Source organism: Pelagivirga sediminicola, from assembly GCF_003072125.1.
GTDB lineage: Bacteria > Pseudomonadota > Alphaproteobacteria > Rhodobacterales > Rhodobacteraceae > Roseovarius > Roseovarius sediminicola.
In genome coordinates this window covers 7,501-234,373 of record NZ_QCYH01000003.1, presented here as the reverse complement: position 1 = coordinate 234,373, position 226,873 = coordinate 7,501, and the positions used below count along the sequence as shown (strand labels likewise).

Sequence of the window (226,873 nt, the reverse complement as noted above, 5' to 3'; positions counted from 1 at the left end):
ACGGCATCGAGCCGGAGGGCGAGCCGTGAGAAAGCTGCGACAATCGGCGATATTTGCCATGCGACAAGCCATCCGGTAACTGATTTTCAAAGCAAAACGGACGAGTACTCGAAATGTCACTGCCCGTCATCACCAAGGATATGTCCGGTTCCGAACTCGAACGGATGATGGAGAACGCGCGCAACGCGTCGCAATTCCTGAAAGCGATCAGCCACGAGGGCCGGTTGATGATCCTGTGTCATCTGGCCACCGGCGAGAAATCCGTGACCGAGCTGGAGCAATTGCTGTCGTCGCGTCAAGCCGCCGTGTCGCAGCAATTGGCGCGGCTGCGCAGCGAAGGTCTGGTGGCGCCGCGCCGCGAGGGCAAGGCGATCTACTATCGTTTGACAGATCCGCGCGCCATTCAGATACTTGATCTCGTCTACGATCTGTTCTGCAAAGACACGTGACGCCCTAGCCACCGCCCGTTGTCCTGCGGGAGACGCCAAATGCTGACCTCACTGCCCGATGCCGTGATACTGGCCCTGATCGGTTTTGCCGGAGGGATCATCCTTGGGCTGGCCGCGCGGCTGGGCCGGTTCTGCACGCTGGGCGCGATCGAGGATTACCTCTATCAGGGCGATGGCGTCCGCCTGCGCATGTGGGGTCTGGCCATCGGCATTGCGGGCATCGGCACGTCCGGGCTGGTCGCGCTGGGCGCGCTGGAGCCTGCGCAGACGATCTATCACCTGGCGCCGTGGTCGCCCGCGCTGGGCATTTTCGGCGGGCTGATGTTTGGCTATGGCATGGCGCTGGCGGGAAATTGCGGCTTTGGCGCGCTGGCCCGGTTCGGCGGCGGCGATCTGCGGTCCTTCGTGATCGTGCTGGTCATGGGGATCGCGACGTTTTTCATGCTGTCCGGCCCGTTTGCCCATCTGCGCCTTGCCGCGCTTGAGCTCAGCGACATGCCCACCCCGCTGCGCAGCTATCCCGACGCGCTCGGCGCCGCGACCGGGATCGCGCCGGTCCTGTGGGGTTTTGCGCTCAGCGCCGCGCTGACGGCGTGGATGCTGTGCTCACGCGATTTCCGGCGCAGCCCCAGGGCGGTGACCTGGGGCGCGGCCGTGGGCGTCGCCATCGTCAGCGGCTGGGCGGGAACGCAGTGGGTCGCCAGCGCGCGCCTCGGGGCCTATCCGGTCAACAGTCACACCTTCACCTCGCCCTTGGGCGAAGCGCTCCTGTTCCTGATGACGTCCAGCGGCGGCGGGCTGACCTTCGGGGTCGGCTCGGTCGGCGGGGTGCTGGCGGGCGCGGCGGCGGGCAGCCTTTTCAAGGGGCATTTCCGATGGGAAGCCTGCGAAGACCCGCGCGAGCTGAAACGGCAGGTGCTGGGTGCGGTCCTCATGGGGTTCGGCGCGGCGCTGGCGATGGGCTGCACCATCGGTCAGGGGATCTCCGCGTTCTCACTGTGGACGCTGAACGCGCCTCTCGTCTTTGCCTCGATCTTCGGCGGCGCGGCGCTGGGCCTGCGCCAGCTGATCACCGGGCTGTCCTTTGGCGGAGCGCGGCCCTAGGCGGTTTTCGGCCCTTGGTGCGCCTTTGTGTCGTCTGTTCACTCAGGCGGAAACGTCCCATACTGCCGCCGACAATGCAGCGTCACACTAAGTGGGAGTATGCACGATGAATGACCGGGCGCAAAACAGTGCGGAGACCGGGGCGGCGGAGTTCGACATGCACCGCGTCGCGGCCAATATCGACCGATTGGTTCATGCGAACGTGGCCAGCCGCACGGGCGGGCTGTCGCCGATCGCGCTGAGCCAGGTCTGGTGGGACTGGGCCTCTCATCTGGCCGCCTCGCCGGGGCGCCAGATGGAACTGGCGGCGAAGGCTGCCATGACGGCCGGGCGGCTCATGGATGATGCGATGCGGCTGGATATTCAGGCCGATGACGTGCGCTATCAGGATCCGGCGTGGCAAGGCTGGCCGTTCAACGTGCTGGCCGCCAGCCACAAGGCGCGGCAGGATTGGTGGGCAGAGGCAACCACCGGCCTGCGCGGCATGTCGGACGCGCATGAAAAGGTGGCCGGTTTCGTCGCCCGCCAGATCACCGACATGACCGCGCCGACCAACAGCATTTTCACCAACCCCGAAGTCCAGCGCGAGACTTGGCGCACGGGCGGGCAGAACCTTGTGCGCGGCATGCAGTATCTGCGCGAGGATCTGATGCTGGCCGCAACCGGCCAGCGTCCTGCGGGGATGGAGGGGTACGAGGTGGGCAAGACGCTGGCCACCACGCCCGGCAAGGTGGTCTTTCGCAATAACCTGATGGAGCTGATTCAGTACAGCCCGACCACCGGGCAGGTGCATCCCGAGCCGATCCTGATCGTGCCCGCCTGGATCATGAAATACTATATCCTCGATCTGTCGCCCGAAAATTCGATGATCGGCTGGCTGGTCGGGCAGGGTTTTACCGTCTTCTGTATCTCGTGGCGCAATCCCGGGCCCGCGGATCGCGATCTGGGGATGGACGATTACCTGAATCAGGGCGTCATGGCCGCGTTGGACGCAGTCGCGAAAGTGGTGCCGGACCAGAAGATTCACGCGACCGGCTATTGCCTTGGCGGCACCCTTCTGACGATCGCGGCAGCCGCGATGGGGCGCGACGGCGATGACCGGCTGGCCAGCGTCAGCCTGCTGGCCGCGCAGGCCGATTTCACCGACGCGGGCGAGCTGACGCTGTTCATCAACGACAGCCAGCTTGCGCTGCTGGAAGACATGATGTGGAAGCAGGGCGTCCTGAAGGCCGAGCAGATGGCAGGCACCTTCCAGATGCTCAAATCCAACGATCTGATCTGGAGCCGCATGATACGCGAATACATGCTGGGCAAGCGGGGTGAGCCGAACGATCTGATGGCATGGAACGCCGATGCAACGCGGATGCCCTACCGGATGCATTCGGATTATCTGCGGCGTCTGTTTCTCAACAACGATCTGGCCGAAGGCCGTTTCGACGTCAACGGCAAGGCAGTGGCCCTGACCGATATCGCCGGTCCCATCTTTGCCGTCGGAACCGAGCGGGACCATGTCGCGCCCTGGAAATCGGCCTATCACATTCAGCGCCTGACAGACACCGACGTGACATTCGCGCTGGTCAGCGGCGGCCATAACGGCGGTATCGTGTCGCAACCGGGCCGCGCGGGCCGTCATTTCCGGCTGCACACCACCCGGCATGGTGATGTCTATCTGGACGCGGATACATGGGCCGAAACTGCAGCGCGGCACGAAGGGTCATGGTGGACTGCCTGGCGCGACTGGCTGGTTGCGCATTCTGGCCCGCTGGGCAAAGCTCCGGCAATGGGCGCGCCGAAGGCGGGGCTGAAACCGCTCTGCGATGCGCCCGGCGACTACGTAATGCAGGAGTAGCAAAGTGACCTTGCCCCCCGATCAGATTGCCTCGCCTCTGGCGTTGGACCAGCCGCCCGCGCACGAGCGGGGCGCGCGCCATCGCCAACTGGTGGGCGCGGCTCGCGACCGGGGCGCGATCAGCGTCGCGGTCATCCACCCGTGCGATGCGCTGTCGCTGGGCGGTGCGCTGGCCGCGCGCGATGCGGGGCTGATCCATCCCGTTCTGGTCGGCCCGCCCGACCGGATCAACGGCGCCGCAGATGCTGCCGGTCTGTCGCTGGAAGGGTTGGAGATTGTTTCCGCGCCGCACAGCCACGCCTCGGCCGAGGCTGCGGTCGCACTGGCCTGCGCGGGCAAGGTCGAGGCATTGATGAAGGGCGCGCTGCACACCGATGAGGTGATGGAGGCGGTGCTGGACAAACAGGTCGGGCTGCGCACCGAGCGGCGCATCACCCACATCTTCGCGCTGGACGTGCCTTATTACTCCAAGCCGCTTTTCATCACCGACGCCGCGATCAATATCGAGCCTGACCTGCAGGTCAAACGCGACATCGTCCAGAACGCCATCGACCTGGCCCATGCGCTTGGCATCGATGAACCGAAGGTGGCGGTGCTGTCGGCGGTCGAAACGGTGACGCCCGCAATCCGCTCGACCGTCGATGCCGCCGCCTTGTGCAAGATGGCGGACCGGGGGCAGATCACCGGCGGGCTGGTGGACGGCCCGCTGGCCTTTGACAACGCGGTATCGACCGAAGCCGCGCGCATGAAGGGCATCACGTCCGATGTCGCGGGCCTCGCCGATATCCTCGTGGCGCCGGATCTGGTTTCGGGCAACATGATCGCCAAGCAGCTGGTGTATCTGGCCGGCGCGCAATCGGCGGGCTTGGCGCTGGGCGCGCGGGTGCCGGTCATCCTGACCAGCCGGTCGGACGATCAGGACGCGCGCATCGCCTCCGCCGCGCTGGCGTGCCTTTTCGTGGCGCATCAGCGGACCCGCGCAAAAAGGCCCCCGATGTGACCGGAACGATCCTTGTCCTGAACGTCGGCTCATCCTCGATCAAGTTTGCCGCCTATCCGGTGCACGCCTTGCAACCCGCGTTGCAGGGCGCCTTGACGGGTATGGGCACCGGCAAGCCCGAGCTGGAGATCGACACCGATCATGGCGGCCTCTTCGATCCGGCGCCCGCCCCCCCGGACCTGCCCGAGGAGGAGCTGCTGGCGTTCCTGCTGGGCCTTCTGGCCGAGCGTCTGAGCGGCATCGTCGCGGTCGGGCACCGCATCGTGCATGGCGGGCGCAGCCATACCGCGCCCGTTCTGCTGACCGACGCGATAATTGCCGACCTGCAGGCCCTCGTGCCGCTGGCCCCGCTGCATGAGCCCCACAACCTGCACGGCGTCGCGGCAGCGCGGCGGATCTGGCCCGAGGCCGCGCAAGTCGGCTGTTTCGACACGGCGTTTCACCGGACCCAGCCGGAAGTCGCGCAGCGTTTCGCCATCCCCGGTGATCTGCACGATGCGGGCATCCAGCGCTACGGATTTCACGGACTGTCCTATCAGTTCATCGCAGGCAGCCTGCCCGATCATATCGGCAGCTTGGCGGCGGGGCGGGTCATCGTGGCGCATCTGGGCAACGGCGCCAGCCTGTGCGCGATGAAGGAGGGAAAGAGCGTTGCCACGACCATGGGCATGACCGCGCTGGACGGGCTGGTAATGGGCACGCGCTCGGGCGCGATCGATCCGGGTGCGGTGCTGCATCTGCTGGACGCACACGCGATGAGCTCGGCCGAGGTCAGCGATCTGCTCTATACCCGGTCGGGCCTGCGCGGCGTGTCGGGGCTGAGCGGCGATCTGCGCGTTCTGGAGGCGTCGACGGATCCGAACGCGGAGCTGGCGCAAGCGCTGTTCGCCTATCGCGCGCAGCAGGAAATCGGGGCGCTGGCCGCTTCCCTCGGCGGGCTGGACGCGCTGGTTTTCACTGCCGGGATCGGTCAGTTTTCCGCCACCATGCGCGCGCGCATCTGCGAGGGAATGGGCTGGATCGGACTGGATCTGGACCCCGGGGCGAACAGCCGCAACGCGATCCATCTGCAACGCGACGACAGCCCCGTTCGTATCCTCGCGCTGCCCACCGATGAGGAAATCGTGATCTTCCGGGCCACCCGCGGGTTCATCTCAGAAGGCTGACGCAGCTATGGGCGCCGCGCCGGGGATCAGCCGCGTGCAGTGTCGGCGGACCCTACGGAAATATGCGCGATGATACTGTCGACAGAGGATGATATATCGACCGAAATATGACGCCGCGCCTCGCCGGGCCGCTGGTCGCGGATGGCGTCCAGCACCAGGTAATGACGGTCGATCATGTCGCGCCCGCCGAGGCTGTAAAAGGACGAGATCGGCGGCCCGATCTGCAACCACAAGCCGCTGAGCAGGCCGCGCAGCACCGGCATATCGGCCATGTCGACCAGGCTGAAATGAAACTGCTTGTTGAGGCGGACGGCGTTTTGCCAGTTGCCGCTTGCGATCGCTTCCTCATTCTCGTCGATGTTGCGGCGCATCGCGACCAGATCATCCTCCGTGCGCCTGCGCGCGGCGCGGTCCGCAGCCAGCCCTTCCAGCTCCAGCCGGATTTCGGCAATCTCGCGATACCTGTCGCTGGTGATCACCGGCACCCGGATATCGCGCGGCCCGCGCTGTTCCAGCGCGTTTTCCAGCAGCAGCCGCTTGACCGCATCCCGCACGGGGGTCGAGCTGATCTCGAGCATGTCCGCAAGGCTGCGAATGGTCAGCTTTTCGCCGGGCCGGAACGCGCCGCTGACGATGGCATTGGCGATCCTCTCATAGGCGACATCCCCCAGATACGCCTGGCTGATCGCCGCAAGACCTTCCTGTGTCAAAAAAACGCCCTCATGCGACTTTGCCCATGCCTCTCTACAATTCGCACCAATCCATTTTGGACAGGTGCGGGTCCGGAATTACTTGGTATTTATGATGCATCATGCTTGACGCGTAAAGTCTGGACATACGGTCCTGAGGCTGGATCCCGGCCGAGGCACTAACCGATGCCCCAACGCCGCCCCATTGAACTTCGCTCTTTTCATCACAGCTTTGAAGGGAGCCGCATGGTCGCGGCGCATGTTCCTGTGCGCGCGGCCATGCCCCGATCCGCTGCCGGGCACCGTCGCGTGGTGGCCCGGTCGGCAGGTTCGGCCAAACATGAAGGATGACAAGATGACGCAATCACCCGATCACAACCGCAAATTCGTATTGGCAGAGCGCCCCAAGGGCGCGCCCGACGACAACACCCTCCGCCTTGAGACCGGAGACATCCCGACACCGGGCAAGGGCCAGATGCTTTTGCGAAACGAATATCTGTCGCTTGACCCCTACATGCGCGGCCGGATGAGCGACGCGCCCTCCTATGCCAACCCGGTGCAGATTGGTGATGTGATGGTCGGCGGGACGGTCGCGACGGTCGTGTCGTCGGATGTCGAGGGCTTTGCCGAGGGCGACTGGGTGTCGGCCTTCGGCACCGGCGTCATCAACATGGGCAAGGCGCCGGATCATCCGTCCTGGGCGCTGGGCGTGCTGGGCATGCCGGGCCTGACCGCGTGAGCGGGCCTGACGCAGATCGGCCAGCCGCAAAAGGGCGAAACGCTGGTCGTCGCCGGTGCCAGCGGACCGGTGGGCGCCACTGTCGGCCAGATCGGCAAGGTGCTGGGCTTGCATGTTGTCGGCATTGCAGGCGGTCCCGAGAAATGCAGCCATGTGGTTGATACGCTCGGGTTCGATGCGTGCATCGACTACAAGGCAGAGGGGTTTCCGGACGCGCTGAAGGCGGCGGTGCCGGAGGGCATCGACATCTATTACGAGAATGTCGGCGGCGCGGTGTTCGACGCGGTGATGCCGCTGCTCAATACCTTGGCGCGTATCCCGGTCTGCGGCTTGATCTCGCAATACAATGCCACGTCGCTGCCCGATGGGCCGGACCGGCTGAGCCTGCTGATGGGCACGATCCTGCGCAAGCGGATGACGCTGCGCGGCTTCATCGTGTTTGACGATTTCGGCCATTTGTATACCGAATTCGCCGAGCAGATGGGCGCATGGGTCAGCGACGGCAAGGTCAAATACCGCGAGGAGATGATCCAAGGGCTGGAGCGCGCGCCGGAGGCGTTCATCGGTCTGCTGGAAGGCGAGGCATTCGGCAAGCGCGTTGTGAAACTGCGCGATTGATCCGGCCGCCGCGTGTCCGCTCAGGCGGGCATGCGGCGCGCTTTCAGCCCGGCTCGTGCCGCGCGCGGAAGCGGTCCATTTCGGACGCGCTGGGCATCCAGCCGGTGAAGACGCGGACATAATCGGCCATGCGCGCAAATCGCGGCTCGCGCTCTTCGCAGACCTGCATCGAGATATATCCGATCTGCGTATAGATCATGGTCAACGTCCGCACCTCGGCGTCCGCGGGCGCATAGCCGAAACGCAGAAACATCGCCTCGATCGCGGTCTTGCGGCGGGCGTCGGCACGCTCCAGCCGCGCCGCCAGCGCGGCATCGTTCCGCGCCCAGTTGCGGATTGCCAGATCCAGCCGCGAATCGAACAGCGAATCGTCCAGCCAGCAATCGAAAAGGTTCAGAACCGCCTCGCAGATCGTCTCGGCATAGGCGTCGCAACGGGCGACCAGATTGCCGGTGTTCTTGTCTTCCCAATAGGCGATCATCGCTTCCAGCAGGGCCTCGCGATCCGAAAAATGCCAGTAAAATCCGCTGCGTGTCACGCCCATCCGCTTGGCAAGCGGCATGATTTTCACCGCCTCGACGCCGTCTTCGGTCAGCACGTCATAGGCCGCCTTGAGCCAGGCTTCCTGCGGGGCGCGGGGCGGATCGGTGACAATGTTCATCCCGGCAGGATCGAATTTATTGACAGGTATGTCAATTCTCTGGACAGTCGTGTCAGCAGAGCTGAGTCGGGGATAGCCACATGAACCTGGTTGACGAAGGACGCAAGCCACGCAGGCGCCCGCGCGGCGGCGAGCCGCGCAGTGGCGCCCCTGGCCAGAACCCTCATCTGGAGGTGCCGTTCATCACGCGCGGCATCCCCCCTTATGACCTGCTGGGCGAGGACGCGCTGCAAAAGATAGAGGTGACGGCGGGCCGCATCTTGGCCGAAATCGGCATGGAATTCCGCGAGGATCCGGAGGCGGTGCGCCTCTTTCGCGAGGCAGGGGCCGAGGTAACCGAACTGGGCCGCGACGCGTGGAGGCTGAAATTCGCGCCCGGCATGATCCGCGAGATCCTGAAAACCGCGCCAGCCCGCTTTACCCAGCACGCCCGCAGTCCGGCCCGCAATGTCGAGATCGGCGGCGATGCGGTGGTCTTTGCACCGGCTTACGGCTCGCCCTTCGTGATGGATCTGGACAAGGGGCGCCGCTACGGCACGATCGAGGATTTCCGCAATTTCGTAAAACTCGCGCAGTCCAGCCCGTGGCTGCACCATTCCGGCGGCACCATTTGCGAGCCGACCGATATCGCCGTCAACAAGCGCCATCTGGACATGGTGTATTCCCATATCCGCTATTCCGACCGGGGCTTTCTTGGCTCGATCACCGCGCCCGAGCGGGCCGAGGACAGTATCGAGATGTGCCGCATTCTGTTTGGCGATGGTTTCGTCGATGCAAACTGCGTCATCATGGGCAATTTCAACACCACGTCGCCGCTGGTTCTGGACGGCGTCACCACGCGGGGCATCCGCGCCTATGCCGCCGCGAACCAGGGCTCGATCCACCTGCCGTTCCTTCTGGGCGGGGCGGTGTCGCCGCTGACAATGGCCGGATCGGTGGCGCAGTGCCTGGCCGAGTCCATGACCTCCTGCGCGCTGACGCAGCTGGTGCGCCCCGGCGCGCCTGTGGTGCTAGGATCGTTCCTGTCGTCAATGTCGCTGCGCTCCGGCTCGCCCACCTTCGGCACGCCGGAGCCTGCGCTGGGATCGCTGGTGATGGGGCAACTGGCACGCCGGGCAAACCTGCCGCTGCGCTGCGCCGGCAATTTCAGCACGTCGAAGCTGCCCGATGCGCAGGCGATGCAGCAAAGCATGATGTCGATGATGTCGGCGGTGCAATGCGGCGCCAATTACATCTTGCACTCCGCCGGATTCCTCGACGGGCTTTTGTCGATGTCCTATGAGAAATTCATGATGGACACCGATCTGTGCGGCATGCTGCACGCCTATCTGAAAGGCATCAGCGTGGACGATGATACGCTGGCCTTCGATGCGCTGGCCGAAAAGGGTCCGGGCGAGCATCTGTTCTCCACCGCCCACGTTCTGCGTCACTATCAGAGCGCCTATTACGACAGCGCGCTGGACGACAACCAGCCGTGGGAGACGTGGGACGAACAGGGCGGGATCGACGCCGCCACCCGCGCCAATACCCGCTGGAAGGCGCAACTGAACACTTACGAGGCGCCGCCGCTGGACCCCGGCATCGACGCGGCGCTTCAGGATTTCATGGCTCGGCGCAAGGCGTCGATGCCGGACGCTTGGTATTAAGGAAAAGGCATGACCAAAGACCCCCTCTTGCAGCCCTATCAGCTGAAGCATCTGACGCTGAAAAACCGCATCATGACCACCAGTCACGAGCCTGCCTATCCCGAGGATGGCATGCCGAAAGAGCGCTATGCCGCCTACCACGCCGAGCGGGCCAAGGCGGGCGTTGCGCTGGCCATGACCGCCGGGTCGGCCGCTGTCAGCAAGGACAGCCCGCCGGTGTTCAACAACGTGCTGGCCTACAAGGACGAGGTGGTGCCGTGGATCCAGAAACTGACAGATGGCTGCCACGAACATGGCTGCGCGGTGATGATCCAGCTGACCCATCTGGGTCGCCGCACGAACTGGAACAAGGGTGACTGGCTGCCGTCAGTATCCTCTACCAAGCACCGCGAACCGGCGCATCGCGCCTTTCCCAAGCTGCTGGAGGATTGGGATATCGAGCGGATCATCAACGATTTCGCCGATGCCGCCGAGCGGATGAAGGCCGGCGGCATGGACGGGATCGAGATCCAGTGCTATGGCCATCTGCTCGATCAGCTGTGGTCGCCGCTGACCAACGACCTGACCGGGCCGTATGGCGCCGATACGCTGGAAAATCGGCTGCGTTTCCCGATGGATGTGCTGGAGGCGATCCGCAAGCGGGTGGGCGACGATTTCATCCTCGGCCTGCGCTATACCGCCGATGAGGTGCAGAAGGGCGGCATTGATGCCGCCGAGGGCATCGAGATTTCCAAGCGCCTCGCCAAGTCCGGCCTGGTCGACTTCCTCAACGTGATCCGGGGCCGCATCCATACCGATCCGGCCATGACCGACGTCATCCCGGTGCAGGGCATGGCCAGCGCGCCACACCTCGATTTCGCGGGCGAGGTGCGCAAGGCCACCGGCATGCCCACCTTCCACGCTGCGCGCATCCCCGATGTGGCGACCGCCCGCCATGCCGTTGCCGATGGCCTGCTGGACATGGTCGGCATGACCCGCGCGCATATGGCCGATCCGCATATCGTCCGCAAGATCATCGAGGGCCGCGAGGAGGATATCCGCCCCTGCGTCGGCGCCACCTTCTGCCTTGACCGGATCTATCAGGCCGGCGATGCGCTGTGCATTCATAACGCCGCGACGGGCCGCGAGCTGACCATGCCGCATGACATCGCTCCTGCGGACACCCGCAAGAAAGTGGTGATCGTCGGTGCCGGCCCCGGCGGCCTTGAAGCCGCGCGCGTCGCTGCCGAGCGCGGCCATGACGTGACCGTGTTCGAGGCCGCCGCCGACCCCGGCGGCCAGATCCGCCTGACGGCGCAAAGCAAGCGCCGCCGGGAGATGATCGGCATCATCGACTGGCGCATGGCACAATGCGCCGCGCGCGACGTGACCTTTCATTTCAACACCTTCGCCGAGGCGGATGACGTCACCGCGCTGAACCCCGATGTTGTCATCATCGCCACCGGCGGGCTGCCCAACACCGAGCTGTTCGAGAAGGGCCGGGAAGCGCCGCATGTCGTCACCGCGTGGGACATCATCTCGGGCGACGTGAAACCCGCCGAGAACATCCTGATCTATGACGAGAGCGGCGACCACCCCGCGCTTCAGGCCGCCGAAATGGCGGTGGAGGCGGGCGCGACGGTCGAGGTGATGACCCCCGATCGCGTCTTTGCCCCGGACATCATGGCAATGAATCTGGTCCCCTATATGCGCAGCCTACAGGGCAAGGGGGTGACATTCACCGTCACCCGCCGCCTTTTGGGCGTCGCGCGGGATGGCAACAAGCTGACCGCGACGATCGGCACCGATTACAGCGATCTGAAAGAGGAAGCCCAGTACGATCAGGTGGTCGTCAACTATGGCACCCTGCCGCTGGACGATCTCTATTTCGAGTTGCGCGACCTGTCCACGAACGGCGGCGCGCTGGATCATGAGGCGTTGATCGAGGGGCGGCCCCAGACGGTTGTGCGCAACCCGGACGGCCGGTTCCAGCTGTTCCGCATCGGCGATGCGGTGTCGGCGCGCAATACCCATGCGGCGATCTACGACGCGCTGCGGCTGCTCAAGGATATCTGACATGCGCATCGGGGTCATCGGCACCGGCACCATCGCCTCGGCGGTGGTGGAGGGGATCGCTGGGGACGGGCACGACATCGCGGTGTCGCGGCGCAGCGCGGTGCAGTCCGCGCGGCTGGCGCAGATGTTTGACAATGTCACCGTGCACGACAATCAGGCGGTGCTGGATCGCAGCGACGTGATCTTCCTTGGACTGATGGCGAATGCGGCGGCGGAAATCCTCGCTCCGCTGACGTTTCGCGCGGATCAGCGCGTGATTTCGCTGATGGCCGATTGCCCGCTGGAGCGCGTCGCGCAGATGGCCCTTCCGGCGCAGGCGGCAGCGGTGATGATCCCGTTTCCAGGCATCGCGCAAGGCGGCTCGCCTGCCTTGGGCTATGGCGATACGGATTTGCTGCAAGAGCTGTTCGGCGCGCGCAACACGATCTTTGCGCTGAGCTCGGAGGCCGAGCTTGCCGCCTATAATTGCGCGCAGGCGGTGCTGTCGCCCGCCGTGCGCCTAGTGGCGGACGCGGCCGACTGGCTGGGCACGCGGGTAGAGGACCGGGCGCAGGGCGAGGCGTTCTTGCGCGCGCTGGTCGGCTCCAGCCTGATGGGATCGGACTGCGCGACCTTGCTTGCCGCGCTGAACACGCCCGGCGGCTATAACCAGCGGTTGCGCGAGCACATGACAGACAGCGGCATGGGCGGCGCGCTGACCGAAGGGCTGGACAATCTGGAGCGCGGCGCATGAGTTTCGATCACGTGGTCAAGCCGGTTCGCCTGCGCCACAAGACGCTGAAGAACCGCGTCGTCTTTGGCGCGCACACCGCCAACATGGCCGACAATGGCCTGCCCGGCGCCCAGCATCTGGCCTATTACGAGGAGCGCGCGATCGGCGGCGCCGCCATGATCGTGGTCGAGCCGATGGCCGTGCACCCTGCCGCCGTGCTGACGCGCGGCAATTTCCGCGTCGGCACCGATGACGTCATCCCGCATTTCCGCAAGATCACCGAGGCCTGCCATGCCCATGGCACAGTGATGATCCAGCAACTCTACCACATCGGCGCCCATGGCGACGGCGACAATTCATGGCACGCGCATTGGTCGCCCTCGGGCGGGCCCAGCTATCACGACAGCGACGGCAGCCACGAAATGAGCGAGGCCGAGATCGAGGAAACCATTGACGGTTTCGTTCAGGCCGCGATCCGCTGCCAGAAGGCGGGCTTTGACGGGGTCGAGGTCTGGGCGGCGTATCATGGCCTGCTCGATCAGTTCTGGACGCCGTTTTCCAACCAGCGGACCGATCGGTGGGGCGGCAGCCTTGAGAACCGCATGCGCGCGTCGCGCGAGGTGCTGACGCGTATCCGCGCGGCCTGTGGCGACGATTTCATCATCGGTTTGGCGGTCAATGACGAGCCCGATGTGAAGGCCGCGCTCGACCGCGAGGAAACCACGGAGATTGTATCGCTGCTCGATGCCGAGGGGCTGATGGATTACGTCACCTGCGGCAGCGGCGGCTATTTCGATTTCTACAAGCTGATGCCCACCTTCCTCTACGGCGAAAAGCTGGGTGTCGATCTGGCTGCGATGCTGAAAGGCGTGGTGAAAAACGCGCTTGTCACCGCCGAAAGCCATATTCGCACGCCGGAGAACGCCAATACCGTGCTGGGCGCGAATGAGGCGGATCTGGTGTCGATCGTGCGCGGCCAGATCGCCGATCCGCATCTGGTGGCCAAGGCCGAGGCGGGGCGCGAGGACGATATTCGCGGCTGCATCTCCTGCAATCAGCAATGCTGGGGTCGGCGCAGCCGCGATTATTACATCTCCTGCCTGATCAATCCGTCGGCCGGGCACGAATATCTCTGGGGCGGCGATCGCTTTACCGCCAGCCCCGCGCCCGCGTCGGTGCTGGTCGTCGGCGGCGGTCCGGCGGGATTGGAGGCCGCGCGCGTGGCCGCCGAGCGGGGGCATCGCGTGACACTGGCCGAGGCGGGGCCGGAAATCGGCGGTCAGTTCCGCCTTGCAGGGCTTCAGCCGCGGCGCGGTCAGATCACCGATCTGATCGGCTGGTATCAGCGCCAGTTGGAGCAGCTCGGCGTCGATCTGCGCTACAACTGCTACATGGACGCGGATGACATCGCGGCCTTCGGCGCGGGTCACGTGATCCTTGCCACCGGATCGCTGCCCGCCGGAACCGGGTTTCAGCGCGCGCTGCCGCATCTGCCCGAATTGCCGGGGCTGGCCAATGGCAACGTGGTCTCCGCCGAGGATGTGATGATGCGCGCCGCGCGCCCCGGCCACCGCGTGATCGTGCTGGACGAGGGCGGCAACTGGCGCGGCTGCGGCACCGCGTTGCGACTGGCCGAGGATGGGCACGAGGTGACGCTGGTCACGCCCGACGCGCTGGTCGGCAAGGAGCTGCAACGCTCGGCGACCGACTGGCCGCTGCGCCGCGCGCTGGCGCAGAAGGGCGCGCGGTTTGTCACCGATGCGGCGATTGCCGAATGGACGGGATCGGCGGCGCGGGTGGTGTCGCTGCTGACCGGCGACGCGCAGATGATCGAGGCCGATACGCTGGTGATGGCCACGACGAACGTCGCCGATGCGTCCCTGCGGCACGATCTGGAGGCGGGCGGGCTGGCCTACCGGCAGATCGGCGATGCAAGCGCCCCGCGCAATGCGGCATTCGCCATTTTCGACGGTCGCAAGGCCGGGCTGGAGATCTGACAGCCGCGCTGGCGGGGCTGGATCCGAACTCGTTCACGCGGGATCGCATATTCCACGCCAGCCATTTCGGCCCGTTCGAGGCCGTGGTGAAGGACGGCAAGTTGATCAACGTCAACTCCGTCCCCGAGCTGGATGCCAAGCCGACCGAGATGCTGATGTACGGCGTCAAGGACCGCACCTATGACAAAAGCCGCATCAACTATCCGATGGTGCGCAAATCCTATCTGGACAACTGGCAGACCGGCGACACCAAGCCAGAGCTGCGCGGCAAGGAGCCGTATGTGCGCGTCGATTGGGACACCGCCTTCAGCCTGACCGCCAAGGCGCTGCTGGACACCGCCACCGATCACGGCAACGAGGCGATCTTCAGCTCGTCCTATGGCGGCTGGGCCAACGCGGGCAACTTCCGCCCGAACGTGATGCAGGGCCGTCTGCTGAACCTTATCGGCGGCTGCACCAACACCCAGGGCGACTGGTCCGCTGGCGCCAGCCAGATCAGCCTGCCGCGCGTGATCGGCGATATGGAGGTTTATTCCGCCCAGACCGCGTGGGAGGTCATCCGCGACAATACCGAGGTTTTCGTTCTGGTCGGCTGTGATCCGGTCAAGAACAACCGCATCGAATATACCGTCGCCGACCACCAGATGTCCGGCCCTTGGGCGCAGATCCGTGATGCGGGAACCAAGTTCATCTCGATCAACCCGCAGCGCACCCCGTCGGACGAGTATCTGGATGCCGATTGGGTCCAGATCATCCCGAACACCGACGTCGCACTGTTCACCGCGATGGCCTATCACGTCCTCGACAAGGGGCTGGAAGACCGCGAGTATCTGGAGAAATACACCGTCGGTTCCGAGCAGTGGATCGAATACGTTCAGGGCAAGCGGGACGACACGCCCAAGACGCCCGATTGGGCCGAGGAGATCACCGGCATTCCGGCGGACAAGATCCGCGAGCTGGCCGAACTGCTGGCCACCAAGCGCACCGAGATCGCCGGCGCATGGTCGCTGCAGCGCGCCCAGCACGGCGAGATGACCCACTGGGCCATCGTCAACTTCTCCGCGCTCTGCGGCCAGATCGGCAAACCCGGCGGCGGCGTCGGATTCTCGTGGCATTATGGCTCGGGCGGCATGCCGCAGTCTGGCAAATCCACGCCCACCGGCCTCAGCCAGGGCCGCAACTGGGTCAAGGGTATCTGCCCGGCCAGCCGCATCACCGAGATGCTGGAAAACCCCGGCGGCGATTTCATCTATAACGGCATGACCGGCACCTATCCGGACGTGAAGATGATCTATAACGCCGGCAACAACTTCATGTCGCACCAGCAGGACACGAACCGTCTGATCCGCGCGCTGGAGAAGGTGGATCACATCGTCAGCGTCGATGTCTGGTGGACCGCCGCGACGCGCTGGGCCGACATCGTGCTGCCGGCCTGCTCGACGCTGGAGCGCGACGACATCAGCATCGGCGGCACCTATTCCAACGACAAGGTCTATGCGATGAAGCAGGTGATCGAGCCCGTCGGCGAAAGCATGTCGGACTATCACATCTGCGAGGGTCTGGCCGACAAGCTGGGCCTGTGGACCCAGTTCACCGATGGCTATGAGCTGATCGACCATATCCAGCAAGCCTACGAGCGCTCGGCCGCGTCCAAGGACGTCCCGTTCGAGGAGTTCTGGGAAAAGGGCTATGCCCGCCAGGAGGTGCCGGAAGAGGCGCGTAAATGGGTGCGTCACGGCGATTTCTACAACGATCCCGAAAACCACCCGCTGCACACCAGCTCGGGCAAGATCGAGATGTTCTGCGAGGAAATCGAGCTCATGGGGATCGAGGATTGCCCCGGCATGCCGGTCTGGATGGAAAAGCACGAATATCTGGGCAACGCCAGGGAGGGACAGCTGCACGTGGTCAGCCCGCACCCGTGGTATCGCCTGCACAGCCAGATGGACCAGTCTGAAACGCTGCGCGATCTCTACAAGATCCAGGGCCGCGAGCCTGCCCGCATCAACCGGCAGGACGCCGAGGCGCGCGGCATCGAGGATGGCGATCTGATCGAGCTCTACAACGACCGCGGCACGATCATCGTCGGTGCGATCCTGTCCGATGACATCATGCCGGGCGTCGTGTCCGTCTACGAGGGCGGCTGGCCGTCGCTGGACAGCAAGGGGCGCTGCAACTCGGGGCTGGTCAACTTCCTGACCTCGACGCAGCGGTCCTCGGGGCTGTCACAGGCGACATCGGCCAACACGGTGCTGTGCGAGATGCGCAAATGCGAGGATCCCGAAGGCCCGAACATGGCTTACGAAAAGCCCGAGATCATCGAGGATTACGAGCTTGCCGAGATCGACGAGGATCTTCTGGACCTCGATCGCGTCTATGACATCACCGAATCGCTGCTGGCCGATGCCACACCGGGCGAGAAGATCTTCTACGAGCGTTGCACCGTCTGCCACGGCCCGCGCGAAGCGTCGCACTTTACCCAGAACCAATGGAAGGGCATCACCCCGTCGATGTTCCCTCGCGCCGGTCTGGACGAGAACGAGGCGACGCTGGTCATGGAATTCCTGATGGAGAACGCGTCCGACGCGATGTAGCATTGAAAAAGGGTGCGGGCCGCGATGCCGGGCCGCACCCGAAGTCGCGGCCTGATCTAAAGCGTTTCGCGAAAAACCTGAATCACCGATTTTCGCGAAACGCGCGCGACATATCAGCGCCGTGTGCATTTCACCTTTATCTGATGTCTCAGGGTAAAGGCGAAACGCTTTAGTCAGGCTGCGCGTTCAGCAATGCGCCCAATGCGCGCCGTGCCTTGGTGGCGTCGGTCAGCGTATAGCGGTCAAGCGTGCTGAAAAACGCCTCCTGCGCCTCGGCCAGCGGCGCTCGCAAGCCGCAGGCAGGCAGGATGAGGCAGGATTTGTCTGGCCCGAAACACTCGACCACCGGCTCGCCGCGTTTCATCGCCCGCACGACGGATCCCAGCGTAATCTCGCCCGGATCGCGCGCCAGCGTCAGACCGCCATTGCGCCCCCGCTCGGAAATCACGAAACCTTCGCGCACCAGATGCGTTGCCACCTTGGACAGGTGGTGGTCGGACAGCCCGAACACCCCCGCGATTTCGGATGTGGGCACCCGTGCGGGCGATCTGATCGCCAGCGTCACAAGGACGCGCAGGGCATAGTCCGTGAATTTGTCCAACTGCATAAGAACATATTTAGCATTTACAGTGCGCAATAAAAAGCGTTATAAATTAGGCACTGAAAATACCTATTAAGGAGCGCGTCGATGAAACTAGCCGATGCAATTTTATGGCCGGGCACCAAGGTGTGCGAGCGCATGGGCGTCGATCCCACCGCCGATGGCGGGCTTTTGCGCTGGATGTTCAACACGCTCTTTTATCTGGTGGTCTGCCTGATCGTGGTCTGGATCATCGTGATATGAGCCTGCCGCCGCGTATTCCCGTGACCGGGGCGCAGATCGACAAGGTCGTCGCCCGGTTTTATACCCGCGTGCGCGCGCATCCGCAGCTTGGCCCGGTATTTGCCGCCCATGTCAACGATTGGCCCGCCCACGAGGAAAAGATCGGCCGGTTCTGGCGCAATGCGCTGCTGTTCGAGCGGAGCTATGACGGCAACCCGATGCAGATCCACAAGGCGGCCGGAAATGTCCGCGCTGCCCATTTTCCGATCTGGCTGGCGCTGTTTGACGAGGTGCTGGAACAGGAGGTTCCCGGACATATCGCGCTTGCATGGTCCACGCTCGCGCACCGCATCGGACGCGGGCTCAGCTATGGCCTGCCGCCCGAGGAGGGGGCGAGCAGCGTCCCGGATCTGCGCGGTCTCGGGGCCGGGATGTCCCCTGCGGCCCAAACCGGCCAGAAATGATGATGCACGAATAATCGGCCGCTGATATCCGGCCAGTAACAGCTTGGCGCCGGGCGCGGATCGACCGCACACCGCGGCGCCGTTTCAATCAAGGAGACGGGCGATGACGACCCGAACAGCCGAACAGATGCGCCGCTGGCAGGGTCCCGCCCTGCTGTCCTTCGGGTTCCGCCCGTTTTTCCTGGGCGGGGCCGTCTGGGCCGCGCTTGCGATGGTCCTGTGGATACTGATGCTGACCGGCGCCGTGGCGTTCGAGCCGCGCTTTGATCCGGTGTCATGGCACGCGCATGAGTTTCTTTTCGGAACGCTGGGCGCGATCATTGCGGGCTTCCTTCTGACTGCGGTGCCGAACTGGACGGGGCGCTTGCCGGTGACGGGCTGGTGGCTGGGCGCGCTGGCGCTGTTGTGGCTGGCGGGCCGCGCGGCGGTCACGCTGCCCGGCGATATGCCCCGGAGCGTCGTCGCGGCGGTCGATGTGGCATTTCCCATCGCGCTGGGCGCCGTCATCCTGCGCGAGATCGTGGCGGGCAAGAACTGGCGCAACCTGCCTGTGCTGATCCTGCTGGCGGTCTTTGCACTGGCCAATGCCCTTTTTCACATCGATGCCGCCGCTGGCCGATTTGCCGCGCAGGGCATCGGGCTGCGTCTGGGTCTTGCCGCGGCAATCTTGATGATCGCGCTGATCGGCGGGCGCGTCGTGCCCAGCTTCACGCGCAACTGGCTGGCCGCGCAGGGCGATCCCGCACGGCCCGCGCCGCCGATGCAGCGCTATGACAAGGCCACACTGGTGGTGACAATCGCGGCGCTGCTTTTGTGGGTCGCGGTCCCGGCGGGCGCGGCGACGGGGGTCGCGTTGCTCGTCGTTGCCGCCGCGCATTTCGGGCGCCTTGCGCGCTGGTATGGCTGGCGCACCGCCGCCGAGCCGCTGGTGACGGTGCTGCATCTTGGCTACGCCTTCGTGCCCCTGGGCGCGGCGGCGCTGGGCATCGGAGTGCTGTGGCCGGATCTGCTGCCGATCGCGGGGGCGCAGCATTTGTGGATGGCGGGGGCCATCGGCCTGATGACGCTGGCGGTGATGACGCGCGCGACGCTGGGCCATACCGGCCGCGCGCTGCATGCCGGGCCGGGCACGGTCGCGATCTACGCGGCGGTGATCCTGTCGGTTCTGGCGCGGCTGGCCGAGGATATGTGGCCCGGTTTGCCGCTGCTTGAGCTGGCGGCGCTGTGCTGGATCGGGGCGTTCGGGGGATACGCGGTGCTTTACGGTCCGATGCTGCTGATCGCCAAGCCGGGCAAGGCGCGGTAATGGGCTGGACGTGGTTTGCGCTGGCCTTCGTTGCCTTCTTTGCCAGCCACAGCATACCGCTGCGCCCGCCCGTGCGGGCGCGGTTGGTGTCCGCGCTGGGCAGGCGCGGCTTCACGCTGGCCTATTCCGCGCTGTCGCTGGCCGCGCTGGCGTGGCTGATCGCGGCGGCGGCAAACGCGCCCTATGTGGGCCTCTGGCCGCGCGCCGCGTGGCAAAACTGGGTGCCGCTGGTGGCGATGGGGGCCGTTTGCGTGATGTCATCCTTCGGCGCGGCGCGGCCCAATCCGCTGTCATTCGGCGGGGCGCGGAACGGCGACTTTGACGCGAACCATCCCGGTATCCTGCGCTGGATGCGGCATCCGCTGCTGATGGCGGCGGCGCTCTGGGCCGGGGCGCATATGGTGCCCAACGGCGATCTGGCGCATATCATCCTCTTCGGCGTGTTCGCTGTCTTTGCCGTGCTGGGAATGCGCATCGTCGATCGCCGCAAGCGCCGCGAGATGGGCGCCGAAGAGTGGCAGGCACTGCGCAGGCGCATTGCAAACGGTCCGCTCGTGCCGCGCCCTGCCTCATGGCGCGGCGTGGCGGTGCGTCTGCTGCTGGCGGTGGGGATTTATGTCGCGCTGCTGGCGCTGCACCCGGTGATCCTGGGCGTGTCGCCCCTGCCGTGAGCGGGTTACGAGCGCGGCGCGTTGTCGGTGACCAGACGCATGCCCAAATGGGCCGGCGGCGTGCCGACGGCGCAGCCGCCGCGCGCCGGATCCCGCTCCAGATAGGACATTGCGGCCATGTGGATGCCTGCGACCCAGAAGGCCGGGCAGCGGTCCGGGCGCGCCGGTGCGCCAGATCCGGCATAGCAATCGTCGGTCCATTCCCAGACCGAGCCGTCCAGATCGGCAATGCCGTCTTCGGTGGTCGAAAAACTGCCCGAGGGGCGCAGCGCGCGGGGCAGTTCGGCCTCGAGCATATAGGCGGACGCCCAGCTGAGCCGCGGATCGGTAAAGATCGGATCGGGTGTGTCGGGGATAACGCTTTCGGCCATCGCGGACCATTCGGCCACGCGCGGCAGGCGGAACGCGTGCCCGGTGGTATCGTTCAGCCAGGCCACATATTCCTGCGTGTCGGGATAGCTGAGGCCGGTGGCCGGCGTCGTATCCGGATCCTGATCGGGGCGCGTGACCAGCCAAAGACCGCAGCCGCCCGCGTCATGGCAGGTGTTCCATTCGCTGACGGTGACTTCGTGGCGCTGCACCCAGAGGGCGGCGTCCTGGCCGATGGGCCCGACCATGTCGGGCATCAGGGCCGAATTGAATTGCGGGGCGGGGCCGCGTGTCATCCACGCGGCCCCGCCGGCAAGGGCACCGGCCGCCACGGTCAGAGCTGCTACAGATATGATGATCTTCGAGCGGCTCTGGCGGGTCATGGCGATCGGTCCTTCTTATCTTCGGTCGGGTGTCATGATTGGATCGGGCGCGGTGCCGCGACCTGTTCCATAAGGTCGTTGTTCCATTCGCCGTCGACCACGAAGTGGGCGGTGGCGCCCAGAAGGGCCGCTTCGATCAGGTTGTGGTTGACGTAGGCATAGACGCCCGGCTGCTCGAACTTGTACATCGCCGCCACCGCGCTGCCGCCGCGGACGAACCATGTTTCCATGTTGGTCAGTGGCGGATCGCTGAACGAGCTTTCCCAGACATAATCGCCATGTCCGCCGATCAGGTGCGGGCGGCTGTCGCGGTTGGACTGGTTATGCACCATCAGGATGTTCTCGCCGACCTTGGCCCGCAAGGCGCGCGCGCCCGTCAGTGCCCCGACCGACCCGTTGAAGACCGAATGTGTCGGCACAAGCGTGCGCATCGCATCCAGAGACTCGGCATAGTCGTCGCCGGCATTGGCGTAGGTCTTGTAGGTGCCATCGGGGTTCTTGGGCAGGTAGTAGTCCTGCTCGCCCAGATAGGCGATGTCGTCATAGGTCAGCGAATTGCCTTCGGCATCCTTCAGTCCGTCGCGCGGCAGCACCATGACGGCGCCGTTCATGCCGTGGCAGACGTGGTAGGGAATCATCGCACCGCCGGGGGCGCAGTGATAGGTAAAGCAGCCCGGCTTGGTCGCCTTCCAGCGAAGGACGCATTCCTCGCCCGGATAGATGTGGGTCAAGCCGCCACCGCCCAGCGCGCCGGTCGAGGCGTGAAAGTCGATGTTGTGCTCAAGCTGGTTCTTGCCAAGGCTTTTCAGCGTCAGCTCGACATAGTCGCCCTCGTGCACGATGATCAGCGGGCCGGGGACCGACCCGTTATAGGTCATCGCCCAGATCGACGCGCCGGTATCTTCATCGACGACCATCAGGCGTTCGTCGACGACCATTTCGACTTCGACGATCTTGGGGCCGCCCGTGGCGACCTGCTCGTGCTGGGGCGCGAAGGGCGGGCGCACCATTTTCTGTTTGACGCGCTCATAGCCGGACATATCGGCCGGCTCGGCTGCCTGCATCTCGCGCAGCTGTACCTTGATGGCGTTGCTGTCGGGCATCTGGGTGCGCGGCGGCGCGAGCGGCTGGCGCATGGTTGCGGCAGTGGCGAAACCGCCGGTCAGGGCCGCGGCGCCTGCAAGGGCGGTGCCGCGCAGGATGTTGCGCCGGCCCGGCGATTGCGGTTTGTCTTGATGCGAATTTGTCATGTCACTCTCCGTAGATGAGTATTTTGGCTGGGGTCCGAACCGGCCCCCGAAAGGGCCGATCCGGAAATCCTGGCGTCACAGGTTGCTGAGCTGCTCTTCAAAGCGTTCCTTGGCTTTCTTGGGCAGGCGGCCTTCCAGGTAATCAGCAGGCATTTCGACGTCTTCGCCGACAGCCACCGTCATCACCATGCCCATTGCGAAGTGGGGCAGGCATTTGACGCCGTAAAGACCTTCGACATCGAAGGTGACGTCGATTTCCTCGTTGATCTTGCCTTTGAAGCCTTCGGCGCCTTCGGGCATCATCTCGTCCATGCTTTCGGCATTGTGGCTTTTGTCGGTGGGAATGAATTTCACTGTGTCGCCGGGAGCGATCTGAACGAACGCGGGCTCGAACACCATTGTGCCGGCTTCGCCTCTGTTCAGCATGTGCACTTCGACTGTTTCGGCCCAAGCAGCGCCTGAAAGCAGCATTGCGGCGGCGGCGATTGTTGCGCTTGTCTTGTTGAACATCTTGTCTTCCTCTTGGTTGCTTGTTGGCTCACCCCGGACCTAATGGCGCTTGCGCACCGTCACATTGTCCTAGCGCAAACTTTCGAACTCTTTTGCGTCGGCTGTTGCCCGATTGAAATCAGCCCTCGGAATCCGGTGGCCGAAGGGCTACGAAGGGGGGATGCCGAGGAAGTGAAGAAACATGCGTAAACTTGATGAAAGCCTGCTGACCCATTTGCCGCCCTTCTCCGAGCTGGGCCGCGAGCAGATCCGCGAGATCCTGGATCGTGCGACACCGCAGCGCTACGATACCGGCGACACCGTCTTTCATGAGGGCGAAGAGGCCGGGCGATTCTTTTTGCTGCTGGACGGATATGTCCGCGTTGTCCGTATGACGGCCGAAGGCGAGCATGTGACCGTGCTGCATATCGCGGCCGGGCAGCTTTTCGGAATCGCCGCGGCCCTTGGCAATGAGCGTTATCCCGCCAGTGCCGTCGCGGCGTCCGATACTATCGCGCTGGGCTGGCCGATGCGGCTGTGGCATGATTTCACGGCGACCTATCCCGGCTTTGCCGCCAGCGGCTACAAGACCGTCGGCAACCGGATGGAGGAAATTCACAAGCGCGTCGTCGAAATGGCGACGCAGCAGGTTGAGCAGCGCGTCGCGAACGCGCTATTGCGGCTGATCACCCAGATGGGCCGCCGCACAGATGCAGGCATCGAGGTGGACTTTCCCATAACCCGGCAGGATCTGTCCGAGATGACCGGCACGACATTGCATACCGTCAGCCGTCTGCTGAGCGCGTGGGAAAAGCGCGGGATCGTCGAAAGCAAGCGCAAGCACATCATGGTGCGCGAGCCGCATCAGTTGGTCATGTTGGCTGAACCGGCCGTTTCGAGCTGATCGCGTTTTGCAGTTCGCGGCGAAACTCACTCTCGTCCAGGTGGTATTCCATGCACGCATCCTCGATCGTGTGAAACGGGCCGACGCGGCACCCGACGCAATGCATTCCGTGGCGCAGAAACACCTGCACGGTTTCCGGCCATGTACTCATAATCTCTGAAAGTGTGCGATCGAGGCCGCCGCCTTGGTCAAAATTCATCTTCCGGCCCTCCCAAAAGCCAAAAGCAGAATGTCACGATCAATCGGGCGGAACTTTGCGGTTGCGCAAACTCTGTTGAAGGGGTCATTGATAGGACGTCACCGACTGCAACCAGAAAGGGAGGCCCGCGCATGGCCGAATTCCTGACCAAGTCGCGGGCGCGCAATATATTCTACGGTGGATCGATCTTTTTCGTCCTCGTGTTTATTGCGCTGGCCGTGCAAAGCCACCACTTCGTCGTCACCAAATCCACGGCCGGCGCCCCGCTGACCGAGGAGGTCGCACATGGCAAGGCCGTGTGGGAGCGCCACAGCTGCATCAACTGTCACACATTGCATGGCGAGGGCGCGTATTTCGCCCCCGAGCTGGGCAACGTGATGACCCGCTGGGGCGTCATGGACGACCCTGAAGGCGCCTTCGAGATTCTCGACGCCTGGATCGAGGCACAGCCCAGCGGCATCGAGGGCCGCCGCCAGATGCCCCATTTCGTGATGACCGAAGAGGACAAGCGCGGACTGGCCGAATTCCTGCGCTGGGCCGATCAGACCGATACCCAGGGCTGGCCGCCCAACGATGCCGGCTAAGGAGGCATATAAAATGAAGTACAAGACACAACAGATTGCCTATGCCTATTTCCTGTGCGCGATGGCACTCTTTGCCGTGCAGGTTCTGGGCGGGCTGACCATCGGCTGGATCTATGTTCAGCCCAACTTCCTGGCGGAGACGTTCCCGTTCCACATCATCCGCATGATCCACACCAACGCGTTGGTCGTCTGGCTGCTGCTGGGCTTCTTCGGGGCCGCCTATTTCATGGTGCCCGAAGAATCCGAGCGCGAGATCTGGTCGCCGACACTGGCCTATGTCCAGCTGGCGCTGATGATGGTCGGCACGCTGGGCGCCGTGGCCGGATACCTTGTGGGCATCCACGAAGGCCGCGAGTTCCTGGAGCAGCCGCTCTGGGTCAAGCTCGGTATTCTGGTGGCTGCCGTCATCTTCCTGATCAACATCTCGATGACGGTGCTGGCGGGGCGCAAGACCGCGATCACGGGCGTTCTGCTGATGGGTCTGTGGCTGCTGTCGCTGCTGTGGATCTTTGCCTTCATCAACCCCGAGAACCTGAGCCTGGACAAGATGTACTGGTGGTTCGTCATTCACCTGTGGGTCGAAGGCACATGGGAACTTGTGATGGCCGCGATCCTTGCGTTCCTGCTGCTCAAGCTGACGGGCGTGGACCGCGAGGTGATCGAGAAATGGCTTTATGTCATCGTCGCCACCGCGCTGTTCACGGGGATTCTCGGCACCGGGCACCACTACTTCTGGATCGGTCTGCCGGGCTATTGGCAGTGGATCGGCAGTATCTTTGGTGCGCTGGAGATCATCCCGTTCTTCCTGATGATGTCCTTTGCCTTCGTCATGGTCTGGAAGGGCCGCCGCAACCACCCCAACAAGGCCGCGCTGTTGTGGTCGCTGGGCTCTGCCACCGTCGCGTTCTTTGGCGCGGGCGTGTGGGGCGTGCTGCACAACATGCATGGCGTGAACTTCTACAGCCACGGCACGCAGATCACCGCGGCGCATGGTCACCTGGCGTTCTACGGCGCCTACGTGGCGATGAACCTTGCGATCATCACCTACGCGATGCCGCTGCTGCGAAACCGCGAGCCGTATAACCAGGTGCTGAACATGGGCTCCTTCTGGCTGATGACGGGGGGCATGGCGTTCATGACCTTCACGCTGACCTTCGCGGGTGTCATCCAGACGCATATGCAGCGGGTGCTGGGCTACTACTTCATGGAAGTCCAGGACGAGCTGGGGCTGTTCTACATCATGCGCTTCATCGCCGGAGCGGCTGTTGTGGCGGGTGCCTTGCTGTTCATCTACGCGATCCTAGTGCATCGCCGCCGCGAGGTGGTGGCGCCCGGCCGGGCCAATCCGGCATCGGCAACCTCTGATCCGATCGTGGGGAAATGACCATGAACGCCCATGCAGGAACACCCAAGAGCGTGCCTTATTACGCCGAGACGGGCAATGAATGCGCCCTGTTCAACGCGGCCCACAAAAACGGTTTGCCCCTTCTTCTGAAGGGGCCGACCGGCTGCGGCAAGACACGGTTCGTCGAGCATATGGCGGCCCAGTCGGGCCGGCGGCTCTATACCGTGGCGTGCCATGACGATCTGACGGCGGCGGACCTGATCGGCCGCTATCTTCTGCGCGGCGGCCAGACCGAATGGGTCGACGGCCCGCTGACCCGCGCGGTGCGCGAGGGCGCCATCTGCTATCTCGACGAGGTGGTGGAGGCGCGCAAGGACGTCGCCGTGGTGCTGCACCCGCTGACCGACAACCGCCGCACCCTGATGATCGACCGCACCGGCGAAGAGCTGCAGGCCCCTCCCGGTTTCATGCTGATCGCCAGCTACAACCCCGGTTATCAGAACGTGCTGAAGCGAATGAAGCCGTCCACGCGCCAGCGCTTTCTTGCCATCACCTTCGGCTTTCCGGACCCGGACACCGAAATAAAGGTTGTGTCCGAGGAAAGCGGGCTGGAGCCGGGCCGCGTCGCGCCTTTGGTGCGGCTGGGCGGGCATATCCGCAACCTTTCGGGCATGGACCTGGAAGAGGGCGTATCGACCCGCCTGCTGATCTATGCAGCCACGCTGATGGCGGGCGGCATGGGTGTGGAAAAGGCGCTGGAGGCTGCGGTGATCGAGCCGCTGACCGACGATGCCGACATCCAGACCGCCCTGCGCGATCTGGTCGCGACAGTCTACGGATAGAACGATATGGCGCTGCATCCCCTTGATCTGATGGACCCCGAAGAGGCGGTCGGCAATCTGTGGCATGACTATGCCGTGGGGATCGGCGCTGCCCGTTCCTATCCGGAGGAGGCCGCGGCGCTCGACGCCGTGCGCCCCAGCCTGACGATGATGTTCCGCGCCCTTGGCGGCCCGGCGGGGGTGGAGTTCTGCGAGGCGGCCTCGACCGTCGCGCGCCACCGCCGTCCTGCCGCGCGCAAGCTGGCGACCGAGCGGGACAAGCTCCACGTCGCTGCCTTTGACGGCGAGCGCCTGCGCCTGCCGCCGGTGATCGACGTCTTTCCCCAGCTGCGGCTGAACCGCAGCGCCTATTTCTGGCTGACCGCCATGGCCGCGCTGGCGGGCGAGGATGTGTTCGCCGATGACACGCTGAAAGGTGCGGCGCGCGATCTGGCGATGATCGCGGCCAATGCGGACGCCGCGCGCCGGGTGCTGGCCGCCTGCCCGGGGTTGAGGGACAGCCACGCCGAGATGACCGCGCATGTGCTGGCGACGCGCCCGCGCGTGCAATTGCCGAGCGGCGAAAAGTCGGTCGAGGACGCCTTGCGCGCGGCGCTTGCCAAAGGGGCCGCGCCCGCGGGTGATGGCGCCGGTGACAGCCGCGGCCACATGACATTCGCGCCCGTGCCCATCTGGCTGGATTTCTCCGCCGCCGGGCAAGGCAGCGCTGCCGAGGACCACGCCGACGATCCGGGCGAGGTGCCCGCGGCGGCCGCGACCACCACGCGCAAGCTGGGATTCCGGCGGGACCGCGAACAGGCCAACCGCAAGGACAGCTTCATCCTGCACCGGTTCGAATCGATCCTGTCCTGGGTCGAATCGATGAACCTGAACCGCTCGATCCACGACGATGATGACGAAAACGCCCAGAAGGCTGCCGAGGATCAGGACAACATCACCCTGTCCAAGAACGACAAGCGCGCGGCGACGCGCCTGCGCCTGCATCTGGACCTGTCCCCGGCGGATGCCGATCACGAGCGATTGTCGGCGCCGGTCACCTATCCCGAATGGAATCACCGCTCGCGCAGCTACATGCCCGACCATTGCCGCGTGCTGGAGGCGGACGCCGTCCCCGATCCTGCCAATGATTTTGTTCCCAATGCCAAGCGCACCGAGGAGGTGCGCCGCCAGTTCGAGGTGCTGCGCCCGCGCCGCATCCTGCAGCCGCGCCAGATTGACGGCTCCGAGCTGGATCTGGACGCCGCTATCTCGGCGCAGATCGACCTGCGCGCGACGGGCCGCTGCGATGACCGCGTGTTCATGGCCTCGCGCCAGACATCGCGCGATCTGACCGTCGCCTTTCTGATCGACACGTCGCGGTCAACCGAATCGGCCGTCGGCGATACCTGCGTGATCGACGTCGCGCGCGACGCGCTGGCCGCGCTGGCGGGCGGTATTGATGCGGCGGGCGACCGGCTGGGCATCTGGGGGTTCTCGTCGCTGCGGCGTGACCGGGTGTTCCTGACGCGCTGCAAACGCTTTGACCAGAAGATGAGCCGCGAGGTCACCGCCAATATCTGCGCGCTGAAGCCGGGCCATTACACCCGCCTTGGTGCCGCGATCCGCCATGTCAGCGCCCAGTTGGCCCAAGAGACGGCAGCGCGCAAGCTGCTGATCGTGCTCACCGACGGCAAGCCCAACGATCTGGACCATTACGAGGGCACGCACGGGATCGAGGACAGCCACATGGCCGTTGCCGAGGCCCGCCGCGCCGGAATGGCAGTTCACGGCATCGTCGTGGACCCCGACGGGCAGGAATGGTTCGCGCGCATTTTCGGGCGCGGCGGATTTCATCTGTTGCCCCGGCCCGAACGCCTGACCCGGGTTCTGCCCGACATCTATCGCACCCTGACGCAGGAGACATGACATGACCCGACTGATCGCCCTGATGGCGCTGTTCCTTCCCACCGCCGCGCTGGCCGAATCGTTCCAGCGGCCCATCCCGCAGGCGCAAACGGCCACTGCCGAAGGCTGGTTCTTTGCCGCCTCGCTGGCGCTCGTGCTGGCGCTGGTCGCGGTGCACATGTTGGTGCGCCGCCGATGACAGGCACGCGCACAGGCTGGGGCGTGGGGGCGCTGTCGCTTGCGCTGTATCCGTTCGGGGCCGGCGCGATGGTGGTCAACCTCTATTTCGCGGGGCTGATCGGCTCTTGGCTGGGCTGGGACGTGATGTCGCCCAACATGGCGCTGATCGGTGGTGCGGTGCTGGGCATCCCGGCAACCTGGGCCTTTGCCCGCCACATTCGCGGCATGATGGACCGGATCGACGCGGAAACCGACGCCGAGAACGGCTGAGACGCCGCCCCTGCCGCTAAAGCAGCCATTCCACCGGCAGCCAGCCGACGATGGTGACCGCCAGATTGCGCATCAGGCTGCCGCCCGGCTCGGTCGTCAGGGGCGCGGCATCGGGCGCGGTCGGGTCGATCCAGACCAGATCGCCGTCCCGGTCCTCCACCTCCCAGGCGAGGCCGCCCAATCCGGTGTCGAACGCATCGTGCAGCCGCGCGGCCATGATCTCGCTGTCGATCAGCAGCCCCATTTCGGTGTTCAGCGAGATCGAGCGCGGATCGAAGTTGAACGAGCCCACGAATATCCGCTCGCCATCCACGGCAAATGTCTTGGCATGCAAGCTGGACCCGGACGAGCCGAACGGCCCGATCTTGTCGGTCGCGGATTCCGGCGCGCCCGTGCGGCGCAGCTCGAACAGGCGCACACCTGCCTCCAGCATGTCCTTGCGTCGCTTGGCGTATCCGGCATGAACCGGCACGACATCCGTCGCCTCCAGCGAGTTGGTCAGCATCCGCACCTGCACGCCGCCCTGCTCCAGCGCGATGAAATTGCGCATGCCGATGCCGCCCGGCACGAAATAGGGTGACACGCCATCGAACCGCTCGTTGATGGTGCCGACGGCGTCCTTGAGCCGGGTCACCAGCAGATCCTTCTTGCGCACCAGCCCTTGCCCCTTGGCGGGTTTGTCACTGACCAGCACCGCTTTCGTCCATTCCAGCGGCAGCGTGCCCTCGGTCAGTTTCGGCACGATGTCCGAAGATTCCAGGATCGACTGATAGGTCTGCATCTGGTCGGTGCCCTCATAGCGGCCGACCAGATCCGCGATCGCGTCATTGCGTCCCGCCTCGCCGACGATGGGGGTCGCCGGATGAACCGGCGGGCTGTTCCAGTAAATATCGAAATCCTGCGACACGCGTGGAACGATGTCGCCGACGACCAGCACATCCAGATCGACATAAAGCGCCACCTCGCCGGTGCCGAAATACTCGTCCCCCACGTTGCGCCCGCCCATGATCGTCACGCGGTTGTCGACGGTAAAGGACTTGTTGTGCATGCGCCGGTTCAGGCGGAAAAAATCGAACGTGTAGGACAGCATCTTGAACCGGCGCAGGTTGAACGGATTGTACAGCCGCACCTCGGCCATCGGATGCGCGTCCAGCTGCGACAGCTGCGGATCAAGGCCGGAAATGCCGTTGTCATCCAGCAGCAATCGCACGCGCACGCCCCTGTCCGCGGCGCGTTTGATCGCGTCGAGCAGCAAGGCGCCGGTCAGGTCGGCCTTCCAGATGTAATATTGCACGTCGATTGAGGACACCGCCGCATCGGCCAGAATTATTCGGGCCGCGAACGCATCCGCCCCGTTCTGAAGCGCGGCAACCCCCGTCTTGCCGGGATGCGCGTCCGAAAGCGGGCCCAGCCCCTTGGCCAGCGGTCCGTTTTCCGACGGGGCCAGCGCATCGCCATGGGCGCCGCGATCCGTCGGCAGTGCAAAGACGATGCGCGCGACGATGATGGCAATGGCAATCAGCGCGGCTGCAAGCAGCAGATATTTCAGCAAGGTCAACATCGCACGTCTCCAGTCCGCCAGTTGCAGGCTCGATTTACCCTAAACACGCTGCCCTCGCATGGCGAGGCGCTAATCGCAATGCCGCGCGCGGACCAAGACATGCGCCCTGCAGAGCAGTACCCGGTCAACGCGTGTGCCGCGCCGCTGGATGCATCTCACCCGGCGTCAGGCGGCACCCTCTCCGCGTGATTGCCGCGGCGGTCGCCATTGTTTCCCGCAATCTTCGCATGTAAGGCACCTTTCGTGACCCGCGGGGCAGAACGGCCTTGACCCTTCCTGCCCAGCCGTTTCATGGATCAGACGGCACGATGCCATCGGCGCGCAGCAGTTCGGCGCGCCCGAAACCGGACAGACCCGAAAGGAGCCACGGGATGAAGCGCGTGATCGCCACGGCATTGTTTGCCGCCCTTGGATGCAGCTCTGCGGCCTTCGCAGAAGGCACGGATGCGCCATCGTCCGAGCAGGCGCCCGGCGATGCCGCGCAGACTGATACCGGCGTGACCGACGGTGAGAGCGACACGGCGGGTCAGGGCTGGATGCAGGGATTCCCGCCGCCTGCGGACAAGGTGATCCGCGCCACCGATCCCGATTTTTTCGCCGATCCCAAGCGGCGCTGGACAATGTGCCATTTCCGCCAGCTGATGCCGAACGTCGCCGTGGATGCGGGCGCCAGTGCCGCCTCGCCCCTGACCAGCGCGCTTGATTCTTCGCTGGACGACGTGACCTTCACGCCGCTGGGCGGCGGCGAGCCGATGACGTGGAACGCGGCATTCGACGCCAACCATACCGACGGCGTGATCGTGCTTCACCACGGGCGCGTGGTTTATGAGCGCTATGATGGCTGTCTGGACGAAAACGGCCTGCATGGTGCCATGTCGGTGACAAAGTCGCTGACCGGCCTTCTGGCGGAAATCCTGATTGCCGAGAGCAGGCTCGACCAGACCGCGCGCGTCGGCGATCTGATCCCGGAACTGAACGATAGCGGCTTTGGCGATGCCACGGTGCGCGAGGTCATGGACATGACCACCGCGCTGAAGTTTTCCGAGGATTATTCGGACCCGAACGCCGAGATCTGGACCTATTCCGAGGCCGGCAGCACCCTGCCCAAGCCCGAGGGATATGACGGACCGCGCAGCTATTTCGACTATCTGCAAACGGTCCGCAAGAACGGCACCCATGGGGAGGTTTTCGGATATCGCACGGTGAATTCCGATGCGCTGGGCTGGATCATTTCGCGCGTCACCGGGCAATCCGTTGCGGATTACCTCGCCGACCGGATCTGGAGCCGTCTGGGCGCGGAGCGCGAGGCATTCTATACCGTCGATTCCATCGGCACCCCTTTCGCCGGGGGCGGCTTCAACGCGACGCTGCGCGATATGGCGCGGCTGGGGCAGGTCATGCTGAACGGCGGGCGCGCGGGCAACGAGCAGATCGTGCCCGAACGCGTCGTGAACAGCATCATGCGCGGGGGCGACAAGGGCGCCTTTGCCGAAGCCGGTTACAAGACGCTGCCGGGCTGGAGCTATCGGTCGATGTGGTGGGTCGCGGGAGACAGCAGCTATGCGGCGCGGGGCGTGCATGGCCAGACGCTGTGGATCGATCCCAAGACCGATGTCGTGATCGCACGCTTCGCCTCGCATCCCGTCGCGCCCAATGCGGCCAATGATCCCACGTCGCTGCCTGCCTATCGGGCGGTTGCGGATCATCTGCAGGAGAATGACGACATGCCGCTGGTCGGGCGCGAATGGCTGATCGAGGATGTCGAGGGCATGGGCGTGATCGACTACAGCCATGCCACGCTGCAATTCATGGCGGACGGCACATTGGCGGGCAGCGCCACCTGCAACCGGCTGATCGGCCGCTACGAGGTGGAGGGCGACGCGCTGACCATCCTGCCCGCGGGCGCCACGATGATGGCCTGCCCCGAGGCGTTGATGGCCCAGGAGCGCCGGATCCTGGATCTGCTGCCCAAGATCGAGCGATATGTCATCGACGAGACCGGCGCGCTGATCCTGATCGCACCCGATGGAAGGGCGATCGCCGCACGCCGCTAAGGCGTTTCGGCGGCGTCCGTCATCGGCGGGTGTGTTTCGCGCAGCGGCGCATTATATAGGGTTGGGCAACCCCGCGACTGCCCCGGAGCCTCCATGTCAGAACAAGATCAGCGCGCTTTGCGAGACGCTTTTGGACGCTTTGCCACCGGCGTCACCGTTGTCACCACGCGCGAGGCAAGCGGCGCGCCGCGCGGATTTACCGCCAACTCCTTCAGCTCGGTATCGCTGAACCCGCCCCTTGTGCTGATATGCATCGGCAACAATGCCCACAGCGCGCCCGCCTTCCGCGCCGCGCCGCATTTTGCGATCAACATCCTCACCGCCGCGCAGCAGCAGACCGCGCGTCTTTTCGCGTCTCACAGCGATGAAAAATTCGCCCTCACGGACTGGACCAGCGGCGCGCATGACGTGCCGCTTCTGCCCGGCGCGCTGGCCACGCTGGTCTGCGCGCAGCACAAGCTGGTCGAGGCGGGCGATCATGTCATCCTGATCGGCGAGGTGCTCCAGACCGACATCAGCGACGGTCCGGCGCTGGGCTATCACCGCGGCAAGTTCATCGAGATCCCGCGCTGAGCGGCGAGGTGCCTCAGTAGGAGTATTCGGCGTAGATCCGGCTCAGATCGCCGTTCCAGTCGCCGTTGTAGCGTGCCAGCAGCTCATCCGCCGGGGTCTGGCCCGACTCGATGCTCTCGCGCAGGGCGTTGAGGAAATGCGTCTCGTCCGGGATCAGCCCCTCGGCGCCGGGGCGCGCGCGCGCCTTCAGACCGGCCTCGGAGATATCCAGCACCTTGCGCGCCAGATTGTGCATGTCGATGCCGTCCACCTTGGCCTGCAATGCATCCACGCTGGCGGCAACGCGCAGCGCCTCGCGCTGCTCGGCGGTCCAGTCGCGGACCAGATCCCACGCGGCATCCAGGCTGCCGGTGTCGTACAGGATGCCGGTCCAGAACGCCGGCAGCGCGCAGAGGCGCCGCCACGGGCCGCCATCGGCGCCGCGCATTTCCATGAATTTCTTGATCCGCGCCTCGGGGAAGATGGTTGTCAGGTGATCGGCCCAATCGCTGAGCGTGGCCACCTCACCCGGCAGCGCAGGCAACTCGCCCTTGAGGAAGTCGCGGAACGACATGCCCAGCGCGTCGATATACTTGCCATCGCGATAGACGAAATACATCGGCACATCGAGCGCATAGTCGACATACCGCTCGAACCCCATCCCGTCCTCGAAGACGAAGGGCAGCATGCCGGTGCGGTCCGGGTCCAGATCGCGCCAGACGCGGCTGCGCCAGGATTTGTGGCCGTTCGGCTTGCCCTCGAAAAACGGCGAATTGGCGAAAAGCGCGGTCGCGACGGGCTGCAATGCAAGCGCCACGCGGAACTTCTGGACCATGTCGGCCTCTGACGCAAAGTCCAGATTGACCTGCACGGTGCAGGTGCGCCGCATCATCACCCGGCCCATCGTGCCGACCTTCTGCATGTAGCTGTCCATCAGCTTGTACCGGCCCTTGGGCATCAGGGGCATGTCCTCATGTGTCCATTCGGGCGCCGCGCCAAGGCCGATAAACCCGACGCCGACACGGTCGGCCACATCCTTGACCTCGCGCAGATGCACGTTGACCTCGTCGCAGGTGCCGTGGATCGTCTCCAGCGGGGCGCCCGACAGCTCCAGTTGGCCGCCGGGCTCCAGCGAGACGTTGGCGCCGCCCTTTTCCAGCCCGATCAGGTTGCCGTCCTCGGTAACGGGGGCCCAGCCATGCGCGTCGCGCAGACCCTCCAGCACGGCCAGCACGCTGCGCTCGCCGTGATAGGGAATCGGCTGATGCGTGTCCTTGCAATAGCCGAATTTCTCGTGCTCGGTGCCGATGCGCCAGTCTTCTTTCGGCTTGTTGCCGTCTTCGAGATATTCGGCCAGTTGGCTGTGATGCTCGATCGGCCCGCCGCCGGATTGGGGAATGGACATGGGGCTTGGCCTCCGCTGATTTGAAGTTCAGTAGGTGGCGCGGGGGCAGGGGGGTGTCAACCCGCGAATGGCGTCAGGTCAGGCGCAGATGCGCCGGTTTGGTTTCGGGTTTTTGCCAAAGCGGAACGCGCTCCGGCGTTTTGCGGCGCATTTCGGCCAGCATCCGTTCGGTCCGCATACCCGGCAGCGCGGCGAACACGTCAAAGAGCGCATCGGCGCCGCTGGCGGTCAGCGGGATCATCACATCGGGCTGGCCCGGCTGGCTGAGCGCCCAATGCGCGGGCCGCCCGGTGCGGTCCAGCGCCACCGCCGTCATTTCCGAGCGCGCGATGACGCCCCCGCCCAAGGGGCCGAAATAGCCGATGGCGCCCTCGTCGATCTCGACCACGCCCGGCCCGCCGCTGCCTGCGGCAAAGCGCATCCGCTGAAGCGCGGCGATCAGCGACACGGCCGCGAGGAAGGCCACGGACGCGCCCACCCAGAAAGTGAGGCCGAAACCGCGCCACGCGATCAGCAGGCCAAGCGCCAGCGCCCCAAGGCTGATGAGCACGTCGCGCCAGCGCAGCAAGGTCGCCGCCGCCTCGGGCCTGAGAAAACTCAACGCCAATCCCCCAGTCTTGCCTGCCACAGCGTCAGCGCCGCGACGGCGGCGGTGTCCGCGCGCAGGATGCGCGGGCCAAGGCGGGTGGCGTGGGCGTGAGGCAGCGCAGCGAGGCGCGCGCGCTCGGCGTCCGAAAAGCCGCCTTCGGGGCCGATCAGGATCGCCCATGGGCCGGGCGTATCGGGGAGGGCTCCGGCAGGGCCATCCGCTAACGCCTCGTCGCAGAACAGGATGCGCCGGGCGGGATCCCAGCCGTCCAGCAGCGCGCTCAGCTTCTGCAGATCGTCCACGGGGGGCACATAGGTGCCGCCGCATTGCTCGGCGGCCTCGATCGCATGCGCTTGCAGACGGTCCTGCCGGATGCGCTCGGAATTGGTAAAATCGGTCTGCACGGGACAGATGCGCGCGGCCCCCAGCTCGACGGCCTTTTCGACGATGAAATCGGTGCGCGCCTTCTTGACCGGCGCAAACAGCAGCCACAGGTCCGGCGGCATTTGCTGAGGCCGGGTTTGCGACAGGCACGCCAGCGTGCCGCCTTTCTTCCGCGCCTCGCGCACCTCGGCCAGCCATTCGCCGCCGGTTCCGTTGAACAGCAGCACCTGCGCGCCTTGCCCCTGCCGCATCACCCCGAAGAGGTAATGCGCCTGCGGCGGCGCCAGAGGAACCGTTTGCCCCGGCCCCAACGGGTGATCTACATACAATCTGATCTTGGCGGTATTCGGGACGGTTTTCATGGCGGGCATCATATGAGCGGCGGCGGGCAGAGGCCAGAGGCCGGCAGCGTTGCGGACGCGGCAAAGGGCAATTGGGTGGACCATTATGCGCCCGCCCGCTGGCGGCCCTATCTGCGGCTGTCGCGCGCGGACCGGCCCATCGGGACATGGCTGCTGTTGCTGCCTTGCTGGTGGGGTCTGCTGCTGGCGATGCTGCATGACGGACAGGCGCGCGTCTTCGATCTGTGGATCTTTGTCGCCTGCGGAATCGGAGCGTTCCTGATGCGCGGCGCCGGCTGCACGTGGAACGACATCACCGACCGTCATATCGACGGCAGCGTGGCGCGCACGGCGTCGCGGCCCATCCCCTCGGGGCAGGTCAGCGTCAAGGGCGCGCTGGCATGGCTGGTGGTGCAGGCGCTGGTGGCGTTTGCGATCCTGCTGACCTTTCCCGCCATGGCCATCGCGCTGGGCATCCTCGCGCTGGTGCCGGTGGCGATCTATCCCTTTGCCAAGCGATTCACGTGGTGGCCGCAAATCTTCTTGGGGATCGCGTTCAACTGGGGCGCGCTTCTGGTCTGGTCGGCGCATACCGGGCGGCTGGAATGGCCGGCGGTGGTGCTGTATCTGGCGGGCATGGCGTGGACGCTGTTTTATGACACGATCTATGCCCATCAGGATGCCGAGGATGACGCGCTGATCGGGGTGAAATCCACCGCGCGGCTCTTTGGCGCGCAATCGCCGAAATGGCTGCGCCGGTTCCTGGTGGCGGCGGTCGTGCTGATGACCGCAGCGGTGATTCTGGCGATGCGCGGGGACGATCCGATCGCGCTGCTGGTCGCGCTACTGGGGCCCTGGGCGCTGGGCCTGCATATGATGTGGCAGCTTGCCCGGCTGGATCTGGACGACACGCCCGGCCTGCTGGCGCTTTTCAGGTCCAACCGGGACGCGGGGCTGCTGCCCCTGCCGTTTTTCGCCATCGCGCTCTTCGTGTGATTGAACTTGCGGGGCAGGGCGCATAAACACAGGACAGCTTAAACAACGCTCAGGCCTCTAATGCGCCTCTCCTCCATCTTCGCGATTGCCGGAACGTTCCTGATGGCAGCGGTCCTGTGCCTTGTCGCTGCCGGTTTCGCCGTGACGGTGATCGAGGACAACGCCCGCAACTCGGTGCGCACGGAGTTGGACCGCGAAGGCATGACCTGGACCGAGGTGGACGCCGACGGGCTGCAGGTGTTTCTGGCCGGGGTCGCCCCCAGCGAGGCGCGCAGGTTTGCTGCGCTGTCCGTCGCGGGCCGGATCGTGGACGCGGCCCGCGTGATCGACCAGATGCTGGTCGAGGATACCGCCGAGATCGCGCCGCCGCGCTTTTCGGTCGAGATCCTGCGCAATGACAGTGGCATTTCGCTGATCGGCCTTGTTCCGGCGTCCATGGACCGCGACGCGCTGCTGGAGCAGATGGAGTCGGCGGCGGGCGGCGGGGATGTGATCGACCTTCTGGAATCGGCCGATTATCCCGTGGGCGATGCGTGGGATATTGCGGTGGATTATGCGGTGCGCGCGCTGAACCAGCTGCCGCGCGCCAAGATCTCGGTCGAGGCGGGGCGCGTTGCGATCATCACAATGGCCGACAGCCCCGAGGAGAAACGCAAGCTGGAGGAAACGCTGAAGCGGCGCGTTCCGGCAAACCTGCGCATCTCGCTGGATGTCTCGGCGCCGCGCCCGGTCATCACGCCCTTCACCTTGCGCTTTCTGATCGAGGACGGCACCGCGCGGTTCGATGCCTGCTCGGCCGACACCCCCGAGGCGCAGAGCGTGATCCTACAGGCCGCATATGACGCGGGGCTGAAGGGCGCGACGGAATGCACCATCGGCCTCGGCGTGCCCACGCCGGCCTGGGGCCGCGCCGCCGCGCTCGCCATCAAGGCGGTGGCCGATCTGGGCGGCGGCAGCGTGACCTTCGCGGATGCCGATATCTCGCTGATTGCCGCGCAGGGCACGCCGGAGGGCAAGTTCGACGATGTTGTCGGCGGGCTGGAGAATGATCTGCCCGATGTCTTTGCCCTCCATTCGGTCCTGCCGCCCCCCGATGTCGAAGGCGCGCCCACCATTCCCGAATTCGTCGCCACCCTGTCGCCCGAAGGTCTGGTCCAGTTGCGCGGCCGCGTCGGCAGCCAGCGCCTGCGCGAGACGGTCGACAGCTTTGCCAAGGCGCGGTTCCGCTCGGGCAGCGTCCATACCAAGGCGCGCGTCGTCGAGGGGCTGCCGCAGGATTGGCCAATGCGCGTTCTGACGGGGCTCGAAGCGCTGGGATTTCTGGCCAACGGCGCCGTCATCGTGACGCCCGACAACCTGACCGTCAGCGGCCAGACCGGACGCAAGGACGCCAGCGCGCAGATTGCCGGACTTCTGGCCGACAAGCTGGGCGAGGGCGAGCAATTCGATATCGACGTCACCTACAAGATCGAGCTGGACCCGGTCGCGGGCCTGCCCACGCCCGAAGAATGTGTCGCCAGGATCGACACCATCCTTGAGACGCGCAAGATCAACTTCGAGCCGGGATCGCCCAATTTCGACGCCAACGGCGAGTCGATCATGAACGACATCGCCGATATCCTCGGCAAGTGCGGCGAGATTCAGATCGAGATCGGCGGCCACACCGACAGCCAGGGCCGCGAGGAGATGAACGAGGAACTCAGCCAGCAGCGGGCCAATGCCGTTCTGGACGCCCTGCGCAGCCGCCGCGTGCTGACATCGAGCTTTACCGCCAAGGGCTATGGCGAGGCGCAGCCCATCGCCGGCAACGATACCGAGGAGGGCCGCGAGGCCAACCGCCGCATCGAATTCAAGCTGATCCCCAAGGCCGAACCGGCGCCCGACGGGGACGCATCAGGGCTTGAAAGCTCCGAAGAAGAGGGGCAGGAAGACACGGCAGAGGGCGAAGGGGCGGAAGGCGCAGAAGATGAACAGGACTGAATTCATCATCGCCACGGCGATCATCCTCTTCGTCGCCTTCGCGCTGGGCTGGTTTGCCAACTGGCTGATTCACCGTTTCATCCGCGTGTCATCCTCGGATGTGGGCGAGCTGGACCGCATGGCACAAGAGCTGCACGAGGCCGAGGAAACGCGCGATCAGGCCATCACCTATCTTCAACAGCGCGAGGCCGAGCTGACCAATCAGCTCACCCAGACCGAGGCCGAGCTGCGCGCCACCATGGACGGCCTGCGCGAGGCCCGCCAGGACGCCGAGCAGATGCGCGCACATATCGAGCGCACCGGCCAAAGCTAGGGCATTTTCGGCGTGCAGCTGCGCGACCGGTTGTCGGCCGCGGGAAACCTGCGCCGCACACCTCGGCCAAGCGGTACAAAACCCCTACAAGTTGAAGTGTTAACATCGCCGTAACGCCTGCCTGCTACCCCTGTTCATGGGTGAGTTTAAGAGGTGGTGAAGATGAGCGCGCAATCCAACGCGGCGCCGGTCATCATCAAAAGAAAGAAGATAATCGCCGCTGGCGGACATCACGGAGGCGCCTGGAAGGTCGCCTACGCCGATTTCGTCACTGCGATGATGGCCTTTTTCCTTTTGATGTGGCTGCTGAATGCGACAACTGAAAAGCAACGCAAGGGGCTGGCCGATTATTTCAGCCCGACGGTCCCGATCAGCCGTGTCTCCGGCGGCGACGATGGGCATTTCGGCGGCGAAAGTGTCTTCGCCGAAGATGCATTGTCCAAGGATGGGCTGGGTGCGACCGATCGCAATCCGGCCGAATCGGTCCAGGCGCTTGGCGATACAGGCGTCACGATTCAGGAAGACCGGGAGCTGGAAGCGCTGAAGGAAAAGCTCGACAATGCGCTGCGCGGGACGAACGGTGAAAGCATGATTTCGCCCGAACTGCAGCGCCATATCATCACCCGCGTCACTGACGAGGGCCTGTTGATCGAGCTGTTCGATACCGCCGAAGGGACGCTGTTCGAGGACGGCAGCGATGCACCGACTGCGCTGTTGAACGCGCTGGTTGCGGTGCTGGTCGAAATGTCGGCCTTGGTGACGAACAGCGCCGCCGTTGAAGGCCATGTTCGCGCTGCACCTGTTGTTTTGAAAAGCTATCCGGCCTGGGATCTGTCCACCGCGCGCGCCCAGCAGATGCGCCTGCTGTTGACGTCTGCCGGCTTGGCTGGAAGCCGCGTTGCCCGTGTCACCGGCCACGCCGACCGCGATCCGGCCGTGCGCAACCCGATGGCTGTGCGCAACAACCGTCTTGAGCTTATCTTTTTGCGAAAGGGTGCCTGATGGGGGCATATGCGTCTGGCAGCCAAGAGCGGCAGTTGCATCAGATTTTATCTGTTAGCACGATGTTAAAGGAGCGGGCGTATGTCTGGTGGTCGATGACAGTCGATGCAGCAGAAAGGCGTATCCATGACAATCTCTTCTTCGCTCAATGCCGGGGTGGCGGCGCTTAGCGCCAACGCGACACGACTCGCCGCCATTTCGGATAATATCGCGAACTCCGCAACCTATGGATACAAGCGGGTTGAAACGGATTTTCAGTCCATGGTGCTGAGCGGCAATGGCGGCAGCTATTCCGCCGGGGGCGTGCGATCGGTCACCCAGCGGCTGATCGATCAGGGCGGCTCGCTCACGACGACGTCCAACCCGACTGACCTGGCCGTTCGCGGCCGCGGTTTTCTCCCCGTGGCGCGGTCCAGTCAGGTCACGGCGGGTAACGATACCCCCCAGATGATGCTGACAACCACCGGGTCCTTTCGGACGGACGCCGATGGCGTGCTGAAAACCGAGAGCGGCCTTGTCCTGTTGGGATGGCCTGCCAATCCCGATGGCACGATGCCCGACTTTCCCCGCGATACCGCGGACGGGCTGGAGCCTGTGCGCATCAACGTCAACCAGCTGACCGGCGAGCCGACGACCTCCATCCGGCTTGGGGTAAACCTGCCGGCATCGGAAACCAACGCCGGTGCGTCCGGCGATCCGATGGATCTGTCCGTCGAGTATTTCGACAACATGGGCAAGTCGCAGACCGTGCGGATTGAATTCACGCCCACCGTTCCCGGCTCGGGCGATTCGAACGAATGGCAGATGACCCTGCGGGATTCGGCGCAATCGGACGCGATTATTGGTGAATATACGCTGACCTTCGATGATTCGCGCGCGTCGGGCGGGACGTTGACCGATGTCGTGCCAGGCGGAACCGGCGGCGCGTTCGATAATGCGACAGGCTCGCTTATCGTCAATGTCGAGGGCGGCCCGATCGAGGTCACGATAGGCAAGCTCGGTGCGCCGGACGGCCTGACCCAACTGGGCAGCAAATTCGCCCCTTTGTCCATCTCCAAGGACGGCTCGCCGGTGGGCAACATGACCTCGGCCGAGGTTGACGAGAACGGGTTCGTGCATGCCTCCTTCGATACCGGGATCACGCGCGTGATATATCAGGTGCCGCTTGTCGACCTGCCCAACCCCAATGGCATGGTCTCACTGGACCGGCAGACCTATCTGCCATCGCCCGGCAGCGGCTCGTTCTACCTGTGGGATGCCGGCGACGGGCCGACCGGTGACGTCGTGGCCTTCGCGCGTCAGGAAAGCGCAACCGATGTGGCCGGTGAATTGACGGATATGATCCAGACGCAACGCGCCTATTCCTCGAACGCGAAAGTCATCCAGACGGTCGACGAGATGCTTCAGGAAACCACGAATATCAAGCGCTGATAAAGCGGCGGCCACGCCCGGCGCGCGCGCTCGGCGCGCATCTTCACTCGATTGAAAGGCACTGCGATGACCCTCACCTCTGCCCTGTCCAACGCGCTGAGCGGCCTGACCGCAAATGCCCGCGCAGCAAGCGTGGTGTCCTCGAACCTGGCCAACATTCATACCGATGGCTATGGCCGCCGCGACCTTGCGCTTACCCAGGATGGATACGGCACCGGCGGCGGCGTGCGTGTCGACGGTGTGACCCGTCATGTGGATGCGGGCGTGCTGTCCGATCGCCGCGAGGCGGATTCCGCTTTGTCCCACAGCGAGACGCGGGCCAGGTTTCTCGGCGCCGTCCGGGATAGTGTCGGCACGCCGGATCAGCCGGGATCGCTGTCCGCGCGCATCGCCGCGCTTGACGCGGCGCTGACCTCTGCCGCCAGCCGCCCCGACGAGGCGGGCCGGCTTCAGGCCGTGTCGCTGCGCGCCGGGGAACTGGCGGCCGGATTCAACGCCGCCGCAGCGACGATCCAGGATCAAAGGATGGCCGCCGAGGCGGAAATCGCAAGCGCCGTGCGCAGCCTGAACGTGGACCTCGCGCAAGTGCAGGATCTGAACGTCCAGATCCAGGCGGCGCGCCGGTCAGGCGGGGACAGCTCGGGATTGCTGGACCACCGGCAGGTCGTGATCGACCGCATCGCCGAGTTGGTGCCCGTTCGCGAGGTCCCGCGTGACGGCGGAGCCGTTGCCCTGATGACGCCGCGCGGCGCGCTGCTGCTGGATGGGCCCGCGGTCACGTTGGACTTCACGCAAAGCAACGTGATCGAGCCCCACATGACGATGGAGGGCGGAATGCTGTCCGGTATCCGCATAAATGACCGCGACGTTGCGCCCGGCGGGCCCCGCAGCCCGCTGGAGGGTGGCCGATTGTCGGCCCTGTTCGACATCCGCGATACATTGGCCACGGATGCGCAATCTCAGCTGGATGCCGTGGCGCGCGACGTGATCGAGCGGTTGCAGGACCCGTCGGTCGACCCCAGCCGCACGGGCGGCGAGGCCGGTCTGTTCACCGACGGCGGCGGCGTTTTCGCAGCGGCAGACGAGATCGGCATCGCCGGGCGCATGGCCCTGAACGAGAAGGTCGACACACAGGCAGGCAACGAGCTGTGGCGCGTTCGCGACGGATTGGGCGCGTCTGCACCGGGCGCGACCGGCAACGCCGCGCTTCTGGGCGCGATGAGCGATGCGCTGTCGGCGCGCCGGGTGCCGGTGTCCGGCGATATCAGCATCGGGTCCAGCACCGCGGCCCAGCGCATTGGCGGGTTGGTTTCGCATCTTGCGCAATCGGCGATGGCCGAGGATCGCACGTCCAGCTATGCGGCCGTCCGGCAGACCGAACTGCAGACACGTCTTCATAGCGACGGGGTCAGTTCGGACGCCGAAACGCAGCGACTTTTGATCATCGAGCAGGCCTACGGCGCCAATGCGCGCATGATCCGGACGCTTGATGAAATGATGCAAACCTTGTTGAGGATTTGAGCCATGAGTTTTCCCGCGATAGGCGATCTTGCACAATTCATGACGACCCGGAGGCAAAGCGCGACATTGCAATCGCGCCTCGGCCAACTCACGCAGGAACTGTCATCGGGCCAGACGGCCGATGTCACGCGCCGGGTGGGGGCCAGTTTCGGCACGCTGTCTGATATCGAGCATCGGCTAACGCTCAACGCCGCGCAGAAGACGGCCAGCGCGGAGGCAGCCGTGCAGGCGACGACAATGCAGACGGCACTCGGTATGGTGCACGCCCAGCTGACCGAAATCTCAGGCGCCACGATATTCAGCACGGGCATTCAGGAGGGTGGAGCGTTTGACGCGGCGGCGACCGCCGCGCGCGGCGGGCTCGACGCGATGATCTCGGCGCTCAATACCCATGTGGCAGGACGGCCCGTCTTTTCGGGTACGGATCTGGCTTCGGCGCCGCTGATCAGCGGTGATGAAATGATGAATGCGGCTCGCAGCGCCGTGTCGGGGGCAAGCGATGCGGCGGGGGTTATTGCCGCGCTAGATACGTTCTTCGACACGCCCGGCGGCGGGTTCAGGTCGATCGCTTACAAGGGCGGCGATCAGGATATGTCGCCATTCCGGCTGGGCGCCGGGGAATCTGTCCAACTGTCGGTCCGCGCGGACGACCCTGCCTTGCGCTCGGCCATGAAGAGCGCGGTCATGGCCGCTCTTGCGGGCGACGACGGGCTGACCCTGGCGCAGGGCCAACGCGGCGCTCTCATGCAGGCCGCGGGCGCGGCAATCCTGTCTGATACGGATGCGCTGACGCATATCAGATCCGATCTCGGTCATGCCGAGGCGCGCATCGACCGGGCGATGGCCCGCAACTCTGCCGAAGAGACCAGCCTGTCCATGATGCGCAACAAGATCATGTCCGTGGACATGTTCGAGACCGCCAGCGCGCTGGAGCAGGTCCAGCTGCAGCTTGAGACGATCTACACGCTTACCGCGCGGACTTCGCGCCTCAATTTGGTGAATTTCCTTTGATAAACGCCATTCGTATCACCCTTTGCGCGATCGTATTCAGTTTTTGCGGCACGGCGATTGCCCTGGCAAGCCAGATCAGGATCAAGGATCTGGTCGAATTCGACGGCGTGCGCGGCAACGATCTGATCGGCTACGGGCTGGTCGTCGGCCTGAACGGCACCGGGGACGGGTTGCGAAACGCGCCGTTCACCGAAGAGATCATGTCGAACATTCTCGAACGGCTTGGGGTCAACGTCGCTGGCGAGCAGTTTCGCCCCAAGAACGTCGCCGCGGTTCTGGTGACGGCCAGCCTGCCACCCTTCGCACGGGCGGGAGGCCAGATTGACGTAACGGTTTCCGCAATCGGTGATGCGGACAGCCTGCTTGGCGGTACCCTTGTGATGACGCCGCTGAATGCGGCCGACGGACAGATCTACGCCGTGGCGCAGGGAACGATCATCGCCGGCGGTGCCGCGGCCAAGGGAGACGCCGCGACCGTGACGCAAGGCGTGCCGACATCGGGCACCATCCCGTCCGGCGCGCGGGTCGAGCGGGAGATCGCGTTCGAACTGGACTCGCTCGACTCGCTTCGGCTCGCATTGCGGGAGCCGGACTTTACGACGGCGGGACGTATCGAGGCGGTGATAAACGGCAGTTTCGGCCGTGCGGTGGCGATCATGCTGGATAGCGGAACGGTCCGGCTGGACATCGGCCGCACCCGCATGACGTCTCCGGCGCATGCGCTTGCCCGCATCGAAAACCTGCTTGTGGAACCCGAACGCAAGGCGCGTGTCGTGGTGGACCAGCGGTCCGGCACAATCGTGATGGGCCAGGACGTGAGCATCAGTCGGATCGCGGTGTCGCAGGGCAACCTTACGCTGAGGGTTCAGGAAGCGCCGATAGCTGTGCAGCCCAACCCCTTTGCCGAGGGGGAAACCATGATCGTTCCGCGCACGAATGTGGATATCGAAGAGGAGCCGGGCATTGGACTGGCCGAAGTGCCGCCGGGCACGACCTTGGCCGAAGTGGTGGCCGGGCTCAACGCGCTGGGGGTCGCGCCGCGCGACATGATCGATATTCTCAAAAGCATAAAGGCGGCCGGCGCCCTGCACGCCGAATTCGTGGTACGTTGATGGCCAAACATGGCCATGACGTGCCATGCTTGTGCCGCGCGTATCGATAATGATCGTTTTGCCACTTTGAAAGCGCTTTTATGTTCGGGCCGTCGAGCGGGTCAAAAACTCTGAGCGCTCAACGCATGCTGACGCGATCCGATATCGCTTCGGCGCGGTCTCAATCCATGTAGGATCCGCTGGCGCGCCGGATCTCGTCGATCTGTTTCAGCCTCTGGCGTGTGGAATCGCCGCTGGCGGCGACGCATGCGGCCAGCAGCGTCTCGACCACCAGTTGCACCGCGATGGTGGAGGGGTAGTAATGCGGGCTGTCGGTGGGCGTCACGAACACCGCCTTGGCAAAAAGCGCCAGGGGAGAGCTGGGCCTGTCGGTGATCGCGAACACATCGGCGCCCGCGCGCCGGGCGTAATGCATGGCATCGACCGTCTGCACCGCATAGGGCGCCACGCCAAGCGCCAGAAGCGTATCACGCGGGCGAATCGTCAAAATCCGTTCGGTCGCCGACACGTTGCCACCCGCCAGTGACACCAGATCAGACAGCGCGATCCGCCCCGTCGCTTCCATAAGGCCGGCGAGCCAATACATTGACCCGGCGCCAATCACGAAAGTCCGCCCGCCGCGCGCGGTAGAGGACACGAATGCCGTGATCGCGGCCGGATCGAGCTGCGCCGCGGTCTCGGCGATGTTGCGGCTAGCGGCTTCGGCCAGATCGCGTGCCAGATTGCCCTGCGGCGCGTTGCGAAAGCCGCTTCGCAACGCCTGAACGCGCGGTGCAAAGCTTTGCTCGATGACGATATGCTGGAAATCCTTGCGAAATTCATCGTATCCGGCAAATCCCATATGCCGCGCCAGGCGCAGGAGCGTGGGCCCGGACACACCGCAAGCCTGAGCGCTGGCGCGCATCGATTCCAGCGCGATACGCTCCGGGTTGTCCAGCGCATATCGCGCGGCGACCGCCAGTTTGCGCGGCAGCGTCGGCAGGGCGTGCGTCAGCTTTTCGGTGATCGTCGTGAGGCTCGCGCCCATGGCATTGTCCATTTTTCCGGGAGGGAACAGTCAATGTCATCCATGATTGTTACAAACTGTACTTTCTTGCCAGAAGTTTTTCATCTGTTACTTCTTTCTGTCTGGACTCAGTGGATGCGAAGCCGCATCAAAATGACAACCGGCGCAATCCGTGCCGGAGAGAACCGACACAGGAGATGTAAATGAACACCTTCATCAAGGCCGTACTGACGGGCGCGATCACCGCGGTCATCGGCAGCGGCGCGCTGGCCGACAAATTGCAGGACATCAAGGATGCCGACAAAATCGTCGTCGGCGTCAAGCAGGACTATAAACCCTGGGGCTATCTGACCTCGGACGGCGAGTTGAAGGGGCTGGAGATCGACCTGGCCAAGGATGTCGCCGAGCGTCTGGGCGTCGAGGCCGAACTGGTTCCGGTCGTGGCCTCCAACCGCATGGAATTCCTGCAGCAAGGCCGGATCGACCTTATCATCGCCACCATGGGCGATAACCCGCAGCGCCGCGAAGTAGTGGGCATGATCGAGCCGAATTACTATGCGGGCGGCACCAATGTTCTGGCGCCCAAGGCTGCCGGGCTGAAGGAATGGGAAGACCTGAAAGGCAAGGATCTGTGCGCGCTGCAAGGGTCGTACTACAACAAGCGGGTGACGCAGCTGTACGGCCCGAACCTTGTGGCGTTCGCGGGCATTCCCGAAGTCACGTCGGCGCTGAAGAACGGCAGCTGCATCGGTTTTCTCTATGACAACACATGGATCGAATCGCAGTTGGCGTCGGATGATCAATGGGCCGATTACGAAATGCCCTTCGAGACGGAAGATCCGCAGGCATGGTCAATTGCCGTCCCGCTGGATGCGCTGGACGAGGCATATGGCCAGAAGATGAGCGAAATCGTCACCGATTGGCACAAGACCGGCTATCTTCTGGAGCGGAACGAGGCGAACGGCATCGCGGCCAGCCCGTTCCTGCAGGAACAGCACGACAAGCTGAAGTAAGTGCTCGGCCCGTCCCGGCGCCCGATGCGCCGGGACGGCCTTGATCAACCCCAGGAAGGCCCGACACCCGCATGGACCTGCTGACAACCCTGATGGACTGGCTGCGGCCCGACTGGTTTCTGGATCTGGTGGTGGTCAGCGACGACTACAACCGGGGCCGCTATCTGGCAGGGCTGTGGATGACGGTGAAGCTGTCGGTCCTGTCCATCTTCTTTTCGCTGGTGGTTGGCGTTCTGGGGGCGGCTGTTCAGGGTGCGCCGTCGCGCACGCTGCGCGTTCTTGTCGGCGCTTTTGTCGCGTTTTTCCGCAACACGCCGCCGCTGGTGCAGCTTTATTTCTTCTATTTCGCCATCGGCACCGTGCTGCGCATCACCGGCGAAAATGGCCTGCCCCAGCCGTTGGTCAGCAATTTCGGCTGGGCGATCATTTCCCTGTCGCTGTTCGCCGGCGCGCTGAATGTCGAGATATTCCGCGCCGGGGTCGAGGCTGTGCCGCGCTCCACCGTCGAGGCGGCGGAGGCGCTGGGATATACGCGCCTGCAGATCTACCGCGACATCGTGCTGCCGCTGGCGGTGCGCATCTCCTTGCCCGCGCTGGGGACGAACCTGGTCAACCTCGTCAAGACAACCACTCTGGCCTATGCGATCGCCGTGCCGGAGCTGCTCTATGTCTCGGCGCAGATCTGGTCCGAAGACCTCAATGTGCGCGAGATGATGAACGTGCTGCTGGTGTCTTACGTCGGCCTTGTCGCCGTCCTCGTCTGGGTGCTGCACCGCTGGGAAAAGACGCTGCGCATCCCCGGATACGGAGAGTGACCATGGCGCGCAAAACCCCCGTTCGCGGACAGATGGCCGTCCTTCACCCCATGCGGATCCGCGCGGATGCGCTGCCGCTGGCGGACCGGATGTTCAACCTCTGGACGCTGACCGCATTGATGCTGGCTTTTGCCGCCGTGCTGATCGCGCCCGCCTTTGCGCAGGACGCGGCGCCGGAAAAGCCCGGCGTCATCTCGATATTGCTGGAATGGACGCCGACGCTGGCCAAGGGGTTTGGCTTCAACGTGCTGATTTCCATTCTGTCCATGGCGATCGGCACCGCGATGGGCGTGGTCCTCGGCGTGTTGCAGGTGTCGCCCCTGCGCCCCGTCCGCAGCATTGCGTGGCTGGTCACGCAGTTCTTCCGCAACTCGCCATGGCTGGTGTTGCTGTTTTACTGCATCCTTCTGATCCCCTTCCAGATCGAGGTTTTCGGCACCACCATTCCCTTTCCCGGCTGGATCAAGGCGGTGCTGGGCCTGTCGCTGCCGGTCATGGCCTATATGTCCGAATATATGCGCGGCGCGATCCTTTCGATCCCGACGGGGCAGTGGGAGTCGGCGGAATCGCTGGGGTTCTCACGCAGGCAGATCATGACGGACGTGATCCTGCCGCAGACGGTCAAGCGCGTGCTGCCCTCGTGGATGAACCTTTACGCGGTGCTGACCATGGCGACGCCGCTGGTGTCGATCATCGGGGTCAACGACGTGATGGCCCTGACCCGCGCCGCGCTCAGCGCCGAGGGCCGGGTCGACCTGCTGATCCCGATGTATCTTTATATCCTCAGCTGGTTCTTCATCTACTGCTATCCGATCAGCGCCGTGACCCGGCTGCTGGAACGCAAATATTCGGTGAAACTATGAACGAGGCCACGATGACCTGGACCCCCGATCAGCCGATCGTCTCGCTGCGGGACGTGCACAAATCCTTTGGCACGGTCGAGGTGCTGCGCGGCATCACGCTCGACGTGATGAAGGGCGAGGTGATCTGCATCATCGGCCCCTCGGGCTCGGGAAAATCGACCCTGATCCGCTGCATCAACGCGCTCAACGACATTCAGTCCGGCTCGATCACCGTCGAGGGGCTGGAGGTGAACGATCCCAAGCTGGACAAGCTGTCGCTGCGCAAGAAGGTCGGCATGGTGTTCCAGCAATACAACCTGTTTCCGCACAAGACCGTTCTGCAAAACGTGATGATGGCGCCCATCAAGGTGCTGCGCCAGAACCGCGCCGAGGTGGAGGCGCGCGCGCGCAAGCTGATCGCCAAGGTCCGGCTGGAGGGCAAGGAAGACGCCTATCCCGGCGAGCTGTCGGGCGGCCAGCAACAGCGCGTCGCGATCGCGCGCAGCCTTGCGATGAACCCTGATGTGATGCTGTTCGACGAGGTGACGGCGGCGCTGGATCCCGAAACGGTCAAGGAAGTGCTGACCACGATCAAGGATCTGGCCGCCGATGGCATGACCTGCATCCTAGTTACGCATGAGATGGGTTTCGCGCGCGAGATTGCCGATTGCGTCTATTTCACCGATCGCGGCGTGATCGTGGAATCCGGCCCGCCTGCGACGTTCTTTGACAATGCGCAGGACCCGCGCACGCAGCAATTCCTCAGCCAGATCCTCTAGTCCAGAGACCCGACATGGTTGCCCGTAGGGCGTTCCTGAGCGAGCTGGGCGCAAACGCGTTGCCTCGCCGCCGCGCCGCGACTGGTATTTTCGGCGGTGCCCCGTTTATGGTGGCGTGCATGGCGGTGGTGCCGGCCACTTGGCCGCAGCCGCCCGGTGCCTGCGAAACCTGAACGGATAGCCTGATGACAAAGACCAGCTTTCCCGGTGCGATCTTTGCCGCACTGGTCGACAATACCGAAGGCACGGGCGGGCTGTCGGAGAAACAGGCGCGGCATGAGCCGGCAAATTTCCTGCGCCACGCCTCGTCGCTGTCGATGAGCAAGATCGCGGACGGGTTGATCGATCCGAAACTGGTGCTTTCGTGGCTGCTGACGCATCTTGGGGCGTCCGCGTTTTTCGTCGGGCTGCTGGTTCCGATCCGCGAGGCCGGCGCGCTGCTGCCGCAACTGTTTACTGCGCCGCATGTGCAGGGCATGACGCGCCGCAAATGGGCATGGGTTGCTGGCTGCATCGGGCAGGGGGTGGCGGCGGCGGGGATCGCGTTGGCGGCGCTGACGCTGAAGGGCGCTGCCGCCGGGGCCGTCATCTGCGCATTTCTGGCTGTGCTGGCCATTTCGCGGTCGATCTGTTCGGTCAGCTACAGCGATATCCTAGGCAAGACTGTGGGCCAATCACGGCGCGGCGCGGCAACGGGCGTGGCCACCTCTCTGGGCGCGGCGGCTGTCGTGATCTTTGCGCTTGTCCTCATCAGCGGGCTGGTGGACCGCGCGGCGCTGGTGGTGGTGGCCATCGCGCTCGCCGCGCTGCTCTGGCTCGGCGCGGGGCTGCTTTTCTCGACCTTGTGGGAAGAGCCTTTGCCCGGCCAGTCGGGCAAACCGGTGCTGAGCCAGCTGAGCGTTTTGCGCCATGACGCGCAGCTGCGCCGCTTCATCTGGGCGCGCGGATTGCTGACGGCGACGGCGCTGGCGCCGCCCTATATCGTGCTGCTGGGTGCGCAGGCGGGCCAGGGCAGCTTTGACCGGCTGGGCGCGCTGGTTCTGGCGTCCTCCATCGCGTCGACGCTCAGCTCGTGGATCTGGGGCCGGATGGCCGACAGGTCCAGCCGCAAGGTGCTGATGCTGTCGGGCGTGGCCGGGGCGGGCGCCCTGCTGGCGGCTGTCGCGCTGGATCTGGCGGGCGCATCGGGCACGATCTGGGCGCTGCCGCTGGTGCTGTTCGTGCTGATGATCGCCTATCACGGGGTCCGGCAGGGGCGCGTCATCTATCTGGTGGACATGGCCCCCGCCGACAACCGCGCGACATATACGGCCGTGTCGAACACGGTGATCGGGATCGCCTTGCTGGGATCGGGCCTGTTCGGCGCGCTGGCCTCGATGGCGGGTCCGCACGTGACACTGGTGATCTTCGCCGCGATGGCGCTTGGCTCGGTCGTGGTGACGCGGGGGCTTGACGAACTCGGCGGATGACAGACCCGCCAAGCCCTCAGCGCGCGCGTCAGTATCCTGCCGCGCTGCCATCGCCGCGCGGATCGGCGCCGCCCGCGTAGAATCCGGTGTCCTCGTTCCAGCGGATCGCCTGCGCGTGGCCGACGATGCTGTCCCAGCGACCGACCAGCTTGACCGGCTGGCCGCGGCGCTTCAGCTCGCGAAGGACGTTGTCCGGCACGTCGGATTCGATCCACAGATCGCTGGATTCCATGCCCCAGGTCCGGCCAAACAGCCAGCGCGGCGCCTCGATGGATTGCTGTACGTCATAGCCGAAATCAACCATCCGCGTCAGCATCGCCGCCTGCGTCTGCGACTGGCCCTCGCCGCCCATCGTGCCATAGGCGATCGCCGGTTTGCCGTCCTTCATCGCCAGCGCCGGGATGATCGTGTGGAAGGTGTGCTTCTTCGGCACAAGGCAGTTGGGATGATTCTCGTCCAGCGAGAAAAAGCTGCCGCGGTTCTGCATGATGATGCCGGTGTCGCCGCCCATGACGCATGCGCCGAAATCGTAATAGGGCGACTGGATCTTCGACACCATCAGCCCGTCGCTGTCGGTGACGCAGAAATAGACCGTGCCGCCCTTGGGCGCAGGCTTGTCGAACTCGGTGCCGTAACGCAGGCCCGCCGTGATGTCGCCGGGCTGAATGGCGCGGTCCGCGCGGATCAATTGGCGCCGCTCGTCGGCGTAGTCCTTGCTCAGCAGCTTATCCAGCGGGATATCGACGAAAGCCGGGTCGGTCAGCCATTCGTCACGGTCTGCGGCCGAGACCTTCAGCGCCTCGGCCATGTGGTGGTAATAGTCGGCCGTGTTGTCGCCCCAGCCGGCCACGTCATAGCCGTCCAGCAGGTTCAGCACCTGAATCGCCGTCATGCCCTGGGTGCTGGGCGGCAGCTGATAGATGTCGTAGCCGCGATATGTGGTGGTGATCGGCGTGACCCATTCGGCGTGATACTCGGCAAAATCATCCGCGCGCAGGGGCGATCCGTCCGGCTCCAGCCCGGCGCAGATCCGCTCGGCCAGCTCGCCCTCGTAGAACGCCTCGCGCACGCCCTTTTTCGCCAGCAGCTCCAGCGTATCGGCCAGCTTCGGCTGCGCCAGGAAGCTGCCCTCGCGCTGCGGCTTGCCGGTGGGCAGGAATGTCTCGGCCATGCCGGGATACTGGTTCAGCAGGTGTTCGTCCGCGACCAGCCAGTCGGCCAGCGACCGCGTGACGGCAAAGCCATTGCGGGCATAGTGGATCGCATCCTCGAACAGGTCCGCCCAGTCCAGCTTGCCGTAGCGCTCATGCGCGATGCGGAACCCGTCCAGCGCGCCGGGAACGGTCAGCGCCGCCAGCGGACCGCGGTCGGGGATCCTGCCGGTGTGGCCCTGCTGATGGTAATGCTCGATCGTGGCCTTGGCCGCCGAAGGGCCGCTGGCGCGGATCGCCTCGACATCCTTGGCCTTGCCGCCGGCCAGCAGCCAGAAACCGTCGCCGCCGATGCCCGACATCTGCGAATAGACGACCGCCATCGTCAGGTTCAGCGCAATCGACGCATCCACCGCGCTGCCGCCCTGGCGCAGGGCCTTCAGCCCGGATTCGGACGCCAGATAATGCGGCGAGGAAACCATGCCGCGTGCGGCATAGACGGGCGGGCGGCCGGTGCGGGGTCCGTTGGGGTTGGTCATGGCGTCACTCCTTTTTTCCGGACGGGGCTGCGGAATATCCGGCAGGGCCAGCTTGCCCCGGTGTCGGCAGTGACGCGATGATCTGGATCAGATGGGCGGGCGACAGGCGGCTATCGCAGCAGGACGCCGTGGTCGAGATATCCCATGTCGAAATCGGCCAGCTTGATCAGACCCTCAAGATCGTCAAAAACCACCCTGCCATCGCGAAACGTCACCAGCCCATCCTGCCGAAGTTGCCGCAGGACGCGGTTGGTATGCTCGGCGGTCAGGCCCAGCGCATCGGCAAGCAGGTATTGCGACAAGGGGCAGTCATAGCCCTGCCGCGTGCCGCGTCCGACCAGTATCAGGCGCGCGCCCAGCTCCAGCAGGAAATGCGCCGTTCGCCGCTGCGCGTCCCGGCGACCGACGTTTATCAGATGCTCGACCACCATCGCCTGATCGCGCGCCGCCGCCCACAGCAGCGCCGTGGCGAGCGTTGGCGAGCTGGCGTAAAAGCCGGCCACGTCGCCGATGATGATCTCGGATGCCACGATGTCGGTTATGGGCTCGATATTGTGGTCGGCGGTTTGGAAAAGCATGCTGTTCAGCCCCAGCGAGTCGCCCGGTATCTGAAAGTCCAGGATCTGCCGCGTGCCGTCCGCCAGCAGCTTGTAGGAGCTGGCCCAGCCCTCATAGAGGATATAGAGCGGATGCGCCGCCTGCCCCTCGAATATCATGTCGGCGCCCGCCGGATAGGTGCGGCGCCGCGCATGGAGATCGGCCAGAATCGCCAGATCGGCGCGCGCCAGCGGCATATGCGTGCGCAGCTTACGTGACAGCGGGCAATCGTGGTCGGATGGGGCCATATATCTGCTTTCTGCAACGGTTTCGGGCGGCCCGATATACGGATACACGCCGATTGGTTGCAGCAGTAGCAGCAAATTGTTTTGCCTTTAACCCGCGACATCGGGGCACCTGCCCCGCCTGCGGCTCAGGACACGCGGTCATCCTCGGGCAGGCCGACTTTTGTCGGCTCCGGCATCGGCTGGCTGGGGATGAAGACCCGGCGCAGCGGCGGCAGGATGCCGCCGATCACCAGCGACGCAAGGCCCAGCCACCACAGCAGGGCAGGCCCATTCGTGGTGCCGATGCTGATCAACGGAAAGGCGATCAGCAGCAGAAGCAGAGAGATGCTCAGGGTAAAAAGACGGCTTTTCATCGGTCAGACCTCACGTTTCATGGAAACACCCAGACCAGCAGCACGGTCGCGGCGCCGGTCAGCAGCACGGCCGCGATCGTCCAGGGCAGCGTCTTGCGGATGATCGCGCCTTCCTGCCCGCTGATTCCGGCGGTGCTGGCCCCCAGCACGACGTTGGCCGGCGCGATGGCATTGCCCAGCGCCCCGCCCGCCGACTGGGCCGCGATGATGCCCGCCTCCGGCAGCGATTTCAGCTCGGACACCGATTGCTGCAGGTTCGAGAACAGCACGTTAGACGATGTGCTGGAGGACGTCATGAACGCCCCCAGCGCGCCGATGCTGCTGGACAGGAAGGCAAAGGCCATAGCGGGCGCGACCGCTGCGATGCCCAGCGCCAGCACATCGTTCTGGCCCGAATGGTTCATGATCTGCGCCATGGCCAGAAACGCGATCACCGGGACCGAGGCGGGAACCGCATCGGCAAAGAGCGCGGCCAGAACGGACTGGTCGTCCTTGTGGCCGGTCGCGCGTGACTGCGCCTGAAAATAGCCCCGCAGGTGATAGACGGCCCATGTGATCAGCGCCGTGATCAGCAGGAACGTGCCCGGGTGGGTCAGCGGCGAGAAGGGCGAATAGGGCGCGACCGCATCCCGCACGATGCCGTACCCGGTGGTGACGGCCGGGAATGGCAGGCCGACGCTGAACGCGCCAAGGGCCTGCTTGAGCGGCGCGATGACCAGCGCGGCGATGGTAAGCGCCGTCAGCAGGACATAGGGCAGGAACGACATCGCAAAGCTCATCGGCGCGGTGGCCTCAAGCTGCGTGTCGTCCCGCTCGCCCCGCATGGCCGGACGGTCGGTGATGGTGTCCGGCATCACCGCATAGCGCTTCCAGCGCGACAGCGGGTAAAGCGCCAGAAGCGCCAGCGTTGCGGGAATGAACGTGGACAGCACAGGATCGACCAGCGTCATCACCGCCTGTCCGCCGCCGTGAATGGCCGATATGACCAGCACCAGCGGCCACGCATGGCGCAGCGCCGGACCGCGGCCATACATCCACACGACGGTAAAGCCGCCCAGCACCACCGGGATGATCAGCAGCAGACCGGTCTGGAACGCCACCTGCGCCGGGTCCGCCAGATCGACGACCTGAAGCGTGGCCAGCCAGCCAACGGCGAGCGTGCCAAAGAACTTGGCCCACACATGGGCGATGATCGGGATGGCAACCGCATAGACCGGGCGCACGCCGAACGCGACCAAGAGGGGCGCGACCACGGCAATCGGCGTGCCGAAGCCCGCGATTCCCTGCAGGAACGACGAAAACACCCAGCCAAGCGCAAGCACGACGAACAATTCATTCTTGCTGAACCGGGTGATGCCAAGGCGCAGCGCCTCATACCCGCCGGCCTTGTCGGTCACCTGGTAGAGCAGCAAGGCAGGCCATACGACATAGAGGATGAACACCGCGTCCCATACGCCCTTGGCGCCGCCGACGGCCAGCGTCTCCAGCGGGGTCTGGAAGACGAAAAGTGCCACCGCCGCCGCCGCGAACATGCCCAGCATTCCCGCCTGCGGCGCGGTCCAGCGCAGCACGACCATCAGCACCATCAGCACGAGGATCGGCAAGAGCGCGAGGCCCCACCGGAATAGGTCGATCGGGATTTGTAGATCGGTCATGTCTGCCCGCAGCCTCCGCTTGCACTCGTGACGTTCCTGTCCGCACCCGCCGCGAAAGGCGGTGTCGCGGACGGCGAGGCGCCTCGCCTTGATGCGCAGTCAGCCTTGATCCTTACCGACATGCGGGGGAAACAAACATGACCTCGATCAGTCCCGCGAATTTATCTTTGTTGATATCTTTGCGGGCCACGCAACCCCGAGGGCCCGTTACCTACCATAGCGCAGCAATACCGCGCCGGTCAGGGTGGCCGCCGTGGACAGCACCTTGGCCAGGTCCAGCCGCTCCTTCAGGACCACGACGCCGATCAGCAGGGCAAAGACGATGCTGGTCTCCCGCAGGGCCGTGACCAGCGCGATGGGCGCCTGCGTGAAGGCCCAAGTCACCACGGCGTAGGCGACAAAGGACGCCGATCCGCCCACCAGAAACGGGACGTGTCCGTGCTGCGCGATCCGGACCAGCGTGGCGGGGCTGCGCGCGGCAAAGTAGAGCGCCATCAGCGCCGCGTTGGCCAGCGCCATCCACGAGAAATACGCCAGCGCCGATCCCGACAGCCGCGCGCCCATGCCATCGACCAGCGAATAGGATGCGATGAACAGCCCCGTTGTCAGCGCCAGCGCCGCCGCGTTCGGATTGCGCCGCCCGTCCGCACGCCGGACGGCGGCGAGGCTGAGAATGCCGATACCGATGATCGCCACGGCCAGCATCTCTCCCCGCTCCAGATGAACGCCCAGCACCAGAACGGAAAACAGCGCGACCATCAGCGGTGCCGACCCGCGCGCGATGGGATAGACCTGCGTCAGATCGCCGGTCTCGTAGGACCGCAACAGGAAAATCTGATACCCCACATGCAGGGCGACACCGCCGATCATGAACGGCAAGCTGTCGGCATGGGGAAGCGGCACGAACAGCAGCGCCAGCAGGGCAAGCGGCGTGTGGCCGATCACGACCGCGCCCATGGCGGCCCGCTTGTCGATCCCGCCCTTGACCAGCGCGTTCCAGCCGGCATGAAGGATGGCGGCGCCGATGACGGCGAAAAAAACTGTCGTGCTCATCGCCCGCCCCTGCTGCTGCGCGGCAGACCCTAACCCGGACGCGGATCAGGTTGGAAGGTGAATCTTGAACGCCTGCCGGATCGCCTGATCCACATCGGACGCAAACCGCGCGGCCGAGCGCTCGGACAGGATCGCCTCCTTGCGCGCCGTCGTGTCGCGGTTGAGGTCCGGCTTGCCCGCCTCGTCCCATAATTTGGGGCTCATCCGGTTGCCGAGCTTGGGATACTGGTAATCCGATTGCATCCGGGCGAGCGTCTGCGCCGTGCCAAGGTAATGACCCGGCCCGCCGATGCAGACGTCGCGGATCTGCTCCAGCGCAAGTGTTTCGTCGTCCACCTCGATGCCGCGCACGCAGCGCTGGGCGTGGCCGATCAGATCGTCGCCGAGGATCAGCGATTCAAGGCAGAAGCCCAGCAGGGACGCGTGCATCCCCGCCGCCTCATACACCATGTTCAGCCCCGAAAGGCCCGCCATGACGTTGGAGCACATCGCCTCCCACCCCGCCTGCATGTCGGGCAGTTTGGCATCCGTAATTCCTGCCGCCGCGCCGCCGGGCAGATCGTAGAACCGGTGCATCTGCGCGCAGCCCGCGCTCAGCAGCGCCTGCTCGCCCGACCCGCCGGTCATCGCGCCGGTCCGCAGGTCCAGCCCGAATGGCCATGTGCCGAAGATCGCCGGATGCCCCGGCTTCACCGCGTTCACGTAAACCAGCCCGGCAAGGCATTCGGCGGTCGCCTGCACGATGGCGCCCGCGATGGTCGAGGGCGCGGTGGCGCCCGCCATGCCGGCGCTCAGCAGCAGCACGGGCATCCCGCCCAGGATGACTTCCTCCATCACCTCGCAGGATTCGGTGGCGAATTTCATCGGCGGCACGACGAAACAGTTGGAGTTCGACACGAAAGGCCGTTCGCGCCATGCCTCCTCGCTGCCCGCGATCATGTGCAGCATTTTCAGGCCCTCGCGGGCAAAGGCGCGCTCGGTGAACGAGACGCCGACATGCTTGGTCGTGCCGGCGCAGCAGGCGTAGATGGTGTTCAGGTCCATCTCCATGTTGTCGGGAATGTCGCGGCAGACCATGGGGCGCTGGACGAAATGGATGTTGTCCAGCACATCGGCGATCCGCGCGGCATCATGCAGATCCTGCACCGTGCATTCGCGGTAATTGCGCCCGTCCACGTCGACCATGTGCACGGCGGCCCCGGCGGTGCCGTAATGCACGCGCGTGCCGGAAAGCTGCATGTCATGCTGCGGATCGCGGCCCATCAGGGTGATGCTGCGGTTGGCGCGCGCGATCGTGTCCTCGATCAGCGCACGCGGAAAGCGGATGCGCCCGTCATCGCCCAGAACGGCGCCGGCGCCCGTCAGATATTCAACACCGCTCGGCGGCCCATCGGCCAGCCCGATCTGTTCCAGCGCATCCAGCGCAGTGTGGTGGATGCGCAGCACATCGGCATCGGTCAGCGAGCTATAGCGCCCGCCTTCCATTCCGGGACGGATGGAGCGCATGGCGCCAGTGATCGGGGCAGAGCGTTCGGCGCGCCGCGCGGCGCGTCCACCTGTGCGGCGGGGGGGAATTGCGTTCATGTCGGTCTCATATACAAGAAGCGGTGGAAAGGGCGGCGGCGTCAGGTCCGGCTTGTCGGCCCGCCCCGTGCCGCACGGCCCCGCGCGGCGCCGATCGTGCGAATCACAAGAGCAATCTTGCTGTATGGCGTCATGGCCATCACTCCCTGTTACAGGGCAATGACGACATGGAACGCGAGCTCTGTCTGTCCTGATTGCGACGCGTGTCGCTTTCGGCGCTTCAGCCGGGGTTTGGGACGGTCTCGTGTGCCGCCAGGTCCAGCAGTTGCGCGATTGCGGTCTCCAGCCGCGCATCGTCGACCGTCAGCGCCACGCGCACGTGGCCCGCCGCCGCGGCGCCAAAGCTTTCGCCGGGCATCACCGCGACGTGGTGGGTGTCCAGCAGCAGGTTGGCAAACGCGTCACCGCTCAGGCCCGTAGCGCGCAGATCCAGCATCACGTACATTGCGCCCTCGGCCGGGATCGCGCGGACGACATTCTGCGCGGCGATCTGTGCCATCACCATGTCGCGCCGCCGCCGGAAGGGCGCGGCGATCTGCGCCTCGAACGGCTCGCCGCGGTCCAGTGCGTGGCACGCGGCCATCTGGGTAAAGCCCGAGACGCCATAAGTGGTGTGCGTCGTCAGGTTGGCGATCTGCGCGATCGCCTCCTGCGGGCCGATGATCCAGCCGATGCGGCTGCCCGTCATGGCGTGGCTTTTGGACATGGATCCGACGACCAGCGTGCGCTCTGCCATTCCGGGCAGGGCGCGGGAGCTGACATGCGTGCCGCTCCACACCTGGGTGTCATAGACCTCGTCCGAGATCAGCCACATCTCGCGCCGGGCGCAGACCTCCGCGATATCGGCCAGCGTTCTGCCGGAATAGACCGCGCCCGTGGGGTTGTTGGGCGAGTTGATCAGCAGCGCCGCCGCGCTATCAGCGGCCGCGTCGATATCTTCGCCGGCCGGCTGAAACCCGTGGCGAGAGCGGGCCTTGACGGGTTTCGGCACGGCGCCAGCCGCGCGGATGGTGCCGGGATAGGTGGCATAATAGGGATCGATATAAAGCGCGGTGTCCCCCGGCTCGCATGTGGCCATCAGTGCGGCGAACAGCCCTGCTTGACCGCCCGGCACGATCAGGACGTTCTCCGGGCCGGTCGCCACGCCTGTCCGCGCCTCCACCCGCTGCGCGACGCGCTCGCGCAGAGGGGCCAGCCCGCCGATGGTGGTATAGCCGGTATGCCCGGCCAGCGCGGCGGCGTGCATCGCGTTCAGGATCGACGGATCGGTGGGCGTGTCATGCTCGCCTATGGTCAGTTCGGTCACGGGGATGCCCGATTGCTTCATCGCGCGGGCGCGGTTGAACAGATCCCAGCCGCCAGATCCGCCGCCGGTGATGTTTGTCAGCCTGCTTGATACCTTCATGGATGCCTCCCGCCCGCGATCCGCGCCGCTGCAAGACCAAAGCCAGCCGCGCGGTGCCTTGTCAACGGTGCAGGCGCGCGGCGATCTGGGCTATTCCAAAAAGGGGCCGGAATTGCTAAGCCCGCCGCAAACCGCCGCTTCCAGCCCTGCGAGGCCCGCCATGACCACCATCAAGCTGCACAACACCAAGACACGCCGCAAGGAGGTGTTCACGCCGCTCGATCCGGCAAATGTGCGCATGTATGTCTGCGGACCCACGGTGTATGACCGCGCGCATCTGGGCAACGCGCGCCCTGTGGTGGTGTTCGACGTGCTTTATCGCCTGCTGCGCCATGTCTATGGCGCGGATGCGGTCACTTACGTGCGTAACTTCACCGATGTCGATGACAAGATCAACGCGCGCGCCGCGCAGTCGGGCCGCGCCATCGGCGACATCACCGACGAGACGATCCAGTGGTTTCTGGACGACATGGGCAGCCTCGGCGCGCTGGAGCCTGACGCCATGCCCCGCGCCACGCAATACATCCCCCAGATGATCGCGATGATCGAGGATCTGATCGCCAAGGGCCACGCCTATGCCGCCGAGGGGCACGTCCTGTTCGCTGTCGACAGCTACAAGGCATATGGCGCGCTGTCGGGCCGCACCGTCGAGGACATGATCGCCGGCGCGCGGGTCGAGGTCGCGCCCTACAAGCGCAACCCGATGGATTTCGTCCTGTGGAAGCCTTCAAGCGGCGATCAGCCGGGCTGGGACTCGCCCTGGGGGTATGGGCGCCCCGGCTGGCATATCGAATGCTCGGCGATGTCGCATGAACTGCTGGGCGCGAGTTTCGACATTCACGGCGGCGGCAATGACCTGATGTTCCCGCACCACGAGAACGAGATCGCCCAAAGCTGCTGCGCCCATCCCGAAAGCGGGTTCGCGCAGGTCTGGATGCATAACGAGATGCTGCAGGTCGAGGGCAAGAAGATGTCCAAGTCGCTGGGCAATTTCTTTACGGTGCGCGATCTGCTGGATCAGGGCGTGCCGGGCGAGGTGATCCGGTTCGTGTTTTTGAGCACGCACTACCGGAAGCCGATGGATTGGACAGCGGAGAAGGCGAAGGAGGCTGAAAACCTCATGTCAAAATGGTACACGCTGGAACGCAGGACCCTCTCGCGAAAGCTAGGTGATGACGACGTTCGAAAGTATGTTAGCTCAGATGTTGTCGAGGCGCTGAAAAGCGATTTGAATACGCCGTTGGCGATGACTCACGTGAAAAAACTGGCAGCGGCGGCCAATTCCGCACGGCAGGTTGACGCAGAGGATACAAAGAAATTCTTCGCGACACTCCGATTCCTAGGTTTTGAAAATCTCGATATGCATCGACTGCGTCCACCTTACTATATCAGTAGTGCGATCAAAGAAGTGTTGGGCGACGATGAAGCAGCCCGAACTGCCGAAATGATTGATGCATTGGTGCGGGAAAAAATCGCGAGATGGCGAATGGCGCGCAGTCAGGAAAATTGGCTGGTTGCGGACCGGTTGCGAGCTGGTCTGGCTGACTTAGGCATAAAAGTGGATTTTGTTTCTGATGGGAAACATTGGGAGTTTACCAAAGAAGTAGACTTGGCAAAACTGGAAGCCCTTGAATGACCCCGATCCAAACACAGGCCAGCCCCCGACCGAGGGTGGGGGCGAAGCCCCCGCCCTGGGGGGCGGTCGGGGGCTGGCCGGGCCGCTGCGCGTCACGGCCCGATCGTGGCGAGTGGCGCGCGGCAGACGGTAAGGCGCGTCCGGTTGTCCGCAAAGCTCTGGAGGAAGTTCGAGACGATCTGACGCTACGCGCCTCCATTTCACGCCGACAAGCGGCAGGCGTTGCACCATGACCCGCACCCGCCTCACCCTCTACGACACCACGCTGCGCGACGGGCAGCAAACCCAAGGCGTGCAATTCTCGACCGCCGAGAAACAGCGCATCGCGGAGATGCTCGACACCCTCGGTGTCGATTACATCGAGGGTGGCTGGCCCGGCGCGAACCCGACCGACAGCGCCTTTTTCGACGCGGCGCCCCGGACCCGCGCGACCATCACTGCCTTCGGCATGACCAAACGCGCAGGCCGCAGCGCGGCCAATGATGACGTCCTCGCCGCCGTGATGAACGCGGGCACAAGCGCCGTCTGCCTCGTCGGCAAGGCGCATGATTTCCATGTCGAGCGTGCCTTGGGCATCACCTTGGCGGAAAATACTCAAAATATCGCCAGCTCCATCCAGCACCTCGTCTCAGAAGGGCGCGAGGCGCTGCTGGACGCCGAGCACTTCTTTGACGGCTACAAGGCGAACCCCGGTTACGCGCTGGAGGTCTGCCGCGCCGCGCTGGACGCAGGCGCGCGCTGGATCGTGCTGTGCGACACCAACGGCGGCACCTTGCCCGCCGAAATCGGGCGCATCACGGCAGAGGTGATCGCGGCGGGCATCCCCGGCGACCGGCTTGGCATCCATACGCATAACGACACCGAAAACGCCGTGGCGGGCGCGCTGGCCGCGGTCGATGCGGGCGCGCGGCAAATTCAGGGCACGCTGAACGGGCTGGGCGAGCGCTGTGGCAATGCCAGCCTTACGACCCTGATCCCGACGCTGCTGCTGAAGGAGCCCTACGCCAACCGTTACGAGACCGGCGTCACGCTTGAAGCACTGCAAAACCTCAGCCGCGTCAGCCGCAAGCTGGACGATATCCTGAACCGCGTCCCGCAGCGTCAGGCCGCCTACGTCGGCGCGTCCGCCTTTGCACACAAGGCCGGGCTGCATGCCAGCGCGATCCTGAAAGACCCCAGCACGTATGAGCATATCGATCCGGCGCTGGTCGGCAATGCGCGCATCATTCCGATGTCCAATCAGGCGGGCCAGTCGAACCTGCGCCGCCGCCTTGCCGAGGCCGGGATAGAGGTGGCGCCGAATGATCCGGCGCTGGCGCTCATCCTCGACCAGATCAAGGAGCGCGAGGCCGAGGGCTATACCTATGACAGCGCGCAGGCCAGTTTCGAGCTGCTGGCGCGGCGCGCGCTGGGCACGCTGCCCGACTTTTTCGAGGTCAAGCGCTACAAGGTCACGGTCGAGCGGCGCAAGAACAAGCATGACCGCATGGTCAGCCTGTCCGAGGCCGTCGTCGTGGTCAAAGTCGATGGCGAGAAAAAGCTGTCGGTCAGCGAGTCGATGGACGACACCGGCAGCGACCGCGGCCCGGTCAACGCGCTGTCCAAGGCGCTGGCCAAGGATCTGGGCCGCTACCAGAGCGCGATCGACGACATGCGCCTTGTCGACTTCAAGGTGCGCATCACCCAAGGCGGGACCGAGGCGGTGACGCGCGTCATCATCGACAGCGAGGACGGGCAGGGCAACCGCTGGTCCACGGTGGGGGTCAGCGCGAACATCGTCGATGCGTCGTTCGATGCGCTGCTGGACGCGATCAACTGGAAGCTGCTGCAGGATGCCTGATCTGGGCCAGGATCTGACCGGCTGCGCGGGGCTTGTCGAGCGCGGCGATCCGGCCCGTTTCCGCGCCGCGATGGCGGCGCCGGTCGCGGCGCGGCGGGTCCTGTTTCCGGTCTATGCCTTCAATGTCGAGGTGTCGCGCGCGCCTTGGATGACGCAGGAGCCCATCATCGCCGAGATGCGCCTGCAATGGTGGCGCGATGCGCTGGACGAGATCGGCGCAGGCGGCCCCGTGCGGCGGCACGAGGTGGTCACGCCGCTGGCGGATGTGCTGGACGCCAAGGGCGCTGGGCTGCTTGATGCGCTGATCGCGGCGCGGCAGTGGGACATCTATCGCGACCCGTTCGAGGATGACGCGCATCTGACCAGCTATCTGGAAAAGACCAGCGGCAACCTGATGCTGGCCGCCGCCCGCGCGCTGGGACAGGCGGACGAGGCGGTGGTTATGGATGCGGGCTATGCCGCCGGCGTGGCGAACTGGCTTTGCGCCATTCCCGCGCTGGAGGAGGCCGGGCGCGTGCCGCTTCTGGACGGGCGGCCAGACGCCATTCGCGCGCTGGCAAAAGGCGGTCTGGCGCGGCTTGCCGCGGCGCGCAAGGCGCGCTCCGGCGTCAGCGCCGCGGCACGTCCCGCGCTGCTCGCCGCGTGGCAGGCAGAGGGCGTTCTGCGCCGCGCCGCCGCGCATCCGGGCCTTGTGGCGCAGGGTGTGCTGGCGCCGTCTCCGATTCGCTCGGCATTGGGTCTTGCGGCGCGGTCCATCACTGGCCGATGGTGAGAATATCCTTCCGAATGCTGCGCAGCATTTTGCAGCAAATTAAAATTCTGTCCTGACAAAACGCCCTTTCCCAAACGATATCATAATTTTTGCACCTCCAAGCGGACGATACCACCCCGGCGGCGAGCTTTGCCTGAACAGCGTTTTCGGGCCGGAACGAGCCAGAAGCGCCGGGCCTCTTCCCGCAGTGCAAATCCTGCGGCATATGCTGGTTCATGTTCGATTCGCTCCCCCTCCCGCCGCATCAGTGGCCTTCCATGCAGCCCGGCTGGGTCTGGCTTTGCGGTGCCGGTCCGGGCGATCCGGGCCTGTTGACCATCCACGCGCTGAACGCGCTGCGGCAGGCGGATGTCATCGTCTATGACGCGCTGGTGCAGGAGTGCATCCTTGACTGGGCGCCGCAGGCCGAGAAGGTCTATGCCGGCAAGCGCGGCGGCAAACCCTCGGCTCTGCAGCGCGATATCTCGCTCTCGCTGGTCGAACTTGCCCGCGCGGGCAAGCGGGTGCTGCGGCTGAAGGGCGGCGATCCGTTTGTCTTTGGTCGCGGCGGCGAGGAGGCGCAGACACTGGTTCAGCACCGCGTGCCGGTGCGCATCATTCCGGGCATCACCGCAGGTATCGGCGGGCTGGCCTATGCGGGCATCCCGGCCACCCATCGCGGCGTGAACCAATCCGTCACCTTCGTGACCGGGCATGACCAGTCCGGCAACGTATCCTCTCCGAACTGGAAGGCGCTGGCCGAGGGCAGCCAGCTGCTGGTCATCTACATGGGCATGAAGCACGCGGCCCAGATCAGCGCCGCGCTGATCGAGAATGGCCGCAGCGCGGACGAGCCCTGCGCGGTGGTCTGCAACGCCACCATGCCCCGGCAGCAGGTGATCGAGACGACGCTGGGCACCATGGCCGCCGATATCGAGGCCAGCGGGCTGGAGCCGCCGGCGCTGCTGTGCATCGGCAGGAACGTGTTGATGCGGCAGGTGCTGGACTGGCAGGGGCAGATGGGCGGCGAGGCGGTGCGCGACATGGACCCCCTGAACATGGACGCAGTCGCCGCGGTCGCCTGACCGGCCATGCCGCTTGCCAAGCTGAGGCAACCGCTCTAGCACTTCGCGGCATGACCTATGCCGCCTCCATTCCCGATGATGCCCGCGCCCGGCGCAACGTGACCGTGCTGGTGCTGGCGCAGGCCATTCTGGGCGCGCAGATGCCGATGATCTTTGTCGTCGGCGGTCTGGCGGGCACCGGGCTGGCCAGCAATCCGTGCTTTGCCACCTTGCCGATCTCGATGATCGTCATCGGCTCGATGCTGTCGGCCACGCCGATTTCGGCGATCATGCAGCGCCATGGGCGGCGGGCCGGGTTTTTCGTCGGCACCACGGGCGGCGCGATTGGCGGTGCGGTGGGCGCCTATGGCCTTTTTGTCGCATCCTTTCCGCTGTTCCTGCTGGGCAGCCTTCTGACCGGCATGTACATGAGCGCGCAGGGTTTTTACCGCTTCGCCGCCGCCGATACCGCCAGCGATGCCTTCCGGCCCAAGGCGATTTCCTATGTCATGGCGGGCGGGCTGGTCAGCGCCATCATCGGGCCGCAACTGGTCAAGGTCACGGCCGAGGCGATGGTGGTGCCGTTCCTGGGCACCTATATCGCCGTGATCGCGCTGAATATTCTTGGCTCGGCGCTGTTCCTGTTCCTGAGCATCCCCAAGCCGCCGATTCCCAGCGAGGACGCGCCGCGCGGACGCTCGCGGCTGGAGCTGCTGAAGACGCCGCGCATCGCTGTCGCGGTGATCTGCGCCATGGTGTCCTATGCGCTGATGAACCTCGTGATGACCTCGACGCCGCTGGCGGTGGTGGGCTGCGGGTTCGACAAGGGGCGCGCGGCGGATGTGGTGACCGCGCATGTGCTGGCGATGTATATCCCGTCCTTCTTTACCGGCCATCTGATCGCGCGGTTCGGCGTGGAAAAGGTGCTGGGCGCCGGGATCGCGATCCTCGCCGCCGCCGGCGTCGTGGCGATTCAGGGCGTGAACCTTGAAAACTTCTTTGTTGCGCTGGTGCTGCTGGGCGTCGGTTGGAACTTCGGCTTTATCGGCGCGACGTCCATGCTGGCGGGCGCGCACAAGCCACACGAGCGGGGGCGCATGCAGGGCCTGAACGATCTGCTGGTCTTTGGCGGTGTCACCGTGGCATCGCTGGCGTCAGGCGGGCTGATGAACTGTTCGGGCGGCAATGCGCAATCGGGCTGGATGGCCGTCAATCTGGCGATGGTGCCGTTCCTGGTGCTGGCGGGCGGCGCGTTGATCTGGCTGGTGCTGCGGCCCAAGGACGATATGGCCTGAGCCTATCCCAGCCCCAGCTTGTCCGCCATGAAGGCGAGCGCCACCTCCAGCCCGTCGGGCGCGATGCCGTGGCCGGTGCCTTTCATGACGTGCGCATAGACATCCTTCCACCCGGCCGCCTGCAGCGCCTCGGCGGCTTCGGGCAGGGATTGCGCCGGGACCACCTCGTCCGCGTCGCCATGCACCAGCAGGACGGGTGGGCGGCTGACCACCTCGTCGGCCAGCAATTCGGGCCGCAACAGTCGGCCCGAAAACGCGACGATGCCGGCGATCTCGTCCTCGCGCCGGGGGGCGACATGCAGGGCCATCATCGTGCCCTGGGAAAAGCCGAACAGCACCACCTGTTCGGGCAGCACATCCTCGTCCACCATCAGCGCATCGAGGAACGCGTTCAGATCATCGGCGGCGGCCAGCAGCCCGCGCTCGGCCTCTTCCTCGCTGCTGCCGTCGATCCAGGGAATGGGGAACCACTGAAACCCGTTCGGCATGCCCGGCACGTTCTCCGGCGCGTCGGGCGCGACAAACAGCGTGTCCGGCAGATGCTCGCCCAAGGGATCGGCAAGGCCCAGAAGGTCAGGCCCGTTGGCGCCGTAGCCATGCAGGAACACCACGACAGAGCGTGTCTGGCCCGAAATAGGCTCTTTGCGGCCGGCGTTGAGTACGCGTGTCATCTGATGCCTTCCCTTTGCTTTGCCACCCGGTAGTAGGCCCAAAGAAGGCGGGCGGCAACCGATCTCCACGGGCTCCATTTCTCGGCCATCTCGCGCATTGCGCGCTCCTTGGGGCGTTCGGGCAGATCGTAGAGGATGCGCGCCGCCTCCTGCAGGGCCAGATCGCCGTGGGCGAAGACATCGGCGTGGCCAAGGCTGAACATTGCATAGATCTCGGCCGTCCAGGTGCCGATGCCGGGCACCTGCGTCAGCGTCTTGATGACGTCCTGCGTCGGCGCGGCGCGCAGCGCGCCAAAGTCGATCCCGGCGCGGGCCAGTTCCTGCGCATAGCGGATCTTCTGGCGGCTGAGACCGGCGGCGCGCAGCCCCTTCTCTCCGGCGGCCAGAACGGGCGCGGGGGCGGTCAGGCCGGCCTCCTCCATCCGGGCCCAGATCGCGTTGGCCGAGGCGACGCTGACCTGCTGGCTGATGATGGCGCTCAGCAGCTCGGCAAAGCCATCGGGCCTGCGCCGCAGCGGCAGGGGGCCGGTCAGGGCGTAGGCCTGCGCAAGGTGCGGGCACTGTGCCGACAAGGCGGCGACGCCTTCTGCGACATCGTCCGGCGTTTCGATGATGCGGATCACAGCGCGGCCGCCCATTCCAGCGCCTCCTTGGTCGTTGCCGCACACCGAATGCCGGGGGGCGCCGCCGGGCGGTCGATCATCGCCACGTTCAGGCCCAGATGGCGCGCCGCCAGCAGCTTGGTCACAGCGCGGGTGCTGCCGGTGTTGCGCAGCACCAGCCAGTCAATTTCCAGCCTCTCGAACAACGCGATTTCCTCCTCCACCGCAAAGGGCGGCTGTTGGATCAGGTACGCGCCATTGGCAAGCGGGAAGGGCCCGTCCGGCGCGCCGATCTGGCGGCAATAGATATAGGCGTCCTTTCGATCGGCGAAATGCGCCAGACCCTCGCGCCCGGTCGCAAGGAAGATGGTCGCGCCTGCGGGGATATGGGCGGGGGCGTCCGCCTCGGACGCGATTGGAGTCCAGCGGTCGCCGGGAAGCCGGGGCCATTCCGGCCGCCGCAGCAGGCAATAGGGAACCCCGCGCGCAGCGCAGGCGCGTGCCGCTTGGCCGGAAATGTCGGTGGCAAAGGGATGCGATGCGTCCAGCACCGCGGTGAGGGCCGGATCGGACAGGCACCGGCCCAGATCGCCGGTTGCCACCGGCACCGGCCAGTCCGCCGCAAGGCGCGCGCCCGGCGCACGCCAGACCGCGCAGGCAATACCCCGGCGCGACAGACCTTCGGCGATGGCCGGCGCCTCTCCGCTGCCGGCCAGCAGCAGCAGGGTCAAGCGCGGCGCCCTTCGCGGCGAAATATCGGCAGATCCAGTCGCATGGCCGGAACAATAGCGCCCCGGCGGCCCGGCGCAATCAGGATCTTGAGCGCAGGATCGCGCAGGATATTGCGACGGCGCGTCATCGTTCCCATTTGGTAGGAAACGCAAAGGAGGAGCTAAATCGCATGAAATGTCCCGTAGACGGCACCGAACTGATGATGACGGATCGAACAGGGGTGGAAATCGACTATTGCCCGCAATGCAGGGGCGTCTGGCTGGATCGCGGAGAGCTGGACAAGATCATCGACCGCTCGGCCCCCGAGGCGCCGCCGGCGGCGCCTGCGTATGACCCGGCCTATGACTATGACGATCGGGATCGCGGGTATGACGACAAGCCCCGCAAGCGCAAGAAGCGCGGTGGTTTCCTGGAAGACCTCTTCGATTTCTGAGGTGTCTGGACGCGAAAAGAGCGGGCAAAATGCGCCCGCTCTTCTAGTGTTGTTCTACGATGTCTCCCGCGTCAGACGCGCGCGGCGGCACCGCGCGGACCTGCGATCAGCCAGGCGATGAAGCCCAGAACCGGCAGGAAGAAGATCACAAGCGTCCAGATGACCTTGGCGAGGGTCGATGCGGACGAGGTGAGCGTCTGGTAGATCGCGTAAATGTCGAGAACCAGAACGATCAGTCCAAAAATTCCATATTCCATGATGCCTCTCCTTGATGGCGTGATTGCAGAAGCAACGACACAGCTGCCATCAAGGTTCCGTGATTACCTTTTGCGCCGCTTGACGTTCCCGCCGCGCTGGCCCGGTTTTCCGGCCGTGGATCTGCCACGCGTCTTGGATCCGGCCTCGACGGCCGCCTCCACCGCTGACTGGCGCGCCAGAGGATCGTCCGAGATGGCCAGATCGACCGCCTCCAGCCGCTTGACCTCGTCGCGCAGCCTTGCGGCCTCCTCGAATTCCAGATTCTCGGCGGCCTTGCGCATCTCCAGCCGCAGACCGTCCAGATGCGCGGCAAGGTTGGCGCCATGCATCGGCTTGTCGATCTTGGCGGTGACGCGGCTCATGTCCACGTCGCCCTTGTAAAGGCCGGCCAGAATATCCTCGACGTTCTTCTTGACGGTGGCGGGGGTGATGCCGTGCTCTTCGTTATAGGCGATCTGTTTTTCGCGGCGACGGTCCGTTTCGCCCATCGCGCGCTCCATTGAGCCGGTAATGCGGTCCGCATACATGATGACGCGCCCATCGGCATTTCGCGCGGCGCGGCCGATGGTCTGGATCAACGACGTCTCCGAGCGCAGGAAACCTTCCTTGTCGGCGTCCAGAATGGCGACCAGACCGCATTCGGGAATATCCAGACCCTCGCGCAGCAGGTTGATGCCGATCAGCACGTCAAAGGCGCCAAGGCGCAGGTCGCGCAGGATCTCGATCCGCTCGATCGTGTCGATTTCCGAGTGCATGTAGCGCACCTTGATGCCCTGCTCGTGCATGTATTCGGTCAGATCCTCGGCCATGCGTTTCGTCAGGGTGGTGACCAGCGTGCGGAAGCCCGCGGCAGTGACGCGGCGCACCTCGTCGATCAGATCGTCCACCTGCGTTTCCACCGGGCGGATTTCGATCATCGGGTCCAGCAGACCGGTGGGGCGGATCACCTGCTCGGTGAAGACGCCGCCGGTCTGCTCGATCTCCCATTTCGCGGGGGTCGCACTGACGAAAACCGACTGCGGGCGCATCGCGTCCCATTCCTCGAATTTCAGCGGACGGTTGTCCATGCAGGACGGCAGGCGGAATCCATGCTCGGCCAGCGTGAATTTGCGGCGGTAGTCGCCCTTGTACATCGCGCCGATCTGCGGGACGGACACGTGGGATTCATCCGCGAAAACGATGGCATTGTCGGGGATGAATTCGAACAGGGTCGGGGGCGGCTCGCCCGGTGCGCGGCCTGTCAGGTAGCGCGAATAGTTCTCAATCCCGTTGCAGACGCCGGTGGCCTCCAGCATTTCCAGATCGAAATTCGTGCGCTGCTCCAGCCGCTGCGCCTCCAGCAGTTTGCCCTCTCCGACCAGCTGATCCAGACGCACGCGCAGCTCTTTCTTGATGCCCAGAATGGCCTGCTGCATGGTGGGTTTCGGCGTCACGTAGTGGCTGTTCGCGTAAACGCGGATCTTGTCGAAACTGCCGGTTTTCTCGCCGGTCAGCGGGTCAAACTCGGTGATCGCCTCAAGCTCATTGCCAAAGAAGCTCAGCCGCCATGCGCGGTCCTCAAGGTGCGCCGGGAACACCTCCAGCGAGTCGCCGCGCACGCGGAAAGAACCGCGCTGGAACGCCGCATCGTTGCGCTTGTATTGCTGCGCGACCAGATCGGCCATCACCTGCCGCTGGTCGTAATCGGTGCCGACGGTCAGATCCTGCGTCATGGCGCCGTAGGTCTCCACGCTGCCGATACCGTAGATGCACGACACCGACGCGACGATGATCACATCGTCCCGCTCCAGCAGCGCGCGCGTGGCCGAGTGGCGCATGCGGTCGATCTGCTCGTTGATCTGGCTCTCCTTCTCGATGAAGGTATCGCTGCGCGCGACATATGCCTCGGGCTGGTAATAGTCGTAATAGCTGACGAAATACTCGACCGCGTTGTGGGGAAAGAACCCCTTGAATTCGCCGTAAAGCTGCGCCGCCAGCGTCTTGTTCGGGGCAAGGATGATGGCGGGGCGCTGCGTTTCCTCGATCACCTTGGCCATGGTATAGGTCTTGCCGGTGCCGGTCGCGCCCAAAAGCACCTGATCGCGGTCGCCGTCCTTGACCCCCTGGCTCAGCTCGACGATCGCGGTGGGCTGATCGCCGGCGGGCTGAAACTCGGTCACCATCTCGAAGCGCTTGCCGCCCTCCAGCTTGGGGCGCTCGCGCACGGCGGGGGCGGGATTGGCCAGAACGGGGGGCTGGCTGTCGGAATGAACGTAGGACATCGGCGGACTCCTTGGGGCCTGCCACATTTGATGTTTTTTCCGCAGGGTTCAACCCGCCGGCCCCGGCGCAGTCCTGCCGATTGCGGTTTATCTGCGGGCCAAAGGCACCTATACAGGGGCCTGATATCAGATCCGGATGCGAACATCATGCAGCTCGTTCTTCACGCAGGCGCCCACATCACCGATGAGGACAGGCTGCTGAAATGCCTGACCGCCAATCAGGATGAGCTGGCCGAACGTGGCACGCAGGTCCCCTTTCCCAAGGAGTATCGCAAGCTGATGCGCGACGTGCTGCATGCCGCCGCGCAAGGCGCCATTGCACCCGACACGCGCGAGGTGCTGCTGGACGCGCTGGGCATGCAGCCCGAGCCAGATCGCCTGATCCTGTCCAATCCCGGCTTTTTCGGCACGCCCAAGATGGCCGCGTCGGGCGGCGCGTTCTACACCTCCGCCGCACGGCGCACGCAGATCTTTCGCGAGATCTTTGCCAATGACGAGATCGAGATGTTCTTTGCCATCTGCAACCCGGCGACGTTCCTGCCCACGATACTGGCCCAGACAAAGTTCGACAGCATCGGCGCCTATCTGGGCGGCACCGACCCGCGCGAGATGCGCTGGTCCGACATGATCGGCCAGGTGCGCGAGGCCATCCCCAACGTGCCGATCACCGTTTGGTGTAACGAGGACACGCCGCTGATCTGGGGCCAGATCCTGCGCGAGATGGCGGGCGTGGACCACGGCGTGCCGCTGAAAGGGGAGCACGCGCTGTTGCGCGAGATCATGACCAAGGCCGGCATGGCCCGCTTCGACGCCTACCTGGCAGACCATCCCGGCATGACCGAGATGCAAAAGCGCCGCGTCATTTCCGCCTTTCTAGACAAATTCGCCGATCAGGACGCCATAGAGGAAGAGCTGGATCTGCCCGGCTGGACCGAAGAGCTGGTGGACGAGCTCAGCGATCTGTACGACGAGGACGCGTATCGCATCGGGCGCATCCCCGGAATTAGCCTGATCACCCCCTGAGCGCGCTTGCCAAGGCGCCGCCGCCCTGCTAAATGCGCGGGCGTTGCCCCTATAGCTCAGCTGGTAGAGCAACTGATTTGTAATCAGTAGGTCCGCGGTTCGAGTCCGTGTGGGGGCACCAGTTTTCCAAGCAGCCAAAGCTCATGACCGCCCGCATCGCGGTGGGAACATTTGCGCGGAGGGCGCGGTTGACCTAGCTGCAGAGGCGACGAACGCTACAACGCGGGAGCGGGTATGTTTGACTGGATAACCGGACTTCTTGAGCAGCTGGGCGTTGTGGCTGTCGGATTCCTGATGCTGGCCGAGAACATATTTCCGCCGATCCCGTCCGAGCTGATCATGCCACTGGCCGGTTTTCTGGTGTATCAGGGCAAGATGAGGCTGATCGCCGCCGTGATTTCGGGCAGTATCGGATCGCTCCTGGGCACCTACCTGTGGTATCTGGTAGCGCGCAGGATCGGGCGCGAGCGGGTGCGCAGGCTCGTCGCGCGGCACGGAAAATGGCTGACCGTATCGCTGGATGATCTGGACCGCGCCAGCGACTGGTTCGAGCGGCACGGCCGCGCTGCCGTCGTCGTCGGGCGGATGATTCCGGGAATTCGCACCGTCATTTCCGTGCCTGCCGGGCTGACCGGCATGAAACATGCGCCGTTCCTGATGTATTCCCTTCTGGGCACCACGATCTGGACCGCGTTGCTGACCTGTCTCGGCTATGCGCTGGGCAGTCAGTACGACAAGGTGGCGGAGTGGTTGAACTTGGTGACGACCGTGCTTCTGTTGGGGGCGCTCGCGCTCTATGTTTACCGGCTTGTCACGCACAAGGGCGCCGAGGACGCGAAGGAGCGCTCGTAACCCGTCGAGGAGCAGGCATGCTACGGGCGGGAATGCGGCCCGCAGCATGTGATGCGCAATCCGCTAAAGCGTTTCGCCTTTAACCTGAGACATCAGATAAAGGCGAAACGCGCGAGAGCGCTGATATGTCGCGTGCGTTTCGCGAAAATCAGTGATTCAGGTTTTTCGCGAAACGCTTTAGCGGGCGTAGCGCGCGGCGGTGAGGCCGTCGAACGAGATTTCCGGCGTCTTGCCCAGCACCACGTCAGCCACCGCGCGGCCCGAGCCGCAGGCCATCGTCCAGCCCAGCGTGCCGTGGCCGGTGTTCAGGAACAGGTTGTCATACTGCGTCGGCCCCAGAACGGGCGTGCCATCGGGCGTCATCGGGCGCAGCCCGGTCCAGCCTTCGGCCTTGGAGATGTCGCCGCCCTTGGGGAAAAGATCGCCGATGACATGCTTGACGGTGTCGGTCGCATGGGGGCCCAGACGCTCGGAATAGCCTGCGATTTCGGCCTGGCCTGCCACGCGGATCCGGTCGCCCAGCCGCGTGATGGCGACCTTGTGGGTTTCATCCATGATGGTGGATTGCGGCGCGTGCGCGTCATCCGTCACGGGCAGGGTGACGGAGTAGCCCTTGACCGGATAAACCGGCAGCTTGATCCCGATCGGGTTGAGCACGTTCACCGCATAGCTGCCCATCGCGCAGACATAGGCATCGCCCGTGATGCGCCCGGCGATTTCGGTATCGACGCCCGCGATCTTGCCGTTCTCGATGGCGATGGATTTGATCGACTGGCCATACTGGAATTCGACGCCCATCTCGACGCATTTCTCGGTCAGCGCCATGGTGAAAAGGCGGCAATCGCCCGTGCGGTCGGCGGTCAGGCGCAGCCCGCCGACGAATTTCTCGCGCACCTCGGCCAGCGCCGGCTCGACGGCGATGCAGCCATCGCGGTCCAGCACCTCGTAGGGAGAATCGTATTCGGCGAGGATATCCTGATCGGCCTTGGACGCCTTGACCTGCTTTTCGGTGCGGAACAACTGCAGCGTGCCCATGGCGCGGCTGTCATATTCGATGCCCGTCTCTTCGATCAGTTCGGGCATGACATCGCGCGAATAGCTGGACACGCGGACCATGCGGCCCTTGTTGATGCGATAGCTTTCCTCGTTGCAGTTGGCGACCATCCTCACGCACCATTTCCACATGGTCGGGCTGATGAGCGGCCAGATGAACAGCGGCCGACGCTTCATGAACATCCATTTGACGGCCTTGATGGGGATGCCCGGCGCGGCCCAGGGCGAGCTCATGCCATAGCTGAGCTGACCGGCATTGGCATAGCTGGTCTCAAGCCCCGGCCCGGTCTGGCGGTCGATGACCGTGACCTCTGCGCCCTGCTTGGCGAGGTAGTAAGCGGTGGTGACGCCGATGACGCCCGCGCCCATGATGACAACTTTCATGCAGATGCCCTTTTCATGCAGATGCCCTTCCAGTGAACTTTCGCGCAACATGCGCCGGGCCGCGACGCGGATCAAGCGGTATTGAGCGGAGAATCCGGGGGTCTGATGCGGTGCGGCGCAAGAATGTCCCGCTAAAATCTATTAGTGCGCAAGAATCTCCGATGGCGCCTACGCCGCTATCTTTGCGCTCAGCCCGGTCAGGCGCCTTGAGTCTGCGCCTCTTCGAGTTCCTGCATCAAGCGCGCCTCCTCCCGCGCTTTGGGGGCCGAGAACCGGGCCAGCAGCAGATAGGCGACCGGCGTCAGGTAAAGGGTCGACAGCGTGGCCAGCCCCAGCCCCCCCACGATCACCCAGCCCAGCGCCTCTCGCGCCTCGGCGCCGGCTCCCGAGGACAGCACCAACGGCACGCCGCCCAGCACGGTGGAGGTCATCGTCATCATCACCGGGCGCAGCCGGATCGTGGAGGCGTCCAGAATCGCGTCATGCACATCCTGCCCCGTGTCTCGCAGCTGATTGGCGAACTCGACGATCAGGATGCCGTTCTTGGCCATGATGCCGATCAGCATGACCAGCCCGATCTGGCTGTAGACATTCAGGCTTTGGCCCGTCAGCAACAGTGCGAAGATCGCGCAGGCCAGCCCCAGTGGCACGGTGGCCATGACCACCACGGCCGAGATGAAGCTTTCGAACTGGGCGGACAGAACCAGAAACACCACCAGAATGGCAAAGCCGAAGGTGACGAAAAGGCCCGCGTTGGTCTGATCCAGCGTCGCGGCCTCGGCCAGTGGCACGATGCGGTTCTGCTCGGCCAGGACGTCATCGCCGATCTGCCGCACCCGTTCCAGCGCGTCGCCCAGCGACAATTCGGGCGTCAGGCCAGCCGTCAGCTCGACCGATCTGTTCTGCCCCTCGCGGTCCAGCTCGGGCGCGACGGCGCGCTCTTCCAGCGTCACGAAACTGGACATCGGCACCATCTGCCCGCTGCCCGAGCGCACAAACACGTTTTCCAGATCGCTGGGATCGTCGATCGGATCGGAGGTCGATAGCATCTGCACGTCGAAGCTCTTGTCCTCGACAAAGACGGACGCCACCTTGCGCCCGTCCAGCACCGCCTGAAGCGCGCGGCCCAGCCCGGTGATGTCGACGCCCAGATCGGCGGCCAGCGCGCGGTCAATCTGCACGAAAAGCTGCGGCTGCGTGCGCTCGTATTCCAGCTGCACCTTGCCCATCGCCGGGATCTCGGTCAGCCTGTCGACCATGGTTTCGGCCACTTCCGACAACTGGTCGTAACTGTCGCCGGTGATGGCAAAGGCCAGGCCCCGCCCGGCGCCGCGGATGCCCAGCGAATTGGGCTGAATGGCAAAGGCGCGCACGCCGATGACACTGGCCATCCGGTCATTCATGTCGGCCACGATGTCCTGTTGCCCGCGCGCACGGTCGTCCCACTTGGCCAGCGTGAACACCATGAAGCCGCGATTGTCCGCGCTGAAGCCGCTGAAGGCAAAGATATAGCGGATTTCGCCCTGCTCCAGCAGCGGCGCGACCACCTCTTCGATCTCCTGCATCTTGGACTGGGTATAATCCAGCGAAACGCCCTGCGGCGCGGTGATGCTCAGCAGGACCACCGCGCGGTCCTCGGCCGGGGTCAGCTCCTGCCGGATGCCGCCAGCCATGAGGGCCGCCGTGATGGCAACCACCGCCGCGATCAGCACGATGACATAGGGCATGGCCAGCGCGCCGCGCAACGTGGCCTCGTAAAGGCGCATCAGGCGCGCGCCCAGCCAGATCATCGGTCCCCGCGCCTGCGTGTCCGGCGCCTTGGTCAAGAGGCGACTGGCCAGCATGGGACACAGGCTGAGCGCGACGACCGAGGACAGCAGCACAGCCATTGCAAGCGTGAAGCCGAATTCGCGGAACAGCCCGCCGGCTTGCCCCGGCAGGAAGGACAGCGGCACGAACACCGCCGCCAGCGTCGCCGTTGTCGTGACCACGGCAAAGAACACCTGCGAGGTGCCGTTGACCGCCGCGGCGCGCGGGCCCATTCCCGCCGCGCGTTGCCGCACGATGTTTTCCAGAACGACGATGGCATCATCCACCACCATCCCGGTTGCCAGCACCAGCGCCAGCAGCGTCAGGATGTTGACCGAAAAACCGACCAGATAGATCGCCGCCAGCGTGCCCACCAGCGCAACAGGCAACGTCAGCGTCGGGATCAGCGTGGCGCGTATGTCGCGCAGGAAAAGAAAGATGACGGCCACGACGATGGCAACCGCAAAGCCAAGCGTTTTCAGCACCTCGGCGATCGAGCCGGAGATGAACGTCGCGTCATCGGAGGTCACGAACACGTTGACGTCATCGGGCAGGGTGCGGTTCAGCTCGGCCACGACCTCATGCACGCTGGCCGAAATCTCCAGCGTGTTGGACGTGGCCTGCCGGATCACGCCCATGCCCACCCCTTGCCGGCCATTGGCGCGCAGGATCGTCTCGCCCGGCGCGGGGCCAAGGGTGACGACCGCGACATCGCCGATGGTGACGTCTTTTTTCAGCTCCAGCGCCGCAAAGGCATCCGTCGTGGCGACGCTGGCGGTGGTTCGCACGTTGATCGACTGGCGGTCACCGGCCAGATCGCCCGCCGGCGTGTCCAGCGCGACATCGGCCAGCGCCCGCTCCACATCGGCCAGGGTCAGGCCGCGGCTGGCCAGTTCCAGCTGATCGATATCGACGCGGAAAATCGGCTCGCGGTCGCCGTAGATCTGCAGATCGGCGACCCCATCAACCGAGATCAGCCGGTCCTCGATGCGGTCCTGCACGATGGCGGTCAATTCCTGCGGCGAGCGGGCATCGGATGTGACCGCGATGCGCATCACCGGCTGCGCATTGGCGTCCGCCTTGACGATTTCGGGGCGGTCCGCATCCTCGGGCAGGTCATTGACGATGCGCGCGACGGCATCGCGCACATCCGTGGCCGCCACGTCGATATCGACATTGTCGTTGAATTCCACCGTGACCCGGCTGCGCCCGAAGCGCGAATTCGACGAGATCGAGCGCACGCCGGTCACGCGCCCCACCGCTCCCTCGATCCGGCCGGTCAGTTCCTGATCGACGGATTCGGGCGATGCGCCGGAAAAGGGCGTCGTGATCGTGACGACGGGCCGGTCCACGTTTGGCAATTCGCGGATTTCCACACCAAAGAGCCCGGCCACCCCCGCAAGGACGATCAGCGCGTTCAGCACGATGGCCAGTATGGGCCGCCGAACGAACAGCGCGGTGCCGGACGCCCTGGGCGCGGTCACAGCGCTGCTCCCTCATCCACCGCCGCGGCGTGAGAGACGGCATCCTCCTGGGTGGCGACCGTCACATCGGCGCCGTCGCGCAGGGTCTGCACGCCTTCGATCACCACGATCTCGCCCACCGCCAGATCCTCCGAGCGCACCAGAACCGCGTCGTTTTCACGCTGCACGATCTCGACCGGGGCCTTCTCGACCTTGCCGTCGCGCACGGCCCAGACGAAGGGCCCGTCGCTCGACCATTGCACGGCCAGCGGCGCCACAGACAGGGCGGTTTCGCCGGAAAACGACAGGCTGACGGAAAAGGCCATCCCGGCGCGCAGCAGATCATCCTCGTTCGGCACACGCCCCTGAACCAGCATCGTCCGGCTGGCCCGATCGACCACCGAATCGATCGCCGCGATTTCCCCGGTCAGCGTGGCATCCCTCATGCCCAGCGGCGTGACCGTCATCGGCTGGCCTGCCGAAATCTTGCCGACGACGCGTTCGGGCACGCGAAAATCGATCAGGATTTCGGACCGGTCCGTGATCAGCGCAACCAGATCCTGCGCATCCACGCGGTCGCCCACCTCGATATCGATGATGCCCACCCAGCCGGAAATAGGGGCCTCGATCTGGCGCTGGGACAGATCGAACTCGGCCTGCCGGACGGCCAGCTCGGCACTGCGCAGGGCCAGCTCGACCTCGCGCAGGCGCACTTCGGTCACGGCGCCGCGCGTGGCAAGCTGCCGTATACGCTCGGCATCGGTGCGGGCGTTCTCTTTCTGGATCTGGGCCTGCTCCAGCGCGATGGTCTCGGCCTCGTTCTCAAGCCGGGCGATGACGGTGCCGGCCTCCACATAGCTGCCGGCCGCCAGTGACAGATCGGTGATGATCCCCACGGCGTTCGAGCGGACGCTGACAGACCGCCGCGCGCGCCCGTCGCCGATCGACGTGACGCGGTCGGCCACCGCCCGCTCGCCCACCTGCGCGGTGACGACCGTCGTGGCCCCGCCGCCCTGCCAGCCGCCTTGCTCGCTTGCATCCTCGACCTCCGCAGGCTCGATCCCCAGAAGATCAAGAAGACCTATCCGGTCCAGCATGGGCTGAGCGGCGGGGACATAGCCGATCCACACGTAAAGGCCTGCGGCAAGAACCGCGAGAGACAGGAAAATCTGGCGAAACGCTTTCATGATCGCGGCTTCCGTTAGGCATGCGATGGCACCTTAACACTCTGGCCCGCCATTCGGAATAGGAGCGCTGCCCCGCGCATATGCGGCAGACGCGCGCAGGGGCAGGGTTTCGAGCGCATTGAAAGATAACAAACTGCAATCTGCGTGAATCATGATCTTTGTACTGACTTCTCATTTCCCAACATTATCAGCAAAAAAGCCGTCCATTTTGGACGGCTCTTCGCTGGCAGGAAGGTGACGCAGTTAGATGACGCCGTCCACGTCAGCTCGCCGATAAATCTTATTATAATGCGGTGGAAATTGGAGGAGGTGAATCCCCAGCTTATCGAGCTTTGCACTGACATGCTTGGCTTGTGTTCCAATTCGGTGAGCAAATATTCGAAGCCCAAGTCGCGCACGTTTGCTGCCGGTGAGGCCGTGATGGGTGTAGATGCGATCCTTCGCGACACCGAGACCGATGAGGACCGCGCGCTGCGCGTCGAGGTCCTAGCTGTCGGTGGAACAGCGTGCGTATCCGATACGGGTTTCCGTCAAACTGTAACGCATGACGCCCCTTCAATGATATTATCATCCCCTGTCCGCTGGCCGATCCCCTTAAGGACGCCTGCTTTCAAAAACTTGCAAGTTCAAGGCAACGAGGAAACGGACGGCGACCTGAACGAGGTCGGCGAGATGCCTGGAGCGCAGAGGAAGCGGACCGTGCTAGCGCGGATGAGATCAAAACGATTCTATCGTTTACGTAAGGGAGGCGCGACGGCAAACCGCTAAAATCCATGTCGGCGACACCGGAATACACCCCTAACCTCTTATTTTATCATACAATTCTTTCTTTTTTCTCATTTTTGTTTTTTGGTTACGAAAGGGGGTTGCGGGTTTGTTTGGTTGGGCTTAGAACCCCCTTCACCGGCGGCGCAGGGATGCACCACTGGCACATTGGAGAGGCGGACGGGGCGTTGTCCTGGAGGTCTTGACGGTGGCGATATTCGGGGATAGATGAGGCGGACGGCGCTCGTAGGTTTGGGCGCGGTTTGTTTGATTTGTCTTGGGGCTTTTGGCTCCGACGCTCTTTGAAATTGATGGTATCTGAAGAGATATGTGGGCGGTTTGGTTCATTCGATGAACTTACAACTGCACATATGTCGCGCTGCTAGGGGCAACCCGATGATGCAGTGTCAGCTTCACTGTTTGGCAGGGTTTTCGGTTTCTGATGAAACTGGAAGCACATGACAAACAGATTGCGCCGACCTTAGCCGGTCGGGGCAAATATGTGCAGAGGTTCGAACGTCAAGGATAAGCTGGCAACAGCTTTTCAACTTGAGAGTTTGATCCTGGCTCAGAACGAACGCTGGCGGCAGGCTTAACACATGCAAGTCGAGCGAGGTCTTCGGACCTAGCGGCGGACGGGTTAGTAACGCGTGGGAACGTGCCCTTCTCTACGGAATAGTCCTGGGAAACCGGGGGTAATACCGTATACGCCCTTCGGGGGAAAGATTTATCGGAGAAGGATCGGCCCGCGTTAGATTAGATAGTTGGTGGGGTAATGGCCTACCAAGTCTACGATCTATAGCTGGTTTTAGAGGATGATCAGCAACACTGGGACTGAGACACGGCCCAGACTCCTACGGGAGGCAGCAGTGGGGAATCTTAGACAATGGGCGCAAGCCTGATCTAGCCATGCCGCGTGAGTGATGAAGGTCTTAGGATCGTAAAGCTCTTTCGCTGGGGAAGATAATGACTGTACCCAGTAAAGAAGTCCCGGCTAACTCCGTGCCAGCAGCCGCGGTAATACGGAGGGGACTAGCGTTGTTCGGAATTACTGGGCGTAAAGCGTGCGTAGGCGGATCAGCAAGTTGGGGGTGAAATCCCGGGGCTCAACCCCGGAACTGCCTCCAAAACTGTTGGTCTAGAGTTCGAGAGAGGTGAGTGGAATTCCGAGTGTAGAGGTGAAATTCGTAGATATTCGGAGGAACATCAGTGGCGAAGGCGGCTCACTGGCTCGATACTGACGCTGAGGTACGAAAGTGTGGGGAGCAAACAGGATTAGATACCCTGGTAGTCCACACCGTAAACGATGAATGCCAGTCGTCGGGCAGTATACTGTTCGGTGACACACCTAACGGATTAAGCATTCCGCCTGGGGAGTACGGTCGCAAGATTAAAACTCAAAGGAATTGACGGGGGCCCGCACAAGCGGTGGAGCATGTGGTTTAATTCGAAGCAACGCGCAGAACCTTACCAACCCTTGACATACTCGTCGTCGCTCCAGAGATGGAGCTTTCAGTTCGGCTGGACGAGATACAGGTGCTGCATGGCTGTCGTCAGCTCGTGTCGTGAGATGTTCGGTTAAGTCCGGCAACGAGCGCAACCCACATCCCTAGTTGCCAGCAGGTCAAGCTGGGCACTCTATGGAAACTGCCCGTGATAAGCGGGAGGAAGGTGTGGATGACGTCAAGTCCTCATGGCCCTTACGGGTTGGGCTACACACGTGCTACAATGGTAGTGACAATGGGTTAATCCCCAAAAGCTATCTCAGTTCGGATTGGGGTCTGCAACTCGACCCCATGAAGTCGGAATCGCTAGTAATCGCGTAACAGCATGACGCGGTGAATACGTTCCCGGGCCTTGTACACACCGCCCGTCACACCATGGGAGTTGGGTCCACCCGAAGGCCGTGCGCCAACCTGTTTACAGGGGGCAGCGGACCACGGTGAGCTCAGCGACTGGGGTGAAGTCGTAACAAGGTAGCCCTAGGGGAACCTGGGGCTGGATCACCTCCTTTCTAAGGATTTTCCTGGCATCTCGAGCTTGCTCTTGATCGTGGAAAACTTAGCAGGTCGGCAAACAAAGCCGACCACATCAACTGAATTTGCTTTGCAAATATCAGCATGGGCCGAGCCGTCCTCATATCTCTTCAGTCACTAGGTCCTGCGCCACCAGCGCGGGGCTCCAAAGCATGGGGCCTTAGCTCAGCTGGGAGAGCGCCTGATTTGCATTCAGGAGGTCAGGAGTTCGATCCTCCTAGGCTCCACCACGTGGCTTTGACCGAAAGAATGGGTCGGTAGCTCAGGTGGTTAGAGCGCACGCCTGATAAGCGTGAGGTCGGAGGTTCAAGTCCTCCTCGACCCACCATTTTGCCGTGGAAAGTGGGCCATGCCCGATATGATCATCAAGCGCTGCGTGGCAGTGTTTGATCGTCATATCGACGTCGTTGATGTTCCCTTGAGGAATTCGACGGTTTTACATCGTAAAGAGAGATACAAATAACGACACTGTCGGTGTCCGCGCGTTAGCGGCTCACCTCGGTTCGGTGCTGGAGGGCTTTGGCCTGACAGCGAGCGTATGACACGGTTGCTTCCTCGACCGTCCATGCGTCTGCCGGCTGAAACAGCAGTGTTGTCCAAGTCAAGTACACTAACCCGGACTGAGATCTGCACGGATCGAAGTCCTGAACAGCCGCAAGGCTGTTCATTGTCTGGACGTCATGTCCAGGCGGGAAAAGTATGACTTTTGTTCCGGAATAAGGGCCCCCTTTAGTTACCAGCTGGGGAGGCCGCGACTGGCGAAATCGTCCTCTTGCAGGGCGGTCAAGTCTGTCTTTTTCTGGATCAAATCAAGCGCGAAAAGGGCGTTTGGTGAATGCCTTGGCAGTAAGAGGCGATGAAGGACGTGATACTCTGCGATAAGTCATGGGGAGCTGAGAATAAGCTTTGATCCATGAATTTCCGAATGGGGCAACCCACCTGACAGTTTGTTATAATTGCTCTTCGGAGCAGCTTATAACGGGCTGAAACAGGTACTTATAGACTGAATACATAGGTTTATAAGAGCAAACCCGGAGAACTGAAACATCTAAGTACCCGGAGGAAAGGACATCAATATGATACTCCCCTAGTAGCGGCGAGCGAACGGGGACCAGCCGAGCCATGAGTGTGAATAGAACGTGTTGGGAAGCACGGCCATAGAGGGTGATAGCCCCGTATATGAAGCATGATTGGACGTATTAAGTAGGGCGGGACACGTGAAATCCTGTCTGAAGATCGGAGGACCACCTTCGAAGGCTAAGTACTCCTTACTGACCGATAGTGAACCAGTACCGTGAGGGAAAGGTGAAAAGCACCCCGACGAGGGGAGTGAAACAGTACCTGAAACCGAACGCCTACAATCAGTCGGAGCTTGACTGGACTCTAATGACAATCTGCATCAGAAATGATGCTTTATATAGAGATGAGGAAATGAATATGTCGGATCTGGCCGTTGTGACGGATGGAACATTCGCGGTTGTCGGCCTCGTTCTGGGGCTGATCAACATGGGGGTGAACCATTGCCCGAATGATGGCTGCTTTGCCAGGAACGAGGTGACGCCTTATCTTGGCCTGTCCGTTGGCGATCTGGTCTTCCAGGAAGACAGCGTCGGTGAAGAGATCTACATCCGCAAGCAGACGGGGATGGCCCGCGGGCCGTTCCAGTTCACCTACGGTGCCTCGATCACCGACGAGGGTGGTCTGTGGGTCGGGATCGGCAACACGACGACATATACGACGCCGAACAACCGGTGGTTCGCACAATTCCACTCGATGCCCGGGCTTTACGCCCGCGGCGGCGAGGAGGATCTGGGCGGTCCGATCGAATGGCGTTCCGGCATCGAGCTGGGATACCAGAACCGGGAGGGTGTCCGCATTGGCCTTGGCGCCGACCATCGGTCGAACGCGGGGATCTACAGCGACAACCCCGGCATCGAAACGGTTCATTTCCGCGTCTCCATCCCGATGAAGTGATTGTCATCAGTGTCCAGTCTTGTGACGGCGTACCTTTTGTATAATGGGTCATCGACTTGGTCTATCTAGCAAGCTTAAGCCGTTAGGTGTAGGCGCAGCGAAAGCGAGTCTTAATAGGGCGCATGAGTTAGATGGATCAGACCCGAAACCGAGTGATCTAGGCATGACCAGGCTGAAGGTTAGGTAACACTAACTGGAGGGCCGAACCCACACCTGTTGAAAAAGGTCGGGATGAGTTGTGCCTAGGGGTGAAAGGCCAATCAAACTCGGAGATAGCTGGTTCTCTGCGAAATCTATTTAGGTAGAGCGTCATCCGAATACCCTCGGGGGTAGAGCACTGGATGGGTAATGGGGCCTCACCGGCTTACTGATCCTAACCAAACTCCGAATACCGAGGAGTACTGGATGGCAGACAGACAGCGGATGCTAACGTCCGTTGTCGAGAGGGAAACAACCCTGACCTACAGCTAAGGCCCCTAATTCATGGCTAAGTGGGAAAGCAGGTGGGACGACCAAAACAACCAGGAGGTTGGCTTAGAAGCAGCCATCCTTTAAAGATAGCGTAACAGCTCACTGGTCTAAACAAGTTGTCCTGCGGCGAAGATGTAACGGGGCTCAAGCCATGAGCCGAAGCTTAGGGTGTGCAGCAATGCACGCGGTAGCAGAGCGTAGTGTGACATAGTTTCATGTCTCTTTAGCTCATTTATTGCGAGACCAACGCGCTCAAGTAGCGAAGCGGTAGCGCAAAATATAATGAGTGTCGGAGACACGAAGCTTTCGATGAAGCGGGCGCGTGAGCGATCCCGTGGAGAGATCACTAGTGAGAATGATGACATGAGTAGCGACAAACAGTGTGAGAGACACTGTCGCCGAAAGTCCAAGGGTTCCTGCTTAAAGCTAATCTGAGCAGGGTAAGCCGACCCCTAAGGCGAGGCCGAAAGGCGTAGTCGATGGGAACCAGGTTAATATTCCTGGGCCAGATGGAAGTGACGGATTGCGAGGGTTGTTCATCCTTATCGGATTGGATGGGCCGTTTAGCAGTCCCTGGAAATAGCTCCATCGCTGGATCGTACCCTAAACCAACACAGGTGGACTGGTAGAGAATACCAAGGCGCTTGAGAGAACCACATTTAAGGAACTCGGCAAAATACCTCCGTAAGTTCGCGAGAAGGAGGCCCGGTGTTCACGCAAGTGGATGCCGGGGGCACAAACCAGGGGGTGGCGACTGTTTACTAAAAACACAGGGCTCTGCGAAGTCGCAAGACGACGTATAGGGTCTGACGCCTGCCCGGTGCCTGAAGGTTAAAAGGAGGGGTGAGAGCTCTGAATTGAAGCCCAGGTAAACGGCGGCCGTAACTATAACGGTCCTAAGGTAGCGAAATTCCTTGTCGGGTAAGTTCCGACCTGCACGAATGGCGTAACGACTTCCCCGCTGTCTCAAATGTGGACTCAGCGAAATTGAATTGCCTGTCAAGATGCAGGCTTCCCGCGGTTAGACGGAAAGACCCCGTGCACCTTTACTACAGCTTCGCACTGGCATCAGGATTGTGATGTGCAGGATAGGTGGTAGACTTTGAAGCAGGATCGCCAGATTCTGTGGAGTCATCCTTGAGATACCACTCTTCGCACTCTTGATGTCTAACCGCGGTCCGTTATCCGGATCCGGGACCCTGCGTGGCGGGTAGTTTGACTGGGGCGGTCGCCTCCTAAATCGTAACGGAGGCGCGCGAAGGTTGGCTCAGACCGGTCGGAAATCGGTCGTTGAGTGCAATGGCAGAAGCCAGCCTGACTGCGAGACTGACAAGTCGAGCAGAGACGAAAGTCGGTCATAGTGATCCGGTGGTCCCAAGTGGGAGGGCCATCGCTCAACGGATAAAAGGTACGCCGGGGATAACAGGCTGATACTGCCCAAGAGTCCATATCGACGGCAGTGTTTGGCACCTCGATGTCGGCTCATCTCATCCTGGGGCTGGAGCAGGTCCCAAGGGTACGGCTGTTCGCCGTTTAAAGAGGTACGTGAGCTGGGTTTAGAACGTCGTGAGACAGTTCGGTCCCTATCTGCCGTGGGTGTAGGATACTTGAGAGGAGTTGCCCCTAGTACGAGAGGACCGGGGTGAACGTTCCACTGGTGGACCTGTTGTTGCGCCAGCAGCAGTGCAGGGTAGCTATGAACGGACAGGATAACCGCTGAAGGCATCTAAGCGGGAAGCCCCCCTCAAAACAAGGTATCCCTGAGAGCCGTGGTAGACCACCACGTCGATAGGCCGGAGATGTAAGCGCAGCAATGCGTTCAGTTGACCGGTACTAATTGCTCGATAGGCTTGATTTGATCCAGTAAAAGCCAGACTTCACGGGCAAACCGTGACAAGGCTCTGAAAACATCGGTCATACACACCATAAACATCAGTATACTGACTTGGACATTCGAAGGTTTTTCTCGGTTTGGTGATCATAGCGCGAGCAAAACACCCGGTCCCATCCCGAACCCGGCCGTTAAGTGCCGTAGCGCCCATGGTACTGCGTCTCAAGACGTGGGAGAGTAGGTCGTCGCCAAACCTAGTAAAACCTTCGATAAAACGTATCTCTCTTTCGATAAATCCTCACAAGACAAACAATCGTCCCTGTGAGGAACAAAATGCCGCGGGATGGAGCAGCCCGGTAGCTCGTCAGGCTCATAACCTGAAGGTCGTAGGTTCAAATCCTACTCCCGCAACCAACTTTAGCGAAGACGCACTTTCTTCAAGGCCCGCCAACTCGGCGGGCTTTGCTTTTTGGAGCATTTTCAACAGATTGCCTTGAAGATCCATCCGGTGCGCCTGTTCGGCCTGATCCCAGATGACCACGATCCGGTCGATCATATCGCGCAGTTCATCGGCTGCGCGCCCGATAACCCCCTCGGTCTCCAACGTCTGTGTCTGATTGTTGATCAGCTTCCGATAGAGCGGTGAGAGGTCCTCGGGGAGCTGCGGTGCCTCGGCTTCAAGCACGGCGACCGCCGCAAGCTTCTCGGACAGGGACTGTTCGACCTCCTTCAGTCGCTCTATCAGCGTCGGGTGGTCGCAGTCCTCGACGGCGCGAACAAGGTTTTCGCGCTTGCCTTCGAGTTCCGCAATCTGCGTGTCGAGCAGGGAGGTGGTTTGGTCTGTCTGATCAGTTTCGAGCCGTTTCTTAAGTGGATTTCCCGCTCGGTTATGCCGCGACCGGGATTGGTCGCGACGGGTTGGGGTATGCCTGATCGGGCGTCTGCCCGTCCGGCGATGAATGCGGTCTTCTGCCGTTGTAGAACATCAGATATCGAGCCAGGCTTTCGCGCGCGGCCGGGACGCTGTCGTAGGCGCGCAGGTAGACCTCCTCGTATTTGATCGTCCGCCACAACCGTTCGACAAAAACGTTGTCTCGCCACGCGCGTTTCTCGTCCATGCTGATTTTGATGTCGGCGTCCTTCAGCGTCTTGATGAAGTCGATGGATGTGAACTGGCTGCCCTGGCCGCTGTTCATGATCTCTGGTTTGCCATGGTGGCGCATGGCGTCTTTCAAAGCCTCGATGCACGGTCCGGTTTCCAGTGTCGTCGACAGCCGCCGGGCTAGGACCTTGCGGCTGAACCAGTCCAGAACGGCGACCAGATAGACAAAACCGCGCGCCATAGGAATGTAGGTAATGTCCATGGCCCAGACCTGGTTCGATCGCGCCGCAGCCAGCTTTCTCAGCAGATAGGGATAGACTTTGTGGCCCGGCGCCGGTTTCGACGTGTTCGGCTTGCGATACAAGGCCTGGATGCCCATCCGCTTCATACAGGTCGCCACATGAAGCCGTCCGGCGGTAAAGCCTTCCTGACGCAGAAGACCTTTCATCATCCGACTGCCCGCAAACGGATACTCCATGTGCAACTCGTCGATCCGGCGCATCAGCAGGAGGTCATCTTCGCAGACAGGTCGCGGTTCGTAGGAAAGGCTGCCTCGGCTGATCCCGAGCAGTTCGGCTTGGCGGGCCAAACGCAGCTTGTGGTCATGGTTGGTCATTTATTTGCACTCCCCAACAGACCGGCCTTGCCGAGCGCTTCTCCCGAAAAATCATTTTCCAGCGTCAGCTGGCCAATCTTCGCATGCAACGATTTGACATCGATCTCTGGCTCTTTGGCCGCTTTCGGCCTGTCATCAAAAACATCCGTCATCCCATCGAGAAGCTGATCCTTCCCCTGCTTGATCTGGTTCGGATGCACGTCGAACTGCGTCGCCAGCTCGTTCATCGTCTTATCGCCCTCCAAAGCCGCCAACGCGACCTTCGCCTTAATGCAGAGCTGTGGTTCCGTCTGGGGCGTCTTGCCATCTTCGCTCCTTCGTCCCGGCACGCTGCCGGATCAAGAACGGAAAATCCACCTAACTCAACTGCTCAAATTGGTCGGGCCATCTCTTTTCTTCGAGCAGTGGAGCGCCGATGGCAGTCTGCCCTATGAGACCGCGGTGCAACCTTGGTCCATTGACGGCGTTCCGCCCCAATTCGGAGCCGATCTCATGTCCCCCGATCTGGACCGGGTCGAGCATATCATCGAGGCCGCGATGGCGCGCATCCTCGCGCTGAGAAACGGTGGGGTCAAATCCGTGGTGAACGGCCCGATCACCTTTACCCCCGACTACCCCCGACGCAAATCCGCTGGTCGGCCCGGCGCATGGCCTGCCCGGTGCATGGCTGCTGACCGGCTCGTCCATGGGCGTGGTGGAGGGCGGCGGCGCGGTCATGGGCGCCGCCAATGGCTGGGAGCGGCCCACCTGGTTTTCGGACACGCCGGGCGACGTGGCAACGCTTAGCTTCCGGCGGCCCAACTGGTTTGCCGCCGTCGCGCGCGAGATCGAGGCGGCCAGCAGCCGCGCGGCGCTGGCCGATCTTTCGGTGTTCTCGAAGTTCGACATCACCGGGCCGGGTGTGTACGCCTTTGTCGACAGTCTGGGCGCCAACCGCGCGCCGAAGATGGGGCGCATCGGGCTGACTCACGCGCTGACCCCGGCGGGCGCAACCCAGTTGGAATTCACCGTCACGATGCTGACCGAAGATCACGCCTATCTCAGCTCGGCGGCTGCGGCGGAGGAGATGGACCTTGACCTGCTGCGCGCGCACTCAGAGAACCACGATGTCGTAGTGACCAACGTCACGGAGACGTTCGGCGTCATCGGTCTGATAGGGCCGAAATCGCGTGATGTGCTGGCGCAGGTGACAGACGCGGACCTTGCCGCCTTCCCTTGGCTGACCGCGCAGACCATTCAGGTCGCGGGCAAAACCTTGCGCGCGCGTGTCCTACATAGGCGAGCTGGGCTGGGAGCTGCACATTGCAGCGAGGGACACGCGCGATGTGTTTCTCGCGCTGGAGCCGGCGGGTCAGCCCCACGGCATCGGCTATTATGGCGCTTTTGCCGCCAATTCGATGCGGCTGGAAAAGGGTTATCGCGGCTGGAGCAGCGACCTGACAACCGAGCGAACCCCCCGAGGAAAGCGGCATGGGCGCGATGGTCAAGAGCGGCCACAGCTACACCGGCCAACAGGCGCTGGCCCGCCGCCCAGCAGATCCGGCGCGCTGGGACATGGTCCTGTTGGAGATCGAAACCCAAGGGTTCGATCCGTTCTACGCCCATTCGCTTAATCGCGGCGGGCGCGTCGTGGGCATCGTGACATCCGGCGCGTATGGCCATCGCACGGGGCGGGCGCTGGCGCTGGCCTATCTGCGCGACCGCAGCGCGCGTGGCGGGCTGAGCGTTGAAATTCTGGGCCGACCCTGCGCCGCGCATGTGCTGGAGCGGCCCCCATACGATCCCGACAACACCAGACTGAAAGGCTGAGCGATGATGAAAACCGACTGGACGACAGACGCGACCGCCGCCCGACGCGACGCCTATTACGCGGCCTCGCTGACAAAATTCATGCCATTCCGCGAGCCGCTGGTCTTCAAAAAAGGCCAGATGCAATATCTCTGGGACGCGGAGGGGCGCAAATATACTGACCTTCTGGGCATGAACCTGTGCATTTCTGTCGGCCATTCCCACCCGCGCGTCGTTGCCGCCGCGATGGAGCAGGCGCAGGAACTGACCCACTGCACCACCATGTTCTACCACCCCGTTCCCGCCCATTTCGCCGAGGAACTGGCGGCAACCATGCCAAAGGGGCCAAACGGCGATATCGAATGGGTCGTGCATTTCACCAACTCGGGGTCCGAGGCCATTGATCTGGCGATGACGATGGCGCGCACCGCGACCGGCAATCTGGACCTTCTGGCGCTGCGCACGGCCTATCACGGGCCGACGGCGGCGGCGCAGTCGATCACCGGCATTTCAGGCTGGCGGCATCCGGGGATGCCCGGCAACGTGGCTTTCGTGCCCGAGCCGAACCAGTATCGCGGCATTTTCGGCCCCGGCACCCAGCTCTACCTGGACGAGATTGACCGCACGATCCAGAGCGCGACCACCGGGCGCCTTGCCGGGATGTTCATCGAATCCGTTCAGGGCTATGGCGGCATTGTCGAGATGCCGCCCGGCTATCTCAGCGGCGCGGCCGAGCGGGTGCGCGCGGCGGGCGGGCTCTATATCGCGGACGAGGTGCAGTCCGGCTTCGGGCGCACCGGCGATCATATGTGGGCGTTCGAGGCTGATGGCGTGATCCCCGATATCGTGGTCATGGCCAAGGGCATCGGCAACGGCTTCCCCCTCGGCGCGGTCGTCGCGCGCAAGGACGTTGCCGCACCCATGGCCGATAAGTTCATGTTCCATACTTACGGCGCAAACCCGACTTGCTGCGCGGCGGGGCGTGCCGTTTTGCAGGTGATCGACGAGGACAAGGTGCAGCAGAACGCCAAGGACGTCGGCGGCGCCCTGCTGGAGCGGCTGCGCGATCTGAAACAGCGCCATCCGGCCATCGGGGATGTGCGCGGGCGCGGCCTGATGCTGGCCATCGAGATGGTCAAGGACCGCAAGACGAAAGAGCCGGACCGCGACACCACCGCCGCCGTCTTCGAGGCGTGCCGCGATGCGGGATTGATAATGTCGAAATCCGGGCCGCACCAGTCGGTGCTGCGCATGGTGCCGCCCATGTGCCTGTCGATGCAAGATGTCGACAATGTGGCCGACGGGCTAGACGCGGCATTCACGGCGGCAAACGGCTGAGCCGATCGCGAAGGGCGTTGCTACCACAGCGCGCCGCCGGTGATCTGGATATTGTCCATCGTCAGGCCCAGTGCCTCGTCACGGCACAGGAATGCGGCAAGTGCGGCCACCTCACCCGGTTGGATGATGCGTTTTTGCGGGTTCTCCTCGCGGATCTCGCGCACCAGATCTGCGCTGCTTCGGCCCCTGCCCTCGCGCGCCGCGATCTCCGCGGTGTCGGAATGCAGCATGTCGGTCTCGACCCATGTCGGGCTGATCATGGTGCAGGCCACGCCATGCGCCGCGCCCTCCAGCGCGACGCAGCGGGTCAGGCCCAGCAGCCCCGCCTTGGATGCGCAATAGGCCGGATTGTCGGCCCAGCCCACGGTCGCGGCGGTCGAGCCGATGTTGATGATCCGGCCCCATTCACGCGCGATCATGCCTGGCAGCACAGCGCGCGTCAGGCGAAACGCGCCGGTCAGATTGGTGTCGATGACGCGCTGCCACAGATCGTCCGAGTGGCCGACAACCCCCTGCTCGGCAGTGATCCCGGCCGCGTTGATCAGGATATCGACCGGGCCGAGTTCGGCCTCGACACTCTCCATGGCCCTTGCAACGTCTGCGCCGTCGCACACGTCCAGCGGCACCGTCATGAACGGCGACTTCGCCCCCTGCGCCGCGCGCCGCGATCCGACAGCGACGCGCGCGCCGTGTTCAGCCAGCCGCGTGGCAATGGCCAGCCCCATGCCTGACAATCCGCCGCTGACAAAGGCGCAGCGACCGGCAAGAAAGCTGCCACAGGTCTGGCTGGCGGGATCGCCTTCTCGGCCGGAACCTTCGGCGGTTTGACCTTGGCCCCCTCGCCTTGAGCGACTACTTGGAAGCCATGAGGTCCAATTCACCACAAGATCGCCGCATCATCCGCACGGCGCCGCAAGCCGGGGCGCCGGGTTTCCTGTGGTGGCTTGTCGGCATCATGGCAGCGATCGAGCTGGTCCTCAGTCTTTCCGCATCGGGCCTTTTCGGAATGCCAAGCCTGCGCTGGCCTGCCTTCGTGCTGGGCGCGTTCTGGCAGCCGGTTCTCGCCGGGACGGTACCGCCGGTCTATCCGGGACAGACGGCTGTCATGTTCGTCAGCCATGCCTTTCTGCATGGTGGCATCGCGCATCTTGCGATGAACAGCGTCGTGCTGTTGACACTGGGCAAATTCGTCTCGGCCGAAGTCGGGGCCGCACGAACATTGCTGGTGCTGCTTCTGTCGGCGATTGGTGGCGCGGCCTGTTTCGGTGTGATCTCGCCCAGCCCCGCGCCGATGATCGGAGCGTCGGGTGCCGTCTTTGGCCTGATCGGGCTGTGGCAAGTGATGGATTATCGCCTCCGTCGGCGTGCGAAACTGCCCTTGCAGCCCATCTTCACGGCGATCGGGGGACTGATCGCTGCCAATATCGCGCTTTTCGTGATGCTGGGGGGCGGGCTGGCGTGGCAGGCGCATCTTGGCGGCTGGATCGCCGGTTGGCTTGCGGGGTATAGCTTTGCACGGCGTTGAACCATTTGCCCGGCAAAATGAAACGGCTGGCACCGCATTGAGCTTTGGCAAGCGAGAGGCGTCCGAAGATATTGGGGTGATAATCAGGGAAATGACAATATCGCCTGACCGACGAGAAGTGTCAGCGGCAGAGTCACGAAACTCAGCAGCGTCTGCGTCGTGATGATCGATGCCATCAGCGGCGCATCGCCCTGCATTTCGCGCGCGAGCGTATAGCTTGCCACGCCGGTTGGCAGCGCGGCAAAGACCAGCGCGATCTGAAACGTCAGAAGGTCGGGGCCGAGGAACAACGCGGCCAGAACAACCGCCGCCGGATTGATCACGAACTTGCCGATCATCGAAAGCCCGATGATCCGAACGGACCCGGTAAGCCCCCGGATCTGGAGATTCGCCCCGACACATAGCAGCATGATCGGCAACGCTGCATCGCCCAGGATACGGGCGATTTCATGCAGAACCGGCACCTCGTTCAGCCCCGCGAGGTTGAACAGGACGCCGACACCGATGCTCAGGATCAGCGGGTTTTTTAAAAGACCGCGCAAGATCGATTTTCCGCCGCCGCCCAACTGCCGCGTCATGAGCGTGACGACGGTGACATTGACCACCGGCACCAGAAGCGCGGAGCCGAGCACCGCGACCTGCAATCCGTTCATCCCGAAAACGGCCTCGGCGATCGCGAGGCCGATGAAAGTGTTGAACCGCGCGCTGCCTTGCAAAAGCGAGCTGGCCTTGGCCGCTGCCACGCCGCGCCCGAAAAGCCAGCCGCACAGGATCGCGGTAAAAAACCCCGCGTAGAGCAGGATCGCGTAATCGCCGAGGCCGCCGCTCAGATCGGCGGCCGAGATCTTGGAAAAGAAGAGCGCCGGCATCAGCACCCAATAGACCAGACGGTCATTCAGGTTCCAGAACTCGGTTGAAGGGATGCCGCCGCGCCTGAGGCCGTAGCCCATCAGGATCAGGGCAAAGACCGGTGCGATGGCCAAAAAGATCGTCAGCATGGTCGGCAGCCTTGATGGGACGCGCTGACGTTAGGTCGCGGCCGGCGCGGATGCAATATCGGGCGCGGGTTCAGTCGCTCCCGCGCACCGTGATCTGGGCATCGGCGGCGGGGCGGAATTTCCACTGAATGGCAAAGAGCGCAGCCGCCACCGCAACGCCGATCAGGTCCGTCACCAGCCCGCCCGCGATCATGCACAGCGCGCCAAAGACCAGCCCCAGCCGCATGAACCATGCCGCCCCGCTTCCGGCGAACCAGCCCTGCACGCCCGACGACAGAAGGTAGACGCCAAAGACCGCCGTGATGCCCGCGCGGATCACCTCGAACCACGTGCCGTCCATCAGGATCGCGCCGTTGTAGAAGAACATGAACGGCACGATGAAGGCGGAAATGCCGATCTTGAAGGACGCCACCGACGTCTCCATCGGGTTGGCGCCGGATATTCCTGCCGCCGCGTAACTGGCCAGCGCCACGGGCGGGGTGATGGCCGACACGACGGCGAAGTAGAACACGAAGAAATGCGCCGTCAGTTGCGGGATGCCCAGCTGCACGAGGCCCGGCGCCACCACCGAGGCCGCCACCGCATAGGCCGCCGTCGTCGGCATGCCCATGCCCAGAAGGATCGCGATGCACATCGCAAAGAAGAGGGCGAGGAACTGGCTGGCCTCGGCAAGGCCCAGCAGCACGGACGAGAACCGCGCGCCGACGCCGGTCAGGCTGATCACGCCGACGATGATGCCCGCGCAGGCGCAGACGGCGATGATCTGGATCGACATGATGCCGGCCAGCTCGAACGCCTTGATGATGCTGCGCGGACCCATGCGATAGGGGGTCAACCACGACACCACGGCGGCGGCGGCAGTGGCCAGCGTGCCCGCGCGGATGACCGAATAGCCCATGAACAGCGCATAGATCAGGATGATGATCGGGATGAACAGGAACACCCGGCGGACCATGTCGCGCAGCTTGGGCAGCTCGTCCGAGTTCATGCCGCGCATGCCCAGCTTGGCCGCCTCGAAATCGACCATGAAATAGATCGACACGAAATAGAGCACCGCCGGAATGATCGCGGCGATGGCGATGTCGGTATAGGGAATGCCGGTGATCTCGGCCATGATAAAGGCGCCCGCGCCCATGATGGGGGGCATGATCTGCCCGCCTGTCGAGGCTGCGGCCTCGACCGCGCCGGCGGTGCGCGCCGGATAGCCGACCTTCTTCATCAGCGGAATGGTGAGCGATCCGGTGGCGACGACGTTGCCCGCAGACGTGCCGTTGATCATGCCCATCAGTCCGGAGGCAAAGATCGCCACCTTGGCCGGCCCGCCGCGCGCCCGTCCGGCGGCAGCGAAGGCGAAATTCACGAAATAATCGCCGACCTTGGACGCCTGCAGGAAGGCGGCGAAGATGATGAAAAGGATGATGTAGGTGGAGGAAACAGCCGTGGTGGGCCCAAGGATGCCTGCGTCCGTATAGACTTGGCTGAAGAAGCGGGTCCACTGGATATTGGGCGCATTGAGGAATCCCGGAAGCATATCGCCGGTAAAGACATAGATCAGGAAAATCCCCGAAATCACGATCAGCGCAAGGCCCGCAACGCGGCGTGTCAGCTCCATGATCAGGGCGGTTCCCGCGACGGCAGCGAGACTGATCCCGATCGGCGCAAAGGGCGTGCCGGTCGAGTTGCGCATGAGCGTGCCGTAGATGGTGATCAGGTAGATGGCCACCGCAATCCCGCAGAGCGACAGCAGGACATCGGCAACCGCCACCTGCCCGCGTTCGCGCCCGCGCAGCCATCCGACGACGATTCCGATGGTCGTGGCGGCGATCAGGGGCAGGCCGTAGTGATAAATCTCCAAGGATTTATACTCGGGGCTCATGCCGTTCCATTGCACGCCGCTGGCGATCTGGCTGGCGATGCCCCACGCCGTCCAGATGGCGTAGAGCGCCGGGATCATCGCGGCCCACGCCAGAATGTCCAGCCACTGACGCGAGGGGCGCTCGCCCTCCTCCACAAAGGCGCGCGCGGAATAGAGGGTAAAGCCGAGGATCAGCGCGCCCGCGATATGCACGATGCGGAAATTCCACGTCTCCATCGGGAAGGTCGGCAGCAGGGGAATGCGCACGCCCGTCCATTCCTGAATGGACATGCCGTTCAGCGCAGCGATGTGGAAGAACGCATAGACCGCAGACATCGTCGCCATGATCATGTAGGTGCGCCCGGCGAACACGCGCTGATTGCCGTCAATGGGCTCTTCGTCCACGCCCTCTGCGATGATCGGCCCCTGCGGATCGCTGCTGTGCTGGTCGGTCATCAAATCGTCTCCCCCGAGGTGCCGCATGCGCGGCATGGACATGCCGCCCCGAAAGGGACGACATGCAGGATTCCAAAGCGGTTCAGTTGCCGTAGATCATGTCATCGGGGATATCGGCGCCCGCGTTTTCCTTGAACCATGCCGCCGCGCCGGGGTGCCATTTCAGCACTTTGTTCTTGTCCCAGTTCTCGGGCAGCGTCGATGCGGCGGCCTTGTGGATGCCGGTCATGCGTTCATTGTCGGACATGACCACATCGACGACCGCGTTGACGAAGGATTCGGGCAGATCGCAATTGGCAATGGCGAAGTTCCACATCGAGACCGAGCGCGCATCGTCCTCCAGCGTGCTGTAGGTGTTGGCCTTGATCGTGAATTCCGACACAGGGAACTCCTCGATCAGCTTGGCCTGCTCATCTTCGGTGAACTCGATGATGTTGACGTCGGTCTGCACCTCCAGCTGGCTGACGGCGGGGACGGGGATGCCGGCCGCAAAGGCGATCACGTCCAGCAGACCGTCCTGCAGCTGCCCGCCCAGATCGGTCCAGCCGCCGTTGCGGCGCTCGTACTCGACGCCGAGCGTGTCCATCATGCGCGGGAAATAGGTGTCCGAGGTGGACCCGGCGGGGCCAAAGCCGATCTTGGCACCGGCGGGGATGTCGCTGACCGACGCGATGCCGGATGAGGCCAGCGCGGTCACGGAAAACGGCGTCTGATACATCGGGAACATCGCGCAGGCCTGCGTCATTTCCAGCCCCGGCGCGATGGGGTTGGTGCCTGCCAGCGATTCGGCCGCCGGGCCCATGGTGGTCATGCCGAACGCGGCCTCGCCCGTATGGACCAGCGCCATGTTCTGCATCGGGCCGCCGGTGACTTCGCCGCCGCCCGTCAGGCCCAGCTCCTTGGCCACAAGGTTCGCCCAGCCCGAGCCATAGGCGAAATACGTGCCGCCCTGACTGGCCGTGCCAACGGTGAAGCTGCTGGGCCAGTCGGATCTGTCGACGTCCTGCGCAACGGCGGCGCCCGCCAGAATGGTGCTGGCGGCAAGAATTGCGGTAAATTTCATATCTCTCTCCCTTGGGTTGATCTTGTAGCGCGGGCAGTCTCGACGCGCCGCGCGAGGCCCTTGTGGACCGTATGCGCCCAAGTAGAGAGGCTACGACCTCTTATGACAAGGTAAAAATGAGGTAACTGGGCACTTTGAAACCAAGGCTCAGCGCTGTCCATCCTCAGGGTTTTTGGCACCAAAAGCGGCCTGGATCGAGCTGGCCCCCGAGGCTGCCGCATTCATAACCGGAGTTTGCGGCTCTGTGACCTGGTGTTCGCCCTGTTCAGGGTTTGGTGCTCTTCTAACCGTTGCTGAACAGGTGGCTTTCTTCGGCGTTCCATTGAAGATTTACCGTATCTCCCGGCCCGGCACCTTGCGCGCCGCCCGCCGAGAGGGGGGCGCGCACGGTCACGGTCTGACCCCAGGACGTGCGACCGTCGACCTGGATAGCATCGCCCAGAAATGTCGTGTCGAAGATCCGGATCGGCAGTCCGGCGCCTTGGGACGCGGCTGTTTCCAGGCGGATCGCCTCCGGGCGCACCATCAGGACGCTGCCCTCATTACCCGCACCATCGGTGTGCAACGGCACGCCGTCCATCTGAGTGCCGTCCGGGAAAACCGCCTTGGCGCGACCATCGCGGGCCCCCTGTGCCTCGACCTCAAGGAAATTGGAATTGCCGATGAATCCTGCGACGAACCGTGTCGCGGGATTGAAGTAAAGGTCATGACCGGTGCCCACCTGCTCGATCCGCCCCTGATTGAACAGGGCGATCCGGTCCGAGAGGCGCAGTGCCTCTTCCTGATCATGCGTGACATAGAGGATGGTGACACCCGTCTCCTTGTGAATGCGCCGGATCTGGGTCTGGATCTCTTCGCGCAGCTTCTTGTCCAGCGCCGACAGGGGCTCGTCCATGAGCAGGACGGGCGGATCATAGGCCAGCGCGCGGGCCAGGGCGACGCGCTGCTGCTGGCCGCCCGACATTTGCGACGGCAGGCGGTCCGCCATGTCCTGCAACTGCACCAGCTCCAGCATTTCGGCGACCTTGCTTTTGATCTCGGACGCGGATTTGCGCCGCACGCGCAGCGGGAACGCCACGTTCTCGCCCACGGTCAGGTGCGGGAACAGCGTGTAGCGCTGGAACACCATGCCGATGTTGCGCTTGTGCGACGGGATGTCCAGCAGCGCCTGACCGTCGAGGATGACCTCGCCCGATGTCGGTGCCTCGAACCCGGCAATCGCGAAAAGCGTCGTCGACTTGCCGGACCCCGAGGGGCCGAGAAAGGTCAGGAACTCACCCTTGGCGATGTCCAGCGTCACATCCTCGACCGCGATGACGGACCCATAGGTTTTGCGGATGTTCTTGATGCTCAGAAAGCTGTCAGTCATTTCTTCTGTCCCTTCTGGACTCATTTTTGCCGTCCTTTCTGGACGAGGGCGGCGACGATCATCAGGCAGATCGTCAATAGAACGAGGAGAGCGGACGCCGCGGCGATCACCGGCGACAGGTCCTGCCGCAGCGATCCCCAGATGCGCACCGGCAGCGTCTGCAGCGTCGGGCTGGCCATGAAGATGGCGACCACCACCTCGTCCCAGGACAGCAGGAAGCTGAAGATCGCGCCGGCGAACAGGCCGTGCCGGATGCCGGGCAACGTCACACGCAGCCGCGCCTCCCACGGGCTGGCACCGCAGACGATGGCGGCGTCCTCGATGGATTTGTCGAACGCCTCTAGCGCGTTCGAGATCGGGATGATCGCGAAGGGCAGCGCCAGAATGGTGTGCGCGATGACAAAGCCGGTCAGCGTGCCGTTCAGGCCGATCCGCAGGAAAAAGGCGTAGAGCGCGACACCGATCACCACCACCGGCAGGATCATCGGCGTCAGGAACGCGGCGCGCAGCGTCTCGCGGCCCCGGAAATTGCCACGCACCAACGCGAAAGAGGTCAGAAGGCCCAGCGTCACGGCGCAGATCGTCGTCAGTGCCGCGATCTTGGCGCTGGTCAGCATCGACGCCAGCCAGCGCGGATCGGCCAAGAGTTCCTGATACCACCGCAGCGTCCAGCCCGGCGGCGGAAAGGCCAGCCATTGGGACGAGCCGAATGACAGCGCCACGATGAAAATCACCGGCACCAGCAGGAAGATCGCGACGATCACGCTGAGCCCCACCAGCACCCAGCGCAGCGCGCCCATTGTCTTGAACGTCAACAGCATCGCGCTATCCCCCGACCGCGGTGCGCCCGGCGCCCAGATAGCGCACCTGCACCGCATAGAGCGCCAGCGTGATGACCAGCAGCACGAAGGCCGCCGCGCCCCCCATTCCCCAGCGCAAAAGCGACTGGACCAGCTGGGCGATCAGCTCGGCCAGCATCATGTTGGACGTGCCGCCCAGAAGGGCCGGCGTCACGAAATAGCCCAGCGACATGACGAACACGATCAATCCGCCCGAGGCGATGCCCGGCAGCGCCAGTGGCAAAAGCACCCGCCAGAATGCCTGCCAGCGGCTGGCCCCGCAAAGGGCGGCGGCCTGCAACGTGGCCGGATCGATCGTGCGCAGCGTCGCCTGCATGGGCAGGATGATGAAGGGCAGCATGATATAGACCATCCCGATGGTCACGCCCGTCAGGTTGTTGATCAGCGCCAGCGGCGTGTCGATGATGCCCAGCGCCATCAGCGATTTGTTCACCACGCCGGTCGTCTGCAGCAGCACCATCCACGCATAGGTGCGCGCCAGGAGGTTGGTCCACATCGACAGGAGCACGACGGCGAATATCACCCCTGCCCAGCGGGGCGGCAGCACCGCCAGCGCCCACGCCACCGGAAAGCCCAGCACCAGCGCGAAAAACGTCACCAGTGTCGCCACGAGGAAGGTGTTGAAGAACACGGTGGCATAGGTCGGCGTGGCGATCAGCTCGCGGTAGTTTTGCAGGCCGAAGCTGGGCTCGGTCACCGATTGCACCAGCAGCGACAGCACCGGTGCCACGAAAAAGCCCAAGAGCAGCAAAAGCGCGGGCAGCGCCAGCGCGGCGCCCTTCATACGGGACCGGTCGGCGGCCGGGTTGGCGGTGGCGGTGGTCATCTGTCGCGCGTCCCTGCATCGAGGATGGTGGCCGGGGCGCGCTTCGCCCCGGCCGAAATCAACTCACTCGGCCTGCCACGCATACCAGCGGTCGGCCAGCATGTCGCGGTTCTCGGCCCACCATGCCACATCTAGGTCGATCTGGGTGTCCTCATGCGCATCCGGCAGCGTCTTGGCCACTTCGGGATCCATCAACTCGGGCGACTTGAGGTTGGTGGGGGCATAGCCGCTGAGCGCGGCCATCTCGGCCTGGCCTTCGGGGCTGCTGGCGCGGGCGAGGAATTTCATCGCCGCGTCCTTGTTCGGCGCGCCCTTGGGGACGACCAGCGCATCGGCGGTGGTCAGGTTGTCCTGCCAGGAAATGCCCACATCGACGCCGGTCTGCTGCACGGCAAAGATGCGGCCGTTCCAGAACTGGCCCAGCGGTGCCTCACCCGACGCCAACAGCTGCTGCGACTGCGCGCCGCCGCCCCACCACACGATCTGATCCTTGATCGTGTCAAGCTTGGCAAATGCGCGGTCCAGGTCCAGCGGATAGAGATCTTCGGCGCTGACGCCGTCGGCCAGCAGCGCGATTTCCAGCACGCCGGGGGCCGACCATTTGTAGAAGGTCCGCTTGCCGGGGAATGCCTCAAGGTCGAACAGGTCCGCCCATGTCTCGGGCGTGTTATCGCCCAGCACTGCCTTGTTGTAGCCGATGACGAAGGCGTAATAGAAACTGCCGACCGCGTGATCGGTGGTGAAACGCGGGTCCAGATCGTCGCGCCCGATCACGTCGAAATCGAGCGGCTCCAGCAGGCCCTCCTCGGCGGCCTTGATGGCGAAATCCATCTCCACGTCGACCACGTCCCAGGAAACATTGCCGCTGTCGACCATCGCCTTCAGCTTGCCATAATCGGTGGGCCCGTCCATCAGCACGTTCAGCCCGTCGGACTCGGCCAGCGGCTCGGCCCAGGCCTTTTGCTGGGCGTCCTGCGTGGTGCCGCCCCAGCTGGTGAATACCATGTCCTGCGCCAACGCGGGCGTCAGGGCCGCAGAGGCCAGAACCCCCGCCAGTGCCGTCGTCTTGAAGTTTGTCATCGTTTTCCTCCCTGAAAATCGGTGATTGGTCCCGCGCCGGTCATCGCATGATGAACGGGTCGGGGATGGGTGCGTCGGATGTGTTCATCCAGACGGCCTTGGGGCGCGTGTAGTCCAGCATCGCCTCGGCGCCCGCCTCGCGGCCAAGGCCGGAGCGACCGAAGCCGCCAAAGGGCACGATGGGCGAGATCGTGCGGTAGGTGTTGACCCAGACCACGCCGGCGCGGATCGCCGCCACCACGCGGTGCGCCCGCGCAAGGCGGTTGGTAAAGACCCCGGCGGCAAGGCCGTAGGGTGTGTCATTGGCAAGGCGGACCGCCTCCTCCTCGGTGCGAAAGGTCAGCACGGACAGGACCGGGCCGAACAGCTCGGTCCGGACGCTGGCGGTGGCCGGATCGCTGCAATCGAGGATCGTGGGCTGATAATACCACTCCGCCTCCAGCCCCTCGGGCCGCGCGCCGCCGGTAACAAGGCGCGCGCCCTGCTCCAGCGATTTCGCCACGACCTCTTCGATCCGGTCCAGTTGTGCGCGCGTGGCCAGCGGGCCGATCTGCGTGGCTTCCGCATCGGGCGCGCCGATGACGATCTTTTCCGCCCGCTCCTTGAGCACGTCAAGAAGCCGGTCCTTCATGTCGGCGTGGACCAGCAAACGCGATCCGGCGACGCAGCTTTGCCCGGCGCCGCCGAAAATCCCGGCCATCACGGCATTGGCAACGTTGTCAGGATCGACGTCGTCGAACACCACGACGGGCGATTTGCCGCCCAGTTCAAGCGTGACATGGGCGAGGTTTTCGGCCGTGTTGCGCACGACATGGCGCGCCGTTTCCGGCCCGCCGGTGAAGGCGACGCGCGCGACCTTTGGATGCGCGGTCAGGGTCTGTCCGCAAGCCGCGCCAAAGCCGGTGACGATATTGACCACACCGGGCGGAATGCCTGCCTCATCCACCAGCCGGGCGAATTCCAGCATCGGCGCGGGGCCATCCTCGGACGCCTTCAGAACGACGGTGCAGCCCGCCGCCAGCGCCGGGGCGATCTTGACCGATGACAGGAAAAGCTGGCTGTTCCATGGCACGATGGCGGCGACGACACCGATCGGCTCGCGCCGGGTCCAGACCTGCATGTCCGGCTTGTCGACGGGCAGATGCGCGCCCTCGATCTTGTCTGCTAGGCCCGCGTAATAGCGGTAATATTCGGCGGCATAGGCGGTCTGGCCCATCGTTTCGCGCAGGATCTTGCCGGTGTCGCGCGTCTCCAGCCGCGCCAGGCGCTCGGCATTCGCGGCGACCAGATCGGCCAGCTTCCACAAGAGCCGACCGCGCGCCGTGGCAGTCAACCCCGCCCATTCGGGCGCGGCAAAGGCCCGGTCCGCCGCATCGACGGCGCGGTTCACGTCATCCTCGGTCGCGGCGGGCATCACCGCCCACGCGGCGCCGGTGGCGGGATCGATGCTCTCGAAACTCTCGCCGCCATCGTGAAAGCCGCCGTCGATGTAATGCTGAAACCGCTCCATCGCTCAGGCCCTCCGCGCTTCGGCGTTGTCCGAAAATTCGGGCATCACGCGGTCGATGAAGAGTTGCAGCGACTTCTTCTTTTGCTCGAACGGGATGCCGCCATCGATCCAGACCGCATATTGATCGTATCCCAGCGCCTCCGCATGGCGAACCCGGCGGGTCACTTCGTCGGCCGTGCCGATGGCCAGATCGCGGCGCAGCGCATCCTTTTTCATCATCGGGTTGGCGTCCATTTCTTCCTGCGTCAGCTTCTGGATGAAGCCTTGGCTCACGGGCTTTTCATTTTTGAACCAGGCGCCGAAATAGTTGTAATACCTGCGCAGCCCCTCATGCAGCACGTCGACCTCGGCGGCGTCTTCGCCCACGAAGGTATGGCGCAGGAGCATGCATTTCGGACGTGGCACGCCGGGATTGGCGGCGCAGGCGGCGTTGAAGGTGGCCATCAGGTGTTCGACCTCGCCGTCACCCTGCCAAAGCGGCGTCACCTGCACGTTGCAGCCATGCGTCACGGCGAATTCATGCGTGTTGGGATCGCGCGCGGCCACCCAGATCGGCGGGCCGCTTTGCTGGACCGGGCCGGGAACGGGCGTCGTGCTGGGGAACTGATGAAACTTGCCGTCATGGGCATAATCGCCTTTCCACAGACCCTGAAGCGCCGGGATCAGCTCGCGCATGCGCGCGCCCGCCTCCATCGCGTCCAGACCGGGCAGCATCCGCTCGTATTCATAAGAATACGCCCCGCGCGCGATACCCAGATCAAGACGGCCCTGCGTGGCGATGTCGGTCATCGCCGCCTCCCCGGCCAGCCGGATCGGATGCCAGAACGGCGCGATGACGGTGCCGGTGCCCAGCCGGATGCGGCTGGTTTTCGCCGCCAGATAGGCAATATTGACAAAGGGATTGGGCGAGATCGTGAATTCCATGCCGTGATGCTCGCCGATCCAGGCGGTCTCCATACCGCCCGCCTCGGCCATCTGCACCAGTTCGGTCAACTGGTCGAACAGATCGCGATGCGTATCGTGCGGCTCGACCCGTTCCATATGGACGAAAAGCGAAAACTTCATCACCTTGCTCCTTCGGATTTGGCGGCTGCTTTGGCCAGTGGCGAGATGCGCCCGGCTTGGGCCGAGCCGGTATAGACCCCGAAGGCGTTGTCGCGCCGCTCGGAGATGAAACGTGCGACCATGCTGCGCGTCGGGGCGTCAGCAAGGCGCGAGAGGGCCAGATCGTCAAACCGCACGAACCGCGACGCGGCATCCGGCGCGACCGCATTGGCGGTGCCGCGGTAGTAGATGAAACTGCGGTCGGCCTCGGGATCGTCGAAGACGGCAAAGATGAATTCGGGTGCCACGTCGATGCCGCGCCTTTGCAGATCCTCGATCAGCCCGTCCATCTGCTCCGGCCCGCCCAGCCGCCGGGCCGTCGGCAGACACAGGCTGCCGTCCTGCGCCTCGTCCAGCAACAGGGCATCGTCATGCTCGACGATCATTCCGTAGCGGACCGGATGGTCGCTGCTGGCCGCTTCCAGCGCCGCGCGCTCGGCCCCGAAGGACACGTAGGCGCCCCGGCAATAGCCCAGCGGCGCGACGGATGTATGCGCGAAATCGATGACGCGGCCCATGAGGATCACGTGGTCGCCAGCCTCGATGGTGCGTTCCATCGTGCAATCCAGCATCGCCGCCGTTCCCGGCAGGATCGGCGCGCCGCTGGCGCCGGTCCACCAGTCGACCCCCTCGAACCGGGTGCCGTTGCGGCTGGCGAAACTGCCCGAGACGTCGCGCTGATCCTCGGCCAGAATATTGATCGCCATGTGATCGCTGGCTTCCATCACCTCGCAGGAACCGGCCGTTTTCGCCACGCAGACCAGCACCAAAGGCGGATCGAGCGACACCGAGGTAAAGGAATTGGCGGTAAAGCCGCGCGGCGTGCCATCGGCCTGCGTGGCCGTCACCACCGTCACGCCGGTGGCGAAGGCCCCCAGCGCATTGCGCAGCTCGCGCGGGTCGATGGGCGCCGTCATGTCGTCTCTCCCGCGCCGCTTTGCGCCAGGACACGCGCGCTGAAATCGTGCAGCGCCGCATTGACCGGACCCGGCGTGACAAAACCGGCCATGTGGCGCGCGCCCGGCACGATCAGCGCCTCGCCGCGGGGCGCCGCATCGGCCATCGCGCGCGACATGTCGGGGGTGGAGTTCGGATCGTCCGCACCGGTCAGGAACAGCGCCGGCATCGCCAGATCCTTCATCCGGCCTTCAAAGGCGCGGTCCTGCGTCGCGAAAATGCGGTAGGCGCGCGCGTATCCCACGGGATCGACATCGGCCAGCATGGCGCGCAGCGTGCTGGCGTGACTGTCGCGTCGCGCCGCGTCGCCGGGGCCGAACCAGCGTTCGATCGTCGGCTCGATGCTGGCCATGACGCCTGCCTGCTCCAGCAGCGCGGCCCGCGCCTCGGCCGCCGCGCGGGCCGACGGCGTGCGGCAATATACGGCGTTGAGGGCGGCAATGCCCCGGATCCGTTCGGGCGCTGCCAACGCCGCGGCAATCGTGACGAGCGCGCCCATCGAATGACCGACCAGCAATACCGGACCATCGGCAAAGCCGTCCATCGCGGCAAGGATGCGACCCGCGAAATCCTCCAGCCCGGCGCCCTTCTGCAGAGGGTCGCTGGCGCCGTGACCGGGCAAATCCACCGCAAAGACGCGGTGCGTGCCGGACAGCGCGTCGGCCTGCGGCTCCCAGATGTCGGCGTTGAGACCGACACCGTGCAGGAGCACGATCAGCGGACCGCGCGTCCCCCACTGGCGCCACGCCATTCGCCCGGTGGGCGTCCGGACCGTATGGCGGGCCTCAAACGTCATTGCCCCCGAGCTCTTCGATATCCTGATAGCGATCGCCGATCCGGTGATGCGGGCGGCCCCCGATCGAGCCGCCGATGGCGACGACCAGCTCGTCATGCGCCGGGGCGTCGTCGATGCGGAACTGCACCGTCAGGTAATGCGAGCGGCGGCCCGCGTCATGCTTGTCCATCATCGGGATGGTGATCGGCGTGCCCGCCCCGCCGCGCAGGTTGGTGAAGGTCAGATAGCTTTGCGCGCCCACGGCCTTGCGGAAATGATTGCCGAACCGCAGCGTATGCGTCAGCGCCGAGGCGTGCTCGATCTCGCCATCCGTGCCCACCACGGCGGCCTTGCCATAGGCTTCGACCTTGTCGCCGCCGCCCATCATGTCCAGCAGGCGGCGTGTCAGCTCCTCGCCCAGCGGCGAGGCGATGGCGTGGATCTCGGGCTTGAGATCCTCGACAAAGCCGCGCCCGGCCCAGGGGTTCTTCAGCACGGCCGCAACGGCGAACTGCTGCCACGGCTGCGGACAGGCGCGACCGCCCTCCTCGAAAATGTCCTCGTGGAACGTGACGATCTTGCGAAGCCCCTGAATCATGCGATGCGCCTTTGTCATACAAAATTACAATCTGCCAAGCAGACTGCATCGAATCACACACCGTTGCAAGATGTCTTTTTGTATGACAACCTGCCTCCAATGATCGAGGGCAGGCATGGCACGCGAATTTCAAATCAAGGTCGAACGCCCCGCGTCGCTGCGCAGCCAGCTGCAGAACAGTTTGCGCAATTCCATTCTGAATGGCGACTTTGACCCCGGCGATCCACTGATCGAGCGGGAGCTGTGTGAAGCGTCCGGCGTCAGCCGACCGATTCTGCGCGAGGCGCTGGCACATCTCGAAGCGCGCGGGTTGATCGAGCGTCTGCCGTCACGCGGCTATGCGGTGTCCCTGCCTTCTCGCGAACGGATCTCCAACATCTACGAGGTGCGCGTCGCGCTTGAGGGATTGGCCGTGCGGTCATTCGTCGAGCGGGCGGACGCGGAAACGCTCGGGCAGTTGCAAATCCGGTGGCAGGGCCTTGATCGCGCTTTCTTCAGTCGCGACCGCGCGACGCTCCGGACCGCAACGACCGAGTTCTACGATATCTTGCTGGAAGGGTGCGGCAACGCCGAGATCCGCAGCGCCCTGGAGCCCTTATTGGACCGGATTGCCTTCTTGCGCACGCAAACCATGCTGTCACCGGAAAGGCGGCAGGCCAGTCATACGGAAATGCAGGCATTGGTCGAAGCGATTTCAAACCGCGATGCGGAAAAGGCCGCCAAAATCAGCGATCAGCATATCGAAAACGCCCGCGCCGCAGCGCTGAGCAAGCTGGACGACGGTCAGATGAAATGAGTGCCGCAGCGTGAAGCGTCCGCTGGTCTAGGTCGGAAAACTCTTCCTTATGGGCGTGGGTCATAGCTGGCTGCGGCGATACTCTCGTTCACCGCAGAAACGTCGTTCTCGCAATGAGGCCTGTCAAAGCTGTCTGTTGCGCCCTGTAATTTCGCCCCCGCCGTCTAGCCCGCCATCCGTTTCAAGGACCCGTCGCGCTTGATCAAATGGTGCCAGCCGACGGCCATGACGATATGGCCCAGCACAAGAAATGCCAGGATCCAGCCCATTTCCCCGTGCCATTCCGCCACCGTCTTCAGCCATCCGATATCCGTTTCGCGGGCGGGGAAGATCGGGATGCCGAGATAGCTGAAGCCGCGCTTGTCGCCCGCGGCTGCGACAAGCCGCACGGTGGGGACGACCACCATGAGGACGTAGATCGCCAGATGCCCGGCGGCAGCGGCCCGCCCGATGAGGCCGAAATGGACGGGCCTGCGCCGCAGGTTGGCAAGCCCCCAGATCCCCCGCAGCAGAACCAGCAGAAACAGCGTCGTGCCCAGAGTGTAATGATAGCTCCAGAAAAAATCCCGCACCGGATGTTCGCGCGGAAGCGCCCAATGCAGAGCCGCGGACAGAAATTGTGCCGCAAAGAGAACCGCCATGCCCCAGTGCAGGATCCGCGTGATCAGGCCGTAACGGTCGGGGCTGTCGTATAGGGTGGCCATGAGAGACTCCTTGTCCAGAAGAGCGTTTGTCCTGCGGGCTCGTTCTTAAAAAAGGGACTGCCGCCGAGTGTTCGCAAATTTCAGATATTTCACGCTATGGAATGGATGCCGGTCACGCCGAAAGCCGCCGGTCGCCGCTGCGCTTGGGGCGACCGGCAGGTCAGGGCGCGATGTCACGGGTAATGCACTCCGCCCTCGGCGCGCATGACCTTGCTTTTGCCTTCAGGCAGGGGAATGAACTCTTCCTCGTCGCCCGGCACCGTTTCGAACCGGCCGCGGGCCCATTCTTCCTTGGCCTGCTCGATGCGGTCGGGGCGCGAGGATACGAAGTTCCACCAGATATAGCGCGGGCCCTCCATCGGCGCGCCGCCGAACAGCATGAAGCGCGCGTGATCGCCGGTCCCGTCGGGCAGCGCCTTGACGGTGATCTCGTCACCCGGGCGCAGCACCAGCAGCTCGCCGGGCTCGAACGTGTCGCCGGCCACGTCGATCTTGCCCTTGATGGTATAAAGCGCGCGCTCCTCGGTGTTCGCGGCAATCGGCGCGCGGGCGCCGGGGGCCAGCGTCACATCGGCATAAAGCGTGTCGGATGCGGTCCTGAGCGGAGAGGATGCGCCAAAGGCCGATCCTGCGATCAGCCGCGCTTTCAGCCCTTCGGCCTCGACAACCGGCAGATCCGTCTTGCCGTGATGCATGAATTCGGCATCGGATTCCTCTTCGTTCTCGGGCAGTGCCATCCAGGTCTGGATACCAAAGAGGCGCTGGCCCGTGGCAAGGCGTTCGGGCGCGGTGCGTTCGGAATGGACGATCCCCTTGCCCGCCTTCATCCAGTTCACCGCGCCCGGCTCGATCGCCATATCGGTGCCGAGCGAGTCGCGGTGGTGGATCTGCCCCTCGAAAAGATAGGTCAGCGTGGCGAGGTTGATATGCGGGTGCGGGCGCACGTCGATCCCCTCATTCGTCAGGAATTCGGCCGGTCCCATCTGGTCGAAGAAGATGAAGGGGCCGACCATCTGGCGTTTCTTGGAGGGCAGCGCGCGGCGCACCTCCATTTCGCCCAGATCGACGGCGCGCGGCACGATCAGGGTCTCGATGGCGTCCACGGTCGCGCGGTCACCGGGGACGGGGTCGGGGCAGGGGCTCCAGCTCATGTTTTTGGTCCTTTCAGGTTGATGCAGGGGGGGGGTAGAGGCGTCAGCCGTTCAACACGTCCTGCCATTCGGGGTGTCTTGCGATCTGCGCCTTGGCGAAGGGGCAGAGGGGGACGATTTTCAGGCCCTTGGCGCGGGCATCCTCGACGCCGCGCTGCACGAGCGCCTGACCCACGCCGCGCCCTCGCAGGGCATCCGGCACGCCGGTATGGTCGATGATGATGGTGTTGGCTCCGGCGCGCGAATAGGTCATTTCGGCCTCGTGCCCGTCCACCACTGCGCTGTAGCGCCCTTTGGTGTCGCTTTCCTCAAGCGTGATCTCGATCTTGTCGCTCATCGGTTTCTCCAGCATTTCGCGTCGTTCAGATGTTTGCGCAGCCACGCGGCCTCGTCGGCGATGATACCATGACCGGCGCCCGGAATGATAATCGTATCGACCGCCGCGCCCATCGCACCCAGCACGCTTTCGCTTTGGCGCACACGGGCAAGCGGGATGTGCGGATCACGCTCGTGACAGCCCAGCAGCACCGGCACGCCGTCCAGCCGACCGTCGTAATCGAACCGTTTGGCAGGGCGGCCATACAGATCGCCCTGCGGCGGGCCACCCGCCTCGGCGGTTCCGACCAGCCCGCCCGACAGGGCGGCGACGGCGCGGAAGGGCCGCGCGAGCCGTGCCGCCGCCTCGACGGCGAGGCACGCGCCCTGGCTGAAGCCGACCAGCACGGTGCGCTCCGGGCCGATGCCCTCGGATGCGAGACCCTCCAGCAGCGCCTCGATCACGCTCAGCCCACTGCCCAGCCCCGGCTCGTTCGCGCTGAGCGGGGCGAGGAACGAGTCCGGCCACCACGAACGGCCCGCCGCCTCGGGTGCCAGCACGGCGAGGTCCGGCAGGGCCAGATACTCGGCCAGCCCGATCATGTCCGCCGGCGCGCCGCCGCGGCCGTGGAGCATGATGACGGCAAGCCGCGCGCGGCTGAGCGACGCGCCCGCAATGGCCAACCGCTGCCCTGAGTGTGGGCCGCTGCCGCCCGTGCGGTTCGCGATCCCGGCGCTCATGACGGCACCCGGATCTGCGGCAACACCTGCTCGATGCGGGTGCGGTGCGCCTCGTATTTCTCGGGCAGCTTCAGCGCCTCGCCCAGATGCGCCGGATCCTCGTCCACCGCAAAGCCCGGTGGATCGGTCGCGATCTCGAACAGCACGCCGCCGGGGGTGTGGAAATAGATGGCATCGAAATACTGCCGGTCTATCACGGGCGTCACCTGCATCCCGATGGCGGCCAGCCGCTTGCGCCACTCCAGCTGTTCGCCCGCGTCACGCGCGCGAAACGCAACGTGATGGATGGTGCCCGCACCGGGGCGCCCGATCGATGGCGCGTCCGACGTCATCAGATCCACGGCCGAGCCGCGCTCGGGATCGTTGGAGCGATAGCGCAGCCGCGTCTCCGTCCCGCCGGTGCCGCCGGTCGCGGCGTCCTCGCTCGCCTCACGCACGTATCCCATCGCCTCCAGCACGCTGGCGGTGGCGGCGGTGTCCTTCAGCCACAGCGTCACCGAATGGAAGCCTTCGTCGCGGGCCCCGCCCTCAATGATCTCGACGCGCAAGCCATCCGGGTCGCGCAGCGCGATGGCACGCTCGCCAAACCGCTCGAACGGGCCTTCGAAATCGACGGCCGCTTCGGCGAGGTCCATCATGCTTTTGTCCAGATCCGGAACGGCATAGGCAACGGCGGAGGCCATCCCTGCGCCCGCGCGCCCCGGCCCGGCATCGACGAAGGGAAAGAACGTCATGATCGAACCGGGCGCCGCATCAACGTCACCGTAATACAGGTGGTAGGTGCCCGGATCATCGAAGTTCACCGTGCGCTTGACCAGACGTTGACCAAGTGTGCCGACCCAGAAATCGAGGTTGGATTGCGGCGGGCCGGAAATCGCGGTGACGTGATGCAGGCCGGGAATGGCGTCAGGGGTGGGCGTTGCCATGATGTATTCTCCTTACTGGGCCGGTCGCGGACTGAAAAAGGATACGCGCGGCCTTTGTGATTTGCGGTTGCGGACTTATGTAAAATTCAAGTTCCCGAATGAAAGTCGTTACCGAATGGAAACCACCCCTGATAATCCACATCTGCCTGATATTGTGTCGCCCGGAACCTCGACCAGTGCAAAGCCGTCGCCGTCAGGCCCGGCAAAGCGCAGACGCTTTTCGCCGAACTGCTCCACCTCCTCGATGCCGTCCACCCCCGCGAGGGCAAGGCGATCGCGCCAGTAGTCCAGCGCGTTCGGGGGCACGGCAAAGGCTGTCTCCGAGACCTCGCTGGTGCCGCGCCGGCCCTTCACGATGTGCGGGAACGGAAAATAGGTCATCACCGAACCGGGCGTGCCGCTCTGGTCGCCATAATAGAGGTGATACACCTCCGGCGCGTCGAAATTGACGGTCTTCTTGACCCGGCGCATGCCGAGCAGCTTGGTAAAGAAATCGTTGTTTTCCTGCGCATCCGACGCCATCGACGTGACATGGTGCAGGCCTTTGATCTGGGTGAGCATGGTGCGCTCCTTCGTGGCTGATCTTGCTTGATCCGAACATAAGGGGCGCGGTCATTCATCGGAACCGCGATAATGTTGCATTGACTGTTGCGATTGGCGTAATAATGACGACATGGGTGAGCTGGAATCAATTCGCGTCTTTCTTGCCGTGGCCGAACTGGAGAGTTTTGCCGGGGCTGCGCGGCAACTGGGCATGACGCCCGCATCGGTCACGCGCACCATTGCGGCGCTTGAGGACAGGCTGCGCCTGCAGCTTCTGGTGCGCACGACGCGGCGCGTGTCGCTGACCTCTCGGCGTGCGCCCGCATACGGTATTCACCGGCGGCATGGTGGCGACGGCGGCGCTGGGCGATCCCAACGCGTCGATCCCCACGCCGCAGCCAGTGATGGAGCGGACGGGCTTCAATGTTCATTCCCCGGCGGCAGGGGCGACCAGCCTTGCCTTTGTGTCGCAGGCGGCGATTGACGACGGGCTGGCGGACCGGATCAACACGGGCCGCAAGTTCGTCGCGATCCAGAGCACGCGCGGGCGCACCAAGGAAGACATGCCGGAAAACACTGCCCTGCCAAGGATCGAGGTCGATCCCGATACCTATTCGGTCAAGATCGACGGCGAGATTGCCGATCACGAACCGGCCAGCGAAGTGCCGATGGCTCAGCGATACTTCCTGTTCTGAATGGCCCGCACCGGACTTGGAAGACAGGCCGCGCTTTTGGTGCTGGCGGATGGACGCCTGCCCGCCGGCGGCTATGCCCATTCCGGCGGGCTGGAGCCTGCCGTCGCGGCGCGTCGCGTCACCGACATGGCGGAGCTGGAAGCGTTTCTTGTCGGGCGGGCCGAGACGGCCGGAGTGATCGCTGCCGCATTTGCCGCGGCTGCTTGTGCGCGCGCCTTGCGCGACGATCTTAGCCAGATGCCCGAGCTGGAGGCCGAACTGGACGCGCGCATCCCGTCGCCCGAACTACGCAAGGTGTCGCGCGATCTGGGGCGGCAATTGCGCCGCGCGATGAGCAGTATTCATCCGCATCCGCATTTTGCCGATCTGGGCCCCGCGCCGCATCAGCCCATCGTCATGGGTGTCGCGGCGGCGGCGCTGGGGCTGGATGCGCAGGACGCCGCGCTTGCCATCCTGCACGAGAACAATTCCGGCGCGGCGGCGGCGGCGGCCAAGCTGATGCCGGTCGATCCGTTTGATGTGCACGCCATTCTGGCCCGCATGGCCGAACGGCTGGACCGGCTGGCCGGACGGGCCGCAGCGCTTGCGGGTGGCCCGCCCGCAGACCTGCCCTCGCCCGGCGCGCCCTTGGCCGATATCGCGGCGGAACATCACAGGAGGCGTGATGTACGACTCTTTGCATCATAGGGCACCCGCCGGCCCTGTCGGCGCCATGTCCGCCCGCGCCGTTCTGGCCAGCGAGCTTAACGGCAAGGGCCGCATCAGCCGCATCAGGACATTGCGTTCGGACGGCCCGCTGGTGCTGCGCAAATCCAATCCCAAGGGGCCGGAGCCGCTGACGCGGCGGCGTCATGACGTGGCGCGGGTGGCTTTGGCTGCCGGAACGGCGGGGCCGCTCGGCGGGGATGATTACGCGCTGGATGTGAATGTCGGTGCGGGCAGCACTCTTGTGCTGCAGGAGGTGTCGGCCATGCTGATCCTGCCGGGGCAGGGCGGCGCGCAGTCGAAAATGGCGATCAACATAACGGTCGAGCAAGGCGCCACCTTCGTCTGGTGGGCCGAGCCGGTCATTGCCGCGCATCGCTGCAACCACCTGCATGACGTGCGCATCGCGCTTGCGCCGGACGCGCGGATGATCCTGCGCGAGGAAATACTGCTGGGCCGACATGGCGAGGCGCCGGGCGATTTTTCCAGCCGGTTGCGGATTACGCGGGGCGGGCTTGCGCTTTATGATCAGCAGATCGCATTCGGCCCGTCCAGCGATGGATGGGACGGGGCGGCGGTGTTGGGCGGTCACCGCGCGACCGGCTCGGTGATCGCGGTCGATCCGGATTGGGTGGACGCGCCGCCTGCCGCCGCGCCGTTTGACCAGAATGCCGCGCTGACGCCGCTGGCCGGACCGGGCGCCGCGATCGGCGCGGTCGCGCCCGACAGCCTGGAACTCCGCCGCCTTCTGATGCGCGGCGTGACTGAACTCGGCCCGTCCTGGGCCACCTGACCTGAAGGAGACGAGACCATGCATGACGAAACCACACCCCGGACCCGCGCCCTGCGCCTTGGCGTGGCGGGCCCCGTGGGCACCGGCAAAAGCTCGGTCATTGCCACGATCTGCCGCCATTTGCGCGACGAATTCGCGCTGGGCGTCATCACCAATGACATCTACACGGACGAGGATGCGCGATTTCTGAAGTCCGAAGGCGTGCTGCCCGAAGAGCGGATCCGCGCCGTCGAAACCGGCTCCTGCCCGCATACGGCGATCCGCGACGACGTGACCATGAACCTGATGGCGGTCGAGGATATGGAGCGTGATTTCGCGCCGCTCGACATCGTGCTGGTGGAGAGCGGCGGCGACAACCTGACCGCGACATTCTCGCCCGCGCTGGTCGATGCGCAGATCTTCGTGCTGGACGTGGCCGGTGGCGGCGATGTCGCCCGCAAGGGCGGGCCGGGGATCAGCGGCGCCGATCTGCTGGTCATCAACAAGATCGACCTTGGGCCGCATGTCGATGTGGATGTGGACCAGATGGTTGCCGACGCCGAAAAGGCGCGCGGCGGCGAGCCGGTCCTGCCGCTCTCGCGCAAGCGGCCCGAGACCGTCGAAAAGCTGTGCGACTGGGTGCGGCATATGCATCAGACCTATGCGAAAGGCGGCCACGTTCCGGTCGATCCCGGCCCGATGGCGCCGCATCACCACGCGCATGACGATGATCACGGGCATACGCACAGCCATTCGCACAGCCACAGCCACGACTGACGGCGCAGCGACGAAAAAGCCCTGCGAGACATCTCCCGCAGGGCTCGTTTTCAACGCTCCGGATCAGGTGGTGCCTTAGCCGTCCCGGACGCCTTTTTCGACCCTCTGGCCCAGCGTCTCATCCACGTTGCGCCAGTATTCGAACGCGCGTTTCAGAACCTTTTCCGACACACCGCCCTTGAGATGGCCGACGATATTGCCCACCAACCGGTCACGTGCGGCATCGTCCAGCACGTCGCGCACCAATGTGCCGGCCTGGCCCCAATCGTCGTCATCCTCGCGCAGAGTGTAGGCGCGGCGCACCATGTCGCCATCGGCATACCACTGCCCCGCATCGTCGGTCAGCGATGGATCCGCCGCAGGCCCGCCATAGGAGTTGGGCGCATAGACCGGGTCCGAGACATTCTCGACCCGCATCGCGCCATCCTTGGAATAGCTGTGGACGGGGGATTTCGGCCGGTTGACCGGAATCTGCCTGTAGTTCGCCCCCAGCCGCGCGCGATGCGCGTCCGAGTAGGAGAACCCGCGTCCCAGCAGCATCTTGTCCGGGCTCATGCCGATGCCGCGCACCAGGTTGCTGGGCTCGAACGCGGCCTGCTCGATCTCGGTGTGGAAATCGGTCGGGTTGCGGTCCAGGGTCAGCTTGCCCACCTCGATCAGCGGGTAATCGGCGTGCGGCCAGACCTTGGTCAGGTCGAACGGGTTGAAGCGATAGGTGCGCGCCTCCTCGAACGGCATGATCTGCATCTTGAGCGTCCAGGTGGGATGGTTCCCGTCGCGGATCGCGTTGAACAGGTCGCGGCGGTGATAATCGCCATCGGTGCCGGCCAGGGTGTCGGCCTCGTCCTGGGTCAGGAACTCAATGCCCTGATCGGTCTTGAAGTGGTATTTGACCCAGAATTTCTCGCCCTCGGCGTTGACCCACATATAGGTGTGGCTGGAAAAGCCGTCCATGTGGCGCCATGTCTTGGGGATGCCGCGATCGCCCATCAGCCACGTGACCTGATGCGCCGATTCCGGCGAGAGCGTCCAGAAATCCCACTGCATGTCGTGATCGCGCAGGCCCGAATCCGCCCGGCGTTTCTGCGAGCGGATGAAGTGCTGGAACTTCATCGGGTCGCGCAGGAAAAAGATCGGCGTGTTGTTGCCGACCATGTCGTAATTGCCCTCTTCGGTGTAGAATTTCAGCGAAAAACCACGCGGATCGCGCCACGTGTCGGGGCTGCCGCGCTCGCCCGCAACGGTCGAGAAGCGGGCCAGCATGTCGGTTTTGACACCGGGCTGAAACAGCGCCGCGCTGGTGTATTTGCTGACATCCTGCGTCACCTCGAACCGGCCGAAGGCGCCGCCGCCCTTGGCGTGGGGCTGACGCTCGGGGATGCGCTCGCGGTTGAACTGTGCCATCTGCTCAATCAGGTAGTGATCGTGCAGCACGATCGGCCCGTCGGCACCGACCGTCAGCGAGTGTTCGTCACTCGCAACGGGAATTCCGGCATCGGTCGTGGTGGGTTTTTTGACGTCGTCGCTCATCATTAACTCTCCCTGCGTTATTATGAATCATGGCTTGCGCCTACATTGCCGCAGTTGCGCGCAATAGCCAACCCACCGGTCACCGGATCAGGCGCCGTAATGGTCGCGATACCAGTCGACAAACCGCTGGACACCGACCTGCACGTTGGTGCGCGGCAGTGGTCCGGTCAGCGCCTCGATCAGGTCCGCATCGGCCCATGTGGCCGGCACATCGCCCGGCTGCATGTCAAGGAACCGCTTTTGCGCGGGCCGCCCCGTCGCCTCCTCGATTGCCGCGACGAAATCCATCAGCGGGACGGGGACACCATTGCCGATATTCACCACCCGCCACGGTGCGACCGGCGACAGGCTGTCATGTGGCAGGTCCGGCGCGGCCGCGCGCCTCGGGGGCACGTCGATCAGGCGGACAATGCCCGTCACCAGATCGTCGATATAGGTAAAGTCGCGCCGCATGTCGCCGTGGTTGTAGATGTCGATGGGCGTGCCATCCAGAATCGCCTTGGTAAACTTGAAAAGCGCCATGTCGGGGCGGCCCCACGGGCCATACACCGTGAAAAAGCGGAACATGGTCGTCGGCACGTCATAAAGATGCGCATAGGAATGTGCCATCGCCTCGCCTGCCTTCTTGGTGGCGGCGTAGAAGGACATCTGGTGATCGGTCTTGTGCATCTCGCTATAGGGCATCTTCGTGTTGGCGCCGTAAACCGATGATGTGGAAGCGATCAGCAGATGGGCGGGCGGCGTGTTGCGCGCGGCCTCCAGCACCTCGAACGTGCCGACGAGGTTGGAGTCCACGTAGCTGCGCGGCGCATCGATGGAGTATCGCACGCCCGCCTGCGCGGCGAGATGGATGATCGCGTCAAAGCGATCCTGCGCGACCAGATCATTCATGCGGCCCGACTCTTCTACGCGGGCCTCGATGGCGGTGAAATGGTCCGATTGGATCAGCATGTCGTGGCGGCGCTGTTTCAGCGTGACGTCATAGTAATCGGTCATCGCGTCCAGCCCGGTCACCTGCCAGCCCTCATCAAGCAGTCTGCGCGCCAGATGATAGCCGATAAACCCGGCCGATCCCGTCACCAGTGCCTTGCGCATCGCCCTTCGCCCCATCCTGTTCTGCTGGTCTGTCCTGTCCCGGCACAGGCGCCCCCGTCAAGGGCGATGTGCCGCCTGCGCACGCAGGGCGCCGCGCAGCGCGCGGGCCGAAAGCGGCTGAAACAGGCGGGGCGCGGCATCATAGCCCATGCGCTTCAGCGCCTCGCCCTCCTGCGGATGGGGTTTGGACCACAGCGAGGCCGCCATCAGCCGGGCCATCTGCACCCGGTCTAGCGCGGCCTCCCTCAGCCGGGCCAGCGCGGGCAAAAGCGCGCGCTCGATCTCATCGAAATCGGTGCCCAGCGGAAAATCCGGCAGCGCGTCGCCGCGCCACGGCGCCAGCCAGTCGCGCACGCGATCGGGGGTGTTGCGGCGATGCGCCTCGGGCACGCGCCAGTCGCGGTCCAGCTTGCCGGCCCGCTGAGCCTCGGCCGCCAGCGTGGTCTGAAACCGGCTGTCGGCGATGGCGATCATCCGCTTGATCACCTCCTCATCGGTCTGGCCGCGCAGATCGGCGGCGCCGTACTCCGTCACGACGATATCGCGCATGTGGCGCGGTATAGTGACGACGGGGGTCGTCCAGACGATGTTGGAGGTCAGCCGCCCGCCGGTGCAGCGCGTTGCGGGCAGGGTCACGATGGCGCGCGCGCCCTCCAGCGCAAGGGCCTGCGCGACGAAATCCATCTGCCCGCCCACACCGCTGACCACCTGCCCCGGCCGGGCGGAATCGGACATCACATCGCCCAGCAGGCTGGCCTGCATCGCCCCGTTGACAAAGCGCGCATCGACGCGCGCGGCGCGCTTCGCCGCCTCGTCACCATAAAGCGCGTTGGTATAGCTGACGGGCATCATCGAAATGCGCCCGCGCCGCTCTGGCGCCATGTCGCGCAGGCGCTGATACATCTCGCGCGCCTCGACGAAAAATCCGGCATGGATCACCGCGCCGCCGACCTCGCGCCGCAGAATACCGGCATCGAGGAGCGCGATCAGCCCGCCGACCAGCATTTCGGTCACGGCATAAAGGCCCGCCTCGAACCGGCCGGTTTCGTCGCCGACAAGCGGCATGGGCGCGGCGCGCCAGACATCCTCCAGCCGCCCGGCATCGCGCAACAGCAGCGCGTTGGCCACCGCATCCCCGATCGCGCCGATGCCGATCTGAAGCGTGCCGCCATCGCGGATCTGCCGCGCGACATGCAGCCCGATCGCATGTTGCGCATCTGACACCGGCCGGCGCACGGCGGAGAAAAGACCATAGGGCGCGTGCGGCTCCAATTTCATCTGCAACGCGTCCATCTCCAGCGCGGCAGGGCCGTCCATGAACGGCATCTCGTCCGAGATTTCGCCGACGGCGATGAAATCCATCCTGCCGTCGCCGCGGAACGCGAAAAGATCGGCGGAGATGTCGGTATTGCACGCCATGCTGAGCCGGCCGTTTTCCTCGGCGAAGAGTTGCGCCACCACGTTGGGCCGCTGCGCGATCAGCACGTCGCGCGCATGTGTGTAACTGGCCGAAATATAGTGGCGCTGCGCATATTCGTCGCTCAGCCAGTCGCCCGCCTGAAAGAAGAACTCGGAGACGGTGATATTGTCCGGCACCGCGTCTTCGCGGATCATCTCGGCGTAATGCAACTCCGGATATGCGCCGAACAGACGGTCCAGCGCAGGCTCCAGAAAGCGGCGCTCCATATCGCTTTCGGGGCGCGGGCGGCTGAGGGTGAGCGCGGTGAAGATCGTCAGGCGCAAGGACGGATTGGCCGCCGCCATGCGGGTCAGCGCGTTCACGATGCTCAGCGGCTTGCCCAGACCCAGCGGCAGGGCCAGCCGCACCGCGCCCCCCGTGCGCGCAAAGATGGCCGCGGCCATGCTGTCCGCGTCGGCAAACAGCTCCGGCTCAGCCAATCTTCTGCCAGCCCGGATCGGGGGCAAAGCGGGGGCCATGCGCCGCCTCAAGCTCTTTCAGGCGCTTCTGGATCTCGTCGATGCCGCGCGCGCGGGCATAGTGCATCGGCCCGCCGCGGAACGGCGCCCAGCCGGTGGCAAAGATCATCGCGGCGTCGATGTCATCCTCGGCGGCCACCACATCGCGGCGCAGCACTTCGACACAGGCATCCAGCATCGGCAGGATCAGCCGGTCGGTCAGGTCGGCGGGACCTTCCTCGTCGCTTTCGGGATGCGGGGTGCCGTCAGACCAGTCGTAGAACCCCTTGCCCGCCTTCTTGCCCGTCTCGCCTGCCTTGACCTTGTCGCGCAAGGTCTGGCTGATCGGCGCCATGGGTTTCTCCAGCCCCTCGGCCAGGCTTTCGGCGACGTGCAGCCCGATGTCGAGCCCCACGTAATCGGCCAGCGTGACGGGCCCCATCGGCATGCCAAAGCGCAATGCGGCGCCGTCGATGACTTCCTTCGGCACCCCCTCATCCATGAGCGTCATCGCCTCCATCATGTAGGGCACCAGCGCGCGATTGACGAGGAAGCCGGGATAGTCGCCCACATGCACCGGCAGCTTGCCGATCGCGCCGCAGAACGCGGCGAGCCGCGCGGTGGTCTGCGGCGCGGTATCGGCGCCGGTGATAACCTCGACCAGATCGACCTTGGACACCGGATTGAAGAAATGCAGCCCGGCGAACTGCGCCGCATCGGGGGCGTGGGTGGCCAGATCGTCCAGCGGCAGGCTGGAGGTGTTGCTGGCCAGGATCGCGTCTTTTTTCATGCGGGATTTGAGGCCGTCATAGATCTTTTGCTTGATCTCCATCTTCTCGGGCCCCGCCTCGATGATCAGATCGGCGGCGCCGATTCCGTATCCTTCGGGGTCGGGCATCAGCCGGTCCAGCGCGTCGCGCTTGTCGATGCCGCTCAGATGTTTGGCGTCGCAGATTTCGCCCGCCATCTTGACCGCGCGGCCCAGCGCCTCGGCACTGGTATCGCCCAGCGTGACCTGCTTGCCCCGGATCGCGGCCATGGTGGCGATCTCGGCGCCCATGGCGCCCGCGCCGATGACATGCACATGCGCGATGTCATCCTCGCCCTTGGCATTGCCGCGCAGCCGCTGGCGCAGGAAGAACGCGCGTTGCAGGTTCTTGGACGTGTCGGTTTGCAGCAAGCGGCCGAAGGATGCGATCTCGGCCTTTTGCATCGCGGCGGGATCGCCGCCGTGCTCCTCCCACAGGTCGATCAGGGCGTGGGGGGCCGGGTAATGCTCTTTCGGGGCCTTCGCCTCGGTCTGGCTGCGCATCTGCCGCGCGGCATAGCTGCGGGCGGTGGCAAGGCTGAAGGCGCGCGCCTTCAGCCCGCGTTCGCGCTCTTCCAACTCGCCATTCGCGGCGGCCTTCACGGCGGCGGCGACATGGCGCTCCTCGACCACGGCATCCAGAAGGCCCAGCGATTTGGCCTTTTTCGTGTGGGCGCTCTTGCCGGTCAACATCAGCGTCATCGCCTCGACCGGGTCGATCAGCTGGGTCGAACGAAACGTGCCGCCCAGCCCCGGATGCAGGCCCAGCTGCACCTCCGGAAAGGCGAAGGACGCGCCGCGCACCCCGATGCGGATGTCGCAGGCCAGCGCCATTTCAAACCCGCCGCCCAGCGCCGCGCCATGCACGACGCAGATCGTGGGGCATTTCAGCGCTGCCAGCTTGTCAAGGACAGCATGCCCTTCGCGCAGCAGCTCTTCGGCGTTGTCGGCCACATCCTTGAACTCGGAGATATCCGCCCCGGCGGCAAAACCGCCCTCCTTGGCCGAGCGGATGACCAGCGCCTTGGGCATGTCCTGCTGCGCCGCGTCCAGATGCGCATCGAGCTCCTCCAGCACCTTGCGGGAGATGACATTGGTGCCGCTGCCCTCGCAATCCATGGCCAGCCAGAGGATGCCATCGGCGTCGCGGCCTGCGCGCCAGTTGCCTTCGCGCGGGCCTGCGCCGCCCATCTCGCGCAGCTCTTCGCCCAGAAATTCCATCACGGCCCCGGTCATCGCACAGCCTCCAACAGCATGGCGCCGCCCAGCCCGCCACCGATGCATTCGGTGGCGATGCCGCGCGTGGCACCTCGTTTCTTCATTGCGTTTGCCAGATGCAGCACGATCCGGTTGCCACTGGTGCCCACCGGATGCCCCAGCGAGATCGCGCCGCCGTCGACGTTCAGCTTGTCCCGGTCGATCCGGCCAAAGGCGGCGTCGTATCCCAGCACCTCGCGGCAGAACCCATCGTCGGCCCATGCCGCGACGCATGCCAGCACCTGCACCGCAAACGCCTCGTTCAGCTCCCACAGGTCGATATCGTTGATGTCAAATCCGTGCCGCTGCGCGATCGGGGTCGACGCCATGACCGGCCCAAGGCCCATCACGGCCGGGTCCAGCCCGGCCCATTCACTGTCGGTGATCTCGGCCAGCGGCTCCAGCCCGTGCAGGTCCACCGCCTTTTGCGAGGCGACGATGACCCAGCTTGCGCCATCTGTGATCTGGCTGGAATTGGCGGCCGTCACCTTGCCATAGGGTTTTTCGAAAACCGGTTTGGGCTTGGCCATTCCCTGCATGTCGCTGTCGGGGCGCACGCCGTCGTCATGGTCGTAAACCGTGCCGTCGGGGCCAAAGGCGCTTAGCACCTCGCCGTTCAGGGTGCCGTCCTTTTGCGCCTGCGCAAGCCGGTGATGGCTTTGCATCGCGTAGGTGTCGGCGGTTTCGCGGTCGATATCGAAACGGTGCGCCAGTATCTCGGCGGTCTGGCCCATGCCCAGATCGGTGATCGGATCGGTCAGGCCGCGCTCCAGCCCGATGACGGGCTTGAAAAATTCGGGCCGCAGCCCCGACATCGCGCGCACCTTGTCCACCGGGCTACGCGCGGAGTTGAGCCGGCCCAGCCACTCGGCAGCCGATTGGCGCAGGATCAGCGGCGTGTGGCTGAGCGCTTCGGCGCCGCCCGCGAGGATCATGTCGTGGCTCCCCGACCGGATATAGCGATAGGCCGTGTCGATGCTTTGCATGCCAGATCCGCAGTTGATCTGCATGTTGAACGCGACCATCCGCTCGCCGAGGCCAAGGCGCAGCGCGGCGACACGCGCCGGGTTCGCCTCGTCCGCCATCACGTTGACGCAGCCAAGGATGACCAAATCCAGCGCCGTGCGGTCAAACGGCTGACGCGCCAGCAGGGGGCGCCCGCATTGCACCGCCAGATCGACGGGGGTGAAAGGGCCGGGGGTGCCGCGCGCCTTGAGAAAGGGGGTGCGCGCCCCGTCCACCAGGAATACCCGTTGGGATTGCGTCACTGTGCGGCCTCCTTCTGCGTGGCTTCTGATTCGCCCTCGCGGCTGCGGATAGGCTGCGAGAAATCGTTGAAATAGCGGGTCAGCTCGTCGGGGGTGAAATCATCCACCGCGATGACGCGGCTGACCAGATCCTGCATCGCTGCGATCTGCTCCATCTCGGCGTCGCTGAGGATACCCGCCTCCAGCCCTTCCTGCGGCGTCTTGCGGGCCTCGCGCAGGCGTTTCATCACCGGGGCCATGGCGTTGACCTCAGCATAGCATTCATTCAGCAGCGTGATGCCCGGATGCAGGCACCCGCCGCCGATGCCGCCGGTGATCCGGTCGCGCGCCGCCGAAGGGGCATAGATCAGATCGCTGCACGCCTCGACCAGCGCATCGCTCGGCCCCTTTTCGCGGCGGCCGGGCCACGTGATCGCGCGCAGCACCCACGCTGCCCAGCGCGCGGGCAGGTTGACGATGACATCGTCCAGCGCGGTCTGGATGCGCTGAAACCCGGCCTCGGCAGCGTAGTTCAGCACGGGCAGATCCGCCTCCTGCCGCCCCTCGTCGTCCCAGCGTTTGAGCGCGGCGGAAATGATATACATCTCCGACAGGATATCGCCCATCCGGGTCGAGATCATCTCCTTGCGCTTGAGCGCGCCGCCCAGCGTCAGGAAGCAGAAATCGGCCGTCAGCGCGTAGGCCGCCGACCAGCGGCCAAGACGGCGGTAGATATGCGTCGCGTCCCCCGCATCCGGCGCCGGGGCAAAGCGGCCCCCGGTCAGCGCGCGGCCCCATGCACGGAAGAGCGTTTTGGTGGTGTGCCCGATATGGGCCCAGACGGATCTGTCGAACGCCTCCAGCGAGCGCTCGCGGTCCGGCTCCTGCAGGGCCATCATGTTGTCCAGCATGTGGGGATGCGCCCGGATCGATCCCTGACCGAAGATGATCAGGCTGCGGGTGACGATATTTGCGCCCTCGACCGTGATGCCGATGGGCACCGCGCGATAGAGCGGCAGCAGGTAGTTGGACGGCCCGTCAATGACCGCCTTGCCGGAATGCACGTCCATCGCGTCGTTCAGCGCCTCGCGCATGCGAAAGGTTGCGTGTGCCTTCATGATGGCGGAAATCACCGACAGCGCCGTGCCCTCGTCCAGCCCCGCGCAGGTCAGATGGCGCGCCGCGTCCATCGAATAGGCGTCCGCCGCCAGCTTGCCCATGCGCATCTGGACGCCGCCGAATTTGCCGATGGGCAGGCGGAACTGCTCGCGGATGCGCGCATAGGCGCCGGTGGTGTGGGCGCTCAGCGCGATGGCGGCGCAGCCCATGGAGGGCAGCGAAATGCCGCGCCCGGCAGCCAGCGCACTCATCAGCATCATCCAGCCGCGCCCGGCATAATCCGGCCCGCCGATGATGTTCTCCAGCGGGATGAACACGTCCTTGCCCGTCGTCGGCCCGTTCATGAACATGGTGGAGGACGGTATATGACGACGGCCCGTCTCGACCCCTTCCAGATCGGTCGGGACCAGCGCGCAGGTGATGCCGATCTCCTCGGTATCGCCCAGCAGCCCGTCGGGATCGCGCAGCTTGAACGCGAGGCCCAGCACAGTGCAGACGGGCGACAGCGTGATATAGCGCTTGGCCCAGTTCAGGCGGATGCCCAGCACCTCCTCGCCCTGCCATTGGCCCTTGCAGATGATGCCCTCATCCACCATCGCCCCGGCGTCGGACCCGGCCTCGGCGCTGGTCAGGCCAAAGGCGGGCAATTCGCGCCCGTCGGCAAGGCGGGGCAGCCAGTATTCCTGCTGCGCAGCCGTGCCGAACTGGTGCAGCAACTCGCCCGGTCCCAGCGAGTTGGGGACCATTACCGTCACCGCCACGGCGACCGAGCGGGTGGAGATGAAGCGCACCACCTCGCTATGCGCGAAGGCCGAAAACTCCAGCCCGCCGTGGGATTTGGGAATGATCATCCCGAAAAACCCCTTGTCGCGCAGAAATTTCCACACTTCGGGCGGCAGATCGGCGGTTTCCTGATTGATCGTCCAGTCGTCGATCATGCTGCACAGCTCGTGGCAGGGGCCGTCGATGAACGCCTGCTCTTCCGCCGTCAGCTTGGGCGCCTTGACCGCGCGCAGGATGTCCCAGTCGGGGTTGCCGGAAAAAAGCTCGGCCTCCCACCACACGTCGCCCGCGTTCAGCGCCTCGCGCTCGGTATCCGACAGGGCGGGCAGGGCGCCCTTGGCCCAGCGGTGAATGGGTCTGGTGATGTAATTCGCGCGGAAGGACGGCATCGGACACTCCGTTTACCTGACACAACGCGCCGCTGGGCAATTGTGTTCCGAGGCAGGCAGCGGCGCCGCACCCATCTTCGGCCCGATCGCCCTGCCATGTCCAGCCCCGCGTCAGATCCGCGCAAAGAACACCGCCGTCATTGTCGTCCCGATGACGACCACCGCGGCGCGCACCACATGCGCAGGCACCCGGCGGGAGGCCCGCGCGCCGACATAGCCGCCAATGGTGGCCGCGATCATCATCAGCGCCGCCTCGGGCCAGTGGACAAGCCCGGCCAGCGCGAATGTCGCGACCGCCGCACCCGACACTGCAAAGGACATGCCGTTCTTCAGCCCGTTCATCATGTTCAGATCGCGCATGCCAAGCCCCGACAGCAGCGCCAGCAGGATGATGCCCAGCCCGCCGTTGAAATATCCGCCATAGATGCAGACGAGCAGGCCCGCCGCGTTGGCCTGCCAGCCTTCGGCGTTGACATGCCGCTGCGCCCAGTCCGCGACGCGCTTGCCGAACGCGAACAGTAGCGTGGCAAAGCCCAGCAGCCACGGCACGATTATGGCGAACACCCCCGGCGACGATACCAGCAGCAAGAGCGAGCCGAGAAAGCCGCCGAGCGCCGAGATCCCGATCAGCAGCCACAGCTGCCGCGCGGGCACCTGCCGCAACTCCTGCACGAATCCCAGCGCGCTGCTCAGGTAGCCGGGAAAGACGGCCACCGCGCTGGTCGCGTTGGCGGCGATGGTGGGAACGCCGGTAAAGACCAGCGCCGGGAATGTCAGAAAGCTGCCGCCACCGGCGATGGCATTGATCGCGCCGCCGAAAAACGCGGCGACGGTCAGGAGCAGGATGTCGGGCAGGGACATGGGCGGCACTTTCGTGATGGTGCCGCCGGAGTAACGATCCCGCCAGACAGGTGAAAGGGGCGCATTGCAAAAAGGGGCGCGCAACTGCGCGCCCCTCATGTCACGCGCGCGGCGGCGTTACAGGAACAGCTCCGCGATGGCGGCCGAGCCGACATAGGTGCCCGTCATCACCAGCACCGCGACGATGAAGATCTTCCACCCCGAGGATTTGGCGATGTCGATCTCCTGCTGGGCGATGGCGATGCCCGCATAGGCCAGGCACGGCGTGGCCAGCGTCAGGAAGTTGACGTTCGTGGCCTGCGCGATGATCCACTCGCTGCCCGGTGTCCACGGCAGGGTCAGCAGGATCCCGACCAGCGAGATCCACGCCACCGAAGGCAGCTTGACCGGCACCATTTCGGTCAGCAGAAGGCCGATCATCGAGATCACGTAAAGCACGATCAGCCCGACAAACCCGTCGGCGATGGGAATGTCCGTCGCCACCGTATTGCCGACCAGCCCGATCAGGCAAACGATGACCAGCACCATCGCATGTGCGGACAGGCTCAGCTTGCGCTCCTGGGTGGGGTCAAATTGTGTATCGCTCGTGTTCATGGTCACTCTCCCGCCTGTGCGGACTTGTCCTTGCGCCCCATCAGGTCATACAGCTTTTCGGTGATCGGCAGCGCCACGAAGACGCCCAGATAGATGCCGGTGGCATAGGTCAGAACGTTCGACGCCCCGGCCAGCGCCAGGATCTGTTCCTTCATCTCGGGCACCGCACTGGCCAGCGCGCCCGTGCAGGCCGCCATCATCGAGCCCGAGCCGATGCCGCAGGCCATCGCCAGCGCCTCGACCGAGAAAAGGCCCGCGGTGGCGAAGATCGACGCCAGAATGGCAAAGATGAAGGTGCCGAACAGCGTGCCGATGACATAGACACCCATCACGCCGGCGCCCTCCTGGCTTTTCAGGCCGTATTTGTCGGCGATGATCGCGATATTCGGCTCGCGCGCGACGGAAAAGCACGCACCGATGGATTCGCGCCCCATCCGCAGCGCCAGCACGGCGACCGGGAAGGCGATGACGATGGTGCCGAGGTTGCCCAGCTCCTGCAGCAGCAGCGCGGGGCCGGCGTCGATGATCTGCTCCATCTGCGGGCCGATGATGGTGCCGAACTTGGCGATGAAGGGCATGATCGCGATGACGATCAGCGGCGACGCGGCCCTGACGTCGTTATCCTTGATCCAGACGCCCGCGCCCTTGATGACGTTGGGGTTGATCAGCAGGCCCAGGATGAACGCATACAGCAGCGGCAGCAGCAGGATCGACCCGATGCCGATGGGAATGGCGATCACGCCGATAAGCTCGCTTATGATGGTGATGACCAGCACGCTGAGATGCAGCCGCCAGTCCAGCACCATATCCATGGTTCGTTGCATTTTGTCCCTCCCTCGACAGTGCAGGATTGCACATTTCCGCTTTGCTCTCAGTTAAGCCGCGGTCGCCTGCCTTGGCAACCGTTCAGCCCGGCGCGTAGCCAAAGCCGACAGCCGGATCCTCGGCCGTCTCCACCCAGACGGATTTGGTCTGCGTATAGGCCGCCAGCGCCTCGCGCCCCGAAGAGCGGCCATAGCCCGACCGCCCGAAGCCGCCGAAAGGCGACATCACGTTGATCGTCTTGTAGCTGTTGACCCAGAACGTACCCGCGCGGATGCGGGCCGCCATGCGGTGCGCGCGGCCCACATCCTGCGTCCAGACCGCCCCGGCCAACCCGTAGGGGGTGCCGTTGGCCAGCGCTATGGCCTCTTCTTCGGTCTCGAATGTCAGGACCGACAGGACCGGGCCGAACACCTCCTCGCGGGCGATCTCCATTTCGGGGGTCACGCCGGTCAGGATGGTGGGTGCATAGAAATAGCCGCCGCTGGCCTTCAGCGCGTCCGGTTTGGCCCCGCCGGTGGCGATGCTGGCGCCGCCTGAGGCGGCGGCGCGCACCATCGTGTCGATCTTCTGCCACTGCGCGGCGTTGTTGACCGGCCCGATCTGCGTTTGTGCATCATTCGGCATGCCAACGGGAATGCGCGCGCTGGCCTGTGCCAGCTTCTCCACCATCTCGTCATGGACCGAGCGCTGGACCAACAGGCGCGAGCCTGCCACGCAGCTTTGCCCGCAGCTGGCAAAGATGGCCGCTTGGGCGCCGATCACGGCGCGGTCGATATCGGCATCGGCAAAGACGATGTTCGCCGATTTGCCTCCCAGCTCCAGCACCGCCGGCATGGGCTTCAGCGCGGCGCGCGCGGCAATCGCGCTGCCTGCCTCGGCCGAGCCGACGAAGACGGCCAGCCCCGTGGCCGGATGGTCGATGATCGCGCGGCCACTTGTCGGCCCGGCGCCCGCGATCACGTTGACCAGCCCGCGCGGCACGCCCGCCTTTTCGCACAGAACCGCGATGACCAGCGAACTGAGCGGGGTCAGCTCCGACGGCTTCAGCACCACGCCGTTGCCTGCACAGATCGCCGGCGCGACCTGCCAGCAGCAGGTGAAAAGCGGCGCGTTCCACGGCGTGATCTGCGCGACGACGCCGATCGGCTCGTGCCGGGTATAGTTCAGATGCGTGCTGGGCACCGGGATCACGTCGCCGGTGATCTTGTCGCACCAGCCGGCGTAATATTCGAACATCTCGGCCATGCGGCCCGGCTCGCCGCCCGTGTCGCGGATGGGGCGGCCGGTGGAGATGCATTCCAGCTCGGACAGGGGCGCGGCATGGGCGCGGATCTGGCGCCCGATCTCGAACATGATGCGCCCGCGCTCGGACGCGGTTTTCGCCCACCACTCGGCCTGCGCGTCCTGCGCCGCCTCGGCGGCCTGCGCGACGACATCCTCGCCCGCATCGCGATAGGTCGCGAAAACGGTGCCGGTGGCCGGGTCGGTCAGGGACAGCTCATCGCCGGTGCCGGGCTGAAAGCTGCCCGCGACATAGCTTTGCACATCCGGCACGCCCAGCAATTCCTGCAGCAGCTCGGCCACGCGGTTTGAAATATCGCTCATCTTTCGTCTCCTTCGAAGCGGGCCGCGCCTGGATCGCCCATCAGCATGAAATCGTCATCGTCGGCCAGCCCCGAGCGGCCCTCGCTCCACAGCTCGGCGACCAGATCGGCCAGCGGCATCGCGCAGCCCTTTGCGGCGGCCATTTCCAGTGCCAGCCGCACATCCTTGCGCATCAGCCCGGTCGAGAAGCCGCTGTCGAAACTGCGCGGCAGCACCCAGGTGGGGTAGTGGATCTCGCTGATCGCGCTGCGGCCGGTGGCGGCATTGATGACGCCAAGCGCCGCCTCGGCGCTGACGCCGGAGGCCTCGGCCAGCTTGAGGGCTTCCAGCGTGGTGATCATGTGGCTGGCGACCAGCATGTTGTTGACCAGCTTGGCCACGTTCCCCGCGCCGCTGGGTCCGACATGGATGATCTTTTGCCCCAGCGCCTCCAGCACGGGCATGGCGCGCGCCACATGCGCCTCCTCGCCGCCCAGCATCATCGCCAGCGTTCCGGCGGCGGCGCCGGAGGGCCCGCCGCTGACCGGCGCATCGACAAAGCCATGCCCGGCGGCGGCCAGACGGGACGCAAGCGCGCGGCTGATTTCGGCCTCGGAGGTGGATGTGTCGATCACGATGCGCGGCGCGCTGCCTTGGGCCAGGTGGCCCGCGCTCTCGGCCTCGGCGATCACGGCCTTGACGTGATGGGCGGCGGGCAGGGACAGCACGATGACCTGCGCGGCCCCGAACACGTCCGCCGCGCTGGGCATGGCGGCGGCGCCCGCGTCGGTCGCGCGGGACAGGGCGGTTTCGGACAGATCGAAGGCCGCAGGCTCGAACCCATTGCGGGAAAGGGTCTGCGCCATGCCGATGCCCATGGCGCCAAGGCCGATGATTCCGGCGCGGATCTGCTCTGTCTGTGGCATGGCGCCCTCCTGCTGGTGAAATTCGGGTCCGGCCGACTATCGGAAGCCGGGGCGCACACAAATAGTGCGCAAAGCAGCTACAGGGCGTTGCGCAGGGCGCAACACGCGTCAGTCACGAAAGGCGATCATGTTCTGCGCCAGAAACGTCGCGGCCAGTTCGACCGATTTCGGCAGGCGGCGGCGCGCGCGGACCATCAGGTGGGCGCTGACCTGCTGTAGCGAGGCCTCCTGCACGGGGACAATCGCCAATTCGCCGCGCGCGGCCTGTATCGACACCGAAAAGCGCGGCAGGAATGTCGCTCCCATCCCAGCGCAGACATAGCGGATCAGCAACGTGATCGAGCTGGTCTCGATCTGCGGGCGCAGGGCCAGCCCCTGATCGCCCGCGGCGCGGCCCACCAACGTGCGGATGGCATGGCGCGCATCAAGCAGGGCGAGCGGTTGCTCCAGCACCTCGCGCAGGCGCACCGACGCGCGCGCTGCCAGCGGCGAACCGGCCGGCACGATCGCGCAAAGCGGCTGGCGCCCAAGGGCAAGCGAGCGGATCGCCTCGCTTGGGGCCGGGTTGTAGGCGATGCCGATATCCGCCTCGCCCAGCACCACGCGGTCCTGCAATGCGCCCGTGCCGGCCTGATCTATGCGATAGCGCAGGTCCGGATGCGCGCGGGCCAGCGGGGCAAGCCCGTTCTGCATCAGATCGGCGGTGAACCCCTCGCCCACGGCGATACGCACCGCGTGCCCCGCACCGTCGCCATAGCGGCCAAGCTGGTCCAGCAGGAACGTCTGCTCGTCCTGCAGGTGCAGCGCGTGTTCCTGCATCAGCCGCCCCGCGCCGGTCAGCGCGACACCCTGCGCGCTGCGCTCCAGCAAGGGCGCGCCCAGCCGCGCCTCGATATCGGTGATCTTGCGGCTGATGGCCGAGGGCGCGATATTCAGCCGCGTCGCCGCGCGCCGGATTGACCCTTCCTGCGCGACGCAAAGGAATTCGCGCAAGAACCGGGGGTCAAGGCTGTCCATCAGCCGCGCGTGGCATGCCGCGCCAGACGCACCCAGAATTCCGCGCCGATCGGCAGCACCTCGTCATTGAAATCATAGCTGGCGGCGTGAAGGCCCGGATTGGCGCCCGCGCGCCCCGCGCCCAGCCACAGATAGGCGCCCGGCACCTTTTGCAGCATGAAGGCGAAATCCTCGGATGCCATGCTGGGGTCCGTGTCGGAGGTGTCCAGCCCCATCGCATCGCCGATCTCGCGCACGATGGCAGCCTCGGGCGCGGTGTTGATGGTGGCGGGATAGCGGCGTTGGTAGTCCAGAATGGCGGTGCAGCCATGCGCGGCGGCGATCCCCTGCGCGACCTCGCCCAGTCGCCGCTCCAGCGTATCGCCGGCATCTGCATCGAACCAGCGCGCCGTGCCGGCCAGCGCGGCACTGTCCGGACAGATATTGTAGGCCGAGCCGGAATGGATCTGCGTGATCGACATGACGCCGGGCGTCAGCGGCGATAGATCGCGCGCGGGGATTTCCTGCGCGGCGGCGGCGATGCGCGCGGCGGCGGCGACCACGCCATCGCTTTGCTCGGGCATGGCGCCGTGACCGCCCTTTCCGGTGATGGTGATGTCGAAGACGGCAAAGGCCGCCATCATCTCGGCATCGCGCGCCACCATGCGCCCGGGCGCCAGCGCCGGCCAGTTGTGGATGCCATAGACCGAATCGCACGGGAACCGATCGAAGAGGCCGTCCTCGATCATCACGCGCGCGCCGGCCTCTGCCTCCTCGGCGGGCTGGAAGATCAGCTGAACGGTGCTGCCCGTCACGCCCTCGACCGCGATCTGGCGCGCGGCCAGCAGCAGCATGGCGGTGTGCCCGTCATGCCCGCAGGCATGCATCATGCCGGGCGTGGTCGAGGCATGGTCCAGCCCCGTCACCTCGGTGATCGGCAGCGCGTCGATATCGGCGCGCATGCCGATGCGTGGGCCGCCGCCATCCCCCATCGTCGCAACCACGCCGGTCGTGGCCAACCCGCGCGTCACCTGCCAGCCCCAGCCGTCCAGAAGCCGCGCGATCATATCGGATGTGCGCGTCTCGCAATAGGCGATCTCGGGGTGGCGGTGCAGGTCATGACGCCACGCCACCGCCTCGCTGATATGGGTGCTGTCGAACATGGGTTTGCCCTTTCCTACTGTCTGGCGTGTCTGCGCCAGAAGATGCCCGGAATGATGCCGCATCGTCGGCCAATCAGGCGCATCGGGCAAGGCCCGAAATGGGCGGGGCCGTTCCCGGTTGCCGCAATCAGTCTGCGGGGGGCTTTTTGCGACCCGCCTCGATCTGCGCCATGGCGGCGGTCCATTCGCGATCGCGCAGGACCCTGCGGAAGGCGCGGCGCAGCTCGCCGACCGCATCGCGCCCGTACCAGCGGCCATGGGCGAGGATCAGGCGCTGTGGCTGCCATGCGATCATTGCCTCGATCGATTCGGCCAGCGGCGTCTTGCGAAAGGTCATGCGCATGTCCGGCGGCATCTTGCCGTCGCTCGAGTCTATTCCGGCCAGCCATACCAGGGAACGCATCCAGACCGGCAGGTGCCGTGTCTCGAAATTCTCGATGAGGTCGGTCAGGATCAGCGTGGACGATTTGCGGTGATGAAACACCGCCTCGCGGTGTTTCCTGCTGCCCCGCGCGATCATCTGGTCGATCTGGCCGTCCCACGCGCGCGGCGGCGTCTGGTCGATCTGCGCATCGAACTGCAAGGGCAGGCCCTGCCGCGCGGCGCGCTCTGCCACGCCGGGGGCGGCATGCGCCATCGCGCCGGGATAGGCGCGCTGCCAGTCGGAGATATTGACGTAGTGCAGCCAGTTCGGCGCAACCAGATGCGCGACCGGGCCCAGCGCGCCCAGCTCGTCGCGCAGCGTATCCGTCAGCAGTGTCGGGGAGTGGACCCAGAGATCGCCGTTCGCCAGCCGGATGACCGTGCAGCGCGTGGGATAGGGCATGCCGTAAAAGGACACGGCAGGCCCGTCGATCAGCCAGATGTCCGTTGCCACGGGCTTGAGCGTGTTCAGAGGCTCATGGCCCGTGGCATGTTCGCGCGGCGCCAAGCCTACTCGGCGACCGTGACGGTGGTCATCACATCGGGCTGCCCGACGACGGCGCCATTTCCGCCCGAGCCGCGCTTGATCGCGTTCAGCACGTCCATGCCGTCCGTCACCTGGCCGACCACGGTGTATTGGCCGTTCAGATGACCGGCGGGGGCAAAGTTGATGAAGAACTGGCTGTTGGCGCTATCGGGATCGTTGCTGCGCGCCATGCCAACGGTGCCGGCCTCGAACGGGCGGTCCGAGAATTCGGCTGGCAGATCGGGCATGTCCGAGCCGCCCATGCCGGCGCGGCTCATGTCGCCGCCCTCCAGCTTGCCGAATTCGATATCGCCGGTCTGCGCCATGAAGCCGTCGATCACGCGGTGAAAGACGACGCCGTCATAGGCGCCCTGCCGCGCCAGTGTCGTGATGCGCTCGACATGGGCGGGCGCGACATCCTCGAACAGATCGATGGTGATGGTGCCGTTGGCCTCGCCCGCGACGTCGATTTTCAGCTCGGTCGCCAGCGCGGGGGCGGCGGCGAGGATCAGGGTTGCTGCCAGAATGTTACGCATCGGAGGCCACCTTGACGCTGATCATGCGGTCGGGGTTCGCGGGCGGCTCGCCCTTGGCGATGTTGTCCACATGCTCCATCCCCTGAATGACGCGGCCATAGACGGTATACTGGCCGTTCAGGAAATGGTTGTCCTTGAAGTTGATGAAGAACTGGCTGTTGGCGCTATCGGGGCTGGCGCTGCGCGCCGCGCCAAGTGTGCCGCGGTCATGCGGAATCTTGGAAAACTCGGCCTTGAGGTTGGGCAGGTCGCTGCCGCCGGTGCCTGCGGCGCGGGGGTTATAGTCCTTTTCCATGTTGGCGTTGGCCACGTCGCCGGTCTGTGCCATGAAGCCGTCGATCACCCGGTGAAAGGCCACGTTGTCATAGGCGCCGCTGCGCGCCAGTTCCTTCATGCGCTCGGAATGGCCGGGGGCGACGTCGGGCAGAAGCTCGATCGCGACGGTGCCGTCCTTCAGCTCGATCAGGATGGTGTTTTCGGGGTCTTTGATCTCGGCCATGTGGGCCTCCTGTTGATGGGCATTGCCCCGATATCTAGGCGCTGGCGGGCCGATTGCCAAGCGCCCGACCTTGACGCATGCGCGCGCAATCGCCAAGACAAGCGCGGCAAAGCCAAGGCAAGGATAGGCGCATGAGCTGGAAAACCCTCGACGATATGAACCTGCGCGGCAAACGGGTGCTGACGCGCGTGGATATCAACGTGCCGGTCGAGGCCGGACGCGTCACCGACGCCACCCGGATCGAGCGGATCGTGCCCACCGTTCTGGACATTCTGGCCAAGGGCGGCAAGCCGATCCTGATCGCCCATTTCGGCCGCCCCAAGGGCAAGGTGGTGCTGGACCTGTCGCTGCGCGCGATCCTGCCCGCGCTGCAGGGCGCGCTGGGCCGCTCGGTCCGCCTGATCGAAACGCTGGACGGCGCCGAGAACCTGACGGCCGAGGCCGAGGCCGCCGATGTGCTGCTGCTGGAGAATATTCGCTTCTATCCCGGCGAGGAGGCGAATGACGAAGAGTTTGCCGCCCGCCTTGCCGCGCTGGGCGATATCTATTGCAACGATGCCTTTTCCGCCGCGCACCGCGCCCATGCCAGCACGGCGGCCATCGCGCATCTGCTGCCCTCTTGCGCCGGGCGCCTGATGCAGGCCGAGTTGCAGGCGCTGGAGGCCGCGCTGGGCACGCCGAAGCGGCCCGTCGTCGCGGTTGTCGGCGGCGCCAAGGTATCGACCAAGCTGGATCTGCTGAGCAACCTGGTGGAGCAGGTGGACAGCCTGATCATCGGCGGCGGCATGGCCAACACCTTCCTTGCGGCGCAGGGCCTGCATGTGGGCAAATCGCTGCGCGAGCGTGACATGGCGAAAACCGCGCGCGAGATCATGGCCAAGGCCGCCGACAAGGGGTGCGACATCATCCTGCCCGCCGACATCGTGGTTGCGCGCGAATTCGCCGAAGATGCCTCGCACGAGACGCTGGCGGTCCATCTGTGCCCCGATGACGCGATGATCCTCGATGCCGGCCCGCAAAGCGTGAAACGGATTGTCGAGGCGCTGGATGCCGCCAGAACGCTGATCTGGAACGGCCCGCTTGGCGCGTTCGAGATCGCGCCGTTCGATGCCGCCACCAACGCCGCCGCCCGCCATGCGGCCGAGCGCACGCGGGCGGGCCAGCTTATTTCGGTGGCCGGCGGCGGCGATACCGTTGCCGCGCTGAACAGGGCCGGGGCGGCCGAGGATTTCACCTATATCTCGACCGCCGGCGGCGCGTTTCTGGAATGGATGGAGGGCAAGGACCTGCCCGGCGTCGCGGCGCTCAAGGGCGGGGCGCGTTAGCGCGACCATAATTGCAAGCCTACCTGCGCTGTCATAGAAGCAGCGCAGCAGAGTGAAATTTGTATCGAGCGGAGCCAGATGATGCCCAACGCAGCCCAAGCAGAGAAAATTCGCGCCGGGAACGGTTTTGTCGCCGCATTGGACCAGTCGGGCGGCTCGACCCCCAAGGCGCTGGCGCTCTACGGCGTGCCCGAAAGCGCCTATTCGGGCGAGGCCGAGATGTTCGACATGATCCACGCCATGCGGTCGCGCATCGCGCAGGCACCGGATTTCAACGGCGACAAGGTGCTGGGCGCGATCCTGTTCGAGATGACGATGGATCGCGATATCGGCGGCAAGCCATCGGCGAGCTATCTGTGGGAAGAGCGCGGCGTCGTGCCGTTCCTGAAGGTCGACAAGGGTCTGAAGGACGAGGCGGACGGCGTGCGCCTGATGAAGCCGATGCCGGATCTGGACGCGCTGTGCGCGCGGGCGGCAAAGGCGGGCATTTTCGGCACCAAGATGCGCTCGGTCATCGACGCGGCATCGGCCAGCGGGATCGAGGCCGTGGTCGCGCAGCAGTTCGAGATCGGCAAGCAGATCCTGTCGCACGGTCTGATCCCCATCATCGAGCCGGAAGTGACCATCTCGATCGACGACAAGGCCGAGGCCGAAGCGCTGCTTCTGGAGGCGCTGCGCCGCCATCTGGCCGCACTGCCGGAGGGCACCGAGGTGATGCTGAAGCTGACGCTGCCGGAGACGGCGAACCATTACAAGGCGCTGGTCGATCATCCTGCGGTGATGCGCGTCGTCGCCCTGTCCGGCGGATATTCCCGCGAGGAGGCCAACCGCCGCCTTGCACAGAATACCGGCATCGTGGCCAGCTTCAGCCGCGCGCTGACCGAGGGGCTGTCGGCGGATCAGACGGATGCCGAGTTCAATGCAGCCATCGGCGCCACGATCGACAGCATCCACGCGGCGTCCGTCGCCGGATAAGCCGCGGGCCGGGGCCGTCAGCCCAGCCGCGCCAGGATCGCGGCGGTATCGACGCCCGCGATGGCGCCCGGCACGCTGCCACGCTCGCCCGCAAGGCGGGTGGCGATATAGGCCTCGGCGATGGCCGGCGGCGCGCCCCGGATCAGGACCGACGCGGTCAGAAGCGTGGCAAGGCTGCTGGCATACCAGCGCGCCTGACCTTCCTCGGGCAGGCGGGGAAAGCGGCCCATATGCGCCCGCAGCGCGGCGTCATAGCGGCGATACTCGCCCGTGACCTGGGCCAGCATATCGCTCAGAACCTCGCCCGCCGCAGGCACGCTGCGCAAGGTGCGCAGGATGTCGAGGCAGATGACATTGCCCGACCCTTCCCAGATCGAATTCAGCGGCGCCTCGCGGTAAAGCAGCGGCAGGCCGGTATCCTCGATATAGCCCATGCCGCCAAGGCACTCCATCGCCTCGCCCACGACGGTGGGGCACAGCCGGTTGCCCAGAAACTTGGCCAGTGCCACACCCAGCCGGGCAAAGGCGCGGTCGCGCTCGCCGCTGCCGTCAAAGGCCCGTGCCACCGCCATGCCGAGCGCCAGCGCGCCCTCCCAGTCAAGCGCAAGGTCCGCCAGAACCGAGCGCATCAGCGGCTGGTCGATCAGCTGCGCGCCCGCCACGCTGCGATGGGCGCACCAGTGATGCGCCGCGCCAAGGGCCGCGCGCATCAGCCCGGCGGGCGCCAGCGCGGTGTCCAGCCTTGTGTGGTGGATCATCTTGATCACGCGGCGGATGCCGTCGCCTTCGTCGCCCAGCGGATACGCCAGCGCATCGGCATATTCGATCTCCGCCAGCGCGTTCGAGCGGTTGCCCAGCTTGTTCTTGAGCCGCAGGATATGGATGTTGTTGCGCGTCCCTTCCGGCCAGCGCGGCACGAGGAACGCGGTCAGCCCGCCGGGGGCCTGCGCCAGCGTGACGAACCCGTCCGACATCGGCGCCGAGCAGAACCATTTATGCCCGCGCAGGCGATAGGCGTCGCCGTCGCGCACCGCGGTTGTCGTGGTGCCGCCAAGATCCGAGCCGCCCTGCTTTTCGGTCAAGGCCATGCCCAGCGTCGCCGCCGCCTTGCGCGCCAGCGGCGCCACGGCGGGATCGTAAAGGCGCGCGGTCAGTTTCGGCACCCATTCATCGAATAGCGGCCGGGATGCGCGCAGCGCCGGAACGGCGGCGTAGGTCATGGTCATGGGGCAGCAGACCCCCGGCTCGACCTGGCTGGTCATGTAGACCATCGCGGCGTGGGTGGAATGGCCGCCTGTCGCCCCCTCCCACGGCAGCGCGGCATAGCCTGCGCCCAGCCCCGCCTGCATCAGCATGTGATAGGTCGGGTGATACGTCACCTCGTCCAGACGCCTGCCGCCCGTGTCGAACAGCTGCGCCTCCGGCGGGTGGCGGTTTGCCTCCATCGCCGCCTCGCGCATGGCCAGTCGGCCGATCTTGCGGCCATATTGGCCCAGATGGGCGCCGTCGGCGGCGCCCGCGTGATCGCGCAGGGCCGGATCGCCCTCCCACAGGTCCAGATCGCCGCGCGGGGCGGGCTGGTTCATGACCTCATGGGTGTCCGTCATGTGATGGGGCCGGGAACTGGACATCGGCAACTCTCCTGTTACGGCTGTATTTTACGCGGTCCCGACGCAAGATTGCAACGCCCGGCGCTCACTTGCCACGCCATGCCAGAAGGGGATTCCAATGCCGGGTTGTCTGTGTCAGTGTGCCCGCAAGGCCCGGCAGAGGCCCAAGGCAACGAGGCAAGTGCAGTGAACCATCGTAAAAAGCCCGCATTGGGCGTGTTCGTTTATTTCGCCATCGCGTTCGCGCTGGGCACTTATTTCACGTTCGCCGCCGTTCAGGGTGATTTCGGTTTGTTCAGCCGGGCCGAGATCGAGGCAGAGGCGGAAACGCTTCAGGCGCAGCTGGATGAGCTGAACGCGGAAATCGCGGTGATGGAAAACTTGACGCGGCGGCTGTCGGACACCTATCTTGACCTCGACCTGCTGGACGAGCAGGCGCGTTCGGTCATCGGTCTGCTGCGCAACGACGAGATTGTCATTCGCTGATCCCCCCCCGACCTGACTGTTGCAAATCGCCGCGCGATCCCGTCAACTGTTTGTGCCGTGTATAGTTTAGCGTTAAACTATCGGGTTAAAACAGGTCAACCAAGGGGGCTCTCGCCAATGGCTGCCAAAAAGAAATCAAGCAAATCAAACGCTTCTGCGGACGATCTGAAAGCGTATTATCGCGACATGCTGCTGATCCGGCGATTCGAGGAAAAGGCGGGGCAGCTATACGGGATGGGCCTGATTGGCGGTTTTTGTCACCTTTATATCGGGCAGGAGGCCGTCGTCGTCGGGCTTGAGGCCGTTGCCGAAGAGGGCGACAAGCGCATCACCACCTACCGCGATCACGGTCATATGCTGGCCTGCGGAATGGACCCGAACGGCGTCATGGCCGAGCTGACCGGCCGCGAAGATGGCTATAGCCGCGGCAAGGGCGGCTCGATGCACATGTTTTCGAAGGAAAAGCATTTCTACGGCGGGCACGGCATCGTGGGGGCCAACGTGCCCCTGGGTGCGGGGCTGGCGTTTTCCGACAAGTATCGCGGCAATGATCGCGTGACCTTCACCTATTTCGGCGATGGCGCGTCGAACCAGGGGCAGGTGTACGAGACGTTCAACATGGCGGCCCTTTGGGAATTGCCGGTGGTCTTCGTGATCGAGAACAACCAGTACGCGATGGGCACGGCTCAGAAACGCTCCACCTCCACCCCCGATCTTTACAAGCGCGGCGAGGCGTTCGGCATCCCCGGCGAGGCGGTGGATGGCATGGACGTGCTGGCCGTCAAGGAGGCCGGCGAAAAGGCGGTGGCGCATTGCCGCGCCGGCAAGGGCCCGTATATCCTTGAGATCAAGACATATCGCTATCGCGGCCATTCGATGTCGGATCCGGCCAAGTATCGCACGCGCGAGGAAGTGCAGAAGATGCGCGACGAAAAGGATTGCATCGAGCATGTGCGCGACCTGCTGCTGACCGGCAAGCACGCGACCGAGGACGATCTGAAGGCCATCGACAAGGACATCAAGAAGATCGTCAACGCATCGGCCGAATTCGCCAAGGACAGCCCCGAGCCGGACGAAGCCGAGCTGTGGACGGATGTCTACGCCGAAGCCGTGCCGCAGAAAGCCTGAGGAGCAAGATACATGCCGACAGAAATTCTCATGCCCGCCCTCAGCCCCACGATGGAAGAGGGAACGCTGGCCAAATGGCTGGTGAGCGAAGGCGATACCGTAAGCTCGGGCGATATCATCGCCGAGATTGAGACCGACAAGGCCACGATGGAATTCGAGGCCGTGGACGAGGGCACCATCGGCAAGATCCTGATCGAGGCCGGCACCGAAGGGGTCAAGGTGAACTCGCCCATCGCGGTGCTGCTGGAAGAGGGCGAAAGCGCCGACGACATCTCGGACGCGCCCAAGAAGGACGCAGCGCCGGAGCCGGAGCAAAAGTCCGAAAAGCCCGAGCCGAAAGCCGAGAAGCCCGCATCGAAGCCAGCCGAGCCCAAGGCGCCCGAGCCGGACCGCAGCCCCGACTGGCCCGAAGGCACGGAGACGAAAAAGCAGACCGTGCGCGAGGCGCTGAATGCCGCCATGGCCGAGGAAATGCGCGAGAATGACGAGGTGTTCATCATGGGCGAGGAGGTGGCTGAGTATCAGGGCGCCTACAAGATCACCCAGAACCTGCTGGAGGAATTCGGCGCGCGGCGGGTGATCGACACGCCCATCACCGAGCACGGCTTTGCCGGGATCGGCGTCGGCGCAGCCTTTGGCGGCTTGCGGCCCATCGTGGAATTCATGACCTGGAACTTCGCCATGCAGGCGATCGACCAGATCATCAACTCGGCGGCCAAGACGCTGTATATGTCGGGCGGCCAGATGGGCTGTCCCATCGTCTTCCGCGGTCCGAACGGCGCCGCCGCCCGCGTCGCCGCCCAGCACAGCCAGGACTATGCCGCGTGGTATGCGCATATTCCGGGCCTCAAGGTGGTGCAGCCCTACTCGGCCTCGGACGCCAAGGGCCTGTTGAAATCCGCGATCCGCGATCCGAACCCGGTGATCTTTATGGAAAACGAAATCCTTTACGGCAAATCCTTTGACGTGCCGGTGCTGGATGATTTCACCGTCCCGTTCGGCAAGGCCCGCATCTGGCGCGAGGGCGAGGATGTGACCATCGTCAGCTTTGGCATCGGCATGACCTACGCACTGGAGGCGGCCGAAAAGCTGGCCGAGGACGGCATCTCTGCCGAGGTGATCGACCTGCGCACCCTGCGCCCCATCGACTATGAAACCGTCATCGCCAGCGTTCGGAAAACCAACCGCTGCGTGACCGTCGAAGAGGGTTGGCCGGTGGCGTCCATCGGCAACCACATCTCGGCCATCCTGATGGAGCGCGCGTTCGATTACCTCGACGCGCCGGTCATCAACTGCATGGGCAAGGACGTGCCGATGCCCTATGCCGCGAACCTTGAAAAGCTGGCCCTGACCTCGACCAAAGAGGTCTTGGACGCGGTTCACAAAGTCACCTACCGTTAAGGAGAGAACGCGATGCCGACAGAAATCCTGATGCCCGCGCTGTCCCCGACGATGGAGGAGGGCACGCTGGCCAAATGGCTGGTCAAGGAGGGCGATACCGTATCCTCCGGCGATCTGCTGGCCGAGATCGAGACGGACAAGGCGACGATGGAATTCGAGGCCGTGGACGAGGGCACCATCGGCAAGATCCTGATCGAGGCCGGCACCGAGGGGGTCAAGGTAAACACCGCCATCGCCGTGCTGCTGGAAGAGGGCGAAAGCGCGGATGATATCGACACGTCCGGCGCCGACAAGAAAGCCGCGCCCGCCAAGGACGAGCCGAAGAAATCCGCGCCCGAAACCGAAGCGCCCGACACCGAAGAGGCCGATACCGAAGAGCCCGCCGTCGAAGCGCCCGCCGCGCCCAAGGATGCCGACGGCAAGCGCATCTTTGCCTCGCCCCTCGCGCGCCGGATCGCCGCGGACAAGGGGCTGGACCTGAGCGGGATCAGCGGCTCGGGCCCGCATGGCCGCATCGTCAAGGCAGATGTCGAAGGCGCCAGCGCCGCACCCGCGAAACAGGCCAAAGCGGCCGAGGCGGACGCCGTTGGTGCACCCGCCGCGACGCAGCCGGCCAAGGTCGGCCAGTCCGCGGAGGCTGTTGCCAAGATGTATGAGGGGCGCGAGTATCAGGAGGTCAAGCTGGACGGCATGCGCAAGACCATCGCCGCCCGCCTGACCGAGGCCAAGCAGACCGTGCCGCATTTCTACCTGCGCCGCGATATCCGGCTGGACGCGCTGCTGAAGTTCCGCAGCGACCTGAACAAGCAGCTTGAGGGGCGCGGCGTCAAGCTGAGCGTCAACGATTTCATCATCAAGGCCTGCGCGCTGGCCCTGCAATCGGTGCCGACGGCCAACGCCGTCTGGGCGGGTGACCGGGTGCTCCAGCTCAAGCCGTCCGACGTGGCGGTCGCCGTCGCGATCGAGGGTGGGCTGTTCACCCCGGTTCTGAAAGATGCCGACATGAAGTCCCTGTCGGCGCTCTCCGCCGAGATGAAGGATCTGGCCGCCCGCGCGCGCGATCGCAAGCTGGCGCCGCATGAATATCAAGGCGGCAGTTTCGCGGTGTCCAACCTCGGCATGTTCGGGATCGACAATTTCGACGCGGTCATCAACCCGCCCCACGGCGCCATTCTGGCCGTTGGTGCGGGGGTGAAGAAACCCGTTGTCGGCAAAGATGGCGAACTGGCGGTCGCAACGGTGATGTCCGTGACGCTAAGCGTGGATCACCGGGTGATCGACGGCGCGCTGGGCGCCGAGCTGTTGAAGCACATCGTTGAGAACCTGGAAAATCCGATGGTGATGCTGGCCTGACCGGGGGAGGCTGCCGCCCGCCCTGACTAAAACGAGAGCTTGAACTTGCTACCCACTCCGTGATTCACTGACCTCAATAACAAAAAACAAATACCCTGAGGTGAGCATCATGAAAATCAGAACGAGCAGTCTGGTCGCGTGCGCCCTGCTGACACTGCCCTGCGCGGGTTTGGCGCAGGACATTACCGGTTTGGCCACGCTGGGATACGCATATTCCTCCGTCTCCGGCGGGCGCCCCGACGTGAACAGCCTGTCGCTTGACGGCGCAGGCACATTGGGATTCCAGAACGGTTTCAGCCTGGACTTGGACGGGGCGCTAAAGCATGCGAATCCCGATCGCGGCGGCAACGCAGGCGTGTTCGACATCGGCGGGGTGCTGAATTACACGTTGTATACTGGGCCCGTGGTCGGCATCTATCTGGAATACGCCAGTCTGGACAGCAACGGCCTGCTCGGACGCGATATCAACGCGACCTCCTACGGCTTGACGGGCGGTTACGACGGCCCGTTGGTGCAGGCCAAGCTGTTTTATGGCGGAACCGACGCGACTGCCATCGTCGGCGCCACGTCGGACTGGACGGATTATGGCCTGAATGTGGGCTACACACCAACAACCTACACCACATTTGCCGCCCACTGGATGCGCAGTGATATCGACTCGGCGCTGGCGGATACGAAGGTGACCAGTATGGGGGTTGGAACCAATCATGATTTTGCCAATGGTTTCAGCGTGTTTGCCGGGATCAGCCATATGGATTTTGCCGCGCTTAACATCGATTCCACGTCATATGGGCTGGGCGTGGGGTATGATTTCAGCCAGATCGCCAGAGTGCCCGCGCAAGTTTCGCTGGAATTCGCGCGCACGACGATAGACCCGGTCGGACGAAATACAGATGTCGATTCGATCCGGCTGGGTGTCACCATTCCGATCGGTGGCAGTACATCCAGCGCCCCGCTTAACAGCGCCGCAAGCAACGCGATGTCGACGCGTCACAATGCGTTGTCCACATTCTACGATAACCTCTACTAAGGGTCGGGAACGGCGCGATAAACGCAAATGGGGCGAATTCAATATTCGCCCTGTTTGCATCAGATATTCACACTCGCGATCAGATGTAACTCAACGCACGCCCAACAGTTGATCCATCCTGACCGATGGCTGATCGCAGCCAGCCTCGCCCACGATCTTCGCGGGGACCCCGGCCACGGTCTTGCAGGGCGGCACCTCGGCCAGCACGACCGAGCCGGCTGCGATCCGGCTGCAATGGCCGATCTTGATGTTGCCCAGAACCTTGGCGCCGGCGCCGATCAGGACGCCATCCGCGATCTTGGGATGCCTGTCCTCTTCTTCCTTGCCGGTGCCGCCCAGCGTGACGGAATGCAGCATAGACACGTTGTCGCCAACGACCGCAGTCTCACCGATGACGATGCTGTGGGCGTGGTCGATCATGATACCCTTGCCGATACGTGCGGCCGGGTGAATATCGACGCCGAACACCTCCGACACGCGCATCTGAAAGAAACGCGCCATGTCGCGCCGTCCTTCGCGCCACAGCCAGTTGGCCACCCGATACGCCTGAAGTGCCTGAAAACCCTTGAAGAAGAGCAGCGGCAGGATGTAGCGGTCGCAGGCAGGATCGCGGTCATATACTGCCACGATATCCGCCCTCGCGGCAGTGCCGATCGCCGGGTCGCCGCGATAGGCGCCATCGCATATCTCGCGCAGGATCTGTTCTGGCAGCTCGTTCGAGGCCAGCTTCATGGACGTGCGATAGGCCAGCGATGATTCCAGCGTCTTGTGGTGCAGAATACTGGAATGAACCAGGCCGCCCATCAACGGCTCGTCCTTCACGGCGCTGCCCGCTTCGGTCGTGATCTGGGTCCAGACGGGATCGCATTCGGTCAGCTTTGCGTGCGATTTAGCCATGATCGAGCTCCTTTTTCTTGCGGCTCAATATAGCACGTGTGCGGCAATGGCAAAACGCAATGGAGTCAAATACGGTCAAACCGGCCGAGAAAAAGGCGCGGCCGGGTCTCGCCCCAACCGCGCCTTGTCAAGCCTGCCTTGCGCCAAAGCCGCCTGATCTCAGCCTCCCGCAACCGCCTGTGCAAAGACGCCCGGCCCGAATTTGGCCGAGATTTGCGCGACATGAACCTCGAACGGCATAGTGGCGCCGTCCATGGCCTGCATCGCCGGATCATAATGCCACTCCGGCGCGGTCAGAATCGTTTCGTGCAGCACAGCGCCGTCCTTGATCACGCGCAAAAGATAGCTTTCGCTTTCCTCGCCCAGCGGCACTTCTGGCGTATCCCACCTGTCGCCGTCGATTCGCGTCCGCCGGATCCAGATGGCGGCAACCGTGCCGTCCTGTTGCACCGCTGCCCGCAGATGCGCCGGGCTGTAGGGCCGCAGGCCGACGCCTTCGAATGCGGCCACCGCGTGCTGATAGGACGGATCATCCACAGACCGCCCCGCCGGCCCGATCCGGTAATGCCGCGCGCGCCTGCGCATCGTGTCCGGCAGGTCGATCTGCCGCGGGATACCGTCCAGCAGCACGACAAAGCTGCCCTCGGGCCAGCCGCTTTGGCCCGCGCTCTCGGTGCCCAATTGGCCACGCAAACGGCGGCTGAGCAGATAGGTGTCCGGCCCCACCAGAACGGCATCTCGAAACTGCATCAGCTCCCATCCGTCCGGCGTGCCATCGCCGACGGCACACAGGTTCGCCCCGTTCAAAAGCGCGGCCTCCTCCACGCTTTCCAGTCGCCCTGACAGCATCCGCACCGTCAGCGGCGCGCCATTGTCGAAATGTCCCGCAGGCGCGGGCGCAAGCGACGTCTCCAAGATACCGATCGTAGCGCGCGCTTCGATCAGGCTGTCCAGCCGATAGTTCGCATCACTGCCCGACACGTGCAGCGCCACCGTGCCCGGCCAGGGCTGACCCGTCACCGCCAGATGCGGCGCATGCGGCACCTCGTCACCGCTCATCAACGGCAGGTCCAGAAAGAAGGGCAGCACCGGCACGGGCGGCACAAACGGCCTGACCGAAGGCGCGTTGTCGGCCATTTCCAGCGGGCGATAGCTCTCTGGTTCGATCCGAACGCCGTCGATGCGCTGGGCATTTCCCATCTGCTCGACCCGGTCGATACGGAAAAGCCCCTTGCCGCCGTCTTCGTCGAGCGCGATGACATCGCCCGCGCCCAGCGCCAACTGCGAAGGGGGCAGCGTCAGCCGAACGGTATCGGTGGCGACGCGCGCCTCCGACAGCCAACGTTCGGTCACGGCGCGCCCCTCCGCGCGGGTCATCGCCAGCGGCACCTCGGATGTCGAGACGGCGTGCGTTGCGTCATCCGGCAGCACGGCCTCTTCGGCGATGACGTCGAAATCCGCGTCAGCTTCGACAAAGCGCAAGCGCACGCGCCCCGCGATCTCGACCGCGCTGGCGCGCGTTTCGTCCAGACGCGTGCCGGTTTCATCATCGCGGACCAGATGATCCATCGCGATCTGCGCATCGGGCAGCCCGTCGCGCATGCGAAAGATCAAGAAGCCATCCCGCTCGATCGCGTCAAACCCGTAGCGCAGCATCAGCGGCTGGAGCGCCGACCGCGCGTCGCCCACCTGGTCCACGGCATAACCACTGACCCAGCCATGCAGCCGCGATGTATCCAGCTGCGTCAGACCCGCGCGCCCGGCGATCTCCTCGACCAGTGTCGCCAATGACAGCGCCGATGTGCGCCCGGTAATCCAATGTCCGCGCGCATGGTTGCGTCCATCATCCCACAAGGTCTGATTGTTGGGAAAGAACGGAAACGGCCGCGCGTCCCACGCCCAGACATGCGCCCGGTCCATATCGATCATCGGCGCGCCGTATTCCTGCGATACCGGATTATGGGCCGGATCGGTCCAGTAACTGCGCATCGCGCGCAGATATTGCCGCTGGATCAGGTCGTCCCGCCGTCCATCGGAGAACTTGGGCAGCGCCGATTCCGACGATTTCACATCGACAAACTTGTTCGGCTCATTGGTCCCCTTGTCCACAGCAGCGCAGCCGATCTCGGTAAACCTGATGGGTTTGGATTGCGGCACCCACGCGCTGGGCTGGGACACGCGCACGCCGTCAATCCGGTCGTGATGCCCGTTCAGCCACCAGTTGCGGATGTCCTTGTAGCGCCAGACCCACGGCTCGCCATATTCATCATCCGTGATGGGCGTGCGAATTTGCGCCTCGGTCGCTTCGGGGGAATGATAGAACCAATCATAACCTTCGCCGCCCTCGATATTGGCTTTGAGATAATCCAGATTATAGATCGAGTCCCATTTCGCATCCGCATGGTCTGTGCCATCGCGCCAATCCGAAAGCGGCATGTAATTGTCGATTCCGATGAAATCGATATTCTCATCCGCCCATAGCGGATCCAGATGGAAATAACGATCGCCCGTCCCATCCTGCGGCTGATAGCCGAAATACTCGGACCAGTCCGCAGCATAGCCGATCTTGACGTCAGGCCCCAGCAGCGCACGCACTTCGGCCGCCAGCTCGATCAATGCCTCGACGGCGGGAAAACCGCCATTCGCGCTGCGGATCTGCGTCAGCCCGCGCATTTCCGAGCCGATGCAAAAGCTCTCGACGCCGCCCGCGGCAGCGCACAGGGCGGCATTATGCAAAATGAACCGCCGATAGCCCCACTCCTCCGGTCCACTGTATCGGACCGGCCCGCTGTCAACGGGTGTGGCCTGTCGCATCCATTGAAAGAAGTTCCCCTCTTTCGCGGATCCATCAAACACGGGCGGCGGCGCCTCTTCTTTCCCGGTTTCAAAATCCGCAGCCGACGCCGTGCCAAAGAACGCGGCCACCTCGGCATCCGCTTGCGCGGTGCCGTCAGGGCTTGCCGCGCGGCCGGGTGCATCTGACAGCGTGATACGTCCCCGCCACGGCAGCGGCGGCTGGCTGTCTGCATTGCTGTAGGGGTCGGGCAGGCTATTGCCGCCGATCTGATCCATCAGGATGAACGGATAGAACATCACATCCTGCCCGGCGTCCTTCAGCGCCTCGATCGCCTCGATCACGGACGCATCCGTCGGCGTGCCGCCATAGATCGCGGCGCCATCGCCGGTCTTCGGCACCTGCGGCGCTGTTTTGCGCGTCAGGCCGGCCACCTGCCACGGCATGTTGCTAGAATCAAATTGCGCCTGCTCCACCTTAGGCTGCAGGCTGCACGCGCCGCAGCGCAGATCGTTGCCAAACCAGCTGACCACCAGCGAGGTCGCGCGGCACAGCGGCAATTCGCCCGTCATGTTGTCCAAGGATGTCAGGAAATCGGATTTGCCCGACGGCGTGTTCACATTCGCCAGTTGCGACGAACCCGGCCCGAAATTCATCGTCACAGGGGTCGTGGCCAGCGCATACTCACCGCTGCCCGGCAACAGCGCAACAGCCCGCACCGAGCGTGCCGGATCCAGCCCATCAGGATCCTGCGCCGACTGCGACGGGCGCGTCACCTCGAACGTGAATTGCGGCACCCGGTTGCCATACTCGCCCAGGTCCAGATCCTCGATCACCACATAGGCCGTGCCGCGATAGGCCGGAACGCTGCCCGCGCCCTCGACCGCCTCGATCCTGGGATCGGGCAGCTGATCGCGCGTGCCGGTATAGACACGCATCGCCAGACTGTCGCGCGCAATTTCGCTGCCGTCCGCCCAGACACGGCCGACATGGCTGATCTCGCCCTCGCACAGCGCCAGCGCGATGCTGACCGAATAGCTGAACTGCCGCACCGTCGGTCCCTTGGGCGCGCCCTTGCCACCGCCCGCGCGTGATGTGCTGACCTCCTCGCGGAACTCTGTCGCCCAGATGATCTGCCCGGCCACGCGCATGCGTCCGTAAACCTGCGCAATGGCATCGCCCTCGCCCGATCCGGTCAGGCGCAACCGGCTAGCGCGCCCCGATTCCACCACGTCCGAGCCTTGGCCCAGAAGCCGCTGGTCGATCGAGCGGCCGATGATACCCCCGGCAAAACGCCCCACTGCCGCCATCGACAGCCCCGCGATCGTGCCGCCAACTGATCCGCCAATGGCCGCACCGGCAGCAGATAATAGAATAGTCGCCATCAGATACGCTCCTCGGGAAATGTGAACCGCGCCACGATCCGGCGCCGCCAGGGCAGGCTGAGCGGGCTTTCGACAACCGCATGGCCCGAATAGGCATGAACAAAGCTGGCATCCGCACCCACGCGCCCGGCGATGCCCAGATGTTTGGCGACCGCGCCATCGCGCATGCGGAACAGCAGAACGTCGCCCGGCGCCTCATCGCTGCGGGGCTTGGGGACCAGATGCCGCTGCGCGGCCTGCCATAGCGCTTCGATGCGCGCAGGTTCGGACCAGTCCATCGAATAGGCCGGCGGCACCTCCGGCTCGGCCCCCAGAACCTCGCGCCAGACGCCGCGCAGGAGGCCCAGACAATCCGTCCCGGCCCCCTTGCAAGATGCCTGATGCAGATAGGGCGTCCCGATCCAGTCGCGCGCGGCGCTGACAATGCGAAACTGCAAGGCGTCGCTCATCGCCGACTCCCCCCGTTCAGACTGCCCGCCTTGGACGGGTCCGAGATCGACCAATCATCGCCTGGAATGTCAGGAAACCCCTGATAATTAATAAGGTTCTGAAACTTGAGCCTGCACGTCTCCGCCCGTTTGTCACACCCCGCCTCAAGTCGAAGAAGATCCGCCAGCCGCACATCCGCGCGCAGCGGATGCCACAGCTCGATCACGCGTCGCGCGCCGTCCATGCGGTCACGCTTGATCATGCCGCTCAGCCCTTCGGCAGCGCCCGCAAGCACGACCAGCCGTCCGAATTGAAACCACCCCGCATCGAACCCGGCAAACGCGTCGAAATGAAATACGCGGCGCTCCTCGATTGCGGCGGCCCTGGTGTCCTTGGAATAGCCGGAGGTCGACGTATCAAAAGCGCATGCCCGGTCGCCCAGGACGGCGGAACACGGCTTTTGATACACCCGCCCCAAGGGCCGGTTCAGCACATCGGTCAGCCCGCGCAGCTCCGCTTCGAACGCCCCGCCCGAGCGACGCAATTCGCCGATCGTGCCGCGGAATTGCATATGGCGTTGCGACACGTCATGCCAATTGACCAGCCATGCGCGGATCTCGGCCCCGTCATAGCGTCCGGCCTCGATATCCTCCTCGCGGATCGACGCATCGCACAGCGCGCCCAGCGCCTCGGTGTTGTCCACCGACAGGCCCGTGGTCTGCTGAATCGCAAGCGCGCTCAGCCCGGTATCGGCGCGGAACGTGATTCCACCGAAGGTCAGCGGCCCATCGTGATCGGTAAATCCCAGCACCGTGCCGTCCTTGCGCGTCAGCGCCCAGGCGCGGCAGGTCGTGGTCACGGCCGTCTGCAGATGCGCGCGCAGCCCCGCGTTCAGCCCGCTCATACCCGGATCTCCACCACCGGCACGTTCGGAACGTCACCGGCCTGAAAGCTGGCGACACTGACCATGATCCGGTCCGTGTCAAAACGCACGGGCACGTCAAACTCGAATCCCGCGGTGATGCGTTCGCCGTCATTCGGCGGGTGCATGAATGTCACCAGTCCGGTCGCGGTATCGACCTCGTAATGCACGCCCTCCTTTTGCTCGTCGCCGCCGATGCCGATCTTGACGGTTCCGCGAACCGGCTTGGCGATGGGGCGCGTATATTCATGCTCGCCCGAGCGGTAAGTCTTGACCAGTTGGAACGAAGGGGTCACGTCGTCGCCGAACGCGATCAGCTGGTCTTCATACGCCACATCCAGCCGCGCGCCGCCGGATTTGTAGTCGGCCCAGTCCTTCCAGCGAAAGCCGTGGATTTGCCCGCGCCGCGCCTCGAAAAACGCGATCAGCTTTTCGATATCGTCCAGCCCCCGCATCGCCACGCCCGCATCATAGCGCCGCCGCGAATGTTGCCAGGGCGTGTTGCGCTCCTCGAACCCGTTGGCCAGCGTCACCACGTCGGTCAGCCGCTCAGGCCCCCCGACCGAGCCAAAGCTCAGGTTCGCCGGAAATCTCACTTCGTGAAAACCCATCGTTTTTCTCCCTTACCGATTGCGCTGACCGCGCCCGATGGCCCGGCTCATCTGAGCCGCGATCTGGCCCTGACTGCGCCGGAACCCTTCGGCATCAGGTGTGGAAATATTCATCACCACGCTCACATTGCCGCCGCCCCCGCCGCGCACGCCCAGCTTGCCGTCAGCGCCCCGCGCCAGCGGCATGATCGCCTCCGGCCCGGCCTCTCCCATCAGGCCGGTGCCGCCCCGCATCGGAAAGGTCACGGGCCCACTGACGATTCCGCCACTGGCAAAGGGCTGCACGCGGCCCTGCGAAAAACTCGCCCCGTTCGCAAACGGCATCAGCCCGCCCACGAGGCTGCCAACCCCGCTCGCCAGCAGCCCGCCAACATGATCCGTCACCGGTTTCACCGCGGCGTTGAACGCCGTGTTGATCATTGAATTGGCCAGCGTGCGCAGCGATGTCGACAGACTGTCGCCATCCACAACCGCGCCCTGAATCGCGCGCCGCAACCCCCGGCTCATCCCCCGGTCCAGCGTCGCCACGTCATAGCCGGTCCGCTCGAACGTGCCGCGCACGCGCCCCAGTTCCGCATTGAACGCCGCCGCCATATCGGTCGCCGCGCCCAAAGACCCGTCCAACGCCTCCAGTTGCGCGTCCAGCGCGCCCAAGTCTTCACTGTCACTCATCGTTCTCTCCTCGCGTATCGGGATAGGCTTGCATCAATGCCTCGAGGCGGCCGCGCTCCAGCGGCGCGGCCCCCTGCGCCTCGCCCAGCATCAGCCGCAGCTCGGCCGGGGTCAGCGACCAGAATTCGGCGGGCTTGAGGCCCAGCCCGCGCAGGCCCGCCTGCATCAGTCTGGGCCAGTCAAACCCGCTCATTGCGCCTCCGGCAGCATGAAGGCCCGCGCCAGCAGCTCTGCCGCCGCGCGGGCGGCCGCCAGCGGCCCGCCTTCGATCTCGGCGGCGATCAGATCGCCGGCGGACCCCTGCCAGCCGCCGCCGCGCAGCCCCGCGACGATCAACGCCAGTACATCACGCGTCGAAAACCCGCCCGCCTCGAACCGCTCGACCAGATCTACCAACGATCCCGCTGCCAGCCCTGCTTCCAGCTCGGCCAAGGCGCCCAAAGTCAGCTTCAGCACGCGCCGCTCGCCGTTGATGATCAGTGCCACCTCACCTGCCCATGGGTTTGCCATCTCAGATCGCCGTGAAAATCATGCGGCCTGCCGATGCCAGCGACAGCTCATAGGTCGCCTCACCGTCATGCGTGCCGGCATATTCAATCGACGTCACCTGAAACGGCCCCTCGATGATGCCGAAATCAGGGATCACCACCTGAAAGGCGGGCGTTTCACCATCAAAGAAGATTTGCCGCGTCCGTTCATCCGAATCCGCATCGCGGAAAATGCCCGAACCACTGATCGCCGCCGATTTGACGCCGGCACCGCCCAGCAATTCGCGCCAGCCGCCCGCGCTCTCCAGGCTGGTCACATCCACGCTTTCGGCGTTGAAGCTGATGCGCGTCGCGCGCAGCCCCGCCACCGATTCAAAGTTACCGTCGCCCGTCAGATCGACCTTGATCAACAGGTCCTTGCCGTTTTGAACTGCCATGTCTTGTCTCCGCTAATATTGATTAAACCGTGTCCTGAACCCGCGCCCGAAACGTCAGATCGATCCGCCGCAGTGATCCATCCCGCCGCGCCCGCGCCCGGTAGAAATTCAGCGCCACCAGATACCCCCGGTCGAGGCTCAGTTCCGCATCCGTCAGCGCATCGCCCACCGCCGCCGCCGCCTGCTTGGCCGCTGCAAAACCAGCCGCATCGCTGACCACTGACACCGTGAACCGATGCCAAGCGCCACCAGACGTGCCGTCCGACCGGTCACGCACATCCTCCGGCCCCAATGTCACGTAAAGCGAGGGCAAGGCGCCCGCCGGCGGCGCATCGTAAATCGCCCCGCCGACCAGCGCGGACAGCTCCGCATCGCCAATCAACTGCCCGTAAACCGCCGCCTGTAGCGCTGCCGATCCGCCATAGCTCATACCGCCACCTCCTCTTGCGCATAGCAGGTCAGGTAGCGGCCCAAAGGGTCGCGTTCCGTCACCGCTTCGATCCTGAAAATCCGGCCGCCGCCGCGCAGCCGCTGCTCGGGCTTTGGGCGCGAGGGCGCACCCCAGGGCGCCGCGCGAACCGTGATTTTATACCCGGTGCTGGAAACCTGCGCCGCGCCCTCCGTCACCTCGCGCCCCGTGCGCGCGATGATTTCGGCCCAGACTTCGCCAATCGGCTGCCATGTCTCGGCAAATCCGCCCGCACCATCGGCAACCCGCTCAGGCGCTTCCAGCACCAGATGCCGGTTGAGGTTGATATGCTTCATCACATCACCCCCCCGCCCAGCATCCGAACGGTGCGATAGCGCTCAATCAGGCTGGTCACACCAAAAGGCATGCACCCGCCGCCCAGCGCCGTATCGGCGCGATATTCGTAATAATGCGCCGCCAGCAGCAGCACCGCCTGACCCAGATCGGCCGGCAGATCGCCCCACACCGCGCCCATGCCAGCGCGGAACCGAACCACCACAGCGCCGCCCGACGGCACCGGCGGCAAAACCGTGCCCACCGGCATCAAGCGCGGGCGATGCGTGTCCTTCTCCAGCCGGAAATGCGCCGGATCGGCGATCTCCTCGCTACCCGACATATGGCGCAGCACCACATCCTCGATCGCCTTGACCGGTGCCACCGGCAGCGCCTGACCATAGCCGGTACGCCACGCAACCAACTCCCACGAGAATATCCGCTCGATCAGCACCTTGCCGGTGCGCGCCTCGATCGACGCAATCGCCGCCCGTAGAAAACTGGTCAGCACCGCATCCTGCACATCATCGTCCGAAAACCCGGTGCCCAGCCGCAAATGCGCCTTGAACTGGGCCACCGGCAAGGCGGTCTCGGGCACGGCGGTTTCTTCAATCAACATCATGGAATAACTCCGATTAAGCGTTTCGCAGAAAGCTTGGGTCATGGTTTTTGCGAAACGCTGCGCAACGTTCACGCGGTGTGCGGCGTTTCGAGCCATCCCTGAACCAGGGCTATTTCGAAACGCTTCAGTCCCGGATCCCTCCGGTGGTTCAGGCGCGCGCCGCCCACGTTGCTCGGACGGAGGGGAGCAGCTGGACAACGCATCAAGTGACTGGCGGCGCACGCCCCGGGCGAGGGCAAATCCCCCCGCCCGATCCGCGCCTCGCTTAAGAGGTCGCGAATTTCAGCAGCTTGATCGCCGCATAGTCGCTGACATCACCGCCGACGCGCTTGGTCGCGTAGAACAGCACATGCGGCTTGGCGCTGAAGGGATCGCGCAGAACGCGCAGGTCCGGGCGCTCGGCCACGGTATAGCCCGCACCGAAATCACCGAACGCCACCGACAGCGAACCGCTGGCCATATCCGGCATGTCCTCGGCGATCAGCACAGGATAGCCCAGCAGACGCGCAGGCTCGCCCGCCGCCAGACCGTCGGACCACAGGAACCGGCCATCGGCATCCTTCATCTTGCGCAAGGAACCCGCCGTTTTCGAGTTCATGACAAAGCTGGCATTGGCGCGGTATTGCGCCCCCAGCGCATAGACCAGATCAATGACCGCATCTGCACCGTTGAAATCGCCATCGGCGCCGGTCGGCACATAGCCCAGATTGCCCCAGGTCCAGACGTCGTTGTCGACCGTCGGCTTGGTCAGGAAACCGGTCGGCTTGTCCACACCGTTGCCCATGACAAACGCCGCCGCCTCGGCCCGCGCAAACTTGTCGGCGATTCGGCCAGCCAGCCAGCCCTCAATGTCAAAGGCCGAATCGTCCAGCAAACGCTGCGACGCTTTGGGCAGCGCGCTCAGCTCGTGCAGCGGGATGGTGATACGGTCAATGCCGGGTGTCGCTGTCTCGGTCACGCCCGCCGTCTCGGTTGCCCAGCCATGGCCGACATCGCCATGATCGATCAGCACGTCAAAGCTGGTCGCCTCGACCGCCACGACATTGGCAATCGCCCGGATCGACGCCGTGCTGCTCAGCACCGACTTGATCGCGCCCGCCGTCTGCGGGTCCACCAGATAGCCGCCATCGCCGGCGATGGTGGTGCCCAGCGCCTTGCCTTCCAGCTCCAGGCCGCGCAGCCCGTCATCGTCGCCCGAGCGCAGATAGGCGTTGAATGCCTTCTGATGCGGGGCAGGGCCGTCATTGCCGCCCGCCAGAACAGGACGTGCAGGCACAAAGGATTTACGCTCAATCATGGTCATCTTCTCTTCTTGCTGTTTCAGTCGTTCTTCGATCCGGGCCTGAAAGCCCTTCAATTCGTCCACAAAGCCCGCCACGGCAGACTTCACTTCGGCCACCGGCGCGTGCCCATCGGACACACCTTTCCCGGCACCGGAATTTCCGGTTTCACTCATCACCTGCTCCTTGTTCTGGTGTCTCTTTGCCCGGCGTTATCCGCGCGCCAGTTCCCGGCCCGCGGCACTGAACGTCGCCGCCAATTCACGCAGATCGCCGCCATCCAGGGAATCGCCCTTGGCCGCCACCCGCGCACTGGGAAGCATGGGGAACGTCACCAACGACACCTCCCAAAGCTCCAGTTCCTGCAAGAGCCGCTGGCCCTTGTCATTCTTTGTCGCCCGCACCGTGCGATAACCGATGCTCAGCCCGTCAATCGCGCCCGCGCCGATCAGCGCGGCCGCCTCTCGGCCACGGCCCACGGCCTCCAGCAGACGCCCCTTGACGTATAGCCCGCGCTTGTCCTCGCGCACCTCGTCCCAGACGCCGATGGGCTGCGCCGGATCGTGCTGCCACAGCATCTTGACTTGGCGGCTCTCGGCGCTCAGCCGCGCCAGCGACCTGGCATAGGCACCCGCCACAACCACATCGCCGCCCTGATCGGTATCGCCGAAATAGCTGGCATAGCCTTCGATCCCCACACCGTCCTTGACGGTCAAATCCGCATCGAACCGCGCGAATTTTCGCTCCAGCCCCGTATCAAAATCCATAAACCTCATCCTTTCAAACCCTCACGGCAGCGCCACAATCAGCGGCTGCAACGCCTGCGCCACGATTGCGCCCGCTATCCCGTAAACCGCCAGCCACAGCCGCCGCTCCAGCCGTTCCATCGCCTCTTCCAGCTTCTTCTGCCGCTCCGCGACCGCCTGAAACTTCAACAGGGCAACCCGCTCGTTCGCCTCCAGCCGCAGCGCCGGCGCACAATCGAACGCCTCAAAGCCATAACGTTCAGACCTGCGCTCCTCATCCATCCGCGCACCCAGGTTCGGGCAGGGCGGGCAGCCCCAGCAGCGACCGTTTCTCGCCTTCCGTCAGAAAATCGGCCCCAGCCACCCGCGCCCATTGCGCATCCCGCTCAGCGGCCAGCGCGGGCACCTGATCCAGATCCGGCTTCAGCTCCAGACACTGCCCCTCGAACCCGCTCAGCCAGTCCGACAGGCTTGCCGCCACACGGCTCGCCAGCGGCAGAACCGTCAGCCTGAAAAACGCCCGGTTCGCCTCCTGATAGTTCGAATAGGTCGCGTCCCCCGGCACCCCCAGCAGCATCGGCGGCACCCCGAAGGCCAGCGCGATCTCGCGCGCCGCGCTCTCCTTGGTTTTCTGAAACTCCATGTCCGAGGGCGAGAATCCCATCGGCTTCCAGTCCAGCCCGCCCTCCAGCAGCATCGGCCGTCCGGCATTGCGCGCGCCCTGATGATGGCTCTCCATTTCGTCCACCAGACGCTGGTACTGATCGGTGCTCAGGCTGCCCTGACCCTCGGCACCGCGATACACAATCGCTCCCGAGGGCCGCGCCGCGTTATCCAGCAGTGCCTTGGACCAGCGGGATGCCGAATTATGCACATCCACCGCCTGCGCCGCGGCCTGCATGGGCGACAGCCCATAATGATCGTCCTGCGGATGAAAGCTCTTGATATGGCAAACCGCCGGGTGACCCTGGCTGACATCAAACCGATGCTTGCGCCCGGCCACCGCATATTCATAGGCCACCGGCCAGCCATCGTTGCCCGGCACCACGCTCATCCGGTCCGAACGCAGCACATGCAGCTCCACCGGCGCGCCAGCCGCATCGCCCACCGCCTCGACATAGGCGTTCCCGGTCAACAGCAGCTGCCCATAGAGCGCCTCCAGCAGCTCGGCCCGCCCCTGCGCCGGGTTTGGGCGGCGCATCAGCGTCAGCATCGGATGCTCGGCAAACCGCTGCTCGCTATCCTGCAAGACCAAGGGCAAGGACGCCGCCGCTTCCGCGATCATCTTGACGCAGCGAAAGCCCACCGGATTGGCTGCGAACCCCTGCCGCGTCAGCGTCCCGCTGTCGCGCGCGCCCCAGACAGCGCGGTTCGCGCCGTGCCACGCCATGACCCGGCCCGCCGCGCTTGCCTTGGCTTCGGGCGGCGTTGGCTGCTCTTGCGCCGCGCCCTGCCGAAAGAAGTCCATGATCATCTGCCGCTCTCCTTGCTGTTTCGCGCCGGATCGTGGCGACTGCGCTTGATCCGCTGTTGAAGGCATCAGACACCTAAAAGTTTAAGAAATCTGAACAGGACCGCGCGCCGGCCCGCCCAACGTCTGAAACACCAGCAAACACTGGCATTCGAGAAAATCTGCCGCTACCCTCGTCCAAAACGGAGGCCCGCCCATGCGACCCGAATCCCTGTCGGATTTCCTTGACGCCGCCCGCGCTGCCTTCGCCGCGCATGTGACCCACCCGGACGCAACAGCCTCGCTGTACCGCATCTTCACCGCACTCGAATCGCCCGGCGAGATGTCACAAACCCCCGGCGCGCGGATCCCGGCCTGCGCTCATCTTGCCAAGGCGACCGGCCTTGCGCATTTTGCTGACCCGTCCCTGCGCCGCCTGATCGAAACATTCGCCAAGCTGGAGCCGGACCTCCAATGGCGCCCCCGCAGCGGCGATTGCACCAATGCCGGGCCGGGCTTTGCCGAAAACCACGCCAACGCCTACATCGTCGGCCCCGGCGGCATCGAGCGGCGCAGCGACGTCTGGATCGGCATGTCGCTGGTCGCGCCCAACATCCGCTACCCCGACCACACCCACCCACCCGAGGAGACTTACCTCGTCCTCAGCCCCGGCCAGTTCATGCAAGGCGAAGGCAACTGGTTCGAGCCCGGCATCGGCGGCTCGCTCTACAACCCGCCGGGCATCCTGCATGCCATGCACTCCGGCGATGCCCCGCTGCTCGCCCTCTGGGCGCTATGGGCCGAACCCAAGAACCGCTGACAAACAAAAAAGGGGCGCAACGATCACCCGCTGCGCCCCCTTCAAACCCGTCAAACCGCCCGCACCCTCGGATGTCGCCACTTCGCCGCCGGTTCAATCATCAGCTCATGCAAGGCCCAGACCAACGCATCGACGCGGTCCGGGCTGCCCTTGCCCTCGAACCCCTGCACCGTCATTGCGCACATCTGGTCCTCCAGATCGCCCAAGCCCCGCATATGATGCACGCGCCCCTGCTCATACAGCGCCGCCACAGGCTCCGCCCGCGCCACCTTGCCACGCGACGCATGAACGGCCCTGACCGGCACCATAGGGTCGATCTGGCGGATCACCTCCGTCACCATATCTCCCCCCTGATTGACCTCCGCCACCAGCCGCTCCGCCCCCCAATCCTGCATCGCCCGCACCGCCGCAGCCGCCCATTTCGCGGGGCTAGCGGCACTCACAGACGCATCCGCCAGCACATAGGCGCGCCAGTCCTGCACCGGCCCGCGCGTCACAGCCCCGACCACGACGATCCCGCATTCGTCCGACTTGGCGCCCCCCGTCACCGGCGGATCGACCGCCACCACGATCCGGTCCATCTGGGGCGCCAGATCCACGCGCGCCGCCTCCAGCGCGCTGGTCGTCCACAGCGCCCCTTCGGCATCCTCCATCAAAATACCGTCCAGCTCCTGCCGCCCCAGCCGTGTTCCGGCATAGCGCGCGCGCACTTCCTCCAGAAAACTTTCCGCCAGAAACGCCTTGTTCGCCTCGGTTGGCGCGCTCGTCACGACGGTCGATGGCGACTTTAAGAGTTCCTTCAACACCCCCACATTACGCGGCGTCGTCGTCACGCAGACCCTCGGTCGCTCTCCCAAACGCAGGGCAAACTGCAACATATCCCACGTCTCGCGCGCCTTTTTCCACTTGGCCATCTCGTCCACCCAAGGCCCCGTCAAACTGCGGCCCGCGCAGCCCCTCCGGCTCATGCGCGGAGAACACCTGCGCAATCGCGCCATTGGGCCAGACCAGACGCCCCTTCGTCGCTTGCCATTCAGGCCGCCGGTCGGGCGGCGAGCAGGCCAGTATCCCGCTCTCGCCGAACACCATGACGTCCCGAACCTGCGCCACCGTCTCGCCCACCAGCGCCAGCCGCCTGCATGGCCCGGCATCCAGTGGCGTCGCCCCCTCAACCATGCTGCGCACCCACTCGGCCCCGGCGCGGGTTTTCCCCGCGCCGCGCCCGCCCATGATCACCCAGGACCGCCAGTCGCCCTCGGGCGGGAGCTGATGCTCCATCGCCCAGAACTCGAACAGATAGGGCAGCGCCAGCAGCTCGCCCTCGTCCAGACTATCTAGGAAAGCGTCCCGGACATCTGGCTCTTCTGAGGCGATCCAGTCGGCACCCGATCGAATCCCGTGCGGCGTCCATGTCGAGCGCGTATCCATTGACGATCCCCTGCTCTTTCTTTTTGCGTTGCTCAAGTTGTGTCTCCGCTTCGATTGCCATTTTCAGCCACTGCCGGATGTCGCCCAGTATCCGGCTCTGGCTCTTGATATCGTCGAACTGCTGCGCCCTGACCTGTTCTGACAGGGCCTCCAGATCCTCGCACATGCCGCGCAACTGGCGCTCCAGCGTGGTGACAGTTGCGCTCAGACCCGAAGGGCCCTCTTCGGGTGTTATCAAACTCATTCTTGATCACTGCCTCATGCGATTGCGTTGCTTGCCCCACCGCCCGCGCGAAATGAAAAAGCGACCGCCGGGGAATACCCCCCGGGGCCGCTCGCTCACTTCTTCCAGCATGTCACAACCTATACGCGAAACCGTTCGCCGAGTCAATCCCAAACCGGTTGCGCATTCCCTCTAACAGTCCGTAACCATTACACTTTATTAACCCCTGCGCCGGGCGGGCGCGGCTAGCGGCCCTCGATGCTGATCGAGAAACTGCGCTGCGCCCCCGGCGGCGGCGGCGGAAATGGCGCCGCCCGCTGCACCATGCCGACGGCCGCGCGGTCCAGTGCGCCCGATCCTGAGCTGCGCGCGACAGATACCCCGGCCAAACCTCCTGTGCCGGACACGGAAAACGCCACCACCGCAGTGCCGCGCGCGCCGACCCGTGGCCGAGCGACCCGCGACAGGCGCTTCATCACAAGGCCCGGATAGTTGCTCACCGCCGCGTTGCCCGAGGATGCCGCCGCGCCTTGCGCCGCGCCTGAATCTGCGGCCTCGGCCTGATCGTTGCCCGTCGCCGCACCGCGAACCTGATTCTGTTCGGCATTGCCGCGCGGTTGCGGCTTGGGCTGGCGCGGCTTTTCCGGCTTCGGCGCCGGTTTTTTGACAACCTGCTCGTTCTTTTTCTCGAAATCCGCGCTGCGCCGCTTGGGCCGGAGCGACCGGCTCACCGCCTGATCCTCCTCGGCTTCGACAACGTCCTCGGCTGCTATCGCTTCCGCCGATTCGACTGGCGGCACGGGCGACGGCTCCGGCGTCGCAATCATCGCAGCAGCATCCTCTGCCGGTTCAGACGTCAACGGTTCGGGCTCCAACGGCTCGGAGACAGGCGGCGTCTCAACAGGTTCCGCGGGGATCGGCTGTAGCGCCTCCAGCGCGTCCGGCTCGATCACCTCTTCGGTCGCGACCGCCTCCAGCGTGCCCACCGCCATATCGGCAAAGCTGGTGCCGATCCGCGCCTCCTGCGCCCCGGCACCGCCTTCCATCTCGACCTCGTCCTGCGCCATCAGCGCCCAGCCGAGAGCCGCGTGAATGACGACCGCCAGAACCAGGGCCAGCACCCCGAGGCTGCGCGACGCGGCAATCATTCCAGCCCCCTTTCGGTAACGATCAGAACCCGCTCCGCCCCCGCGCTGCGCAACTCGCGCGTGATGCGGATCAGATCGCGGGCGGGCAGATCGCGGTCGGGTATCAGCCGGACAGCAGGGGCCGCCCGGTCCTCCTGCCGCGCCATGAAGGCCGCGGGCGACAGGATCTGCGTTCCGCGATAGCTCAGCGTCGCGTCCTCGTGGATGACCAACGCATCGGGCGCCGCGCGCCCTTCCAGATCGGCCGTGCGGATCAGCTTCATGTCGCGGTCCAGGGGCTGGGCCAGCGTGCCTGCCACCATGAAAAAGACCAGCATCAGGAACACGATGTTGATCAGCGCGATGGTCGGCTCGCGCCGGGATTTTTCCCGCGCGCGTCTCATGTATCCCCCAGGACCGTCGGCGCCACGCCCCGCGCGGGCCGCAGCGCGACCAGCAGATCGGTCAGCCGCTGAGACGTCACGCCACCCCGCAGCGAGATCAGCAGCGGCACCGGCGCGCCCGCCTCGTGCGGCAGGGCAGACACCAGCCCGGACAGGTCCAGCCGTTCACCGTTCAGCGTCAGCTCCTCGGCGCCCAGCTGCACAAATAGCGGCCTCGGGTCCGAGGATGCGCCCGCCCCGCCGCCAGCCGCCGAAAGCTCGATTTCCGAGAACTTGGAAAAGGTCGATGTCAGCATGAAAAACAGCAGCAGCAAAAAGATGACGTCGATCAGCGACGTCATCGACAACTTGTTTCGTCTGCGGCGCGGCCTAAACACGTTGCGGCGCGGCCGCCGGTGCCGCGCCCTCCGATGCGCCGCGCGGGCGCAGGACGGTGGCGATCGCGCGCTCGGCGGTCACGCGTTCGCGGTCCATCCGGCCCTCGAACCAGCTCAGCACCAGCGCGGTCGGCATCGCCACGACCAGCCCGACGGCGGTGGTCAGCAGCGCCACCCAGATCCCCCCGGCCAAGAGCGACGGATCCACCTGCGCGCCCGCCTCCTGAAGCGAGCGGAACGCCTCGATCATGCCCAGCACCGTGCCGAAAAGGCCCAGCAGCGGCGCCAGTTGCGCCACCGAGTCGAGAAACCGGAATCCCCTTTCAAGCCGCGCGAACCGCGTCTCGGCCTCCGCCGTCAGGCGCGGCGTGTCCACCGCGTCCGAGCTGAAGGCCATGTCCACCACCGGCGCCAGATAGCTTTTCGATTCGTTCAGCGCCGCCCGCGCCCCGGCCCGGTCGCCCCGGTCCCACGCCTCGACGGCGCGGCTCAGCGCCGTGTGTCGCCCAACGCCCGCGGCGGCGAATTGCCATGCCTTGTAAATCATCGTCGCCAGCGTCACGACCGATACCGCGATCAGCAGCAGCACGACGGGCCCGCCGAGATCCGCGATCTGGCGCAGCGGCTCCAGCACGGCGTTCATCCCTGCACCTCGATATCCGTCCGCGAATGCGTCAGCATCCCTGCCTCGCAGGCCAACGGCTCCAGCTCCGGCGCCTCGCAGGTGCTGGCCCCGTTGATCAGGATGCGGCTCAGCCCGTCGCAGGCAATGCCCGGCACCGAAAATTGCCGCACGCGCGGGCGGGCCGCGGGCAGCGCGCCGAAATTGAACAGCGTCAGGCGTTCCACCTGGCCCGTGACATCGAACAGGACCGCTTCGTACACCAGCTTGTCGATGGGGCTGTCATGGCCGTTGATCACCAGAAAGGTCAGCTTGCAGCCAGCATCGCTGGCCTCGGCCGCGTTCAACTCGACCGAGACGGCCTTGCCGATCTCGGTCTCGTCCGCCGCGGCCGGCAGCGCCGCTCCCAGCAGCAGACAGGCCAGCGCCGTTCGCAATATCATGGCATATCCTTTCGCAGTGACGGACCGGGCGTGGTTCGCTTTGGCATGGACACACCATATTCGGCAAAGCAAATCAATACCCGATTAAATCTATCGGAAATCACGCTTGCCCGGTCAACGCATGAAAAAGGGCGCGCCGATTATCCCGGCGCGCCCTTTGACGGGTCAGAATGCAATCGCGTCAGGCGTTCACGTCCACCACGACGCGGCCCTTCACCCGGCCCTTCAGGATATCGCGGCCGAGCTCTGGCAGATCGCCCAGCGTCGCGGGCTGAACCATCGCCTCCAGCTTGTCCATCGGCAGATGCAGCGCGATGCGGCGCCATGCCTCGACGCGGCGCGCGTAGGGCTGCATCACCGAATCGATCCCCAGAAGGTTCACCCCCCGCAGGATAAAGGGCGTGATCAGCGCCCCCTCGATCGGTGCGCCGCCCGCAAGCCCGATGGCGGCAACCGAAGAGCCGTATTTCATCTGCTTCAACACCCGGCCCAGCATCGGCCCCGCCACCGCATCGACGCAGCCGGCCCATTGCTCGGCTTCCAGCGCCTTTTTCGTAATTTCCGTCAGATCCTCGCGCGGCACGATCTGGCTCGCGCCCAGATCGCGCAGGTAATCGCCGGTCTCGGGTCGGCCCGTCACGGCCGCCACCTTGTAGCCCAGCTGCGCCAGCACGGCGACGGCAATGCTGCCCACGCCGCCCGCCGCGCCCGTCACCAGCACCGGATCGGCGCCGGGCGTCAGGCCGTGATCCTCCAGTGCCATGATCGCCAGCATTGCCGTCAGCCCCGCAGTGCCCACCGCCATCGCGCGCCGCGTATCCAGCGCGTCCGGCAACGGCACCAGCCAGTCAGCCTTGACGCGGGCCTTTTGCGCATAGCCGCCCCAATGCGCCTCGCCCACGCGCCAGCCGGTCAGAATGACCTTGTCGCCGGGCTTGTAGCGATCATCGTCCGAGGCCTCGACCGTTCCGGCAAAATCGATGCCGGGCACATGCGGATAACTCCGCACCAGACCGCCCCCCGGCCCGATGCACAGCCCGTCCTTGTAGTTGAGGCCGGAATACTCCACGGCGACCGTCACATCGCCGCCGGGCAGATCGTCCAGCGATATCTGCTCCACCGCGGCGCTCGTCTTGCCGCTGTCTTCGTCCTTCGTCACGACCAGAGCGTTGAAAGTCATGCTGTCATCTCCTTTTCATCGGGCTGGCGCCAAAACGCGCGGCGCCGTCATGTGTTCCGCCCCGGCGACCAGCGCATATCGCGGTCCAGCGGGAAGATCGGCCTTTGCAGTTTCTCGAACGGGAAAAGATCGAAGTTCGAGCTTGTGATCCCCTCACTCGCACATTCCACCAGCGCGCGCGAGAGTGGCGCAAAGACCGGGCGGCAATACATCCGCGATTTCAGGATCAGGAAGCGCGCCTCGATCGGGTCGATCCCTGCGCAGCCGAACACGCCCAGATCCCATGGCTCATGCGGCAATTCCGTCACCAGCACCAATGCACCGCCCGTCTCCAGCACGGCGGCGCGGCCCATGCGGCAGGTCTGTCCGGTGTAAATCGGCCCGCTGACCACATAGGTTCCGTCACTGATCTGTCCCACCGTCCCGGTCAGCGTCAGCGGCGCCTTTGGCGCAAAGCCGGGCAGCGGCACCTTGTTGCCCAGATCCACCATGATCGCCGCGCCCGTGCCGGCAGCGATCATCTGCGCCACGGTTTCGGGATCGCAGATCGGCCCGGCGATGATGCCGCTCATTCCGGCCTCCAGCGCCGCGCGCAGCACATCGACCGTGTCGCAGGTGCCGCCCGACATGCAGTTATCGCCATGATCCAGCAGCAGAACCGGCCCCTCGCCGGGCCCATCGGCGGCGCGCACTGCCTCGGCCAGCGATGTGGCCAGCGGTGCCTCGTCATAGACGAACCCCTCGCGCCCCTCCCAGGCCATGCGCGCCAGATCATCGGCCAGATCCTGCGCGGCGTCGGCGCCCTCGGCCACCGTCACGATGGATACGCCCGTCTCAGCCAGATCGGCGATGGGAAACCCGCCAAAGATCGTCGCGGCATGCAACCCGCCGCGCGCCTCGCCGTCCCGCGCGGCGGCGATCAGATCGGTCATCAGGCATGGCTCTTCGGTGTTCATCTTCAGCGTATGGGCAAGGATCGGGGGATGGCTCAGCGCCATCTTGGGCCGCAGGCCCTTGTGCAGCATCGCATCCACGATCCGGGTCACGTGACGCCCGGTCTCGAACATGTCGATATGTGGATAGGTCTTGAACCCGACGATGCAATCGCAATTCTCCACCATCCGCGGCGTGATATTGCCATGCAGATCCAGCGCCACGCCCAGCGGAACGCCGGGTGCCGCCGCCCGCACGCGCGCCAGCAACTCGCCCTCGCAATCGTCGATGCCGTCCGCCACCATTGCGCCATGCAGATCCAGCAGGATCGCATCGCAGCCGCCTTGCGCCGCCTCCACGATCGGACCCGCCAGCGCCTCGAACACCTCCGCGGTGGCCGGTCCGCTGGGATTGGCCGTCGCCGAGAGCGGCGTGATCAACTCGGCGCCCTCGGCCTCGGCGTATTCGATGAACGCGCCAAAAGCGGTGGCCGAGCCGCGCCCGAAGTCCAGCGCCGCCTGCCCGTGCAGGGGCGCGAAGGCCTCCAGCGGCGTCTTGACCGGCGAGAACGTGTTGGTTTCGTGGTTGAACCGCGCTGCAACGATGCGCATGTGATGCCTCCTTCGGATGATGCAGGGCAGGGCGGCGTCAGACGCCCACACCCAGATAACGGTCACGGGTCTCGGCGTCACGGACGAAATCAGCGGCGCCGAAGGTTAGCACGCTCCAGCGCCTCGGTCGCGGCAAAAGCGCGCCCGCCCAAGAAAGGGCGCCGGAGGCCGGTGCTGTTTTAGGGCTATGGCAACAGGAAATTCCGCTTGTCTAGCTGTTGTGTTTCTGCGGCGGCACCCCGGCCTTGCGCCCGGACAGCGTGATGGTGATCGACAGCACGATCAGCGCCAGCGCCACGATTTTCTGCCACGACACAGGCTCGCCCAGCAGCCAGATCGACGACAGCACGCCCACCGTCGGCGCCGTCAGGATCGAGATCGCGGCCACCGTGGCAGGCAGGCGCCGCAGCAGCACCGCCCAGAGCAGATAGCATGTCGCCATTGGCCCCGCGACGTGGAAGGCAAAGACCGCGACCACCGGCAGCGGCGGCAGGTGCCGCGCGCTCGGCGGCTCCAGCCACAGCGCCAGCGGCCAGGCCAGAACCATCGACAGAACGAAGAACCAGAAGGTCAGCGCCAATGGGCTCAGCGACCATTGCCGCCCCTGCACCAGCACATTTCCGACAGACCATGAAAGCGCCGCAAGCAGCATCAATGTCGGCCCCAGTGGCGACGCGATCAGCGCCGCAAAATCCGCCGAGGCCAGCACGCCCAGCCCGGCCAGCCCGATCAGCACCGCAAGGATGCGCCGCCCGGTCAGGGGATCGCCCAGAAACACCGACGCCAGAACCGCCGTCATCGCGGGCATGGTGTAGGCGATGATCGCCGCGCGCGACGCTTCGGTGAAAAGCTGCCCCAGCGCCGCGAATATGTTGAACCCAAAGAGCACGAACAGCCCCGCCGCCATGATCGGCAACGTCTCGCCCCGCTGCGGCATCAGGCCATGCCCCAGCCCCCGCAAGATCAACAGCAAGACCGCCGCGCCGCCGGTAAATCCCGCCGCGCGCAGCGTGAAGGGCGGCACATCGGTCAGCATGAATTTGACCGCGGGCCAGTTCAGCCCCCACAGCACGCCCACCAGCGCGACAAGCATCAGGGTGAGCGGCGTCAACTTGTCCTGCACGTGATGGCTCCGCTTGATACCCCGGGGCGTTACAGCGCGATGTCGTCCTGGCTCTTGGTCAGATCGTCCAGGCCGCGCAACTGCCCGATCAGTGCCTGCATCTTGTCCACCGGGATCATGTTCGGCCCGTCGCTGGGCGCGTTATCGGGGTCTTCATGCGTCTCGATGAACAGCGCCGAAACCCCCACCGCGACTGCCGCGCGCGCCAGAACCGGCGCAAATTCGCGCTGGCCACCTGATGTCGTGCCTTGCCCGCCGGGCTGCTGCACCGAATGGGTCGCATCAAAAACCACTGGATAGCCGGTGCGCGCCATGGTCGGCAGGCCGCGAAAATCGCTGACCAGCGTGTTATAGCCGAACGATGTGCCGCGATCGCACAGCATGATCCGCTCGTTCCCGGTGCTGGCGATCTTGCCCGCGACGTTGCCCATGTCCCAAGGCGCCAGAAACTGCCCCTTCTTGACGTTGATCGCACAGCCCGTCTCGCCCGCGGCCAGCAGCAGATCGGTCTGCCGACACAGGAACGCGGGGATCTGGATCACATCCACCACCTCGCCCGCAGGCGCGCATTGATGCGCATCATGCACATCGGTCAGCACCGGGCAGCCGAATTCATCGCGGATCTTGGCAAGGATGCTCAGCCCCTCGTCCATCCCCAGCCCGCGCTGGGTGGACAGGGACGACCGGTTCGCCTTGTCGTAACTCGCCTTGAAGATGAACTTCGTGCCGGTCGCCTCGCAAGCCTCGGCAATCCGCCCGGCCATCATGCGGGCATGTTCAAGGCTTTCCAACTGGCACGGCCCGGTGATCAGCGCAAAGGGATGCCTTGCCCCGATGGAAATATCGCCAATGGTGATGCTGCGTGTTTCGATCATTGTGCCTCCAATGCCGCCTCGATGCGGGCGACGTCGCCGGGGTTGTTCAGCTCCCAGAACACCCGCCCGCGCGCGTCCACCTCGACGCAGCGGACCGGGATGCCGGACGCGAGGAAGCGCAGCTGCTCCAGCCCTTCGAGCGTCTCCAGCTCCGATACCGGCGCCTCGACATAGGATTTCAGCGCACCGGGCCGGTAGCCATAGACGCCGACATGGTGAAAGACCGGGATCGGCTCGGGCAGCTTGCCGGGGGCGATGTAGGGCAGCACCTCTTTGGAGAAATAAAGCGCGTTCATACACCTGTCGAACACCGCCGTGGTGCCGCCGACGCGGCCGTTCTGCCGGTCCTCGACGAAATTCTCATAGGTCTGGCGGTCACAGCGCAGCACCGGGGTGGCCATGGAAACAGTCGGATCGGCCTTCATCGCCGCAATCAGCTTTTCCACGAACCACGGGGGCGTCAGTGGCGCATCACCCTGGAAATTCACCACCAGATCGGGTGCCTCGCTGAGCTGCGCCAGCGCATCGGCGCAGCGCGCCGTGCCGTTCTCGCAGGCCTCGGATGTCATCACCACCTCGGCGCCGAACCCGCGCGCATGTTCGGCAATGCGCGCGTCATCGGTGGCCACGTAAACGGCATCGACTCCTTCAATGGCACAAGCCGCGTCCCAGCTCATGCGGATCAGGCTGCGCATGCTGCCGTCCTTCTGGCGCAGTTCCACCAGCGGCTTGCCCGGAAAGCGGGTCGAGGCATAGCGGGCGGGAATGAAGATGACGGTTTTCATGGCGGGCCTTGGCTGCTGTGTCGGTCGCGTTAGAGCATACCGCAGGCGGCTCGGCAATCGCGCCGCTCAGGCCACTCCGGCGCGCAGGCAGTCGTGGATATGCAGCACACCCACAGGGCGGCGCCCCTCGTCCACCACCAGCAGGACCGAGATCTCGCGCTCGTTCATCAGCGCCAGCGCGCTGGCGGCCAGCGTGTCGGGCGTGACGGTCACCGGCTTGCGCGTGGCGATCGCGCCGGCCGTGCTCTCCAGCAGATGATCCATGTTGCGGCGCAAATCGCCGTCGGTGATGATCCCGAACAACGTGCCGCCTGCATCCGTCACGGCCGCGATGCCGAAATTCTTGGCCGACATCGTCAGCAGCGTTTCCTGCATCCCCATATCCGGCGCGACAAGGGGCAGCGAATCCTGCCCGTGCATCAGGTCCGCCACCCGGCTCATCTGTGCGCCCAGCTTGCCGCCGGGATGAAAATCGCGGTAATGCGCCACCTCGAAACCGCGCGCGCGCATCAGCGCCACCGCCAGCGCATCGCCCAGCGCCATCATCATGGTCGTGGAAGTGGTCGGCGCCATGCCCATCGGGCAAGCTTCCGGCACCGGCGGCAGCGTCAGGCGCAGCTGCGCCGCCTTCATCAGCGTGCTGGACGGCTTGCTGGACATGCCGATCATCGGAATGCCGAACCGCGCGCAATAGGCAATCTCGTCCGACAGCTCCGGCGTCTCGCCGGAATTGGACATCAGCAGGCAGACATCGCCCTTGGTGATCATCCCCAGATCGCCGTGGCTCGCCTCGCCGGCATGGACAAAATAGCTGGGCGTGCCCGTGCTGGCCAACGTGGCCGAGATCTTGCGGCCCACATGCCCCGACTTGCCGACGCCCGAGACGATCACGCGCCCCGCCGTGCCAAGGATCAGATCCACCGCCGCGCCGAAATCCTCGGGCAGCGCATCTGCCAACTGGTGCAGCGCGTCCGCCTCCAGCGTCAGGACATCGCGCGCGACCTGCGCGGCGCCGCCGCCCGTGCCGTGCCTTTTGCTCTGCTGATCGTCGCCCGACATGACGTGCCCGCTCCTCGCGTGTTAGAGTCGGGCTCCGGTTTGATGCGGATGGCGCTGCGCGTCAATGGCTTGGCTCTCGACAGTTGCGGCGATCTGGGGCAAATCCTTGGCGGATATGAACGGCGATATCCCCCTCACACGTGATCTGGTGCTGATCGGCGGCGGCCATGCCCACGCGCTGGTCCTGCGCAAATGGGGCATGCGCCCGCTGCCCGGCGCGCGCCTGACGCTGATCGATCCGAACCCAAAGGCGCCTTATACCGGCATGTTGCCCGGCCACATCGCAGGCCATTATCCGCGAGGGGCGCTCGACATCGACCTTGGGCGCCTCGCGCGTTTCGCCGGCGCGCGCCTGATCGTCGGGCGCGCCACCGGCATCGACCGCGCCGCGCGCCGGGTGCGCGTCGAGGGGCGCCCCGACGTGGCCTATGACGTGCTTTCCATCGACATCGGCATCACCTCGGCACCCTTGGATCTGCCCGGGTTCGAGGACTATGGCATCGCGGCCAAACCGCTCGGGCCCTATGCCGACCGCTGGGCGCGGTTCGTCGCGCGGGTTCAAAGCGGCGACAGCCCGCCCGATTGCGCCGTCCTCGGCGGCGGTGTGGCGGGGGTCGAGCTGGCACTGGCGATGCATCACCGCCTCTCGCAGGTGCATGCCGCACCCCGCGTGCATGTCATCGACATCGGTGACGCGCTGACCGGGGTGGCCGCCAACACCGCGCGGCTATTGCGTGCGCAGATGCGGCAGGCGGGCATCGCGGTGACCGAGCGGGCGGAAATCGGCGAAATCACCTGCGACAGTGTCACATTGGCAGGCGGCACGCGCATTCCGGCGGCACTCTGCGTCAGTGCGGCGGGCGCGCGCCCGTGGCCTTGGCTGGAGCAGACGGGGCTGGCATTGACGGATGGCTTCATCGACGTCGGCGCCGATCTGCGCAGCATTTCGGACCTCGCCATCTTTGCCGTCGGCGATTGCGCCTATCTCACCCACGCGCCGCGCGCCAAGGCCGGTGTCTACGCCGTCCGCGCCGCGCCCGTCCTGCATGCAAACCTGCGCGCCGCGCTCACCGAACAGGGCCAAACCCGCCGGTTCGAGCCGCAAAAGCACTATCTCAAGCTGATCTCGCTGGGCCGAAAGGCCGCCATCGCCGATCGCGGCCCAATGGGCCTGCACCTTCCCGGCCTCTGGCACTGGAAGGACCGGATCGACCAGCGCTTCATGCAGAAATTCCGCGACCTGCCCGCCATGCCGCCCGCGCCGCTGCCGCGCGAGACGGCGCAGGGCGCGGCGCAGGAGCTGTCCGATCACCCCATGATCTGCGGCGGCTGCGGTGCCAAGGTCGGCCCCGAGGCGCTGAATGCCGCGCTTGCAGGCGCGCGCACCGGCCAGCGCGGCGATGTGCTGATCCGCCCCGGCGATGATGCCGGCGCGCTGCGGATCGGCGGGCGGGTGCAGGTCATCAGCACCGACCATTTGCGCGCCTTCACCGCCGATCCGTGGCAGATGACGCGCATCACCGCGCTGCATGCGCTGGGCGATATCTGGGCCATGGGCGCGGCGCCGCAGGCGGCGCTGCTGAACCTCGTGCTGCCGCGCATGAGCGGCCCGCTTCAGGCCCGCACGCTGGCCGAAATCATGGCCGCCGCACAGGATGTCATGGCCGCCGCGGGCGCCGAGATCATCGGCGGCCACACCACGCAGGGCGCCGAGCTGACCATCGGCTTCACCGTCACGGGCCTCATGCCGGAGGGGCGCGCGCCCATCGGTCTGGATGGTGCGCGCCCCGGCGACCATCTGATCCTGACCGGTGCGCTGGGCACCGGCGTGATCCTGGCCGCAGACATGCGCGGCGCCGCGGATGGCGACGTGGTGCGCGGCGCGCTAGACCATATGGCGAGCAGCCCCGAAACCGCCGCACAGAGCCTGATATCGGCGCATGCGATGACAGATGTCACCGGCTTCGGCATCGCCGGGCACCTGTTGGCGATCTGCCGCGCCAGCGGGTGCGGCGCTGCGCTGGACGTAGGCCGTCTGCCGCTGCTGGAGGGTGCGCAGGCGTTGCTGGATGCCGGGCACAGATCGTCCCTGCACGAGGCCAATCGCGCATGGGCCGCGCCCGCCCTGACCGGGCTGGACGATGCCGCGCGCAGCGAGATCCTGTTCGATCCGCAGACCGCCGGCGGATTTCTGGCCGCGCTGGCGCCCGACGATGCGGCGCAGGCCCTGCAGACGCTGGCCGCCGGGGGCATTCCCGCCGTTCAGATCGGTGAGATGCTGGACACGCCGCCGCGCATCACCCTGCGTTAGAGCCTGCCGCGCGCCCGATCGCGTCAATCAGGCGGGGCAGCGCGGCCTCCAACGCCGCGTCGTCCAGCGCTGTCAGCTCCACCGCCTGCGGCGCGGTCAGATCATGGCGCGCGCGGGCCGATTCATATCCGGGGTCGTAGTGCTGCACGATCAGCTCACCCGCCAGCGCCGTGAAATCCCGATCATCCACCATCTGTTGCCAGCGATCCACGGTCTCATGCCCGCGCAAATGCCGCAGGAGATCCAGATTCTCCTTCAGCAAATCAGGCTGGCCCGTCATGTCACCATAGGCGCGCGCCAGATACGCCGCCCGCGCGGCGACGGGGGCGGTGACACGCACCGAGGGCGCGCTTTTCATCGCGCCCCACAGGCTGGGCGGCAGGATGCGCGTGCCCACCTTGTGCGACTCGGCCTCGATCACGACCGGGCGGGCCGGGTCCAGCGCCGCGATCCTCTGCGCCAGCCGCCCCTCGAACAGCTTCTGCGTCGGCTGCCCGCCCGGCCGCGCGCCAAGGGCCGAGCCGCGATGATTGGCCAGCCCCTCAAGGTCGATCACCTGCACGCCCTGCGCCTCCAGCAGTTCCAGAAGGCGCGTCTTGGCCGTGCCGGTATTGCCATCCAGCAGAATCGGCGTCAGAGCCAATTCCGCGTCGTAGAGCATATTCACCACCAGCCGCCGATATGCGCGATAGCCGCCGTCCAGCAGCGTGGTGCGCCAGCCGATCTGCTCCAGTATCGAGGCGAACGATCCTGACCGTTGCCCGCCGCGCCAGCAATAGACCAGGGGCCGCCAGCTTCCGTCCTTGCCCGAGAGCGGCCCCTCCAGATGCGCCGCCACGTTGCGCGCAACCAGCGCCGCGCCAATCCGCCGCGCCTTGAAGCGGTCCTGTTGCACATAGATCGTGCCGACCTCCGCACGCTCGGCGTCGCTGAGGCTGGGCAGGTTGATGGCGCCGGGCAGGTGGTCCTCGGCATATTCGGCGGGCGAGCGGGCGTCGATCAGCGTATCGACCGGCAAGTCGGCCAGTTGCGCGATGCTTGCGAGGGACAGCTTCACGACCGGTCAATCGCGGGCATACACATCCTCGTAGCGGATGATGTCATCCTCGCCCAGATAGCTGCCGGTCTGCACCTCGATCAGAACCATCGGCAGCTTGCCCGGATTCTCCATGCGGTGCACGGCGCCGAGCGGGATATAGACGGACTGGTTCTCGGTCAGCAGCTTCACCTCGTCGCCCACTGTCACGCGCGCGGTGCCCTCGACAACGATCCAGTGCTCGGACCGGTGGTGATGGCTTTGCAGGCTCAGCGCGGCGCCCGGATTGACGACGATCCGCTTGACCTGAAACCGCCCGCCGATGGCAAGGCTTTCGTACCAGCCCCAGGGGCGATAGTCGCGCGGCAGCTGCACCGCCTGGGAGGCGCCGCGCGCCTTCAGCGCGGTCACCGCCTCCTTGACGCGCTGGGCCTGCGATTTGTGAGCGACCAGCACCGCGTCATTCATCGCGATCGCGATCATGTCCTTCAGCCCGATCCCGACCAGCTCCAGCCCCGGCGTCTCCGAGCGCAAAAGCGTGTCCTCGCAGGAAATCGCTGTCGCGTGATCCGAGCAGACATTGCCCTGATCGTCCGGCCCCGATTCCATCCAGACGGCATCCCAGCCGCCCAGATCGGACCAGCCGGCCGCGTAGGGCATCACCGCCAGATTGTCAGCCTTTTCCATGATCGCATAATCAATGGAGGTGTCCTCGGCCTCGACCCACGGGCCCGCATCCAGCCGGGTAAAGCCCAGATCGCACGACGCGCCCTGCAGCGCGCGGCCGACGGCATCCAGCATCGCGGGCGCGTGGGCGCGATAAGCGTCAAGCACGGCGCCTGCGGTGAAAAGGAAAATCCCGGCGTTCCACAGGAAATTGCCGTCGGCGACCATCTCCCGCGCACGCGCCTCGTCAGGTTTCTCGACAAACCGGGCAAGGCTTTGCGGCGTGTCTGCCGCCGCATCGGCGCCTTTGGCCAGCTCAAGATATCCGTATCCCGTCTCGGCCCGGTCCGGCGTGATGCCGAACGTCACCAGATCGCCCGCCTTCGCCCGCGGCGTGGCTGCGGTGGCGGCGGCGCGAAAGGCGGCAGCGTCCGGGATCACGTGGTCCGATGGTGCGACCAGCATCAATGCATCCTCGTCGCTTTCGGCCAGCCACAGCGCCGCGGCCAGAACGGCGGGGGCGGTATTGCGGCCTTCGGGTTCGATCAGGATGCCTTGGGGCGCCTGCCTGGTCTGGGCCAGCTGCTCGGTCACGATAAAGCGGAACGGGTCCCCGGTGACAATCAGCGGCGCGGCAAATCCCTCGCCCGACAGGCGGCGGGCCGACGCCTGGAACAGGCTCTCGTCGCCCATGAGACGCGCGAACTGCTTGGGATAGGATTTGCGCGACAGCGGCCACAAACGCGTGCCCGAGCCGCCGCACAAAAGAACCGGATGAATCATCGCGTAACCTTTCCATTCCCTCCATCGGGCACAACGGCCTTGTGCAGCCCGCCCGCGATCATGTCACGGCCGCCCAAAAGCGTCCACGGCTTTGTCCGCGTGCCCGGTCGCGGCTCGCTCAACAAGGCTGCGATTGCAATGACTTGATCTGTCTTGAGGATTGGTGCCCAGGAGAGGACTCGAACCTCCACACCGTTGCCAGTACTAGCACCTGAAGCTAGCGCGTCTACCATTCCGCCACCTGGGCAGGTCACGTGAGGGGCCGTTTAGACCCCGGCAGTGGGCGTGTCAACGGGCTTTTTCATCGGACGCAAGCGCGCGGCATTGCGCAAAGCCGCGTATCACCTTGCCCGCGCGGCCCTGCGCGGGTAGGAGTGGGAGATCACATGCAAGAGCGGCGCGTGCCGGAGGTTATCCACATGTCGAAACTGGTCACAATCTTTGGCGGATCGGGCTTTGTCGGCCGCTATATCGCCGATCGCATGGCGCAGGCCGGATGGCGTGTGCGCGTGGCCTGCCGCCGCCCCGAACAGGCCGGTTTCGTGCGCACCTACGGCGTTGTCGGCCAGGTTGAGCCGGTCATCTGCAACATCCGCAACGAGGACAGCGTTCGCAGTGTCACGCGCGGCGCGGACGCGGTCGTCAACTGTGTCGGCACGTTCGACCGCGGCGGCAAGAACAATTTCGACGCCGTGCAGGACAAGGGCGCCACGTGCATCGCACGCATCGCCGCCGAAGAAGGGGTCGAGCGTCTGGTCCATATTTCGGCCATTGGCGCCGATACGGATGGCGCCAGCCTTTATGCCCGCAGCAAGGGCCGGGGCGAGGCGGGCGTGCTGGAGCATTTCCCGAACGCCGTCATCCTGCGCCCCTCCGTCGTGTTCGGGCCCGAGGACCAGTTCTTCAACCGCTTTGCCAGCATGACGCGGATGGGCCCGATCCTGCCCGTTGTTGGCGGCGACACCCTGTTTCAGCCGGTCTATGTCGACGATGTCGCCCATGCCGCGGAAAAGGGCGTGGTCGGCACCGCGGCGCCCGGCATCTACGAGCTGGGCGGCCCCGACACCCTCAGTTTCCGCGAAATTATGCAGCGCATGCTGGCCGTCATCCGCAAGCGGCGCGGTATCGTGAACATTCCCTTCCCCATCGCCTCGGTCATGGGGGGCGTGATGGAGCTGGTCCAGACGCTGTCTCTGGGCCTGATTTCGGCGCAGATCACGCGCGATCAGGTCACCTCGCTGAGGTCTGACAATGTCGTTCGGGATGGTGCCCGGGGCTTTGATGCGCTGGAAATCCAGCCGACGGCGATGGACGCGGTGTTGCCGGAATACCTGTGGCGCTTCCGCGCATCGGGGCAATATGCCGCCATCAAGGAGTCCGCAGGAAACCTGCGGGCAAACTGACGCCCCAATAGATCGGAACTCTCATGCCTGACACGACCCTCGTCGCAGCAGCTCTTGGGCTGATCGAGGGGCTGACGGAATTCATTCCCGTGTCCTCCACAGGCCATCTGCTTCTGGCCGGTCACTTCGTCGGATTTCAAAGCGCCGGCCGGAGTTTCGAGGTGGTCATTCAACTGGGGGCCGTGCTGGCGATCCTGGCCGTCTATGCCTCCCGCCTGGTGCAGGTGCTGATAAGCGCGCCGCACAGCCCCGGTGCAAGGCGGTTCCTGGCGTCGGTCCTGATCGCCTTTTTGCCCGCGCTGGTCGTGGGGGTGCTGGCGCATGGCTTCATCAAGGCGGTGCTGTTCGAGACACCCCTTCTGGTGTCGATCATGCTGATCCTCGGGGGGATCGTGCTGGTCTTTGTCGACAGGTTCGCGCCTGCTCCGCGCTATGCGGATGCCGAGCATTTGCCGATCTGGGTGACCCTGCGCATCGGTCTGTTTCAATGCCTCGCGATGATCCCCGGCACCAGCCGGTCGGGCGCGACCATCGTCGGCGCGCTCCTCATGGGCGTGGAGAAACGCGCGGCGGCCGAGTTTTCGTTCTTCCTGTCGTTGCCGACAATGGCGGGCGCCGTGGCGTATGATCTCTATCAGAACCGCGATGTTCTGGACCTTGGCGCGATGAGCGATATTGCCGTGGGATTCGCGATGGCGTTCGTCAGCGGGATCATCGTGGTCAGATGGCTGCTCAGCTTCGTCAGCCGCCACGGCTATGCCCTGTTCGGCTGGTGGCGAATCGCCGTGGGAACGGTCGCGACCGGCTTTTTGCTCGCCGGGTTTTGAGAGTAGGTAATTAAGGCTTACCTATAAGCCAGCCTGCGGTAGCAAATTTTCGCGCCCGTCAGCGTTTTTCTGATATATACGACAGTAATACTGTCTTTTAATGCGCGCAAGCGCCGTTTAACGGTGGTGAGCTTCAAACAATCAGGTGCGCCATGACTGACCGATCCATGCTGAAATTCACCACGGTCACGCGCGACATGCCGCCAAAGCGGGCGCCCGATCTGCGCCGCCGCGACTTTGACGAAATTTATGCCGAGTATGCGAACACCAAGGCGCGCGAACAGGCCAGCAGGTGCAGCCAATGCGGCGTGCCCTATTGCCAGAGCCATTGCCCCCTGCACAACAACATCCCCGACTGGCTGCGCCTGACCGCCGAGGGGCGGCTGCAGGAGGCTTATGAGCTGAGCCAGGCCACCAACACCTTCCCCGAAATCTGCGGTCGCATCTGCCCGCAAGATCGTCTGTGCGAAGGCAATTGCGTGATCGAGCAATCGGGGCACGGTACCGTCACGATCGGCCAGATCGAGAAATACATCACCGATACCGCGTGGGACGAAGGCTGGGTTCAGCCCGCGCGCCCGGCGCAGGAGCGCGCACAAAGCGTCGCGATCATCGGCGCGGGGCCCGGCGGGCTGGCGGCGGCGGATATGCTGCGCCGCGCGGGAATTCAGGTCAGCGTCTATGACCGATACGATCGCGGCGGCGGATTGCTGACCTATGGAATCCCCGGTTTCAAACTGGAAAAGGACGTGGTTCTGCGCCGGATGGAGCAGCTTGAGGCAGGAGGGGTGACGTTTCACCTGAACAGCGAGATCGGGCGCGACGTAAGTTTTGACGACCTGCGGGCGCAGCATGACGCGGTCATCATCGCCACCGGCGTCTATAAATCCCGCAATCTGGCGGGGCCGGGATCAGGGGCGCGCGGGATCGTGCGCGCCATCGACTATCTGACAGCCAGCAACCGCCGTTCCTTTGGCGATACGGTGCCGGATTTCGACAGCGGCGAATTGGACGCAAGCGGCAAGCGCGTCGTGGTCATTGGCGGCGGCGATACGGCGATGGATTGTGTGCGCACCGCCATCCGGCAGGGCGCCACCTCGGTCAAATGCCTCTACCGCCGCGACCGCGCCAACATGCCGGGCAGTCTGCGCGAGGTCGCCAATGCCGAGGAGGAGGGCGTGATTTTCGACTGGCTGGCCCTGCCCAAGGGGTTTTCAGGCGATCCGGTGAGCGCAGTCAAGGTGCAGCAGATGCGCCTTGGCGCGCCGGACCTGACTGGGCGTCAGGCCCCGGAGGAAATCGACGGCGCGGTGCATGACGAGCCCGCCGATCTTGTCATCAAGGCGCTGGGGTTCGAGGCCGAGGAGTTGCCCGCGCTCTGGGATCAGCCCGAATTGCAGGTGACCCGCTGGGGCACCGTCAAGGCGGAGTTCACCACCGGCCGCACGTCGCTGCCCGGCGTCTATGCCGTGGGCGATATCGTGCGCGGCGCGTCCCTTGTGGTCTGGGCCATCCGCGACGGGCGCGATTGCGCCGCCGCGCTGCTGGACGATCTGACCGCCGCCGCGCAAGTGGCCGCAGAATGAGCGCGGATGACGTGTGCCGGGGCCAATGCCTGTGCGGCGCGGTCCGGATCGAACTGCGCGGCGCGCATGACACCGGCGTTGCCGTGTGCCACTGCTATCGGTGCCAGCGCTGGTCCGGCGGGCTTTACGCCACGTTCAACGCGCCGGCGGCTGGCGTGACCGTGATCGGCGATGTCGCCCGGTATGCCGCGCCTCCCCTTGCCGAGCGCGCGTTTTGTCCGGTCTGCGGCAGCAACCTGTGGCTGCGCGATCACACCGAGGGCGCCCAATACGAGCTGATCGCGGGCATCTTCCCCGGTGCGTCGGGTTTTCCGCTGAAATCGGAAATCTACGTCGATCAGGCCCCATCCTACGCCCCGCTTCGGGGCGATCACCCACGCCAGACCGCCGCGGAATACGAGGCCACCAACCCATCCGTCGAAGGAGACGCCCCATGACCACCTATGACGCCAACTGGGCCTCCGAAGAGCAGGCCAAGCGTGACTGGATGGCCGAAAACGGCATGTATGCGCATGACGAGGAGCATTCCTCCTGCGGTGTCGGCCTTGTCGTCGCGGTCAGCGGCAAGCGGTCCCGCCGCGTGGTGCAGGCGGGCATCGACGCGCTCAAGGCGATCTGGCATCGCGGCGCGGTCGATGCCGATGGCAAGACCGGCGATGGCGCCGGCATTCATGTGCAGATCCCCGTCAGCTTCATCTATGACCAGATCCGCCGCACGGGCCACGAGCCGCGGCAGGATCAGCTGGTCGCCGTCGGCCAGGTGTTCCTGCCGCGCAGCGATTTCGGCGCGCAGGAGGCGTGCCGCACGATCGTGGAGTCCGAGGTGCTGCGCATGGGCCATACGATCTATGGCTGGCGCCATGTGCCGGTCAACGTCGATTGCCTTGGCGAGAAGGCGAACGCGACCCGCCCCGAGATCGAGCAGATCCTGATTTCCAACAACAAGGGCATCGACGAGGAGGATTTCGAGCGCGAGCTTTACGTCATCCGCCGCCGCATCGAAAAGGCGGTGATCGCCGCCGGGATCGCCAATTTCTACATCGCGTCGCTATCGTGCCGGTCGATCATCTACAAGGGCATGATGCTGGCCGAGGAGGTCGCGGTCTTCTATCCCGACCTGATGGACGAGCGGTTCAAATCCGCCTTCGCCATCTATCACCAGCGCTATTCCACCAACACCTTCCCGCAATGGTGGCTGGCGCAGCCGTTTCGCATGCTGGCCCATAACGGCGAGGTCAACACGCTCAAGGGCAACGTCAACTGGATGAAAAGCCATGAGATCCGCATGGCGTCCTCCGCGTTCGGCGATCTGGCCGAGGATATCAAGCCGATCGTTCCGGGCGGCGCGTCCGATTCCGCCGCGCTCGATTCGGTGTTCGAGGTGCTGGTGCGCGCAGGCCGCTCGGCGCCGATGGCGAAAACCATGCTGGTGCCGGAATCATGGTCGAACCTTGCGCAGGAATTGCCGCAGGCATGGCGCGACATGTATTCCTATTGCAACTCGGTGATGGAGCCATGGGACGGCCCCGCCGCGCTGGCCATGACCGATGGGCGCTGGGTCTGCGCGGGGCTGGACCGCAACGGCCTGCGCCCGATGCGCTATGTCGTCACCGGCGACGGGCTGGTGATCGCGGGCAGCGAGGCGGGGATGGTCCCGATTGACGAGGCATCGGTGCGCGAAAAGGGCGCTCTGGGCCCCGGTCAGATGCTGGCCGTGGATATGGCCGAAGGCAGGCTTTACCACGATGTCGAGATCAAGGACCGGCTGGCCGCCGCACTGCCCTTCGGCGAATGGGTGGGCAAGATCAACGAGTTGGACGACACCCTGACCGGCACCCCCGAAGAGGCGCATCATACCGGCGAGGATCTGCGCCGCCGCCAGATCGCCGCAGGCTATACCATCGAGGAGCTGGAGCAGATCCTCGCCCCCATGGGCGAGGACGGCAAGGAGGCGATCGCGTCCATGGGCGACGACACGCCCAGCGCGGTCCTGTCGACGCAATACCGCCCCCTCAGCCACTATTTCCGGCAGAACTTCAGCCAGGTCACGAACCCTCCCATCGACAGTTTGCGCGAATACCGGGTGATGAGCCTGAAGACCCGCTTTGGCAATCTCAAGAACGTGCTGGACGAGTCGGGCGCGCAGACCCAGATCATCGTGCTGGACAGCCCCTTTGTCGCCAATGCCGAATGGGATGTGCTGATGCGGCAGTTCAGCTCGCAGGTGGGGCATATCGACTGCACCTTCGCGCCCGGCCCGAATGCGCTGCAGGACGCACTGGGCCGCATCCGTGCCGAGGCGGAGGATGCGGTGCGCAGCGGCGCGGGCCATCTGGTGCTGAGCGATCAGGCCGTGGGCGAAGGGCGCATCGGGATGCCGATGATCCTGGCGACCAGCGCGGTGCACAGCCATCTGACGCGCAAGGGGCTGCGGACGTTCTGCTCGCTCAACGTGCGCTCTGCCGAGTGCATCGACCCGCATTATTTCGCCGTGCTGATCGGCGCGGGCGCGACCGTGGTCAATGCCTATCTGGCCCAGGATTCGCTGGCCGACAGGGTGACGCGCAACCTGCTGGACGGGAACCTGACCGAGGTGGTCGCGCGGTATCGCAAGGCGATTGACGCCGGATTGCTCAAGATCATGTCGAAAATGGGCATCTCGGTCATTTCCTCCTATCGCGGCGGGCTGAATTTCGAGGCTATCGGCCTCAGCCGCGCCATGTGCGCCGAGTATTTCCCCGGCCTTGTCAGCCGCATCAGCGGCATCGGCGTCAGCGGCATCCAGACTAAGCTGGAGGAGGTGCACGCGCGGGCCTATGGTGGCGCCGATAACGTGCTGCCCATCGGCGGCTTTTACAAGGCGCGCAAGACCGGCGAGAGCCACGCCTGGGGCGCGCAGACGATGCATCTGCTGCAAACCGCCTGCAACACGGCCAGCTTTGATCTGTGGAAGCGCTATTCGGCCGCCATGCAATCGGCACCGCCGATCCATCTGCGCGATCTGATGGCGATCAAGCCGATGGGCAAGCCGGTTCCGCTGGACGAGGTGGAATCCGTCACGGCCATCCGCAAGCGTTTCGTCACGCCCGGCATGTCGCTGGGCGCGCTCAGCCCCGAAGCGCACAAGACGCTGAACGTCGCGATGAACCGCATCGGCGCGCGCAGCGACAGCGGCGAGGGCGGCGAGGATCCCGCCCATTTCAAGCCCGAGCCGAACGGCGACAATCCCAGCGCCAAGATCAAGCAGGTGGCGTCCGGCCGCTTCGGTGTGACAGCTGAGTATTTGAACCAATGTGAAGAGCTGGAGATCAAGATTGCCCAGGGCGCCAAGCCGGGCGAGGGCGGGCAGTTGCCCGGCATGAAAGTGACCGAGCTGATCGCGCGCCTGCGCCTGTCGACGCCGGGTGTGACGCTGATCTCGCCGCCGCCGCATCACGATATCTACAGTATCGAGGATCTGGCGCAGCTGATCTATGACCTCAAGCAGATCAACCCGGATGCCAAGGTCACGGTCAAGCTGGTCGCGCAATCGGGCGTCGGCACCATCGCCGCCGGCGTGGCCAAGGCCAAGGCGGACGTGATCCTGATTTCCGGCCACAACGGCGGCACCGGCGCCAGTCCGGCCACGTCGATCAAATATGCCGGCCTGCCGTGGGAGATGGGCCTGACCGAGGCGCATCAGGTTCTGTCGATGAACAAACTGCGCGACCGCGTGACGCTGCGCACCGATGGCGGGCTGCGCACCGGGCGCGATATCGTCATGGCCGCGATGATGGGGGCCGAGGAATACGGCATCGGCACCGCGGCCCTGATCGCGATGGGCTGCATCATGGTGCGCCAGTGTCAGAGCAACACCTGCCCCGTGGGCGTCTGCACACAGGACGAGGCGCTGCGCGCCAAGTTCACCGGCAATGCCGAGAAGGTGGTCAACCTCATCACCTTTTACGCGCAGGAGGTGCGCGAGGTGCTGGCCAGCATCGGCGCCCGGTCGCTGGCCGAGGTGGTCGGCCGCGCCGATCTGCTGACCCAGGTCAGCCGGGGCAGCGCGCATCTGGACGATCTGGACCTCAACCCGATGCTGATCACCGTCGCCAATCAGGGCGGGCCGCTGGACCGCACGCGCCCGCGCAATCCGGTGCCCGATACGCTGGACGCCGAGATCGTGCGCGACGCCGCGCGATTCCTCAATGACGGCGAAAAGATGCAGTTGCATTATGCCGTCCAGAACACGCACCGCACAGTCGGCACCCGCCTCAGCAGCCATATCGTGCGCCGGTTCGGGATGAACAACAGCCTTCAACCCGACCACCTGACGGTGAAACTGTCGGGCAGCGCCGGGCAATCGCTGGGTGCGTTCGCGGCGCCGGGGCTGAAGCTGGAAGTCAGTGGCGACGCCAACGACTATGTCGGCAAGGGCCTGTCGGGGGGCACGATCGTGGTGCGCCCGCCCATGTCCAGCCCGCTGGAGGCCAGCGAGAACACCATCATCGGCAACACCGTCCTATATGGCGCGACTGCCGGGTATCTCTTTGCCGCGGGCCGCGCGGGCGAGCGGTTTGCCGTGCGCAATTCCGGCGCTCATGTGGTGGTGGAGGGCTGCGGCAGCAACGGGTGCGAATACATGACCGGCGGCGTTGCCGTGATCCTGGGCCGGATCGGCGCGAATTTCGGCGCCGGCATGACCGGCGGCATGGCGTATCTGTATGACCCGCGCGCAGAGGCCGCGCCGCTGATGAACCGAGAAACGATCGTGATCGGTCCGGTGGGCCATCCCCATTGGGAGGACCAGCTGCACAGCATGATCGAGCGCCACGCCGCCGAGACAGGCAGCCGCAAGGCGCTGGACATTCTCCAGCACTGGAGCACCGAAAAGGCGCATTTCCTGCAGGTTTGCCCGCGCGAGATGATCGGCAAACTGCCCCATCCGCTCAGCAACGAGGCGCTGGCGATGCCCGCGGAATGATGTCTTGCGCTTTCGCGCGGATGCAAAAAACCCGGCCACTGCGAGGGTGGCCGGGGCGGCGCCGCGTATCTGGGGAACGATGAGGGCGCTTGCGCCCGGCGTGCCTCAGATCGTGGCCTCATAAAGTGCGCGCAGGTTGTCCTTGGTCAGCTTGATCGGATTGCCGCCGCAGCTGGGATCCTTGATCGCCTCCGCCACCAGATCGTCGATCCGCGCCGCCTCGACCCCCATGTCAGACAGCTTGCGAGGGATGCCGAGGGCGTCGTTGAACTCCTGCACGAAGCTGCAGAAACCGTCGAAGCCGCCCTCGATATCCAAATAGGCGGCCGCGCTGCGGAACCGGTCCCGGATCTCGGGCGCGTTCAGTTTCAGCACCGCGGGCATGCAGACCGCATTGGTGGTGCCGTGGTGGGTGCCGAAGACGGCGCCGACAGGGTGGCTCATCGCGTGGATCGCGCCAAGGCCCTTCTGGAACGCCGTTGCGCCCATCATCGCCGCGCTCATCATATGCGCGCGCGCCTCAAGGTCGTTGCCATCCGCATAGGCGCGCGGCAGGTAATCCTTGACCAGACGCATCCCTTCCAGCGCCATGCCCTGGCTCATCGGGTGGTAATGCGGGCTGGAGAACGCCTCGACGCAATGGGCAAAGGCATCAAGGCCCGTGCCGGCGGTGATGAATTTCGGCATGCCGGTGGTCAGCTCGGGATCGCAGATCACCACCGTCGGCAGCACCTTGGGGTGAAAGATGATCTTCTTCACATGGGTTTCGGAATTGGTGATGACGCTAGCGCGCCCCACTTCGGAACCTGTTCCGGCCGTCGTCGGCACCGCGATGATCGGCGCGATGGCATCGGCATCGGCGCGGGTCCACCAGTCATCCACGTCCTCGTAATCCCAGACCGGGCGCGTCTGACCGGCCATGAAGGCCACCATCTTGCCCAGGTCCAGACCAGAGCCGCCGCCGAACGCGATCACGCCATCATGGCCGCCGGATTTGTAGGCAGCAACGCCCGCGGCAAGGTTCTTTTCATTCGGGTTCGGATCGACCTCCGAAAAGATACCGCGGCCAAAGCCGGCGGCGTCCATGATGTCCAGCACCTGCGCGGTGATCGGCAGATCGGCCAGCCCCTTGTCCGTCACCAGAAGCGGCCGCGTGATGCCCGCCTGCGCGCAGGCGGCGGGCAGCTCGGCAATGCGGCCGGCGCCGAATTTGATCGAGGTCGGGTAAGACCAGTTTCCTGTCAGGTTCATTTTGTCACCTTCTTGAGATGGTAGGATTTCGGGCGCGTCAGGTTGTGATAGCCGATCACCGACAGGCCGCCGCCGCGTCCTGTATCCTTGCAGCCGGTCCAGCACAATCCGGGGTCAAGGTAATCGGCCCGGTTCATGAAGACCGTCCCGGTCTCGATCTGGTCGCCGACGCGCTGCGCGCGGTCCAGATCGGCGGTCCAGAGGCTGGCGGTCAGGCCGAAATGGCTGTCGTTCATCAGCTCGATCGCCTCATCGTCCGAGGATACCTTCATGATGCCCACCACGGGGCCAAAGCTTTCGTCGCGCATCACGCGCATGTCATGAGTCACGTCCGTCAGGATCTGGGGCGTCAGGTAGGCGCCGCCGTCATCGGCGTCCATCTTGGCGATATGTGCGGTCGCGCCGGCCTCCACCGCCTCGTCGATCTGGGCGCGGACCTCCTTGGCGAAGCGCACATGCGCCATCGGGCCGATCGTCGTGCCCTCGTCCAGCGGATCGCCCAAGGTATAGCCCTGAACGATCTTTACGGCCTTTTCGACGAAGGCATCATAGAGGCTCTCATGCACATAGATCCGTTCGATCCCGCAGCAGCACTGACCCGAGTTGAACATCGCCCCGTCGATCAGCGTATCGACGGCCGCATCCAGATCCGCGTCCTCCATGACATAGCCGGGATCCTTGCCGCCCAGCTCGGTCGCCACGGGGGTAAAGGTGCCCGCCGCCGCGCGCTCCATGCTGCGCCCGCCGCCGACGGAGCCGGTGAAGTTCACGAAATCCACCGCGCCGGACGCGATCAGATCGGACGTGGTGTCATGGCCCAGAAACACGTTCTGGAACACATCCTCCGGCACGCCCGCGGAATGGAATGCCTGCGCCATGCGCTCGCCCACCAGCAGCGTCTGCGTGGCATGTTTCAGCAGCACGGTGTTCCCGGCAATCAGGGCAGGCGCGACCGTGTTGATCGCCGTCATGTAGGGGTAATTCCACGGCGCCACGACCAGCACCACACCATGCGGCAGCCGCTTGATATAGCGCAGAAAGGTGGCGTCCTCGCCCACCTCGATATCGGCCAGCGCATCTGCCGCGATTTTGGCCATATGGCTCGCGCGCTCGTCAAAGCCGCCGAATTCGCCGCCATAGCGCACCGGACGCCCCATCATGCGGGCCAGTTCCGGCACGATGTCGTCGTTCATGGCGCCCACGGCGGCGACGCCGGCCATCACGAGGCGTATGCGCTCCTCCAGCGGCCGCGCGGCCCAGTTCAGTTGCGCGGCGCGCGCGCGCTGGGCGGCCGCCTTGGCGCCGTCTGCGTCCAGCGTCTCGCGGGTGGCAAACACCGATCCGTCGATCGGCGATGTGCAGGTCAGTGTCTCACTCATGTCCAAACCTATCCATTTGTCGCAGGGGCCGGTCATTCTTCTTGCCCCAAATATCCCCGCCGGAGGCTCCGGCGCGTTCAGTCAGCGCAGCGGCCGGCGGGTCAGCACCGCTCGAAGCCGCGGGCGATCTCGTAATCGGTGACGGCGGCTTCGAAATCCTCGATCTCGACCTCGGCCGCGCGGGCATAGTGATCGACCACATCATCGCCCAGTGCCGCGCGCAGCATGTCCGAGCCCTTGAGCGCCACATAGGCATCACGCAAATTGGTCGGGATCATGCCCTCGTCGCCGGAATAGGCATCGCCCGTGAAAGGCGGGTCCAGCTTCAGCTTTTCCTCGATCCCGGCGATCCCGGCGGCCAGCTGCACGGCCATCGCGAGGTACGGGTTTATGTCCGAGCCGCCAACGCGGCATTCGACGCGCACGGCCTTGGTGCCCTCGCCGCACAGGCGAAAGCCAGCGGTGCGGTTGTCCACGGACCAGATGGTGCGTGTCGGGGCGAATGTGCCCTTCATGAAGCGCTTGTAGCTGTTGATGTAGGGCGCCAGGAAATAGGTATAGTCGGGCGCGTATTTCAGCATTCCGGCCATGTAATGCGCCATCAGCGGCGACATGCCCATATCGGCATCCGCGTCGTAGAACACGTTCTGCCCGTCCTTCCACAGCGATTGATGCACGTGGCTGGAGCTGCCGACGCGGTCCTTGTTCCATTTGGGCAGGAAGCTGGCGGCGTGGCCTTGCTGCCATGCGATTTCCTTGACCGCATGCTTGGCGATGGTGTGGTAATCGGCCGTATCCAGCGCGGCGGCGTATTTTATGTTCAGCTCCTCCTGACCTGCCTCGGCCTCGCCCTTGGTGCACTCGATCGGCAGGCCGGCATCCCATAGGTGGTTGCGCAAGGGGCGCATCACATGCTCTTCCTTGGTGGTCTGGAAGATGTTGTAATCCTCGTTATAGCCCGAAATCGGCGCCAGGTCGCGATAGCCGTCCTTGCGGATCTCGTCATAGCTTTTCTCGAAAAGGAAGAACTCCAGCTCGGTCGCCATCATGGCGGTGAAGCCCATCTTTGCCAGTCGCGCCAGCTGCTTTTTCAGCATCGCGCGCGGGGAATGGGGCACCGGCTCGTGCGTGTGGTGGTCCAGCACGTCGCACAGCACCACGACGGTGCCTTCCAGCCACGGCATCGGGCGCAGCGTGTCCAGATCGGGCGCCATGACGTAATCGCCATAGCCCGTCTCCCAGCCGGTGCTGGCATAGCCGTCGGGTGTGTCCATCTCCAGATCGGTGGCCAGCAGGTAGTTGCAGCAATGCGTTTCCTTGTAGGCGCCGTCGATGAAGTGCTTGGCATGGAACCGCTTGCCCATCATCCGCCCTTGCATGTCCACAAAGCAGACCAGCACGGTGTCGATGCGGCCGTCCTTCACCTGTTTCTTCAGATCGTCAAAGCTAAGCGCGGGGGTCTGGGCGGGCATGTGGCACCTCGGAGGGAAAACTTTGGGGGGTGTTCGGGGGCGGGATCGGCCCCGGCGCGCTGCCGGGGCCGCCCATCAGTAGCGCGGGATCACTCGAAGGTGTAGGGGGGGCCTGCGTTGCCGATCACCTCGTTGTAATCGCGGAAGATCTTGACGACCTTGGCGTGCACCTCGCCCTCTTCGGCGATCTCGTCCCAGAACGTCAGCGCGGCATCCTCGACCGTCTTCCATTCCTTTTGCGGGATCGTGCGCAGCTTCAGCTTGTCACCCTGCGCGCGCAGGCGCGCCTCGCCGCCCCAGTACCACTGGTCGCGATAGGTATGGCCCGCCTCGATGCCGGCCATCACCAGCTGCTTGAGGTGCTCGGGCAGGTCGGCCCAGCGCTGCGGGTTGACAAAATGCGAACCGATCCACGCACCCGAGATGTTGTTGGTCAGGAAGTAATCGGTGACGTCCGCCCAGCCCACCGTGTAATCCTCGGTGATGCCGGACCACGCCATGCCGTCCAGCTCGCCGGTCTGTACGGCCACTTCGGCATCCTCGTAGGGAATTGACACGGGCACGACGCCGAATTGTGACAGGAAGCGCCCCGCCGTCGGGAAGGTATAGAGCTTCAGCCCGTCCAGATCCTCCAGCGACGTGATTTCCTTGGTCGTGTTGAAGTTGCACGGATCCTGACCCGCGGCCGACAGCCACGTGACGCCGACCTTCTCGTATTCCTCGCGCCAGATATCGGCCAGGCCGTACTGGTTGAACAGCACCGGCACGTCCAGGATATGCTTGGTCGCCAGCGGGAAATACCCGCCAAAGCGCTGCAGCGGCGTGGGCGAGGCCATGGAATCGTCATCCGAATGCACCGCGTCGATGGTGCCGCGCTGAAGCGCCTGGAACAGCTCGCCGGTGGGGACGATCTGGTCGGCATAGAACAGCTCGATCTCCATCTCGCCATTGGCGGCGGCGTTGATGTAATCGACGGCCGGTTTCGTCACCTCCGCGCCCAGCGCGGCGCCGGCATAAGTCTGCATGCGCCATTTGATCGGCGCCTGCGCGCGCACGATGGCCGGTGCGCCCAGTGCGGTGGCCGCCGTGCCGAGACCGGCGGAGGCCAGGAACTTTCTGCGTGTTGTCATCTTCTCTCTCCTTGTTGGTTCACTTCTTGCTCGAACGCTCCTGAACGGAGTTCTTATGTCGTCACTTATAGATCAGATCGGGCAGCCACAGGGCAATCTGCGGGAAGGCCATGACAGCCGCCAGCGCCGCCACCATCACCGCCACGAACGGAATGATCGAGCGGTAGATGTCCCTGATCGAAATTTCCGGCGGCGCCATGGCGCGCATCAGGAACAGGTTATAGCCGAATGGCGGCGTCATATAGGCGATCTGGCACGTGATCGTATAAAGCACGCCATACCATACCAGATCAAACCCCAGATCGCCCACCAGCGGCACGTAAAGCGGCGCGACGATCACCAGCATCGCGGTATCGTCCAGAAACGTGCCCATCACGATGAAGCTGAGCTGCATCAGGATCAGGATGACCCACGGGTCCAGGCCCCATTGCGCGGTGAACAGGTCCGAGATCGCCTTGACCGCGCCCAGCCCGTCGAAAATGGCGCCAAAGCCCAGCGCGGCAAGGATGATCCACATGAACATGCAGGAGATGCCCAGCGTGTTGCGGACCGAATTCTCGAACACCTCGCGCGTCATGCGCCCCTTCAGGACGGCGGCGACAAAAGCCGCCATGGCGCCGATGGCGCTGCTTTCGACCAGCGAGGTCCAGCCCTTGACGAAGGGCACCATCATCACCGCGAAGATGATCAGCGGCAGCAGCCCCGCCGACAACAGGCGCATCTTCTCGCGCGTGCTGACATTGCGCTCTTCGGGGGGCAGGGGCGGGCCCAGTTCGGGCTGCATCCGGCAGCGCACATAGATATAGATGATGAACATCACCGCCATCATCAGGCCGGGGATCACGCCCGCCAGCCACAGCTGGCCCACCGGCTGCCGCGCGATCATCGCATAAAGAACCAGCACCACCGATGGCGGCACAAGGATGCCAAGGCTCGATCCCGCCTGGATGACGCCCGTCACCATGATCTTGTCATAGCCGCGTTTCAGCAGTTCGGGCAGCGCGATGGTGGCGCCGATGGCCATGCCGGCCACGCTCAGACCGTTCATGGCCGAAATCAGCACCATCAGGCCGATCGTGCCGATGGCAAGGCCCCCGCGCACCGGCCCCATCCAGACGTGAAACATCTTGTACAGATCGTCGGCAATCCGCGATTCCGACAGCACGTAGCCCATGAAGATGAACATCGGCAGCGTCAGCAGCGGATACCACTTCATCAGCTTCATCGCGGCGGAAAACGGCATGTCCGCCCCGCCCGTGCCCCACAGCAGCATGCCCCCGGCCGCGGCGACAAAGCCGATGGCGCCGAACACCCGCTGACCCGTCAGCAGCATCAGCATCATCGAGCTGAACATCAGGATGGCGATCATTTCATATGGCATCAGAGCTCCACCCCGCGAATGCGGCCGATATCGCGGAAAAATTCAGCGGTGACTTGCAGCAGCATCAAGGTGACGCCGAGGATCATGATCGTCTTGACCGGCCAGATATAGGGCCGCCACGCGGTCGGGCTGCGCTCGATGAAACCCATCTTGTCCTTGGCCGCCGCCGGGCCCTCGGTCACGAGGGTCACGCCCAGATCCCAGAAAAAGGCAAACGGCTCGCCGGTGAAATGGCCCAGCGAATAGGCGGTGGACCCGATCGCGCCGTAGAGCAGGACACCAAGATAGAACATCAGGAACAGCACGGTGAACGCGTCCATCCACGCCTTTTGCCGGACGGACCAGGTGCCATAGAACAGGTCCATCCGCACGTTTGATCCCATCTGGACCGCGTAAGGGCCGCCCAGCACGTAAAAGGCGACCATGATGAATTGCGCCATCTCCAGCGTCCAGAGCGTCGGCTCGAAAAACGTCTTGGACACCGACGACCACATCAGCACGCCGATCAGCGCAAAGATGAGATACATCGCGAAACGGCCGATGAAATAGTTCATCGCATCGACCCCGCGCACGAAGCCGCGAATGATCTTAGGCATGGCTCGTCCCCTGTTCCTGAAGGCCCAGATGAATGATCGCGGGCGCGATCATCGCGCACAGCTCGTCGCCGATCCGGGCAATGTCCTCGGGCGTTTGCAGCAGGTCGTTGCGCACCTCGATCATCACGTTCGGCAGCCCATGCGCCAGCCCGTGCCGTTGCAGCGAATGGGTGACGCCATCCTCGGGACCGTAGGGCCTGTTGCGGTGGATAACGCGGTGCGGCAGCTTTTCGGCGCCTTTCAGCATCGCGTCGGCCAGCGCGGTATCGTCGTCATGCAGGATGCCGATCTCGGTCTCGCGCCGGACGCCGTAATAGACGGGCGTAAAGCTGTGCACGGTAATCAGCGCCGTCGGCTGCGCGCGCGCCTCGCGGGCGTCTATCGCGGCTGTCACGGCGTTGCAGAAAGGGTGGTAGACGCTCTCGGCCCGCTCGGTGCGCTGGGCCCCTGTCAGCCCGGTATTGCCGGGCACGTCGATCAGTTCGGATTTTTCGGGCATGGCGGACGCGGCCTCGGGCGGGCGGTTGCAGTCATAGACCAGCCGCGACACCCTGCTGGCAATCAGCGTGCCATCCAGACATTGCACCAGATGCAGCGCCAGATTGCGCGCGCCGGGATCCCACGCCGCATGGCTGATCGCCGCCTCCGGCGTCAGGCCCAGACCGGCGTAGCGCGCGGGGATGTCATGCGCCGCATGCTCGCACAGGATCAGCGCGGCGCCGGTGGCATTCGTGCCGACAACCTCGACCACTGGACCTGACTGTGGCTGATCCGGCATCACGCCCTCTCCCTTGTTTGGAAAAATGTTTCCACGCCGCGCAAATTCTGTCAATATCTTTTCAAAGAGTTTCAGGATTTGCCGATGAACCTGCCCTCCCCAGAAGGCCCGCAGCCGCGCGGGCAGACCGGCCGCCAGACCGTGCGCGAGGCGATCCGCGCGCATTACGCCGCGCTGACCCAGTCCGAACGCAAGTTCGCGCAGGCCCTTCTGGACAATTACCCGGCGGCGGGGCTGACCTCGATCACCATTGCGGCGGCCAATGCCGAGGTGTCCACGCCGACGCTGGCGCGGCTGGTGCAGAAGCTGGGCTTCAAGGGCTATCCGCAGTTCCAGCAGGCGCTTCTGGCCGAGCTGGAGGCCAAGGCGTCCGGCCCCACGCAGCGGCGCGACCGCTGGGCCAGCGACGTGCCCGAATCGCACCTGCTGAACCGCTTTGCCACGGCGATCGGCGATAATATCCAGCAGACGCTGGCCAATGTGGACAGTGCGCAGTTCGACAGTGCCACGCAGCTGCTGGCCGATACCGACCGGCGGCTTTACGTGGTGGGCGGGCGCATCAGCCGCGCGCTGGCCGATTATGCCTTTACCCATTTTCAGGCCGTGCGGCGGCGCATCACCCACATGACCTCCAGCTCGGCGACGTGGCCGCATTACGTGCTGGACATGGAGGAGGGCGACGTCCTGCTGCTGTTCGACATGCGCCGCTACGAGACGAACCTGCTGCGCCTTGCCGAGCTGGCGACAGCGCGGGGCGTGCGCGTCATCCTGATCACCGATCAATGGGCCAGCCCCGCCGCCACCCATGCAGCGCACACGTTCCATTGCTGGACGCAGATCCCGTCGGCCTGGGACAGCAACACCTCGACGATGATGCTGCTGGAGGCGCTGATCGCCGCCGTGCAGGAGGCCAACTGGCCCGAGACGCGCGAACGCTATGAGCGGCTGGACAGCATTTTCGACGCCGCGCGATTGTTCGAGAAATAGCCGCGGCGCCGAAACCGGCAGCTGCGCGGCCGTTTTGCGGCCTTTCGGGGTGAACAAAATCTGAACGCAGGCCTGTTTGCGCAACTCTTTTCCGCGCTTTGACCAGATTCGGCTGGTTTGGCCGCTTTGGGAGGGCTAACAACCGTGAAACGCCAGAAACGGGAGTCTGCGATCATGGCAAAGATCACCTATATCGAGCATAACGGGACCAAGCATGAGGTCGAAGTGCCCACTGGCCTGACCGTGATGGAAGGCGCGCGCGACAACAACATTCCCGGCATCGAGGCCGATTGCGGCGGCGCCTGCGCTTGCTCGACCTGCCATGTCTATGTCGATGCGGCCTGGGTCGAAAAACTGCCCGCCAAGGACGACATGGAGGAGGACATGCTCGATTTCGCGTATGAGCCCGATCCCGAACGCTCGCGCCTGACCTGCCAGTTGAAGGTCACGGACGATCTGGATGGCCTTGTCGTGCAGATGCCCGAAAAGCAGATCTGACCTGCGGGGGGCGCGGCGTCTGCTGCTGCGCCCCTTGCCTCCGGCCGCCCGCCGCGTGCGGCCATTGGCGCGCCCGTGGCGACCGGCGCCGCGCGGCACCCGTTCAGCTTAGATAGAACCGATCCGCCTTGAGCGGCGCGGGCGTCGGCATGTCCAGATGCGGCGCCAGGCTGATCTCGATCGTGCGGCACATCGCGTCCAGCGGCAGGCCATTGACCGTCTCGCCGAACGGATGGGCCAGCTCTTCGGTCACTTCGGCGAGGCCGATGAAGATATAGGCCATGATCGCCACGAAGACCGGCGTCAGCCAGCCCGCCGTGTCCATCAGGCCGAACGGGATCAGCCCGCAATAGAGATATGTCGTGCGAAAGATCAGCAGAGAATAGACATAAGGAAGCGGTGTTGTCGCGATCCGCTCGCACCCGGCCTGCGCCAGCGCGATGGAGCCGATCCGCTCGGCCAGCGCGCGGCGGGCGAACCCGTCGGGCGCGGCGGCGGCGACCACTTCGGTCATCTGGTTCAGCTTGGTGCAGGGCGGATGCGGCGTCTTCAGATCGCCCTCGCTCAGCCAGTTGGCAGGGGCCGCCCTGGACGGCAGTTGCCGCAGGTTCAGCCGGTGCGCATGAATGAAGCCCAGCGCAAGGGTCAGCAGGCGGTGCCGGTCCGCGCGGTCGGGCACGAAGATCTCGGCGTCGCGGGCAAGGCTGCGCATGTCGGCAATAAGCTTGCCCCACAGTTTGCGCCCCTCCCACCACCGGTCATGCGCGGCGTTGTTGCGAAAGCCCAGAAACAGCGACAATGCGATGCCGAAGACCGCGAAGGGCGCGGCATTGGTATGGGGCAGCCGCAGCACGTTCAGGTCCACCCAGACCAGCCCGGCGGCAAAGGCGGTCACGAACGCCACGCGCGGCAGGATCTTGGGCAGGACCGAGCCGCGCACCGAGAACAGCAATTGCAGCAGCCCCGGCTTGTCGCGGATGATCACAGCGCGCGCCAGCCGATATCGCGGCGGCAGAAGCCCTCGGGCCAGTCGATGCGGTCCACCGTGGCATAGGCCCGGTCCGCCGCCTCGCGCAGGCTGGCGCCCCGCGCCGTCACGGTCAGGACGCGCCCGCCGGCGGCGGTGATCCTGCCATCCCTGGTGGCGGTTCCGGCGTGGAACACCATGTTCCAGCTGTCGGCGGCGCAATCGTCCAGCCCCTCGATGACGCTGCCCTTTTCATAGTTGCCGGGATAGCCCTTCGCGGCCATGACAACGCAGAGCGCGTGGTCCTCTGCCCAGGTCACGCCCGCCTTGTCCAGCCGCCCCTCGGCGGCGGCATGCATCAGGTCCAGCGCCTGCGCGCCGAGGCGCATCATCAACACCTGCGCTTCGGGATCGCCGAAGCGCACGTTGTATTCCACCAGGCGCGGCTGGCCGTTCTCGATCATCAGCCCTACATAGAGCACGCCTTGAAACGGCATCCCGCGTCGGGCCATTTCGGCAATCGTCGGCCGGATGATCTGGTCCATCGCGCGCGCCTCGATCTCGGGCGTGACCACCGGCGCGGGCGAATAGGCGCCCATGCCGCCCGTGTTGGGCCCGGTGTCGCCCTCGCCCACGCGCTTGTGATCCTGCGCGGTGCCGATGGACAGGATATTCTCGCCGTCGCAGAGCACGAAAAGCGACGCTTCCTCGCCCTGCATGAACTCCTCGATCACCACTTCGGCGCCGGCCCCGCCAAAGGCACCGCCGAACATGTCGTCGATCGCGTCATGCGCCTCCTGCACCGTCTCGGCGATGATGACGCCCTTGCCGGCGGCAAGGCCATCGGCCTTGACCACGATCGGCGCGCCTTGGGCCGTGACATGGTCTTTCGCCGCGGCGGCATCGGTGAAATGCCCGTAGGCGGCGGTGGGCGCGCCGCAGGCATCGCAGACGGCCTTGGTAAAGCTTTTCGACGCCTCCAGCTGCGCCGCGTCCTTCGACGGCCCGAAGGTCAGCACGCCGACCTCGCGCAGGCGGTCGGCGACACCGGCGGCCAATGGCGCTTCGGGGCCGATGATGACGAAATCAATCGCCTCCTGCTCGGCGAAGGTGGCGACCGCGCCGGGGCTCATGATGTCCAGCGTCGTCGCGCATTCGGCGATCTGCGCGATCCCGGCATTGCCGGGCGCCACGATCAGGCGGTCGCATTTGGGGTTTTGCAGAACGGCCCATGCAAGGCTGTGTTCGCGCCCGCCACCGCCGAGGATCAATATGTTCATGCCGCTCTCCCATCATCTGCGCCTGCGCGCACTCAATAGGGCCAAGGTGCCGCGCAGGCAAGCGGGCGGCGATGGAACGCGTGGCGCGCACATGCGTTGAGGCAGCAATGGACATCCAGACAAGAAAGGAAAGACAAATGGCTGATATTTCAGACCGCAAAGTCGCCATTCTGGCAACCAACGGCTTCGAGCAATCCGAGCTGGAAGAGCCGCTGAAGGCGCTCAAGGACGCGGGCGCGACCGTTCACATCATCGCGCCCGAAGGCGGCGAGATCCGCGGGTGGTCCGGCGATGACTGGGGCTCGAAGGTCAAGGTTGATCACACGCTCGATGCGGTGAAATCCGCCGATTATGACGCGCTGATGCTGCCCGGGGGGCAGATCAACCCCGATCTGCTGCGCGCAAACAAGGACGCGGTCGAATTCGTCCGCGCCTTCTGGGACGCGAAGAAGCCGATTGGCGCCATCTGCCATGCGCCGTGGCTGCTGATCGAGGCGGGCATCGCCAAGGGGCGTGACATGACGTCCTATCATTCGATCCGCACGGATGTGGAGAATGCCGGCGCGAACTGGCACGACAAGGAGGTCGTCACCGACAAGGGCCTTGTCACCAGTCGCAACCCCGATGATCTGCCCGCGTTCTGCGACAAGCTGATCGAGGAGATCGCCGAGGGCAAGCATACCTCGCGCGCCGCATAGCCGACCTTTTCAAGCGCGCCGGGATGGGGCATTGATAGCGCATGTCTGACCTTATCGATGATCCCAGCCCCGGCGAAAACGCGCCCGAATTTTCCGTCTCGGACCTTTCGGGCGCGATCAAGCGCGTCATCGAGGGCGAGTTCGGCCGCGTCCGTGTGCGCGGCGAGGTTGGCCGTGTCTCGCGGCCCAAATCGGGGCATCTTTACCTGGATCTGAAGGATGACCGTGCCGTTATCAGCGGCATCATCTGGAAGGGGGTCGCGGGCAAGCTGCCCGTCATGCCCGAAGAGGGGATGGAGGTGGTCGCGACCGGCCGCCTGACCACGTTTCCCGGCCAATCACGGTATCAGATCGTCATCGAGGATATCAAACCGGCGGGTGCGGGCGCGCTCATGGCGATGCTGGAGAAGCGCAAGGCGGCGCTGGCCGCGGAGGGTCTGTTCGCGCCTGCACGCAAGCGGCCGCTGCCTTATCTGCCTGAAATTATCGGTGTCGTGACGTCCCCCTCGGGGGCGGTGATCCGCGATATCCTGCACCGCCTGCGCGACCGGTTCCCGCGCAAGGTGCTGATCTGGCCTGTTGCCGTGCAGGGCGAACGCTGCGCGCCCGAAGTCACCCGCGCGATCGAGGGCTTCAACGCCATGACGCCCGGCGGCGCGCTGCCGCGGCCCGATCTGCTGATCGTCGCGCGGGGCGGCGGCAGTATCGAGGATCTCTGGGGCTTCAACGAGGAGTCGGTCGTGCGCGCCGCCGCGGCCAGCGACATCCCCCTGATTTCCGCGGTCGGGCATGAAACGGACACGACCCTGATCGACCATGCCGCCGACAGGCGAGCGCCAACGCCCACCGCCGCCGCGGAACTGGCGGTGCCCGTGCGGCTGGAGCTGCTGGCATGGCTGGACGGGCAGGAGGGGCGTTTGATCCGCGCGCTTAGCACCGGTGTTGCCCAGCGCGGCCAGCGGCTGCGCGATCTGGCGCGCGCCCTGCCACGGGTGGAGACACTTCTGGATACCCCGCGCCAGCGGCTGGATGTCTGGGGCGACCGCCTGCCCGCCGCGCTGATCCGGGGCGTTCAACTGCGCCGCGTCGCCCTGTCCGAGGCGGGGGGCGCCCTGCGGCCCGGCGTGCTGCGCCGGATGATCGAAGGCGACAAACGCCGCCTGACCGGCGCGGCCGAGCGAATGGGCGGCGCGCTGCAGCGCCGCACCCGCGACGATGCCAAGCGGCTGGACGGGCTGGCCGCGCGGCTCGTCGCCCGCGCGCCCGGCGACGGCATCGCGGCGAAGCGTGCGGAAATGGAGCGCAGCGCGGCGCGCCTGTCTGCCGCCGCCACGCGCCAGACCGCCGGATGGCGCCAGCGCATCGACGCGCTCGATCGCTTGCGCGAGACGCTGGGCTATCGTGCCACGCTGCAGCGCGGCTATGCCGTGGTGCGCGCGGGCGGCGATCTGGTCACGACAGCCAAGGCAGCCAAGGGCGCTGGTGCGCTGGAAATCGAATTCGCCGATGGGCGGCTGGAGGCCCGCGGCGCCGCGCCCGGCCCGGCCCCCAGGAAATCCGCGCCCAAACCGCGCCGCGACAAACCGGATCAAGGCAGCCTGTTCTGACCCTTTGCGGCGTTTCCATGCCGCGAACGATCCCTGACAAAACCCCGCAATTGTCGAACCCGCGCCGCGATTGTGCCTGAATTGGCCCGCATACCGACGGCTGACAGATAGCCGGAAGGATGCGCTCAATGGATCGCCTGACAGAGATGGAAGCGTTCGCCACCGTGGTGGATCAGGGCGGCTTTACCGACGCCGCGCGCAAGATGGGCATTTCCAAATCTGCCGTGTCCAAGCACGTGTCGTCGCTGGAGGCGCGGCTGGGCGCGCGGCTGCTGAACCGCACGACGCGCCGCGTCAGTCCGACGGAGATCGGGCTCGCTTACTACGACCGCGCGCTGCGCGTGCTGAACGACGCGGGCGAGGCGGACGCGCTGGTCAGTTCCATGCAATCGGACCCGTCGGGCCTGCTGCGGATCAGCGTGGCGACCGATTTCGGCGTCAATCATCTCAGCCCCGTGCTGGGCACGTTTCTGGACGAGTTTCCCGAAATCACCGTCAACATGGTGCTGAACAACCGCTATGTAGAGCTGATTTCCGAAGGCTTCGACATGGCCATCCGCATTGGCGAGCTTGAGGACAGCACCCTGCGCGCGCGCAAACTGACCGACACGACCAAGCGGATGATCGCCGCGCCCGGCTATATCGCCAAATATGGCCGTCCCGCAAAGATTGACGATCTGAACGAACACAAGCTGCTGCATTACTCCAGCCAGGCCGGCGGATCGGTCTGGAAACTGACCGCGCCATCGGGCGAAAAGCGGCAGGTGCGCACGGCTGGCGGGCTGTCGGTGAATGACGGTCAATCGCTGCTGAATGCCGCGATTTCGGGGCTTGGCATCGCGTATCTGCCCAGCTTTCTTTACGCCAAGGCGATGGAGCAGGGGCTGGTGGAGGATGTCATTCCCGACCTGCCGATAGAGACCCAAGGCATTTACGCCGTCTATCCGCCCGGCCGCTTTACCCAGCCGAAGGTACGCGCGTTCATCGACTTTCTGGTTCATGCCTTTGCCGACAAGGGGCCTGCCGAATGGTAGGGCTGCGCGCGCGGTGATTTCCTCTGCCGAAAACGGCCACCTTCCCCGGACGCCCCAGCGGCGGTCCGGGTTTTTTCGTGCGGTGCAGCGCAGTCTCTGTGCGCCGCGCAGGCTTGCCTTTGCACGCCTCAGCCGCAATTAAGGGCCGGAGCAAAACGAAAGGAATACCGATGAGCACGCCCGTCCTTCTGACCATGTCCGGATCCCTGCGAAAGGGGTCCTACAACCGGATGCTGATTGCCGAAGCCGTTCGCGCCTTTGGCGAGGCCGAGGTGATCGAGGGCGATCTGGATCTGCCGCTGTTCAATGGCGACGTGGAGGATGCAGGCGTGCCGGCGAAGGTCCAGACGCTGGTGGACCAGGTGGCCCGCGCCGATGCATTGATCATCGGCGCGCCGGAGTACAACAAGGGCATCTCGGGTGTTTTGAAGAACGCGATCGACTGGCTCAGCCGCAGCAAACCGCCGGTTCTGAAGGACAAGATCGCCGTCATTCTCTCCGCCGCAGGCGGGCGGACCGGGGGCGAGACCGGGCATTTCATGACCCAATCCATACTGACCCAGCTGCAGGTGAACGTGGTTCACGGCCCGCTGATTCTGGTCGCGGCGGCGCCAAAAGAATTTGGCGAGGATGGCGCGTTGAACAATGATTTCCTCAAGGGGCAGGTTGCGGACCGGATGGCGCGCCTGCGGCAGATGCTCTAAAGCGTTTCGCCTTTAACCTGAGCCACCCGCGAGAGGCGAAACTCTTCGGGCGGCTATTCGAACCTGTTGGCGTCGAACGCCTCCAGATTCGCATTGCCGCGCCCGCCGATCATGTCCGCCACCCAGCGTCCGGTTTTCGGCCCGCCGGTCAGCCCGATATGCTGGTGGCCGAATGCGGCAAAGACGCCGCTGGCGCCCATCTGGCCGATCAGCGGCAGCGCGTCGGGGGTGGAGGGGCGATAACCCATCCACTCCTCGACGCTGTCATAGGTCAGATCGGGAAACATCTTGGCCACGTTGCGCCGCAGCAGCGCAAGCGGCCCGCGTGTGATCCTGGGCGAGGTGCCGCCCAGCTCGACCATGCCGGCGCAGCGCAGGCCCTGCTCCATCGGGTTTACCGCGAATTTTCCCTTGGTCATCATCAGCGGCATGTTCGGCTTCTGCGACGGGTTCTTGAATTCCAGGTGAAATCCCCGCTCGGCCACCAGCGGCACGCGCACGCCCAGCTTGCGCGCGAGTGGCTCGGACCAGATGCCGGCGGCCAGAACGGCGGCGTCGCAGGGCAGGGCGCCCTGATCGGTCAGCACCTGCGTGATGCGCCCGTCCTGCATGGTCACATCGCGCATCTCGGCGCGGCGCAGGGTGCCGCCCTCGTCCGTCAGCACTTGCGCCAGATCGGCCATGTAGGCGCCCGGATTGGTGATATGGCCGTGCCCCTTCAGCCGCACAAGGCAGCTGGTGGAGGGGCCCAGCATTGGCTCGATCTCCTGCACCGCGGGGCCTTCGATCACCTCCGGCACATAGCCCGCGATGCGCCGCAGCTCCCAGGTGTAGGCGTCGGCCTGATAGGCGGCGCGGTCCGCATAGGCCCAGCCGAAATCGCTGGAGGCGATCCACCGCTCGGCCCGCGTGCCGCGCGTCAGCGCGCGGTGCTGATCGACGCTGTCGTTCAGCAGGTGCGACAGCGCGGCCGATATCTCGCGCGTGCGCGCATCGCCCGAGTTGCGCAGAAACTGCACCAGCCACGGCGCAAGGCGCGCCATTTGCGAGTATTGCAGCGACAGCGGCGCATCGCGCGAGACCATGTATTTCAGCCCCGTCCACGCGATCCCCGGCCCGCTGATCGGCACGATGCCCCATTCGGCAAGCAGCCCGGCGTTGCCATAGGACGCGCCCGCGCCCGGCCCGTCCTTGTCGATCAGGGTCACGTCATGGCCCGCACGGCGCAGCCAGATCGCGGCGGACAGCCCGCAGATCCCGGCCCCGATAACGATGATCCTGCGCGTGTGCGTCATGTGCTGCCCCTGTTTCCGCGCCGCCAGCTAAGCCACTTTGAGCAGCGCCTGCAAGGGCGGAGCGATGCACGCCCGTCGCCACCCTTTCGCGCCGCGTGATGCCGCCGCACACGGGTTTGCCTGCGACGGCTCTGGCGGATGCGGCGGCTTTCTGCAAGGTTCGCGAAAAAGCAATGCAAGGACGCCCTGCACGATGATCCGCAACCTGCCGATTCCTGCGATCTCCATGGGGCTTCTGGCCGCTTTCGTGGGCTATTCGGCCTCCTTTGCCATTGTGCTGGCCGGGCTGACCGCGATGGGTGCCACCGATGCGCAGGCGGCAACGGGCCTGTTTTTCGCGACGATCGCCATGGGGATCTGCAGCATCTGGTTGCCTGCGATGACGCGCATTCCCGCGGCGGTCGCATGGTCCACGCCGGGGGCCGCGTTTCTTGCCGCGACGGCGGCGCTGCCCGGCGGGTTTGGCGAGGCCGTCGGCGCGATGATCTATTGCGCGGTGCTGATCGTTCTGACCGGGTTCATTCCGGCGCTTGGCCGCATCGTTGCCGCCATTCCCAAGCCCATAGCGAACGGCCTGCTGGCGGGCGTCCTGCTCAAGCTGTGCTTGGCCCCGGCGCTGGCGCTGGGCACAATCCCCCTGCTGGTGCTGCCGGTGCTGGTGGCGTGGCTGGCCGGATTGACCTGGCGACGCATGGCCGCGATGCCCTTGGCGGTGATTGCCTTTCTCGCGGTGCTTTATCTGGCGGTCGATACCTCGGGCGGCGGGCTTCAGGCGGGCGGCGCATGGCTTCCGGCGTTTGCCCCCGTCGCGCCGATCTTCACGGTCCAGTCGTTTTTCTCCATCGCCCTGCCGCTTTATCTGGTCACGATGGCGGGGCAGAACATCCCCGGTTTTGCCGTGCTGGAACTGAACGGCTATCCGGTCGAGCGTCAGCCCCTGATCCGCAATACCGGCCTTGTCAGCCTCGCGGTTGCGCCCTTCGGCTCGATCCCGGTCAACATGTCGGCGATAACCGCGTCGATGATGGCGGGCGAGGATGCGGGGCGCGATCCGGCGATCCGCTATTGGGCGGCGGTCACGTCGGGAGTGGCCTATGTCCTGCTGGCCTGCGCGGCGGCGCTCGTGACGACATTGGCCAGCCTCGCGCCACTGGCGCTGATCACGGCGGTGGCGGGTCTTGCGCTGATCCCGGCGCTTGTCGGCGCGATCTCGGCGGCGTTCAGCAATCCCGCCCAGCTCGAAGCGCCCGCGCTGACGTTTCTGATCGCCGCCAGTGGCATGACGTTGCTGGGTGTCAGCGGCGCGTTCTGGGGCGTTGTCGCCGGATCGCTTGTCTGGATGTCCAAGGCGATAGCGCAGCGCTCAAAGGGCCATTGAGCCACGAAAAAACCCCGCCTCTTCCAAGGCGGGGTTTCATTCATCCGGCCGGGTCGGCCGGGTGCCTGCTGCTTAGCCCTGACGGGCCTTGAAGCGGCGCTGGGTCTTGTTGATCACGTAAACGCGGCCTTTGCGGCGCACGACGCGGCAATCCCGGTGCCGGTTCTTGAGCGAGCGGAGCGAATTGCGAACCTTCATCGTTCTCTTCCTCTTCATGTCGCGGCGCGGGCCAGCGCCTGGGGTTACGGGCGGCGCCGCCTGCGGCGCCAGTGAATTCATGGTGGGCGATACAAGGTTCGAACTTGTGACCCCTTCGATGTCAACGAAGTGCTCTACCACTGAGCTAATCGCCCATGAATACCGCCACTTCAACGGCGCCCCTCATATGAAAGGGGCGCGAGAATCCGCGCCGGTCCGCTGGTCTATAAGAGGAGTCGCGCGGGGGATCAAGGGGGCTTTTGATTACGTGGGACTTTGGTCTATCCTAGTCCGACCTGCCCGGAGATTGCATGCCCAAGGCCGCCTTTCATCTGCACCACCCCGACCGCCGCGATACCTGCTGCGTGTTCGCGTCACCCCATAGCGGACGCGACTATCCGGCGTGGTTCGTGCAGGGCTCGCCGCTGGACGCGCTGACGATCCGCAGCTCCGAGGATGCGTTCGTCGATCAGCTGTTTTCGGCAGCGCCGCGATATGGCGCGCCCTTGCTTCTGGCCGGGGCGCCGCGCGCCTTCGTCGATCTGAACCGCAGCGCGGACGAGCTGGACCCGGCGCTGATCGACGGGGTGCGCCAGAGCGGACACAACCCCCGCGTTGCCGCGGGTCTGGGCGTGATACCGCGTGTCGTGGCGGGCGGGCGCGCCATCCATACCGGCAAGCTGCCGCTGGCCGAGGCAGAGCGCCGCCTTGACCGGATCTGGCGGCCCTATCACGCGGCCCTCGCCGCCGAGATGGAGCACGCCCATACGCTGTTTGGCCGCGCGATCCTGATCGATTGCCACTCGATGCCGCGCGAGGCGATGGATGGCACCGTGCGCCCCGGCGCGCGGCGGCCGGACGTGGTGCTGGGCGACCGTTACGGCGCGTCATCCGCCCCCGAGATCACCGACGGGATCGAGCAGGCCTTCGCCGCGGCCGGCCTGACCGTCGCGCGCAACACGCCCTTTGCCGGCGCGTATGTCACGCAGACATACGGCCGCCCCTCGCGGGGGCGTCATGCGATCCAGATCGAGATTGACCGCGCGCTTTACATGGACGAGAAAAAGGTCCGCCCGAGCGCCGATTTCACCGCGTTCTGCGCGCTTCTGGACGGTGTCGTGGGCCGCATCGCGGCCATCGGGCGCGCGGCGTCCATGCCGCTTGCCGCGGAATGAGCCGGCCTGCCGCGACCTGAGGCCACGCCAAGGCGCCGTCAGCGCAGCGCACGACCCTTCAGGATGGCCCCCTCGCCAAACCGCCGCCGGATTGCATCGCTGGCGCGCTCGGCCTCGCCGCGCCGCGCGGCGCCGGGATCCAGCAGATCGCCGGACAGATCGGCCGCGCTTTCGGGCACCAGATCCGACAGGCCCACCCCGATCAGGCGAAACGGCGCCTCGCCCGCCGCGCCATCCATCAAGGCGCGCGCGGTGCGATAGATCGTGTCGGCCATCTGGCTGGCATCGCGCAGCGATTGGCGGCGCGTCAGGCTGCTGTGATTCGCGCGCTTGAGCTTGAGCGTGATGACACGCCCCGCCAGTTGCCGCGCCTTGGCCCGGTCCGACACCTTCTCGGCCAGCCGCCAGATATGCCCGTCCAGAATGTCCGGATCGCCGGTATCCTCGAAAAATGTCGTCTCGTTCGAGATCGACTTGACGGGGCTACGGGCATCGACGCGGCGCCGGTCCTGCCCGCGCGCCAGATGCCACAGCCGGTCGCCCATCGCGCCGAAGCGTGCGTGCAGGTCCGTCCGCTCCCAGCGCAGCAGGTCGGAAAAGGTGCGGATCCCTGCCGCCTCCAGCGAGGTCTGCATCGCCTGCCCGACGCCCCAGATCAGGCGCACCGACTTGCCGCGCAGGAAATCGGCGGTTTCCGCCTCGCCAATCACGGAAAAGCCGCGCGGCTTGTCCAGATCCGACGCGATCTTGGCCAGAAACTTGTTATGGCTCAGCCCGATGGAGCCGGTCACGCCCAACTCGTCGCGCATCCGCTGCACCAGCCGCGCCAGCATCACGGCAGGCGGCGCGCCATGCAGGCGGGCGGTGCCGCGCAGGTCCAGAAACGCCTCGTCCAGCGACAGGGGCTCGATCGCGGGGGTCAGGTCCTCCATCATGGCGCGGATCTGGCGCGAGACGGCGGCGTAAACCTCCATCCGCGGCTTGATGACCACGGCATCGGGGCAGAGCTTGAGCGCCTGAAACATCGGCATCGCCGACCGGACGCCCTGGATGCGCGCCACGTAGCAGGCGGTGGAGACCACGCCGCGCCGCCCGCCGCCGATGATGACCGGCTTGCCCTCCAGCGCGGGATTGTCGCGCTTTTCGACGCTGGCATAGAAGGCATCGCAATCCATATGCGCGATGCCCAGATCGAACAGCTCGGGATGCGACACGACACGCGGGCGCCCGCAGACAGCGCAGCGGCGCTGGTCGGGCTCATTGGGGCTGGTGCAATCTCGGCAAAAGGCGGGCATGGATCATCATATCACGGGCGCGGCGCGGGCATCCAGAGCGCCCAGGCTTCTTCTTGCTGCAAATATCCTCGCCGAAGGCCCGTATCTCTTTGGGGCGTCGCCCGCTTTCAAGGCAGGCTGGCCAATATCTGCGCAGCGGCTGCCGCCGGATCATCCGCCGCGCATATGGGCCGTCCGACCACGATGTGATCGGCGCCCGCACCTATCGCATCCGCCGGTGTCGCCACGCGCTTTTGATCGCCGAGCGCGCTGCCCGCGGGGCGCACGCCCGGCGTGACGATCAGCCGGCCCTCCGCCTCGGGCAGCGCGCGGATCAGCGCGGCCTCCTGCGGCGAGGCGATGACGCCGCTGGCACCCGCCTCAAAGGCGCGCGCGGCGCGGGTGGCAACCAGGTCGGGGATGTCGCCTGGAGCGATCAGCCCGGCGTCCAGATCGGCCCGGTCCAGCGATGTCAGGATGGTCACGGCCAGAATTTTCAGGTTGCTGCCCGCCGCGCCCTCGCAGGCGGCGCGCACCACATGAGGATCACCATGCACCGTCAGAAAATCCAGATCGAACGCCGCAAGGCCGCGAACGGCGGCCTCGACCGTCGCGCCGATGTCGAAGAGCTTCATATCCAGAAAAATGCGCTTTCCGTGGTCGGCCTTCAGCTCGTTCGCCAAGGCAAGGCCGCCGCCGGTAAGCATCCCCAGACCGATCTTGTAAAAGCCGACCTGCGGGCCCAGACGTTCGGCCATGTCGAGCCCAGCAAGCGCATGGGGCAGATCGAGGGCGACGATAAGGCGATTGTCGGGGGTTGCGGCCATGGGGTGCTCCTGCGTTCGGGCTCCCATGCTTTTCGCGGGCGGTGCGGCGTTGGTCAACAGCCGTTTGCGGCCTGTGCTGATTGGCGCAGGCCGCAGGGCGTATCAATCAGGCGGCGGCATTGCCCAGAAGACGGCTCAGCAGGGATTTCTGACTGGCATCGGCGACAACAGCCTTGGTCGGCGTTGCGTGCTGCAAGCGAATTCCGCCGGTCGCGGCCTTGTGGGCGTTACGGGCGGCCTGCATCAGACCCCGTGCGATCAGCCCATATTCGGCGTACAAGGGCGCGGCGACCTGCGCGGGGTAGGAGAATACGTCACCCCCGTCATGGATTTTTACCAGCGTTTCGAACGCGCCATGCTCGGGGTTATAGCGCACGTTCTCGAACTGAATTTTTTCGATCTTCATCGGACTGCTCCTTGTGAAAACCGGCCTGTAGGCCCGGCGAGGCGGTGTTTTTTTCCTGTCTGCCTCTTGTGGATAACTATGCCCGCCCTGTCGCGGTTTCATCACAGGTTACAAAAAGTTTACCTTGGCCGCGTTTTCGCACTTGGCCATCTTGAAGCGCGCAGGGGCGTTGCCCAAATACAACTGGAGGTTTCCGAACCGCGTATGCCTGTCCGCAGGGTGCGCCCCCGGAATGACGCTTGTAAAAGGAGAATGACGATGGACTTGAACAAGTTCACGGAACGGTCGCGCGGGTTCATTCAGGCTGCCCAGACCATCGCGATGCGCGAAAGCCACCAGCGGCTGACGCCGGAACACCTGCTCAAGGCGCTGCTGGACGACGCAGAGGGCCTTGCCGCCAACCTGATCCGCCGCTCGGGCGGTGCGCCTGACCGCGTGCAGCAGGCCGTGGATCTGGCCGTGTCCAAGATCCCCCAGGTGCAGGGCGACGCAGGCCAGACATATATGGACCAGCAGACCGGCAAGGTTCTGGCCGAGGCCGAGAAGCTGGCGACGAAGGCCAAGGACAGTTTCGTTCCGGTGGAGCGGCTGCTTCAGGCGCTGGCGATGGTAAAATCCCCCGCCAAGGAGGCTTTGGAGGCTGGCAAGGTATCGGCGCAGACGCTGAACGAGGCGATCAACGACATCCGCAAGGGCCGCACGGCCGATTCGGCCAGTGCCGAGGACACCTATGAGGCGCTTGAGAAATACGCGACCGACCTGACCGCCGCCGCCGAGGAGGGCAAGATCGACCCCATCATCGGCCGCGACGACGAGATCAGGCGCGCCATGCAGGTGCTGAGCCGCCGAACCAAGAACAACCCCGTTCTGATCGGTGAGCCGGGCGTCGGCAAGACGGCGATTGCCGAGGGCTTGGCCCTGCGCATCGTCAATGGTGACGTGCCTGAAAGCCTTGCCAACAAGCGGCTGCTCAGCCTCGATATGGGCGCGCTGATTGCGGGTGCCAAATATCGCGGCGAGTTTGAGGAGCGGCTGAAATCCGTCCTCAATGAAGTGACCGCAGCGGCGGGCGAAATCATCCTGTTCATCGACGAAATGCACACGCTGATCGGCGCGGGCAAGGGCGATGGCGCGATGGATGCGGCAAACCTGATCAAGCCTGCGCTGGCGCGCGGCGAATTGCACTGCATCGGCGCGACCACGCTTGATGAGTATCGCAAGCACGTGGAAAAGGACGCGGCCCTTGCCCGCCGGTTCCAGCCGCTTGTCGTGCAGGAGCCGACGGTCGAGGACACGATCAGCATCCTGCGCGGGATCAAGGAAAAGTACGAGCTGCACCACGGCGTGCGGATCTCGGACTCGGCGCTGGTGACTGCGGCGACGCTGTCGCACCGCTATATCACCGACCGTTTCCTGCCCGACAAGGCGATCGACCTGATGGACGAGGCCGCCAGCCGTCTGCGCATGGAGGTGGACTCCAAGCCCGAGGAGTTGGATGCGCTGGACCGCGAAATCCTGCAAAAGCAGATCGAGGCCGAGGCGCTGAAGAAAGAGGATGACACCGCGTCCAAGGACCGTCTGGTCAAGCTGGAGAAGGAACTGGCCGACCTGCAGGAACGCTCTGCCGAGATGACCGCCAAATGGCAGGCCGAGCGTGACAAGCTGGCCGGTGCGCGCGACATCAAGGAAAAGCTGGACCGCGCCCGGATCGATCTGGACCACGCCAAGCGCGCGGGCGATCTGGCCAAGGCTGGCGAGCTGTCCTACGGCGTCATTCCGGGACTGGAAAAGCAGCTGGCCGAGGCCGAGCAGTCGGAATCTGACGGTGTCATGGTCGAAGAGGCTGTGCGCCCCGAGCAGATTGCGCAGGTGGTCGAGCGGTGGACGGGCATCCCCGTCGCCAAGATGCTGGAAGGCGAGCGCGAGAAGCTGCTGAACATGGAGGCCGGGCTGCACAAGCGCGTCATCGGTCAGGATACCGCCGTGCGCGCCGTGGCAAATGCCGTGCGCCGGGCGCGTGCCGGGCTGCATGACGAAAACCGGCCCCTGGGCAGTTTCCTCTTTCTCGGGCCGACCGGCGTGGGCAAGACCGAGCTGACAAAGGCTGTGGCCGAATTCCTGTTCGATGACGACAACGCCATGGTGCGCATCGACATGTCGGAGTTCATGGAAAAGCACAGCGTCAGCCGTCTGATCGGCGCCCCTCCGGGCTATGTCGGGTATGACGAGGGCGGCGTGTTGACCGAGGCCGTGCGCCGACGCCCCTATCAGGTGGTGCTGTTCGACGAGGTCGAGAAGGCGCATCCGGACGTGTTCAACGTGCTGCTGCAGGTTCTCGATGACGGCGTTCTGACCGACGGTCAGGGGCATCGTGTCGACTTCAAGCAGACGCTGATCGTGCTGACGTCGAACCTTGGGTCGCAGGCGCTGAGCCAGCTTCCCGAGGGGGCCGACGTGGCCGAGGCAAAGCGCAGCGTGAACGAGGCGGTGCGCGCCCATTTCCGGCCCGAGTTCCTGAACCGGCTGGACGAGATCGTCATTTTCGACCGGCTCAGCCGCGAGAACATGACGGGCATCGTCGATGTGCAGCTGGAGCGCCTCAAGAAGCGTCTGGCCGCCCGCAAGATCACGCTGGATCTGGACGAAGGGGCCAAGAAATGGCTGGCCGACGAGGGCTATGATCCGGTGTTCGGGGCGCGTCCGCTCAAGCGGGTGCTGCAACGGGCCATTCAGGATCCGCTGGCCGAACTGCTGCTGGCCGGTGACGTGCTGGACGACAGCACGGTGAAGATCACCGCGGGCGCCGACGGCCTGATTATCGGCGACCGGGTGGGCAGCACCAAGCGCCAGCCGCCTGAAGATGCGGTTGTTCACTAAGGCGTTTCGCCTTTAGCCTGAGCCATCGGCTAGAGCGAACGCTTCAAGAAACTCAGCCGCGCATGTCACCATGCGCGGTTTTTCATGTCTGGCGCCCTTCGACATCCGCCGAGGAGGGCGCGTTATCGGGGTCGAGCGCGCGAATGCGATAGGCGGGCGCCTTGGGCAGCCAGTCCTCCAGCAACCGGCCCATATCCGCCAGCGGATCGGTCGAAAAATCGACCCGCAGATCGACCTCCTTCAGATCATCCGCGCCCATTACCACAAGGGCCGCCGATTGCAGCGGCTCGCGCTCGCTGCCCGCGGTCTCGCCCGCGCGAATGGCGGCCAGAAGGCGCTGCGCCAGCGGGCCGTCGCTGTTCTCGAACGTGTTGATCATGGTCGGCATCACCCGGTCCGAGCCAAGGAAATTGCCCAAGGCCAGCGAATGGGCGCCAGCCTGCGCGCCGCAATGGGCAAGGCAGGACGCGCCGGTATGATGGGTCGCCGCGCCCGCCATCGGGAACACCGCAAGCTGGCGCCAATGCGACGCAACCGCGTGCTCCTTCATCGCGTTCAGCGCCTGCCTTGCATCTCCGGGCGCCTTGCGCCACGCGTCCAGCCCCGCGGCGTGCAGCCGCGGATCGGTGCGCGCCTGCGAGAAGATGACGACGCCGTCCGATACCATCCCGACGCGCGCGCCGACGCAGACCGACGAGGTCGCGACGACATAGCCGATCTGACCTGAATTGGGGCACCGGCCCGCCAGCGAGAAGGTCATTCGGGGATCTCCACGCCGGTCTGCTGGGTGATCGGCCCGTAATGTTCGATGCGCCGGTGCCGCGCGAAATCAAAGACCGAGCGGCGGATATAGGCGCCCATGTCCAGATCGCAATTATGGGTGATGACCTCGTCATCCTCGCTGGCGGCGCGCGCCACAACCTCGCCCGTGGGCGCCACGATCATCGAGCCGCCGATCATCGCAAAGCCGTCCTCGGCCCCGCATTTGGCGGCGCCCATGACCCAGGCGCCGTTCTGGTAGGCCGCCGATTCAAGCGACAGGCGATGGTGGAATTCGCGCAGGTAAGCCGGTTCGTGATGGTGGATGTTGCGGGTGGGCGTGTTGTAGCCCAGCATGAACACCTCGGCCCCGCGCAGGGCCATGACGCGGAATGTCTCGGGCCAGCGGCGGTCGTTGCAGATGCACATGCCGAACCGGCCCGAGGGCGTGGCGAAGGTGGGAAAGCCCAGATCGCCGACCTCGAAATACCGTTTCTCCAGATGCTCGAATTCCAGATCGCCGATGGGCTCGGCCGTGCCGGGCAGGTGGATCTTGCGGTATTTTCCCAAGATATCACCGTTCGGCCCGACCAGAACCGAGCTGTTGAAGCGCCGCGTGCGCCCGTCCTGCTGCACCTTTTCGGCATAGCCAAGGTAGAAGCCCACGCCCAGATCGCGGGCCGCGTCAAACAGCGGCACCATCGCGGGCGAGGGCAGCCCCTCTTCGAAGAACACGTCGTATTCCTCGGGCGTGTCGTAGATATAGCGCGGGAAAAACGTGGTCAGCGCCAGTTCGGGGAAGGTCACCCATGTCGCGCCGCGCCCATGCGCCTCGCGCAGCATGTCGATCAGGCGGTTCACGGTGCGGGCCCTGGAATCGGCCAGATGGATCGGGCCCAGCTGAGCGACGGCAAAGACCTCGTGGCGTTTCATGGCGTTCTCCTGATTGCCGGTATCCCCAATTTGCTAGACAGCCCGCCTATCAGTGTGAAATAAAATTTCATGGGCATGTGATAAGCGGGGGTTATTGGCGTGATCAATGCAAGGCAGCTCGAAGTGCTCTGCGCCGTGATCGAGGTGGGCACCACCGCCAAGGCGGCCGAGCTTTTGTCAGTCAGTCAGCCCGCCGTCAGCAACATGGTGCGCCATATCGAAACACTGGCCGGTTTCGCCCTGTTCGAGCGCGAGCGCGGCCGCCTGATCCCCACGCCCGAGGCGCGCCACATCGCGCAGGAGGCGCAGCATCTGTTCATGCAGCAGCGCCGCGTGTCCTCGATCATAGACGAGCTGCGCGACGGCACCACCGGGCGGCTGAGCATCGTGGCGACGCCGTCGCTGGGGCAGATCGTGCTGCCCCCGGTGCTGGCCAGCTTTCTGGAAGATCGCCCGCACCTGAACGTGTCGGTCGATCTGGGTCATACGGACCAGATCGCCAACCGGCTGGTCAGCGGGCAGGCCGATCTGGGCCTGTCGATAAGTCAGCCCAGCCATTCAGCCCTTACGGTCAAGCCCATTGCGCAAGGTCAGTTGCTGTGTGTCTGCCCAGAGGGCCATGAGATTGCATTGTCCCAGGTGGTCGATATCGGCGATCTCAGCCATACGCGTCACATCTCGTACTCCGCCGAGACGCCGCTGGGCCGCCTGATCGATTCGGAGTTCTTTCGCCGCGGGCTTCGGCGGCGGTATTTTCTGGAGGTGCGCCATACCATCGCCGCGCTGGAGATGGTGCGCAGCGGAATCGGGGTGGCGCTGGTCGACAGTTTCGCGCTGGCCGGGCGCGATCTGAAGGGGATCGCGATCCGCCCCGTGGCGCCGGCCATGCCGCTCAAGGCGCATTCGGCCACGTCAAACCTTTTTCCCACGTCCCGCGTCGCGATGGAATTTCAATCCTTTTTCCGCAGACATGTCGCCGATCATCTGCAGGATGTGCTAGCGTAATCGGGTCGCAGGATATAATGCGCGATTATACACGCAGCCCGGTTTTTTATTTTAATGTTGTCCGGCGCTGTGCTTTTCATGATCGGGTCGCCCGGCTTGCCGGACCATCCTGACCCCTGCAGAAAGACCTGAATTGCCAAGATGACCGATCCGATCCTGACCATTTCGCGCGCGACCAAGCGCTATGGGCCGGTCCACGCGCTGGACCGTGTCGATCTGACCGTCGAGGAGGGCGAATTCCTGACGCTGCTCGGCCCGTCCGGATCAGGCAAGACGACGCTGCTGTCGGCGATTGCCGGATTTGCGCCGCTCAGCGAGGGGCGCATCGATCTGCGCGGCCGCGACATCACGTCCGAGCCGCCCGAGCATCGCGATTTCGGCATGGTGTTTCAGGGCTATGCGCTGTTCCCGACGATGACGGTGCGCGACAACATCGCCTTTCCGCTGAAGGTGCGCAAACGCCCCGCGTCCGAGATCAAGAAGCGCGTGGAATACTGCCTTGGCCTCGTGCAGATGGAGGATTTCGCCGATCGCATGCCCAGCCAGATGTCCGGCGGGCAGCAGCAGCGCATCGCGCTGGCGCGCGCGCTGTCGTTCGAGCCGCAGGTTCTGCTGCTGGACGAGCCGCTGTCGGCGCTGGACAAGAAGCTGCGCGCGGATCTTCAGTGGGAGCTGAAATCTCTGCATGACAGTCTGGGCGTCACGTTCATCTATGTCACCCACGATCAGGACGAGGCGCTGTCGATGTCGGACCGCGTCGTGATCCTCAAGGACGGGCGCATCCAGCAGCAGGGCGTGCCCGATGCGCTCTATAATCATCCACGCAACCGTTTTGTCGCGGATTTTCTCGGCAAGTCGAATTTCATGGACCTGCCGGTGCGCGGGCGCGAGGGCGATGCACTGACATGTGCCGTCGGCGACACGCAGTTCCCCGTCGAGGCGCCCGGCGCCGAGGTGCGCGGCGATGTGCTGAACCTTGCGCTGCGCCCCGAGCGGATCCGCCTTGGCGCGCCCGGCGAGGAGATGCTGGATGGCACCATCCGGCAGGTCAGCTATCTGGGCGAGCGGTGTCTTGTCATGGTCGATCATGACGTCATCGGCCCGCTGCTGATTTCGCAGGCGACGTGGAAAGAGGGCGTGACGCCGCGCGCCGGGCTGCCGGTCAGCTTTGGCTGGGACAGCGATGCCTGCGTCGTGATGGAAGCAGAGCCGGCCTGACGGGGCCGGCTCCGAGAACAACCCAAGAGGCCGCAGCGCAACGCACGCCCGGCCCGCCAACAAAGGAGAGGATACCATGACCATTTTCAAGGACACCACCGACCATCAGGCCAAGGCCGACCTGATCGAGATCGCCGCCCACAAATACAAGGAAGGCACGCTGACGCGGCGCGGCTTCCTGTCGGCAATGGCCGCGCTGGGCGCGCTGCCGATGCTGGGCAGCAAGGCGATGGCGCAGGCCAAGGAGATCGTCGTCGTCAATTGGGGCGGCGAGGCGTCCGAGGTGCTGCAGGAGGTCATGGCCGACACCTACACCAAGGAAACCGGCATCCCGGTCGTCGTCGACGGCTCCGGCCCCTCGGGCGGCAAGATCCGCGCGATGGTGGAAAGCGGCGCGGTGGTCTGGGATCTGTGCGACAGCGGCATGGGCACCGCGATCATCCTGCAGGAGCAGGGCGTGATCCAGCCGATCAACTACGACATCGTCGACCGCTCTGCCGTGCTGGAGCAGGCGGCGTATGAATACGCGGTCGGCAATTATGTCTATTCCTATGTTCTGTGCTCGAACCCCAAGCTGCTGGGCGGCAACGCGCCCCAGACATGGGAGGATGTCTGGAACGTCAAGGATTTCCCCGGCATGCGGACGTTCCGCAAATCTGTGCGCGGGATGCTGGAATCGGCCACCATGGCGCAGGGCGTGCCCATGAACGAGGTCTATGACGTACTGCGCACCGAGGACGGCATCAACGCCGGCATCGACAAGTTCCGCCAGCTGCGCGAGAACATCATCGTCTGGGGCTCGGGCAGTGCCAGCCAGAACCTGTTCCTGCAGGAAGAGGTTGCCATCGGCAACATCTGGTCCACGCGCGGCCAGCTGTTGATGGAGCAGATGGACGAGGGCGCCTTTCAGATGTCGTTCGACGGCGGTGTGATCGCCCCCGGCATGTGGGTCGTGCCCAAGGACAACCCGGCAGGCAGCGACGAGGTGATGAAATTCATCCGCCACGCGCAGGACCCGCAGCTTCAGGTCGAATGGCTGAAAAAGATCGGCTCGGGCCCGGCGAACCCGGCCGCGGCCGAGCTGGTGCCCGAAGAGCTGAAGAAGTGGAACCCGTCCAGCCCCGAAAACCTGGCCCTGCAGATCTTCTATGACGATGAGTGGTACGGCATGCATCAGGTCGAGGCCGAGGAAAAATACATCGACGCGCTGATCAACTGATCGCGCCGGGGGGGCCGGGCGCGCATCCGGCCCCTCATCCGCACGAGACCCGCCCGGAGGCTTTCATGTTCCGCATGTCCGACGCTTTGAGATACTGGTTTCTGGTGCTGCCGGCGCTGGCGATCATGATCGTGTTCTACATCTGGCCGCTCCTGGGCATCTGGCAGATCTCCCTGACCGAGCCGAAGCCGGGCGTGGCCAACTATACGGAAATGTTCGATTCCACCGCCGTTCAGACCAGCTTCATCCTGACCTTTCGCATCGCGATCCTGACCACGATCGGCTGCCTGATCCTGGGCTATATCGTGGCCTATGTGATCAGCAATTTCGCCCGCCGGGCCAAGCCCCTGATGGTGGCGCTGGTGCTCTTGCCGTTCTGGGTGTCGGTGCTGATCCGGTCGTTTTCGTGGATCGTGCTGCTGGGCCGGTCCGGGATCGTCAACGATACGCTGATGGCGACAGGGATCACCGACAGTCCCATGCGCCTGATGCATAACGAATTCGGCGTGGTGATCGCGATGATTCACGTGATGCTGCCCTTTGCCGTGCTGCCGATGATGGCCAACATGCGCGGCATCTCGGGCGCCTATGTGGATGCGGCGCGCGGGCTGGGCGCGGGCGAATGGACCGCGTTCCGGCAGGTCTACTTTCCGCAGACGATGCCGGGCGTGATGTCGGGCGCGCTGCTGGTCTTCGTGCTGTCGCTGGGGTTCTATATCACGCCGGCCCTGCTGGGCGGCGGGCGCGTTCTGATGATCTCGGAATACATCACCTACCAAATTCAGGAGTTCCTGAACTGGGGACTCGGCTCGGCGCTGTCGGTCGCGCTGCTGGTGGCGACGGCGGTCGTGATCGCGATCGCCGCGCGTTTTGTCAACCTGCGCAGCGCTCTGTTGGAGCGGAACTGATGAAGACGTCCGGTTTCCGCATCTTCTTCATGACCGGCGCGTGGATGGTTCTGGCCTTCCTTTTGCTGCCGATCCTCGTGGTGATCCCCGTGTCGCTGACCGATACCAGCTATATCGGGCTGCCGAAGGAAAGCCTGTCGCTGCAGCATTATGTTGCCTATTTTCAGGATCCCCGCTGGCTGTCCGCGACATGGACCAGCATCTGGATCGGGCTGGTCGTGGCGGTGTGTGCAACGGCGCTGGGCACGGCGTTCGCCATCGGCTGCTGGTTCCTGTCGAACCGCGCCAGCACGATTGCGCGCTGGATCCTCATCACGCCCATTCTGGTGCCACCGGTGGTGCAGTCGCTGGGCTTTTACCGCTTTTGGGTGACGCTGGGCCTGATCGACACGCATGTCGGCGTGATCCTGGCGCATACGCTGCTGGCGCTGCCTTATGTGTCGATCTCGGTCTTTGCGGCGCTGGCCAATCTGGACCCGCGCATCCCGCAGGCGGCGCGCAGTCTGGGCGCGTCGGTGTGGCAGACGGTGCGCTCCGTGGTGCTGCCCGCCGCGATGCCGGGGATGGTGACGGGCGGGATCTTTGCCTTCATCGTCAGCTTTGACGAGATTGTCGGCGTCCTGTTCATCACCGTGCGCAACGTGTCCACCCTGCCCAAGAAGATCTGGGAGGGGATTCAGGAGAATATCGACCCCACCATCGCATCGGTCGCGACGATGCTGGTGCTGCTGACGCTGGTTGCCACCGCCGTGGTCATCTGGCGCGGCCGGGAAGGCGCGAAATGAGCGGACGCTACCTGCTGCATGGCGGGCTGCATGTGGCGCATGAGGGGCGCGCGCCCGTCCTGCGCGGCGGCGCCATCGCCATCGAGGGCGGGCGCATCATCGCCATCCGCGATACGCTGGAGGGCACCGAGTTCGAGGAGTTCGAGGCCATCGACATGACCGGGCGCCTCATCAGCCCCGGTTTCATCAACAGCCATACCCATGCCGTTCTTCTGGCCCTGCGCGGCACGGTCGAGGATATCGAGGGCAATCTGGTCTATCAGTACATGGTGCCCGCGTCCTACCTGCTGGAGCCGCAGGAGCGCGCCGCGATCGCGCGCCTTGCCTGCGCCGAGGCGATCCGCTGCGGCACCACGACGATGGTCGATCCGCTGCGCCATGTCGCAGATTACGCGCCCGCGATGATCGACACCGGCATGCGCCTGTGGCTGGCCGAAAGCTGCGCGGATGCGGTGACGACCGAGGTTGGCAGCGGCACCTATCGCTTTGACCGCGAGTTCGGCGAGGCGTTCCTGGGCCGCACCCGCGATCTGATCGAGCGGTTTCACGGCACCGAGGATGACCGCGTGCGCGTGATGATCGCGGCCCACGCGCCGGACAATTGCAGCCCCTGGATGCTGGGGCAACTGGCGACGCTGGCGCGCAAGCACGATCTGCGCCGCACCATACATCTCAGCCAGATCATCAGCGAGAAACAGCAGGTCGAGGCGCTGCATGGCTGCACCTCGACCGAGTATCTGTCGCAGAACGATTTTCTGGGCGATGACCTGCTGGCCGTGCATTGGACCTTCTGCAGCGAATCGGATGTCGAAACGCTGGCGCGCACCGGCACGCGGCTGGTCCATTCGCCTGCGTCGATGTCGGCGAAGGGGCCGCATCCCCTGCCGATGAAGGCGATACTGGATGCCGGCGTGCGCATTTCCGTCGGCACCGACAACATGACCGAGGATATGTTCCAGTCGATGAAATCGGCGCTGATGCTGCACCGGGGCGCCTATGGCCGGTCGGTCACGCCGGGGCCGGGTGACGTGTTCAACTACGCCACGCTGAACGGCGCCGAGGCGCTGGCCCATGACGGGATCGGCAGCATTGCCGTGGGCAAATGCGCCGATCTGGCGGTGATCGATCTGCAAACGCCGGTGATGGCGCCGCGCCTGTCGGCGATCTCGAACCTCGTCCATTACGGACATCCCGGCATCGTGACCGATACGATGGTCGCCGGTCGGTTCCTGATGCGGGACCGCCAGCTTGTCACGATGGACGAAGGCGCTGCCGTGGCCGAGGGGCAGGCGGCGACCGATGCGATGTGGGAGCGTTTCGCCCAAAGCGGCGCAAGCGTTCCGATGCCGGTGCGTGATCCGGTGTGACGGCAGAAGGGGGAATGTCATGACATTTTCGATCATCGGCAGATGTGCGCAAACCGGCGCTTTCGGGGCGGCGATCACCACGTCGGATCTTGCGGTGGGATCGCGCTGCGTGCGGCTGGCCCATGGCAAGGGCGCGGTGCTGTCGCAGCACCGGACCGACAGCCGGCTGGGCGATCTGGGGATCGCGCTGCTCAAGGATGGCAAGGACGCAAATGACGTGGTGGCCAAGGTCTGCGCCTCGACCGAGCATATCGACTGGCGCCAGGTTGGCGTGCTGGACGCGACCGGGCGCGCGGCGGTGTATCACGGGCGGCGCATGTACTCGATCTATTCGCATACCGCCGGGCAGGATTGTCTGGCGCTGGGCAACATCCTGGACAACGACAACGTCACCGCCGCCATGGCCGCCGCGTTCGAGCAGGCCGCAGGCAGCCCGCTGGCGGCGCGCCTGATGGCCGCGCTGGAGGCCGGCCGCGACGCGGGCGGCGAGGTGGCGGGGCGGCTGCAATCGGCGGCCCTGCGCGTGTCGGGCGAGCATGGGATCGACGCCTATGATCTGCGCGTCGATATCTCGGACGGGGACGCGGTGGCCGATCTGCGCCGTCTTTACGCCGCCTACCAGGAGCGCGAGGCGCGTTTGCGCACCGTTGCGCTGACGCCCGATCAGGTGCCGGTGTCGCGCGCACTGTTCACCGCCAGCGTTCAGCGCATCGCCGATCTGGGGCTGGAGGCGCGGTTTCCCGTGGCGCGCAACGCGGATAACTGGACAATGCAGTAACCCAAGGTGCCGGAGGCGCGGATGTCGTTCGTGGGCGAGAGCAATTATTGGCTGGACACCGCGGGCCCCGCGCCCACGGACGAGGGCCGGGCCATGCCCGCCAAGGTTGACGTGGCCGTTGTCGGCGCGGGGTATACCGGGCTGGCCGCCGCGCTGTCTCTGGCGCGCGCGGGCCGCAGCGTTGCGGTGTTCGACGCCGAGGCCGTCGGCTTTGGCGCGTCCTCGCGCAATGGCGGCATGGTGGGGCCGGGCCTGCACAAGCTGGGTATTGGCGGCCTTGTGCGCACCTACGGCGAAGAGCGCGCCATCGCCATTCTGGGCGAGGGGCTGAAGGCGCTTGACCATCTGGAGGGGTTCGTTGCCGAGGAGGGCATCGATTGCGATCTGGCGATGACCGGCCGGTTTCGCGGCGCGCGCACGGCGGCGCAATACGAGGCGTCGGGCCGCGAATGTGACTGGCTGCAGGCCAAGATCGGCCTGCCGACCCATCACGTCAGCCGCGCGGACCAGCGCAGCGAGATCGGCAGCGATTTCTATCGCGGCGGCGTGGTTTACGAGCGTGACGGCGGGGTGAACCCGCGCAAGCTGCTGCTGGGATTGGCGGCGCGGGCGGCGGAGGCGGGCGTGCAGATCATCGCGCCTTGCGCCGTGACCGGGCTGCAGCGCGATGGGTCCGTGCACACCGTGCAGACCGCGCGCGGCGCGGTCGAGGCGCGCGAGGTGGTGCTGGCGACCAACGGCTACAGTGACGCGCGCAGCGCCGCGCTCAGCCGCCGGGTGGTGCCGCTGGAGACGGGCGCCTGCGCCGTCGGCCCGCTCAGCCCCGAGCAGATGGCCGAGCTGACGCCCAAGGGCCGGATGCATGGCGAGACGGGGCGCGTGTTCATGTGGTATCGCCCCACGCCGGACGGGCGATCGTTCATTTTCGGGGGCCGTTTCGGCGCGGGCGGAATGGGGCTGGAGGCGCGGCGCCGTGCCTTTCGCCGGGCGATCTGCCGGGTGTTTCCGCAGCTGGAGACCGCGCCGATATCGCATGTCTGGTCCGGCCAGATCGCCTATACCGCCGACCATTCGCCGCATCTGGGCCAGCATGACGACGTCTGGATGGCGGGCGGATATTGCGGATCGGGCGTGACGCGCAGCCTTTACTTCGGCTCGAAACTGGCGCGGCGGATGCTGGGGCAGGCGGATGCGGACACCGCCTTCGATACGCTGCCGTTCAAACCGGTGCCGCTGCGACCGCTGGCGCCATTGGCGGCGGGGATGCTGGTGCGCTGGTACCAGATGCAGGACAATCGCGAATTGCGGGCAAGGGAGTAGGGCGGTGGAGTTCGATACGGTCATTCACGGCGGCACGATCGTCACTGCGTCCGAGCGCTATGCCGGCGATATCGGCATCACCGATGGTCGCATCTGCGCGGTGGCCGAGCGACTGGCGGGCGGCACCCGGCGGATCGACGCGGGCGGGCGGCTGGTCATGCCCGGCGGGATCGAGGCGCATGCCCATATCGCGCAGGAAAGCGCATCGGGCATCATGACGGCGGACGGGTATCTGTCCGGCTCGATCTCGGCGGCGTTCGGTGGCAATTCGTCCTTCATCCCCTTCGCCGCCCAGCACCGGGGACAATCCATCGACGACGTGATCGCCACCTATGACGCGCGCGCCCGGCCATCGGTGATCGATTATTCCTGGCACCTGATCGTGTCCGACCCGACCGAGGAGGTGCTGCACGATCAGCTTCCCCGCGCGTTTGCCCGCGGGATCACGTCGCTCAAGGTGTTCACGACCTATGATCTGCTGAATATCGGCGATGCCGGGATGCTGGATATTCTGAGCGTGGCCCGCGATCATGGCGCGCTGACGATGGTGCATGCGGAAAATCACGCGATGGTCGCCTGGATGAACGGCGAGCTGGGCGCGCGCGGTCTGACTGCGCCGAAATATCATGCGCTGTCGCGCCCCGAACTGGCCGAGGAGGAGGCGATCAACCGCGCCATCACGCTGGCGCAGCTGTCCGGTGCACCGCTGTTTGTCGTGCATGTCTCGACCGCGGGCGGCGCCGCGCGGGTGCAGCGCGCGCGGGGCGAGGGCGGGCAGGTCTTTGCCGAGACATGCCCGCAATACCTGGCCCTGACGCGCGACGATCTGGACCGGCCCGGCATGGAGGGCGCGAAATTCATCTGCTCGCCGCCGCTGCGCGATGCGGCCACGCAGGACGCGCTGTGGCGGCATGTGCAGACCGGCACCTTCGATAGCGTCAGCTCGGACCATGCGCCTTACCGCTTTGACGGGACGGGCAAGCTGATGCACGGGCAGGGCGCGCCCTATCCCAAGATCGCCAACGGCATGCCGGGGATCGCGGCGCGGCTGCCGTGGCTGTTCTCCGAAGGCGTGGTGAAAGGGCGGCTGCGGCTGGAGGATTTCGTCGCGCTGACCTCCACCAATGCCGCGCGGATCTTTGGCGCCGCGAAAAAGGGGCGGATCACGCCGGGGATGGATGCCGATATCGCGATCTGGAACCCTGAAGCGGTGCGCAAGGTGACACTGGCCGATCAGCATGACAACATGGATTTCACGCCTTTCGAGGGGATGGAGCTGACCGGCGTGCCCGAAATTGTGATGACGCGCGGCGAAGTCATTGTCGCGCATGGCACGCTGCATGGAAAGGAAGGGCAGGGACGCTTCTTTGCGCGCGCGCCGATGGGCCGGACCGGACGCCCCGGCATGCCCGTCAAGGAGGTGGAGTTGATGCGGGCGGGGGCCGGGCAATGATCGGGCCGATCCTGTTCATCAACCCAAATTCGTCGCAGGCGGTGATGGATGGCATCATGGCCGCGCTCGCGCCTCTTGCACTGCGCGCCGGCCCTGCGTTCGAGGCGGTGTCGGTCGCGCGTGGCCCAGCGACAATCGCCAGCGCCGGGGACGCGGCGCGCGCCGCGGTGCATGTGGCCGATGTGGCGCGCAGCCGCCCCGATTGCAGTGCTTTCGTGATCGCGTGCTTTTCCGATCCGGGGCTGGAGGCCGCGCGCGAGGCGGTGCCGCAGCCGGTGTTGGGCCTGCAGGAGGCGGGCGTTCTGTCGGCGCTGGGACGCGCCGATCTGTTCGGCATCATCGCCCTGGGGCCGCGATCGGTTGCGCGGCACCGGCTGCGCCTGCGGCAGATGGGCGTGCTGGAGCGTATGGTCGGCGAGCTGCCGCTGGACAATGCATCAGCGGCCGAGGTGGGCACGTCGGATGCGGTTTTCGAGCAGACCGTGCAACTGGGCGAGCGTCTGAAGGGGCGGGGCGCGGGCGCGCTGGTACTGGGCTGCGCCGGGTTCGCGCCGCGGCGCGCGGCGCTGGAGGCGCGGCTGGGCATGGCGGTGATAGACCCGGTGCAGGCGGCGGGCGCGATGGCGCTGGGGGCCGTGCTGCGCTAAGGCTGGCTTGCCGCGTCGGGCGCTGGTCCTAAGTCAAGAGCCTTGGCCTTGTGCCCAGTTCCGAAACCCCCGGCCAACGAGGCAAGCCCGATGAGCGATTCAACTAATGTGGCGCGCGTGGGCGCCAAGGCCGGCAGGCTGGACCTGACGGGCGGCGCGATCGCGCCGACGATGATCCTGTTCGCGCTGCCGACGCTGGCGTCGTCCGTGCTGCAATCGCTGAACGGGTCGATCAACGCGGTCTGGGTCGGCCGGTTTCTGGGCGAGGAGGCGCTGGCGGCCACGACCAACGGCAACCTCGTGATGTTCCTGCTGGTGTCCTTCGTCTTTGGCTTTGGCATGGCGGCGACCATCCTGATCGGGCAGGCCATGGGCCGCCGCGCGCCGCAGGATGCGCGCCGCGCCGTGGGCACGGCGCTGGGCGCGATCATACCGCTCAGCGCGGCGATTGCGGTGCTGGGCTATGTCTATGCGCCGCCGTTGCTGGATCTGCTGGGAACGCCGGGGGACGCGGCGCCGCTGGCGCTTACCTATCTGCGCATCATCTTCGTGGCGATGCCGACGGGGCTGACATTCACGCTGTTGATGATGGCGCTGCGCGGCACGGGCGATTCGATGACGCCGCTTTATTTCATGTGCGTGTCGGTGGGGCTGGACATCGTGATGAACCCGCTGCTGATCCTGGGGCTGGGCCCGTTTCCGGAGCTGGGCATCGCCGGATCGGCCCTGTCGACGGTGATCGGCAATACCGCCGCGCTGATCGGGCTGGTCGCGACGATCTATCTGCGCGGCTCGCCGCTGGCGCTGCGCGGGCCGGACCTGCGGCTGATCCTGCCGGATCCTGCGGTGCTGCGCCTGATGCTGGCCAAGGGGCTGCCCATCGGGCTTCAGATGATCGTGATCTCATCGGCGGCAATCACCATGCTGTCGCTGATCAACCGCGAGGGCGTGGCGACCGCCGCCGCCTATGGGGTGACGCAGCAGCTGTGGACCTATGTGCAGATGCCCGCGATGGCGCTGAGCGCCGCGGTCAGCGCCATGGCCGCGCAGAATATCGGCGCGGGTCAGTGGAACCGGGTCAGCGCGGTCACGAAATGGGGGCTGATTTTCAACCTTGGTCTGACCGGGACGCTGATTGCGGTCCTGACGATCTTTGATCGCGCGGCGCTGAGCCTTTTCGTGGGCCGCGACAGCGAGGCGTTGCCCATCGGGCGCCACATTCAGCTGATGGCGACGTGGGGCTATCTGTTTTTCGGCGTGGCACAGGTGCTGTTCGGTACGATGCGCGCCAATGGCTATGTGATCGCGCCGCTGCTGGTGATGGTCGTGGCGATGTATCCCGTGCGGCTGGGCTTTGCGTTCGGGTTCTATCCGGTGCTGGAGGCCGATGCGCTGTGGCTGTCCTTTCCGGCGGGCATGGTGGCGACGGCGCTGATGGCGGGCGCGCTCTATCTGCGGGGCGGCTGGCGCAAGGTTGCGATGACGCCCGTGGGCGAGGCGGCGCAGGGCGGTGTCTACCGCGAGGCCACGGGATCATGCACGCCCGGCGCCGGTGTCGAGGCGGAGGCGGGATGTTACCGCGCGGCCGCAGAGCCGGGCGAGATGCGGCGCGCGGCCAGCGGCGCGGCGGCGGCGGGCCAGCCCTGACAGGCGCGGTCGGGCGCGGTCAGGACAGCGCGACGTTCTGGTTCTTCTTGGCGCGGCGGCGCACCAGATCGGTGGCCGGATCGAAGCTGCCGGGTTGCGCGGCGGCCCACCAGTCGGAATACAGCGTATCTTCGGGCGCCTCGTTCAGGATTTTCTCGGGCAGGAAGGAATGGATCAGGTCCATCGGCAGCGCGGCCTCCGGCCCGACGCGGTGCATCAGGTGGTGCGGCTGCAGCTCGCAGGGATGTTTCAGCCCGGCGGCGGCGACCATGTCGATCAGCGCATCCACCGTCTTTTGCTGGAACCGGGCCGAGCGGATGCCCTGCACCTCCGGGATCAGGCCGCGCTGGCGTGCGGCGTTCTGCGTGGCGACGCCGGTGGGGCAGGTGTCCAGATGGCAGCGCTGCGACTGGATGCAGCCGACCGACATCATGAAGGACCGCGCCGCGTTGCACCAATCGGCCCCCAGGGCGATGTTGTGCGCAAGACCCATGCCGGAATAGATCTTGCCGCTGCCGGCCAGCTTGATGTCATCTTTCAGACCGCAGCCGACCAGCGCGTTGCGCATCAGGATCAGCCCCTCGGTCAGGGGCATTCCGACCCAGTCGGACAGCTCGACCGGGGCGGCGCCGGTGCCGCCCTCGCCGCCGTCGACGACGATGAATTCGGGGCGGATGCCGGTCTGAAGGATCGCCTTCATGATGGCGAACACCTCGTATGGTTGGCCGATGCACAGCTTCAGCCCGACCGGCTTGCCGCCTGACAGCTCGCGCATCTGCCCGGCGAATTCCAGCATCTCTATCGGGGTCGAGAACGCCCTGTGCCCGCGCGGCGACAGGCAATCCTTGCCCTGCTCGATACCGCGCACGCGCGCGATCTCGGCCGTGACCTTGGCGCCGGGCAGCATGCCGCCATGGCCGGGTTTCGCGCCTTGGCTCAGCTTGATCTCGGTCATCTTGACCTGATCGCGCTGGGCGGTGTCCCGGAACATCGCGGGGTCGAAACTGCCGTCCTTGGTGCGCGCGCCGAAATAGCCCGAGCCAAGCTCCCACACCAGATCGCCGCCATGCTTTGTGTGGTGATCGCTGACGCCGCCCTCGCCGGTGTCGTGGTAATAATTGCCGCGTTTGGCGCCGATGTTCAGCGCCTGGATGGCATTGGCCGACAGCGAGCCAAAGCTCATCGCCGAGACGTTAAGCACCGAGGCCGAGTAGGGCTGCGCCGTCTGGGAATTGCCGACATGCACGCGCGGATTGCTTTCGGGATGATCCTCGGGCGCGATGGAGTGCATGAGCCAGTGGTAATTGTTTGCGTTGGTGTCCCGCTCGGTCCCGAAGGGGACCGTGTCGGTCCAGCCGCGGGCACGGGCATGGACAAGGTTGCGCGCATCGAAGGAATAGGGCGTGCCGGTCAGATCATCCTCGACGATATAGGTGTGCAGGTAGGGCCGCAGCTTGTAAAACAGCCAGCGGATGCGCCCGGCGACGGGATAGTTGCGCGTGATCGTCCAGGTCTTTTGATGGCGGTCATAAAGGCCGAGCGCCACGATCGGCAGCGTCACGACCAGCAGCCACAGCCAGGCGGGATTGATCCACGCCAGCGCGATGGCCAGGACGGACAGTGCCAGTGCAGTGACGGGAATGACTGCGCGTTTGATCGTGTCGAGCATCTGGCCCTCTTTGTTCATTTCCATGGATGATCCGGCATCTGGCCGCTAAGGGTAGGCCATGCGCGCCCAGTTGCAACGCCCTTTGCGCAAGGGCCGGGTCCGGCGCCGCCGCGTGCGTCGTGGCGTTTGCGAAACAACAACCACATTTCTATTGTTCTGTTGCCACAATTTGCCGCTAAACGGTATAGTAACGCAAACGCGACAGGGCGGCAGGGCAGGCCGTAACGCTCATGTCGCGGCAATGACACGGCGCGGCGCAAAGTTGGACGAATGGCACAGCAGGCAGCAGATGACAGCCCGGAAACACCCAGGTGGCTGGACGATCTTCGTCCCGGCGCCGAGGGCGAGGGATTTTTCGAAAAGAACCTGCGACACTCGCTGATGTTCGTCAAACGGCCCAGCGACCGCTTGCTGGTGACGTTCGACAACCTGTCGAACGTGGGCGACCAGTCCGTCATGCGCGAGCCATGGGCCTACAAGTTCGCCTCGGACGGCGGATATTCGCATCTGGGCGTCATGGCGCATGTCAGTGACTGGTATCGCGACGGCGATCTGATCCGCCGCTTTGAGGGACTGGTCGCGCAAGGGTTCTTTGAAGGATACGAGCGTGTTGTCTTTGCCGGGGTCTCCATGGGCGGCTATGCCGCGCTGGCGTTCTCGTCACTGGTGCCGGGCGCGCATGTGGTTGCGATCAACCCGCAAACCACGCTGGATCCCGATCTGGTTCCGTGGGAGACGCGCTATGAAAACGGGCGGCGCCAGGACTGGACCTTGCCGCTGGCCGATGGCGCGGCGCTGACGCAGGGCGCGGGGCGGGTGAACATCTTTTACGATCCGCATTTCGAGCTGGACCGGAAACATGTGGACCGCCTTGGCGGGGACAATATCCGCATCTTCAAATGCTGGTTTTCCCGTCACAAGACGGCGGTGTTCCTGCGCAAGATCGGCGCGCTCAAGGCGGTGATGGCGCAGTGCATCATGGACGAGCTGACCGAGCCGGAGTTCTATCGCCTCTATCGCGAGCGGCGGTATCTGCCGTGGTATCGCGGCGCGCTGTCGGGATATTTCCGCGACAGCGGGCGCGAGGCGCTGGCCGACAACATCGACAAGGCATTCCGCCGGCGCCTGCGCAAGAAGGCGCGCCGCGCCGCGCAGGAGGCAGCCACTGAGGCGCCCGAGGGTGCAGCCACCTCAACCCCTGCCGTGCCCGCCCCTGTCGCCGAGACCGCGCCGCGCCCGGCGAAAGAGGACCGCGCCCGGATCAAGCGCGCGAACGTGCCCACGGACGGCACCAAGGCCGCGATCCGCCTGCCCGAAGGCGCCGGAGGACGCGCGCCGGACAAGGGGCTGGGCCTGAAAAGCGTGATCGTCACCACCATGAAGAACGAAGGCCCCTTCATGTTGGAATGGATCGCCTATAACCGCGTGATCGGCTTTACCGATTTTCTGATCTATACGAACGATTGCGCCGACGGCACCGACCTGATCGCCAAGCGGCTGGAAGAGTTGAAGCTGGCGCATCACCGCGAGAACCCGCTGAAGGAGGGCATCAGCCCTCAGCGCACGGCGCTGCGCGATTCCGCCAAGCAAAAGGTCGCGCAAGAGGCGGACTGGCTGCTCTGCGCGGATTGCGACGAATTTCTCAACGTGCGCGTCGGCAAGGGGCGGCTGGATGATCTGTATGCCGCCGTCGGCGACGCGGACGGCATTTCGGTCTGCTGGAAGCTTTTCGGCAACAGCGGGCAGGTCGAATACAGCGAGGCCCCCGTGATCGAGCAGTTCGACCGCGCGCTGGGCGAAGATGAGTATCCCAACTATCGCGCCTTCGGAATGAAGACGCTGGCGCGCAACAACGACCGCTTTGCGCATCTGCGGGTGCATCGGCCGCTCTTTCATCTGGATCGCGGCGATGTCGCCTGGGTGGATGGCGGCGGCAAACCGATGCCGGAGGCCTATCTGGATCAGGGCTGGAAGGCGTATCGCGGATTCAGCCACGATTATGCGCGCCTGCATCATTACGCCGTCCGGTCGGTCGACAGCTTTCTGGTCAAGCGTGATCGCGGGCGCACCAACCACACCGATGACGATCAGGGCATCACCTATTGGACCGAGATGAACTTCAACAGCGAGACCGACAGGGCGCTGCATGTTCATCTGCCTGCGCTGCGCAGGGAACTTGCCGCGATGCTGGCGGACCCGGAACTGGCGCGCCTGCACGAGGCGGCTGTCGCATGGCACCGCGCCAAGATCGCAGAGTTGCGCCGGCGCGAGGGATGGGACGGCTTCCGCGACGCGATCACCGGGATCAACGCGGCGCCGCAGATGCAGGACAGCTGATCCGATGCCAGCCCAGACGCCCGAGGTCGTCATCCATGGCGGCGTGCACAAGACGGCGACCAGCCACATACAATCGATCCTGCAGCGCAATGCCGGCAAGCTGCGCAAAAGCGGCGTGCATTACGTGCATCATCGCGACACGCGCAAGGAATACACCGTTCCGATCCAGCTGAACCAGTATCGCAAGCCCCGCGTTACCGACAGCGAGCTGGTGCAGAAGTCGCGCGATTTCTTTGGCAAGATCGGGGCCGGGCCGGGCGAACGGATCGTGCTGTCGGACGAGAACATGCCCGGCCATTGCGGCCATTGCGTGCGCGATGGCGGATTGTATCTGCGCAGCGATGTGCTGCTGCCGCTTTTTGCCAAGCATATTCCCTATCCGGTGACAGAGTTGCATCTGGCGGTGCGCGACTATGCCGATTTCTTTGCCTCGGCCTTTATAGAGTTCCTGCGCTCGGCCACCGGCGACAACCTGATCACCGAGGCCACGATGAAGCGGGCGGTGCTGTCGAACCTGCCCAATTGGGCGGGCTTCATCGACTTTGCGCTCGCGTGTTTTCCCGACGCCCAATTGGTGATCTGGCGGCACGAGGATTTCGGCGCGCTGTCGGACACCGTCATCGGCAATCTGTGCGGGCCGGGCATCGACGTGGCGTCGCTCGCAGCGCCGCAGCGCAAGCGCGGCCGCCCGTCCGCCAGCCACCGCGCCGTTCAGGAGCTGCTGATCGAGATTGAGCGCAACGGCGGCGACGCGGCGCTGGCGCGGCGGGTCGAGATCCAGGACGCCTATCCGCGCGGCCCGGATTATCCCGGCTATGACCCGTGGAGCGCGGATGAGCGCGCGCATCTGGCCCGGCTATACGACAAGGACACGGCCGAGATCGCCCTGCGCGAGCGGGTCACGCTGCTGCGGCCATGAGGGCGGCGCTTGAAAGAACAGTCACCGGTGCCGCTTGGGAACTGCGCAAGATTACGCGGCTGGCGGCGCTGGCATATCTTCGCGATCAGCCAAGGCGTGCGCGGGCGCACATAAATTACGGTCAAACGGGGGCAATTCCAAGCCATGAGTAAACTACGTCATATCGCCATGCTGTGGGTCGAAGGCCCGCTGAGCTATGTCGAACAGCTTTGCGTTCAGTCGTTCCTGGACGCGGGCCACGAGGTCACGCTGTATCATTACGGCCCCGTCACCCGCGTGCCCGACGGCGCGGCGGTGGTGCATGGCGATGCGATCCTCAAGCGCGACGAGTTCATCCAGCACGGGCGCACCGGCAGCCTTGCGCTGTTCTCGGACGTGTTCCGCTATCATCTGCTGGCGCAGTCCGACCGCACCATCTGGGCTGACACCGACGCCTATTGCGTGAAGCCGTTCCGGACCGAGACGGGCCATTATTATGGCTGGGAAAGCAACAAGCACATCAATGGCGGCGTTCTGGGTCTGCCAAAGGACAGCCCGGCCCTGGCCGGTCTGCTGGAGATGACCCGCGATGAATACGGCATCCCCGAATGGTTCGAGGACGGCGAAAAGACGAAGCTGCAAAAGCTGGCCGATGCGGGCACCCCGGTGCATTGCAGCGAGATGCAGTGGGGCGTTTGGGGTCCGCATGCCGTCACGCATTATCTGCACAAGACGGGCGAGGACAAATACGCCCTGCCGATCGAAGTGCTCTACCCGATCGGGTTCAAGAATCGCCGCCACATGGTCAAGGCCGCACGTCTCGCCTCTGCCGAAAGCTGCCTGACGGATGCGACGACGTCGATCCACCTTTACGGGCGGCGCATCCGCCGGTTCCTGTCGTCGCGCCCGGGCGGGATGCCAGACAAGGGCGGATTGATCGAAAAGCTGCTCAG

202 protein-coding genes, 6 tRNA genes, 3 rRNA genes and 6 pseudogenes (2 of these 217 running past the window's edge) are annotated in these 226,873 nt (G+C 64.9%); 102 read left to right on the top strand and 115 right to left on the bottom strand.

Annotation, left to right across the window (positions count from 1 at the left end; all coding sequences use genetic code 11):
• From DC366_RS07415 to DC366_RS07390, 6 genes are all read left to right on the top strand, one after another.
• A protein-coding gene (locus DC366_RS07415; RefSeq protein ID WP_108691559.1) for a thioredoxin fold domain-containing protein crosses the window boundary here: on the top strand, positions 1 to 29 show its 3' end. Its footprint begins 331 nt before the window's first position; only the last 29 of its 360 coding nucleotides appear in the window; its start codon lies beyond the left edge, outside the window; it ends in the stop codon at positions 27 to 29.
• Positions 30 to 113: 84 nt separating this feature from the next.
• Positions 114 to 449, top strand: a complete 336-nt coding sequence (locus tag DC366_RS07410; protein ID WP_108691558.1) for an ArsR/SmtB family transcription factor — start codon at positions 114 to 116, stop codon at positions 447 to 449.
• A gap of 39 nt (positions 450 to 488) precedes the next feature.
• Positions 489 to 1,553 carry a YeeE/YedE family protein gene (locus DC366_RS07405; protein WP_108691557.1) on the top strand — a complete coding sequence of 355 codons (1,065 nt, stop codon included), beginning with the start codon at positions 489 to 491 and terminating at the stop codon, positions 1,551 to 1,553.
• Positions 1,554 to 1,659: 106 nt separating this feature from the next.
• Positions 1,660 to 3,402, top strand: a complete 1,743-nt coding sequence (locus DC366_RS07400; RefSeq protein WP_108691556.1) for a PHA/PHB synthase family protein — start codon at positions 1,660 to 1,662, stop codon at positions 3,400 to 3,402.
• Positions 3,403 to 3,406: 4 nt separating this feature from the next.
• Positions 3,407 to 4,402 (top strand): bifunctional enoyl-CoA hydratase/phosphate acetyltransferase, encoded by a 996-nt coding sequence (locus DC366_RS07395; protein ID WP_108691555.1) that lies wholly within the window; start codon positions 3,407 to 3,409, stop codon positions 4,400 to 4,402.
• A complete protein-coding gene (locus DC366_RS07390) occupies positions 4,399 to 5,568 on the top strand; it encodes an acetate/propionate family kinase (protein ID WP_108691554.1) in 1,170 nt (389 codons plus the stop codon). Before DC366_RS07395 ends, DC366_RS07390 begins: the two co-directional genes overlap by 4 nt.
• Positions 5,569 to 5,594: 26 nt before the next feature.
• Here the strand turns inward: DC366_RS07390 and DC366_RS07385 are convergent, their stop codons facing one another.
• Positions 5,595 to 6,278, bottom strand: coding sequence for a GntR family transcriptional regulator (locus DC366_RS07385; protein ID WP_108691553.1), 684 nt, complete (start codon positions 6,276 to 6,278; stop codon positions 5,595 to 5,597).
• Positions 6,279 to 6,612: 334 nt separating this feature from the next.
• Between DC366_RS07385 and curA the strand changes: the two are divergent.
• Positions 6,613 to 7,614: pseudogene (gene curA, locus DC366_RS07380) on the top strand (NADPH-dependent curcumin/dihydrocurcumin reductase).
• A gap of 43 nt (positions 7,615 to 7,657) precedes the next feature.
• Here curA and DC366_RS07375 read toward each other — a convergent pair.
• Positions 7,658 to 8,275 carry a TetR/AcrR family transcriptional regulator gene (locus tag DC366_RS07375; RefSeq protein WP_108691552.1) on the bottom strand — a complete coding sequence of 206 codons (618 nt, stop codon included), beginning with the start codon at positions 8,273 to 8,275 and terminating at the stop codon, positions 7,658 to 7,660.
• A gap of 80 nt (positions 8,276 to 8,355) precedes the next feature.
• Between DC366_RS07375 and DC366_RS07370 the strand changes: the two genes are divergently transcribed.
• The 5 genes from DC366_RS07370 to DC366_RS07350 are packed head-to-tail and all read left to right on the top strand — an operon-like array spanning position 8,356 to position 17,279.
• Positions 8,356 to 9,921, top strand: coding sequence for a trimethylamine methyltransferase family protein (locus tag DC366_RS07370; RefSeq protein ID WP_108691551.1), 1,566 nt, complete (start codon positions 8,356 to 8,358; stop codon positions 9,919 to 9,921).
• 9 nt (positions 9,922 to 9,930) lie between these two features.
• Complete coding sequence (locus tag DC366_RS07365) at positions 9,931 to 11,976, top strand: NADH:flavin oxidoreductase (protein ID WP_108691550.1); 2,046 nt, start codon at positions 9,931 to 9,933, stop codon at positions 11,974 to 11,976.
• A 1-nt stretch (position 11,977) separates the two neighbouring features.
• Positions 11,978 to 12,709: an NAD(P)-binding domain-containing protein gene (locus DC366_RS07360; RefSeq protein ID WP_243405068.1), complete on the top strand. Its 732-nt coding sequence runs from the start codon at positions 11,978 to 11,980 to the stop codon at positions 12,707 to 12,709.
• Complete coding sequence (locus DC366_RS07355) at positions 12,706 to 14,685, top strand: oxidoreductase (RefSeq protein WP_108691548.1); 1,980 nt, start codon at positions 12,706 to 12,708, stop codon at positions 14,683 to 14,685. The genes DC366_RS07360 and DC366_RS07355 overlap by 4 nt, the downstream gene beginning before the upstream one ends.
• Positions 14,643 to 17,279, top strand: a complete 2,637-nt coding sequence (locus tag DC366_RS07350; protein ID WP_108691721.1) for a molybdopterin-dependent oxidoreductase — start codon at positions 14,643 to 14,645, stop codon at positions 17,277 to 17,279. Before DC366_RS07355 ends, DC366_RS07350 begins: the two co-directional genes overlap by 43 nt.
• Positions 17,280 to 17,448: 169 nt before the next feature.
• On the opposite strand, the gene DC366_RS07345 is transcribed toward DC366_RS07350, so the two are convergent.
• Positions 17,449 to 17,886 carry an RrF2 family transcriptional regulator gene (locus tag DC366_RS07345; RefSeq protein ID WP_108691547.1) on the bottom strand — a complete coding sequence of 146 codons (438 nt, stop codon included), beginning with the start codon at positions 17,884 to 17,886 and terminating at the stop codon, positions 17,449 to 17,451.
• 81 nt (positions 17,887 to 17,967) lie between these two features.
• Here DC366_RS07345 and DC366_RS19850 point away from each other — a divergent pair, with 81 nt between their 5' ends.
• The 4 genes from DC366_RS19850 (at position 17,968) to DC366_RS07330 (ending at position 20,543) form a co-directional block, all read left to right on the top strand.
• Positions 17,968 to 18,123 (top strand): hypothetical protein, encoded by a 156-nt coding sequence (locus DC366_RS19850; RefSeq protein ID WP_165802869.1) that lies wholly within the window; start codon positions 17,968 to 17,970, stop codon positions 18,121 to 18,123.
• Complete coding sequence (locus tag DC366_RS07340; RefSeq protein WP_108691546.1) at positions 18,120 to 18,566, top strand: group III truncated hemoglobin; 447 nt, start codon at positions 18,120 to 18,122, stop codon at positions 18,564 to 18,566. The genes DC366_RS19850 and DC366_RS07340 overlap by 4 nt, the downstream gene beginning before the upstream one ends.
• Before the next feature lie 103 nt (positions 18,567 to 18,669).
• Entirely contained in the window at positions 18,670 to 19,872 is a 1,203-nt protein-coding gene (locus tag DC366_RS07335) for an NnrS family protein (RefSeq protein WP_108691545.1), read from the top strand.
• Positions 19,872 to 20,543, top strand: a complete 672-nt coding sequence (locus DC366_RS07330; RefSeq protein WP_108691544.1) for an NnrU family protein — start codon at positions 19,872 to 19,874, stop codon at positions 20,541 to 20,543. The genes DC366_RS07335 and DC366_RS07330 overlap by 1 nt, the downstream gene beginning before the upstream one ends.
• Positions 20,544 to 20,548: 5 nt before the next feature.
• On the opposite strand, the gene DC366_RS07325 is transcribed toward DC366_RS07330, so the two are convergent.
• From DC366_RS07325 to DC366_RS07315, 3 genes are all read right to left on the bottom strand, one after another.
• On the bottom strand, positions 20,549 to 21,295 hold the full coding sequence (locus DC366_RS07325; RefSeq protein WP_243405066.1) for a formylglycine-generating enzyme family protein: 747 nt from the start codon (positions 21,293 to 21,295) through the stop codon (positions 20,549 to 20,551).
• Positions 21,296 to 21,327: 32 nt separating this feature from the next.
• Positions 21,328 to 22,545, bottom strand: coding sequence for a copper-containing nitrite reductase (gene nirK / locus DC366_RS07320; protein ID WP_108691543.1), 1,218 nt, complete (start codon positions 22,543 to 22,545; stop codon positions 21,328 to 21,330).
• 75 nt (positions 22,546 to 22,620) lie between these two features.
• Positions 22,621 to 23,055 carry a pseudoazurin gene (locus tag DC366_RS07315; protein ID WP_165802868.1) on the bottom strand — a complete coding sequence of 145 codons (435 nt, stop codon included), beginning with the start codon at positions 23,053 to 23,055 and terminating at the stop codon, positions 22,621 to 22,623.
• 181 nt (positions 23,056 to 23,236) lie between these two features.
• Between DC366_RS07315 and DC366_RS07310 the strand changes: the two genes are divergently transcribed.
• Positions 23,237 to 23,938 (top strand): Crp/Fnr family transcriptional regulator, encoded by a 702-nt coding sequence (locus DC366_RS07310; RefSeq protein WP_108691542.1) that lies wholly within the window; start codon positions 23,237 to 23,239, stop codon positions 23,936 to 23,938.
• On the opposite strand, the gene DC366_RS07305 is transcribed toward DC366_RS07310, so the two are convergent.
• Positions 23,907 to 24,137, bottom strand: coding sequence for a DUF1858 domain-containing protein (locus tag DC366_RS07305; protein ID WP_108691541.1), 231 nt, complete (start codon positions 24,135 to 24,137; stop codon positions 23,907 to 23,909). The genes DC366_RS07310 and DC366_RS07305 overlap by 32 nt on opposite strands.
• Before the next feature lie 131 nt (positions 24,138 to 24,268).
• Here DC366_RS07305 and DC366_RS07300 point away from each other — a divergent pair, with 131 nt between their 5' ends.
• The 6 genes from DC366_RS07300 to DC366_RS07280 are packed head-to-tail and all read left to right on the top strand — an operon-like array spanning position 24,269 to position 29,242.
• Positions 24,269 to 24,721 carry a c-type cytochrome gene (locus DC366_RS07300; protein WP_108691540.1) on the top strand — a complete coding sequence of 151 codons (453 nt, stop codon included), beginning with the start codon at positions 24,269 to 24,271 and terminating at the stop codon, positions 24,719 to 24,721.
• A gap of 13 nt (positions 24,722 to 24,734) precedes the next feature.
• Positions 24,735 to 26,105 (top strand): cbb3-type cytochrome c oxidase subunit I, encoded by a 1,371-nt coding sequence (locus DC366_RS07295; RefSeq protein WP_108691539.1) that lies wholly within the window; start codon positions 24,735 to 24,737, stop codon positions 26,103 to 26,105.
• Between the two features lie 2 nt (positions 26,106 to 26,107).
• Complete coding sequence (locus DC366_RS07290; protein WP_108691538.1) at positions 26,108 to 26,908, top strand: CbbQ/NirQ/NorQ/GpvN family protein; 801 nt, start codon at positions 26,108 to 26,110, stop codon at positions 26,906 to 26,908.
• 6 nt (positions 26,909 to 26,914) lie between these two features.
• Positions 26,915 to 28,813 carry a nitric oxide reductase activation protein NorD gene (locus DC366_RS07285; RefSeq protein ID WP_108691537.1) on the top strand — a complete coding sequence of 633 codons (1,899 nt, stop codon included), beginning with the start codon at positions 26,915 to 26,917 and terminating at the stop codon, positions 28,811 to 28,813.
• Position 28,814: 1 nt separating this feature from the next.
• Positions 28,815 to 28,991 (top strand): hypothetical protein, encoded by a 177-nt coding sequence (locus DC366_RS19845; RefSeq protein WP_165802867.1) that lies wholly within the window; start codon positions 28,815 to 28,817, stop codon positions 28,989 to 28,991.
• Positions 28,988 to 29,242, top strand: a complete 255-nt coding sequence (locus tag DC366_RS07280; RefSeq protein WP_108691536.1) for an NnrT protein — start codon at positions 28,988 to 28,990, stop codon at positions 29,240 to 29,242. Before DC366_RS19845 ends, DC366_RS07280 begins: the two co-directional genes overlap by 4 nt.
• 16 nt (positions 29,243 to 29,258) lie before the next feature.
• On the opposite strand, the gene DC366_RS07275 is transcribed toward DC366_RS07280, so the two are convergent.
• Positions 29,259 to 30,803 carry a phospholipase D family protein gene (locus tag DC366_RS07275; RefSeq protein WP_108691535.1) on the bottom strand — a complete coding sequence of 515 codons (1,545 nt, stop codon included), beginning with the start codon at positions 30,801 to 30,803 and terminating at the stop codon, positions 29,259 to 29,261.
• A gap of 371 nt (positions 30,804 to 31,174) precedes the next feature.
• On the opposite strand from DC366_RS07275, the gene DC366_RS07270 reads away from it, so the two are divergent.
• Complete coding sequence (locus tag DC366_RS07270; RefSeq protein ID WP_108691534.1) at positions 31,175 to 32,857, top strand: serine hydrolase; 1,683 nt, start codon at positions 31,175 to 31,177, stop codon at positions 32,855 to 32,857.
• Positions 32,858 to 32,950: 93 nt separating this feature from the next.
• Positions 32,951 to 33,430: a flavin reductase family protein gene (locus tag DC366_RS07265; protein WP_108691533.1), complete on the top strand. Its 480-nt coding sequence runs from the start codon at positions 32,951 to 32,953 to the stop codon at positions 33,428 to 33,430.
• A 13-nt stretch (positions 33,431 to 33,443) separates the two neighbouring features.
• Here the strand turns inward: DC366_RS07265 and DC366_RS07260 are convergent, their stop codons facing one another.
• The 3 genes from DC366_RS07260 to DC366_RS07250 all read right to left on the bottom strand — a co-directional run bounded on the left by DC366_RS07260 (position 33,444) and on the right by DC366_RS07250 (position 36,149).
• Positions 33,444 to 34,814 carry a glutamate--cysteine ligase gene (locus tag DC366_RS07260; RefSeq protein ID WP_108691532.1) on the bottom strand — a complete coding sequence of 457 codons (1,371 nt, stop codon included), beginning with the start codon at positions 34,812 to 34,814 and terminating at the stop codon, positions 33,444 to 33,446.
• A 73-nt stretch (positions 34,815 to 34,887) separates the two neighbouring features.
• Entirely contained in the window at positions 34,888 to 35,415 is a 528-nt protein-coding gene (locus DC366_RS07255) for a hypothetical protein (RefSeq protein ID WP_108691531.1), read from the bottom strand.
• Positions 35,412 to 36,149, bottom strand: a complete 738-nt coding sequence (locus tag DC366_RS07250; RefSeq protein ID WP_243405065.1) for a 16S rRNA (uracil(1498)-N(3))-methyltransferase — start codon at positions 36,147 to 36,149, stop codon at positions 35,412 to 35,414. The genes DC366_RS07255 and DC366_RS07250 overlap by 4 nt, the downstream gene beginning before the upstream one ends.
• Positions 36,150 to 36,161: 12 nt before the next feature.
• Between DC366_RS07250 and ubiA the strand changes: the two genes are divergently transcribed.
• The 8 genes from ubiA (at position 36,162) to DC366_RS07210 (ending at position 45,494) form a co-directional block, all read left to right on the top strand.
• Positions 36,162 to 37,124, top strand: a complete 963-nt coding sequence (ubiA, locus tag DC366_RS07245) for a 4-hydroxybenzoate octaprenyltransferase (protein WP_108691717.1) — start codon at positions 36,162 to 36,164, stop codon at positions 37,122 to 37,124.
• 60 nt (positions 37,125 to 37,184) lie between these two features.
• Positions 37,185 to 39,104: an OmpA family protein gene (locus DC366_RS07240; protein ID WP_108691530.1), complete on the top strand. Its 1,920-nt coding sequence runs from the start codon at positions 37,185 to 37,187 to the stop codon at positions 39,102 to 39,104.
• Positions 39,091 to 39,417, top strand: a complete 327-nt coding sequence (locus DC366_RS07235; RefSeq protein ID WP_108691529.1) for a hypothetical protein — start codon at positions 39,091 to 39,093, stop codon at positions 39,415 to 39,417. The genes DC366_RS07240 and DC366_RS07235 overlap by 14 nt, the downstream gene beginning before the upstream one ends.
• A gap of 162 nt (positions 39,418 to 39,579) precedes the next feature.
• Entirely contained in the window at positions 39,580 to 40,419 is an 840-nt protein-coding gene (locus DC366_RS07230; protein ID WP_108691528.1) for a flagellar motor protein MotB, read from the top strand.
• 126 nt (positions 40,420 to 40,545) lie between these two features.
• Positions 40,546 to 41,850, top strand: coding sequence for a flagellar hook protein FlgE (locus DC366_RS07225; RefSeq protein ID WP_243405064.1), 1,305 nt, complete (start codon positions 40,546 to 40,548; stop codon positions 41,848 to 41,850).
• A 66-nt stretch (positions 41,851 to 41,916) separates the two neighbouring features.
• On the top strand, positions 41,917 to 43,371 hold the full coding sequence (gene flgK, locus DC366_RS07220; protein ID WP_108691526.1) for a flagellar hook-associated protein FlgK: 1,455 nt from the start codon (positions 41,917 to 41,919) through the stop codon (positions 43,369 to 43,371).
• Between the two features lie 3 nt (positions 43,372 to 43,374).
• Positions 43,375 to 44,382, top strand: a complete 1,008-nt coding sequence (locus DC366_RS07215) for a flagellin (protein ID WP_108691525.1) — start codon at positions 43,375 to 43,377, stop codon at positions 44,380 to 44,382.
• A 29-nt stretch (positions 44,383 to 44,411) separates the two neighbouring features.
• Positions 44,412 to 45,494: a flagellar basal body P-ring protein FlgI gene (locus tag DC366_RS07210; RefSeq protein WP_243405073.1), complete on the top strand. Its 1,083-nt coding sequence runs from the start codon at positions 44,412 to 44,414 to the stop codon at positions 45,492 to 45,494.
• Positions 45,495 to 45,654: 160 nt separating this feature from the next.
• Here DC366_RS07210 and DC366_RS07205 read toward each other — a convergent pair whose 3' ends face one another.
• A complete protein-coding gene (locus tag DC366_RS07205) occupies positions 45,655 to 46,521 on the bottom strand; it encodes a MurR/RpiR family transcriptional regulator (protein WP_165802866.1) in 867 nt (288 codons plus the stop codon).
• Positions 46,522 to 46,703: 182 nt separating this feature from the next.
• Here DC366_RS07205 and DC366_RS07200 point away from each other — a divergent pair, with 182 nt between their 5' ends.
• From DC366_RS07200 to DC366_RS07180, 5 genes are all read left to right on the top strand, one after another.
• Positions 46,704 to 47,513: a transporter substrate-binding domain-containing protein gene (locus DC366_RS07200; RefSeq protein WP_108691523.1), complete on the top strand. Its 810-nt coding sequence runs from the start codon at positions 46,704 to 46,706 to the stop codon at positions 47,511 to 47,513.
• Positions 47,514 to 47,584: 71 nt separating this feature from the next.
• Positions 47,585 to 48,328: an amino acid ABC transporter permease gene (locus DC366_RS07195; protein WP_108691522.1), complete on the top strand. Its 744-nt coding sequence runs from the start codon at positions 47,585 to 47,587 to the stop codon at positions 48,326 to 48,328.
• A 2-nt stretch (positions 48,329 to 48,330) separates the two neighbouring features.
• Positions 48,331 to 49,191: an amino acid ABC transporter permease gene (locus DC366_RS07190; RefSeq protein ID WP_108691521.1), complete on the top strand. Its 861-nt coding sequence runs from the start codon at positions 48,331 to 48,333 to the stop codon at positions 49,189 to 49,191.
• An 11-nt stretch (positions 49,192 to 49,202) separates the two neighbouring features.
• A complete protein-coding gene (locus DC366_RS07185; protein ID WP_108691715.1) occupies positions 49,203 to 49,949 on the top strand; it encodes an amino acid ABC transporter ATP-binding protein in 747 nt (248 codons plus the stop codon).
• A gap of 185 nt (positions 49,950 to 50,134) precedes the next feature.
• Entirely contained in the window at positions 50,135 to 51,418 is a 1,284-nt protein-coding gene (locus DC366_RS07180; RefSeq protein ID WP_108691520.1) for an MFS transporter, read from the top strand.
• Positions 51,419 to 51,446: 28 nt separating this feature from the next.
• Here the strand turns inward: DC366_RS07180 and ggt are convergent, their stop codons facing one another.
• The 7 genes from ggt to DC366_RS07145 form a co-directional block, all read right to left on the bottom strand.
• Positions 51,447 to 53,108 (bottom strand): gamma-glutamyltransferase, encoded by a 1,662-nt coding sequence (gene ggt, locus DC366_RS07175; protein ID WP_108691519.1) that lies wholly within the window; start codon positions 53,106 to 53,108, stop codon positions 51,447 to 51,449.
• Between the two features lie 110 nt (positions 53,109 to 53,218).
• A complete protein-coding gene (locus DC366_RS07170; RefSeq protein ID WP_108691714.1) occupies positions 53,219 to 53,953 on the bottom strand; it encodes a Crp/Fnr family transcriptional regulator in 735 nt (244 codons plus the stop codon).
• Positions 53,954 to 54,078: 125 nt separating this feature from the next.
• Positions 54,079 to 54,306 carry a hypothetical protein gene (locus tag DC366_RS07165; RefSeq protein ID WP_108691518.1) on the bottom strand — a complete coding sequence of 76 codons (228 nt, stop codon included), beginning with the start codon at positions 54,304 to 54,306 and terminating at the stop codon, positions 54,079 to 54,081.
• A gap of 17 nt (positions 54,307 to 54,323) precedes the next feature.
• The gene (locus DC366_RS07160; protein ID WP_108691517.1) at positions 54,324 to 55,961 is read right to left on the bottom strand and encodes an L-lactate permease; all 1,638 of its coding nucleotides are present in this window, start codon (positions 55,959 to 55,961) and stop codon (positions 54,324 to 54,326) included.
• A 207-nt stretch (positions 55,962 to 56,168) separates the two neighbouring features.
• Positions 56,169 to 57,014: an EamA family transporter gene (locus tag DC366_RS07155; protein WP_108691516.1), complete on the bottom strand. Its 846-nt coding sequence runs from the start codon at positions 57,012 to 57,014 to the stop codon at positions 56,169 to 56,171.
• Between the two features lie 45 nt (positions 57,015 to 57,059).
• Complete coding sequence (locus DC366_RS07150) at positions 57,060 to 58,598, bottom strand: trimethylamine methyltransferase family protein (protein ID WP_108691515.1); 1,539 nt, start codon at positions 58,596 to 58,598, stop codon at positions 57,060 to 57,062.
• 220 nt (positions 58,599 to 58,818) lie between these two features.
• Positions 58,819 to 60,003: a pyridoxal phosphate-dependent aminotransferase gene (locus tag DC366_RS07145; protein ID WP_108691514.1), complete on the bottom strand. Its 1,185-nt coding sequence runs from the start codon at positions 60,001 to 60,003 to the stop codon at positions 58,819 to 58,821.
• Positions 60,004 to 60,163: 160 nt separating this feature from the next.
• Here DC366_RS07145 and cysS point away from each other — a divergent pair, with 160 nt between their 5' ends.
• The 3 genes from cysS (at position 60,164) to DC366_RS07130 (ending at position 64,251) form a co-directional block, all read left to right on the top strand.
• Complete coding sequence (cysS, locus tag DC366_RS07140) at positions 60,164 to 61,639, top strand: cysteine--tRNA ligase (RefSeq protein ID WP_108691713.1); 1,476 nt, start codon at positions 60,164 to 60,166, stop codon at positions 61,637 to 61,639.
• A gap of 229 nt (positions 61,640 to 61,868) precedes the next feature.
• Positions 61,869 to 63,479 carry a citramalate synthase gene (cimA, locus tag DC366_RS07135; protein ID WP_108691513.1) on the top strand — a complete coding sequence of 537 codons (1,611 nt, stop codon included), beginning with the start codon at positions 61,869 to 61,871 and terminating at the stop codon, positions 63,477 to 63,479.
• Entirely contained in the window at positions 63,472 to 64,251 is a 780-nt protein-coding gene (locus DC366_RS07130; protein WP_108691512.1) for a squalene/phytoene synthase family protein, read from the top strand. The genes cimA and DC366_RS07130 overlap by 8 nt, the downstream gene beginning before the upstream one ends.
• Here the strand turns inward: DC366_RS07130 and DC366_RS07125 are convergent.
• The gene (locus DC366_RS07125; RefSeq protein ID WP_108691511.1) at positions 64,235 to 64,468 is read right to left on the bottom strand and encodes a hypothetical protein; all 234 of its coding nucleotides are present in this window, start codon (positions 64,466 to 64,468) and stop codon (positions 64,235 to 64,237) included. The two genes, DC366_RS07130 and DC366_RS07125, sit on opposite strands and share 17 nt — an antisense overlap.
• Here DC366_RS07125 and cobA point away from each other — a divergent pair.
• Together cobA and DC366_RS07115 are read left to right on the top strand one after the other, a co-directional pair.
• Positions 64,467 to 65,315, top strand: a complete 849-nt coding sequence (gene cobA, locus DC366_RS07120; protein ID WP_108691510.1) for a uroporphyrinogen-III C-methyltransferase — start codon at positions 64,467 to 64,469, stop codon at positions 65,313 to 65,315. The genes DC366_RS07125 and cobA overlap by 2 nt on opposite strands.
• 50 nt (positions 65,316 to 65,365) lie before the next feature.
• The gene (locus tag DC366_RS07115) at positions 65,366 to 66,589 is read left to right on the top strand and encodes an MFS transporter (protein WP_108691509.1); all 1,224 of its coding nucleotides are present in this window, start codon (positions 65,366 to 65,368) and stop codon (positions 66,587 to 66,589) included.
• A gap of 2 nt (positions 66,590 to 66,591) precedes the next feature.
• Here the strand turns inward: DC366_RS07115 and DC366_RS07110 are convergent, their stop codons facing one another.
• From DC366_RS07110 to DC366_RS07100, 3 genes are read right to left on the bottom strand one after another with little or no spacing between them, the layout of a single operon-like run.
• Entirely contained in the window at positions 66,592 to 67,260 is a 669-nt protein-coding gene (locus tag DC366_RS07110) for an alpha/beta hydrolase (protein ID WP_108691508.1), read from the bottom strand.
• A complete protein-coding gene (locus DC366_RS07105) occupies positions 67,257 to 67,898 on the bottom strand; it encodes a DNA-3-methyladenine glycosylase family protein (RefSeq protein WP_108691507.1) in 642 nt (213 codons plus the stop codon). Before DC366_RS07105 ends, DC366_RS07110 begins: the two co-directional genes overlap by 4 nt.
• The gene (locus DC366_RS07100) at positions 67,880 to 68,593 is read right to left on the bottom strand and encodes a precorrin-6A/cobalt-precorrin-6A reductase (RefSeq protein WP_165802865.1); all 714 of its coding nucleotides are present in this window, start codon (positions 68,591 to 68,593) and stop codon (positions 67,880 to 67,882) included. Before DC366_RS07100 ends, DC366_RS07105 begins: the two co-directional genes overlap by 19 nt.
• A 170-nt stretch (positions 68,594 to 68,763) precedes the next feature.
• Here DC366_RS07100 and DC366_RS07095 point away from each other — a divergent pair, with 170 nt between their 5' ends.
• The gene (locus tag DC366_RS07095; RefSeq protein WP_108691505.1) at positions 68,764 to 69,027 is read left to right on the top strand and encodes a TFIIB-type zinc ribbon-containing protein; all 264 of its coding nucleotides are present in this window, start codon (positions 68,764 to 68,766) and stop codon (positions 69,025 to 69,027) included.
• Positions 69,028 to 69,098: 71 nt separating this feature from the next.
• Here the strand turns inward: DC366_RS07095 and DC366_RS07090 are convergent, their stop codons facing one another.
• Positions 69,099 to 69,284 (bottom strand): PLD nuclease N-terminal domain-containing protein, encoded by a 186-nt coding sequence (locus DC366_RS07090; protein ID WP_108691504.1) that lies wholly within the window; start codon positions 69,282 to 69,284, stop codon positions 69,099 to 69,101.
• Positions 69,285 to 69,347: 63 nt separating this feature from the next.
• Positions 69,348 to 71,546: an excinuclease ABC subunit UvrB gene (uvrB, locus tag DC366_RS07085; protein ID WP_108691503.1), complete on the bottom strand. Its 2,199-nt coding sequence runs from the start codon at positions 71,544 to 71,546 to the stop codon at positions 69,348 to 69,350.
• 147 nt (positions 71,547 to 71,693) lie between these two features.
• Between uvrB and DC366_RS07080 the strand changes: the two genes are divergently transcribed.
• From DC366_RS07080 to DC366_RS07070, 3 genes are all read left to right on the top strand, one after another.
• Positions 71,694 to 72,569 (top strand): hypothetical protein, encoded by an 876-nt coding sequence (locus DC366_RS07080; protein ID WP_108691502.1) that lies wholly within the window; start codon positions 71,694 to 71,696, stop codon positions 72,567 to 72,569.
• A 45-nt stretch (positions 72,570 to 72,614) separates the two neighbouring features.
• Positions 72,615 to 72,690, top strand: a tRNA-Thr gene (locus DC366_RS07075).
• A 113-nt stretch (positions 72,691 to 72,803) separates the two neighbouring features.
• Positions 72,804 to 73,421, top strand: coding sequence for a DedA family protein (locus tag DC366_RS07070; RefSeq protein ID WP_108691501.1), 618 nt, complete (start codon positions 72,804 to 72,806; stop codon positions 73,419 to 73,421).
• Between the two features lie 177 nt (positions 73,422 to 73,598).
• On the opposite strand, the gene DC366_RS07065 is transcribed toward DC366_RS07070, so the two are convergent.
• The 3 genes from DC366_RS07065 to DC366_RS07055 all read right to left on the bottom strand — a co-directional run bounded on the left by DC366_RS07065 (position 73,599) and on the right by DC366_RS07055 (position 79,317).
• Positions 73,599 to 74,909 carry a D-amino acid dehydrogenase gene (locus DC366_RS07065; protein WP_341476687.1) on the bottom strand — a complete coding sequence of 437 codons (1,311 nt, stop codon included), beginning with the start codon at positions 74,907 to 74,909 and terminating at the stop codon, positions 73,599 to 73,601.
• Positions 74,910 to 75,055: 146 nt separating this feature from the next.
• The gene (locus DC366_RS07060; protein WP_108691500.1) at positions 75,056 to 78,151 is read right to left on the bottom strand and encodes an efflux RND transporter permease subunit; all 3,096 of its coding nucleotides are present in this window, start codon (positions 78,149 to 78,151) and stop codon (positions 75,056 to 75,058) included.
• Entirely contained in the window at positions 78,148 to 79,317 is a 1,170-nt protein-coding gene (locus tag DC366_RS07055; RefSeq protein ID WP_108691499.1) for an efflux RND transporter periplasmic adaptor subunit, read from the bottom strand. The genes DC366_RS07060 and DC366_RS07055 overlap by 4 nt, the downstream gene beginning before the upstream one ends.
• A 144-nt stretch (positions 79,318 to 79,461) precedes the next feature.
• Here DC366_RS07055 and DC366_RS19840 point away from each other — a divergent pair, with 144 nt between their 5' ends.
• The 8 genes from DC366_RS19840 (at position 79,462) to DC366_RS19835 (ending at position 87,040) form a co-directional block, all read left to right on the top strand.
• Positions 79,462 to 80,085 (top strand): hypothetical protein, encoded by a 624-nt coding sequence (locus DC366_RS19840; protein WP_165802864.1) that lies wholly within the window; start codon positions 79,462 to 79,464, stop codon positions 80,083 to 80,085.
• Positions 80,086 to 80,627: 542 nt separating this feature from the next.
• Positions 80,628 to 82,096, top strand: a 16S ribosomal RNA gene (locus DC366_RS07045).
• Between the two features lie 176 nt (positions 82,097 to 82,272).
• Positions 82,273 to 82,348, top strand: a tRNA-Ala gene (locus DC366_RS07040).
• Positions 82,349 to 82,369: 21 nt separating this feature from the next.
• Positions 82,370 to 82,446, top strand: a tRNA-Ile gene (locus tag DC366_RS07035).
• Between the two features lie 479 nt (positions 82,447 to 82,925).
• Positions 82,926 to 86,421: ribosomal RNA gene (locus DC366_RS07030) — 23S ribosomal RNA — on the top strand.
• A 112-nt stretch (positions 86,422 to 86,533) separates the two neighbouring features.
• Positions 86,534 to 86,648, top strand: a 5S ribosomal RNA gene (rrf, locus tag DC366_RS07025).
• Together the 16S, 23S and 5S rRNA genes with 3 tRNA genes alongside form the textbook arrangement of a ribosomal RNA operon.
• Before the next feature lie 83 nt (positions 86,649 to 86,731).
• Positions 86,732 to 86,808: transfer RNA gene (locus DC366_RS07020), tRNA-Met, on the top strand.
• A 55-nt stretch (positions 86,809 to 86,863) separates the two neighbouring features.
• The gene (locus DC366_RS19835) at positions 86,864 to 87,040 is read left to right on the top strand and encodes a hypothetical protein (RefSeq protein ID WP_165802863.1); all 177 of its coding nucleotides are present in this window, start codon (positions 86,864 to 86,866) and stop codon (positions 87,038 to 87,040) included.
• A 241-nt stretch (positions 87,041 to 87,281) separates the two neighbouring features.
• Here the strand turns inward: DC366_RS19835 and DC366_RS07015 are convergent.
• Positions 87,282 to 88,419: pseudogene (locus tag DC366_RS07015) on the bottom strand (IS3 family transposase).
• 378 nt (positions 88,420 to 88,797) lie between these two features.
• Here DC366_RS07015 and DC366_RS20245 point away from each other — a divergent pair.
• From DC366_RS20245 to DC366_RS07005, 3 genes and pseudogenes are all read left to right on the top strand, one after another.
• A pseudogene (locus tag DC366_RS20245) lies at positions 88,798 to 89,509 on the top strand (dimethylglycine dehydrogenase); the annotation flags it as partial.
• Positions 89,510 to 89,582: 73 nt separating this feature from the next.
• Positions 89,583 to 89,921, top strand: coding sequence for a glycine cleavage T C-terminal barrel domain-containing protein (locus tag DC366_RS20240; protein WP_243405063.1), 339 nt, complete (start codon positions 89,583 to 89,585; stop codon positions 89,919 to 89,921).
• A gap of 3 nt (positions 89,922 to 89,924) precedes the next feature.
• Positions 89,925 to 91,238 carry an aspartate aminotransferase family protein gene (locus tag DC366_RS07005; protein WP_108691498.1) on the top strand — a complete coding sequence of 438 codons (1,314 nt, stop codon included), beginning with the start codon at positions 89,925 to 89,927 and terminating at the stop codon, positions 91,236 to 91,238.
• A gap of 20 nt (positions 91,239 to 91,258) precedes the next feature.
• Here DC366_RS07005 and DC366_RS07000 read toward each other — a convergent pair whose 3' ends face one another.
• Positions 91,259 to 92,119, bottom strand: coding sequence for an SDR family NAD(P)-dependent oxidoreductase (locus DC366_RS07000; protein WP_279305754.1), 861 nt, complete (start codon positions 92,117 to 92,119; stop codon positions 91,259 to 91,261).
• On the opposite strand from DC366_RS07000, the gene DC366_RS06995 reads away from it, so the two are divergent.
• Positions 92,104 to 92,763 (top strand): rhomboid family intramembrane serine protease, encoded by a 660-nt coding sequence (locus DC366_RS06995; protein ID WP_108691496.1) that lies wholly within the window; start codon positions 92,104 to 92,106, stop codon positions 92,761 to 92,763. The genes DC366_RS07000 and DC366_RS06995 overlap by 16 nt on opposite strands.
• 83 nt (positions 92,764 to 92,846) lie before the next feature.
• Here DC366_RS06995 and DC366_RS06990 read toward each other — a convergent pair whose 3' ends face one another.
• The 12 genes from DC366_RS06990 to DC366_RS06935 all read right to left on the bottom strand — a co-directional run bounded on the left by DC366_RS06990 (position 92,847) and on the right by DC366_RS06935 (position 106,214).
• Entirely contained in the window at positions 92,847 to 93,761 is a 915-nt protein-coding gene (locus DC366_RS06990; protein WP_108691495.1) for an AEC family transporter, read from the bottom strand.
• Positions 93,762 to 93,831: 70 nt separating this feature from the next.
• A complete protein-coding gene (locus DC366_RS06985; protein WP_108691711.1) occupies positions 93,832 to 96,072 on the bottom strand; it encodes a TRAP transporter permease in 2,241 nt (746 codons plus the stop codon).
• Positions 96,073 to 96,154: 82 nt separating this feature from the next.
• Entirely contained in the window at positions 96,155 to 97,135 is a 981-nt protein-coding gene (locus DC366_RS06980) for a TAXI family TRAP transporter solute-binding subunit (protein ID WP_108691494.1), read from the bottom strand.
• A gap of 283 nt (positions 97,136 to 97,418) precedes the next feature.
• Complete coding sequence (locus tag DC366_RS06975; protein ID WP_108691493.1) at positions 97,419 to 98,504, bottom strand: ABC transporter ATP-binding protein; 1,086 nt, start codon at positions 98,502 to 98,504, stop codon at positions 97,419 to 97,421.
• A gap of 20 nt (positions 98,505 to 98,524) precedes the next feature.
• Positions 98,525 to 99,325 carry an ABC transporter permease gene (locus DC366_RS06970; RefSeq protein WP_108691492.1) on the bottom strand — a complete coding sequence of 267 codons (801 nt, stop codon included), beginning with the start codon at positions 99,323 to 99,325 and terminating at the stop codon, positions 98,525 to 98,527.
• Positions 99,326 to 99,329: 4 nt separating this feature from the next.
• On the bottom strand, positions 99,330 to 100,190 hold the full coding sequence (locus DC366_RS06965; RefSeq protein WP_108691491.1) for an ABC transporter permease: 861 nt from the start codon (positions 100,188 to 100,190) through the stop codon (positions 99,330 to 99,332).
• Positions 100,191 to 100,253: 63 nt separating this feature from the next.
• A complete protein-coding gene (locus tag DC366_RS06960; protein ID WP_108691490.1) occupies positions 100,254 to 101,270 on the bottom strand; it encodes an ABC transporter substrate-binding protein in 1,017 nt (338 codons plus the stop codon).
• Positions 101,271 to 101,310: 40 nt separating this feature from the next.
• The gene (locus tag DC366_RS06955) at positions 101,311 to 102,780 is read right to left on the bottom strand and encodes an aldehyde dehydrogenase (RefSeq protein WP_108691489.1); all 1,470 of its coding nucleotides are present in this window, start codon (positions 102,778 to 102,780) and stop codon (positions 101,311 to 101,313) included.
• 3 nt (positions 102,781 to 102,783) lie between these two features.
• Positions 102,784 to 103,845: an LLM class flavin-dependent oxidoreductase gene (locus DC366_RS06950; RefSeq protein ID WP_108691488.1), complete on the bottom strand. Its 1,062-nt coding sequence runs from the start codon at positions 103,843 to 103,845 to the stop codon at positions 102,784 to 102,786.
• Positions 103,845 to 104,801: a flavin reductase family protein gene (locus DC366_RS06945; protein ID WP_108691487.1), complete on the bottom strand. Its 957-nt coding sequence runs from the start codon at positions 104,799 to 104,801 to the stop codon at positions 103,845 to 103,847. The genes DC366_RS06950 and DC366_RS06945 overlap by 1 nt, the downstream gene beginning before the upstream one ends.
• Positions 104,798 to 105,637: an alpha/beta fold hydrolase gene (locus DC366_RS06940; RefSeq protein WP_165802862.1), complete on the bottom strand. Its 840-nt coding sequence runs from the start codon at positions 105,635 to 105,637 to the stop codon at positions 104,798 to 104,800. Before DC366_RS06940 ends, DC366_RS06945 begins: the two co-directional genes overlap by 4 nt.
• Positions 105,627 to 106,214, bottom strand: coding sequence for an amino acid synthesis family protein (locus DC366_RS06935; RefSeq protein WP_108691710.1), 588 nt, complete (start codon positions 106,212 to 106,214; stop codon positions 105,627 to 105,629). The genes DC366_RS06940 and DC366_RS06935 overlap by 11 nt, the downstream gene beginning before the upstream one ends.
• A gap of 115 nt (positions 106,215 to 106,329) precedes the next feature.
• On the opposite strand from DC366_RS06935, the gene DC366_RS06930 reads away from it, so the two are divergent.
• A complete protein-coding gene (locus tag DC366_RS06930) occupies positions 106,330 to 107,010 on the top strand; it encodes a GntR family transcriptional regulator (RefSeq protein WP_108691485.1) in 681 nt (226 codons plus the stop codon).
• Between the two features lie 164 nt (positions 107,011 to 107,174).
• Here the strand turns inward: DC366_RS06930 and DC366_RS06925 are convergent, their stop codons facing one another.
• From DC366_RS06925 to DC366_RS06900, 6 genes and pseudogenes are all read right to left on the bottom strand, one after another.
• Positions 107,175 to 107,714, bottom strand: a complete 540-nt coding sequence (locus tag DC366_RS06925) for a cytochrome b (RefSeq protein ID WP_108691484.1) — start codon at positions 107,712 to 107,714, stop codon at positions 107,175 to 107,177.
• Positions 107,715 to 107,887: 173 nt separating this feature from the next.
• Complete coding sequence (locus DC366_RS06920) at positions 107,888 to 108,865, bottom strand: pirin family protein (protein ID WP_108691483.1); 978 nt, start codon at positions 108,863 to 108,865, stop codon at positions 107,888 to 107,890.
• A 43-nt stretch (positions 108,866 to 108,908) separates the two neighbouring features.
• The gene (locus tag DC366_RS06915; protein WP_207768669.1) at positions 108,909 to 109,202 is read right to left on the bottom strand and encodes a GNAT family N-acetyltransferase; all 294 of its coding nucleotides are present in this window, start codon (positions 109,200 to 109,202) and stop codon (positions 108,909 to 108,911) included.
• On the bottom strand, positions 109,199 to 109,921 hold the full coding sequence (locus tag DC366_RS06910) for an alpha/beta hydrolase (protein WP_108691482.1): 723 nt from the start codon (positions 109,919 to 109,921) through the stop codon (positions 109,199 to 109,201). Before DC366_RS06910 ends, DC366_RS06915 begins: the two co-directional genes overlap by 4 nt.
• Positions 109,918 to 110,847, bottom strand: coding sequence for a ring-cleaving dioxygenase (locus DC366_RS06905; protein WP_108691481.1), 930 nt, complete (start codon positions 110,845 to 110,847; stop codon positions 109,918 to 109,920). The genes DC366_RS06910 and DC366_RS06905 overlap by 4 nt, the downstream gene beginning before the upstream one ends.
• A gap of 168 nt (positions 110,848 to 111,015) precedes the next feature.
• Positions 111,016 to 111,408, bottom strand: a pseudogene (locus DC366_RS06900) (VOC family protein); the annotation flags it as partial.
• A 112-nt stretch (positions 111,409 to 111,520) separates the two neighbouring features.
• Between DC366_RS06900 and DC366_RS06895 the strand changes: the two are divergent.
• The 5 genes and pseudogenes from DC366_RS06895 to ureG form a co-directional block, all read left to right on the top strand.
• Positions 111,521 to 111,688 (top strand): annotated as a pseudogene (locus DC366_RS06895) (helix-turn-helix domain-containing protein); the annotation flags it as partial.
• Positions 111,689 to 111,704: 16 nt separating this feature from the next.
• Entirely contained in the window at positions 111,705 to 112,085 is a 381-nt protein-coding gene (locus DC366_RS06890; RefSeq protein ID WP_207768681.1) for a hypothetical protein, read from the top strand.
• Complete coding sequence (locus DC366_RS06885; RefSeq protein WP_108691479.1) at positions 112,086 to 112,772, top strand: urease accessory protein UreF; 687 nt, start codon at positions 112,086 to 112,088, stop codon at positions 112,770 to 112,772. It abuts the gene before it with no gap.
• Positions 112,750 to 113,583 (top strand): urease accessory protein UreD, encoded by an 834-nt coding sequence (locus DC366_RS06880; RefSeq protein ID WP_108691478.1) that lies wholly within the window; start codon positions 112,750 to 112,752, stop codon positions 113,581 to 113,583. Before DC366_RS06885 ends, DC366_RS06880 begins: the two co-directional genes overlap by 23 nt.
• A gap of 18 nt (positions 113,584 to 113,601) precedes the next feature.
• Entirely contained in the window at positions 113,602 to 114,339 is a 738-nt protein-coding gene (gene ureG / locus DC366_RS06875; protein ID WP_108691477.1) for an urease accessory protein UreG, read from the top strand.
• A gap of 75 nt (positions 114,340 to 114,414) precedes the next feature.
• Here the strand turns inward: ureG and DC366_RS06870 are convergent, their stop codons facing one another.
• The 16 genes from DC366_RS06870 to DC366_RS06795 form a co-directional block, all read right to left on the bottom strand.
• A complete protein-coding gene (locus tag DC366_RS06870; protein WP_243405062.1) occupies positions 114,415 to 115,872 on the bottom strand; it encodes a catalase in 1,458 nt (485 codons plus the stop codon).
• An 84-nt stretch (positions 115,873 to 115,956) separates the two neighbouring features.
• Positions 115,957 to 116,964: an SDR family NAD(P)-dependent oxidoreductase gene (locus DC366_RS06865; RefSeq protein ID WP_108691476.1), complete on the bottom strand. Its 1,008-nt coding sequence runs from the start codon at positions 116,962 to 116,964 to the stop codon at positions 115,957 to 115,959.
• 57 nt (positions 116,965 to 117,021) lie between these two features.
• Entirely contained in the window at positions 117,022 to 118,863 is a 1,842-nt protein-coding gene (locus tag DC366_RS06860) for an acetyl-CoA hydrolase/transferase C-terminal domain-containing protein (protein WP_243405061.1), read from the bottom strand.
• Positions 118,856 to 120,925, bottom strand: a complete 2,070-nt coding sequence (locus DC366_RS06855; protein WP_108691474.1) for a 3-hydroxyacyl-CoA dehydrogenase NAD-binding domain-containing protein — start codon at positions 120,923 to 120,925, stop codon at positions 118,856 to 118,858. Before DC366_RS06855 ends, DC366_RS06860 begins: the two co-directional genes overlap by 8 nt.
• Positions 120,922 to 122,214 (bottom strand): acetyl-CoA C-acetyltransferase, encoded by a 1,293-nt coding sequence (locus tag DC366_RS06850; protein ID WP_108691473.1) that lies wholly within the window; start codon positions 122,212 to 122,214, stop codon positions 120,922 to 120,924. Before DC366_RS06850 ends, DC366_RS06855 begins: the two co-directional genes overlap by 4 nt.
• Positions 122,211 to 124,484 (bottom strand): acyl-CoA dehydrogenase, encoded by a 2,274-nt coding sequence (locus DC366_RS06845; RefSeq protein ID WP_108691472.1) that lies wholly within the window; start codon positions 124,482 to 124,484, stop codon positions 122,211 to 122,213. Before DC366_RS06845 ends, DC366_RS06850 begins: the two co-directional genes overlap by 4 nt.
• Positions 124,485 to 124,595: 111 nt before the next feature.
• On the bottom strand, positions 124,596 to 125,345 hold the full coding sequence (locus DC366_RS06840; RefSeq protein ID WP_108691471.1) for a sulfite exporter TauE/SafE family protein: 750 nt from the start codon (positions 125,343 to 125,345) through the stop codon (positions 124,596 to 124,598).
• A 117-nt stretch (positions 125,346 to 125,462) separates the two neighbouring features.
• The gene (locus DC366_RS06835; protein ID WP_108691470.1) at positions 125,463 to 125,939 is read right to left on the bottom strand and encodes a hypothetical protein; all 477 of its coding nucleotides are present in this window, start codon (positions 125,937 to 125,939) and stop codon (positions 125,463 to 125,465) included.
• A gap of 2 nt (positions 125,940 to 125,941) precedes the next feature.
• A complete protein-coding gene (locus tag DC366_RS06830; RefSeq protein WP_108691469.1) occupies positions 125,942 to 126,763 on the bottom strand; it encodes a DUF3100 domain-containing protein in 822 nt (273 codons plus the stop codon).
• Between the two features lie 82 nt (positions 126,764 to 126,845).
• Positions 126,846 to 128,369 (bottom strand): aldehyde dehydrogenase family protein, encoded by a 1,524-nt coding sequence (locus DC366_RS06825; protein ID WP_108691468.1) that lies wholly within the window; start codon positions 128,367 to 128,369, stop codon positions 126,846 to 126,848.
• On the bottom strand, positions 128,366 to 129,274 hold the full coding sequence (locus DC366_RS06820) for an NAD(P)-dependent oxidoreductase (RefSeq protein WP_108691467.1): 909 nt from the start codon (positions 129,272 to 129,274) through the stop codon (positions 128,366 to 128,368). Before DC366_RS06820 ends, DC366_RS06825 begins: the two co-directional genes overlap by 4 nt.
• 108 nt (positions 129,275 to 129,382) lie before the next feature.
• Positions 129,383 to 130,291 carry a LysR family transcriptional regulator gene (locus DC366_RS06815; RefSeq protein WP_108691466.1) on the bottom strand — a complete coding sequence of 303 codons (909 nt, stop codon included), beginning with the start codon at positions 130,289 to 130,291 and terminating at the stop codon, positions 129,383 to 129,385.
• Positions 130,291 to 131,433 carry an amidohydrolase gene (locus DC366_RS06810; protein WP_108691707.1) on the bottom strand — a complete coding sequence of 381 codons (1,143 nt, stop codon included), beginning with the start codon at positions 131,431 to 131,433 and terminating at the stop codon, positions 130,291 to 130,293. Before DC366_RS06810 ends, DC366_RS06815 begins: the two co-directional genes overlap by 1 nt.
• Positions 131,434 to 131,560: 127 nt before the next feature.
• Positions 131,561 to 132,364 (bottom strand): DUF4336 domain-containing protein, encoded by an 804-nt coding sequence (locus tag DC366_RS06805; RefSeq protein WP_243405060.1) that lies wholly within the window; start codon positions 132,362 to 132,364, stop codon positions 131,561 to 131,563.
• A 2-nt stretch (positions 132,365 to 132,366) separates the two neighbouring features.
• Positions 132,367 to 132,918: a peptidylprolyl isomerase gene (locus DC366_RS06800; protein ID WP_108691465.1), complete on the bottom strand. Its 552-nt coding sequence runs from the start codon at positions 132,916 to 132,918 to the stop codon at positions 132,367 to 132,369.
• A complete protein-coding gene (locus tag DC366_RS06795; RefSeq protein WP_108691464.1) occupies positions 132,911 to 133,417 on the bottom strand; it encodes a peptidylprolyl isomerase in 507 nt (168 codons plus the stop codon). The genes DC366_RS06800 and DC366_RS06795 overlap by 8 nt, the downstream gene beginning before the upstream one ends.
• 131 nt (positions 133,418 to 133,548) lie before the next feature.
• Between DC366_RS06795 and DC366_RS06790 the strand changes: the two genes are divergently transcribed.
• Positions 133,549 to 134,742, top strand: a complete 1,194-nt coding sequence (locus DC366_RS06790) for a phosphoglycerate kinase (protein WP_108691463.1) — start codon at positions 133,549 to 133,551, stop codon at positions 134,740 to 134,742.
• Positions 134,743 to 134,823: 81 nt separating this feature from the next.
• Positions 134,824 to 135,717, top strand: a complete 894-nt coding sequence (locus DC366_RS06785) for a fructose bisphosphate aldolase (protein ID WP_108691705.1) — start codon at positions 134,824 to 134,826, stop codon at positions 135,715 to 135,717.
• A gap of 17 nt (positions 135,718 to 135,734) precedes the next feature.
• On the opposite strand, the gene DC366_RS06780 is transcribed toward DC366_RS06785, so the two are convergent.
• Positions 135,735 to 137,348 carry an acyl-CoA dehydrogenase family protein gene (locus tag DC366_RS06780; protein WP_108691462.1) on the bottom strand — a complete coding sequence of 538 codons (1,614 nt, stop codon included), beginning with the start codon at positions 137,346 to 137,348 and terminating at the stop codon, positions 135,735 to 135,737.
• Positions 137,349 to 137,513: 165 nt separating this feature from the next.
• On the opposite strand from DC366_RS06780, the gene DC366_RS06775 reads away from it, so the two are divergent.
• From DC366_RS06775 to DC366_RS06755, 5 genes are all read left to right on the top strand, one after another.
• Positions 137,514 to 137,813: an FtsB family cell division protein gene (locus tag DC366_RS06775; RefSeq protein WP_243405059.1), complete on the top strand. Its 300-nt coding sequence runs from the start codon at positions 137,514 to 137,516 to the stop codon at positions 137,811 to 137,813.
• A gap of 117 nt (positions 137,814 to 137,930) precedes the next feature.
• On the top strand, positions 137,931 to 138,941 hold the full coding sequence (pdhA, locus tag DC366_RS06770; protein WP_108691460.1) for a pyruvate dehydrogenase (acetyl-transferring) E1 component subunit alpha: 1,011 nt from the start codon (positions 137,931 to 137,933) through the stop codon (positions 138,939 to 138,941).
• A gap of 12 nt (positions 138,942 to 138,953) precedes the next feature.
• The gene (locus tag DC366_RS06765) at positions 138,954 to 140,342 is read left to right on the top strand and encodes a pyruvate dehydrogenase complex E1 component subunit beta (protein WP_108691459.1); all 1,389 of its coding nucleotides are present in this window, start codon (positions 138,954 to 138,956) and stop codon (positions 140,340 to 140,342) included.
• Positions 140,343 to 140,354: 12 nt separating this feature from the next.
• Positions 140,355 to 141,695: a pyruvate dehydrogenase complex dihydrolipoamide acetyltransferase gene (locus DC366_RS06760; protein WP_108691458.1), complete on the top strand. Its 1,341-nt coding sequence runs from the start codon at positions 140,355 to 140,357 to the stop codon at positions 141,693 to 141,695.
• Between the two features lie 109 nt (positions 141,696 to 141,804).
• On the top strand, positions 141,805 to 142,725 hold the full coding sequence (locus DC366_RS06755; RefSeq protein WP_133176177.1) for a hypothetical protein: 921 nt from the start codon (positions 141,805 to 141,807) through the stop codon (positions 142,723 to 142,725).
• A gap of 90 nt (positions 142,726 to 142,815) precedes the next feature.
• Here DC366_RS06755 and cysE read toward each other — a convergent pair whose 3' ends face one another.
• From cysE to DC366_RS06675, 16 genes are all read right to left on the bottom strand, one after another.
• A complete protein-coding gene (gene cysE / locus DC366_RS06750; RefSeq protein ID WP_108691456.1) occupies positions 142,816 to 143,622 on the bottom strand; it encodes a serine O-acetyltransferase in 807 nt (268 codons plus the stop codon).
• Positions 143,623 to 143,781: 159 nt separating this feature from the next.
• Complete coding sequence (locus DC366_RS06745) at positions 143,782 to 147,801, bottom strand: baseplate multidomain protein megatron (protein WP_108691455.1); 4,020 nt, start codon at positions 147,799 to 147,801, stop codon at positions 143,782 to 143,784.
• Positions 147,801 to 148,250, bottom strand: coding sequence for a C40 family peptidase (locus tag DC366_RS06740; RefSeq protein WP_108691454.1), 450 nt, complete (start codon positions 148,248 to 148,250; stop codon positions 147,801 to 147,803). The genes DC366_RS06745 and DC366_RS06740 overlap by 1 nt, the downstream gene beginning before the upstream one ends.
• Positions 148,247 to 149,134: a phage/gene transfer agent baseplate hub protein gene (locus tag DC366_RS06735; protein ID WP_108691453.1), complete on the bottom strand. Its 888-nt coding sequence runs from the start codon at positions 149,132 to 149,134 to the stop codon at positions 148,247 to 148,249. The genes DC366_RS06740 and DC366_RS06735 overlap by 4 nt, the downstream gene beginning before the upstream one ends.
• Positions 149,131 to 149,763, bottom strand: coding sequence for a DUF2460 domain-containing protein (locus tag DC366_RS06730; RefSeq protein WP_108691452.1), 633 nt, complete (start codon positions 149,761 to 149,763; stop codon positions 149,131 to 149,133). The genes DC366_RS06735 and DC366_RS06730 overlap by 4 nt, the downstream gene beginning before the upstream one ends.
• Positions 149,764 to 149,775: 12 nt before the next feature.
• Positions 149,776 to 150,435, bottom strand: a complete 660-nt coding sequence (locus DC366_RS06725; RefSeq protein WP_108691451.1) for an RcGTA-type gene transfer agent tail tape measure protein — start codon at positions 150,433 to 150,435, stop codon at positions 149,776 to 149,778.
• Positions 150,428 to 150,628: a rcc01693 family protein gene (locus DC366_RS06720; RefSeq protein ID WP_108691450.1), complete on the bottom strand. Its 201-nt coding sequence runs from the start codon at positions 150,626 to 150,628 to the stop codon at positions 150,428 to 150,430. The genes DC366_RS06725 and DC366_RS06720 overlap by 8 nt, the downstream gene beginning before the upstream one ends.
• The gene (locus DC366_RS06715; RefSeq protein WP_108691449.1) at positions 150,625 to 150,945 is read right to left on the bottom strand and encodes a gene transfer agent family protein; all 321 of its coding nucleotides are present in this window, start codon (positions 150,943 to 150,945) and stop codon (positions 150,625 to 150,627) included. Before DC366_RS06715 ends, DC366_RS06720 begins: the two co-directional genes overlap by 4 nt.
• 1 nt (position 150,946) lies before the next feature.
• On the bottom strand, positions 150,947 to 151,360 hold the full coding sequence (locus tag DC366_RS06710) for a phage major tail protein, TP901-1 family (protein WP_108691448.1): 414 nt from the start codon (positions 151,358 to 151,360) through the stop codon (positions 150,947 to 150,949).
• Positions 151,361 to 151,382: 22 nt separating this feature from the next.
• Positions 151,383 to 151,790 carry a DUF3168 domain-containing protein gene (locus DC366_RS06705; RefSeq protein ID WP_108691447.1) on the bottom strand — a complete coding sequence of 136 codons (408 nt, stop codon included), beginning with the start codon at positions 151,788 to 151,790 and terminating at the stop codon, positions 151,383 to 151,385.
• Complete coding sequence (locus tag DC366_RS06700) at positions 151,787 to 152,125, bottom strand: phage head closure protein (protein WP_108691446.1); 339 nt, start codon at positions 152,123 to 152,125, stop codon at positions 151,787 to 151,789. The genes DC366_RS06705 and DC366_RS06700 overlap by 4 nt, the downstream gene beginning before the upstream one ends.
• On the bottom strand, positions 152,125 to 152,724 hold the full coding sequence (locus tag DC366_RS06695; RefSeq protein WP_108691445.1) for a head-tail connector protein: 600 nt from the start codon (positions 152,722 to 152,724) through the stop codon (positions 152,125 to 152,127). Before DC366_RS06695 ends, DC366_RS06700 begins: the two co-directional genes overlap by 1 nt.
• Positions 152,725 to 152,989: 265 nt before the next feature.
• Positions 152,990 to 154,180: a phage major capsid protein gene (locus tag DC366_RS06690; RefSeq protein ID WP_108691444.1), complete on the bottom strand. Its 1,191-nt coding sequence runs from the start codon at positions 154,178 to 154,180 to the stop codon at positions 152,990 to 152,992.
• A gap of 36 nt (positions 154,181 to 154,216) precedes the next feature.
• Complete coding sequence (locus DC366_RS06685) at positions 154,217 to 154,771, bottom strand: HK97 family phage prohead protease (RefSeq protein WP_108691443.1); 555 nt, start codon at positions 154,769 to 154,771, stop codon at positions 154,217 to 154,219.
• A 21-nt stretch (positions 154,772 to 154,792) separates the two neighbouring features.
• Complete coding sequence (locus tag DC366_RS06680; RefSeq protein ID WP_108691442.1) at positions 154,793 to 155,032, bottom strand: GTA head formation protein, RCAP_rcc01685 family; 240 nt, start codon at positions 155,030 to 155,032, stop codon at positions 154,793 to 154,795.
• A complete protein-coding gene (locus DC366_RS06675; RefSeq protein WP_108691441.1) occupies positions 155,025 to 156,224 on the bottom strand; it encodes a phage portal protein in 1,200 nt (399 codons plus the stop codon). The genes DC366_RS06680 and DC366_RS06675 overlap by 8 nt, the downstream gene beginning before the upstream one ends.
• Before the next feature lie 193 nt (positions 156,225 to 156,417).
• Between DC366_RS06675 and DC366_RS06670 the strand changes: the two genes are divergently transcribed.
• On the top strand, positions 156,418 to 157,020 hold the full coding sequence (locus DC366_RS06670) for a dimethylsulfonioproprionate lyase family protein (protein ID WP_108691440.1): 603 nt from the start codon (positions 156,418 to 156,420) through the stop codon (positions 157,018 to 157,020).
• 50 nt (positions 157,021 to 157,070) lie between these two features.
• Here DC366_RS06670 and DC366_RS20455 read toward each other — a convergent pair.
• From DC366_RS20455 to DC366_RS06605, 13 genes and pseudogenes are all read right to left on the bottom strand, one after another.
• Positions 157,071 to 158,448, bottom strand: a pseudogene (locus tag DC366_RS20455) (DNA-packaging protein).
• A complete protein-coding gene (locus DC366_RS06660) occupies positions 158,351 to 158,692 on the bottom strand; it encodes a hypothetical protein (RefSeq protein ID WP_108691439.1) in 342 nt (113 codons plus the stop codon). The pseudogene DC366_RS20455 and the gene DC366_RS06660 overlap by 98 nt, the downstream one beginning before the upstream one ends.
• 224 nt (positions 158,693 to 158,916) lie before the next feature.
• Entirely contained in the window at positions 158,917 to 159,819 is a 903-nt protein-coding gene (locus DC366_RS06655; RefSeq protein WP_108691438.1) for an energy transducer TonB family protein, read from the bottom strand.
• The gene (locus DC366_RS06650) at positions 159,816 to 160,202 is read right to left on the bottom strand and encodes an ExbD/TolR family protein (protein ID WP_108691437.1); all 387 of its coding nucleotides are present in this window, start codon (positions 160,200 to 160,202) and stop codon (positions 159,816 to 159,818) included. The genes DC366_RS06655 and DC366_RS06650 overlap by 4 nt, the downstream gene beginning before the upstream one ends.
• On the bottom strand, positions 160,199 to 160,549 hold the full coding sequence (locus tag DC366_RS06645) for a biopolymer transporter ExbD (protein WP_108691436.1): 351 nt from the start codon (positions 160,547 to 160,549) through the stop codon (positions 160,199 to 160,201). Before DC366_RS06645 ends, DC366_RS06650 begins: the two co-directional genes overlap by 4 nt.
• Before the next feature lie 22 nt (positions 160,550 to 160,571).
• Positions 160,572 to 161,222, bottom strand: coding sequence for a MotA/TolQ/ExbB proton channel family protein (locus DC366_RS06640; RefSeq protein ID WP_108691435.1), 651 nt, complete (start codon positions 161,220 to 161,222; stop codon positions 160,572 to 160,574).
• Complete coding sequence (locus tag DC366_RS06635) at positions 161,219 to 161,644, bottom strand: hypothetical protein (protein WP_108691434.1); 426 nt, start codon at positions 161,642 to 161,644, stop codon at positions 161,219 to 161,221. Before DC366_RS06635 ends, DC366_RS06640 begins: the two co-directional genes overlap by 4 nt.
• Positions 161,645 to 161,825: 181 nt before the next feature.
• Positions 161,826 to 162,824 (bottom strand): oxidoreductase, encoded by a 999-nt coding sequence (locus DC366_RS06630; protein ID WP_108691433.1) that lies wholly within the window; start codon positions 162,822 to 162,824, stop codon positions 161,826 to 161,828.
• 47 nt (positions 162,825 to 162,871) lie between these two features.
• A complete protein-coding gene (locus tag DC366_RS06625) occupies positions 162,872 to 164,368 on the bottom strand; it encodes a M81 family metallopeptidase (protein WP_108691432.1) in 1,497 nt (498 codons plus the stop codon).
• 211 nt (positions 164,369 to 164,579) lie between these two features.
• Positions 164,580 to 165,491 (bottom strand): DMT family transporter, encoded by a 912-nt coding sequence (locus DC366_RS06620; protein WP_108691431.1) that lies wholly within the window; start codon positions 165,489 to 165,491, stop codon positions 164,580 to 164,582.
• A gap of 29 nt (positions 165,492 to 165,520) precedes the next feature.
• Entirely contained in the window at positions 165,521 to 166,366 is an 846-nt protein-coding gene (kdsA, locus tag DC366_RS06615; RefSeq protein ID WP_108691430.1) for a 3-deoxy-8-phosphooctulonate synthase, read from the bottom strand.
• A complete protein-coding gene (locus DC366_RS06610; protein ID WP_108691429.1) occupies positions 166,363 to 167,151 on the bottom strand; it encodes a 3-deoxy-manno-octulosonate cytidylyltransferase in 789 nt (262 codons plus the stop codon). The genes kdsA and DC366_RS06610 overlap by 4 nt, the downstream gene beginning before the upstream one ends.
• Positions 167,152 to 167,217: 66 nt before the next feature.
• A complete protein-coding gene (locus tag DC366_RS06605) occupies positions 167,218 to 168,210 on the bottom strand; it encodes a KpsF/GutQ family sugar-phosphate isomerase (RefSeq protein ID WP_108691428.1) in 993 nt (330 codons plus the stop codon).
• 64 nt (positions 168,211 to 168,274) lie between these two features.
• Here DC366_RS06605 and selD point away from each other — a divergent pair, with 64 nt between their 5' ends.
• Positions 168,275 to 170,521 carry a selenide, water dikinase SelD gene (gene selD / locus DC366_RS06600; protein ID WP_243405057.1) on the top strand — a complete coding sequence of 749 codons (2,247 nt, stop codon included), beginning with the start codon at positions 168,275 to 168,277 and terminating at the stop codon, positions 170,519 to 170,521.
• Here the strand turns inward: selD and mnmH are convergent.
• The 3 genes from mnmH to DC366_RS06585 form a co-directional block, all read right to left on the bottom strand.
• Positions 170,508 to 171,578 carry a tRNA 2-selenouridine(34) synthase MnmH gene (gene mnmH / locus DC366_RS06595; RefSeq protein WP_341476685.1) on the bottom strand — a complete coding sequence of 357 codons (1,071 nt, stop codon included), beginning with the start codon at positions 171,576 to 171,578 and terminating at the stop codon, positions 170,508 to 170,510. The genes selD and mnmH overlap by 14 nt on opposite strands.
• A gap of 6 nt (positions 171,579 to 171,584) precedes the next feature.
• Complete coding sequence (locus DC366_RS06590) at positions 171,585 to 173,006, bottom strand: mannose-1-phosphate guanylyltransferase/mannose-6-phosphate isomerase (RefSeq protein ID WP_108691427.1); 1,422 nt, start codon at positions 173,004 to 173,006, stop codon at positions 171,585 to 171,587.
• A 161-nt stretch (positions 173,007 to 173,167) separates the two neighbouring features.
• Positions 173,168 to 173,253: transfer RNA gene (locus tag DC366_RS06585), tRNA-Leu, on the bottom strand.
• A 172-nt stretch (positions 173,254 to 173,425) separates the two neighbouring features.
• On the opposite strand from DC366_RS06585, the gene DC366_RS06580 reads away from it, so the two are divergent.
• The 5 genes from DC366_RS06580 to gltB all read left to right on the top strand — a co-directional run bounded on the left by DC366_RS06580 (position 173,426) and on the right by gltB (position 181,785).
• The gene (locus tag DC366_RS06580; RefSeq protein WP_108691426.1) at positions 173,426 to 174,409 is read left to right on the top strand and encodes a complex I NDUFA9 subunit family protein; all 984 of its coding nucleotides are present in this window, start codon (positions 173,426 to 173,428) and stop codon (positions 174,407 to 174,409) included.
• A gap of 23 nt (positions 174,410 to 174,432) precedes the next feature.
• Entirely contained in the window at positions 174,433 to 175,236 is an 804-nt protein-coding gene (locus DC366_RS06575; protein ID WP_108691425.1) for an undecaprenyl-diphosphate phosphatase, read from the top strand.
• A gap of 152 nt (positions 175,237 to 175,388) precedes the next feature.
• Positions 175,389 to 176,822, top strand: a complete 1,434-nt coding sequence (locus DC366_RS06570; RefSeq protein ID WP_108691424.1) for an NAD(P)-dependent oxidoreductase — start codon at positions 175,389 to 175,391, stop codon at positions 176,820 to 176,822.
• Entirely contained in the window at positions 176,819 to 177,259 is a 441-nt protein-coding gene (locus DC366_RS06565) for a GFA family protein (RefSeq protein WP_108691423.1), read from the top strand. The genes DC366_RS06570 and DC366_RS06565 overlap by 4 nt, the downstream gene beginning before the upstream one ends.
• Complete coding sequence (gltB, locus tag DC366_RS06560; RefSeq protein WP_108691422.1) at positions 177,256 to 181,785, top strand: glutamate synthase large subunit; 4,530 nt, start codon at positions 177,256 to 177,258, stop codon at positions 181,783 to 181,785. Before DC366_RS06565 ends, gltB begins: the two co-directional genes overlap by 4 nt.
• A 105-nt stretch (positions 181,786 to 181,890) precedes the next feature.
• On the opposite strand, the gene DC366_RS06555 is transcribed toward gltB, so the two are convergent.
• The 7 genes from DC366_RS06555 to DC366_RS06525 form a co-directional block, all read right to left on the bottom strand.
• Positions 181,891 to 183,036 carry an iron-containing alcohol dehydrogenase gene (locus tag DC366_RS06555; RefSeq protein WP_108691421.1) on the bottom strand — a complete coding sequence of 382 codons (1,146 nt, stop codon included), beginning with the start codon at positions 183,034 to 183,036 and terminating at the stop codon, positions 181,891 to 181,893.
• Positions 183,033 to 184,415, bottom strand: a complete 1,383-nt coding sequence (locus DC366_RS06550; protein WP_108691420.1) for an aldehyde dehydrogenase family protein — start codon at positions 184,413 to 184,415, stop codon at positions 183,033 to 183,035. The genes DC366_RS06555 and DC366_RS06550 overlap by 4 nt, the downstream gene beginning before the upstream one ends.
• 101 nt (positions 184,416 to 184,516) lie before the next feature.
• On the bottom strand, positions 184,517 to 185,887 hold the full coding sequence (locus tag DC366_RS06545) for a glutamine synthetase family protein (protein WP_108691419.1): 1,371 nt from the start codon (positions 185,885 to 185,887) through the stop codon (positions 184,517 to 184,519).
• Positions 185,888 to 185,976: 89 nt separating this feature from the next.
• Complete coding sequence (locus DC366_RS06540) at positions 185,977 to 187,017, bottom strand: TRAP transporter substrate-binding protein (RefSeq protein ID WP_108691418.1); 1,041 nt, start codon at positions 187,015 to 187,017, stop codon at positions 185,977 to 185,979.
• Positions 187,018 to 187,078: 61 nt separating this feature from the next.
• Positions 187,079 to 188,398 carry a TRAP transporter large permease gene (locus DC366_RS06535; RefSeq protein ID WP_108691417.1) on the bottom strand — a complete coding sequence of 440 codons (1,320 nt, stop codon included), beginning with the start codon at positions 188,396 to 188,398 and terminating at the stop codon, positions 187,079 to 187,081.
• Complete coding sequence (locus DC366_RS06530) at positions 188,398 to 188,994, bottom strand: TRAP transporter small permease subunit (protein ID WP_108691416.1); 597 nt, start codon at positions 188,992 to 188,994, stop codon at positions 188,398 to 188,400. Before DC366_RS06530 ends, DC366_RS06535 begins: the two co-directional genes overlap by 1 nt.
• On the bottom strand, positions 188,987 to 189,772 hold the full coding sequence (locus tag DC366_RS06525) for an N-formylglutamate amidohydrolase (RefSeq protein WP_108691702.1): 786 nt from the start codon (positions 189,770 to 189,772) through the stop codon (positions 188,987 to 188,989). Before DC366_RS06525 ends, DC366_RS06530 begins: the two co-directional genes overlap by 8 nt.
• Positions 189,773 to 189,856: 84 nt before the next feature.
• Between DC366_RS06525 and DC366_RS06520 the strand changes: the two genes are divergently transcribed.
• Together DC366_RS06520 and DC366_RS06515 are read left to right on the top strand one after the other, a co-directional pair.
• Positions 189,857 to 190,759, top strand: a complete 903-nt coding sequence (locus DC366_RS06520) for a MurR/RpiR family transcriptional regulator (protein WP_108691415.1) — start codon at positions 189,857 to 189,859, stop codon at positions 190,757 to 190,759.
• 174 nt (positions 190,760 to 190,933) lie between these two features.
• Complete coding sequence (locus tag DC366_RS06515) at positions 190,934 to 191,257, top strand: 2Fe-2S iron-sulfur cluster-binding protein (protein WP_108691701.1); 324 nt, start codon at positions 190,934 to 190,936, stop codon at positions 191,255 to 191,257.
• A 103-nt stretch (positions 191,258 to 191,360) separates the two neighbouring features.
• On the opposite strand, the gene DC366_RS06510 is transcribed toward DC366_RS06515, so the two are convergent.
• Together DC366_RS06510 and purD are read right to left on the bottom strand one after the other, a co-directional pair.
• Entirely contained in the window at positions 191,361 to 192,242 is an 882-nt protein-coding gene (locus DC366_RS06510) for a bestrophin family protein (RefSeq protein ID WP_108691414.1), read from the bottom strand.
• On the bottom strand, positions 192,239 to 193,504 hold the full coding sequence (gene purD, locus DC366_RS06505) for a phosphoribosylamine--glycine ligase (RefSeq protein WP_108691413.1): 1,266 nt from the start codon (positions 193,502 to 193,504) through the stop codon (positions 192,239 to 192,241). Before purD ends, DC366_RS06510 begins: the two co-directional genes overlap by 4 nt.
• Before the next feature lie 137 nt (positions 193,505 to 193,641).
• Between purD and DC366_RS06500 the strand changes: the two genes are divergently transcribed.
• The 4 genes from DC366_RS06500 (at position 193,642) to DC366_RS06485 (ending at position 197,547) form a co-directional block, all read left to right on the top strand.
• Positions 193,642 to 194,202 carry a type 1 glutamine amidotransferase domain-containing protein gene (locus tag DC366_RS06500; protein WP_108691412.1) on the top strand — a complete coding sequence of 187 codons (561 nt, stop codon included), beginning with the start codon at positions 193,642 to 193,644 and terminating at the stop codon, positions 194,200 to 194,202.
• 41 nt (positions 194,203 to 194,243) lie between these two features.
• Positions 194,244 to 195,809 carry an exodeoxyribonuclease VII large subunit gene (xseA, locus tag DC366_RS06495; protein WP_108691411.1) on the top strand — a complete coding sequence of 522 codons (1,566 nt, stop codon included), beginning with the start codon at positions 194,244 to 194,246 and terminating at the stop codon, positions 195,807 to 195,809.
• 128 nt (positions 195,810 to 195,937) lie between these two features.
• The gene (locus DC366_RS06490) at positions 195,938 to 196,843 is read left to right on the top strand and encodes a LysR family transcriptional regulator (protein ID WP_108691410.1); all 906 of its coding nucleotides are present in this window, start codon (positions 195,938 to 195,940) and stop codon (positions 196,841 to 196,843) included.
• A 170-nt stretch (positions 196,844 to 197,013) separates the two neighbouring features.
• The gene (locus DC366_RS06485; RefSeq protein WP_108691409.1) at positions 197,014 to 197,547 is read left to right on the top strand and encodes an NADPH-dependent FMN reductase; all 534 of its coding nucleotides are present in this window, start codon (positions 197,014 to 197,016) and stop codon (positions 197,545 to 197,547) included.
• Between the two features lie 53 nt (positions 197,548 to 197,600).
• On the opposite strand, the gene DC366_RS06480 is transcribed toward DC366_RS06485, so the two are convergent.
• Positions 197,601 to 198,842, bottom strand: a complete 1,242-nt coding sequence (locus DC366_RS06480; protein WP_108691408.1) for an NAD(P)/FAD-dependent oxidoreductase — start codon at positions 198,840 to 198,842, stop codon at positions 197,601 to 197,603.
• A 193-nt stretch (positions 198,843 to 199,035) separates the two neighbouring features.
• On the opposite strand from DC366_RS06480, the gene DC366_RS06475 reads away from it, so the two are divergent.
• A complete protein-coding gene (locus DC366_RS06475; protein WP_108691407.1) occupies positions 199,036 to 200,220 on the top strand; it encodes a benzoate/H(+) symporter BenE family transporter in 1,185 nt (394 codons plus the stop codon).
• A 72-nt stretch (positions 200,221 to 200,292) separates the two neighbouring features.
• Here the strand turns inward: DC366_RS06475 and ykgO are convergent, their stop codons facing one another.
• Together ykgO and DC366_RS06465 are read right to left on the bottom strand one after the other, a co-directional pair.
• A complete protein-coding gene (ykgO, locus tag DC366_RS06470) occupies positions 200,293 to 200,418 on the bottom strand; it encodes a type B 50S ribosomal protein L36 (RefSeq protein WP_005850168.1) in 126 nt (41 codons plus the stop codon).
• Between the two features lie 80 nt (positions 200,419 to 200,498).
• A tRNA-Val gene (locus DC366_RS06465) sits at positions 200,499 to 200,573 on the bottom strand.
• 156 nt (positions 200,574 to 200,729) lie between these two features.
• Here DC366_RS06465 and DC366_RS06460 point away from each other — a divergent pair.
• On the top strand, positions 200,730 to 201,593 hold the full coding sequence (locus tag DC366_RS06460) for an N-formylglutamate amidohydrolase (RefSeq protein ID WP_108691406.1): 864 nt from the start codon (positions 200,730 to 200,732) through the stop codon (positions 201,591 to 201,593).
• A gap of 38 nt (positions 201,594 to 201,631) precedes the next feature.
• Here DC366_RS06460 and DC366_RS06455 read toward each other — a convergent pair whose 3' ends face one another.
• The 3 genes from DC366_RS06455 to DC366_RS06445 form a co-directional block, all read right to left on the bottom strand.
• Positions 201,632 to 202,888 carry a DNA polymerase IV gene (locus DC366_RS06455; RefSeq protein ID WP_108691405.1) on the bottom strand — a complete coding sequence of 419 codons (1,257 nt, stop codon included), beginning with the start codon at positions 202,886 to 202,888 and terminating at the stop codon, positions 201,632 to 201,634.
• Positions 202,889 to 202,995: 107 nt separating this feature from the next.
• Complete coding sequence (gene pyrF, locus DC366_RS06450; protein WP_108691404.1) at positions 202,996 to 203,694, bottom strand: orotidine-5'-phosphate decarboxylase; 699 nt, start codon at positions 203,692 to 203,694, stop codon at positions 202,996 to 202,998.
• A 106-nt stretch (positions 203,695 to 203,800) separates the two neighbouring features.
• Positions 203,801 to 204,100 (bottom strand): hypothetical protein, encoded by a 300-nt coding sequence (locus DC366_RS06445; protein ID WP_108691403.1) that lies wholly within the window; start codon positions 204,098 to 204,100, stop codon positions 203,801 to 203,803.
• Between the two features lie 258 nt (positions 204,101 to 204,358).
• On the opposite strand from DC366_RS06445, the gene clpB reads away from it, so the two are divergent.
• Positions 204,359 to 206,977, top strand: coding sequence for an ATP-dependent chaperone ClpB (gene clpB / locus DC366_RS06440; protein WP_108691700.1), 2,619 nt, complete (start codon positions 204,359 to 204,361; stop codon positions 206,975 to 206,977).
• Positions 206,978 to 207,059: 82 nt separating this feature from the next.
• Here clpB and DC366_RS06435 read toward each other — a convergent pair whose 3' ends face one another.
• Together DC366_RS06435 and DC366_RS06430 are read right to left on the bottom strand one after the other, a co-directional pair.
• Positions 207,060 to 207,737 carry a DUF1028 domain-containing protein gene (locus DC366_RS06435; RefSeq protein WP_108691402.1) on the bottom strand — a complete coding sequence of 226 codons (678 nt, stop codon included), beginning with the start codon at positions 207,735 to 207,737 and terminating at the stop codon, positions 207,060 to 207,062.
• The gene (locus tag DC366_RS06430; protein WP_108691401.1) at positions 207,734 to 208,669 is read right to left on the bottom strand and encodes an N-carbamoyl-D-amino-acid hydrolase; all 936 of its coding nucleotides are present in this window, start codon (positions 208,667 to 208,669) and stop codon (positions 207,734 to 207,736) included. Before DC366_RS06430 ends, DC366_RS06435 begins: the two co-directional genes overlap by 4 nt.
• Positions 208,670 to 208,768: 99 nt before the next feature.
• Between DC366_RS06430 and DC366_RS06425 the strand changes: the two genes are divergently transcribed.
• From DC366_RS06425 to DC366_RS06375, 11 genes are all read left to right on the top strand, one after another.
• The gene (locus DC366_RS06425; RefSeq protein WP_108691400.1) at positions 208,769 to 209,674 is read left to right on the top strand and encodes a LysR substrate-binding domain-containing protein; all 906 of its coding nucleotides are present in this window, start codon (positions 208,769 to 208,771) and stop codon (positions 209,672 to 209,674) included.
• Positions 209,675 to 209,815: 141 nt separating this feature from the next.
• Positions 209,816 to 210,892 carry an ABC transporter ATP-binding protein gene (locus DC366_RS06420; protein WP_108691399.1) on the top strand — a complete coding sequence of 359 codons (1,077 nt, stop codon included), beginning with the start codon at positions 209,816 to 209,818 and terminating at the stop codon, positions 210,890 to 210,892.
• A 76-nt stretch (positions 210,893 to 210,968) separates the two neighbouring features.
• On the top strand, positions 210,969 to 212,111 hold the full coding sequence (locus DC366_RS06415; protein ID WP_108691398.1) for an extracellular solute-binding protein: 1,143 nt from the start codon (positions 210,969 to 210,971) through the stop codon (positions 212,109 to 212,111).
• A 65-nt stretch (positions 212,112 to 212,176) separates the two neighbouring features.
• Complete coding sequence (locus tag DC366_RS06410) at positions 212,177 to 213,019, top strand: ABC transporter permease (protein ID WP_108691397.1); 843 nt, start codon at positions 212,177 to 212,179, stop codon at positions 213,017 to 213,019.
• Positions 213,019 to 213,804: an ABC transporter permease gene (locus DC366_RS06405; RefSeq protein ID WP_108691396.1), complete on the top strand. Its 786-nt coding sequence runs from the start codon at positions 213,019 to 213,021 to the stop codon at positions 213,802 to 213,804. The genes DC366_RS06410 and DC366_RS06405 overlap by 1 nt, the downstream gene beginning before the upstream one ends.
• A complete protein-coding gene (locus DC366_RS06400; RefSeq protein WP_108691395.1) occupies positions 213,801 to 215,171 on the top strand; it encodes an amidohydrolase family protein in 1,371 nt (456 codons plus the stop codon). The genes DC366_RS06405 and DC366_RS06400 overlap by 4 nt, the downstream gene beginning before the upstream one ends.
• 19 nt (positions 215,172 to 215,190) lie before the next feature.
• Positions 215,191 to 215,949 (top strand): DUF1028 domain-containing protein, encoded by a 759-nt coding sequence (locus tag DC366_RS06395; protein ID WP_108691394.1) that lies wholly within the window; start codon positions 215,191 to 215,193, stop codon positions 215,947 to 215,949.
• Between the two features lie 21 nt (positions 215,950 to 215,970).
• Positions 215,971 to 217,269 carry an NAD(P)/FAD-dependent oxidoreductase gene (locus tag DC366_RS06390; RefSeq protein ID WP_108691393.1) on the top strand — a complete coding sequence of 433 codons (1,299 nt, stop codon included), beginning with the start codon at positions 215,971 to 215,973 and terminating at the stop codon, positions 217,267 to 217,269.
• Between the two features lie 4 nt (positions 217,270 to 217,273).
• Positions 217,274 to 218,722 (top strand): dihydropyrimidinase, encoded by a 1,449-nt coding sequence (hydA, locus tag DC366_RS06385; protein WP_165802861.1) that lies wholly within the window; start codon positions 217,274 to 217,276, stop codon positions 218,720 to 218,722.
• Positions 218,719 to 219,369, top strand: a complete 651-nt coding sequence (locus tag DC366_RS06380; protein ID WP_243405056.1) for an aspartate/glutamate racemase family protein — start codon at positions 218,719 to 218,721, stop codon at positions 219,367 to 219,369. Before hydA ends, DC366_RS06380 begins: the two co-directional genes overlap by 4 nt.
• A gap of 90 nt (positions 219,370 to 219,459) precedes the next feature.
• Positions 219,460 to 221,016: an MATE family efflux transporter gene (locus tag DC366_RS06375; protein ID WP_108691391.1), complete on the top strand. Its 1,557-nt coding sequence runs from the start codon at positions 219,460 to 219,462 to the stop codon at positions 221,014 to 221,016.
• Between the two features lie 19 nt (positions 221,017 to 221,035).
• On the opposite strand, the gene DC366_RS06370 is transcribed toward DC366_RS06375, so the two are convergent.
• Entirely contained in the window at positions 221,036 to 222,709 is a 1,674-nt protein-coding gene (locus tag DC366_RS06370) for an FMN-binding glutamate synthase family protein (RefSeq protein WP_243405055.1), read from the bottom strand.
• Between the two features lie 246 nt (positions 222,710 to 222,955).
• Between DC366_RS06370 and DC366_RS06365 the strand changes: the two genes are divergently transcribed.
• The 3 genes from DC366_RS06365 to DC366_RS06355 form a co-directional block, all read left to right on the top strand.
• Positions 222,956 to 225,022: a glycosyltransferase family 2 protein gene (locus tag DC366_RS06365; RefSeq protein ID WP_108691390.1), complete on the top strand. Its 2,067-nt coding sequence runs from the start codon at positions 222,956 to 222,958 to the stop codon at positions 225,020 to 225,022.
• A gap of 4 nt (positions 225,023 to 225,026) precedes the next feature.
• A complete protein-coding gene (locus tag DC366_RS06360; RefSeq protein WP_108691389.1) occupies positions 225,027 to 225,941 on the top strand; it encodes a hypothetical protein in 915 nt (304 codons plus the stop codon).
• A 144-nt stretch (positions 225,942 to 226,085) separates the two neighbouring features.
• Positions 226,086 to 226,873, top strand: partial view of a hypothetical protein gene (locus tag DC366_RS06355; RefSeq protein WP_243405054.1) — the 5' portion only. Its footprint extends 70 nt past the window's final position; the window shows 788 of its 858 coding nt (coding positions 1-788); it begins with the start codon at positions 226,086 to 226,088; its stop codon lies off the right edge, out of view.

What these genes read in the sequence shown, in the direction of transcription:
- DC366_RS07410 (WP_108691558.1), top strand. Translation starts at nt 114, where the DNA reads ATGTCACTGCCCGTCATCACCAAGGATATGTCCGGTTCCGAACTCGAA.
- DC366_RS07405 (WP_108691557.1), top strand. Translation starts at nt 489, where the DNA reads ATGCTGACCTCACTGCCCGATGCCGTGATACTGGCCCTGATCGGTTTT.
- DC366_RS07400 (WP_108691556.1), top strand. Translation starts at nt 1,660, where the DNA reads ATGAATGACCGGGCGCAAAACAGTGCGGAGACCGGGGCGGCGGAGTTC.
- DC366_RS07375 (WP_108691552.1), bottom strand. Translation starts at nt 8,275, where the DNA reads ATGAACATTGTCACCGATCCGCCCCGCGCCCCGCAGGAAGCCTGGCTC.
- DC366_RS07370 (WP_108691551.1), top strand. Translation starts at nt 8,356, where the DNA reads ATGAACCTGGTTGACGAAGGACGCAAGCCACGCAGGCGCCCGCGCGGC.
- DC366_RS07365 (WP_108691550.1), top strand. Translation starts at nt 9,931, where the DNA reads ATGACCAAAGACCCCCTCTTGCAGCCCTATCAGCTGAAGCATCTGACG.
- DC366_RS07360 (WP_243405068.1), top strand. Translation starts at nt 11,978, where the DNA reads ATGCGCATCGGGGTCATCGGCACCGGCACCATCGCCTCGGCGGTGGTG.
- DC366_RS07355 (WP_108691548.1), top strand. Translation starts at nt 12,706, where the DNA reads ATGAGTTTCGATCACGTGGTCAAGCCGGTTCGCCTGCGCCACAAGACG.
- DC366_RS07345 (WP_108691547.1), bottom strand. Translation starts at nt 17,886, where the DNA reads ATGCAGTTGGACAAATTCACGGACTATGCCCTGCGCGTCCTTGTGACG.
- DC366_RS19850 (WP_165802869.1), top strand. Translation starts at nt 17,968, where the DNA reads ATGAAACTAGCCGATGCAATTTTATGGCCGGGCACCAAGGTGTGCGAG.
- DC366_RS07340 (WP_108691546.1), top strand. Translation starts at nt 18,120, where the DNA reads ATGAGCCTGCCGCCGCGTATTCCCGTGACCGGGGCGCAGATCGACAAG.
- DC366_RS07335 (WP_108691545.1), top strand. Translation starts at nt 18,670, where the DNA reads ATGACGACCCGAACAGCCGAACAGATGCGCCGCTGGCAGGGTCCCGCC.
- DC366_RS07330 (WP_108691544.1), top strand. Translation starts at nt 19,872, where the DNA reads ATGGGCTGGACGTGGTTTGCGCTGGCCTTCGTTGCCTTCTTTGCCAGC.
- DC366_RS07325 (WP_243405066.1), bottom strand. Translation starts at nt 21,295, where the DNA reads ATGACCCGCCAGAGCCGCTCGAAGATCATCATATCTGTAGCAGCTCTG.
- nirK (WP_108691543.1), bottom strand. Translation starts at nt 22,545, where the DNA reads ATGACAAATTCGCATCAAGACAAACCGCAATCGCCGGGCCGGCGCAAC.
- DC366_RS07315 (WP_165802868.1), bottom strand. Translation starts at nt 23,055, where the DNA reads ATGTTCAACAAGACAAGCGCAACAATCGCCGCCGCCGCAATGCTGCTT.
- DC366_RS07310 (WP_108691542.1), top strand. Translation starts at nt 23,237, where the DNA reads ATGCGTAAACTTGATGAAAGCCTGCTGACCCATTTGCCGCCCTTCTCC.
- DC366_RS07305 (WP_108691541.1), bottom strand. Translation starts at nt 24,137, where the DNA reads ATGAATTTTGACCAAGGCGGCGGCCTCGATCGCACACTTTCAGAGATT.
- DC366_RS07300 (WP_108691540.1), top strand. Translation starts at nt 24,269, where the DNA reads ATGGCCGAATTCCTGACCAAGTCGCGGGCGCGCAATATATTCTACGGT.
- DC366_RS07295 (WP_108691539.1), top strand. Translation starts at nt 24,735, where the DNA reads ATGAAGTACAAGACACAACAGATTGCCTATGCCTATTTCCTGTGCGCG.
- DC366_RS07290 (WP_108691538.1), top strand. Translation starts at nt 26,108, where the DNA reads ATGAACGCCCATGCAGGAACACCCAAGAGCGTGCCTTATTACGCCGAG.
- DC366_RS07285 (WP_108691537.1), top strand. Translation starts at nt 26,915, where the DNA reads ATGGCGCTGCATCCCCTTGATCTGATGGACCCCGAAGAGGCGGTCGGC.
- DC366_RS19845 (WP_165802867.1), top strand. Translation starts at nt 28,815, where the DNA reads ATGACCCGACTGATCGCCCTGATGGCGCTGTTCCTTCCCACCGCCGCG.
- DC366_RS07280 (WP_108691536.1), top strand. Translation starts at nt 28,988, where the DNA reads ATGACAGGCACGCGCACAGGCTGGGGCGTGGGGGCGCTGTCGCTTGCG.
- DC366_RS07275 (WP_108691535.1), bottom strand. Translation starts at nt 30,803, where the DNA reads ATGTTGACCTTGCTGAAATATCTGCTGCTTGCAGCCGCGCTGATTGCC.
- DC366_RS07270 (WP_108691534.1), top strand. Translation starts at nt 31,175, where the DNA reads ATGAAGCGCGTGATCGCCACGGCATTGTTTGCCGCCCTTGGATGCAGC.
- DC366_RS07265 (WP_108691533.1), top strand. Translation starts at nt 32,951, where the DNA reads ATGTCAGAACAAGATCAGCGCGCTTTGCGAGACGCTTTTGGACGCTTT.
- DC366_RS07260 (WP_108691532.1), bottom strand. Translation starts at nt 34,814, where the DNA reads ATGTCCATTCCCCAATCCGGCGGCGGGCCGATCGAGCATCACAGCCAA.
- DC366_RS07250 (WP_243405065.1), bottom strand. Translation starts at nt 36,149, where the DNA reads ATGAAAACCGTCCCGAATACCGCCAAGATCAGATTGTATGTAGATCAC.
- ubiA (WP_108691717.1), top strand. Translation starts at nt 36,162, where the DNA reads ATGAGCGGCGGCGGGCAGAGGCCAGAGGCCGGCAGCGTTGCGGACGCG.
- DC366_RS07240 (WP_108691530.1), top strand. Translation starts at nt 37,185, where the DNA reads ATGCGCCTCTCCTCCATCTTCGCGATTGCCGGAACGTTCCTGATGGCA.
- DC366_RS07235 (WP_108691529.1), top strand. Translation starts at nt 39,091, where the DNA reads ATGAACAGGACTGAATTCATCATCGCCACGGCGATCATCCTCTTCGTC.
- DC366_RS07230 (WP_108691528.1), top strand. Translation starts at nt 39,580, where the DNA reads ATGAGCGCGCAATCCAACGCGGCGCCGGTCATCATCAAAAGAAAGAAG.
- DC366_RS07225 (WP_243405064.1), top strand. Translation starts at nt 40,546, where the DNA reads ATGACAATCTCTTCTTCGCTCAATGCCGGGGTGGCGGCGCTTAGCGCC.
- flgK (WP_108691526.1), top strand. Translation starts at nt 41,917, where the DNA reads ATGACCCTCACCTCTGCCCTGTCCAACGCGCTGAGCGGCCTGACCGCA.
- DC366_RS07215 (WP_108691525.1), top strand. Translation starts at nt 43,375, where the DNA reads ATGAGTTTTCCCGCGATAGGCGATCTTGCACAATTCATGACGACCCGG.
- DC366_RS07205 (WP_165802866.1), bottom strand. Translation starts at nt 46,521, where the DNA reads ATGGGCGCGAGCCTCACGACGATCACCGAAAAGCTGACGCACGCCCTG.
- DC366_RS07200 (WP_108691523.1), top strand. Translation starts at nt 46,704, where the DNA reads ATGAACACCTTCATCAAGGCCGTACTGACGGGCGCGATCACCGCGGTC.
- DC366_RS07195 (WP_108691522.1), top strand. Translation starts at nt 47,585, where the DNA reads ATGGACCTGCTGACAACCCTGATGGACTGGCTGCGGCCCGACTGGTTT.
- DC366_RS07190 (WP_108691521.1), top strand. Translation starts at nt 48,331, where the DNA reads ATGGCGCGCAAAACCCCCGTTCGCGGACAGATGGCCGTCCTTCACCCC.
- DC366_RS07185 (WP_108691715.1), top strand. Translation starts at nt 49,203, where the DNA reads ATGACCTGGACCCCCGATCAGCCGATCGTCTCGCTGCGGGACGTGCAC.
- DC366_RS07180 (WP_108691520.1), top strand. Translation starts at nt 50,135, where the DNA reads ATGACAAAGACCAGCTTTCCCGGTGCGATCTTTGCCGCACTGGTCGAC.
- ggt (WP_108691519.1), bottom strand. Translation starts at nt 53,108, where the DNA reads ATGACCAACCCCAACGGACCCCGCACCGGCCGCCCGCCCGTCTATGCC.
- DC366_RS07170 (WP_108691714.1), bottom strand. Translation starts at nt 53,953, where the DNA reads ATGGCCCCATCCGACCACGATTGCCCGCTGTCACGTAAGCTGCGCACG.
- DC366_RS07165 (WP_108691518.1), bottom strand. Translation starts at nt 54,306, where the DNA reads ATGAAAAGCCGTCTTTTTACCCTGAGCATCTCTCTGCTTCTGCTGCTG.
- DC366_RS07160 (WP_108691517.1), bottom strand. Translation starts at nt 55,961, where the DNA reads ATGACCGATCTACAAATCCCGATCGACCTATTCCGGTGGGGCCTCGCG.
- DC366_RS07155 (WP_108691516.1), bottom strand. Translation starts at nt 57,014, where the DNA reads ATGAGCACGACAGTTTTTTTCGCCGTCATCGGCGCCGCCATCCTTCAT.
- DC366_RS07150 (WP_108691515.1), bottom strand. Translation starts at nt 58,598, where the DNA reads ATGAACGCAATTCCCCCCCGCCGCACAGGTGGACGCGCCGCGCGGCGC.
- DC366_RS07145 (WP_108691514.1), bottom strand. Translation starts at nt 60,003, where the DNA reads ATGAAGGTATCAAGCAGGCTGACAAACATCACCGGCGGCGGATCTGGC.
- cysS (WP_108691713.1), top strand. Translation starts at nt 60,164, where the DNA reads ATGACCACCATCAAGCTGCACAACACCAAGACACGCCGCAAGGAGGTG.
- cimA (WP_108691513.1), top strand. Translation starts at nt 61,869, where the DNA reads ATGACCCGCACCCGCCTCACCCTCTACGACACCACGCTGCGCGACGGG.
- DC366_RS07130 (WP_108691512.1), top strand. Translation starts at nt 63,472, where the DNA reads ATGCCTGATCTGGGCCAGGATCTGACCGGCTGCGCGGGGCTTGTCGAG.
- cobA (WP_108691510.1), top strand. Translation starts at nt 64,467, where the DNA reads ATGTTCGATTCGCTCCCCCTCCCGCCGCATCAGTGGCCTTCCATGCAG.
- DC366_RS07125 (WP_108691511.1), bottom strand. Translation starts at nt 64,468, where the DNA reads ATGAACCAGCATATGCCGCAGGATTTGCACTGCGGGAAGAGGCCCGGC.
- DC366_RS07115 (WP_108691509.1), top strand. Translation starts at nt 65,366, where the DNA reads ATGACCTATGCCGCCTCCATTCCCGATGATGCCCGCGCCCGGCGCAAC.
- DC366_RS07110 (WP_108691508.1), bottom strand. Translation starts at nt 67,260, where the DNA reads ATGACACGCGTACTCAACGCCGGCCGCAAAGAGCCTATTTCGGGCCAG.
- DC366_RS07105 (WP_108691507.1), bottom strand. Translation starts at nt 67,898, where the DNA reads ATGGGCGGCCGCGCTGTGATCCGCATCATCGAAACGCCGGACGATGTC.
- DC366_RS07095 (WP_108691505.1), top strand. Translation starts at nt 68,764, where the DNA reads ATGAAATGTCCCGTAGACGGCACCGAACTGATGATGACGGATCGAACA.
- DC366_RS07090 (WP_108691504.1), bottom strand. Translation starts at nt 69,284, where the DNA reads ATGGAATATGGAATTTTTGGACTGATCGTTCTGGTTCTCGACATTTAC.
- uvrB (WP_108691503.1), bottom strand. Translation starts at nt 71,546, where the DNA reads ATGTCCTACGTTCATTCCGACAGCCAGCCCCCCGTTCTGGCCAATCCC.
- DC366_RS07080 (WP_108691502.1), top strand. Translation starts at nt 71,694, where the DNA reads ATGCAGCTCGTTCTTCACGCAGGCGCCCACATCACCGATGAGGACAGG.
- DC366_RS07070 (WP_108691501.1), top strand. Translation starts at nt 72,804, where the DNA reads ATGTTTGACTGGATAACCGGACTTCTTGAGCAGCTGGGCGTTGTGGCT.
- DC366_RS07065 (WP_341476687.1), bottom strand. Translation starts at nt 74,909, where the DNA reads ATGTTGCGCGAAAGTTCACTGGAAGGGCATCTGCATGAAAAGGGCATC.
- DC366_RS07055 (WP_108691499.1), bottom strand. Translation starts at nt 79,317, where the DNA reads ATGAAAGCGTTTCGCCAGATTTTCCTGTCTCTCGCGGTTCTTGCCGCA.
- DC366_RS20240 (WP_243405063.1), top strand. Translation starts at nt 89,583, where the DNA reads ATGGGCGCGATGGTCAAGAGCGGCCACAGCTACACCGGCCAACAGGCG.
- DC366_RS07005 (WP_108691498.1), top strand. Translation starts at nt 89,925, where the DNA reads ATGATGAAAACCGACTGGACGACAGACGCGACCGCCGCCCGACGCGAC.
- DC366_RS06995 (WP_108691496.1), top strand. Translation starts at nt 92,104, where the DNA reads ATGAGGTCCAATTCACCACAAGATCGCCGCATCATCCGCACGGCGCCG.
- DC366_RS06990 (WP_108691495.1), bottom strand. Translation starts at nt 93,761, where the DNA reads ATGCTGACGATCTTTTTGGCCATCGCACCGGTCTTTGCCCTGATCCTG.
- DC366_RS06985 (WP_108691711.1), bottom strand. Translation starts at nt 96,072, where the DNA reads ATGACCGACCAGCACAGCAGCGATCCGCAGGGGCCGATCATCGCAGAG.
- DC366_RS06980 (WP_108691494.1), bottom strand. Translation starts at nt 97,135, where the DNA reads ATGAAATTTACCGCAATTCTTGCCGCCAGCACCATTCTGGCGGGCGCC.
- DC366_RS06975 (WP_108691493.1), bottom strand. Translation starts at nt 98,504, where the DNA reads ATGACTGACAGCTTTCTGAGCATCAAGAACATCCGCAAAACCTATGGG.
- DC366_RS06970 (WP_108691492.1), bottom strand. Translation starts at nt 99,325, where the DNA reads ATGCTGTTGACGTTCAAGACAATGGGCGCGCTGCGCTGGGTGCTGGTG.
- DC366_RS06965 (WP_108691491.1), bottom strand. Translation starts at nt 100,190, where the DNA reads ATGACCACCGCCACCGCCAACCCGGCCGCCGACCGGTCCCGTATGAAG.
- DC366_RS06960 (WP_108691490.1), bottom strand. Translation starts at nt 101,270, where the DNA reads ATGACAAACTTCAAGACGACGGCACTGGCGGGGGTTCTGGCCTCTGCG.
- DC366_RS06955 (WP_108691489.1), bottom strand. Translation starts at nt 102,780, where the DNA reads ATGGAGCGGTTTCAGCATTACATCGACGGCGGCTTTCACGATGGCGGC.
- DC366_RS06950 (WP_108691488.1), bottom strand. Translation starts at nt 103,845, where the DNA reads ATGAAGTTTTCGCTTTTCGTCCATATGGAACGGGTCGAGCCGCACGAT.
- DC366_RS06945 (WP_108691487.1), bottom strand. Translation starts at nt 104,801, where the DNA reads ATGACGGCGCCCATCGACCCGCGCGAGCTGCGCAATGCGCTGGGGGCC.
- DC366_RS06940 (WP_165802862.1), bottom strand. Translation starts at nt 105,637, where the DNA reads ATGACGTTTGAGGCCCGCCATACGGTCCGGACGCCCACCGGGCGAATG.
- DC366_RS06935 (WP_108691710.1), bottom strand. Translation starts at nt 106,214, where the DNA reads ATGATTCAGGGGCTTCGCAAGATCGTCACGTTCCACGAGGACATTTTC.
- DC366_RS06930 (WP_108691485.1), top strand. Translation starts at nt 106,330, where the DNA reads ATGGCACGCGAATTTCAAATCAAGGTCGAACGCCCCGCGTCGCTGCGC.
- DC366_RS06925 (WP_108691484.1), bottom strand. Translation starts at nt 107,714, where the DNA reads ATGGCCACCCTATACGACAGCCCCGACCGTTACGGCCTGATCACGCGG.
- DC366_RS06920 (WP_108691483.1), bottom strand. Translation starts at nt 108,865, where the DNA reads ATGAGCTGGAGCCCCTGCCCCGACCCCGTCCCCGGTGACCGCGCGACC.
- DC366_RS06915 (WP_207768669.1), bottom strand. Translation starts at nt 109,202, where the DNA reads ATGAGCGACAAGATCGAGATCACGCTTGAGGAAAGCGACACCAAAGGG.
- DC366_RS06910 (WP_108691482.1), bottom strand. Translation starts at nt 109,921, where the DNA reads ATGAGCGCCGGGATCGCGAACCGCACGGGCGGCAGCGGCCCACACTCA.
- DC366_RS06905 (WP_108691481.1), bottom strand. Translation starts at nt 110,847, where the DNA reads ATGGCAACGCCCACCCCTGACGCCATTCCCGGCCTGCATCACGTCACC.
- DC366_RS06885 (WP_108691479.1), top strand. Translation starts at nt 112,086, where the DNA reads ATGGCCCGCACCGGACTTGGAAGACAGGCCGCGCTTTTGGTGCTGGCG.
- DC366_RS06880 (WP_108691478.1), top strand. Translation starts at nt 112,750, where the DNA reads ATGTACGACTCTTTGCATCATAGGGCACCCGCCGGCCCTGTCGGCGCC.
- ureG (WP_108691477.1), top strand. Translation starts at nt 113,602, where the DNA reads ATGCATGACGAAACCACACCCCGGACCCGCGCCCTGCGCCTTGGCGTG.
- DC366_RS06870 (WP_243405062.1), bottom strand. Translation starts at nt 115,872, where the DNA reads ATGATGAGCGACGACGTCAAAAAACCCACCACGACCGATGCCGGAATT.
- DC366_RS06865 (WP_108691476.1), bottom strand. Translation starts at nt 116,964, where the DNA reads ATGCGCAAGGCACTGGTGACGGGATCGGCCGGGTTTATCGGCTATCAT.
- DC366_RS06855 (WP_108691474.1), bottom strand. Translation starts at nt 120,925, where the DNA reads ATGACCGGGGCCGTGATGGAATTTCTGGGCGAAGAGCTGCGCGAGATG.
- DC366_RS06845 (WP_108691472.1), bottom strand. Translation starts at nt 124,484, where the DNA reads ATGCCGTCCTTCCGCGCGAATTACATCACCAGACCCATTCACCGCTGG.
- DC366_RS06840 (WP_108691471.1), bottom strand. Translation starts at nt 125,345, where the DNA reads ATGTCCCTGCCCGACATCCTGCTCCTGACCGTCGCCGCGTTTTTCGGC.
- DC366_RS06835 (WP_108691470.1), bottom strand. Translation starts at nt 125,939, where the DNA reads ATGAACACGAGCGATACACAATTTGACCCCACCCAGGAGCGCAAGCTG.
- DC366_RS06830 (WP_108691469.1), bottom strand. Translation starts at nt 126,763, where the DNA reads ATGCAACGAACCATGGATATGGTGCTGGACTGGCGGCTGCATCTCAGC.
- DC366_RS06825 (WP_108691468.1), bottom strand. Translation starts at nt 128,369, where the DNA reads ATGAGCGATATTTCAAACCGCGTGGCCGAGCTGCTGCAGGAATTGCTG.
- DC366_RS06820 (WP_108691467.1), bottom strand. Translation starts at nt 129,274, where the DNA reads ATGCCACAGACAGAGCAGATCCGCGCCGGAATCATCGGCCTTGGCGCC.
- DC366_RS06815 (WP_108691466.1), bottom strand. Translation starts at nt 130,291, where the DNA reads ATGGACAGCCTTGACCCCCGGTTCTTGCGCGAATTCCTTTGCGTCGCG.
- DC366_RS06810 (WP_108691707.1), bottom strand. Translation starts at nt 131,433, where the DNA reads ATGTTCGACAGCACCCATATCAGCGAGGCGGTGGCGTGGCGTCATGAC.
- DC366_RS06800 (WP_108691465.1), bottom strand. Translation starts at nt 132,918, where the DNA reads ATGCGTAACATTCTGGCAGCAACCCTGATCCTCGCCGCCGCCCCCGCG.
- DC366_RS06795 (WP_108691464.1), bottom strand. Translation starts at nt 133,417, where the DNA reads ATGGCCGAGATCAAAGACCCCGAAAACACCATCCTGATCGAGCTGAAG.
- DC366_RS06790 (WP_108691463.1), top strand. Translation starts at nt 133,549, where the DNA reads ATGAGCTGGAAAACCCTCGACGATATGAACCTGCGCGGCAAACGGGTG.
- DC366_RS06785 (WP_108691705.1), top strand. Translation starts at nt 134,824, where the DNA reads ATGCCCAACGCAGCCCAAGCAGAGAAAATTCGCGCCGGGAACGGTTTT.
- DC366_RS06780 (WP_108691462.1), bottom strand. Translation starts at nt 137,348, where the DNA reads ATGTCCAGTTCCCGGCCCCATCACATGACGGACACCCATGAGGTCATG.
- pdhA (WP_108691460.1), top strand. Translation starts at nt 137,931, where the DNA reads ATGGCTGCCAAAAAGAAATCAAGCAAATCAAACGCTTCTGCGGACGAT.
- DC366_RS06765 (WP_108691459.1), top strand. Translation starts at nt 138,954, where the DNA reads ATGCCGACAGAAATTCTCATGCCCGCCCTCAGCCCCACGATGGAAGAG.
- DC366_RS06760 (WP_108691458.1), top strand. Translation starts at nt 140,355, where the DNA reads ATGCCGACAGAAATCCTGATGCCCGCGCTGTCCCCGACGATGGAGGAG.
- DC366_RS06755 (WP_133176177.1), top strand. Translation starts at nt 141,805, where the DNA reads ATGAAAATCAGAACGAGCAGTCTGGTCGCGTGCGCCCTGCTGACACTG.
- cysE (WP_108691456.1), bottom strand. Translation starts at nt 143,622, where the DNA reads ATGGCTAAATCGCACGCAAAGCTGACCGAATGCGATCCCGTCTGGACC.
- DC366_RS06745 (WP_108691455.1), bottom strand. Translation starts at nt 147,801, where the DNA reads ATGGCGACTATTCTATTATCTGCTGCCGGTGCGGCCATTGGCGGATCA.
- DC366_RS06740 (WP_108691454.1), bottom strand. Translation starts at nt 148,250, where the DNA reads ATGAGCGACGCCTTGCAGTTTCGCATTGTCAGCGCCGCGCGCGACTGG.
- DC366_RS06735 (WP_108691453.1), bottom strand. Translation starts at nt 149,134, where the DNA reads ATGAGCGGGCTGAACGCGGGGCTGCGCGCGCATCTGCAGACGGCCGTG.
- DC366_RS06730 (WP_108691452.1), bottom strand. Translation starts at nt 149,763, where the DNA reads ATGGGTTTTCACGAAGTGAGATTTCCGGCGAACCTGAGCTTTGGCTCG.
- DC366_RS06725 (WP_108691451.1), bottom strand. Translation starts at nt 150,435, where the DNA reads ATGAGTGACAGTGAAGACTTGGGCGCGCTGGACGCGCAACTGGAGGCG.
- DC366_RS06720 (WP_108691450.1), bottom strand. Translation starts at nt 150,628, where the DNA reads ATGAGCGGGTTTGACTGGCCCAGACTGATGCAGGCGGGCCTGCGCGGG.
- DC366_RS06715 (WP_108691449.1), bottom strand. Translation starts at nt 150,945, where the DNA reads ATGGCAAACCCATGGGCAGGTGAGGTGGCACTGATCATCAACGGCGAG.
- DC366_RS06710 (WP_108691448.1), bottom strand. Translation starts at nt 151,360, where the DNA reads ATGGCAGTTCAAAACGGCAAGGACCTGTTGATCAAGGTCGATCTGACG.
- DC366_RS06705 (WP_108691447.1), bottom strand. Translation starts at nt 151,790, where the DNA reads ATGAGCTATGGCGGATCGGCAGCGCTACAGGCGGCGGTTTACGGGCAG.
- DC366_RS06700 (WP_108691446.1), bottom strand. Translation starts at nt 152,125, where the DNA reads ATGAAGCATATCAACCTCAACCGGCATCTGGTGCTGGAAGCGCCTGAG.
- DC366_RS06695 (WP_108691445.1), bottom strand. Translation starts at nt 152,724, where the DNA reads ATGATGTTGATTGAAGAAACCGCCGTGCCCGAGACCGCCTTGCCGGTG.
- DC366_RS06690 (WP_108691444.1), bottom strand. Translation starts at nt 154,180, where the DNA reads ATGAGTGAAACCGGAAATTCCGGTGCCGGGAAAGGTGTGTCCGATGGG.
- DC366_RS06685 (WP_108691443.1), bottom strand. Translation starts at nt 154,771, where the DNA reads ATGGATTTTGATACGGGGCTGGAGCGAAAATTCGCGCGGTTCGATGCG.
- DC366_RS06680 (WP_108691442.1), bottom strand. Translation starts at nt 155,032, where the DNA reads ATGGATGAGGAGCGCAGGTCTGAACGTTATGGCTTTGAGGCGTTCGAT.
- DC366_RS06675 (WP_108691441.1), bottom strand. Translation starts at nt 156,224, where the DNA reads ATGATCATGGACTTCTTTCGGCAGGGCGCGGCGCAAGAGCAGCCAACG.
- DC366_RS06670 (WP_108691440.1), top strand. Translation starts at nt 156,418, where the DNA reads ATGCGACCCGAATCCCTGTCGGATTTCCTTGACGCCGCCCGCGCTGCC.
- DC366_RS06660 (WP_108691439.1), bottom strand. Translation starts at nt 158,692, where the DNA reads ATGAGTTTGATAACACCCGAAGAGGGCCCTTCGGGTCTGAGCGCAACT.
- DC366_RS06655 (WP_108691438.1), bottom strand. Translation starts at nt 159,819, where the DNA reads ATGATTGCCGCGTCGCGCAGCCTCGGGGTGCTGGCCCTGGTTCTGGCG.
- DC366_RS06650 (WP_108691437.1), bottom strand. Translation starts at nt 160,202, where the DNA reads ATGAGACGCGCGCGGGAAAAATCCCGGCGCGAGCCGACCATCGCGCTG.
- DC366_RS06640 (WP_108691435.1), bottom strand. Translation starts at nt 161,222, where the DNA reads ATGAACGCCGTGCTGGAGCCGCTGCGCCAGATCGCGGATCTCGGCGGG.
- DC366_RS06635 (WP_108691434.1), bottom strand. Translation starts at nt 161,644, where the DNA reads ATGATATTGCGAACGGCGCTGGCCTGTCTGCTGCTGGGAGCGGCGCTG.
- DC366_RS06630 (WP_108691433.1), bottom strand. Translation starts at nt 162,824, where the DNA reads ATGACTTTCAACGCTCTGGTCGTGACGAAGGACGAAGACAGCGGCAAG.
- DC366_RS06625 (WP_108691432.1), bottom strand. Translation starts at nt 164,368, where the DNA reads ATGCGCATCGTTGCAGCGCGGTTCAACCACGAAACCAACACGTTCTCG.
- kdsA (WP_108691430.1), bottom strand. Translation starts at nt 166,366, where the DNA reads ATGATCGAAACACGCAGCATCACCATTGGCGATATTTCCATCGGGGCA.
- DC366_RS06610 (WP_108691429.1), bottom strand. Translation starts at nt 167,151, where the DNA reads ATGAAAACCGTCATCTTCATTCCCGCCCGCTATGCCTCGACCCGCTTT.
- DC366_RS06605 (WP_108691428.1), bottom strand. Translation starts at nt 168,210, where the DNA reads ATGTCGGGCGACGATCAGCAGAGCAAAAGGCACGGCACGGGCGGCGGC.
- selD (WP_243405057.1), top strand. Translation starts at nt 168,275, where the DNA reads ATGGCTTGGCTCTCGACAGTTGCGGCGATCTGGGGCAAATCCTTGGCG.
- DC366_RS06590 (WP_108691427.1), bottom strand. Translation starts at nt 173,006, where the DNA reads ATGATTCATCCGGTTCTTTTGTGCGGCGGCTCGGGCACGCGTTTGTGG.
- DC366_RS06580 (WP_108691426.1), top strand. Translation starts at nt 173,426, where the DNA reads ATGTCGAAACTGGTCACAATCTTTGGCGGATCGGGCTTTGTCGGCCGC.
- DC366_RS06575 (WP_108691425.1), top strand. Translation starts at nt 174,433, where the DNA reads ATGCCTGACACGACCCTCGTCGCAGCAGCTCTTGGGCTGATCGAGGGG.
- DC366_RS06570 (WP_108691424.1), top strand. Translation starts at nt 175,389, where the DNA reads ATGACTGACCGATCCATGCTGAAATTCACCACGGTCACGCGCGACATG.
- DC366_RS06565 (WP_108691423.1), top strand. Translation starts at nt 176,819, where the DNA reads ATGAGCGCGGATGACGTGTGCCGGGGCCAATGCCTGTGCGGCGCGGTC.
- gltB (WP_108691422.1), top strand. Translation starts at nt 177,256, where the DNA reads ATGACCACCTATGACGCCAACTGGGCCTCCGAAGAGCAGGCCAAGCGT.
- DC366_RS06555 (WP_108691421.1), bottom strand. Translation starts at nt 183,036, where the DNA reads ATGAACCTGACAGGAAACTGGTCTTACCCGACCTCGATCAAATTCGGC.
- DC366_RS06550 (WP_108691420.1), bottom strand. Translation starts at nt 184,415, where the DNA reads ATGAGTGAGACACTGACCTGCACATCGCCGATCGACGGATCGGTGTTT.
- DC366_RS06545 (WP_108691419.1), bottom strand. Translation starts at nt 185,887, where the DNA reads ATGCCCGCCCAGACCCCCGCGCTTAGCTTTGACGATCTGAAGAAACAG.
- DC366_RS06540 (WP_108691418.1), bottom strand. Translation starts at nt 187,017, where the DNA reads ATGACAACACGCAGAAAGTTCCTGGCCTCCGCCGGTCTCGGCACGGCG.
- DC366_RS06535 (WP_108691417.1), bottom strand. Translation starts at nt 188,398, where the DNA reads ATGCCATATGAAATGATCGCCATCCTGATGTTCAGCTCGATGATGCTG.
- DC366_RS06530 (WP_108691416.1), bottom strand. Translation starts at nt 188,994, where the DNA reads ATGCCTAAGATCATTCGCGGCTTCGTGCGCGGGGTCGATGCGATGAAC.
- DC366_RS06525 (WP_108691702.1), bottom strand. Translation starts at nt 189,772, where the DNA reads ATGCCGGATCAGCCACAGTCAGGTCCAGTGGTCGAGGTTGTCGGCACG.
- DC366_RS06520 (WP_108691415.1), top strand. Translation starts at nt 189,857, where the DNA reads ATGAACCTGCCCTCCCCAGAAGGCCCGCAGCCGCGCGGGCAGACCGGC.
- DC366_RS06515 (WP_108691701.1), top strand. Translation starts at nt 190,934, where the DNA reads ATGGCAAAGATCACCTATATCGAGCATAACGGGACCAAGCATGAGGTC.
- purD (WP_108691413.1), bottom strand. Translation starts at nt 193,504, where the DNA reads ATGAACATATTGATCCTCGGCGGTGGCGGGCGCGAACACAGCCTTGCA.
- DC366_RS06500 (WP_108691412.1), top strand. Translation starts at nt 193,642, where the DNA reads ATGGCTGATATTTCAGACCGCAAAGTCGCCATTCTGGCAACCAACGGC.
- xseA (WP_108691411.1), top strand. Translation starts at nt 194,244, where the DNA reads ATGTCTGACCTTATCGATGATCCCAGCCCCGGCGAAAACGCGCCCGAA.
- DC366_RS06490 (WP_108691410.1), top strand. Translation starts at nt 195,938, where the DNA reads ATGGATCGCCTGACAGAGATGGAAGCGTTCGCCACCGTGGTGGATCAG.
- DC366_RS06485 (WP_108691409.1), top strand. Translation starts at nt 197,014, where the DNA reads ATGAGCACGCCCGTCCTTCTGACCATGTCCGGATCCCTGCGAAAGGGG.
- DC366_RS06480 (WP_108691408.1), bottom strand. Translation starts at nt 198,842, where the DNA reads ATGACGCACACGCGCAGGATCATCGTTATCGGGGCCGGGATCTGCGGG.
- DC366_RS06475 (WP_108691407.1), top strand. Translation starts at nt 199,036, where the DNA reads ATGATCCGCAACCTGCCGATTCCTGCGATCTCCATGGGGCTTCTGGCC.
- ykgO (WP_005850168.1), bottom strand. Translation starts at nt 200,418, where the DNA reads ATGAAGGTTCGCAATTCGCTCCGCTCGCTCAAGAACCGGCACCGGGAT.
- DC366_RS06460 (WP_108691406.1), top strand. Translation starts at nt 200,730, where the DNA reads ATGCCCAAGGCCGCCTTTCATCTGCACCACCCCGACCGCCGCGATACC.
- DC366_RS06455 (WP_108691405.1), bottom strand. Translation starts at nt 202,888, where the DNA reads ATGCCCGCCTTTTGCCGAGATTGCACCAGCCCCAATGAGCCCGACCAG.
- pyrF (WP_108691404.1), bottom strand. Translation starts at nt 203,694, where the DNA reads ATGGCCGCAACCCCCGACAATCGCCTTATCGTCGCCCTCGATCTGCCC.
- DC366_RS06445 (WP_108691403.1), bottom strand. Translation starts at nt 204,100, where the DNA reads ATGAAGATCGAAAAAATTCAGTTCGAGAACGTGCGCTATAACCCCGAG.
- clpB (WP_108691700.1), top strand. Translation starts at nt 204,359, where the DNA reads ATGGACTTGAACAAGTTCACGGAACGGTCGCGCGGGTTCATTCAGGCT.
- DC366_RS06435 (WP_108691402.1), bottom strand. Translation starts at nt 207,737, where the DNA reads ATGACCTTCTCGCTGGCGGGCCGGTGCCCCAATTCAGGTCAGATCGGC.
- DC366_RS06430 (WP_108691401.1), bottom strand. Translation starts at nt 208,669, where the DNA reads ATGAAACGCCACGAGGTCTTTGCCGTCGCTCAGCTGGGCCCGATCCAT.
- DC366_RS06420 (WP_108691399.1), top strand. Translation starts at nt 209,816, where the DNA reads ATGACCGATCCGATCCTGACCATTTCGCGCGCGACCAAGCGCTATGGG.
- DC366_RS06415 (WP_108691398.1), top strand. Translation starts at nt 210,969, where the DNA reads ATGACCATTTTCAAGGACACCACCGACCATCAGGCCAAGGCCGACCTG.
- DC366_RS06410 (WP_108691397.1), top strand. Translation starts at nt 212,177, where the DNA reads ATGTTCCGCATGTCCGACGCTTTGAGATACTGGTTTCTGGTGCTGCCG.
- DC366_RS06405 (WP_108691396.1), top strand. Translation starts at nt 213,019, where the DNA reads ATGAAGACGTCCGGTTTCCGCATCTTCTTCATGACCGGCGCGTGGATG.
- DC366_RS06400 (WP_108691395.1), top strand. Translation starts at nt 213,801, where the DNA reads ATGAGCGGACGCTACCTGCTGCATGGCGGGCTGCATGTGGCGCATGAG.
- DC366_RS06395 (WP_108691394.1), top strand. Translation starts at nt 215,191, where the DNA reads ATGACATTTTCGATCATCGGCAGATGTGCGCAAACCGGCGCTTTCGGG.
- DC366_RS06390 (WP_108691393.1), top strand. Translation starts at nt 215,971, where the DNA reads ATGTCGTTCGTGGGCGAGAGCAATTATTGGCTGGACACCGCGGGCCCC.
- DC366_RS06380 (WP_243405056.1), top strand. Translation starts at nt 218,719, where the DNA reads ATGATCGGGCCGATCCTGTTCATCAACCCAAATTCGTCGCAGGCGGTG.
- DC366_RS06375 (WP_108691391.1), top strand. Translation starts at nt 219,460, where the DNA reads ATGAGCGATTCAACTAATGTGGCGCGCGTGGGCGCCAAGGCCGGCAGG.
- DC366_RS06370 (WP_243405055.1), bottom strand. Translation starts at nt 222,709, where the DNA reads ATGGAAATGAACAAAGAGGGCCAGATGCTCGACACGATCAAACGCGCA.
- DC366_RS06365 (WP_108691390.1), top strand. Translation starts at nt 222,956, where the DNA reads ATGGCACAGCAGGCAGCAGATGACAGCCCGGAAACACCCAGGTGGCTG.
- DC366_RS06360 (WP_108691389.1), top strand. Translation starts at nt 225,027, where the DNA reads ATGCCAGCCCAGACGCCCGAGGTCGTCATCCATGGCGGCGTGCACAAG.